The following is a 228,099-nucleotide window of genomic DNA, read 5'->3' as shown; positions in this document are numbered from 1 at the left end:
CAACCGGCTCTTGGCCGCGTGCAGCCGCTTGACCGGCATGATCGCCGTCCAGTCCCCACCCATTCGGCCAAGTGTGCCAGCCGGCGGCGGTAAGGACCCCTACCTGGTACCGCAGGCTTCGAGCGGGCATGATTTCGTATTTGAGACGCGGCGGGGACACGCCGCACAGCAGGTAGGAGGGGCCGTGGCGCACCGCAGGCTCGGATTCTGGCGGCGGTTCGCGGCCGTGCTGGTGATTCCCGTGCTCAAGGTCTGGACCAAGCGGACCTGGCTCGACATGGAGAAGATCCCGAAGACGGGCGGCGTGATCCTCGTCCCCAACCACGTGTCGCACTTCGATCCGCTCGTGGTCGCGCACTACATCTACGGCGCCGGCCGGTGGCCGCAGTTCCTCGGCAAGGCCAGCCTGTGGCGGGTGCCGGTGATGGGCCCGTTCCTGCGCAAGGTCAAGCAGATCCCGGTCGAGCGCGGCAGCGTCGAGGCCGTGAAGTCGCTCGACGTGCTCATCGACGCCCTGAACCAGAACGGCGTCGTGGTCATCTACCCCGAGGGCACGACCACCCGCGACCCCGAGCTGTGGCCGATGCGCGGCAAGACCGGCGCCGCCCGGCTGGCCCTGGTCACCGGGGCCCAGGTGATCCCGATGGCCAACTGGGGCGCCCACGAGATCTTCGACCCGCGGACCGGCAAGCTCAGCCTGCGCCCGCGGCGCCGGGTGACCGTGACCGCCGGCGACCCGGTCGATCTGAGCCGCTGGGCCGGCGCGACGCCGTCGCGGCCGGTGCTCGAGGAGATGACCGAGCACATCATGCGCGACATCAGCGCGCTGCTGGGCACGCTGCGCCACGAGCAGCCGCCGGCGGCGCTGTACGAGCGCCCGAAGAAGAACGCCATCACGTCGGAGGAGAGCGCATGACCCGGGCCGCGGTCATCGGATCGGGCGCCTGGGGCACCGCCTTCGCCAAGGTGCTGGCCGAGGCGGGCGCCGAGGTGACGATGTGGGCCCGGCGCGACGCGGTCGCCACCTCGATCCGGGACAGTCACGTCAACGAGGGCGCGCTGCCCGGCATCAAGCTGCCCGAGCGCATCTCCGCGACCACTGAGCTGGCCGAGGCGGTGGCCGGGGCCGAACTGGTGGCCATCGCGGTGCCGTCGCAGACGCTGCGCGGCAACCTGGCCGAGTGGGCCGGCGCCTTCGAGCCCGGCTCGACCATCGTGTCGCTGATGAAGGGCATCGAGCTCGGCACGACCAAGCGGATGAGCCAGGTCATCGTCGAGACCGCCCACGTCGAGCAGGACCGGGTGGTGGTGGTCTCCGGTCCCAACCTGGCGCCCGAGATCGCCGCCGAGCAGCCGGCCGCCACCGTGGTCGCCGGCACCGACGCCGAACGCTGCCGGGCCGTGCAGCACGCGATGGCCCTGCCGTACCTGCGCCCGTACACGAGCGAGGACCTGATCGGCTGCGAGCTGGGCGGCGCCGTCAAGAACGTGATCGCGCTGGCCTACGGGATGGCGGCCGCCATGGGCCTGGGCGACAACACCCGGGCGTCGCTGATCACCCGGGGGCTGGCCGAGACGGCCCGGCTGGGCGCGGCGCTGGGCGCCGACCCGCTGACCTTCGCCGGCCTCGCCGGTCTGGGTGACCTGGTCGCGACCTGCTCGTCCCCGCTGTCGCGCAACCGTACGTTCGGTGAGCAGCTCGGTCTCGGCAAGACGCTGGAGCAGGCCCAGGCGGCCGCCCGGCAGACCGCCGAGGGCGTGAAGAGCTGTCTGGCGATCCGCGACCTGGCGCGGGCGCACGGCGTGGAGATGCCGATCACCGAGCAGGTCGAGAAGGTCTGCCACGAAGGGGCCGACCCGCGGGTCGCCGTGAAACTGCTGATGGGCCGGGAGATGAAGCCGGAATGAGCGAGCGCAGCGAGCGAATCAGCCAGCTCAGTGCTGTTGTGCCTCATGCCGATTCGGAGCGAGGCGGAGAATTGGTATGAGCTATTCAGATGGGACACGCGCTGTGCACGCTGGGCTTCCCGAGCCCGCTGTCGGTGAGCCCTTTCTGCCCGGGCCGGTGTTCGCCGCGCCCTACCACCTCGACCCGGAGACCGGGCCGGGCCAGAACGACTACGCCCGCACCCAGCACCCGACCCGGCGCAACCTCGAGTCGGCCATCGGCGAGCTCGAGGGTGGCCGGACGCTGGTCTTCTCCAGCGGCCAGGCCGCCATCACGGCGCTGATGCTGTCGGTGCTGCGCACCGGCGACACCGTGGCCCTGCCGTCGGACGGCTACTTCACCGTCCGGGCGTTCGCCGAGGGCACGCTGCGCGACCTCGGCGTGAAGACGGTGCTCGTGCCGACCGCTGGGCCCTACCCGAGCTTCGAGGGCGTCCGGCTGGTCCTGCTGGAAACCCCGGCCAACCCCGGCCTCGACGTCTGCGACATCGAAGCCCTGTCGCGGGCCGCGCACGAGGCGGGCGCGCTGGTCGCGGTGGACAACACGACGGCCACGCCGCTCGGGCAGACGCCGCTGGCGCTCGGGGCCGACCTCGTCGTCGCCTCCGGTACCAAGGCGCTGACCGGCCACTCCGATGTCCTGCTGGGCTACGTGTCGACGAACGACGACGCGCTGCACGACAAGGTGGAGACCTGGCGCAAGCAAACCGGCGCCGTGCCGGGCGCGTTCGACGCGTGGCTGGCCCACCGCTCGATCGCCACGCTCGACCTGCGGCTGGCCCGGCAGACCCAGAACGCGGCCGCGGTGGCCGCGTTCCTGGCCTCGCGCGACGACGTGACCGGGGTGCGCTGGCCCGGCCTGGAGGGCGACCCGTCGTACCCGGTGGCCCGGCGGCAGATGCGCCGGATCCCCGGCGTGGTCTCGTTCGACCTCGGCGACGAGGCCCGGGTGGCCCGGTTCCTGGCCGCCTCTGGGCTGGTCTTCGCGGCCACCTCGTTCGGCGGCGTGCACAGCACGGCCGACCGGCGCGCCCAGTGGGGCGACGACACGTCGCCGGGCTTCGTGCGGTTCTCCTGCGGGATCGAGGACACCGCCGACCTGCTGGCCGATCTGACGGCGGCGCTGGACGAGGCGTGAGCGTGACCTGGAGCGGCTTCTCCGGTGACCAGGTCGCGTCGCTGACCCAGGGGGCGAGCTTCTTCGCGGAGCCGGGCGAGCGGGACTGCCCGGCCTGCGGGGAGCGCCGCCTGCGGGCGTACTTCACCGCGCCCGCCGGCGCCCGCCGCCCGACCCTGGTCAGCTACGTGTGGTGCTCGGGCTGCCGGAAGTTCGTCGGTACCCGGGCCAAGCACCCGGAGGGCCTGGTCCTCAGCGACCCGCTGGCCGTGCTGCCGGAGGCCGAGCGCCGCGACCTGGAGCGCAGCCTGACCGGCTTTTTGGCCCACCTGGACCGCCTCTGGGACTCCGGCGTGCTGCCGCAGACCTTCGCGGCCTAGGTCGAGAAATCTATTGAAGACCTTTGCTCCGTACGTCTATGGTTCGTTACATGAGTAATGAACCACTGAAGTAGGGAGGCTCGGCGCGTGTTCCACGACCGCAGCCCGATCTACCTCCAGATCGCCGAGGGCATCAAGAACGACATCCTCAGCGGCAGCCTCGAGGAGGAGCAGCAGGTGATGTCGACCAACCAGTACGCGGCGTTCTACCGGATCAACCCCGCCACCGCGGCGAAGGGCTTCGCCCAGCTCGTCGACGAGGGCGTGCTCTACAAACGGCGCGGGATCGGCATGTTCGTCAGTCCCGACGCCCGGGCCCGGCTCCGCGCCGAGCGGCGCGAGCGGTTCTTCGCCGAGGTGGTCGCCCCGATGCTCGACGAGGCGAAACGGATCGGCATCAGCGTCGACGAGATCGTCAAGCACCTGGGGGAGAAGTGAGCATCGAGATACGCGACCTCACCGTCCGGTACGGCGGGACCGTGGCCGTCGACAGCGTCGACCTCGACCTGGACGGCGGCAAGATCTACGGCCTGCTCGGCCGCAACGGCTCCGGCAAGACGAGCCTGCTGAGCGCGATCGCCTCGTACCGCAAGCCGTCCTCCGGTTTCGTCCGGATCGACGGCGAGGAGGCCTTCGAGAACCCGCGCGTGGCCCGCCGCACCTGCTTCGTCCGCGACACGCTCGACCTGAGCGACTCCGACCGCCTCCAGGCGGCGCTCGATCTGGCCGGCCGCCTGCGGCCCACGTGGGACGCCTCGTACGCCGCGCACCTGATCGAGGTCTTCGATCTGAAGCCCCGCAAGCGGGTCTCGGCGCTCTCCCGCGGCCAGCGCTCCGCCTTCGGCGTGGTGCTCGGGCTGGCCGCGCGCACCCCGCTGACCATCCTGGACGAGTCCTACCTCGGCATGGACGCGGTGGCGCGCACCCTGTTCTACCGCGAACTGCTGGACGACTACCTCCGGCACCCGCGCACTATCATCCTCTCCACCCACCTCATCGAGGAGGTCGCCGACCTGTTCGAGCGGGTGGTCATCATGGACCGCGGCCGGGTCATCGTGCACGACGAGACCGACGCCCTGCGCGGCCGCGGCGTCACCGTGACCGGCCCGGCCGAGGCCGTCACCGCCTTCACCGCCGGGCACACCGTCCTCGGCGAGCAGAACCTCGGCGGCGTGCGCGCCGTCACCCTCGACGGCCGCTTCGGGGCCGACGACATCGAGCGCGGCGAGGCGGCCGGGCTCAGCTTCGGCCCGATCGGCATCCAGGACCTGTTCGTCCACCTCACCTCGCAGCCGCTGGAGGCGTCGCGATGACCGTGTTCGGCACGCTGTTCCGGCTCTACCGGCCGATCCTGCTCATCTTCTGGGGCATCATGCTGGCCGTCGAGGTGATCGGACTGGTCGTCATCGACCAGGCGGTCGGCCCGAACAGGTTCAGCTTCTGGATCGTCATGGCCGGCGCCGCCATCAAGTACTGGCCGCTGGTCGCCGGCATCCTCGTGATCAGCCTGCATCTGAAGCTGTTCGTGGCCAACGGCATCACCCGCGGCGAGTTCCTGGGCGGCCTGGCGATGTTCGCGGTCGCGCTGACCGCGCTCTTCGCGGCCCTGGTCACCGTGGGGCACGCCATCGAGAGCACGCTGCTGGGCGCGCTCGACCTGCGCGGAGCCACCTATCCGGTCTTCACCCTCGACGGCGCTCTCGCGGAGTTCGGCCATCTCCTGCCGGGCTCGATGGCGTACATGGTGACCGGCATGCTCGTCACGGCCGGCTTCTACCGGTGGAACCCGTGGATCGGTGTGCCCCTGATCATCCCCGGCGCGATCCCCCTCGCCGTCGCCGACAACCTGGTCCGCTTCGACCAGTTCGGCGAGACCCCGCACCGGCTTCCGTACGGGCCGGCGCTGGTCATCACGCTCACCGTGCTCGTGGCCGGATTCCTCGTGGTGTACGGCGTCATGCGGGACACCCCGATCCGGCGGACCTCCGGCTGACTACGCGCCGTAAAGGCCTGATGAACTGCGAGTTCGCGCCGTACCGGCGGATCCCGGCGGTGGCTCACGCAGAGTAGGGTCACCCCCGGCAAGCCCGCTAGCGAGAGGCCCGAAGAGAAGTGACGACCCCTCGGAAGACCCGAGTCGCGATCGTGTTCGGCGGTCGCAGCACCGAGCACGCGATCTCCTGCGTGAGCGCCGGAGCGATTCTGGGCGCGCTGGATGCGGATCAGTACGAGGTGGTCCCGGTCGGCATCACCCGCTCGGGCCAGTGGGTGCTGGCCGGCGACGATCCCGCCACACTGGCGATCACCGACCGCAAGCTCCCGGAGATCACCGCGGCCAGCGGCGCTTCCGTGGTCCTGGCCGAGTCCGAGCTGATCGTCCGCGACGCGGCCGACGGCGTCTCCTCGCTGGCCGGGGTCGACGTCGTCTTCCCGGTGCTGCACGGGGCCTACGGCGAGGACGGCACCATCCAGGGCCTGCTCGAGATGGCCGGCCTGCCGTACGTGGGCGCCAACGTCTTCGCCTCGGCCGCGGCCATGGACAAAGAGTTCACCAAGAAGCTGGCGGCCGTCGAGGGCATCCCCGTCGGGCCGTACGCGGTGCTGCGCGCGGGCGTCTCGTTGTCGGAGGCCGACAAGGAGCGCCTGGGCCTGCCCGTCTTCGTGAAGCCGTCCCGGGCCGGCTCGTCGCACGGCATCACCAAGGTCAGCGACTGGGCCGACCTGGACGACGCCGTCGCCACGGCCCGGCGGATCGACCCCAAGGTGCTCGTCGAGGCCGCGATCGTCGGCCGCGAGATCGAGTGCGGGGTGCTCGAGAGCGAGGCCGGCGGCGCGCCGGACGCCTCGCTGCTGGCCGAGATCCACGTCGGCGACAACGACTGGTACGACTTCGAGACGAAATACATCACCGGCGGCGGCTACGACCTGCCGGCCACCCTGCCGGACGAGGTCACCCGCCAGGTCCAGGACTACGCGCGGCGCACCTTCACCGCGCTCGACTGCGCCGGCCTGGCCCGCGTCGACTTCTTCGTCACCGCCGACCACCAGATCTACCTGAACGAGATCAACACGATGCCGGGCATGACGCCGACCTCGATGTTCCCGCTCATGTGGGCGGCCACCGGGCTCGAGTACCCCAAGGTGGTCGACCGCCTGGTCCGCACCGCGCTACGCCGCGGCACCGGCCTTCACTGATTGCAGCCCGTGGGGACGCCGGCGGTCTTCGACTTCACCGTCTGGACCACGGCGTCCGAGAACTCGTTGGCCCACTGCCCGGTCTGCTCGTAGCTGCCGGGCACCTGGACCCGCACCGGAACCTCACGGTCCATCGTGGTGAAGACGTCGGTCGCCGGCAGGTCCTGCGCGTACCAGCAGACGCCGTTCATCTTCAGCATGGTGGCGTCCAGCGGCACGCAGCCCGGGTGGCCGCCGTCGACCCGCTCGCACATGGTCGGCTGGGGCAGGCCACACGCGACGGTGATGGCCGGTTCCCCGTACGCCGCGTTCTGCTCCGGGCCGGCGCTCACCTTGCGCTGGGGCAGGCCGCGGACGTCGGCGGGCAGCTGCGAGGTCACCGCCAGGCAGACCTGGGCCGTACGGGCGTCCAGCTTCGGCGCGTCCATCCGCACCGGAGTCGACGGCACCGCGACCGGGGTGGACGCGCTGGCGGCCGGCTCGGCGGCCTTCGGGTCACCGTCCGGCGCGATCTTCCAGAAGACCAGGAGACCCACGATCAGAGCCACGGGTACGGCGATGAGCGTGGCCCACAGTGCCGCGCCCCGGGCCGCCGGATCCGGCTTCTTGACCGGGGGGTTCTCCACGTCAACCATGTCAGAGGTTTACCACGGAGCAGGTCAGCGTCCGCATGATGCCCGGAACGTACTGGACTTTGCTCACAATGAGGCTGCCGAGGTCGTCGACCGTGTGCGCCTCGGCCAGCACGACCACGTCGTACGGCCCGGTGACCGCGTCGACTCGGACCACGCCGGGTATTTTGCCGATCGCGGCGGCCACGTCATGGGCCTTACCGACCTCGGTTTGGATCAGGATGTATGCCTGGACCACGCTCTGACTCCATTCCCCACCGCCGTAACCCGAACGTGAAACTACCGTAGTGACCCAGCAACGAAAGGCCGTACACGTGAGCATTGCCGAGGCCGGCGAGTTCGGGCTCATCGCCCGAGTGGTCGCGCGGCTCGAGACCGGCCCGACGACGCTGCTCGGTCCGGGCGACGACAGCGCGATCGTGGCCGCTCCCGACGGTCGGATAGTGGCATCCACCGATGTCCTTGTCGAGGGCCGGCACTTCCGGCGGGACTGGTCGAGCGCCACCGACGTCGGCCACCGGGCCGCCGCGGCCAACCTGGCCGACATCGCCGCGATGGGCGCGACACCGACCGCGCTGCTGGTCGCACTCTGCGCTACGCCCGATATGGACATCGCCTGGGCCGAAGACCTGGCCACCGGCCTGTCGGCCGAAGCCTCCCTGGTCGGGGCCGGTGTCGTCGGCGGTGACATGTCGTCCAGCCCGACCCTGACCATCGCCGTCACGGCCCTGGGCAACCTGGCCGGCCAGGCGCCCGTGGTCAGAAGCGGCGCCCAGCCGGGTGACGTCATCGCGCTGGCCGGCCGGGTGGGCCACGCGGCGGCCGGCTACACGGTGCTCTCCCGCGGATTCCGTACGCCGAAGGCCCTGGTCGAGGCCTACCGCCGCCCCGCGGTGCCGTACGCGGCCGGCCCCGCGGCCGCCCGCGCCGGCGCCACCTCGATGATCGACATCTCGGACGGCCTCCTCCAGGACATCGGCCACATCGCCCAGGCCAGCATCGTCGGCCTGGACATCCACACCAGCGCCTTCGAGGTTCCCGACCAGATGCGCGACGCGGCACAGGCCCTGGGCGTCGACCCCATGCAGTGGCTGCTGGCCGGTGGCGACGATCACGCCCTGGCGGCGACCTTCCCGGCCGAGGTGCCGCTGCCGGACGGCTGGCGCCCGATCGGACGGGTCCACGAGGGCACCGGCGTCACGGTCGACCAGAAGCCGTGGACCGGTCCGCTCGGCTGGGACCACTTCCGCTGACGGTGGCCCACGACACGCTGGCGGCCACCATCGGGCGTCCCTGATTAGTGTTGTCGTCGTGCCAGAGATCAAGATCAGGCGGGCCGAGCTCGCCGAGCCCGTGGTCCGCCTGCTGCTCGTCGACGTGATGCGAGAGCTGGCGGACCGCTACGGCGGCAGCGGCGACGACACCCCCGTCGACGCGGCCGAGTTCCTCCCGCCGAACGGCGACTTCTTCGTGGCCGACGACGGCGAGAAGCTGGTGGGGTGCGCCGGCTGGCGCCGCCACGGCGAGGACGCCGAGCTCAAACGCATGTTCACGGCGAAGGCGGCCCGAGGCCGGGGCCTGGGCCGCCGCCTGCTGGCCAAGGTCGAGGAGTCGGCCCGCGAGGCCGGCTGCCCCCGCGTCATCCTGGAGACAGGCGACAAACAGCCCGAGGCGATCGGCCTGTACGAGTCGGCCGGTTACACCCGCATCGAAGACTTCGGCTACTACGCCGGCGAGGAGGGCGTCCTGTCCTTCGCGAAGCCTCTCTGAGCTCCACCCGCCCGGCGCCCCGGCGCCGGGCGGCCTTCCCGACCCTTCCGCACCGCCGCATCTTTACGCCGAGCCGCCGCCCGTCCGCGCTACGCCTCGCCACACCGCGCCGCCCGTCCACGCCACGCCGCCCGTCCGCGCAGCCACGCCCTTCCGCGCGACGGTCCGGGCAAAGATAACCAGCCCTCCGGCCGGTTGGCCGAAGGGCTGGTGGACGAACTCAGGTCAGGCGCGAGTGACCTTGCCGGCCTTGATGCACGACGTGCAGGCCTTGACCTTGCGGGTCGTGCCACCACCGGCGGGGGTGCGCACAGACTGGATGTTCGGGTTCCAGCGGCGGTTGGTCCGCCGGTGCGAGTGGGACACGTTGTGGCCGAAGCCCGGTCCCTTGCCACAGACGTCGCACACGCTAGCCACGGGTAACTCCTGGGTCGAAACGAAAACTGAAGGCGCCCAGCGAGCATGGCCGCAGGCAACCCGGCAAGGTTACATGATGCCCGGGCGAGTCGGCGAATCGGTCCTGGCCACTCGCGGCGACCCGGCAATTGTCAGAGGTGGTTAGTACGATTTTCGCGTGCTCGAGACCCTGGACGCCGCCGCCGTTCGCCGCTGGTGCGGCGTCGGCCTCCGAGCGCTGAGAGCACACCAGCGCGAGATAGACGAGCTGAACGTCTACCCGGTGCCCGACGGCGACACCGGCACCAACCTGGTGCTCACCCTCACCTCGGCCCACGAGGCCCTGGAGGCGAGCGAGGTCCCCGAGGCCACTGAGACGGCGAGGTCCGCGGCCACCCCGAGCGGCGCACCGGCTCCCCGGACGGAGACGCCTCCCGGCCTGACTGAGACGCCTCCCGGCCTGACTGAGACGGCTCCCACCCTGACCGAGTCGCCTCCCGCCCTGACCGAGTCGCCTTCAGGCCTGGCCGAGACGCCTACCGGCCTGGCCGAGACGCCTACCGGCCTGGCCGAGACGCCTACCGGCCTGGCCGGGGCGATGGGGGGCACGCCGGCTGCCTTGACCGGGGTGGTGGAGGGCACGCCGGCCGGCTTGGGCGGGACGGCGGACAGCACGCCGCTGGCGCGGGCCATGCGGCTGATGGCCAGGGGTGCGCTGCTGGGGGCGCGGGGCAACTCCGGGGTGATCGTCTCGCAGATCCTGCGGGGCATGGCCGACAGCCTCGCCGCGTCGGCCGCCGTGCGTGGCGCCGAGCTGGCGCGGGCTCTGCGGTCCGCTTCCGAGGCGGCCTACGCGGCCGTGGCCCGTCCGGTCGAGGGCACCGTCCTCTCCGTGGTGGCCGCCGCGGCCGAGGCCGCCGCCCGGATCAAGTCCGACGACCTGCTGGCGGTGGCCCGGGCCGCCGCCCGCGCCGCCTCCGAGGCCCTGGCCCGTACTCCACAGCAGCTCCCCGCCCTGGCCCGGGCCGGCGTCGTCGACGCCGGCGGCCGCGGCCTCTGCCTCTTGCTCGACGCCCTGGTCGAGGTTCTGACCCCAGCCACGGCCCCACACGACGACGAACTCGCCGAACCGAACACCAAGCCCGCCCTCACCGACAGCCCGTCCCCAAGCACCGGCCCTTCCTCCAGCGGCGCCCCTTCGCCCGGCGGCGGCCCCTCCGTCGGCGGTGGCTCTTCGCCCGGCGGCGGCCCTTCCTCCAGCGGCGCCCCTTCGCCCGGCGGCGGTCCCTCCGTCGGCGGTGGCTCTGCGCCCGGCGGCGGCCCTTCCTCCAGCGGTGGCTCTTTGCCTGGTCCCCGGTCAGTGGGCACGCCGGGAGCCGGGCCGGGCGGGTCGGCGTTCGAGTCCGATGGCGCCCTCGCATCCGACCTGACGCGGCAGACGGGGCGGGCGTTCTCGGCGAGCAGCGCCGACTCCGGCCGCGGGGCTGGAGCGGAGGGCGGCTTCGGGTTCGAGGTGCAATATCTGCTCGAGGCCGAACCGGTGGCGGTCGACCGGCTGCGGCGGGTGCTGGACGCCCTCGGTGACTCGCTTGTCGTCGTCGGCAGTGGCGGCGATGGTTCGCAGACCTGGAACGTGCACGTCCATGTCGGCGCGGCCGGGATCGGGCCCGCTGTCGAAGCCGGTGTCGAGGCCGGGCGGCCACATCGGATCAGTGTCACGCCGCTGGACGACAGTGGGCACGGGCCCGGTGAGGCCGAGCGGCCCGCCAGCGGGCGCGGGGCCGTCGTCGTCGCCGCCGGGGACGGGCTCACCTCGCTCTTCGAGGCCGAAGGGGCCACCGTCGTCGGGCGTAATCCGTCGACCCGGGAGATGCTCGAGGCCATCGCCGCCTCCGGGGCCCGGTGTGTCGTTCTGCTGCCCAACGACGCCAACACCCACGCTGTCGCCGTCTCCGCCGCCCGGGAGGCCGAGAGCAACGGATTCCGGGTCAGTGTCGTGCCCACCCGGTCGCCGGTGCAGGCGCTGGCCGCTCTCGCCGTACGGGATCCGGGCCGGTCCTTCGCCGACGATGTCATCGCCATGGCCGAGGCGGCCGGCGCCTGCCGGTACGGCGAGGTCTGCACCGCCCAGCGTGACTCGCTCACCGTGGCCGGGCCGTGCCGGGCCGGTGACCTGCTGGGGCTGGTCGACGGGGAGGTGCACGTGATCGGTGACGATGTCGCCGCCGTCGGTCTTCAGCTGCTCGACCGCATGCTCGGCGGTGGCGGCGAGATGGCCACCCTCGTGCTCGGCGCGGACGCCCCGGACGGCCTCGAGGGCAAGCTACGGGCGTACGTCACCCGGGCCTGGCCTTTTGTCGAGGTGCAGAGCTACGCCGGCGGGCAACCCCGCTATCACCTGCTGGTTGGAGTGGAATGACCACCATCGACACCCCGCTGGAGAAGGTCCTCGGCGCCAAGACGGCCAAGGCCCTCGCCGACCACCTCGAGTTGCACACCGCCGGGGATCTCGTCTACCACTTCCCGCGCCGCTACGACGAGCGCGGCGAGCACACCGACATGCGCGGCCTGCAGATCGGGGAGCAGGTCACCCTGCTGGCCCAGGTGCAGGGCATCGCCGTCAAGCCGATGCGGCAGCGCCGCGGCAACATGCTCGAGGTCACCATCGGCGACGGCTCCGGCGCCACCCTGACCTGCACCTTCTTCAACCAGGCGTGGCGCGAGCGGGAGCTGCGCAAGGGGCGCTGGGGACTGTTCGCGGGCAAGGTGACCGACTTCCGGGGCAAGCGGCAGCTCAACGGCCCGGCGTACCAGCTGCTCAGCGCCGACGCCACGCAGGACGAGGCGGCCGAGGAGATCGAGGAGTTCGCGGGGGCGCTGATCCCGGTCTATCCGGCCGCGCAGGCCGTGCCGACCTGGGTGATCGCCAAGTGTGTGCGGACGTTGCTGGACACGTTCGAGGCGCCGCCCGATCCGCTGCCGGCTCCGGTGCGGGCCAACCGCAACCTGATCGGCATCGGCAAGGCGCTGCACGAGATCCACCGCCCCACGTCGCAGGAGGCGCTGCAGGTCGCGAAGTACCGCCTCAAGTGGGACGAGGCCTTCGCCGTTCAGGTGACCCTGGCGCAGCGCCGGAAGAAGGCCGCGGAGTCGCCGGGACGGGCCCGGCCCCGCAAGGACGGCGGCATTCTGGCCAAGTTCGACGCCGGCCTGCCGTACGAGCTGACCGACGGCCAGCGCAGCGTCGGCGAGGAGATCGCCGCCGACCTGGGCCAGGCGCACCCGATGCACCGGCTCCTGCAGGGCGAGGTCGGTTCGGGCAAGACCCTCGTCTCCGTACGGGCGATGCTCCAGGTCGTCGACGCCGGCGGCCAGGCCGCCCTGCTGGCGCCGACCGAGGTCCTGGCCACCCAGCATTTCCGCGGGATCAGCGCGCAGCTGGGCGCGCTCGGCCGGGCCGGTGAGATCGACGGCGATCCGGCCGGCACCCAGCTCACCCTGGTCACCGGCTCGCTCGGCGCCGTCGCCAAGAGGAACGCGCTGGCCAAGGTGGCCGACGGCACGGCCGGCATCGTCGTGGGCACACACGCTTTGCTGTACGAGGGTGTCGAGTTCCGCGATCTCGGACTGGTGGTCGTCGACGAGCAGCACCGGTTCGGGGTCGAGCAGCGTGACGCGCTGCGGGCCAAGGCCGCCACCCCGCCGCACGTGCTGGTGATGACCGCGACGCCGATCCCGCGCACGGTCGCCATGACCGTCTACGGCGATCTCGAGACGTCGGTGTTGTCGCAGTTGCCGCGGGGCCGTTCGCCGATCGCCTCGCATGTGGTGCCGCCCGAGAAGCCGGCCTTCCTCGACCGGGCCTGGCGCCGGCTGCGCGAGGAGGTCCAGGCCGGACACCAGGCGTACGTGGTATGCCCGCGCATCGGCACCGACGGCACCGAGGAGGAGGAGCCGCCGGGCGACAACGAGCCGGCGCGCCGCCCGCCCCTGGCCGTGATGGAGGTGGCGCCGATCCTCGAGGAGGGCCCGCTGCGCGGCCTGCGGATCGGGGTGCTGCACGGCAAGCTGCCGGCCGACGAGAAGGACGCGGTGATGCGCCGTTTCGCCGCCGGTGACCTGGACGTGCTGGTGGCGACCACGGTGATCGAGGTCGGCGTGGACGTGCCGAACGCGACAGTCATGGTGATCATGGACGCCGACCGGTTCGGCGTCTCCCAGCTCCACCAGCTGCGCGGGCGGGTCGGCCGGGGTTCCGCCGCCGGCATCTGCCTGCTGGTCACCGAGTCGGTGGAGGGCACGGCGGCCCGCGAGCGGCTGGACGCGGTGGCGTCCACCACTGACGGCTTCAAGCTTTCCGAGATCGACCTGGAGCAGCGCCGCGAGGGCGACGTGCTGGGCGCCTCGCAGTCCGGCAAGCATTCGCATCTGCGGCTGCTGTCGCTGCTGCGCGACACCAAGCTGATCACCGACGCCCGGGCCGAGGCGGCCGAGCTGGTCGGCGACGATCCCAGCCTGTCCAAATACCCTGCTCTGGCCGCCTCGGTGGCCGCGTTCGTCGACGAGGAGCGGGCCGAGTACCTGGAGAAGGGATGATTCTGCACATCTGCTCCCGCGCCGCCTGGGACGAGGCGGTCCGGGCGGGGACGTACGAGGGTGACACGCTGGCCCGGCAGGGCTACATCCACTGCTCGACGGCCGCGCAGGTCAGCGGCCCGGCCAACTTCCTGTTCCACGGCCGGCGCGACCTCGTCCTGCTGGAGATCGACGAGGACCGGCTGCCCGTGCCGGTGACCTGGGAACAGGGTGATCCGCCCAAGCCGGACGGAGAGCTCTTCCCCCATCTGTACGCGGCGTTGCCGGTCGCCGCCGTGGTGGCCGTCCACCCGTACCTCCCGGAACCGGACGGGTCGTTCCTGCCGCCCCGGATATGACAAAAGCGCCCCGGCCGAAGCCGGGGCGCTTTTTCGTCAAGCTGCTATCAGGCGGTGAACTTCACCTTGCGACGACGCGCCAGGATGAAGAGCACGGCGCCCGCGGCGAGCAGAGCAGCCGCACCGGCCGCGATGCCACCGGCGGCGGCACCGGTCAGCGGCAGGGTCTCCTCGTCATCGCCGCCACCCTGGCCGGGGGCCGGGGCGGGGGAGGTGGTGGCGCTGGCGGACGGGCTCGGCGAGGCGCTGTTGCACTCGGCCGGCTTCTCCTCGGAGTCCCACTTGATCGCCTCGAACTCCTCACCCTTGAACTTCGGGGTGACCTCGAGACCCTTCTCGCCCTTGAAGGTGACCTTCTTGGTCTCGCCCGGCTTGGCGGTGATGGTCTGAGCCGCGCCCTTGTTCGGGGTGAAGGTGACCTCGATGGTGGTCTTACCCTTCGAGTTGTCGACCTGGAAGATCAGCGAGTCACAGGTGACCTGGTAGGCGCCCTCGAAGTCGTCCTCGGGCTGCTGGCAGTCCTTGGGCTGCTCCCACTTGCCGACGAGAACCGGCTTGTCGCTGCTCTTCTCGGTGACGACGACCTTGCCGGCGTTCTTGGCCGGGATCGAAACGGTGACCGGCTCCTCGCCGGCCTTGACCGTGACGTCCTTCTTGAAGTCGGTGCCGACGACGGTGAACTCGGCGTCCTTCTTGGCGTCCTTGCCGTTGGACAGCGTCACGGTCACGCCGTCACAGCTGGAGGCGAGCTGCGCGTCCGGCTTCGGGGCGTCCTTGGTGCAGGTGTCGTCGAAGGTCACGGTGCCGGTGGACGGCGTCTGCTCGGCCCACCACTCGCCGTTCTTCTCTTTCCACATGGCCTTGACGGCCAGGGTGACGGACTTGGTGCCGGCGGCGACCTTCTGCGTACCCAGGATCGGCTCGCCGCTCTTGAACGGGAAGTCGAGGCCCCCGGTCTCCTTGATGCCGTCGATGGTGCCTTCCGGCGTCACCTTGACCTCAGCCAGCTTGAACGGCTGCTCCTTGTAGACGCCGACGGCGTCGACGGACCAGTTGACGGTCCAGTCGCCGGTGGCGGTGTCACACGTGGGGGTGCCCTTGACCACGCTGTGGTGCGCGCTGGCGGGCGAGGCGAAGAACGCGACACCGGCGAGGCCGATGAGCGTTCCAGCGACCACGGCGGTGGAACGCCGCAGCTTGGACTTCAGCAGGTTCACGCCTACTCCTGTAACTGGGGAAAAACGTTCAGGGGTGTGCGCAAGGAAGCGGCGAGCCGTCACCGAGATGGAGAATGGGCGATGGCCTGCGACAACGCCTCCCCACGTCGTCGGCCGGCGTCCGGTGGAGGACGCCTGCAACAGCGCCTGACCATAGTCACTAATGCCTATCTAGGAAATCCCTCAGAGGATCCTAAGGGTGTTGTTGCAGATTCGTGATCTTCCCTTAACTGAGGGAATTTGCCTCGGCGCTGAGCGTGGTGATGCTCTGCGCATTTGTTCACTCGCAGGACACAATGAGTAAGTAGTCAAGTAGTTTCCGATGCGTGTTCATCGCAGAATCGCGTGAGGCGTCATGACCCGGATCATCGCCGGCGCGCACGGCGGCCGGCGTCTGTCCGCGCCCGCCGGCGCGGGAACCCGGCCCACATCGGACCGTGTGCGCGAGGCGTATTTCAGCGCGCTCGATTCGATGATCGATCTTTCCGGCGTTCGATTTCTTGATCTATATGCCGGCTCGGGCGCGGTCGGCCTGGAGGCGATCTCGCGCGGCGCCGCGCACGCGCTTCTGGTCGAGGCGGACGGCCGCGCGGCCCGGACGATCCGGGACAACATCGTCGCGCTGCGCCTGGGTGGCGCCGCCCGGCTCGTCACCGGCAAGGTCGCGCAGGTCCTGGGTTCGCCGCCGGACGGAGGACCGTACGACGTGGTCTTCGCCGACCCGCCCTACGCGGTGACCGACAAGGAGGTGACCGAGGTGCAGACGGCACTGGCCGAGCTGGGCTGGCTGGCCCCGGACGCGGTGGTGACCATCGAGCGTTCCACCCGGGGCGCGTCGATGAGCTGGGTCGACGGCATCACCGCCGATCGCAGCAGGCGTTACGGGGAGACCACTCTTTGGTACGGTCGCCGATCATGAGACGAGCGGTGTGTCCCGGCTCCTTCGATCCGGTCACCAACGGCCACCTCGACATCGTCGGGCGGGCCAGCCGGCTGTTCGATGAAGTGATCATCGGCGTGTTGATCAATCAGTCGAAAACCGGCCTGTTCACCATCGAAGAGCGCATCGAGATGTTGCGCGAGGCGACGTCTTCGTACGCCAACGTCCGGGTGGCCTCGTTTCACGGGCTTCTCGTCGATTTCTGCCGTGCCCAGGGCGCGGCGGTGGTTGTCAAGGGTCTGCGCGCGGTCAGCGATTTCGATTACGAGTTGCAGATGGCGCAGATGAACATCGGGCTCTCCGGCGTCGAGACACTGTTCATGCCGACGAACCCGCTGTACTCATTCCTGTCGTCGAGTCTCGTCAAGGACGTCGTGAAGTGGGGTGGCGACGCCTCGGCGTACGTACCGGACTTCGTCGGCGAGCGTCTGGTGACGCGCCTCAAGCAGAACTAAGGGACGCATCGGCGCGCCGGTGCGTCCCTCCGCGGTGACCCACGCAGTACCGTGAGCGAACCACGTGGAAAGGCAGGAACCGGTGGATCCGCTCGACCGTATCGACGAGATCATCGAGCTCGTACAGGAATCACGCTCCGTGCCCATGTCGCGGACGAATTTCATGTTCGACCGCAACGAGATGGTCGAGCGTCTCGACGAGCTGCGCTCCGAGCTGCCCAGCGAGCTGCGCAAGGCGGCCGCCGTGCTGGAGGAGCGGGACCGGATCATCGAGGCCGGCCGGCGCGAGGCCGACCGGATCATCAGCGAGGGTGAGACGGAACACGCCCGCCTCGTCTCGGTGAACGAGATCACGGTGTCGGCCGAGCACGAGGGCGCCCGGATCATCGCCGAGGCCCGTACGGAGGCCCAGCGCCTGCGTGAGGAGGTCGACGACTACGTCGACACCGCCCTGGCCAACTTCGAGCAGTTCCTGACCCGGGCGCTGGCCTCGATCGAGCGCGGACGTGACAAAATGCACGCCCTCCGCGAGATCGGCAACTTCCAGGGGGAAGATAGTGAACGGCCGCTGCCGTTCTAACTCCTGCGCGGGGGTAACCCCGGATTCGACGGTACGGCGGCAGCTCAGGTAACCTTTTCTGTCGGCCTACCCAGGCTGAGGAACAACGATGCCCAAGTCACCACAGAGTCACCTCGATCCCAGGCAGCCGCTCGTCGCTGACACGACGAAACTTCCGCGCCAGCCTGGTGCGACGCGTGCCCTCAAGCGGGTGATCCCGGCCCCGGCGGACCTCGGACTGGAGTTGCTCTCGGTTCCCGAGGGGTCGGACGTCGAGCTCGATCTCGTGCTCACGTCGGTCTCCGAGGGGGTGTACGTCAGCGGCAACGCCCGCGGCTCGCTGGTCGGCGAGTGCGGTCGGTGCCTCAACGAGATCAGCGAGTCCTTCGATGTCAAGATCGCGGAGCTGTTCGCCTACGAGGACAGCACCACGGAGGAGACGACCGACGAGGACGAGGTGGGCCGGATGCAGGGCGACCTGATCGACCTGGAGCCGGCTCTGCGGGACGCGGTGGTGCTGACCCTGCCGACAAACCCGCTCTGCCGACAGGACTGCCCAGGCCTGTGCCCCGACTGCGGGGTGCACTTCGACGACCTTCCGGCTGGTCACAGCCACGAGGAAGTCGATCCCCGCTGGGCCGCTTTGCGTAACCTATCGAATACCGAGGAGTAAGCCGTGGCCGTCCCCAAGCGCAAGATGTCGCGCAGCAACACCCGGTCCCGCCGGGCGAACTGGAAGGCGACCGCGGTGCAGACCGTGGCCTGCCCCCAGTGCAAGTCGCCGCACCTGCCGCACACCGCGTGCGGGGTCTGCGGCACGTACAACGGTCGTCAGGTCCTCGAGGTCTGAGACAGCGCTAGGTGACGCGCCCGATCATCGGGCGGATCGCACCTGCGCAACGGCGTCCCGGTGTTTCGGTCTCCCCGCAGCTAGCTGCCGGGGAGCCGGGCACCGCGCGGATCGCCGTCGACCTCCTCGGCGGGGACAGTGCTCCCGCCGTCGTGGTTGACGGCGCTCTGCGTGCCTGCCAGGCCGATCCCGCCCTTCACCTGTTGCTCGTCGGACCGGCCGAGGCCGCCGACGAGTTTCTTGACGCCCTCGACCCGGCCGAGCACGGCCGGGTCACTCGCATGCCCATAGCTCCCGGCGAGCGCGTGGAGAGCTGGGTCGAGTCGGGTGTCCGCTCCGCCGTGCTGGCCGTCGCCCAGGGCGAGGCCGACGCGGTGGTGTCCGCCGGCAACACCGGCGCCACCGTGACCTCGGCCGCGCTCGGTCTGGGACGATGGCCCGGCGTACGGCGCCCGCCGCTCGCCGCCGTGCTCCCCACCCGCGCCGGTCGTCTCGTCCTGCTCGACGTGGGTTCGTCCGTCGACCCGGACGAGGAGACCATGGCCACGCACGCCCGGCTCGGCGCCGCCTACGCCTACGTCGTGCACGACGTCGCCGCACCCGCCGTGTGCCTGCTGACCATCGGCACCGAACGGGGCAAGGGCGACCGGTTGCGCCGTGCCCTGCCGCCCGCGCTGGCCGCCCTCGCCCTGCCGGGCGGCGCCCGGTACGCCGGGCTGGTCGAGGGCAACGACGTCGTCACCGGCACCGTCGCCGACGTCGTCGTGACCGACGGGTTCACCGGGAACATCCTGCTCAAGGGGCTCGAGGCGGCGTACGCCGAACTCGGCCCACCGTCCACCGCCACCGGCGCACCGCCCCCGCGCGCCGCCCTCCTGCTCGGCGTCGCCGGCACCGTGGTGGTCTGCCACGGCGCCGCGTCCGGGCCGGACGTCGCCGCGGGCATCGCGTTCGCCGCCGACCTGCACCGCCGGGCCGCCGTCGCGGCCATGGCCGACATGATCGACGCACAACGAGGTGTCTGAAGATGAGTGATAAGCGCCGCCGGCCACCGACCCTGCCTCTGGAGGAGGCATTCGGCGTCCCGATCGAGCCCGCCCTGCTCGAACGCGCGCTCACCCACCGTTCCTACGCTTACGAGAACGGTGGCCTGCCGACGAACGAGCGCCTGGAGTTCCTCGGCGACTCGGTGCTCGGCGTCGTGATCACCTCGGCGCTGTTCCACAACCACCCCGACCTGCCCGAGGGGCAGCTGGCCAAGCTGCGGGCGAGCGTGGTCAACATGCACGCGCTGGCCGACGTGGCCCGCGGCCTCGGCCCCGAGGGGCTCGGCAAGCACCTGCTGCTGGGCAAGGGCGAGGAGACGACCGGCGGCCGGGACAAGGCGAGCATCCTGGCCGACACGCTCGAGGCGCTTCTCGGCGCGATCTACCTCGACCACGGCTTGGACGTCGCGGGCGAGGTGATCCACCGGCTCTTCGACCCGCTGATGGTCGAGTCGGCCAGCCGCGGCGCCGCCCTCGACTGGAAGACGAGCCTGCAGGAGCTGACCGCCGCGCTCGGTCTGGGCGTGCCCGACTATCTGATCGAGGACTCCGGTCCCGACCATGCCAAGACCTTCACGGCCTGGGTCGTGGTGGCCGGCGAGCGGTACGGCGGTTCCGAGGGCCGCAGCAAGAAGCAGGCCGAGCAGCGGGCCGCCGCGGCCGCCTGGCGCATCCTCACCGAGCGCACCGCCGAGCCGGACGGCGCCCTCCTCGACAAAGCGGACGAAAAAGACACGGAGTGAGCGTCGCGGTCGAACAGCGCCCGCGGCTCTGGGATGCCGCGGGCGCGTGGCGGGGCGTCGGGACCGCGATCGGCGTCTTCGCCCTGACGCGGGTCGCTCAGCTGCTCGTCCTGGGCTGGCTCGACGCCGCGTCGGACGACCCCGTCGGCGTACGGAATCGCCTGCTCGTCTGGGACGCCGGCTGGTTCCTGAAGGTGGCCGTCAACGGCTACCCGCACGGCTACACGTACGACGCGGCCGGCCACCTGCAGGGCAACGAGCTGGCCTTCTTCCCGGTCTACCCGCTGTTGATCAGGGCCGTCGCCGCGGTCGGCATCCCGGCCTCGACCGCCGCCCTGATCGTCACCTGGGTGGCCTCGGTCGGCATGGCGGTCGCGCTGCACCTGCTCGGCACGTCGCTCTACGACAAGCGGGCCGGCTGGGCCCTGGTCGCGATCTGCTGCACGGCCCCCGTGTCGATCGTCTTCTCCATGGCGTACTCCGAAGCGGTCTTCTTGGCCCTGGTCGCCGGCATGCTGGTCGCCGCTCATCGCCGGGTGTGGTGGGCGGCCGGGCTGTTGGGAGTGTTGACGGCGTTGAGCCGGCCGACCGGCGCGGCGGCCGCCGTCGCCCTCGCGGTCGCTGCCCTCCTCGCCGTACGGGAAGATCGCAAGCAGGCTTGGAAGCCCCTGCTGGCAGCCGCGCTCGCGCTGGCCGGGGTGCCGCTCTTCCTGGCCTGGGTCGGCTGGCGCGTCGGCGATCCGGCGGCCTGGTTCCGGATCCAGGCGGCCGGGTGGGGCACGGCGTTCGACTACGGCGCCAGCACGGTCAGATTCCTGGCCACGACCTTGAGTACGGGCGACGGCTGGGTCCCGGTCAGCGTGGCCTTCATCCTGCTGGCCGCGGTCGCCGCGGCCTGGGTCGCGCTGGCCGGGAAGCCCTGGCCGCCGCTGGCCGTTTACGGATTGATCGCCATGGTGCTCGTCTACGGGCAGGCCGGCTTCTACCACTCGAAGCCGCGGCTGCTCGTCCCCGTACTGTTGACGCTGCTTCCCGCGGCGATCGCCGCCTCCCGGGCCCGCCCTCGGGTGGCGATCCTGTCGATCACGGCGTGGGCGGCGTTCGGCCTCTGGTACGGCGCCTACCTGGTCGCCGTGTGGCCGTACACGTTGTAAGGAGACGTCGAGTGCCTGAGCTGCCCGAGGTCGAGACCGTCCGGCAAGGCCTGGCCAAATGGGTGACCGGCCGGACGATCAGAACCGTCGAGGTGCACCACCCGCGTGCGATCCGCCGGCACCTGCCCGGCGACGCGCACTTCATCGCGCTGCTGACCGGCCGGACCATCGTGGACGTCTCCCGGCGCGGCAAGTACCTGTGGTTCCCGCTCGACTCCGGTGACGCGCTGATCGGCCACCTCGGCATGAGCGGCCAGCTGCTGATGCAGCCGGCCGACGCCGAGGACGAGAAACACCTGCGCATCCGGTTCACCTTCACCGACGACGGCCCCGAGCTGCGCTTCGTCGACCAGCGGACCTTCGGCGGGCTGTCGCTGTCCGAGGGCGGCGCCGAACTGCCCGACGAGATCGCGCACATCGCCCGCGACCCGATGGACCCGCTCTTCGACGACGAGGCGTTCGTCGCCCGCCTGCGCGGCAAGCACACCGAGATCAAGCGGGCGCTGCTCGACCAGACCCTGATCTCCGGCGTGGGCAACATCTACGCCGACGAGGCGCTGTGGCGGGCCCAGCTGCACGGCGCACGGCCGACAGATCAACTGACCAGGCCGGCCGTACGCCGTCTGCTCGCGCACGTCAGAGATGTCCTCGGCGAGGCGATCGTGGCCGGCGGGACCAGCTTCGACGAGCTCTACGTCAACGTGAACGGGGAGAGCGGCTACTTCGACCGGGCGCTCAACGCGTACGGCCGGGAGGGCGAACCGTGTCACCGCTGCGGCACCCCGATCCGCCGCGAGCAGTTCATGAACCGCTCGTCGTTCAGCTGCCCCCGCTGCCAGCCCCGCCCGCGAACGATCCGGCACTGATGTACGGGCTGGCGTCGGTGGCCAGCCCGAACCCGGCACCCCGGCGCCCCATCAGGCGCCGGGCGGCGGTGAGCAGCGCGGTCGGCACGCCGTGCACGATGTGCCCGTCGCCCGGCCGGACGCCGTCGCCGTCCCAGCTCTGATAGGCCTCCCAGGGGCCCTCGAAGGTGCAGATCCGCACGCCGAGATCCCGGTAGAGCGGGTGCGTGGGCACACCCGGGTTGAGTACGACGCGGTGCAGCCCGCGGCGGGCGGCCAGCCGGATGGTCAGGGCGACCGGGCCCACCCCGCCGGAACCGGCCGGGGCCCGGTCGAGGAAAAGGCCCTCGGCGCCGTCCGCACGCCAGGCGTCCACGTCGGCCAGCACATCGGCGAGCGAGCGGCTGCCCCAGTCGAGGTCGATCCGGCCCAGCGACTGGTGCAGGGTGCGGCGCTCACCCGGCAGATCCCGGACGATCCAGGTGTCACCGTCCAGCGGCAGCTCGGGCGACGGGTGCGCGTACGGGGGGAACAGGGTCTTCACAGCGTTCTCCGTTCGTGGGGCACGGCTTGGTGCGCGGTGTTCGTGCGCGACGGTCACAGCGCTTGTTGTTCGCGGGCGGTCGCGGCGTCCTTGGCGCGGACGGCGTTACTGCGTTCGCCGATCGTCGGCGGCGGTCATGGCGACCACGAGCAGGCCGGCCAGGTGGGTTGCGGCGAGCACGGCGACGGCGTCGGGCAGGGCGCCGGCCGCGGGCAGCGGAAGGATCGGAAGGGCGGCGAGGACCACCGGGGGCGCTGCGGCCAGGGTGGTGGCGAGACCGGTACGGCCGCGCGCGGCCAGCAGGAACGTGACGGCGAAGACGCCGCCGAGCAGGGTGCCCCCGGCCAGGCCGAGCACCTCCTCCCCGGACTCGGCGGGAAGCTGGTAGGCCCCGACGGCCAGGGCCACCCCCACGGCCAGCGGCGGCAGCAGCCCGGCCAGCGTGATCAGGGTGACGCCGCGGACATGCTTGCGGTACGCGGCCTGGTCGGGCGCGGTGTCCAGACCGGCGTCCACCTGGTCGGTGTGCCAGCCGATCAGGGCCTCGAGGATGGGCACGGCGAGCAGCAGCGGCAGCCAGAACGGCACTGTCGAGCTGGGCGCGGCCTGCCAGAGCAAACCTACGCAAATCGCCTGAGACCCGCCGATCGCCCCGAACATGCCGCCCCGCCGCAGCTCGGTCGGGGTAGGCCGGGGCATCCGGCCCCGCAGCCCGGGAATGACGACCGGGCGGAACGCGCGCACGGTGGCCACCACGATCGCGGCCGGCAGCAGCGTACCGATCGGCAGCTCGCCCGCGACCGGGGCGCCGGCCAGCCCGGCCAGGGTCGCCCCGGCCAGCAGCCAACAGGGCAGGCTCCACCCGACGAGCGCGGCCTCCGACCGGGTGACCAGGGCGGCGGTCACCGTGGCCAGGCTGGCCAGACCGCCGAGGCCGATCACCAGGGCCAGGCCGCGTTCCGGTCCGACCAGAACGTCGGGGGCGACCCAGACCAGCGCGCACCACAGACCGGCGACCGCGGCGAAGCCATAGCCCACCTGCCGAGCCGCCGCCGACGGCCCGGCATGCCGGGCGACCGCGGCACCGGTGCTGGTCAGCGCCTGCGCGGCCGCCCAGCCGAGCAGCAGCACGGCAACCGGCACCGGCCAGGCGACCCGTCCGAGCGGTTCGGCCGCGGCCACCGCGACACTGAGCGGCCCCAGATAGAGAGCACAACGCAGCAGAGCCGACCGCAGATAGGTACGCCGCCCCGGCGCCCGCCGCGCCCCTGGCTCAGCCGCCCCCACGCTCCGCGATCTCGGCTCAGCCGCCGCCGCACGCCGCGACCTCGGCTCGGCCACCGCCGCACGCCGCGACCTCCGCTCAGCCGTCGCCGCCGCGCGCCGCGACCTCGGTTCGGCCGTCGCCGTGCGCCATGAACGCGGCTCGGCTGCCGCCGGACGCCGCGATCCGGGCTCGCCGGCTGCGGCGCGCCGCAATTTGAGCTGGGCGGCGGTCGAATCGTGCCCCGGTCTCGGCTCGGCGGCCGGCTCGCGGTGCGGTGCGGGCACGGTGCCCAGCTCGCGGTGCGATGGCGGCTCGGCTGTTCGGTCGCGGTGCGACAGCGGGTCGGCTGTTCGGTCGCGGTGCGACAGCGGGTCGGCTGCTCGGTCGTGGTGCGACAGCGGGTCGGCTGTTTGCTCGCGGTGGGATGGCGGCTCGGCTGCTTGCTCGCGGTGTGATCGGGGAGCGGTGGTCGGCTCGGGACCTGGGCGCGGGTCGGTGGTGGGTGTGGGCTCGGCCGCGTCGGGCAGCAGGCTGATCGCGTGGCGTGGGGGTGCGGGGACGCGGTGCCGCTTCTTGCGGGGGGTCTGGAGGCGGGAGCGCGCGGGGGTGACGTCCTCCCGGACGCGCGGGGTGGTAGTCATCTGTCCTCCCGGACTAGCCAGCGGAGTGTGACCGGCGGTTCCGACCGGGGGGCCGGGACGGCCAGCGCCAGTTCGAAGGCGGCGGCCGGTGGGGGCGCCGCCAGGTCGGTGTAGAGGGCGCCGTACACCCGGACCACCCGGTCGTTGGTGAAGTGGGTGAGGGCGCGCCGGCGGGCCGCGTCGCCGAGCTGGCGGCGGCGCGACGGTGACCGGAGCAGGTCGGTGACGGCGATCGCCAGTTCGGCCGGGTCGTCCGGCTGGACCAGCACGCCCGCGTCGCCCAGCGTCTCGGCGGCCGGGCCCACGTCGACGCCGACCACGGCGCGGCCCGACATCATCGCCTCGATCAGGCGGTACGGCGGGTCGGCGGGGCCGGGTACGTGGGCCACCACGTGCCCGGCGGTGTAACGATCACGCGGGTCGGCGGGGAGCGGGTGCAGCCGTACGGACCGGCCCAGCCGCATCCGTTCGATCTGCTCGGCGCAGTGGTCCTCGTGGGCGGCGGTCACGCCGACCAGGTGCAGAACGGTGCCCGGGACCGCCGCCACGACCTGCTCGAACGCGGCCAGCAGCGGGGACAGCCCGCTGTCCGGGCCGCCGCTGCCGGCCCACACCACGGCGGGCTCGGTGTCGAGTTCGGCCGCGCCCGGATATTCGGACGGGTCGACCCCGGCCGGGACCTGGACGAGTTTGGCCGCCTCGGCGCCGTGCCGCAGCGCCCAGCCGTGGTGGTAGGCGCTGAGCGGGGCGATCAGCCCGGCCTCGGCGTATCCGGTCCGGGCCACGGCGCTGCGGAAGCGCCGGAGCACCGTGCGGACGGGCAGGGAGAGTCGTTCCTCGTGCGGTTTGTGCCGGGCGACCGGCGTGCGGGCCTCGGTGAGCAGCAGCGGCGTGCCGGTGCGCCAGCGCCCGGCGAGCGCGGTGAGCAGCGGTGTCGTGCCGCCCACGCAGTGCACCAGGTCGGCTTCGGGCATTCCCACGGTGAGCGCGCCGAGCGCGTGCCGCAGCAGCGTGGCCGCCGTGCGGGCGTCGCGCATGCTCAGCCGTCCCTCGGACCGCCACGCCTCGGCCAGCGCGTCGGCCAGTGGGAGCGCGCCCAGGATGGCCGGCCGCTCCGCCGCCAGCTCGGCGATCTGCCGAAGCCCTTCGGAGAAGACGAGGTCAGCGGGCACCCCCTCGCGCTCCCGATCATCCCGGCGGTCCCCGGCCTGGCGAGCGGAGAAGCCCGCGTCACGAGGGGAGAAGCCGGCGTCATGGGCGGAGAAGCCGATCTCGCGGGCACCGGAACCGATCTCGCGGGCACCGGAACCGATCTCGCGGGCACCGGAACCGGCCTCGCGGGCACCGGAACCGGCCTCGCGGGGAGATGAGCCGGCGTCGAGGGGAGATATGCCGGCGCCGAGCAGGCCCCGGCTGAGCAGGGACGCGGCGGCGCGGACGCGGTCGTCGGAGTCGCCTCGGCGGCGTTCCGGGCGGGCCGAGTCGCGGCCGACGGCGACGGCGCGGGCCGAGCGGACGTTGAAGGGCAGCGGGTACGCGGGTGCGGACGGCGGCTCGCGGTCCGTGACGGTGAGCAGTTCGAAGCGGAACCGGCGCAGCCCCTCGACGAGGGTGCGGCACCAACCGCTGAGCGCGTCCCGCCGGTACGGGTACCCGCCGCCGGTGAGCAGGCAGACTCGCTCTCGCGACGGGGTCGGATTCACGATGGGGGCAACGACGGACCGCCGCCGGGCGCGGGAGCGTGTCGGGTAGGCGACACAATTGGACGGTTTTCATCCGATTTGCCTACCATTATGACAGCTATTGTCCGGATTCGCGTTTGCCGGACCGTTTTGGATCTTTGCGAGCGTCCACATAACAGTCGTGGGGCGGCATAAGCCCAGGTGAAGCCGTCAAGGTGGCATGATTCACTCTCGCTCGGCGCTAGTGGCAGGTCGCTCGGCTTGACGGAAGTTGGGTATCGGCGGACTATGGAGAAGTCGCCAGTCGCGCCCACTCATGCCCGGTTCCAGCTTGGTATGAGAGATCTGCACCTTAAGAACCACATCTGACGGTGCATAGCTCTGTGCTCATGCGTGCCCTTGAGCATAGATGCGCGGTGCACTGGGCGCGCGTAGCGCCGGCCTCTCCGGCAACGCTTTCCACAAGAAGAAGCAGAGCTTCTCAAGGAGTCACCATGGCGAAGGCCCTCTTCGGCCACGTAGGTGCGGCGCCCGATCGGCGCCTGCTCGACGAGGTCACCCGACTGCGTTCCCGGGTTCAGTCCCTGGAGTTCGAGGTCACCCGCCTGCGGGCGGAAAATGATCGTCTCGCGGCGGCAGCCGCGGAGGCAGACGATTTCGCACGGCTGACCGAGCCCGCGCTGACCTGAGCCCCACCGGCCGTCGTGACCCGGCGGCCGCCGCTGTCCCCCTCGACGCACCCCCTCACAAACGGCGCGCCTCCACTATGTGGCGGCGCGCATCTTTTTGCCCGATTTCCGCGGCGCGGGGTGTTGCGGGTACGGCCACCGGCGCACGCTGCGGGTAGCCTGCACCAAACGTAAGTACCGCTGACCCCCGGGAAATCCGTGCACCTCAAGAGCCTCACGGTCAAGGGCTTCAAGTCCTTCGCCTCCGCTACGACGCTGCGGCTGGAGCCGGGCATCACCTGTGTGGTGGGCCCCAACGGCTCCGGCAAGTCGAACGTCGTCGACGCCATCGCCTGGGTGCTCGGCGAGCAGGGCGCCAAGGCGCTGCGCGGCGGCAAGATGGAGGACGTCATCTTCGCCGGCACCTCCGGCCGGGCGCCGCTGGGCCGGGCCGAGGTGACGCTGACGATCGACAACAACGACGGCGCGCTGCCGATCGAGTACACCGAGGTCTCGATCACCCGCCGGATGTTTCGGGACGGCGCCAGCGAGTACGAGATCAACGGCAACGCCTGCCGGCTGCTCGACATCCAGGAGCTGCTCAGCGACTCCGGTATCGGCCGTGAGATGCACATCATCGTCGGCCAGGGCCGGCTCGACGCGATGCTGCACGCCAAGCCCGAGGACCGCCGCTCCTTCATCGAGGAGGCGGCGGGTGTCCTCAAGCACCGCAAGCGCAAAGAGAAGGCGATCCGCAAGCTCGACGCGATGCAGGTCAACCTCAACCGGCTGACCGACCTCACGGCCGAGCTGCGCCGCCAGCTCAAGCCGCTGGGCAAGCAGGCCGAGGTGGCCCGGCGGGCCGCCGGCATCCAGGCCGACCTGCGCGACGCCCGGCTCCGGCTGCTCGCCGACGACCTGCACACCCTGCGGACCACCCTCGACAAGGAGATCGCCGACGAGTCGGCCATGCGCGACCGCCGCCAGCAGGTCGAGGCCGAGAACCGCGAGATCCAGCGCCTGCTGGCCGACCTCGAGCTGGCGCACGCCGAGGACGCGCCGCTGCTGCAGGCCGCCCAGGACACCTGGTACAAGCTGTCCGCCCTCCAGGAGCGTTTCCGCTCGACCGAGCAGCTGGCCACCGAGCGGCTGCGTCACCTCGCCGCCACGCCCGACGAGGAGCGGCCCGGCCGCGACCCCGACCAGCTCGTCGCCGAGTCGGAGCGGGTGCGCGAGCAGGAGGAGGAGCTGCGCGAGGCGCTCACCGACGACCAGATGCGCCTGGCCGAGGCGATCGAGCAGCGGCAGGATCTCGAACGCCAGCTGGCCGCGGCCGAGGGCGCCCTGCGCTCCGCGGCCAAGGCGATCGCCGACCGCCGCGAGGGCCTGGCCAAGCTGGTCGGCAACGTGAACGCGGCCCGTGCCCGCACCGAGGGCGCGAGCGACGAGATCGAGCGGCTCGCGGCGGCGCACACCGACGCCATGATGCGGGCCGAGGCCGCCCAGGCCGAGGTCGACCTGGTCGCCGCCGAGTCGTCCGAGGCCGACCGTGACAACGTGGAGCTGGACGCGCGGCACGCCGAGGCGGTGGCCGAGCAGGACCGCGCGGCCGCGGTGGTCAGGGAGCTGTCCGACGCCGAGCGGGCCGCCGAGAAGGACGCCGCCAGCTGGAAGGCCCGCGAGGAAGCGCTCGCCCTCGGCCTGCAGCGCAAGGACGGGGCCGGCGCGCTGCTGGCCAAGGGGACCGAGGTGCCGGGCCTGCTCGGCAGCCTGGCCTCGATGCTCACGGTCCGGCCCGGACACGAGGCGGCGCTCGCCGCCGCGCTGGGCTCGCTCGCCGACTCGGTGGCGCTCTCCGGAGTGGACGAGGCCGTCGAGGCGATGCGTACCCTCAAGATCGCCGACGCCGGGCGGGCCGCCCTCGTGGTCGCCTCGCCGGCCGGTCCGGGCATGCGGGGGACGCTGGACGCGCTGCGGCCGGCGCTGCCGGACGGCGCGATCTGGGCGCCCGACGTCGTCGACTGCCCCGAGACGGTGCGCCCGGCGCTGAATCGGGCGCTGCGTGACGTCGTACTCGTCAATGATCTTCCGGCCGCGGCCGCGCTGATCGCCGGGAACGCGGAGCTGCGGGCGGTCACGCCGGACGGGGACGTGCTCGGCGCGTACGCCGCCGCCGGAGGCTCCGGTAAAGCCTCCAGTTACATCGAGGTCCAGGCCGCCGTCGACGAGGCGAAGGCCCGCCGGGCCGAGGCCGAGGCGTCGATCGGCGCCCTCAAGTCGCAGCTCGCCGAGGCCCGGGCCGAGGTGGCCCGGCACAAGGAAGCGGTGAACGTCGCCGCGCAGGCCAAGCGCGCGGCCGAGGGTGAGCGCAACGCGGCCGCCCGCCGGCTGGCCGAGCTCGGCGCCGCCGCCCGGTCGGCCAAGGCCGAGTCGGAGCGCCTCGGCGCCTCCCGGCAGAAAGCCGAGTCGGCCCGCGAGGCCGACCTGATCCGGGTCGCCGAGCTCGAGGAGCGCCTGCGGCTGGCCGAGGCCACCCCGATCGACGAGGAACCCTCCACCGACGAGCGGGACCGGCTGGCCGCGCTGGTGCCGCAGTCACGGCAGAACGAGATGGAGGTACGCCTGGCCGTCCGCACCGCCGAGGAGCGGGTCGCCTCCATCGCCGGCCGGGCCGACTCCCTGCTGCGCCAGGCCAACGCGGAACGGCAGGCCCGCGAGCGAGCGGCCGCCCGCCGCGCGGCCCGGGCCCGGGGTGCGGAGATCGCCCGGGCGGTCGCCCTGGGCGCGGCGGCCGCGCTGGCCCGCGTCTCGGTCTCGCTGGCGGCGGCGATCGAGGTGCGCGACGAGCTGGCCCAGGCCCGCACGGCCCGGGAGGCCGAGCTTCAGGAGGTACGGGCGAGCGCCAAGCGCCTGGTGGCCGAGCTGGAGCGGCTGACCAACGAGGTCCACCGCGACGAGGTGGCCCGGGCCGAGCAGCGCATGCGCATCGAGCAGCTCGAGGCCAAGGCGGCCGAGGACTTCTCGCTCGACGTCGACACGCTGATCACCGAGTACGGCCCGGAGCAGCTGGTGCCGCCCACCCAGGCCGAGGTGGCCCAGGCCGAGAAGGACGGCAAACCCGTACCGGAACCCGTGCCTTTCCACCGGCCGACCCAGGAGAAGAGGTCGAACAAGGCCGAGCGTGACCTGGCCCTTCTCGGCAAGGTCAACCCGCTCGCGCTGGAGGAGTTCGCGGCGCTCGAGGAGCGTTTCAAGTTCCTCTCCGACCAGCTCGAAGACCTCAAGGCCACCCGCAAGGACCTGCTCACCGTGGTCAAGGACGTCGACGACCGGATCCTCGAGGTCTTCACGTCGGCCTTCGAGGACACGGCCCGCGAGTTCCAGACCGTGTTCCAGGTTCTCTTCCCCGGTGGTGAGGGCCGGCTGGTCCTCACCGACCCGGAGGACATGCTGACCACCGGCGTCGAGGTCGAGGCCCGCCCGCCCGGCAAGAAGATCAAGCGGTTGTCCCTGCTCTCCGGTGGTGAGCGCTCGCTCACCGCGGTGGCCATGCTCTGCGCGATCTTCCGGGCCCGCCCCTCGCCCTTCTACATCATGGACGAGGTCGAGGCGGCCCTGGACGACGTCAACCTGGGCCGGTTGATTACCCTCTTCCAACAGTTGCGGGAGAAGAGCCAGCTGCTCATCATCACGCACCAGAAACGCACGATGGAGGTCGCGGACGCCCTCTACGGCGTCACGATGCGCTCCGGCGTCACCCAGGTGATCAGCCAGCGCCTCAACCGCGAACCGGAGGACTGACCATGGCGCGCGACCACGCACGGGCACTGCTGATCGACTTCGACGGCGTGCTGCGCCGCTGGGACCCGGCCCCGATGATCGCGGTCGAGGTCAAGTACGGCCTCAAACCGGCCGCCCTGCTCGAGACCTCGATGGCGTGGGACATCTACCGCCCGGCGATGGCCGGTGAGATCACCGACGCCGAGTGGATGAAGCTGGTCGCCGAGCGCCTGCCCATCGACAACGCGGCCGAGGCGGTCGCCGAGTGGCAGACGTACCGGGGCGAGCCCGACCCCGACGCCCTGGCCTTCATCCGGTCGGTCCGCGCCGCCGGCCGCAAGGTCGGCCTGGCCACCAACGCCACCGACCGCCTGCGGGCCGACCTGGAGGCGCTGGCCCTGGCCGACGAGGTCGACGTGGTCGTCAGTTCCTGGGAGCTCAAGGTCCACAAGCCGGCCCCCGAGTACTTCGAGCGCGCCTGCCAGCTGATCGGCGAACAGCCCAAACACGTCCTGTTCGTCGACGACGACGACCGCGTGGTCCGGGGCGCCCGGGCGGCCGGCCTCTCCGCCTACCGCTGGACCGGCCCCCAGCACGTCGACTACCTGCGCAAGGCCCTCGACCTCTGACCGGTCACCCGGTGGCGCCGTCGATGCGCTCGCGGATCAGGTCGGCGTGGCCGTTGTGGCGGGCGTACTCCTCGATCATGTGGAGGTAGACCCAGCGCAGGGAGCGGCGGCCCTTGGCCATCGGGAACTCCTGGTCGAGGTCGAAGGCGGCCACCGCCCGGTCGGCGGCGGCGCACTCCTCGGCGAAGATCGCGAAGGCCTGCTCGGCGTCGGCGGTGGCGATGTCCTCGAAATCGGCGTCGGGGTGGGCGTCGGAGACGTACAGCGGAACTGCTGTCGGGTCCTTGGCCACGCGGTCGCGGAACCAGACGCGTTCGACGTAGCTCATATGACGGACCAGGCCCAGCAGGGTCAGGTTGGAGGGGGCGGCCGACGCCAGCCGGAGCTGGTCGGCGGTCAAGCCTGAGCACTTGGCGAGCAGGGTGCCTCGGTGCCAGTCGAGCCAGCCCTGGAGCATGGCGCGTTCGGGGCCGGTATGCGGCTCGCCGGTGCGGTCGACGGATGGGGCGGTCCAGGTCATTTCGGGTACGTCACCTCAGCTACCTCGAACAGAGTGCCGTCTTTTTCGGTGCCCTCGACGCGCACGGTCGCTTTCGGGCCGTCCAGGCGCAGGGTGCTGATGGCGTTGCCGAAGTAGGGGCCGGCGAGCCGCTTCCAGCGCCAGGCCGGCTTGTCGACGCCGGCCGAGCGGGCCAGGCCGCGGACGCCCTTGGCGGCGGCCCGGGACCAGGCGAAGCGCATCAGCGGGCGCATCACGGCCGGCACCTGGTTGTGCACCGGCGAGCAGGTCAACTGCATGACCGGAGTGGTCGTGGCGGAGCCGAAGTCGGCCTCGGCCACGTACGAGTGGTGTACGTCGCCGGACAGGACGCTGATCGAGGCGGGAGCCGCGTACGCGCCGCCGGCCCCCACCCGGTGACCGGGCGCGCCGGTGCCGCCCTCGCCGAGGCGGCGGAACAGCTCGCCCAGCGCGGTGAAGGAGCGGCTGAAGGCGGCCCAGTGCTCCAGGTCGACGGCGCGGCGCAGCTTCTCGGCGGCGGCGCTCACCCGGGGCGAGGACGAGTCGGCCGTACGCTCGTTCCACGCCTCCAGATGGTGGATCGCCGGTGGCATCAGCCAGGGCAGGGACGAGCCGACGACCAGGTGGTCGTACGAGCCGTGGGCCTGGTCGATGAACCAGTTCCACTCCCGGGGCGGCAGCATCTCGCGGCGGCCGGGGGTGAGCACGCGGCTGCAGCGGTTGTCGAGCATGACCAGGCGGGTGCGGCCGATGTCGAGGGCGTAGCTCCACTGGTACGGCTGCTCGCCCGTGTCGAGGGAGCGGCCGAACTCGTGCAGCAGGTCGGTGGCGTCGTCGACCGTGGTGATCTTCTGGAAGAGCTGGTCGGCGGCGAGCTCGTCGGGGCTCATGTTGCCCAGGTGCTGATAGACCCAGTACGAGGCCAGGCCGCCGGTGATGCGCTCGGTCCACCACGACTGTTCGGCCATGTCGGCGCGCCACGAGGCCGAGGTGTTCCAGTCGTCGATCAGCTCGTGGTCGTCGAAGATCATGACGGTCGGCACGGTGGCCAGCAGCCAGCGGATCTCGGGGTCGCGCCACGACTCCAGGTAGAGCTTCGTGTACTCGTCGAAGGTGACGACCTGGTCGGACGGGCCGTCGTGACCGGCCGCGCGGCGGCGCCGGAGGAAGCGCTTGACCTTGGCCGACGTCTTGTCGGCGTACACCTGGTCGCCGAGCAGGACGACCAGGTCGGGCCGGAGTTCCGGGTTCTGCGGGTCTTTCATGAGCCGCCGGGCGTACGCGTCCAGGGCGTCCGGCGGCAGACGGCGGCCGGTCGCGTGCGGGGTGGCCTCGCGGCAGGATCCGAAGATCATCCGGACCGGCGCGGCGCCGTCGTCCTCGGGGCGGGTCCGGATGACCGGCGGCGGATAGGTCGACTCGGCCGAGGGCCAGACCACACGATCGTCCAGGAGCACGGTGTACGCGCTGGCGGCACCCCGCCGCAGGCCCTCGACGACCACGAGCGCGTAGTGATGCCCGTACGCCGTGAAGGTCGGCGCCGAGCCGGCGCCGCCGCCGTCGGCCTCGACGCGCACGTAGGCCGGTTCGGTCGTCTCGACCCAGACGGTGGCGCGGTCTCCGACGACCCGGCGCAGCAGCGGGCCGATGAGCAGGTGAGCAGTCACCGGGTGGGGGTCCTTTAGCGGTCAGGGGTGGGGGCGTCCCATCTTCCTGCACGAGGGCCACGGGCCGCCACTGCCCGGGCGACGCCACGGACGGACGGCGCATCTGTCAGGATTTCCGCATGGAATACGTGGTCGCCGCAGTAATCCTGCTCGTCGTCCTGATCGCCGGAGCGGTCGGCCTGGTGGTGCCGCGCATGCGCCGCCGGGAGCTGCCCCCGCAGGGCGGGACCACGACGCTGGAGAAGCCCACCGTCGACGAGCAGGCGCCGCCGGTGGTGGTGCCCCCGGTCCGCGACGAGGAGCTGCCTCCGCTGATCGTGGCGGAGCCGCCGGTCGCCGAGGAGCCGGTCGAGGTCACGCCGGAGATCGAGAAGCCGGAGCCGACGGCCGGCCGCCTGGTGCGGCTGCGGGCCCGCCTCTCCCGCTCGCAGAACATGTTCGGCCGGGGCCTGCTCAGCGTGCTCTCCCGCGATCACCTCGACGAGGACGCCTGGGAGGAGATCGAGGACACCCTGATCACCGCCGACGTCGGCGTCGAGGCCACCCAGGTCATCGTCGAGCGGCTGCGCGAGCGGGTCCGGGTGCTCGGCACCCGCACGGCGGCCGAGGTGCGCCAGCAGCTGGCCGAGGAGCTGACCGCCGCGCTCGAGCCCGACATGGACCGCACCCTCAAGACGGCGCCGCACGACGGCCGTCCCGGCATCATGATGGTGGTCGGCGTGAACGGCGCCGGCAAGACCACCACCTGCGGAAAGATCGGCCGGGTGCTGATCGCGGACGGGCGCAGCGTGCTGTTCGGCGCGGCCGACACCTTCCGCGCGGCCGCCGCCGAGCAGCTGTCCACCTGGGGCGAGCGGGTGGGCGCCGAGACCGTGCGCGGGCCCGAGGGCGCCGACCCGGCGAGCGTGGCGTTCGACGCGGTCAAGCGGGGCATCGAGGTCGGCGTCGACACCGTGGTGATCGACACCGCCGGCCGCCTGCAGAACAAGGTCGGCCTCATGGACGAGCTGGGCAAGGTCAAGCGGGTCGTCGAGAAGCACGGCGCGGTCGACGAGACGCTGCTGATCCTGGACGCGACAACCGGACAGAACGGACTCGAGCAGGCGCGGGTCTTCACTGAAGTGGTGGACGTTACCGGTGTGGTGTTGACCAAGCTGGACGGCACCGCGAAGGGCGGAATCGTCATCGCCGTGCAGCGCAAGCTGGGCATTCCGGTCAAGTTGGTGGGTCTGGGCGAGGGTCCGGACGACCTGGCGCCCTTCGAGCCGGCCGCTTTCGTCGAAGCGCTGCTTGGTGGCGCCGCGTAGTCTCAGGGGAGATGTACGCGGGGCGGGGAGGGTGTTGGTGACGCAGGAGCCGGTGCGGGAGATTCCGCTCCACGGCGGCAACGTCAGCACGGTCTCGCGCGTCGGCGACACCGTGCGGCGCAACGCCGGCCCGTGGACCCCGGCCGTGCACGGGCTCCTCAACCACCTCGAGCGAGTCGGCTTCACCGGCTCGCCGCAGGCCCTGGGCATGGACGAGAAGGGCCGCGAGGTCCTGGAATACCTCGACGGCGAGTGCGGCGAGTACCCGCTGGCGCCGCACTGGGTGACCGAGGAGGCCCTGGTCACCGTCGCGACCATGCTGCGCATGTTCCACGACGCGCAGTACGGCTTCGTGCCGCCGCCCAACGCGGTCTGGCGCTCGTTCGGTCCGCCGCCGCCGGACACCGAGGTGATCTGCCACCACGACGCCGCGCCGCACAACGTGGTCTGGCGGCCCGACGGCACCCTCGCCCTGATCGACTTCGACCTGGCCTCGCCGGGCGCGCGCATCTACGACGTGGCCTACGCGGCCTGGACCTGGGTGCCCCTGTTCAGCGACCGGGACTCGTACACCCTGGGCTGGAAGAGGCCGAACCGGCCGCGCCGCCTGCGCCTGTTCGCCGACGCCTACGGCCTCATCCCGCGCGACCGGCACCGGCTCGTCCGTACGATCCGCAAGAGGATCGTCGACCATGTCGAGGGCATCCGGCGGATGGCGGCCGCCGGTGATCCGGCCTTCGTCCGCATCGTGCACAAGGGCCACCTGCGGCGACCCATGCGTGATCTTCGATTGCTCGACTACGAGCGCCACACGCTCGAATACGCTCTTCGCTGATTCGGGCAATCCTCCCTTACGGGCTGTGAGAGTTTCTTCACACGTACGAAACAACCCGTGACGCGCCGGAAATCGCGTGTAGACCGTGCGTGAAACAGCGGAACGGAAGGCTCCCGTCATCAACCGGCCGATGGGCGACGCTGCTCTGAGGGTCGTGTACGAGGACACCTTCATTCCGAGAGGAGGCAGCGTGGAGATCGATACCGGCAACACCGCCTGGTTGCTCCTGTCGTCTGCGCTCGTTTTGCTCATGACCCCCGGCCTGGCGCTGTTCTACGGTGGCCTCAACCGGTCCAAGGGCGCCCTGAACATGATGATGATGAGCTTCTCGAGCATCGGGATCGTCTCCGTGCTCTGGGTGCTCTACGGCTTCACCCTCGCGTTCGGCGCCAACGACGGTGAGGGCCTGAACAAGTTCATCGGCAGCTTCACCCAGTACTTCGGCACCGGCACCAGCTGGGCCGGCGACATCTGGCTGGAGACCGGCATCCCGGTCTACGTCTTCATGGCGTTCCAGATGATGTTCGCCATCATCACCGTCGCCCTGATCAGCGGCGCGCTCTCCGACCGCTTCAAGTTCGGCGGCTGGGTCCTGTTCGCCATCGGCTGGTTCACCATCGTCTACGTCCCGGTCGCCCACTGGGTGTGGGGCGGCGGCTGGATCGGTGCCAACCTCAAGGCGCTCGACTTCGCCGGTGGTACGGCGGTGCACATCAACGCCGGTGCGGCGGCCCTGGCGGTCGCGATCGTGCTCGGCAAGCGCATCGGCTGGCCCCGCGAGAACATGCGCCCGCACAACGTCCCGTTCGTCGCCCTCGGCGCCGGCCTGCTGTGGTTCGGCTGGTTCGGCTTCAACGCCGGCTCCGAGCTGACCGTCGACAGCACCACCGGTGTCGCCTTCGTCAACACGCAGGTCGCCACGGCCGCCGCGCTGCTCGGCTGGATCATCGTGGAGTGGCTGCGCGACGGTAAGCCGACGCTGGTCGGCGCCTCGTCCGGCGCGGTCGCCGGTCTGGTCGCCATCACCCCGGCCTGTGGTTTCGTGGCCCCGCTGCCGGCCGCCCTGATCGGCATCATCGCCGGTGCGGTCTGCGCCCTGGCCGTCGGCCTGAAGTACAAGCTGGGCTACGACGACTCGCTCGACGTGGTCGGCGTCCACTTCGTCGGCGGCTGGATCGGCTCGCTGGCCATCGGTTTCTTCGCCACCACCCAGGTCAACGGCGCCATCACCGAGGGTCTCGGCGCCAGCGAGGGCCTGTTCTACGGCGGCGGCTTCACCCAGCTCGGCCGGCAGTTCGTCGGTAGCGCGGCCGTCACGGTCTACTCGTTCGTGATCGCCCTGGTGCTCGCGCTGATCCTCAAGGCCGTCAAGCTCGGCCGGGTCAGCGAGGAGGCCGAGGTCGGCGGCATCGACATCGCGGACCACGGCGAGACCGGGTACGACCTCACGCCCGCCGCGGGCTCCGGCGGTGGCGGCGCGTTCGCCATGGCCGGCCTCAAGCCGGGTTCGGGTGTCGACGCTGACGGCAAGGCCGACGTCAGCCAGAAGGTCGCCGGTTAGATAAGACCATGACTGCTCCGAGAGAGGGACTGAGCATGAAGCTGGTGACCGCGGTCATCAAGCCGTACCAGCTCGACGCGGTGAAGGAGGCCCTGCACGCTCTGGGGGTGACCGGCCTGACCGTGAGCGAGGTACAGGGCTACGGACGGCAGAAGGGCCACACCGAGGTGTACCGGGGCGCCGAGTACACGGTGGAGTTCCTGCCGAAGATCAAGGTCGAGGTGGTGACCGACGAGATCGACGTGGACAAGATCGTCGACGCCATCGTGACCGCCGCCAAGACCGGCAAGATCGGTGACGGGAAGGTCTGGGTGACCTCGGTCGACGAGGTGATCCGGGTCCGCACCGGCGAGCGCGGCCTCGACGCGCTCTGAGAATCACGAATCAGATGACACGCATGACCAGCGAGCCGCCGGCGCCACCCTCGGTGCCCGCCGGCGGCTCGCAGGCCAAGCTGCGCGAGCACATCGGCGCCGCCGCCCGTGACGAACGGGCCGCGGCGCTCGGCGCTTGGCTGACCGGCATGTTCCCCGCCCACCTGCCCGGCGTGAGCCTCGTCGCCGTGGGCGGGCTGGGCCGGCGCGACTGCGCGCCCTACAGCGACCTCGACCTCGTGCTGCTGCACAACGGCGCGGCCGGCATCGACCGGATCGCCGCCTCCCTCTGGTACCCGATCTGGGACGCCCGGCTCGGCCTCGACCACTCCGTGCGCACGCTGCCGGAGGCGCTGTCGGTCGCGCACGACGACGTCAAGGTCTCCCTCGGCCTGCTCGACGCCCGGCACATCGCCGGCGACGCGGCCCTGAGCGCCGAGCTGGTCGCGGCCGCCTCGGACCAGTGGCGGCGCACCGCGGTGCGGCTGCTGCCCCAGCTCAAGGAGCTGACCACCGCCCGCTGGGCGAGCCACGGCGAGCTCGCCTTCCTGCTCGAGGGCGACCTCAAGGAGGCAGCCGGCGGGCTGCGCGACGTGACCATCCTGCGCGCCATCGGCCGGGCCGGCGTGGCCGACACCATGCGCCCGGCCGTGCGCGCGGCCAACCTGCGGGTGCTGGACACCCGCGACGCCCTGCACCTGGCCGTGGGCCGCCGGGTCGACCGGCTGGTCGCCCAGGAGCGGGCCGCCGTGGCCGAACTGCTCGACCTCGACGACGGCGACGCGCTGCTGCGCCGGGTCGCGGGCGACGCCCGTACCATCGCGCACGCCCTCGACGACGCCTGGCGCGCGGCCGACCGGATGCGCGGCCGCCGGCGGGGCCTGCCCGGCGGGGTGCCGGCCCGCCGCCCGGTCGCCCGCGACGTCGTCGAGCAGGACGGCGAACTGGTGCTCGCCCGCACCGCCATCGGGCCGGTGCCCGACCCCAGCCTCTCCCTGCGGGTGGCCGCCGCGGCCGCCACCGTGGGGCTGCCGATCGCCCGCGCCACCAGCGAATGGCTGGCCGCGTTCTGCCCGCCGCTGCCGAACCCGTGGCCGCCGCAGGCCCGGGCCGCCCTGGTCTCGCTGCTCGGCTCCGGGCCCGGCCTGCTGCCCACCTGGGAGACCTGCGACCGGTACGGGCTGACGGACGCCTGGCTGCCCGAGTGGGCTCGCCTGCGCAGCCTGCCCCAGCACCACCCGATCCACCGGTACACGCTCGACCGGCACCTGGTGCAGGCGGCGTACGAGGCGACCGCCTACGCCCGCGAGGTCGAGCGGCCCGACCTGCTGCTGATCGGCGCCTTCCTGCACGACGTGGGCAAGGGCCTGCCCGGCGACCACAGCGTCGTCGGCGCGCCGATCGCGGCCGAGATCGCGGCCCGGATCGGCCTGCCCCCGGCCGACGTGGCCACCATCTCCAAGCTGGTCCGGCTGCACCTGCTGCTGCCCGACGTGGCCACCCGGCGCGACCTGAGCGACCCCAAGACCATCTCGTCGGTGGCCGAGACGGTCGGCGACGCGGGCACCCTGGACCTGCTGCACGCGCTGGCCCGGGCCGACTCGCGGGCCACCGGCCCGGCCGCCTGGTCGGACTGGAAGGGCCGGCTGATGGCCGAGCTGGTGAGCCGGGTGCGTACCCGGCTCGACACCGGCGAGCTGCCCGAGCCGCCGGCGCCCGACCCCGAGCTGCTGGAGGGCGCCCTGCCGGCGGTGCACCTGGACGGCGACCGGGTGGCGGTGGCCGCGGCCGACCGCCGGGGCCTGCTCGGCCAGGTGGCGGCGTGCCTGGCCATGCACCGGCTGGACGTGGTGGGCGCGAACAGTGTGACAGTGGACCACCGGGCGATCGTGGAGTTCTTCACCCAGCCGCGCTACGGCAGCCCGTACGATCCGGTGGCGCTCGCGGCCGACCTGCGCCGGGTGGCGGCCGGGGACGTCTCGGTGACCCAGCGGGTGCGGGCCCGGGCGATGAGCGCGCGCGGCGGCACGGCCTCACCGCGGGTGGTGTGGCAGCGCGGCGCGGCCACCGACGCGGCGATCCTCGAGCTGCGGGCGGCCGACTCGGCCGGCCTGCTCTTCCGGGTGGCGACCGCGCTCGACGAGGCGGGCGCGGACGTACGCGCGGCCCGCATCTCCACCCTGGGCGGCGATGTGGTGGACGCGTTCTACCTGGTCGGGTCGTGGGCCGACGAGGCCGAGCGGGAGCGGGTCGGCGCGGCGGTGCTCGCGGCCGTCTGAGGGGCCGTCACCGGCGTCGGCCCGAGGCCGTTGGTCCCCGCATGCAGCACCACCCATCAGACCTGCTCGATGATCATGTGCGGGCGATCGGTCCCCGACTGCGCCTGGCGCTGACCGCCACGGCCGTCCGCAACCGTTCCCTGGACGCGCGGGTGCTGCTCACCCGGGCCGCGCTCGGCCCGCACGGCACCCTGGACGAGCTCGTCGAGGCCGCGCGGCGGGGCGACCGGCGCTGGCTGCGCCGGCGGCGCCGCAAAATCGATTCCCCGCTGGTCTCCGCGATCGCGCAGAGCCTGGTCCTCGACTCCGGGGCGGAGGACGCCCTGGCCGTCTTCGAGCTGGCCCGGCGGGCGCTCGGGGCGCGGGCGCTGTCACCGGCCCACCAGCTGCTGCACGTTCAGCTCGCGCTCGCCCACGAGGGGCCGGAGCGGGCGCGGAAGCTGCTGCGGCGCTACCGGAAGATCGGCGAGCCGGCCCGTAAGAGCCTGGTGGCCGATTTGCTCAACCCGTTCGTGGCCGACCGGGCGGCCGAGCCGTGGCACACCGCGTTCGGTTCGCTGCTGCCCCTGCCGGCGTTCACCCTCGGGGACGGGACCACGCCGTTCGACAGGCTCGTCCCGGCCGACGCCGGCAAGGTCGAGGGGCCCCATCGGATCTCGGTGGTGGTCACCGCGTACCGCCCGGACCAGGGCCTGATCACCGCGGTCCGCTCGATCCTGGCCCAGAGCTGGGCCAACACCGAGGTGATCCTGGTCGACGACGCGTCGCCGCCGGAGTTCGACGCCGTGCTGGCCGAGGCGGTGGCGCTCGGCGACCGGGTGCGGCTGCTCAAGATGCCGGTCAACGCCGGCACGTACGCGGCGCGCAACGCCGGGCTGGACGCCGCCGGCGGCGAGTTCGCCACCTTCCAGGACTCCGACGACTGGTCACACCCGCGCCGCCTCGAACTCCAGGCGCGGCCGCTGATCGACGACCGGCGGCTGGTCGCCACCACCTCGGACGGGCTGTCGGTCACCGACCAGCTGCTGTGCACCCGGCCCGGCGTGCGCAGCGGCCGGTTCAACCCCTCCTCGCTGCTCATCCGGCGCGGCACTGTGCTGCGGACGGTCGGCTACTTCGACCGCCTCCGCAAGGCGGCCGACTCCGAGTACATCGGCCGCATCCGGGCCGCGTTCGGGGCCGGGCGGGTCCGGCACGTCGACGCCAAGCCGCTGGCCCTGATCCGGTTGTCGGCCGGCTCGCTGTCGCGCTCCGAGATCCGTGCACAGTGGATGCACCCGGCCCGGACCGCCTACATGTCCGCCTATCAGCGCCACCACCAGCTCATCGCGACCCGCCGGGCCAGCGCCTTCCGCCCGGCCGACGGCGCCGACCGCCCGTTCCCGGCGCCGGACCACCTTGTCGGCACGGTCCGCGACCGCCGCTACGACGTGGTGATGATGGCCGACTGGCGTTTCCTGGAGAGCACGCAGCGCACCGCCCTGGACGAGATCCGGGCCCTCACCGCCGCCGGGGTGCGGGTCGGCCTCCTCCAGTTCGACTCGATGCGCGCGGTCTACCAGCGCCGGATGCCGGCCTGCGCCGGAGTCCAGGACCTGGTCAACGACGGCGTGGTCGACTGGCTGGCGTGGGAGGAGAGCGCCGAGACGGCCCTGGTGATCGTGCGGCAGGCCGCCGTCCTCCAATTCACCGGCGGGCTCTCCAGCGGGATCAGCGCCGCGCGGGCGGTGGTGGTGGCCGATCGGGCACCGGCTCGATCCGACGGGACGGATCGGCGGTACGACCCGGCGATGTGCACGGCCGCGGTCCGGCGCCTGTTCGGGCCGGATCCGGTCTGGGTTCCGCAGGACGACGGGGTGCGGGCCTTACTGCGTACGGAAACCGCGCCGGTGAATCTGCCTGTCGCTCTCGCCGCGGCGGGCTGGGTGGCCGACCGGACCACGGCCGCGCCCGGACCGGCGATCGTGGGCACCGACCTGTGCGACGCCGCCTGCCGGCCCGAGGCCGCCGCCGAGAGCCTGGCCGTCTTCGCCCAGCTGTCCACCGCCGACGTGCGGGTCCGGCTGCCCGACCGGCCCGCGGGGGAGTCCGCGGTCGAACTCGCGCCGACCTGGCTCGGTTACCAACCGGCCGATCTGGGACCGCGCCCGTTCCTGCATCAGCTCGACTTCTACCTGCATTTCCCGCCCCGGGAGGCGGCCGAGTGGTACTCGCGGCCCGCGCTCGAGGCGGCGCAGACCGGCTGCGTCGTGGTCATGCCCGAGCGCTACGCGCCGCTCTACGGCGACGCGGCCGTGTACTGCGCCCGGTCCGAGGCCGAGCCGCTGATCGCGCGCTACCGGGCCGATCCGGCCCTGTTCGCCGAGCAGAGCCGGCGGGCCCGCGCGGCCGCCGCCCGGATCGGCGATCCGGTGGCGTTCGTCGACTGGGTCCGGCAGTCGCTGCCCCTGCCGGTCGCGTAACGGCGCGGCCGATGCCCGCGTTAGCCCGGTGTGTGGGCGACTAAGGAGATCATCAGGCGCCGGCTCCGGCGCCGGGCCCGGCGGTACGCGAACCGGCTGACCAGCCTTTCCCGGCGTCAGTGGGCCGGCCTCGCCGTCGTGCTGGCCGGTTCGGCCGGTGTGGCGGTGGCCGCGGTGATCGGCCAGGCCGCCGTGGCGACGGGCCTGCTGGCGCTGCTCCTGGCGGCCGTGCTGACCGGCGTCATCCACCTGTCCCGGCGGATCGGCCGGGTCAACCGGTCGACCCAGGCCGCCGTACGGGACCTCCGCACCGTCGTCGACCAGTTGCAGCGCCGGGTGATCGCCGCGGTCGAGAAGGAACGGCTGGCCGCCGGCGACCGGCACCAGGAGCTCACCGAGTCGCTGGCCCGGGCCGAACGCCTGACCGGCCGCGGGGCCGAGCTGCTGCTGCGCGAGCAGAGCCGGGAGATCGAGGCGCTGGTCCAGCTCTTCCAATGGATCACCCCGCGCGCGCCCATGCCGGCCGGCGTGACCCTCAACCCGTCCGACCTGCTGGGCCTGGTGCACATCGCCCGGGACCGGGCGCCGGCCACGACGGTGGCGCTGGGCAGCGGGCCCTCGACCATCTGGCTCGGCTACACGGTCGAGGCCCGCGGCGGCCGCCTGATCGTCGTCGACCACGAGAGGGGCCGGGCCGACCGTACCCGGGCACTGCTGGCCGAGCACGCGCTGACCTCGGTCGAGGTGCGGCACGCGGCGGTGGCCGAGCTGTCGGTCGACACGCAGGTGGTCGACTGGTACGACGTCGACGCGCTCGACGGTCTGCACGACATCGACCTGCTGGTGGTGGACGGCTCGATCGCGCCCGCCCCTTCGCAGGCGCTGACCCCGGCCCTGCACGTGCTGGGCCGCCGGCTCGCGGCCGGCGCCGCGGTCGTGGTGGACGAGTCGCCGGTGCCGCGCCAGGGCGGGTTCGGCCTGACCGCCCAGCGCCCGCTGCCGGGCCGCTGGGTGGCCCTGGCCGATCCACAGTCGACGGTCAGAGCCGGGTAAGGGCAGACAGCGCGACCCCCGCCGCGGGGGACGGCGGGGGTCGCGGTCGCGGTTGACGTCGGGGGAACGCCGCCGCGCGGTGCGGCGGGGGCCGCGCCGAGCTCATGCTCTCGTGCCCCTATGAATCGGCGGCGGGAGCGGCGGCTTGACGGTTCGGCGGGTGCCAAACCGTCACGGCTGCGTTGCCAGCACGGCGACCCGGTCGGCGTAGAGCTCGTGGGCGTGGTGGCGGCGGACGAACGCCGTGCCCCGCTCGGCCTGCTCGCGCAGGGCGCGGCGGTTGCCGTGCAGCATGCGCACGGTGTCGAGCAGTTCGGCGGGCGCGCAGTAGACGGCGGCCTCGCCGAAGGCCTCGGCGTACCGGTGGGGCAGGACGGCGACGCAGCCGGCGGCCAGCGCGGCCAGCACGTCCGGGTCCGGGTCGGCCGGCTCGTCGTCCGCCGGCAGGTGCAGGTAGAAGTCGATCTGGTAGAGGAACGAGCGCGGGCTGACGTCGGCCGGGGAATAGACGAGCCAGCTCCGCGGCGTTCCGAACCGGCCGAACGAGCGCCCGGCGGTGCCGGCCGAGTCGAGCAGCCGCACGTCCATCCGGCCGCTGTCCGGCAGCTCCTCGCGCAGGCGGCGCCACTCGGCCCGGCCGCCCCGGCAGCAGCGGCCGACCACCGGGCGGTCGGCCCGCGGGCCCCGGCGGTCCAGGCGCCACTGACGCGCGTCCAGGGTGCCGGGCAGGTCGAGGGAGGCCGCCTCGGCGGCCAGCCGCCGCCGCCCGTCCGGCCCGGCCGGTGCCCACAGCGGCCGCCGCCCGAACAGGCGCAGGGCCGCCGCCGCGGCCGGTTCGACGACCTCGGCGTCCTCGATCACCACCCGCTGGGCCCGGACGCCGCTGGGCAGGTCGGGCGCGTGTTCCAGCACCCGGGCCGTGCGGGCGACCACCAGCCGCGCCCGGACGTCGTCGGTGAGCTCGACCTGGGTCAGCTCCCGGGCGTTGATCAGGCGTTGCACCGCCGGGTCGAGGTTGCGCGGCCCCTCGCGCAGGTGGGCCAGCACGTCGAGCTGGAGCAGGGCGGCCCGCAGGCCCCGGGCCGCGAGCGCCCGCAGTTGCCCGATCCCGGCCACGCCGGCGCCGCCGGCGGTCGTCCAGTCGCCGGCCAGCACCACGTCGTACGCCTGGGCCCCGCTCTCGCCGCGCAGCCGGCGCGGCGCCACCCAGCCGGTGGTTCGCTCGGCGTGCGCCGTCTCGTAGGCGGACCGGTACGACCGGCGGGCCGGGTCGACGAAACCCACTGGGTCGTCGTCGCCGGAGCGGCGGATCAGGGTCAGCGCCTCGTCGAGGTGACGGACCGGCCGGTGCCGCGCGAGGTACTCCTCGTCGGCGCCGATCCGGATCGGGTCGAAGTAGCCGGCGCCGCGGCGGACCATCGGCGACGACAGGTCGGGCGACCGGAAGCCGGTCACGCCGGGCCGGGTGAGGACCAGCTCCGGCGTCACCCGGACGCCGGACGGGACGACCGAGGTGACCGCCTCGTCGGCGAGCAGCGGCGCGACCTGCTTCTCCAGCCGCAGCGGGTGCGACCAGCCGGCCTCGTCGTGGAATGTCACGAAGTCGCCGGTGGCGGCGTCCAGGCCGGCGTTGCGGGCCGTGTAGGCGCCGCCGGTGGCCACCATCCGGATCACCCGGACCCGCGGGTCGAGGGCGGCCACCCGGCGCAGGACCGCGTCGTACGAGGCCGGCGAGCCGTCGTCGACCACCAGGATCTCGTGGTTGGTCCAGGTCTGGGCGGCCAGCGAGCGGACGGCCGTGAGCAGCCGCTGGTCGGGCCGGTGGGTGGTGACAACGGAGGTGATCCGTCGGGGGTGCCCGGTGCGCTGGGCCGGTCGGGCGGCGAGCCGGTCGAACGGCGAGCCGGCGCCGTCGGCCACCGACACCGTGGGAACGACCTGCCCGAAATCCCAGGGGCCGTTGCCGCCGGCGTACGGATTGTTCAGATCGAGGCTCAGGCTCAGCCGGATCTGCGGATCGATGTCCGAATAGGACGCCAGCAGGGCGGCGGCCGAGGCGTGCGCGCCGGTGGCGTACGCGACCTGGCAGTGCAGTCCGTGGAACTCCGGGTCGTTCAGCCCTTCGAGCAGGGTCAGCGCGGTGGCGAGGTCGTCCGGCCGCAGGTTCTGCAACGCGATCACCCGGGCCAGCTCCCCGGTGAGGCCGGCCCGGGCGAGCGGTTCCCGGGCGGCGACGGAACGGGCCTGAAGGGCGGCGACGGCGAGGGGGTGCATGGCGGGCGTCCTCCTCAGGGGGCGAATTGTCCGTATCGCACCTTAGTCGCTTCTCGTTGACCCAACCGTGTACGACGTCGCCATCCTGTCCGACCTGCGGTGTCCGGGCGGCAACTCGGCGAGCATCGTGGCCGAGGTGCGGGCCCAGGCCGCGGCCGGCCTGCGGACCGTCCTGATCCACGTGCCGTCACCGGATCTGCGGCACGGCCGGCCGTTCCAGTCGCGGATCGTCGCCTGCCTGCGCGACGGCCTGGCCGACCTGGCCCACGACGACGGCACCGAGATCGAGGCCAGGGTGTTGCTGATCCGGCAGCCCGGGATCTTCACGCGGGACCTGGCGGCGCCGCCGCGGATCCGGGCCGGGCACACGATCGTCGTCCTCGACCGGGCGCCGGAGGACGAGGCCGGTGAACGGGTCGAGCGCTACTTCGGCAAGGACGTGGTGTGGGCGCCGATCAGCGCCCGGGTCCGCGACAGCGTGGGACCGCGGACCGCGCTGACCGGCACCGACTGGCACGAGATCATCGACGTCGCCGACTGGCAGGCCGAGCGCCGCCGGAACGCCGTGCCGGTGATCGGGCGGCCCGGCCCTGAGTGGCCGCACGACCCGGAAGAGTTGCTGCGGGCCTACCCGGACACGCCGGACGTGCGGGTGCGCTTCCTCGGTGGCGGCGAGATCGCCGTGGGCCGGCTCGGCCGCCGCCCGGACAACTGGGAGCTGCTGGAGGTCGGCGCCGAGTCCCCGCGCGACTTCCTGGCCACCCTCGACTTCTTCGTCTACTTCCACGATCCGTCTCTGGTCGAGACGTTCGACCGCACCATCCTCGAGGCCATGGCCAGTGGCGTCCCGGTCATCGTGGGGCCGCGTTCGCGGGCCGTGTTCGGTGAGGCGGCGCTGTACACCGACCCGTCCGGCGTACGGGATCTGGTCCGCCGCCTGCACGCCGACCGCCCCGCCTACGACGCCGTGGTCCGGCGGGCGCGCGCCTTCGTCACCGAGCAGTTCGGCCGCGCGTCGCACCTGGCCCGGCTCGCCTCCCTCGGAGTGATGCCCCGCCCGCGCCCGGCCGGCCCGCCTCCGGTGAGCCCGGCCCGGCCGGCCCGGCGGGTGCTGTTCGTGGCCGACGACATCGCGAAGGTCCGGGCCATCGCCCGCCGCCTGCCCTCGGGCCTGGAGGCCGTCGTGGTGGCCGGCTCGGCCGGCCTGCCCGAGGCGCACGCGGCCGGGCTGCTCACCGAATACCTGCCCGCAGCGGCCGAGCTCGGCGTCTGCGAGCAGCGCTGGACCGGCTTCGTGCGGGACCGCCTGCGGCACCTGATCGAGCTGTACGGCCCGCGGGCCGTCCTCGTCGGCGGGGTGCCGCACGACGGCATCGCCGCCGCCGTGGCCGAGAACACCGGTCCACGCTGGCTGTGGCTGCGCCCGGCCATGTGGAAGCGCGGCACCGGCGGCGAATGGGCCGCCCGCGGCGCCCTGTTCGCCGGCATCCTCGAGCCGGGGGAGTTCGCCGCCGCCGGTGACGAGGGCTGGACCACCACGGCCCGGTCCGGAGTGAGCACAGTGGACCCGATCACCGACCTGCCGCCGCGCCCACGGCGCCGCCCCCGCGACCGGACGCTGCTCTGCCGCGGCGTCGAGGCCAGCCTGCCCGGGTTCCGGGTGGTCACCGCCGGCCCGGCCGAACTCGGCGAGGTGGCGCTGGCCGTCTCCCGCGCCGACTACACGAACTTTCACGAGCTGCTCGGCGCGGCGGTGCCCACGGTCTTCGTCCCCGACCCCCAGGCCGGCGACGACCAGCTGGCGCGGGCCCGCTTCGCCGCCGCGGCCGGCGTGGCGGTCTGCGCGACCACCGACGACGAGGCGGCCGAGGCGCTGGAACGGCTGGCCGGCCGCGACGCGCGCGAGGCGCTGAGCCGGCGCTGTGCCGAGATCTCCCTCGGCCACGGCGCGGCCGACGCGGCCGCCTGGGTGGCCCGGCACACGGCGGTGGGGGCCCAGGTTGGATGAGCTCCTGGCCCGTTGGGAGGTGGCCACGCTGACCGGGCGGCTGCGCTGGGTCGAGGACGAGCGCGACGCCGCCCTGCGCGAGCGTGACCGCCACCGCGACCTCGTCCTCGCCCTGCGCCGCAGCCGCTCCTACCGGCTCGGCCGCACCCTGGTCGACCTGGCCCGCGACCCGGTGCGCTTCGGGCCGGTGATCGCCCGCCGGGCCGCCCGGCGGCTGCGGCACGGACCGGCGCCGCGGCCGGTGCCCCCGAAACCGGTGGCGCCGCCCGTGCCGGCCCGGGTCTACGTCGCGATCGGGCTGTCCCGGGCCGACTCGCAGGCGCTGGTCCGGGCCCTGCGGCAGCGGATCCTGGTCGACGCCGACCACCTGCCGGTGGTGGTGACCGACCAGCCGGCGCTGAACGGTCTGCGGGTGCCGGGCGTGGTGCTGGAATATCTGCCCGATCCGCGAACCTGGTCGCGGCACGACACCGGCGAGGGCTGGGAGGCGCTGCTGGCGGGCCGGATCGCGCAGCTGTGCCGCGATCACCGGGCGGCCGGTGCGGTGGTGATCGATCCCCGGGATCCACCGACGTTGGCGCGCCTGCTGGCGGCGGCCGCGTAATCTCCGGCGCGGCCGCTCGTTGGCGATGGCATGAGCGCCCCCACGGTCGATGCCCCGCCCGCCCCTCGCGTCGCCATGCGCTTCGTGGTCGAGGGGCCACCGGTCGGCGCGCTCTGGCGGCGGGCCCTGCTGCGGGCGGTGCTGGTGCCGTTGCCGGTGCTGGCTCCGCTGACGGCGCTGGCGCCGAGCCGCGACCACCGGTTCAACATCTACTGGCACGGCGGGTTGTTCCGCGAGAACCCGCTGCGCATCGTGCCGCACACCGTCGACTCGCTGCCCGGCTATCTGCGGCTGGGCAACTTCCGGCTCTTCGGCCGCATGCTGGAGAAGGCGCTCGACCTGGCCGCGTACACCCTCGGCGACGTGGCCGGCCTGCCGGCGAATGTGGCCTTCCGTCTCGTCTCCTTCCTGTCGGCGCTGCTGTTGTGCGTGGTGGCGCTGATGCTGGTGGAGAGCGTCGTGGCGCGGGGCCGGTTGTTCGGGCAGCCGCCGTCGGTGGCCGCGCCGGTGGTGCCGTTCGCCGTGGCCGCGGGTTTCGTGGCGGCCGGCGGATCGAGTCCGATCGTGCTCTTCGGCGGCCTCTACCTGGCCTCGGCGGCGCTGATGCTCGGCGTGGCGGCGGCGCTGTGCCGCCTGGTGACCTTCCGGCTCTGGTGGGCCCCGTTGCTCGTGCTCGGCGGGGCCGGGCTGGCCGCGTTCAACGAGATCGCCTACCTGGCGCCGCCGCTGGCCACCGTCGCCGTCCTCGCCCGCGGTCACCTGGTGCTGGGTCAGGGCCCGCGCCGGATGCTCACCTCGGCCCCGGCCAAGGCCACCGGCTTGCTCTGGGTGGGTTTCCTTCCGGTCTTCCTGGCGGTACGGGTCGTCATCCACCGGTACTGCGCCACCGGCCCCTGCTATCGCGGCTCCGACGTCCAGTTCGGCCCGGAGACCTTCGAAACCCTTCCGGTACGGGCGATCGCCTGGCTGCCGCCGCTGATGTGGCAGGCTGCCACACGCGGCCCGTGGCTGATCGGTCTCGTCCTGGTCGCCGCCGTCGTCGTGCTGATCCCGTTGGCCGGGCAGGCGATCCGCGACCTGCCACGCCTGTCCGCGGTGGACCGCCGGCCCGCGGCCGCGCTCGCGCTGGTCGCGGTCACCGCCGTGCTGCTCGCGGCCGGCATGGGTGCGCTCAACGCCGACGTGCAGAAGATGACCGTCTGGGGTCTCGGCTGGCGCGACTCGGCCGTCACCACCACGGGCGGCGGCCTGATCGTGGTGGCCGCGGTCCTGCTGGCGGCCCGGCGGCGGCGCTGGGTGCTGGTGGCGGCGGTCGTGCTGCTGGCGGGGGCCACGGCCGTGTCGGCGGCGGCCAACAAACGGCAGCGGGACACCTTCATGGCGAGCGTCCCGGCCCGGCTCTACAACCGGATCGCGGTCGAGATGGCCGACTTCGACCGCACGCCGGCCGGAGCCCAGCGGCGGTGCGCGCTGCGGCAGGAGTTCGCCGGCCTCTATCCCGAATCGTTGCGCCGGTTCGACGTGGCCCTGAACGTGGCCACCGAGCAGCGGGCCGGTGTGCCGTTCTGCGTAACCCGGTGAACGGGGGCCGCGTTGACGAAGGGACGGAGGGAGGCCGATGCGACGGCTGCGCAATCTGACACGGCGCCAGGCCGGGCTGCTGGCCGGGGCGGGCGTGCTCTGCGCCGCGGTCGGCGCGACCGCGCTGACCGGGTACGTCGGCGTCGCCCTCGCGGTCCTCGGCCTGTTCTTCGCCGTGCTGATCGGCGGCCTGCTGCTGCTCATCCGGCGCCTGGCCACGCTCCAGCGGGCCCAGCGCAAGGCACAGGCCGAGATGCGGGCCGTGCTCGACCAGACGCAGCGGCGGGTGCTGGGCGCGATCGAGGAGCTGCTGCTGCACTCGGGTGACCGGCACCGGGAGTTGTCCGACGCCCTGGCCGCCCAGCAGCGCCGGATCGAGGCGCTCACGCCGAAGGGCCCCACCGGTGACGGTGAGGCCCTTGAGGCGGTCGGTCAGTAACCGAAGTCCTGGGTGTAGTACGGGTTGCCGTTGGCGGCGTAGGCGGCGGCGACGCCGACCGTGGCGGCCTTGCAGTTGAGGATGTTGGCGCGGTGGGCCGGGCTGGCCATCCAGCCCTTCACGACGTCGGCGCCGGTGCGGTAGCCGTAGGCGATGTTCTCGCTCAGCGGGCGCGGGTAGGCGGCCGCCTTGACGCGGGTGACGAAGCTCGAGCGGCCGGCGCCGGTGTGGCTGAAGGCGCCGCCGCGGGCCATGTAGGCGCTGTGCCCGGCGGCCGCCTTGGTCAGGCGGGCGTCGACCGTGAGGGCCTTGCAGCCGTGCGCGGCGCGCTGCTGGTTGGTCAGCGTGACGATGTCGGCGGCCAGCTGGGTGGTGCTGGCGGCGGCGGCGTTGGCGGGCGACGCGAGCAGAACGATCGCAAACAGGGTGGCGGGGATCATGGCGATCAGGGCCAGACGCTTGGTGATCGAGGAGCGCATCGACTGCCTTTCGTGGGGTCCGCGCCGGCTTCTACCGCCGCGTTCACCGACCTAGTTCGGCCCGGATCCAGTGACGATTACCGTTGGCCGGGTGCGGTACCGGCGCTCTTCGGTTGCCGGACGGTTCGCCCCGCGTCACGGCCCGATTCCAAGATCGTTAGACAGCCCGTGACCGTGCACGACGTGGCCGTCCTGGCCGACTTCCGGCAACCCGGCGGTGCGTCGGCGGCCGTCGCGGCCGAGGTGCACGCCCAGGCCGAGGCGGGGCTGAGCACCGTGCTGATCCATGTGCCGGACGCCCGCGCCCACGACGGGTTCGGCTTCCGGCCCCGGATCAGTGACCTGATCCGCGACGGTGCGGCCACGCTGGCCCGCGACGACCGGCCGGTAGCGGCCCGGCTGCTGGTCGTCCGGCGCCCCTGGACCCGCCCGGCCGATCTGTCCGTCCGCGCCGAGCGGACGGTGCTCGTGGTCGGCCGTCCCCCGGTCGAACCCGCCGTCTACGAGCAGGCCCGCCGCTGGTTCGGGGCCGAGGCGGCCTGGGCGCCGACCAGCCCACAGGCGCGGGAGCAGCTGCTGCGGGTCGCGCCCGGGGTCCGGGTCACCACCACCGACTGGCACGAGATCATCGACGTGGCGCACTGGTGGCGCGACCGCGACGGCTTCGTGGCCGACGAGCCCGTGGTGGGCCTGCGCGGGCCGTTCCCGGTCGACCTGGGCGACCTGCGAGTGCGGTGGTTCGGCGACAGCTCGCCCTTTCCGCACTGGGAGATGGTCCCGTTCGGCGCCGAGCTGCCCGGCGAGTTCCTGCGCACCCTCGACTTCCTGGTCGACTTCCAGCAGACCTTCTCGCGCTCGGCCCTCGAGTCGATGGCGGCCGGCGTGCCGGTGATCGTGGGGGAGCACCTGCGCCCGTTTCTCGGCGGGGCCGCGCTCTACTCGTCGCCCGGCCGGGTGGCCGGCCTGGTCCGCGAGGTCTACGCCGATCCGGACCGCTACCGCGGCGTGGTCGGCCGGGCCCGCGAGTTCGCCGAGCGGCACCACGGCCACCGCTCCCACCTGGCGCGGCTCGCCCGCTACGGCATCCGGCCCCGGCTCAACCTGCCCGGCCCCCGGCGGTCGGCGCGCCCTCTCATCGCCCCGCCCCGGCGGCTGCTCATGGTCGGTGACGACGACGCGAAGGTGAGCACGGCGATCGCCCGGCGCCTGCCGAGCGACCTGGCCGCCGTCATCGCCGCCGGCGCGCCCGGGGCCGCGCTGGCCCACGCGGAGGGCTTCCTCACCGAGCGCCTGCCGTCCCGGGCGGCGCTGGGCGTCACCGAGGCACGCTGGAACCGGCTGGCGTACGACCGCCTCAACCACCTCGTCGAGGTGCACGCGCCGGAGGTCGTGGCGGTCGACGGCGTCCCGTTCGAAGGGCTCGCCCGGCTCGCCCGCGAGCGGGCCGACCTGGTCTGGGTGTGGGTACGCCGGGCCCTGCCGCCGCGCCACCCGGGCGCCGAGTGGGACGACGTCCACGTGCTGGAGCCGGGTGAGTTCGCCGCCCTCGCCGTGGCCGACGAGGCGCGCGCGCACCGGGTCGACCCGATCACCCTGTTCGACCCGGGTGAGCTGTCGGCGCCCGAGGCGGCCCGCGCGGAGCTCGGGCTCGGCGACGGGCCGCTGGCCCTGGTGTCACCCGGCGTCCCGCCGGGCATCGCCGAACGCCTGGAACGACACGGCTTCCGGGTGGTCCGCGACGAGCCGCCCAGCCGCTGCCTGCGGGCGTTCGACCTGACTGTGAGCGGGGCCGGTTACGACGCCTTCCACGAGCGGCTGGCCTACGGGATCCCCACGGTCTTCGTGCCCGGCCGGGACGGCCAGCAACGGGCCCGGTTCGCGGACGCGGCCGGGGTGGCCCTGACCGTCGAGGATCCGGAGCCGGACGAGCTCGAGGAGGTGCTGGAGGCCGCGGTCCGGCCGGAGGTGCGGGCCGCGCTGACCCGGCGCTGCGCCGAGCTGACCTTCGGCAACGGCGCGCTGGCCGCCGCCACCTGGCTGAGCGGGCTGCGCGCCCGCGTGAGGAGCTGAGCGTGACGCTCGACACGATGGACCGGGCGCGCTGGGAGCTGGCCGCGATGGCCGGGCGGCTGCGCTCGCTCGAGGCGCGGCTGGTCGAGGAGCGGCGGCTGGCCGAGGCGTACCGCAAGGAACGCGACCGCGAGCGCAAGCGGGCCGACCGGCTGGAGCTCGGTCCGCTGTCGTGGCGGGCGGCGCTGCGCTGGTGGCACGGGCGGAACCGGGCCGGCGCCCGGCCGCCGGCCGGCCCGGGCTACGCGCCCGTCGCCGCCGTGCGCCCGCCGGTCCACCTCTACGTGGTGCTCGGCCTGGACGCCGCCGGGGTGCACGACTTCGTGCTGACCCTGCGCCAGCGGTTGCTCGTCAGCCCGGACCACCGTCCGGTGGTGATGACCGACTGCGCGTCCTACCCGGCCGGCAACCACGGCGTGCTGCTCGAATACCTGCCGGACCGGGCGACCTGGGAGCGGCACCGGCCCGACCGATCGTGGGAGGACGTGCTCTCCGAGCGGCTGACCCGCCTCAGCCGCGACCACGACACCGTCCGTACCACGATCGTCGACCGCGCCCGGCCACCGACACTGGCCGAGCTTCTGCGGTAAATCGCAACCTTCTTCTCCGGCGCGTCGTTTGCCCGGTCATGAGCGCGCTCATCTCCGTGGTCGCGCCGGTCTACAACGAGGGGCCGGGCGTCGAACGATTCGTGCGCCGGCTCACCGAGGTACTCACCGGCGCCGGGCTGCGCTACGAACTCGTACTGGTCGACGACGGCTCCGGCGACGACTCCTGGGACCGGATCGTGCGGCAGTCGCTGCTCGACCGGCGGGTGCGCGGCGTCCAGCTCTCCCGCAACTTCGGCAAGGAGCCGGCCGTGCTGGCCGGGCTCGAACACGCGGCCGGCGACGCCGTGGTCGTCATCGACTCCGACCTGCAGCACCCGCCGTCGGCGATCCCGGCCATGGTGCGGCGCTGGCGCGAGGGCGCCCACGTCGTCGAGGCGGTCAAGCGCAACCGCACCGGGCAGGGCCTGATCGGGCGGGTCGGCGGCCGCCTGTTCAATCGGGCCTTCACCGGACTGACCAAAGTGGACCTGGTCGACGCCACCGACTTCCGGTTGCTCAGCCGGGCCGCCCTGGACGCGTTGCTGCGCCTGCCCGAGCACGCGTCGTTCTTCCGCGGCACCAGCAGCTGGATCGGTTTCCGGCGCAGCACCATCGAGGTCGACATCGACCACCGCGAGGGCGGCCGCTCCCGCTGGACGTTCCGGTCGCTGTTCCGCCTGGCCGTCAACGGGATCACCTCGTTCAGCTCGGCCCCGCTGCACCTGGTCACTCTGGTGGGCATGGCCTTCGCCGCGTTCGCGCTGCTGCTCGGCGCGCAGACGCTGATCCGCTGGATCGGCGGCGGCTCGGTCGAGGGCTTCCCCACGGTCATCCTACTGCTGCTGGTGATGGGGACCTTCGTGCTGCTCGGCCTCGGCGTGATCGGCGAATACCTGGCCCGCATCCACGAGGAGGTGCGCGGCCGGCCGCGCTATCTCGTTCAGGAGCGGGCGGACGGGCTCCTGGTTCCCGACGAGTGGACCAGGGCGAGCGCGGCCAGCGCCAGCCCGACCACCACGAACGGCCGGGCCCCGTAGAAGAACGCGAAGGCCCAGGGCAACGGGAACGGCCCGGTGCCCCGGACGGCGATCGCGTCCTCCAGCAGGCTCCCGGTGACGCTGAGGGTGTTCAGGGCGAGGACGACGAGCGCGACCAGGCCGAGCGGATTGTCGAAGCGCCCGGCTGCCCGCCATCCGGCCACCAGCCCGGCGATCCAGGCCAGGGCGGTCAGCGCCAGCGCGGCGACCGGCGCGGTCCGTTGCACCTTCAGCACGGCGTCCGAGCCCTCGCCGTCGGTCGGCTGGAAAGTCAGCCGCCAGTCGTCGTTGGCGGCGGTGAGCCCGTCGCCGTCGGTACCGGCGCGCCAGCCGTCGGCCGCCAGGCGCTGCCGGGCCTCCGCCAGGTCGGTCTTCGCGGCGCCGAAGGACGTCTCGGCGAAGCCCGGCCCGTACTCGTCCACGCCGAGCAGCCAGTTCGAGCCGTCCGCCACGTCATCGTCGTAGGCCGAGCCGGCGACGTGCTCGACCCGGCTGATGTCGGTGCCCTTCTCCGAGCCCTCCACGACCATCCCGGCCAGCGCGTGCATCCGTTCGTCGGTGGGCAGATCGCCGGCGAACACGTGCCAGGCGGGCCAGGCGGCGGCCGCGGCGAACAGGGCGGCGATCGTCAGGGCGACGGAGACACGCAGGGCGAGGCGGCGCATGGCGCGAATGATCCACCAACGGCGCCGAGCGCCGCCACCGGCGGTTCGGTCAGAGGCGGTGCGCCTGCCGGTCGGTGGTCACCCCACGGGTGTCGAAGAAGCGCTTCGCCAGACGGGCCAGGTGGTCGGCGTCGTACTCGCGGTGGTTCTGCACCAGGATCACCAGGTCGGCCGAGGCGCTGGCGCCCTCCAGGTCGTCGGTGCGGGAGACCTCCACGTCGCCGACCGTCCACTGCGGAACGTGCGGGTCGTGGTAGAGCACCGTCGCGCCGAGCGCGGCCAGCTGACGGGCCAGCGGGGTCGCCGGCGACTCGCGCTGGTCGGCGATGTTCGGCTTGTACGTGACCCCGAGCAGGAGCACGGTCGCGCCGTGCACGGCCTGGCCGTCCGCGTTCAGCAGGTTCTGGGCCCGCCGGGCCACGTAGTCCGGCATCGTCGCGTTGATCTCCTGGGCCAGCTCGACGAAGCGGAACGGATAGCCGAGCCGGCTGCGGACGTTGTGGCTCAGGTAGTTCGGGTCGATCGGGATGCAGTGCCCGCCCACGCCGGGGCCCGGATAGAACGCCTGGAAGCCGAACGGCTTGGTGGCGGCGGCCCGGATCACGTCCCACAGGTCGATCTCGAGCTCGTGGCAGAACCGGGCCATCTCGTTGACCAGCGCGATGTTCACGTGCCGGTACGTGTTCTCGAGAAGCTTCGCGGTCTCCGCCTCGCGGGTGCCCCGGGTCCGGACGACGGTGTCGACGAAGCGGCCGTAGAAGCCGGCCGCCCGCTCGGTGCAGGCGGGCGTGTAACCGCCGACCACCTTGGGAGTGTTGCGCGCGCCGAACCGCTCGTTGCCGGGATCGATCCGCTCGGGCGAGAACGCCAGATGGAAGTCGAGGCCCGCGGTCAGCCCGGAAAGCCGTTCCAGCCGGGGCCGGACGACCTCGTCGGTGGTGCCCGGATAGGTGGTCGACTCGAGCACGACCAGCATGCCGGGGCGCAGGTTGCGGCCGATCGCCTCGGTGGCGCCGACGACCGCGCGCAGATCCGGGCCGTCGCCCTCGGCCAGCGGAGTCGGTACGCAGATGACGGCCGTGTCCGCGGCGGCGATGGCCCGCTCGTCGGTGGTCGGGTGGAAGCCGGCGGCGAGCATCTCGGCGATGTCGGCGTCGCTGAGGTCGTCGACGTGCGAGCGGCCGGCCGCGAGCGACGCCACCACCGACGGCTGCACGTCGAAGCCGGTCACCCGCAGCCCGCGGCGGGCCGCCTGCTGCGCGAGGGGCAGCCCCACGTAGCCGAGGCCCAGGATGACGACGTTCATGCTCATGAGAGAGGCCTTTCGGCGAAACGGTGGCGGGTCGCCTGCCGTGCGATCACGGGCCGGCGGGTCGAGGACGGCGACATGGTGCCCGCGCGGGGCGTGTTGAGCTCCCAGCGCGACGGGAACGGCAGATAGGCCGGGAGGAACTCGGCCAGCAGGGCGGCCTGCTCGGGTACGAGCGCGGCCGGCGAGTCGGTGTCGTTGAGGCAGAACGCGTCGAGGTTGCGGTTGTGCAGCAGCCGGGCCAGCCGGAACGGAGTCGACGGGTCGGCCAGGTCGGTGTACATGTACTCGATCTCGCCGGGCGCGGCCCGCCCGGTCAGATAGGCGTAGTACTGCTGCAACGAGGAGAGCAGCGCGATGTCCTCGGGGTGCCGGAACTGATGCGCGGAGGTGGCCTCGACCTCCTCGGCGAAGCGCAGCTCGATCTCGGCCAGCACGCTGCGCCGCGACGGGTGCGGCGTGTGCTTCATCTTGCGGGTCAGCACCCGGCCGAACGTGTCCCGGATCAGATCCCGGTTGTTCTTGCCGGCCGAGTTGGCCGGGGTGTCACCGGGCCGCCGCGGCGCCGCGTCGACCCGGGCCCCGGACGGGAAGAACCGGGTCAGCCCGCCCGGCGTGAAGAACATCTCGGGCGGCACCGGGCGGCCCAGGAAGACGTCGTCGTTCAGATAGAGGAAATGCTCGGCCAGGCCGGGCACGCGGTGCAGCCGCGACTCGATCGCCTGCGAGTTGAAGGTGGGCAGCCGCCCGGTGCCGCCGAAGATCTCCCGGTGGCTGACCACCGTCAGGTCGGCCCGGTCCAGATCGAGCCAGGCCGGCACCTGGTCGTCGGTGACCAGGAAGACGTGCCGGATCCAGGGCGCGAACGCGTGCAGCGAGCGCAGCGAGTAGCGCAACTCGTCGCGCGAGACGAACCGTGACGGGTTCGCCGTCTGCTCGTTCGCGCCGGTCACCCAGCCGTTGTCGCGCAGGGCCCGGGTCTTGCGCGCGAGCCAGGCCGGATCCTCGCCGTCGACCCAGGTGTAGACGGCGTCGATCGGGAAGGCCACCCGGTCCGGGTCGGCCATGGTGAAGACCTCCCGGGTCCGGTACCGCGGCAGCGGGCCGGGCACGCCGAACGGGCCGAAGACCGGCTCGGGCGCGACGGTGACCGGCTCGCCGGCCGCGATCGAGTCGGCCACCGGGTTGGGGCGGGGCCCGGCCAGGCGGCCGTCGGCGGCCCGCCACAGCTCGACCTCGCACGCGTACTCGGTGCCGTAGACGATGTGGCCGCCGGGATCGGTGACCGGCCAGCTGACCCGCAGCAGCCGGGTGGTGGCGCGCCGGCCCACGACCTCCAGGCGGCCCACCTCGGCCCAGGTGAGCGCGTCGAGCGCGGCCAGCACCCGGTCGCGCTCGGCCTCGGGGACCGCCACGGCCGTACGGGTCAGGGAGTCGGTGGGGACGCGGAACCAGTCGATGCCCGCGGTGGACAGCGACGCGACGACGCGGTCGAGATTTTCACGCCGTACGGAGGCCGGGTCCGACCAGGAGGAACGACGGGCCACAAGGCGCGCCGCGGCCGTGCGGACCCGCAGCGCCGGCGCCTCCGCGGGCGAGGGCAGGAGCTTGCGCCGGGGTCCCAGCGGAACCACCCGCCGCGCCGCCCGGAGCCGGCGTTCGGCCGGAACGCGGGGCAGCAGCCGGAGCTCCACCTGGCGCAGCACGCGCCGCCGGACAGGCCAGGGCGCCAGCCCGAGGATCCGCCGCAAGGGCACGCCGTCGTCCTTCCGCCGGGGTCAGTCGCTCGTGACCCTCAACTGGCGCCCGCGCCGTAAGTGACGCCCTATATCACCGGTATACGCGATTTGCCGGTGTGACGTGGCCGATCTTCCGGGGCCGACCCCTAGGGGATACGGCTGATGCGGCGGGTTGCCTCGCTGAGTCATGGTGGATTCACAACCTGGGGAGGTCGAGATGGGCAAGGCCATCGCATTTCTCGTGGCACTGATCGCCGGCGTGGTCGTGGTCGGCTGGGTCGCCGCCAACCTGATCGGGCCGGTGCTGTTCTACCTGATCGTGGGCGCTCTGGTGATCGGCGGCGGCGCGCTTCTCTACGCCAAGGCCAAGAAGTCGATCTCGCAGGACGGCCGTACCCAGCGGCGGATCGAGGCCGCCGCGAAGACGTACCGCATGCGCAACAAGTGAGCTCGCGCGCGGGCGGCTAGGCTTGCGGTCGGCACACCCTCCTCTGACCTACGGGAAGCTGAACCGTGTTTGACACTTTGAGTGACCGCCTTTCCGGGATCTTCACCAAGCTCCGTGGCAAGGGCAAGCTCACCGATGCCGACATCGACGCCACCGCGCGCGAGATCCGTCTCGCCCTGCTGGAGGCCGATGTCGCGCTGCCCGTGGTCAAGGCCTTCATCTTCAACGTGAAGGAGCGCGCTCGCGGGGCCGAGGTCTCGCAGGCGCTCAACCCGGCCCAGCAGATCATCAAGATCGTCCACGAGGAGCTCATCAACATCCTCGGCGGCGAGGGGCGGCGGCTCCAGTTCGCCAAGCAGCCGCCCACGGTGATCATGCTGGCCGGTCTGCAGGGTTCCGGTAAGACGACGCTGGCCGGCAAGCTCTCCCGCTGGCTGAAGAACCAGGGCCATCAGCCGCTGCTGGTCGCGGCCGACCTCCAGCGCCCCAACGCGGTCAACCAGCTCCAGGTGCTCGGCGGCCGGGCCGGCGTCGAGGTGTACGCCCCGCAGCCCGGCAACGGCGTCGGCGACCCGGTCCAGGTCGCGAAGGACTCCATCGAGCACGCCAAGCGCTCGGCCAAGGACATCGTCATCGTCGACACCGCCGGCCGCCTCGGCATCGACGCCGAGATGATGCGGCAGGCGGCCGACATCCGGGCCGCGGTCGACCCCGACGAGGTCATCTTCGTCATCGACGCCATGGTCGGCCAGGACGCGGTGCAGACCGCCGAGGCGTTCCGCGACGGCGTCGGCATCACCGGCGTGGTCCTCTCCAAGCTCGACGGCGACGCCCGCGGTGGCGCGGCCCTCTCCGTCCGGCACGTCACGGGCGAGCCCATCCTGTTCGCGTCGACCGGTGAGAAGCTCGAGGACTTCGACCTCTTCCACCCCGACCGGATGGCCAGCCGCATCCTCGGCATGGGCGACGTGCTGACCCTCATCGAGCAGGCCGAGCAGGCCTTCGACGAGGACCAGAAGGAGAAGATGACCGGCAAGCTGCTTGCCGGCGAGACCTTCACCCTCGAGGACTTCCTCGACCAGCTCATCGCGGTGCGCCGGATGGGCCCGATCGCCAACATCCTGGGCATGATGCCCGGCATGGGCCAGATGAAGGCCCAGCTCGACGAGCTCGACGACAGCCACTTCGACAAGGTCACGGCGATCATCCGCTCGATGACCCCCGGCGAGCGCCAGAACCCCAAGATCCTGAACGGCTCCCGCCGCGCCCGCATCGCGAACGGCTCGGGCGTCACGGTGATGGACGTCAACCAGCTGCTCAACCGCTTCACCGACGCCCAGAAGATGATGAAGCAGATGAGCGGCATGATGGGCCTGCCCGGCGGCCGCCGCAAGGCCACGAAGAGCCCCAAGAACAAGCGCAAGGGCACCAAGGGCGGCAACCGCCCCCGCACCGGCGCCGGCGCGGCCGGCGGCCTCCCGGCGGGCTTCCCGGGCGGCATGCCCCAGCTCCCGCCGGGCCTCGACCCGAACGCCCTGGGCGGCGGCGGAGCGGGCGGCTTCAAGCTCCCCAACCTCGACTTCAACAAGCTGATGAAGCAGCAGCGGGACGACGACAAGAACTAACTGGTGATCTAGACATGGGTACAGTAGTCTCGTGACACCCCCTGAGGAGGTCCCGATGACTGCGGCCCTTCATGTGCCGAGCCTGCTGGATGAGAAGCAGGACTGGACCGTCGACGACCTGGCGAGCCTTCCACAGGATCTTCGCTATGAGTTGATCGACGGAAGGTTGATCTTGCCGTCACCCACCGGCTTTCACCAGGACGTGTGCTGGGAGCTGAACAGCATGCTCCGGCCCCACTGCCCGCCCGACTACAAGCCGATCATCGACCTGTCGCTCGAGGTCGATCGGCGGAACGAGCCGCGGCCCGATGTCGTCGTGGCGCGTAAGGCTTACGGCTTCCGCACGCCCGTCCCGGTGGACGGGGCGCTGCTGGTGGCCGAGGTCATCTCCCCGACATCCCATTTCCGCGACATGCAGGCCAAGTGGAAGTTGTACGCCGCCTACGGCGTCGGCACCTACCTGGTCGTCGATCCGACCTTCAAGGGCGGTGTCGTGCTGACCGAGTACCGTCTCGGCGGCAATGGCCAGTACGACACCGTCACCAGCACCAACAGGGTCTTCACGACCGACGTGCCCTATCCGGTCACCATCGACGTTCCGGCCCTGACCGCCCTGCGCGAGGACTACCGCAGGGCCCAGGACGAAGCGTGACCATCTGGTCGCGGTCGAGGGTCACGTCCGTCCGATCCGATGTGCTCGACCGGGGTCGAAGAAGTGGCCCCGCGCCGGCATTCCGTCCTACTGGGCCGAACGGGGTCACCATCACGCAGTTCGTGCTCGGGTGCGGTGGGCGATACCGCCGGCGTCTCCACTCGGCCGAGCGCGTGACGATCGAGCATCCGTGGCGGACGGGCATCGACCGTCCGGCGATGACCCGCGAGCGCGAACTGCTACGAGCGAGGTGCGTTGCCGCGGCGTCACACACACCGTCGCCCGCAGGTCCACCGGGCAGGCTTCAGCCGGTTGAAACAGTGGCGGCGCCGGCACCCGCCACGCCGAACGCGCAGCCCTCGGCCGCGGCCTAGTCGTGCGCCAATGGCGATGACGGATCGTCGATCGGGTCAGGAGCCACAACCGTCCCCGCGGATGAACGCTCGATCGGGTAGGACTGTCGTATGGCTTTTCATGTACGTGGGGCCGTCCTGCCCGAGGGGGACGTGAAAGATCTCTGGCTGGTGGGGGATCGGGTCACGTTCGAGCCGGTCAAGGGCGCGGAGACGGTCAGCGACGGTGGGTTCGTGATGCCGGGGCTGGTCGATGCGCACTGCCATCTGGGGATCGCTCTGGGTGCCAAGCCGATCGAGAGCCTTGATCAGGCCCGGGAGCTGGCGGTGCGGGACCGGGACGCGGGAGTGCTCGCGCTGCGGGACGCCGGGTCGCCCTTTCCGTATCCGGAGCTGGATGACGAGGCGGGGATTCCGCGGCTGGCCCGGGCCGGGCGGCATGTGGCGCCGCCGAAACGCTATCTGCGCGGGGTGGGGATCGAGGTCGAGGCGCCCGGTGTCGCCGAGGCGGTGACGGAGCAGGCCAAGGCCGGGAACGGCTGGGTCAAGATCGTCGGGGACTGGATCGACCGGGGGGCCGGCGACCTGGCGCCGTCGTGGGACGAGGCGACCATGACCGCGGCCGTCGAGGCGGCGCACGCCGCCGGCGTGCGGGCCGCTGTGCACACCTTCTCCGAAGAGGGGGTGGCCATGATGGTGCGGGCGGGGGTCGACTCCGTCGAGCACGGGACGGGGCTGTCGCTCGACCTCATCGACGAGATGGCCCGGCGGGGGACCGCGCTCGTGCCCACGATGATCAACATCAGGACGTTCGGGAAGATCGCCGAGCAGGCCCGGGGGAAGTTCGACGGGTACGCCGATCACATGATCGAGCTGCGCGACCGGTTTCCGTCGGTGGTGCGGGCGGCGTACGAGGCGGGCGTTCCGATCTATGTCGGCACCGACGCCGGTGGCGGCATCCGGCACGGGCTGGTCGCCGAGGAGATGCTGATCCTCGAGGAGGCCGGCCTGCCCGCCGAGGAGATCCTGGCCAGTGCCTCGTGGCGGGCCCGGGAATGGCTCGGCTTTCCGGGGCTGGTCGAGGGTGGCCTCGCCGACCTGGTGGTCTACGAGGCCGACCCCCGGCGCGATCTGCGGGTCGTGCGCGCGCCCAGCCGCATCGTGCTGCGCGGTCAGGTCATCCGGTAAGGCTCCACAGGCGCAGGCTGTCGTCGGTCGGGCAGGCCAGCCGGTCGGCGGTGTTCACGCACGGGCCGATCCGCCGCGGGATGTCGCCGAGCCGGGTCAGCTGCCGGTCGGGGATGCGGAACGTCATCACCGAGCCGGCCGCCGTGGCCGGCATCATCAGGAGGGCATCCGTGCCCAGCCAGCCCACACTGGTGTCGGGCGTGCGGAACGCCGACGATCCGTCCGCGGCCAGCAGCAGCACCGTCTCCGCGCCCGGGCCTCCGACGAGCACGTTCTCGCCGCTGGCCGAGATCGCCGACGCGTTGTCCGGTGCCGCCTTCCGCCAGAGCTGCCTATGGCTCACGACGTCGACCGCGGTCACCCGCCCGGCGCCGGCCGGCCCGGCGTCCAGGACGCAGATCCGATTCGTCCCGCAGGCGTCCATGCCGGCGAACTTCGCCGGCCCGCCGCTCAGGATCACCTCCGACTTCCCGGTGGTCAGGTCGGACGAGACGACCCGGTAGGCCGCGGTGTCGCAACACGGGATCGTCTCGGTGAACAGGCGGCCGCCGGCGACCACGTACTGGGTGCCCGGTGGCCCGGCCGGCGTGATCGTCCGCAGCAGCGTGCCCTTGGCCGCGTCGCGAACCAGGATCTTGCCGGCCTCCGTCACCTGGATCAGCCGGTCACCGTCCGCCAGGAGCCGGGCCGCCGGGTTCGCGGTGTCCGACCAGACCGGTTGCCCCGTCCGGACGTCACTCGCCACGACCTCGCCGTTCGAGGCCCAACGGCGGACCATGACCTTCCCGTACGAGATGAGCTCGTCGGCGTCGCCGACCCGGAACCGGCGGATCGGGCTGCCGGTCGCCGGATCGTAGAAGGCGACCGACCTCTCCACCCGGACCATCACCGCGTCCGGCAGGGCGCGGACGTCGGTCACGGCGCCGGCGGCCTGTTCGGTGAACGTCCAGAGCACCGCCCCCGTGTGCAGGTCGGCCGCGTTCAGGCGCATCTCGCCGCCCGGCGTCGTCCAGGCCGAGAACAGCTTCCCGTCCCCGACCGCCTGGCCGACCGACGAGGCGGGGCCGCCGGTGTCGACCGGGGAGCCGACCTCGGTCAGGACCCGGCTCGACGGGGTCGGCGAGATCGTCCGGTCGGCGTCGTGCCGGGGGCGGGAGACGACCGCGCCCACGCCGACCGCGACCAGGCAGACCGCGAGGGCCGCCGAGAAGGCCGCCTGCCGGTGGGTGCGCTGCCGGCCGCGCCGGCGGGCCTGTTCGGCGCCGGCCAGCGGGATGGTGTCGGCCGCCCGGCCGAGACCGGTGAGCAGCTCGTCGAGGTCAGCGGGCATCGTGGCTCTCCTCCTTCGCCGGGACGGGGCCCAGGGCGGCGGCCAGGCCGGCCCGGCCGCGGGACAGCCAGGACTTGACGGTGCCGGTCGAGGTGCCGGTCTCGGCGGCGATCTCGGACACCGAACGGTCGAGCAGATAGTGCAGGGCGAGCGCCCGGCGGTGGATGGCGGGCAGGGTCTGCATGGCCTTCACCAGCAGCACGGTGTTCTCGGAGGGCGGCGGCGCGGGTGGTGGCGCCGGTGCGTTTCGGAGCCGGCTCCGGCGTACCCCCAATTGTCTCCACCGATCCGTGGCCAGACGGCTGACCACCAGGCGTAACCAGGCCTCAGGGTTCTCGTAGCCGGCTAACCGTCGCCAGCGTTGCCAGGCGCGGGCATAGGCCTCCTGCACAAGGTCCTGAGCCTCCGTGGCGTCGCCGGTGAGGCCGTACGCGTACCGGGCCAGCCGTCGCGAGGTGTCCCGGTAGAAGTCGTCGAAATCGTCTGTGGCCGTCATCCGCACCGCCCTTCCACCTAGGACACGGGATGCCTGTCGGAGTGGTTGCGCGACCCCTGACTAGAATGTCGCCTCGTGGCTCGAGTGCTCACTCCGCGTGCGGAGGACTTTCCTCGCTGGTACCAGGACCTGATCGCCAAGGCGAAACTGGCGGACAACGGCCCGGTGCGCGGCACCATGGTCATCCGACCGGTCGGTTACGCGATCTGGGAGCGGATGCAGGCGGACATGGACGCCCGCATCAAGCAGGCCGGCGTCCAGAACGCGTACTTCCCGCTCTTCATCCCGGAGAGCTACCTGCGCCGCGAGGCCGACCACGTCGAGGGCTTCTCGCCGGAGCTCGCCGTGGTCACCCACGCGGGTGGCAAGGAGCTGGCCGAGCCGCTGGTGGTCCGCCCGACCAGCGAGACCGTGATCGGCGAGTTCATGGCCAAGTGGGTCGACTCGTACCGTGACCTGCCCCTGCTGCTCAACCAGTGGGCCAACGTGGTCCGCTGGGAACTGCGCCCGCGGACCTTCCTGCGGACGACCGAGTTCCTCTGGCAGGAGGGCCACACCGCCCACGCCAGCGAGGCCGACGCCCGCGAACACGCCCGTGACGTGCACCGCAACGTCTACGAGGCGTTCATGACGGACTTTTTGGCCATCCCGGTCGTGCCGGGCCGCAAGACCCGCAAGGAGCGCTTCGCCGGCGCCACCAACACCATGACCGTCGAGGCCATGATGGGTGACACCAAGGCGCTGCAGATGGGCACGTCGCACGAGCTCGGGCAGAACTTCGCCAAGGCGTTCGACATCTCCTACTCGTCGGCCGCCGGCGGCGTCGAGCACGCGTGGACGACCTCGTGGGGCACGTCCACCCGCATGCTCGGTGGCCTGATCATGGTGCACGGCGACGACAACGGCCTGCGGCTTCCGCCGGTCATGGCGCCGGTCCAGGTCCAGGTCATGGTGGTCAAGGCCGGGGAGGGCGTGGCCGAGGCCGCGACTCAGCTGGTCAAGGACCTCAAGACGGCTGGTGTACGGGTGAAGCTCGACGACCGCTCCGACGTGCCGTTCGGCCGCCGCGCGGTGGACGCCGAGCTGCAGGGCATCCCGATCCGTATCGAGGTCGGCCCGCGCGACCTGGCCACCGGGAACGTCACGATCGCCCGGCGCGTCGACGGCTCGAAGACGCCGACCGCGATCGGCGACGTGGTGGGCGCGGTCACCAGCGCGCTCAAGGCCGACCAGCAGCGGCTCTACGACGAGGCGCTGGCCTTCCGCGCGGCCAACACGGTCGAGGTCAAGACGCTCGGCGACGCCATCGAGGCGGCGCAGACCGGCTGGGCCCGGGTGCCGTGGTCGGCGGTCGGCGAGGACGGCGAGGCCGAGGCCAACGGCAAGGCCGTGACCGTGCGCTGCCTGGTCCGCGAGGACGGCTCGATGCCGGACTCGGGCGACGAGGACGGCCTGGTCGCGATCCTGGCCCGCTCCTACTGATGGCGTTCGCTCCGGGCCGTCTGGTCCTGCACCGTGACACGCACCGCGGCCGGCTGGGTTTCGTGCACCCCGGCCGCGTCGTGTCGGACGACGACCGCGGGTTGCTCCTGTGGGTGGCCGAGTCGTCCGTGATCGCCGTGGAGACGGCTCTTGACGGGCGGGGCCCGCGGGATTTCCCCTCGTTCGCCGACTGGATCGCGGCGCCGCGTTCTCTTCAGCTCGCCGAGTGGCGTGGGCCGGGAGTGCTGCGGTTCTTTCCGCGCGACGCTTCACACTCTGTCTGGTTTTTCCGGGACGAACTGGACAATTTTGCGGCTTACTACGTGAACCTGGAAGAGGGCGCCGTCCGCTGGGACGACGGTGACGTGGCCGGCATCGACGTGATCGACCAGGACCTCGACATCGTTGTCTCCTCCGACCTCGAGTGGGAGTGGAAGGACGAGGACGAGTTCACCGAACGCCTGGAGAGCCCCGAGCTCTACTGGGTGCCCGACCCGGGCGCCGTCTGGGCCGAGGGCCACCGCGTGATCAAGCAGATCGAGGCGGCCGAGTTCCCCTTCGACGGCACGTGGACCGAGTTCCAGCCCGATCCGTCCTGGGAGACCCCCGTCGCGCTGCCTGAGGGCTGGGATCGGCCGGTCGTCGCGCGCGTTTGACGCCCGGTTTCCCGTCACCGCCGGTCATCTGGCAGAATGGTTCCTTGGTCGGTACACCGGAGCGCCCTCTAACCCTCCGGTGCAGCCAGTCCAGCGAGACATCGGTCCCCGCAACCCCACGTGGGTGGCCGTCGGCTCAAAAACTCACGCATTCAGGAGCGAAGACAACCGTGGCCGTAAAGATCCGGCTTCTGCGGATGGGCAAGATCCGCAACCCGCAGTACCGCATCGTCGTTGCCGACTCGCGCACCAAGCGCGACGGCCGTGCCATCGAGTACGTGGGCATCTACCAGCCGAAGGAACACCCCTCGGTGATCCAGGTCAAGTCCGAGCGGGTGCAGTACTGGCTCTCGGTCGGCGCGCAGCCGAGCGAGGCCGTGCAGCGCATCCTGGAGAAGACCGGCGACTGGCAGCAGTTCAAGGGCCTGCCGGCTCCGCCGCCGCTGCTGGTGGCCGAGCCGAAGCAGAGCCGCGCCGAGGTGTACGAGGCTGAGGCCAAGGCCGCCGCCGGTGTCGCCGAGACGCCCGCCAAGACCCCCAAGAAGGCTGACAAGGTCGCCGCCGCTCCGGAGGCCGCCGAGGCCAAGCCGGCGCAGACCAAGGCCGCCAAGCCCGACGAGCCCAACCGTGAGGCCGTCGCCGAGACCGCAGAGGACCCGGCCGGTGCCGGCGCCGACGCGAGCTGACGGGGCGCTCCGGCCGGCGCTGGAGCACCTCGTCAAGGGCATCGTCGACAACCCGGACGACGTCCGGGTCCGACTGGTCGACTCGCGCCGCGGCAAGCGGCTCGAGGTCCGCGTGCACCCCGAGGACCTGGGTACGGTCATCGGGCGCGGCGGGCGTACGGCCAAGGCCCTGAGGCAGGTCATCGGGTCGATCGGTGGGCGCGGCATCCGCGTGGACATCGTCGACGCGTACTGATCGATGCTTCTAGTAGTCGGCCAGATCGGTAAGCCGCACGGGATCCGGGGCGAGGTCTCGGTGGTCGTGCGTACCGATGAACCGGAAGAACGTTTCGTCCCCGGGTCGGTGTTCGTCACGGAGGTCCCCAAGGACCGCCGTGTCAGCACCGGCCCGGCGGCCGTTCCCGCCGGTGCCAAATATGAAGTGCCCAAGCAACTCGTGCTGGAGCAGATCCGCTGGCATCAAGGCCGCGGTATCGCCCAGTTCGAGAACGTCTACGACCGCAACGTCGCCGAGGCGCTGCGCGGGGTGTGGCTCCAGGTCGACAGCTCCGCCATCGCGGCGCCGGACGACCCGGACGAGTTCCACGACCACCAGCTGGTCGGCCTGCGGGTCGAGTCCGCTTCCGGTTTCGTCTACGGCGACGTGGCTCGCATCGATCATGCGCCGGCCTCGGATCTGATCGTTCTGAAGAAGACCGACGGCGGTACGGCGCTGATCCCGTTCGTGAGCGCGATCGTGCCCACGGTCGACCTCGCCGGCGGGCGCATCGTCGTCGATCTGCCCGAGGGCCTGCTGGACCTCTGATGCGCGTCGACATCATCTCGATCTTCCCGGAGTACTTCGCGCCGCTCGAGCTGTCGCTGATCGGCAAGGCGCGATCGACCGGGCTGCTCTCCGTGGACGTGCACGATCTGCGGAAATGGACCAGCGACGTTCATCGGACGGTGGACGACACGCCGTACGGCGGTGGGCCCGGCATGGTCATGCGGCCCGAGCCGTGGGGGCAGGCCCTCGACGCGGTCGGGCCGGGCACGCTCGTGATTCCGTCGCCGGTCGGCAAGCCGTTCACCCAGGCCGACGCGTACTCCCTGGCTTCTCTCGATCATTTGATCTTCGCCTGCGGGCGGTACGAGGGCATCGATCAGCGGGTGATCGACGACGCCGCCGCGCGGATGCCGGTGCTCGAGGTCTCACTCGGTGACTACGTGCTCTTCGGTGGCGAGGTCGCGGTCATCGTGATCATGGAGGCCATCACCCGGCTGCTGCCCGGGGTGCTGGGGAACGCCTCGTCGCTGGATGAGGAGTCGCACTCGGCCGGTTTGCTCGAAGCGCCCGTTTACACGAAACCTGCTTCGTGGCGCGATCGGGAAGTTCCGGAAATTTTGCGATCGGGAGACCATGGGCGAATTGCCCGGTGGCGCCGGTCGCAGAGCCTTCTGCGGACTGCCTCCCGCCGGCCGGACATGATGGCGGCGTACCCTTCGGAACTTTTGGACAAAAAAGACAGGGCGGCTCTGGACGAGGGCGGATTTCAGATCACGCCTCCCTCTGTGGCAAAGTAGGGAGGTTGCCGATTTCGCCCCGCGCCGTGGGGTGGGATCGAGGGCTCCTTGAAGTGGTGAGGGGCCAGGATCACCCGCCGCGCACCGAACTCCCGGTGCGCCTTTGAGTACGAGGATGCAGCGATGAACACGCTGGACGCTCTCGACGCCCAGTCGCAGCGCACCGACATTCCCGCTTTCCGGGCCGGCGACACCCTCAAGGTGTACGCGCGAGTCGTCGAAGGTAACCGTTCCCGCGTCCAGATCTTCCAGGGCGTCGTGATCGCCCGGCAGGGCGCCGGCCTCCGGGAGACCTTCAAGGTCCGGAAGATCAGCTTCGGCGTCGGTGTCGAGCGGACCTACCCGATCAACAGCCCGGCCATCGACCGCATCGAGGTCGTGAGCCGCGGTGACGTCCGCCGCGCCAAGCTCTACTACCTGCGTGAGCTCCGCGGCAAGAAGGCCAAGATCAAGGAGCTTCGCGAGAAGCAGACCGTCTGATCTTGATCGATCCTGTGCTACCGCCCGTAAGTTTCCCTAGGGAGATACTCGGGCGGTAGTGCTGTATCCGGGGCGGTTTCGGTCGGCGGCGGGAGATGCGAAGCGTGGAACCGATGGAGGGCTACCGGCCGTCCGAGCGACGGCGGCGGTCCATGATCCGGCGCAAGGAGATGCCGCTCTGGCAGGAGCTGCCGCTCCTGCTGATCGTGGCCTTCTGTCTCGCCGTGCTGATCCGCACCTTCCTGGTGCAGGCCTTCTACATCCCCAGTGGGTCGATGCAGAGCACCCTGGAGATCAAGGACCGGGTCCTGGTCAACAAGGTCGTGTACGACATGCGCGACCCGGTCCGCGGCGAGATCGTGGTCTTCCGCGGCACCGACAACTGGGCCCCCGAGGTGACCGAAGAGGTCAGCAACTCGTTCGTGGCCAAGCTCGGCCGCACCGTCGGCGACCTCGTCGGGGTGAGCCGGCCGGGTGAGCGCGACTTCATCAAACGGGTGATCGGGCTGCCCGGCGACAAGGTGGCCTGTTGCGACGCCAAGGGCCGGATCACCGTCAACGGCGTGGGGATCGACGAGTCGTACATCGCCGACGGCTTCAACTCCGACCTCAACCAGCCGCCCAACCCGAACCAGTGCACCAGCCGGCGCTTCACCGAGGTCACCGTCCCACCGGGTGAGATGTTCGTCATGGGCGACCACCGCGAGGTCTCGCAGGACGCCCGATGCCAGGGGCCGGTGCCGATCGACAACGTGATCGGCCGGGCCTTCGTGATCGTCTGGCCCAGCAGCCGGTTCACCAGCCTCTCGGTGCCCGACGTGTGGAAGACGTACGCCGAGAACCACCCCACCGCGGCCGGCCTCCCGGAGCGCCGGAACAGTCCTTCGACGGAACTTTTCGCACTTCCTTTTCTCTTAAGTGGGGCGTTATCCGCGCGTTCCGGACTGCCGTTCTCGATTCGGCGTCGTAGGCTCCCATCGTGATTGACGAGCAGACGGAGCCGAAGCGCAAAAGTTCCTTTTGGCGCGAACTTCCGATCCTCCTGGGTGTGGCGATCCTCGTCGCCGTACTGGTCCGCGCCTTCGTGCTGCAGACGTTCTACATTCCGTCCCCCTCGATGGAGCACACGCTCAACGTGCTCGACCGGGTGCTCGTCAACAAGCTCGTCTACGACTTCCGGGAACCGAAGCGTGGCGAGATCATCGTGTTCGAGGCGCCCAAGGAGTGGCAGTCCGGCGCCGAGGGCGAGGACTTCATCAAGCGCATCATCGGCACCCCCGGCGACCACGTGCAGTACACGGGCACCGGCAAGCTGATCGTCAACGGCGTGCCGCTCGACGAGCCGTACATCTACAAGGACTCCGACGGCACCCAGGACCCGCCGGCGAGCACCAACTTCGACGTCGTCGTGCCCGAGGGCCGGCTGTGGGTGATGGGCGACCACCGGGCCGCGTCCGGTGACTCCCTGGAGCACTACCAGGACAGCGACCACGACATCACCCAGGCCACGATCACCGAGGACTCGGTCGTCGGCCGCGCCTTCACGGTCTTCTGGCCGGTCAGCCGCGCGACCTGGCTCTCGGTGCCGGACGGCTTCGACGCCATCCCCGATGCGAAGTAACACCCGGTCGTAAGATCCACGCCGGGCGCAATAGGCTTGTTCGCGTGACCGTCATCAACCGACGCGCCGGTCGGGTGCTCCTCGTCGATCAGGCCGGGCGCACCCTGCTGCTGCACGGCGGTGACCCGGCCCGTCCGGGCCATCGCTGGTGGTTCACCCCCGGCGGGGGTCTTCTTGACGGCGAATCGCCGGCCGAGGGTGCTGCGCGCGAGTTGTTCGAGGAGACCGGTCTGCGCGTGTCCCCCGCCGATCTTGGGTCTTCGTACTGGCGCGAGGTCAGCGAGTTCAGCTACAGCGGCCGCGACTATCGGCAGGATCAAGACTTCTTCCTGCTGCGGGTCACCGAGATCCAGATCGACATGGCCGGCATGGACGACGACGAGCAGGAGACCATCACCGAGCACCGGTGGTGGTCGGCCGAGGAGATCGAGGCCAGCTCGGAGCTGATCTACCCGGTCGAGCTGCCCAAGTTGCTGCGGGGCCTGTGATGCTGTCTCCTCCCCGCACGGTGGTCCGCCGCGAGGGCGGTCTGTACGCGCTGGAGCGCGCGCTCCAGCGCCGGGGTTTCCGCCACGTGGCCGGGGCCGACGAGGCCGGCCGGGGCGCCTGCGCGGGCCCGCTGGTGGCCGCCGCCGCGATCTTGCCCGAGGGCAAGCGCGGCGAGATCGACGAGCTGGCCGACTCCAAACTGCTGACCGCGGCCGCCCGCGAGCGCGTCTACGACCAGGTCGTGGCCCGGGCCCTGGCCTGGTCGGTGGTGATCATCCCGCCCACTGAGGTCGACGCCCGCGGCCTGCACGTGTGCAACCTCGCGGCGATGCGCCGCGCCCTGGCCTCGCTGGCCACCCCGCCGGAGTACGTGCTGACCGACGGGTTCCCGGTCGACGGCCTGGGCGCGCCCGGCCTGGCGGTGTGGAAAGGCGACCGGGTGGCGGCGTGCGTGGCGGCGGCCAGCGTGCTGGCCAAGGTCACCCGGGACCGGCTGATGGTCGAACTGCACGACCAGTTCCCGGCGTACGGGTTCGCCGTGCACAAGGGCTACATCACCGACGAGCACACGGCCGCCCTGCGCGAGCACGGGCCGTGCGCCGAGCACCGGTTCTCGTACGTGAACGTGGCCGCGGCCTCCGGGCGCGGCAACCGGCCGCCCCGGGCCCGCCGCCCCGTTCCGGCCGAGGCCCCGCCGGTACTGTTTGCGCCATCCGGCGTCGTTGGGGGTACCGTCGGCGTGGCGTCGGGCGACCAGCCTCAGCCGTCGCCGTGTGTGGGGGAAGATGAGGCCATGGAGGGCGAAAAGCGATGAGCGCAGAGGATCTCGAGAAGTACGAGACCGAGATGGAGCTGCAGCTCTACCGGGAGTACCGCGATATCGTCCGCCAGTTCTCCTACGTGGTGGAGACCGAGCGCCGTTTCTACCTGGCCAACCAGGTCGATCTGCACGTGCGTAACTCGGACGGCGAGGTCTATTTCGAGGTCGAGATGCACGACGCCTGGGTCTGGGACATGTACCGGCCGGCCCGGTTCGTCAAGAACGTCCGCGTGATGACCTTCAAGGACGTCAACGTGGAAGAGCTGGAGAAGCCGGACATCTCGCTGCCGGACGACGCGGGCTTCGGCAACTAGCGGGTTATCCACAGCCCCTTTTTTCGACCTTGGGGAGGCGGCAGGGTTTCGGCCATGCCTTTCCTCGGTCTCCTGCTCGCCGTCCTGTCCTTCGGCTGGCCCCTGGCGGCGCCCACGGTGGTGCGCCGGTTCGACCCGCCCGCGCAACCGTGGCTGGCCGGTCACCGCGGGGTCGATCTCTCCGGCTCGCCGGGCGCGCCCGTTCTGTCGGCCGGCCCCGGGACGGTGGTGTTCGCCGGTGAGCTGGCCGGGCGCGGCGTCGTGAGCATCGCCCACGCCGGTGGCCTGCGGACCACGTACGAGCCGGTGACCGCCTCGGTGGCCCAGGGCGACGTGGTGGCGGGCGGCGCGGTGATCGGCGCCCTGGAGGCCGGTCACCCGGGCCTGCACTGGGGTCTCCGGCGCGGTGAGCTCTACCTCGACCCGTTGGCGCTGCTCGGCCTGGGCCGGGTGCGGTTACTGCCGCTTTAAGCCATGCAACAGCTGTGGCAGCCGCTCGGCCAGCCGGTCGTACTCCTCGGCCCGGTTGTAGACCTGCGCGCTCAGCCGGAGCAGGCCGCGCCCGCCCCAGGCGTTCACAGCGGTCTCGGTGGCCAGCTTCTCGCTGATCAGGGTCCGCAGCGCGAACGCCTCGGGCGCGGTCGTGGCCAGACCCGACGGCAGCGGCACGATCCGCATGGCGACCTCCGGGTGGCCCGGGTGGGGAAGATCGGTCACGCCCAGAGCCTCACCCAGGACCCTTTGGCCGTACGCGGCCAGGGCCGCGTTGTGGCGGCGTACGGCCTCCCAGCCGAGCGTGCGGAGCGTGAAAAGCCCGGCCGGGGCGGCCAGCCAGGGCGTGTAGTCGATGGTGCCCTGATATTCGACGGCGGCCGGATAGCCCTGATCCTGCTCCCACGAGACGACCAGCGGCTCCATCCGCCGCCGCCACGGCGGGGTGACGGAGAGCAGGGCCGTGCCGCGCGGGGCGAAAGCCCACTTGTGCAGGTTGCCGACCCAGAAATCGGCGCCGATCGCGGCCACCTCGACCGGCAGCTGCCCCGGCACGTGCGCGCCGTCGACGAGCACCGGGATGTCGTGCTCGTGGGCGGCGGCGACGATCTCCCGCACCGGGAGGCAGGCGGCGGTGGCCGAGGCGATCTGGTCGACGACGAGCAGCTTGGTCTTGCCCGGCCGCAGCGCGGCTCGGATCCGCGAGACGACCTCGGCGCTGCTCGCCCCGAGCGGCAGGGCGACGGTCCGGGCGGTCGCGCCGGCCCGGCGGCACTGCCGGCGGGCGGCGAAGGCGACGGCGCCGTAACCGTGATCGGTGAGCAGCACCTCGTCGGCCGACTCGAGCCGCACGGACTGCAGGACGAGGGAGACGCCGGTGGTGGTGTTGGCGACCAGGGCGCTGCCGTCCGGGTCGGCGCCGAGGAAGGAGGCGAGGTGCCGTCGGGTATGGACGACCCGGTCCATCAGCCCCGCACCGGCGTAGAAGGCCATCGGGTTGGCGTCGACCTCGTCGCGGAGGCGCTGCTGGGCGCGCTGCACGCCGATCGGGACGGCGCCGAAGGAGCCGTGGTTGAGATAGGACACGCCCGGGTCGAGCGAGAAGAGAAGACGGGCGCCGGGAAGGGCTGCGGGCGGTTCTCCGGCGCTCACCCCCTGATCGTACGGGGTCACGCCCGGGGGTGCGCCTGTTTGAAGGCGGCCCGGAGCCGCTCGGTGGACACGTGCGTGTAGATCTGCGTGCTCGACAGCGAGGAATGCCCGAGCAGTTCCTGTACGGCCCGCAGATCCGCCCCACCGTCGAGCAGGTGCGTGGCGGCCGAGTGCCGCAGATCGTGCGGCCTGGTGTGCGGCAGCCCCGCCTCCCGAGCCGCCGCGTCGACGATCCGCCGGACGACGGTCGGCTGCAGCCGCCCACCCTTGACCCCCAGAAACAGAGCGTCCCCACCGCTCTCCGCTCCGGGTGCCCTCAGGCGGCCCTCCCTCGCCCCTCCCGCCTTGGTGCCGTCCCCCTTCGCGCCGTCCCCCTTCGCGGCGGCCAGCAGGGGGCGGCCACGCTTGAGGTAGTCGTCGAGCGCTTTCTGGGCCGGGAGGCCATAGGGGACGGCGCGTTCCTTGGCGCCCTTGCCGAAGACCCGCACGAGCCGCCGCGACTCGTCGAGATCGGCGCGGTCGAGGCCGCAGAGCTCGCTGACCCGTACACCGGTCGCATAAAGCAGTTCCAGAACCGCCCGGTTCCGCAGCCCCTCCGCCGCCTCCGGTCCGTTCGTCTCCATCAGGGCGGTGGCCTGGTCGGCTCGAAGAACTGTGGGAAGAGTGCGGTGGGCCCGCGGACTGGACAGATGAGCGCCCGGGTCGGCGCCGATCCGCCCGCTGCGGGACGCCCACGCGGTGAACGTACGCGCCGCGGTCGCCCGCCTGGCCTGGGAGGTCCGGGCCGCGCCGTCTCGCATCCGGGACGCGAGCCACCCCCGCAGCACACCCAGGTCGAGGTCGCCGACCGAGAGCACGTCCTGACGGACGGCGTAGTCGAGCAGCGAGACGACGTCACCCAGATAGGCCCGTACGGTGTGGACCGACCGGTTGTCGACCTGCGCCAGATGGCGCCCGAAGTCGTCGACGGCCTGCCGCATCGCCTCCGGCAGCCGCTCGTGCATCTCCCGCGTATCCATCGCGTCGACCGTCATCGCTCCACCCGGCTCTCGTCAAGCTCCCACGCTGGCCGATCGGCACTACACTGCCGAACACCATGGCACGCTTCCGTCGCTTCCTGGCCCTGGCCCTGCTGGCCGCACTCTCCGGTTGTTCCCTCTTCGAGGGTTCCGGCACCCCCTCACCCACGGATTCCTCCCCGGCGCCACTGCCGTCGGCGGTCGCCGGCCTGGGCAGCCCCGTGAAGGAGGTGTCCGACGCGACGTTCCAGTCGCCGTCGAAGAACATCGTCTGCGCCTTGACCACCGTCACGGTCCGCTGCGACATCCTCGACAAAAGCTGGTCCCCGCCACCGCAGCCCGAGGACTGCCAGCAGGCGTGGGGCAACGGCATGTTCCTGGAGTCCGGAAAGGCCGGCTTCACCTGCGCCGGCGACTCGTTGGCGGGCTCCGCCACCCAGACTTTGGAGTACGGCCAGGCCCTGCGCGCCGGCTCGATCCGCTGCGACAGCACAGCCAGATCCCTGACCTGCGAGGACAGCAAGTCGGGCCACGGTTTCGCCCTGGCCCGAGCCAACTACGACCTGTTCTGACGCGCTTTCCCACCCGCGTCCACCCGCGGCCCGGTGGCGGTCAGGGCCGGGTGAGCTGGACGCGGTCGGCGGGGTGAACGGTTTCGGTGCCGTCGGTGGCGGTGATCACGAGAACCGGCACGCCCTCGCCCAGCCGATACTTGCGGCGCTCGGCGTCGGTGGGCATGCGCGCCCCGGCCCGCTCACCGCGGCCCAGGGCGATCAGTTCGGTCGGTTCCGGCACCCGGACGAACGTGCCGCGCGGCCGATCGACGGTGACTAGCCCTTCCGTCCGCAGCTGGCCGATGGCTTGGCGAACAGTGGTGCGGCTGATCCCATACTCCTGCGCCAGGCGCAGCTCACTGGGCAGCGGTTCACCGGGCCCCAGCTCCCCAGACTCGATCTGATTGCGGAGCAGGTCAGCCAATTGGCGAAACACCGCGCGGTCCGCTGAAGGATCGATCATGTTCACAGTTTACGTGATCACATCGTTCCGTCATATTGTACGTACGAATGATCGTTAGTACGATGAACATGCCGCGCTTGAGAAGGCCGAGCTTGATCGCGCAGCAGGGCGGGCGACAGTCCACCGAGCGCACCAGCGCCGTCGGCCCCGGCCGTCGCCCGTTCAATCACACCCCGACCCGCGCCGCCCCAGACCGTTCAGTGCCGGCGTTGCCCCGCGCTGCGCTACCGCGCCCCGCGCCACCCTCTCGCGCTCCCGACCGTCCCGCGCCGCGCCCCAGGTTCCCGGCCGTCCCGCGCCCCGCGCCACCCTCTCGCGCTCCCGGCCGTCCCGCGCCGCGTCCCGGGTTCCCGGCCGTCCCGCGCCCCGCGCTCCCGCCGGGCTCCGCGTTCCCCCGCCGCACCCCGCGCTCCCGGCCGTCCCGCGCCGCGTCCCGGGTTCCCGGCCGTCCCGCGCCCCGCGCTCCCGCCGGGCTCCGCGTTCCCGCGCCGCACCCCGCGCTCCCGGCCGTCCCGCGCCCCGCTGGGGAAGTTAGGGCAGGTCGAACCCCGCTGGATCGGACTGGGCAGGACTTACCCAAGGCCGCGTGGGTGTGGATCGGCTTGGGCTGGATCGGTTTGGGCTGGATCGGCTTGGGCTGGATCGCCTTGGGCTGGATCGGCTTGGGCTGGATCGGCTTGGGCTGGATCGGCTTGGGCTGGATCGGCTTGGGCTGGATCGGCTTGGGCTGAAATGGTCTGGGCTGGATCGGTCTGGGCTGGATATGCCATGGGCTGAATCGGTCCGGGTTGGAATGGTCTGGGCTGGATGGGGCCTGGTCGGCCTAGCCGGAATGGGCTGGGCGGATGAGGGCGGATCGGCTTGGGGCGGACCGGCCTGGGCTGGATGGGGACTGATCGGCCTGCGCTGGACCGGCCTGGGCCCGGACGGACCTGATCGCCCTGGGTGGGGCCGAAAGTGCTCGGCCGGACGGCGCTGTGTCCGATGGTGACGGGAAGGGCTCGCGGTCTGGGCAGCAGCAGTCGGGGTGTGCTGCGCGGGTCGGCGTTCGCGTGGGTTGTGGTGCGCATGTTGGCGGCCTTGCTGTGGTCGCTGTTGGCGGCTGGTGCTGGACTGGCTCGGACCACCGGTGCAGGGCGGTGGTCCGAGCTGTGGCGGTGAGTGGGTCGCCTGCCATCCACCGCCGTTCCTCGGCGGGCGCCGACGGGGATCAGCGCCGGCGCCCGCCGAGGAGGTCGGCCTCCCGGGCGCCGCCAGACGTCGGGAAGCGGGGGTGGCCACTCGCGTGCGCCGCGGCCATTTATCTGGCGTCGCGCCGCTCGTCGGGTGGTTGTGATTCCGCTGTCGACGGGGCGGGGCGGCGCTCGGGTGGTGGGTCAGGGGGATCGGCCGCCGTCAGGCCGGCTGGAGTGACGGCGGCCGCCCCCGTTCGGTGTGGTCCAGGGGAACGGTGGGTCTGAGCGGTTGTGCATGAGGGGGTTGCCGCCCGGCGGGTTGGGGGCCTCCGGAGTGGAGGGCTGTGCCCGCCGGGCGGCATATGTGGCAGGGATACCGGGGATCGGCCTGATGACCTCCTCTGCTGTGTTGGAGCGTGATCGGGTGGGGATGGTTGGGGTTCTGCGGGTGGACGGGGCTGCGATAAGGCGGTGGCGCGAAGGCTTGTGGGGCTAAGGCGGGTGCGGGGAAGAGCTTGGGGTGGGGCGCCGTGGCAGCGGCCCGTGGGTGGAAAGGACTGCGGTAGGGGAGAGCGGGGGACGGTCGCGGGTGGAGGGGATCGCGGTCGGGAGGATCGGGGAGAGTTTGCAGGTGGGACGGGGTACGGACAGGGAAGGGCAGTGGTGGCGCGGGGACCAGGCGGTCGACGCAGGGTGCGGGCAGGCCGCAGGTGCATCGGCGCCAGAAAGTGCGCCACGTGCGTCGATGTGTGGGTGACACGGGCACCGGCGGGTGGCTCTGGCGTCGCCTAGTCATGATGACAGCATAGATGACTCATGACTAGGTGTCTCCTATCAACTTTATGACTGACTAATAGTCTCGCGCCTACGGTCGATCATGTGGCAGCGAAACCGATCCGGCTCATGGGGGCGCACGAGATCCGCATCCGACTGGGTGGGGTCAGCCGGCAGCGTGCGTACCAGATCACCAGCCGCGCCGACTTTCCCAAGCCGGTCGCCGACCTTGCTCAGGGCAAGGTGTGGATGACCGACGACGTCGAGGCGTGGATGAAGGTGCACCGCCGGGACCTGGACGACTCCGAAGACTGATCCGCCGGCGTGGACGTCGAGCCGCGCCGGAGGGAAATTCCGGGCGACCGGGCCGAAAGGCGCGGCGCCTCTCAGCCGTGCCGGTCGGGCGGCGAAGGATCTGGTCCGGGCGGCGTGGGTGACGCGCGGGAACGGACCAGCGCCACGCCCGCGGCCCCATGGCGTACGACCATGCCGGCCACCTCCAGAAGGGACAGTCGGCGCAGTACGGTCCGCAAGTCCAGGCCGGCTTTCGCCGCCAGTTCCTCCGGTGAGGCTGTGCCACGCCTCGGCACCGCCTCCAGCACCAGCGCCGATTCCTCGTCCAGCGAGTCCCGCGCGTGCGCGGGGCCGCGGGGCGGGTCGGCCAGATATTCGCCGACCCGGCCGACCGCCTCCAGCACCTGGCCGGCCCCGGTCACCAGGATCGCCTCCGGCCGCTCGCGCAGCAGCTCGTGGCAGCCCACCGACACCGCCGAGGTCACCGGGCCCGGCACCACCATCGCCGTCCGGTTCAGCGCCAGCACCCGGCTCATCGTCTGTGCCGCACCGCTGCGGGCCGCCGCCTCCACCATCACCGCGCCGACCGTCGCGGCCGCTATCACCCGGTTGCGGATCAGGAAGCGGTGCCGCAGCGGTTCCGCGCCGGGTGGCCACTCGCTGATCAGCAGGCCGGTTTCCGCGATGTGCTCGAACATCGCCGAATTACCCACCGGGTACGGCCGGTCGACCCCGCACGCCAGCACCGCGACCGTCCGCCCGCCCGCGGCCATCGCCGCCCGGTGCGCCGCCGCGTCGATGCCGAACGCCCCGCCCGAGACCACCGACCAGCCCTTTTCGGCCAGGCCGTAGGCGATCTCGCCGGTGACATGGGTGCCGTACGGCGTCGCCGCCCGCGCGCCGACCACCGCGACCGACCTTTCCAGCGTCTCGCCCAGCGGCCACGCCCCGCGCACCCAGAAACACAACGGCGGCCGTACGTCCTCGACGATCCGCCCGCGACCCTCCAGCGACAGCATGGCCAGCGACTCGACCCGGCGCGGCCACTCCTCGTCGGACGGCACCACGATCCGCGCCCCGAGCCGGCGGGCCCGCTCGACGGTCAGTTCCCGGAGGCGATCAGGACGGAGGTCGGCTTCTTTCACCCGTACGGCCGCTTGAATCGCCTTGCTCTCCACCTCGCCCCGCACCAGCCGGTCGAGGGCCTCGGGCGCCCCGACCGCCTCCACAAGCGACCACACCGTCCGGTTGCCCGGCTCGGCCAGCCAGGTCAGGGCGACGCGGGCGGCCCGCTCGATGTCGTCAGCCACGGCCTTCGCCCATCCGCAGCTGGATCGCCTCGATGACCTCGTCGCGGGCCGGCCGGTCCCGCCCGTCCAGGTCGGCGATCGTCCAGGCCAGCCTCAGCACCCGGTCGAAGCCGCGCGCCGACAACATCCCCCGGTCGAGGGCCTTCTGGAGCTCCGCGGTGTCCGAGGCCGGCAACTTCCACGGCGGCCGGCGCAGTTGTGGCCCCGGCACCTCGCCGTTGACTCGTTCCCAGCGCGCGGTCGAGGCCGCGCGAGCCTTCGCCACCCTCTCCGCGACCTCGGCCGAGGACGCCACGGGCTTGTTCGCCGTCAGCAGTTGAGCGGCCGTCAACGGCTGAAGGGTCAGCCGGATGTCGATGCGGTCGAGCAGCGGACCGGAGAGCCGGGCCAAGTAGCGCCGGCGCACCAGAGGCGTGCAGGTGCAGTGCTGGTCGCCGGCGGGATTCGCGCAGGGGCACGGGTTGGCCGCCGTCACCAATTGCACCCGGGCGGGATATTCGATCGTTCCCTGGGCTCGGGCCAGCACCACCCGTCCCGTCTCCAGAGGCTGGCGCAGAGCCTGAAGGGCCGCGCTGCGTACCTCCGCTGCCTCGTCGAGGAAGAGCACACCGCGGTGGGCGAGCGACAGCGCGCCCGGCCTGGCGAGCCCGACTCCACCTCCGACCAAAGCTGCTGTGGACGCCGTGTGGTGGGGCGCCTGAAATGGCGGCCGCCGGATGAGGCCGCCGCTCGGCGGCAGTATCCCGGCTATCGACTGCAGGGCCGTCACCTCGAGCGACGCCGAGTCGTCCAGCTCGGGCAGGATCGACGGCAGCCGTTCGGCCAGCATCGTCTTCCCGGCGCCGGGCGGTCCGAACAAAGACAGATGGTGACCGCCGGCCGCCGCGACCTCGAGGCCGTAGCGAGCCATCTCCTGGCCCGCCATGTCGGCCAGATCGGGGCCCGAAGAAGGGGGCGACGGGGCGACGGGTGGTGGTTCCAGGAGGTCGGCGCCCTCGCTGAGGAATCCGACGAGCCGATGCAGGCTGTCGACGGCCCGTACGGTCATGCCGGGCACCACGGTGGCCTCGCGGGCGTTGCCCAGCGGCACGATGACCCGGTGGATCCCGGCGCCGGCGGCCGCGGCGACCATCGGCAGTACCCCGCGCACCGGGCGCACGGCGCCGTCCAGGCCCAGTTCTCCGAGGACCACGACGCCGTCCATCGGGGCCAGCGGCAGCTCACCCGCACTGGCCAGGACGGCGGCGGCGATGGCCAGGTCGAAGGCGCTGCCATGTTTCGGCACGGCGGCCGGGAGCAGGTTGACCGTGATCCGGCGATTCGGCCACTGGCGACCCGAGTTGACCACGGCCGCCCGAACCCGATCGCGTGCCTCGTGCAGCGCCGTGTCCGGCAATCCGGTCAGCACCACCGCCGGGAGTCCGGGGGAGAGATCGGCCTCGACCTCGACGAGATGGCCCGTCATGCCGACCAGGCCGACGCAGAGCACGCGGGCGTAGCTCATCAGAACGCCCCTCGGGTGTGGTTGATCTGGGTGGCGCCCTTCTTCTGGGGCAGCACCTCGACGACGTCGAAGCGCACCTCGCGCGGATGCACCCCGCTCTCGTCGAGCCACTTGCGGGCGAGCTGCCTCAGCTTGCGGACCTTGCGCGGCGTGATGGCCTCGGCGGGCCGGCCGAAGGTGCCGCCGAGGCGGGTCTTGACCTCGCAGATGACGAGGTCGTCGCCGTCGCGCAGCACGATGTCGAGCTCGCCCTCGGGGCAGCGCCAGTTCTGGTCGAGGATCACGAGTCCCCGATCGCGGAGATGCTGGGCGGCGACCCGTTCGCCGTACGCGCCAACCGCCCGTCTTTGCGTCGTCATGGCGGACACCGTGCCGCGAACCGCGGCCTCGTGCGCCGGGCCCTGTGGACGCAGCGCGATTGTGGAAAACCGCAGAGTCACCGGATCGGTGTGTTATGGACCCACGTGTGGCATCGGCGACCGTGGTCACCTACGGTGCGACATCGTGGAAGGACACCGCTACGCCGACGATTCCGAGCCGAGCTGGTACTCGGGCGGTCAGTACTCCCGGAGCACCAGCCCCGAGGCCTCCGGGTCCCATCAGATCGGGAACCCGTACGACTCGGGCATTCATGAACGGCCGAGCGGCGCTTTCCGCCTGCCCGAACAGCGGCCGGAGACGACCGGTAGTCATGCCCGGCCGGCCGAGACGGATGTGCGGGTCCCGGTCCGCGGGCCGGAATATCCGACGATCAAGCCGTCCGCCGGCGTGGAGGAGAAGGTGGCCGAGCCCACCACCCTGGTGCCTCCGGTCACGCCGCGCGCTCCCGTCTATCAGAGCAAGCGGTCCACGACGTCCTTCCTCGTCGCGATCGTCATGATCGTCCTGTTGATCCCGGTCGTCCGTCTTCTCTTCGGTGCGACGTTCACCGGCACCCCGTCGTCCGGCGCGATCGTTCCCGCCGTACTGCTGACGCTGGGCTTCACGCTGACCGGTATCGGACTGTTCGCGGTGGCCAAGGGCGGTTCGATCACCCGTGAGGCCTGGGTGCGGCCCCCGGTGGCGTACCTCCCGGTGGGTTTGATCTTGCTGGTCGCGGCCGGGCTGGCGACGGGATAAGAGGCCGCTCGAAGCTTGGCGTATGCTGGTTGCCGGCGACCGCCTAGCGCGGCCGACCTCGCGTGCCCTCTGCCGGGTCGATCAACAACTCGGCGGCGACGGCCCTCCCTGGTCTCGATCATCTCGGGTCCGACTGTGGCCGGCGACCGGGCACCAGGGCGTTCACCGCCGGTGAGCGCGCCAACCAGGGACGACAGGGAGCAACCCACCATGGCCGTCGTGACCATGCGCCAGCTGCTGGAAAGCGGTGTCCACTTCGGGCACCAGACCCGCCGCTGGAACCCGAAGATGAAGCGCTTCATCTTCACCGAGCGCAACGGTATCTACATCATCGACCTGCGCCAGACCCTCGACTACATCGAGAAGGCCTACGCGTACGTGCGTGACACCGTCGCCGAGGGTGGCCACATCCTCTTCGTCGGCACCAAGAAGCAGGCGCAGGAGGCCATCGCCGAGCAGGCGACCCGCGTCGGCCAGCCGTACGTGAACCACCGCTGGCTGGGCGGCATGCTCACCAACTTCCAGACGGTGTACAAGCGCCTGCAGCGCATGAAGGAGCTCGAGGCCCTGGGTGACCTGAGCGGCACCGCCGCCGGGTACACCAAGAAGGAGACCCTGCAGCTCTTCCGCGAGAAGACCAAGCTCACCAAGACCCTCGGCGGTCTGCGTGACATGACCAAGACGCCGTCGGCGATCTGGGTCGTGGACACCAAGAAGGAGCACATCGCCGTCGACGAGGCCCGCAAGCTGGGCATCCCGGTCATCGCGGTGCTCGACACCAACTGTGACCCGGACGAGGTCGACTTCCCGATCCCGGGCAACGACGACGCGATCCGCTCGGCCGAACTGCTGACCAAGGTCATCGCCGCCGCCGTGGCCGACGGTCTGATCGCCCGCTCCGGCCGTGGCCGTGGTGGCGCCGACGAGAAGCCCGAGCCGGGCACCGTCGCCGCCGGCGAGCCGCTGCCCGAGTGGGAGCGCGACCTGTACGAGGGCGCCGAGAAGAAGGCCGCCGACGCTCCCGCCGCGGAGGCCCCGGCTGCGGACGCCCCCGCTGCGGAGGCCCCGGCTGCGGACGCCCCGGCTGCGGAGACCCCGGCTGCCGAGCCCGTGCCGGCCGCCGCCACCCCCGCCGAATAAGTCAGCCAAACCCGAACTGACATCGAGAGAGAGTCATGGCTAACTACAGCGCCGCGGACGTGAAGAAGCTCCGCGATCTGACCGCTGCCGGCATGATGGACTGCAAGAAGGCCCTCGACGAGGCGGACGGCGACTTCGACAAGGCTGTCGAGTTCCTGCGCATCAAGGGTGCCAAGGACGTCGGCAAGCGTGCCGGCCGCACCGCGGCCAACGGCATCGTGTCGCACTTCGAGAACGCGCTTCTCGAGCTCAACTGCGAGACCGACTTCGTCGCCAAGACCCCCGACTTCGTCGCGCTGGGTCAGCGTCTGGTCGAGTTCGGCGCGAAGAACAAGCTCGCCGACGCCGCCGCCCTCTCGGCCGCCGTGCTCGAGGACGGCAAGTCGGTCGCCGACACGATCCAGGACTACGCCGCCAAGATCGGCGAGAAGATCGTCCTGAACCGCTTCGTGATCGTCGACGGCACCGTCGCGGTCTACCTGCACCGCAAGGCGCAGGACCTCCCGCCGCAGGTCGGCGTCCTGGTCGCGTACTCGGGCAAGAACGACGAGGCGGCCGACGCGGACGCCCGTGGCATCGGCATGCAGATCGCCGCCATGCGGCCGCGCTTCCTCACCCGTGAGGACGTGCCGGCCGAGGTCGTCGAGTCCGAGCGCCGCATCGCCGAGGAGACTGCCAAGGAGGAGGGCAAGCCCGAGAAGGCTCTGCCCAAGATCGTCGAGGGCCGGGTGAACTCCTTCTTCAAGGACTTCGTCCTGCTCGAGCAGTCGTCGGTCGTCGACAACAAGAAGACGGTCAAGCAGATCGCGGACGAGGCCGGGCTGAACATCACCCAGTTCGTCCGGTTCGAGGTCGGCCAGGAGTAATCCGGCCACCGAGCTAGAGGCTAGGGAGGCCGGGAACGCGGTACCGCGTCCGGCCTCCTCCTCACATAAGGTCTCAGCTGAGTACTAACGGAAGGCGGGTCTCGATGGTGACCGACAAGCCCAAGCGCGTCGTGCTGAAGCTCTCCGGCGAGGTGTTCGGCGGTGGCGCGGTCGGCGTCGACCCCGACGTCGTGCAGGGCATCGCCGGCCAGATCGCCACCGTCATCCGCCGGGGCATTCAGGTCGCCGTCGTGGTCGGCGGCGGCAACTTCTTCCGCGGCGCCGAGCTGCAGAAGCGCGGCATGGACCGCAACCGGGCCGACTACATGGGCATGCTCGGCACCGTGATGAACGCGCTCGCCCTCCAGGACTTCCTGGAGAAGGAGGGCATCGAGACGCGGGTCCAGACCGCGATCACGATGGCCCAGGTCGCCGAGCCGTACATCCCGCTGCGCGCCATCCGCCACCTCGAGAAGGGCCGCGCGGTCATCTTCGGCGCCGGCGCCGGCATGCCGTACTTCTCGACCGACACCGTCACCGCCCAGCGCGCCCTCGAGATCCACGCGGACATCGTGCTGATGAGCAAGAACGGTGTCGACGGCGTCTACACGGCCGATCCGCGCATCGACCCCACCGCGCAGAAGCTCGACAGTGCCACGTACCAGGAGATTCTTCAGCGCGGGCTGCGCGTCGCCGACCAGGCCGCCTTCAGCCTCTGCGAGGAGAACAAGCTGCCGATGCTCGTCTTCGGCGCCGAGGGTGAGGACACCATCGTGCGCGCCGTCAGCGGCGACAAGATCGGCACCCTGATCACCGCCTAGAGCCCCCGGATATCCCCGCACCACCGAGACAAGCTAGGAGGCGAGAAGAGCCGGTGATCGACGAGACCCTCTTCGAGGCCGAGGAAAAGATGGAGAGCGCGGTCGAGCACGCCAAGGAGGAGTTCGCCGCCATTCGTACGGGGCGGGCCACTCCGGCCATGTTCTCCAAGATCCTGGTGGACTACTACGGCGCGCCCACGCCGGTGACGCAGATGGCCTCGGTCGGCGTCCCCGAGCCGCGCATGGTGATCGTGAAGCCCTACGACAACTCACAGCTGGGGCCGATCGAGCGGGCGATCCGTGACTCGGACCTCGGTGTCAACCCCAACAACGAGGGCACCCAGCTGCGCATTCACCTGCCGCAGATGACCGAGGAGCGCCGCCGCGAGATGATCAAGGTCGCGCGGACCAAGGCGGAGGAAGGCCGGGTGGCCATCCGTAACGTCCGCCGCAAGGCCAAGGAGCAGATCGACCGCCTGGTCAAGGACGGCGAGACCGGTGAGGACGACGGCCGCCGCGCCGAGAAGGAGCTCGATGACGTGACCCACCGTTACGTCGCCGTCGTGGACGAGCTCGTCAAGCACAAGGAAGCCGAGTTGCTCGAGGTCTGATGTCTTACCTCGATCCGCGTGCCGGGCGCACTTCCGGCGACGAAACGGCCTGGCACGCGGCCGAGGATGTGCCCACGGGCCACCTGCCAGTGGTCGAGCCCGCCAAGAAGGGCCCCGGCAAGCGCCGCGCCAAGGGAGGCGAGCCCACGACCAGCCGTGCGGGGCGCAATCTGCCGGCGGCCATCGGGGTCGGCGTCGGCCTCGTCGTTGTGGTTCTCGTCTCCCTGCTGTTCTGGGAGCCGGCCTTCTTCGCCGTGATCGCTGTCGCGTCCGGCGTCGGCGTCTGGGAGATGACCCGGGCCCTGCGCTCGGCCGGCGCCAACGCGCCGGTCGTCCCGCTGATCGGCGGCTCGGTCCTGATGAGCGGCCTGGCCTGGTACAGCGGCACCGACGCCCTGCTGGTCGGCCTGGTGGTCACCGTGTTGGCCGCGATCGTCTGGCGGCTCGCCGACGGCGCCGAGGCCTTCCGGCGTGACCTGACGGCGAGCGTGCTGGTCGCCGTCTACGTGCCGTTCCTGCTCAGCTTCGGCATCCTGCTCTTCCTCCCGGACCACGACAAGGGCCAGTGGCGGGTGCTCTGCACGCTGCTGGCGGTTGTGCTCTCCGACACCGGCGGATACGCGACCGGGGTGTTCTTCGGCAAGCACAAGATGGCCCCGTCGATCAGCCCCGGCAAGACCTGGGAGGGCTTCGCCGGTTCGGTCTGCGCCTCGGCGATCGGCAGCGCGCTGCTGCTCTACTTCCTGCTCGACATCCAGGTGTACTGGGGCCTGCTCTTCGGCGCCGTGCTCTCGGTCGTCGCGGTCGTCGGCGACCTCGCCGAGTCGATGCTCAAGCGCGACCTCGGCGTCAAGGACATGAGCAACCTGCTGCCCGGCCACGGCGGCCTGATGGACCGGCTCGACTCGATCCTGTTCGCCGTGCCCACCGCGTACCTCCTCTTCGCCCTGATCGCGTGGGCCCAGTGAACTTCCCCGAGCGTGCGAGACTTGTTCTGCCATGACGATTCTTCCGGTCATCCCGACCAGCCCCGACAAGCCCGATGCGGTAGCCACCCGTCGCCGCCCCGCCATGCCCCCGCGCCACCTGGCCGACATGGATCTCGCCGCCCGCCAGGCCGCGGTGACCGCGCTCGGCGAGCCCGCGTTCCGCGCGAAGCAGCTCTCCACCCACTACTTCGGCCGGCTCGTGCGCGACATCGACGAGATGACCGACCTGCCGGCCAAGACGCGGGCCCGGCTCACCGGTGACCTGCTGCCCACGCTGCTGACCCCGGTCCGCGAGCTGGCCTGTGACGAGGGCGCCACCCGCAAGGCGCTGTGGCGGCTGCACGACGGCGCGCTGGTCGAGAGCGTCCTCATGGGCTATCCCGACCGGGTGACCGCCTGCGTCTCCAGCCAGGCCGGCTGCGGCATGGCCTGCCCGTTCTGCGCGACCGGCCAGCAGGGCCTGACCCGCAACCTGTCGGTGGCCGAGATCGTCGACCAGGTCGTCTACCTGGCCGGTGTCGCCGCCTCGGGCGCGGTCACCGGGTCACCGCCGCGGCTGTCGCGCGTCGTCTTCATGGGCATGGGCGAGCCGCTCGCCAACTACCCTCGCGTGATCGAGGCGGTCCGCCGGCTGACCACCCCGGCGCCGGAGGGCCTCGGACTTTCGCAACGGCACATAACCGTCTCCACCGTGGGACTAGTGCCCGCTATGCGCCGGCTGACGGCCGAAGACCTGAACGTGACCCTTGCGCTGTCCCTGCACGCCCCCGATGATGATCTGCGCGATGAGCTAGTGCCCGTCAACCAGCGTTGGAAGGTGGCCGAGGTGCTCGATGCCGCGTTCGACTACGCGGCGCAGACGGGACGCCGGATCTCGATCGAGTACGCCCTGATCAGGGACGTCAACGATCAGCCCTGGCGTGCCGACCTGCTCGGCAAGCTCTTGCACGGCAAGCTGGCGCATGTGAATCTCATCCCGCTCAACCCGACCCCGGGCAGCAAGTGGGACGCAAGCCCGAAACCGGTCGAGCGCGAGTTCGTCCGCCGCCTCCGTGAGGCCGGAGTGTCGACGACGGTTCGCGACACCCGGGGCCGGGAGATCGACGGCGCGTGCGGCCAACTGGCCGCGGGCGAGCTTACGGAGGCGAGCGCTGGGGGCGCCGCCGACGCGGAGGTGGCACAGTGACTGGGCTCAGGTCCCAGCGAGCGGAGTGGGAGACGTTGTGACGAGTCAGGGGCAGCGTTTCCGGCGGCGTGCGCTGCGCCGCGGCTACAAGGTCGATGAGGTCGACGCCTTCCTGGACCGGGTCGAGGCCACCCTGGCCGGCGAGCAGTCCGGCCCGCCCGTGGGCGCGCAGGAAGTGCACGACGTGGTCTTCCGGGTGCGCTTCGGCGGCTACGACGAGTGGCAGGTAGACCTCCACCTGGACCGCGTCGAGCGCCAGCTGGCCGAGCTCGAGGACCGCGGCGGCCGTGGCGCCCCCGCGGCCGACCCGATGCGCGACTCGCTCCGCGGCGGCCTCACTACGGGCAGCTTCGCGCGCCCGCCGGCCGGCGCCAACACCGGCAGCGTCAACGCCGCCGCCGCGGGCCGGATGGCCCCGCCCACCGAGCGCCTGCCCGCCCCGCCGATCCGGGACGACCGCATGCCCGACCGCATGCCGCCGCCGGACCGGATGGCCCCGCCCGACCGGATGAGCCCGCCCGACCGGATGGGCCAGCCCGACCGGATGGGCCCGCCGGACCGGATGGGCCCGCCCGACCGCATGCAGCAGCAGCGCCCGCAGATGCCGGCGACCGACCCGTACGGTGGCCGCTTCGACGAGCCGACCGGTTACGGCCAGCCGCCGCAGCCCCAGCTGCCGCAGCGCCCGGCCCCGCAGCCGCCCGCGCCCGCGTACGACCCGCGCGACCCCCGTGGCTACGACCAGGGCGGTTACGACCAGGGCTTCGACAACACCGGTGGCTTCGACAACACCGGCGGGTTCGACAACACGGGTGGCTTCGACGGCTTCGAGGCCGGCCGGCACGGCAAGACCGACATGACCGCGGAGATCCGCATGCCGCGCGAGCAGGACCCGCGCGGCTACGGCGCCCCGCCGCCGATGGGCGGGCCGCCGCCCATGGGCAACGCCCCGATGAGCGGCGCGCCGCAGGGCGGGTACGGCGGACCGCCGCAGCCGCAGCTCCCGCCGCCGATGGGCGAGCCGGGTGGCGAGCTGTACCGCGTCGACCAGCTGCGCCGCACGTTCCAGCCGCGGCGCTTCGGCAGCGGTTACGACCCGATGCAGGTCGACCGGCTGTTCGAGGGGATCCTGCAGGCGATGACCGGGCGGGGCCCGATGCCCGTACCGGAAAATGACCTGGACATGTTGCAGTTCGGCCTGGTGCCGGGTGGCTACTTCGAGGCTGAGGTGGACGCCGCGCTCCGTGAGGTCAAGGACATCCTCACCAGACGGCGGTAAACGGAAAAGGGGCCCTCACGGGCCCCTTTTTTCGTAGTCCGAAGACTACTGCTCGCTCGGGCGCAGACCCCGGCGGCGGAGCACGGCGTCGGCGATCACCGTGACGACCAGGCCGACCGCGAAGACGACGAGCCAGATGTTCTCGGTGTTGCCCTCGTGGTTGCCCCAGAAGAACATCAGGATGACGATCGCCGAGATGATCGCGCCCTTCTGTCCCCGCCTCCGGTTGCCCGGCTTGAGCTGATCGGGCGCGTAGACCTCTTCATGTTCTTCCGCAGACACGCCGCAATCCTCCCTCGAAGGCGTCTTTACTCCTGATCAGTCTCGCACGGCGGCTCCGCGCGCGGCCCACCAACCCGGACCCGGTACCTTCGATGCGGTCGGGTTCTTGGATCGAGGGAGTAATACGGTGCGGATCACGGGCACTGGACACGCGAGCATGCGGATCGACACCGCCGCCGGCAGTATTCTGTGCGATCCGTGGGTTAATCCCGCATTTTTCGCATCATGGTTCCCATTCCCGGACAATTCTCAGCTCGACTGGGAGACCCTGGGTGACGTCGACTACCTGTACGTGTCGCACCTGCACCGCGACCACTTCGACGCCAAGCACCTCAAGCGCTACATCAACAAGAAGGCCACCGTCCTGCTGCCGGAGTACCCGACCAGCCAGCTCGAGGACGAGCTCCGCGAGCTGGGCTTCACCAGCTTCCTGCGGACGAAGTCGGACGAGGTGCACGAGCTCGACGGCGGCCTGAAGATCATGATCCAGGCGCTGATCAGCCCGACCGACGGCCCGATCGGCGACTCCTCGCTGTGGGTGGAGCACGACGGCATCCGGGTGCTCAACCAGAACGACGCGCGCCCGTCCGACCTGAGCCGCTTCGCCGAGCTCGGCCACGTGCACGCGCACATGCTGCAGTTCTCCGGCGCGATCTGGTACCCGATGGTCTACGAGCTGCCCGACGCCGCCAAGACCGCGTTCGGCAAGCAGAAGCGCGACCGCCAGTTCGACCGCACCTGGCGCTACATCGACGACCTGAAGGCCGACCACGTCTTCCCGATCGCCGGCCCGCCCTGCTTCCTCGACGACGAGCTCTACCAGTTCAACGACATCTTCGGTGACGAGGGCAACATCTTCCCCGACCAGTCGGTCTTCCTGGAGGAGTACGCCAAGGTCGGCGGCACCAACGGCATCGTCCTGCTCCCCGGCTCAGTGACCTCCCTCGACACCGCGGGCCGAGCAGAGACCACGCACCCGACTCCGGTCGACGAGTTCTTCGCGAACAAGAAGGCGCACCTCGAGGAGATGCGCGAGCGCAAGGCCCCGATCATCGCGGCCGAGAAGGCGAGCTGGAAACACCCCGAGATCGACGTGCTGGGCGAGCTCAAGAAGCGCATCGAGCCCCTGCTCGAAGAGTCGATCTACATGGCCCAGGGCGTCGGCGGCCCGGTCCGCTTCGACTTCACCGACTCGTTCGGCCCGACCGGCGAGATCCTCGAGTCGATCGTGGTCGACTTCCCCGGCAAGCAGGTCCGCCCCTACGCCGGCGAGAAGGTGCGCTACCGCTTCAAGACCGGCCGCGCCCTGGTCGAGCACCTGATCCACATCGACGAGGGCGACTGGGTCAACAGCCTGTTCCTGAGCTGCCGCTTCTCCGCCGCCCGCATCGGCCAGTACAACGAGTTCGTCTACGCCTTCTTCAAGTGCCTCTCCGAGGAGCGCCTGCAGTACGCCGAGGGCTGGTACGACGAGCACGAGAAGGCCGTCGAGGCCGAGGACACCCAGTTCGGCGACTGGACCGTCCAGCGCCGCTGCCCCCACCTCAAGGCCGACCTCAGCCGCTTCGGCATGGTCGACGGCAACGTCCTGACCTGCCAACTCCACGGCTGGAAGTTCGACCTCCCCAGCGGCCGGTGTCTGACGAGTGTCGGCCACAAGATCCGGGCGACGAAAAATCCCGAACAAGAGCAGATGTCGTAGGCGGGTGGGGCGTACAGACCGTCGCTCCCGCCGAGGGCTCGGCCGGGGTGAGCAGGGCGCTGCGCGCCCAGAACGCTCACCCCGCCCGAGCGACGTGCGTAAGTGGTTACGCTCGGAAAACCCCGAGGTCCTTCAGGATGCGCCGGGCCACGTTGTGGCCGGCGGCGCCGATGACGCTGCCGGCCGGGTGGGTGCCGGCTGAGCCCGCGTAGAGGCCGTCCAGGCCGGTGAAGTAGGGCATGCGCTCGTTGAAGGCGACCGTGTTGTCGACGTGGTGGATGTGGCCGCCGGTGATGCCGAAGTGCTTCTCGATGCCGGGTGGGGTGAGGGGCATCGTGTCGACGACCAGGTCGCGGGTGCCGGGGGCGTAGCGCTCGGCGATGTCCAGCATCTTGTCGACGTAAGCCGGCAGCTCGGCCTCCCACGACGAGCCGGCCGGCTGGTAGGGCACCGACTGCACGAACAGCGCCGACGAGTGGTGGCCCTCGGCGTCGCGCAGCGACGGGTCGACTGTCGTGTGCAGGTACCACTCGATCGTCGGCTCGTCGGGCAGCCGCCCGGCCTGCACGTCGGCCCACATGGCGCGCAGCGCGGCCATCGGCGAGTCGGTGCCGGGCACGCCGGCCAGGCCGGCCGAACCGGGCAGCAGGTGGATGGTCGAGCCGAACGGCGACGGGCTGCCGGCCGGCAGGCACGAGAACTGCGGCAGGCCCCGGAGCGCCAGGTTGATCTTCAGGGTGGTGCCCGTCCTGCGTACCGACGCCATGTGGCCGGTCAGCGACGAGGGCAGCGCGCCTGAGGGCACCAGGTCGATCAGGCGGTACGGGTCGCAGCTGCCGAGCACGACCCGGGCCGCGATCGAACGCCCATCGGCCAGCACGACGCCGCTCGCGGCCCCGCCGTCGACGGTCACCGAGGCCACCGGCGCGTTCGTGAGGATCTGTGCCCCGGCGGACCGCGCGGCGTCGGCGAAGACGCGGGACACCGTGCCCATGCCGCCCTCGGCGATCATCCAGGTGCCGTCCGAGCCGGGCAGGCGGCACATGTTGTGGACCAGGAAGTTGTGACCGGTGCCGGGGTCGTCCGGTCCCGCGTTCAGGCCGGAGAGCCCGTCGGTCACCGCGTACATGCTCATCAGCAGTTCGCTCTTGAAGCCGAACCGGGCCAGATAGTCGGCGACCGAACCGCGTACGAGATCGACGAACGTGCTCTGCAGCTGGGGCCGGATGTGCCGGTCGGCGATCTCCTCGACCGTGCCCGGCTCCTCGAGCCAGGCCGGGGCCAGGTCGGCCCGCAGCGCGGCGATCTCACAGGCCAGCTGCTCGTCGGCCGCCACGTCGCGGCGCGAGAAGAAGCGCTCGAGCTGGGCCCGGGTGGCCGCCTGGTCGCGGCCGAACAGCAGGTGAGGAGAGCCGGCCGGCCCGGGCGTGGGCAGGAAGTAGTGCGGGTCCCGGCGCAGCATGGGGATGTCGACGTCGAGGGTGCGCAGCAGCTCGGGCGGCATCAGCCCGAGCAGGTAGGAACCGGTGGACTGACCCAGTCCGGGCGCGGCGGGGAAGGGCCGCTCGGTGCGCGCGGCGCCGCCGATCACATCTGCCGCCTCGAGCACGGTGACGCTCAGGCCGGCGCGCGCCAGCAGGATCGCGGAGACGAGGCCGTTGTGGCCCGCTCCGATGATCACCACGTCGGAGCGCTGGGGGAGAGTGGTCATGGCTTGGGAGCGTAGCGCGCTGTTATATGAAGATCACTCCGTCAATCGGCGCGAAATCTCCTCGTCTGATACGCGCTGGCACTCCGTGTGGCCGCATATCCGGCGAGCACGATCACATGGAACAGGTAGAGCCAGAGCCCGACGGCGATCGTTCCGCCGATCGCGTCGAAGCCGCCGAAGGGTGCCCCCAGATCCAGTGGCAGGGAGCAGAACAGCACGAAGCCGTGCAGAAAGCCGGAGAGGTTGGCCGCGGTGAAGGACCCGATGACGATGGTCGACAGCCACCGGGGGCGGCCCGGGGCCACGTACCGGTAGACCCAGATCACGACCGGCGTGAGCAGCAGCCAGCAGGCCAGGAAGGACAGGACCACGCCGAGCACCGAGTACCAGCCGCCGCGTACCCAGAGGCCGCTGGTCGACGGCAGCGCCAGGAACATCGCCAGCAGCAGGGCCGGGGCGGCGGCCAGGATCGGCAGCCAGAGCAGGCGCCCCCGCCAGCCGACCAGCGGCTCGCTGCCGGGCGCGCGCAGGGAGACGAAGGCCCGGCGCAGCCCCTCGCCGTAGAAGGTGGCCGGGAGCAGGCTGGCCAGCGCCAGCAACGGCGTCAGGTGCAGCCCGGCGTCGATCAGGGCGGACAGGGCCCGCGGCGCGCCGATCTCGTCCGGCAGCGCGTCGATGGTGTGGCCGGTGAGACGGCGTACCCGGTCGGCTCCGGCGATCCACCCGGTCACCCAGATCGCCAGCAAAGCGATCGGCACCACCGCGATTCCGGCGTAGAAAGTGACAGCGGCGGCGTGCAACGCCAGGTCACGCCCCTTTAAAGGCCGAAAGAGGGAGATCAACCAGCGGGGCATGCCGATGGCATACCCAGTTATCCACAGGCCGACGCGAGCGATCCCGGGCGATCCGGGAAGATGGGCGCATGCGCGACCTCGTCCTGCTCGGTTCGACCGGATCCATCGGCACTCAGGCCATCGACATCGTGCGCCGTAACCCCGACCGGTTCCGCGTGGTCGCCCTCGGCGCCGGCGGCGGCAACGTCGCGCTGCTCGCCGCCCAGGCTCTCGAGCTGGGCGTCGACGTGGTCGGCGTGGCCCGCTCCTCGGTGGTGCAGGACCTGCAGCTCGCCTTCTACGCCGAGGCGCAGCGGCGCGGCTGGGCCACCGGCGACTTCAAGCTGCCCAAGATCGTGGCCGGTCCCGACGCGATGACCGAGCTCGCCCGTTGGCCGTGCGACGTCGTGCTCAACGGTGTGGTCGGCAGCCTGGGCCTGGCGCCGACGCTGGCCGCCCTCGAGTCCGGGCGTGTGCTCGCCCTGGCCAACAAGGAGTCCCTGGTGGCCGGTGGCCCGCTGGTCCGCCGGGTGGCCAAGCCGGGCCAGATCGTCCCGGTCGACTCCGAGCACTCGGCGCTCGCGCAGTGCCTGCGCGGCGGCGCCCGCGACGAGGTGCGCCGGCTCATCCTGACCGCCAGCGGGGGCGCGTTCCGCGACCGCCGGCGCGAGGAGCTGACGAATGTCACACCGGACGAGGCGCTGAAGCATCCGACGTGGGACATGGGCCCGGTCGTGACGATCAACTCGGCCACGATGGTCAACAAGGCGCTCGAGGTGATCGAGGCGCACGAGCTGTTCGGCGTGGCCTACGACGACATCGAGGTCATGGTCCACCCGCAGTCGGTGATCCACTCGATGGTCGAGTTCACCGACGGCTCGACGCTGGCCCAGGCCAGCCCGCCCGACATGCGGCTGCCCATCGCGCTGGCCCTGGCCTGGCCCGAGCGGGTGCCCGGCGCGGCCGCCGGCGTCGACTGGAGCCTGGCCCACAACTGGGAGCTGCGCCCGCTCGACGAGGAGGCGTTCCCGGCCGTCCGGCTGGCCAAGCAGGCCGGCCGCGAGGGGCGCTGCCGCCCGGCCATCTACAACGCGGCCAACGAGGAGTGTGTGGCCGCTTTCGCCGCCGGTCGGCTACCTTTTCTGGGCATCGTCGACACGCTCGCGGAGGTGCTCGCGGCGGCCCCGGATTTTGCCGAGCCGGGTACCGTCGAGGAAGTGCTCGCCGCCGAGAATTGGGCGCGCGCCCAGGCGCATGACGTGATCGCCAGGCATGATACTGCGGCAAAAGGAGCTTGATGCTGTACTGGCTGGGTGTCGCCGCGTTCGCGCTGGCCATCCTGATCTCGGTGAGCCTCCACGAGGCCGGTCACATGATCACTGCCAAGCGTTTCGGCATGAAGGTGACCCGGTACTTCGTGGGCTTCGGCCCCACGGTCTTCTCGTTCCGGCGCGGTGAGACGGAGTACGGGCTCAAGGCGATCCCGCTCGGCGGTTTCTGCAAGATCGTCGGGATGACCCCGCAGGACGACGACGTCGCCCCCGAGGACCAGCCGCGGGCCATGTGGCGGTTCCCGGTCTGGAAACGGACCATCGTCATGTCGGCGGGCTCGATCACCCACTTCCTGCTGGCCCTGGTGGCCACCTGGATCGCCGCCTTCACCTTCGGCCTGCAGAACACGTCGTACCCGGTGACCACCGCCGACCAGCTCAAGGAGCGGCCGGTCATCGACGCCCCGGCCTGCGTCTGGGCGGGCACGGCCCCGGCCGGCGCCACGGCCGACAACTGCAAGCCCGGGGTGAACGGCGCTATCGCCGGCCCCGCCTACGCGGCCGGCATCCGCGACGGTGACCTGATCACCAACGTCGGCGGCACGACGATCACCACGTACGGCGACCTGGTCAACAAGATCCGTTCGTTGCCGGCGGGCAAGGTCGCCTTCGAGTACACCCGTGACGGCGTCCCCGGCAAGGCCGAGGTGAACCTGGTCAGCGCCGAGCGGGCCGCGATCACCGACGAGAGCGACGACGCCAAGACCACCACCGTGTCGATCGCCGCCATCGGCTGGGACGACCCGGCCGTGCCCGGCATCATCAAGTACAACGCGGCCTCGGCCGTGCCGGCGACCTTCAACTACGGCTGGTACCTGGTCGAGAACACGTTCGAGGCGTTGAAGCGGATCCCCGACAAGATCCCCGCCCTGTGGCACTCGATCACCGGCGACGAGCGCGACCCGAACACCCCGATCAGCGTCGTCGGCGCGAGCCGGCTCGGCGGTGAGGCGCTGGCCAACGGCGTACCCCAGCTGTTCCTGACGATCTTCATCTCGCTCAACGTGTTCATCGGCATCTTCAACCTGCTGCCGCTGCTTCCGCTCGACGGCGGGCACATCGCCATCGCCTGGTACGAGCGGGCGCGGTCGTGGCTCTACGCGCGGCTCAAGAAGCCCGACCCGGGCCGCGTCGACTACTACAAACTGATGCCTGTCACCTATGCAGTCATCTTGATCGGTGGCGCGTTCACTCTGCTGACCGTCACCGCCGACATCGTCAACCCGATCACGATCTTCAACAGGTGATGTGAAAGTGACCGCCATCAGTCTCGGTATGCCGGCCGTGCCCCCGCCGCCGCTGGCCCCCCGCCGCAAGAGCCGCCAGATCATGGTGGGCAACGTGCCGGTGGGCGGAGGCGCGCCGGTGAGCGTGCAGTCGATGACCACCACGCTCACGGCCGACGTCAACAAGACCCTCCAGCAGATCGCGGAGCTGACCGCCTCGGGCTGTCAGATCGTCCGCGTCGCCGTGCCGTCGCAGGACGACGTGGAGGCGCTGCCCGCGATCGCCAAGAAGTCCGGCATCCCGGTGATCGCCGACATCCACTTCCAGCCGAAATACGTCTTCGCGGCGATCGACGCCGGCTGCGCGGCGGTCCGGGTCAACCCGGGCAACATCCGCCAGTTCGACGACAAGGTGAAGGAGATCGCCAAGGCGGCCTCCGACGCCGGCATCCCGATCCGGATCGGCGTGAACGCCGGCTCGCTCGACAAGCGCCTGCTGGAGAAATACGGCAAGGCCACGGCCGAGGCGCTGGTCGAGTCGGCGCTGTGGGAGTGCTCGCTGTTCGAGGAGCACGGCTTCCGCGACATCAAGATCTCGGTCAAGCACAACGACCCGCTGGTCATGATCCGCGCCTACCGGCAGCTCGCCGAGCAGTGCGACTACCCGCTGCACCTGGGCGTCACCGAGGCCGGGCCGGCCTTCCAGGGCACGATCAAGAGCGCTGTCGCCTTCGGCGCGCTGCTGGCCGAGGGCATCGGCGACACCATCCGGGTGTCGCTGTCGGCCCCGCCGGTCGAGGAGATCAAGGTCGGTAACGCGATCCTCGAGTCGCTGGGCCTGCGCGAGCGCGGCCTCGAGATCGTCTCCTGCCCGAGCTGCGGCCGGGCCCAGGTCGACGTCTACACCCTGGCCGAGCAGGTCACGGCGGCCCTCGACGGCTTCCCGGTCCCGCTGCGGGTGGCCGTCATGGGCTGCGTCGTCAACGGCCCCGGCGAGGCCCGCGAGGCCGACCTGGGTGTGGCCTCCGGCAACGGCAAGGGCCAGATCTTCGTCAAGGGCCAGGTCATCAAGACAGTGCCCGAGGCGATCATCGTCGAGACCCTGGTCGAGGAGGCCCTGCGCCTGGCCGACGAGATGGGCGCCGACCTGCCCGAGGAGCTGCGCGACCTGGTCCCCGGCCCCCGCGTGACCGTGCACTGACCCCCTCGAGAGACGAAAGGCCCCGCCGATTTCGGCGGGGCCTTTCTCGTGTCCGAAGACCGTCTGCGAAGACCGTCGGTGAGGGCGGGCCTTCTCACTCGCTGTCGGCGAGGATGGCGTACAGCTTGCGCTTCGTCTCGTTCAGGACCTCGAGGGCCTTCTGGCGCTGCTCGTCGGTGCCCGAGAAGCCGACCTGCTTCAGGGCGCCCAGGATGCCGGCCGCGGCGTCGCGGAAGTCCTGCACCTGAGACATGGTGTCGTCGCCGATGCGGGCCCACGGCGGGTTCTCCGCGGCCGCCTCGGCCTCGGGGCGGCCGTCGGCGGTCAGGTGGTAGCTCTTGCGGCCACCGTTCGCCTCCGCCTCGATCAGGCCCTCGTCCTCCAGCAACTGCAGCGTCGGGTAGACCGAGCCGGGGCTCGGGCGCCAGATGCCGTTCGTCCGGGAGTCGAGCTCCTGAATCATCTCGTAGCCGTGCATCGGGCGCTCCAGGAGCAGCGCGAGCAGGGCCGGGCGGACGTTGAGCCGCTGACCGCGACCGCCGCGGCGCTGACCGCGACCACCGGGGCCGCCGAACGGGCCGCCGGGACCGAAGCCGCCGAAGTCGGAACCGCCGCCGCCGAACGGGAAGCCGCCCGGGAAACCGAAGCCGCCGCGGTGGCGACGTCCCTGATGAGCCTCGTGGGGGTACCTCATGACTATCTCCAATCTGTTGTCGATAGGTAGACGATATATCGGCAACGCATCGGCGACAAGGGTTTCTTCAACGGAGGGGGTTGCCACGGGTGTGGGCCGGGGTGGATCTGGCAATGTGATACCTGTGCTGACGGTGCCGATTCGCCAGCTCGGTGAGTCCGAGCGCGCGGCGGTCGAGAAGATCCTCGACCGCGACCCCTACGCCGGCGCCCAGATCGCCGAGCGGGTGGCGGCGCACGGCCTGAACTGGTGGCGCTCCGACGGGCGGATCTTCGGGTATGGTCCCGGCCGCCGCGTCGAGTCCATCATCTGGTCGGGCGCCCACCTGGTGCCGCTCTGCGCCACCCCGCCGGCGACCGCCGCGTTCGCCGACATGCTGGGGGCCGAGCCGCGCATCTGTTCGTCCATCATCGGCCGGTCCGAGCAGGTCCTCGATCTGTGGGACCGGATCGGCGGCCACTGGGGCAAGGCGCGCGAGGTGCGCCCCAACCAGCCGCTGCTGGTGGCCGACCGTGATCCGGTCGTGCCGCCCGACCCCGAGGTGCGCCTGGTCCGGCCGGGCGAGGTGGATCAGCTCTTCCCGGCCGCCGTCTCCATGTACACCGAGGAGGTCGGCGTCTCGCCGCTGCTCGACGACGGCGGCCGCGGCTACCGGCGGCGGATCGCCGAGCTGGTCAAGGGCAAGCGGGCGTACGCGCGTTTCGTCGGCGACCGGGTCATCTTCAAGGCCGAGCTGGCGATCGTCACCCGGCGCACCACCCAGGTCCAGGGCGTGTGGGTCGACCCCGAGTACCGGGGCCGCGGCCTGGCCGCGCCGGCCATGGCGGCCGTCGTCCGCGACGCGCTGCGGCGGGTGGCCCCCACGGTCAGCCTTTACGTGAACGACTACAACGCGCCGGCCCGCCGGGTCTACGAGCGGTGCGGTTTCGTCTCGGCCGGCAGTTTCGCCACGGTCCTTTTCTGAAACGGGGTCGTGCGATCATCCATATCGCTTCCCGTTCGGATTAAGGGCGCCGAAAGAACAGGGAGTCCGCTCGTATAGTCATCCCATTCTCAATGGGGAGGACGCCTTGTTCAATTCTCGTCGATTGCTGGTGGTCGCGCTGTCCGCGACCCTGGTGATATCAGTAGCCTCGCCCGCGTCGGCCGCCGGCACGCAATCCATGGTCGGCTCGCAGTACGCCGCGGGCTACCGGAACGGCTGGTACCAGAGCCGGTACGCCACCGAGGTGGCGCTCGACCTGCTCGTGAAGCACAGTGGAACGATCCTGCGCTGTGCCCCGTCGGCCTTCACCTGGGTGCTGCCCGGCATCGGGCCGCTCAAGACCCTCTCCTACGTCGCCACCGGGCGCGTCAAAGCCCTCGGGCGGGTGTTGCAACAGCAGACTTTGACCCAGCGGGTCGGAACAATGGCGCAGCACATTCCGGTCCGGGGAGGTGGATGCGCCGCCGCCCGCCAGGTCGTGAAATCGGCATTCCTGATTTTCGCGGTCGGGCAGCGGGCGAGTCACGTGTATTACGCCGATTACAGCACCTATCGCGGCGCGGGAATCGTCAGCGGCGTCTGCGTGATCGATGTCCGGGTGTCGCAGCAGGGTTATCTGCCGGCCCGGCATTACGCCCAGTACCGGGTCTGCGGCCCGACCTGGTGACCGGTCAGCGGCCCAGGCTGGTCAGCACCCCGCGGATGGTCGCGAAGTCGCCGGAGTTCAGGGCCGGGGTGGGCAGCAGGGCCATCACGGGGACGGTGACGCCGGCCGCGGCGTAGGCCTCGACTCGTGCACGGCACTGCTCCGGGGTGCCGTGCACGATCAGGTCGTCGACCACCTCGTCCGGGATGGCGGCCAGGGCGCCCTTGCGGTCGCCGGCCGACCAGGCGTCCCACATCGGCTTCAGGATCTCGTCACGGCCGAGCCAGCGGTGGAAGGCCGCGTACGCGGGCACCGTCAGATAGGACGTGATCATGCGCCGGGCGACCGTGCGCGCGTAGGCGGCGTCGTCGGTCGGGCAGACGAAGATGCGGGCGGCGACCTCGAAGTCCGGGCCGGCGCCCTTGACCTCGGCCAGAGTGGTCGGCACGTCACCCGGCGAGAGCCAGTTCAGGATGACGCCGTCGGCCTCGGCGGCGGCCAGGCGCAGCATCTGGGGACGCAGTGCGGCCAGCAGGATCTCCGGCGGTGTCGCGGGCGGGCGCTCCAGGCGGAAGCGGCGCACCGTGAAGGTGTCGAACTCGCCGTCGATTACCTCGCCGGCCAGGGCGGCGCGCAGGAAACGGAGCATGTCGCGGCTGCGGGCGTACGGCTCGGTGAAGTCGGCCGCGTTCCAGTCACCCACCACCACCGGCGACGACGCGCCGATGCCCAGCTGGAAGCGGCCGGGCGCGGTCTCGGCGAGGGCGGCCGCGGTCATCGCGAGCAGGCCGGGCCCGCGGGTGAAGACCGGCGCGATGGCCGTGCCCAGCCCGAACGAGGGCGCCCAGGCGGCGGCCAGGGTCAGCGGGGTGAAGGCGTCGGAGCCGTTCACCTCGGAGCTCCACACGTCGGTGAAGCCGGCCTCCTCGAGGGCCGCGTAGACGGCGGCGTGATCGGCGAGCGGAACTCCGGCCAGCGGAACGGTCATGCCCCATCGCGTCGACATGACCACGATCCTGCCGTGGGGCCACCCGTGAGGTCCATCACTTGTGACGGATCCCGGCAAACACGCGGGTATGTTTTTGAACTGACCAGTCAGTTTAAATGGAGGCCGGACATGTCGGTTGTCACCGCGCGCGGGGCGGGCGTGCGCCACCGGCGCCGCTGGCTCTTCCAGGACCTCGACGTCAGCGTCGAGCCTGGTGAGCTGGTCGCCGTGGTCGGGCCTCCGGGCAGCGGGCGCACCACCGCGCTGCTCGCGCTGGCCGGACGGTTCCGGCTCAGCGCCGGGTCGGTCCAGGTCACGGGCACCGCCTCGCTCGGCTACGTGCCCGACGTCGAGGGACCCGAACCTGTCTTCACCGTCACTGAGCACGTGCGGGAAAGGCTCGCGCTGCTCGGGCGGTCGCGCTCCGGGGCGGCCGGCATCCCCCTGCTCGGGCTGGAGGCCGACCGGCAGGGACGGGACCTTTCCCCGTACGGGAAACAGATCCTGGGTCTGATCCTGGCCCGTCTCGAGGACCCCGCGGTGATCGCGCTGGACGGGGTGGACGACGGCCTCGACCGCCGGGAGCGCGAGGAGCTTTGGCAGCTGATCGACGAGATCACCGCGAGCGGTACGGCCGTGCTGGTCACCGCCCGCGAGATCGATCCGGAGCGGGGCGCGACAGTGATCCGGCTCCGCGAGGAGGAGCGATGAGGGGTCTGTCCACACTGTCCCTGGCCGGCCTGGAGATCCGCCGCTTCCTGCGCGGCCGTCTCACCACCGCCGCCCTGGTCGTGATCGCGGTCATCCCGCTGCTCTACGGCGCGCTCTACCTGTACGCGTTCTGGGATCCGTACGGGCGTCTCAGCCACATCCCGGCCGCCCTCGTCGTCGAGGACCGCGCCGCCACCGCCCAGGACGGCACCAAGCTGCACGCCGGTCAGGACCTCGCCCGGAAGCTCGAGGACCGGCAGGTCTTCGACTGGCACGTGACCGACGAGGCGGGCGCCGAGCAGGGCCTGGCCGACGGGAAGTACCAGCTGCTGCTGCGCATCCCGGCCGACTTCTCGGCCGACCTGGCCACCCCGCCCAACGCCGGCGTCGCGCCCAAGGCGGCCCAGCTCGTCGCGGTCAGCGACGACGCCAACAACTACCTGTCCGGCGTCTTCGCCCGCTCGGCCTTCCAGGAGGTGCAGGCGGCCGCGTCGGCCAGCGCCTCGGCCGGCTACTACGACAAGATGCTGATCGGCTTCACCGACCTCAAGACGCAGACGCAGAAGGCGGCCGACGGCGCGCACAAGGTCGACGACGGCGCGAAGTCGGCCCGCTCGGGCGCGAACCAGCTGTCCGGCGGCATCGACGACGCCGAGGGCGGCGCCCGGACGCTGAGCAACGGCCTGACCAAGGCCGGCGGCGGCGCCGACGACCTGGCCGACGGGCTGGCCCAGCTCAGCGCGGCCGCCGACCAGATCGCGACCGGCACCGCCCAGGCCGCGAGCGGCGGCCGTCAGCTCGCCTCCGCCGTGGACGCCGCCGCCGACAAGGCCGAGCCGCTGCTGCGCGAGAACGCCGAGCGCCTCCAGACCGCGGCCACCCTCGTGGCCCGCGGCGCCGACGCCCTCGCCGCCAACATCAAGACCATCGACACCGCCGCCGGCCAGGCGGTCGACAACGCCAAGCAGCTTCAGCGCTATCTGAACACCCTGCCCGCCGGAACCGAGGGACTGTCCGAGGCCAAAGCCCTGGCCGCGCGGCTGGTCACGGCGGCGGAGAAGGTAGAGAGCACGGTCGCCGGCACCGACCTGGACGCCCTCCGGGCCGACCTGAAAGAGACGGCCGCGACCGCCCGGCAGATCGCCGCCGCCGCGCCCCACCTGGCCGACGACGTGGCGACCGCGCGGTCCAAGGTCGACCAGCTCGCCGCCGGGCTGGACCGCCTCGCCACCGGCACCAGGAAGCTGAGCACCGGCACCGACCAGGCCGAACAGGGCGCTATCGACCTCAAGAACGGCATCTACCGGCTGTCCGACGGCGCCCGGCAACTCAGCGGCGGGCTCGCCACCCTCTCCTCGGGCGGCCACAAGCTCGCCGACGGCCTCGGCGACCTGCAAGCCGGCGCCGGGCAACTCGCGGCCGGTCTGACCGACGGGGCCAAGCAGATCCCGGGGTACGGCGACGACACCAGCGACCGCGCCGGCGTGCTCGCCGACCCGGTCTCGCTCGACCGCAGCGTCCGCAACCCGGCCGCCACGTACGGGGTCGGCTTCGCACCGTACTTCCTGGCCCTGGCCCTCTGGGTCGGCGCGATGATCACCTTCTTCGTCCTGAAGCCGCTGAACCGGCGCTACCTGATGTCGAAGGCGCCGACCCTGCGTGTGGTCTTCGCCGGGCTGCTCCCGGCGGTGGCGATCGGACTGATCCAGGCGACGATCCTGTTCGCCGTGGTGCACTTCGGGCTCGGCCTCGACCCGGTCCACCCGATGGTCACCTGGGGACTTCTCCTGCTGACCGGCGCCGTCTTCGCGGCGATCATCCAGATGCTGGGCGCGGTCTTCGGCGCGCCCGGGCGCATCCTGGCCCTCGCGCTGCTCATGCTGCAGCTCACCTCGTCCGGCGGTACCTACCCCGTACAGACCTCGCCCGGCTTCTTCCAGGCCGTTCATCCCCTGCTGCCGATGACGTACGTGGTGGGGGCCGCGCGCCACGCGATCGACGGCGGCCCGTGGGGCACCGTCGTGCAGGGGGTTCTGCTGCTTCTGGCGTACGGAATCGGCGCCGTCACCCTGACCTGGCTGGCCGCCCGGCGCGGCCGGCGGATGACCGCCTCGGACCTCCATCCGGAGCTCGTGCTGTGATGGACCCGCACAATGCGGGCGGACGAAGGTGGCTCAGATGGCGGACGGGCGCACGCGGCGCCGGGAGGACACCCGGCAACGCCTCTTCGAGGCGGCCGTCGAGCTCATCGCCGAGCAGGGCTTCTCGGCCACGACGGTCGACGACATCGCGCTGCGGGCCGGGGTCGCCAAGGGCACGGTCTACTACAACTTCAAATCCAAGACCGATCTCTTCGAGGAGCTTCTGCGGTACGGGGTGGGACTGCTCACCGCGGAGTTCCGGGCGGCCGTCGAGGGTCTGCCGCCGCGCGAGGCGGTGGCCGCCCTGGTCCGCAGCCAGCTGGAGTACATCCGGCGCTACCGCGCCTTCGCCCAGCTGCTGCTCTCCGAGATGTGGCGCACCAACCGCGAGTGGCAACAGACCCTGATCCTGCTGCGCGAGCAGGCGATCGGGGTGATCGCCGAAACCCTGCGGGACGGGGTCGACTCCGGCGACCTCCCGGCCGACCTCGACGTCCGGGTCGCGTCCTCGGCCCTGTTCGGTGTCGGCCTGGTGGTCGCCGTGGACTGGCTGGTCTTCATGCCGGAGCGCCCGATCGAGGACGTACAGGAATCGCTCCTGGCCATCGTTCGCCGCTTCTAGACCGACTTCCACGCCGTGGCCAGCGACGTGCGGCCGTTGGTGCGCAGCAGCGAGCCCTCGTAGATGCGGGCGCCGACCGCCAGCAGAGCCACCGCGGTCGCCGCCAGGATCAGCAGCGAGACCACCGGTTCCCAGGCGGCCACGTCCGAGATGAAGAGCCGGACCGGCATCGCCACCGGCGCCGAGAACGGGATGTACGACAGGACGCGCATCGCCGCGTCGTTGTCGATCAGGATGATGGTGGCCAGGAACGGGAGCATCACCAGCATCTGCACCGGGGCCGAGGCGCCGCTGATGTCCTCCTGCCGGGCCGACAACGCCCCCACGCCGGCCCAGAGCGTGGCCAGCATGACGAAGCCGAACACGAAGAACACCAGGAACCAGCCGATGGTCGGCTCGAGCAGCGACAGCACGCCGGCGTCGACGTCGGCGAACCGCGCCCCGAGCACGGACACGATCGCGATCAGCGCCACCTGGCCGAACGCGAGCAGGGTGAGCGCCGCGACCTTGCCGGCGAGCAGCGCCCGCGTGGGCACGCTGGCGACCAGGATCTCCACGATCCGGGTCTGTTTCTCCTCGGTGACGCTCTGCGCGATCTGCACACCGAACAGGAACGACGTGAAGAAAAAGACGAAGGCGATCGCGAACGGCACGGCGAACTGGAGGAACGGGTCGACATCGCTCGGATCGAGCAGCTGGACCGGCGGCTCGGTGCTCAGCGCCCGCACCACCTCGCCCGGACTGTCGTCCAAGGCCAGCACGGTCGGGCCGGCGACGACGGCCGCGTCCACGTCCCCGTCACGTACCAGCTGTTCGGCCGCCGCGTCGTCGGCCACCGGCCGCACGTCGAGGCCGGCCTGCCGCAGGACGACAGCGGTCGCCTGGTCGGCCACCGCCACCGACGACGGCCCACCGGCGAACAGGGCCGGCAGTACCGTCGAGGCGACCGCCGTGAGCAGGAAGAAGACGGTGCTGAACAGGAACGTACGGTCGCGCAGCTTGACCCGGATCTCCCGGGCCGCGACGACACGCGCGGCAGACAACGTGCTCATCAGCGGATCACCTCTCGGAAGATCTCGGCCAGCGACGGGGTGACCGGCCCGAACGAGCGCACCGGCCCGCGGTCGAGCGCCGCCCGCAGCAGCTCCTGGTCGTCGGCGCCGTCGGCCAGGTCGATGACGGCGCGGTTGCCGGCGAGCTCGACCACGGTGACGCCGGCCCGCTCGCGCACCCACTCCACGGTGGCGTCGGTGTGCAGCTCGAAGCGCGGCTGGGCGTACGCCCGGCGCAGTTGGGAACGGTCGCCGGCGGCCCGGATCGTGCCGCCCGCGATGATCACGAGGTCGTCGCAGAGCCGCTCGACCAGCTCGAGCTGGTGACTGGAGAACAGCACCGGCACGCCGCTGGTGGCCCGCTCCCGCAGCACGTCGACGACGACGTCGACGGCCAGCGGGTCGAGACCGGAGAACGGCTCGTCGAGCACGAGCATCTCGGGGTCATGCACCAGGGCGGCCGCCACCTGCGCTCGCTGCTGGTTGCCGAGCGACAGCTTCTCCAGTTTCTCACCGGCCCGCTCACCCAGGCCGAGCCGGTCGAGCAGCTTCCGTGTCCGCTCGACGGCCGCGGGCCGGGTCAGCCCGTGCAACTGTCCGAGATAGACGATTTGTTCGGTCACGGTCATCTTCGGGTAGAGGCCCCGCTCCTCGGGCATGTAGCCGAATCGCTGCCGGACCTCCCGGCTGAGCCGTTCACCCTGCCATCGCACCTCCCCGCTGTCCGCGGCGAGCACGCCGAGAATGATCCGCATGGTGGTCGTCTTGCCGGCGCCGTTGGCACCGACGAAGCCCGTCATCCGACCGCCCGCCACCTGGAACGAAACGTCCGAGAGAACTGGCCGGCCGTCGAACGCGCGGCTGACGCCATCGACGTTGAGCACGCTGGTCATGTCACACAGCCTAGGTGGATCAAGCTAAGGTCGCCGGTTATGAAGATCCGGTACGACCGCGACTTCGTGAAGTACTGGCTCGCGAGCATCATCTCGAGCGCCGGGTCGCGGCTCACCTACGTCGCCATGCCGGTCCTGGTCTTCGACCTCACCGGCTCGCCGTTCCTCACCGGCCTGGTGGTCGCCTTCGAGGCCATGGCGTACGTCCTGGTGGGGCTCCTCGCGGGAACGGTGGCGGACCGGGTCGACCGCAAGCGGCTGCTGGTCGGCGGCGACCTGGTGAACGCGGTGGCGCTGGGGTCGGTACCGGTCGCGGCGGCCCTGGACGCGCTCACCGTCGGGCACGTCTTCGTGGTCGTGGCGGTCAGCGGGGTGGCCACGGTCTTCTTCGACGCCGCGAACTTCGCCTCGCTGCCCATGCTGGTCGGCCGGGAGCGGATGGCCGCGGCGTACAGCGTCCTCTACGGCCCGCTGACGGTGGTCGGCATCGTGGCCCCCGGTCTGGCCGGCCTGCTGCTGGCCACGATGACACCGGCCGGCGTGCTCGCGGTCGACGCGGTCAGCTTCCTGGCCTCGGCCGTACTGCTGAGGGCGATCGGCCGGGCGATGTCGCGGGAGCGGGACGCGACCACCCGCCGGTCGCTGTTCGCCGAGGCCCGCGAGGGCCTGGTCTTCCTCTGGAACCACCCGACCATCCGCCCGATGACCATCATGAGCTTCGCCCAGAGCGCGAGCGGCGGCGCCGCCCTGGGCCAGTTCGTCCCGGTGGCCCACAACCTGTTCGGCCCGGCCCGGGCCGCGTGGTCGGCGTCGGTGATGTTCCTGGCCTTCAGCGTGGGCGGCCTGATCTCCACGGTGGTCTACCCCCGCCTGCGCAAAAGGGTCGCGGCCGGCCGGGTCGCCCTGGCCAGCACCCCGATCGCGGCGATCCTGGCCCTGCTCTGCGGCCTGCCGTCGAGCTTGGTCCCGCTGGCGGTGCTGATCGCCGCCTGGGCCACGATCTACACCACGAACGCGAGCAACAGCATCGTCTTCCGCCAGTCCGAAACCCCGGAGCCCTTGCTGAGCCGCGTGAACGCCGCCGGCCGCATGCTGGCCTGGGGCGTGGGCACCCCGGCGGGCGCCTTCGTCAGCGGCCTGGTGGCATCGGCCTGGGGCCCTCGCTGGGCTTTCGCCGTAGCCGCGTCCTTCGGCGTGCTCGCGACGGCCCTGGCTTGGCTCTCACCCCTGCGATCCCAGCCCCAACCGGCCCACTGACACCGCCGCCCGGCTGCCCCTCCGCTGGGCCTTGCGCCCACCTGCCCGGCTGCCCCTCTTGTTCTTGGGCCAGCGGTGGCGGGATGCGCGCCGCTTTCCCCTTTCCGCCTTGGTCCGGCGGTGTGTGGATACGGGTCGCCTTCCGTTTTCTGCTCCGGGCCGGCGGGGTCCGGCCGCGCCCCGCCTTCCGCCCGTCCGCTTTGCGCCTCGTGTCGCTGGCCGGCTGCCGTTCTCCGTCTTCGGGCGATGACCCTCGTGGAGGGATCCGGGCCGAACCCGAGGATCCGGGCGGAACCCGAGGGTCCGGGCGGAACCCGAGGGTCAGGGCCGGGAACAGCGGTCAAAGGGCGCGGCGAAGGTAACGGGCGGCTGACAGTCGCGGTTGAAGGGCGGATGAGCGTCAGGGGGCTCGGTAGTACTGGGTCTTGGCGATGTCGGGGTGGGTCTGGGTGGGGATGTCGGCGTTGTCGTCGGGGGTCAGGGTTCCGCCCAGGTCGAGGATGCGGCGGTGGGCGGCGGCCAGGCGGTCTTCCAGCTTGACGATGCGGCAGGCGGCGGTGAGAGGCATGCCCTCGTCGAGGAGCTGGCGTACGCGGGTGGCCAGCTGGAGTTGGTGGCGGGAGTAGCGGCGGTGGCCGCCCAGGGAGCGTTCGGGCTCGATCAGGCCCGCGGCGCCGAGGCTGCGGAGGAAGGCCGGCGTCACGCCGATCATGTCGGCGGCGCGGCCCATCGTGTACGCCGGGAAGTCGGCGTCGTCGAAGGACGTGTTGTTCATCGTGCCTTCCGTGGCGAGGGGAAGCGCCCTTGTGGGGCGAAGGGGGGTGCGGGGGACACACAGTCCAAGGCCCCGGCGGGTAACCGGGGCCCTGGATTTTCAATTCTGGTGCCGACCGTCGTCGGCGAATGCGGTCGTCCGCTTGCGTGCCGCTAGCGGGCCACCTGAGTGATGGGCATCGGCTGCGATCACCTCTTGTCGGGTCGGGGACGTTGTGATGACGCGTTGCTGCGGTATCTCGTCCTCCTTCTCCAACTGAGCCCGTCGAGCTAGGCCCGAAGGGGCGTCGGTTGCCAGTTGCGTGTCGGCTGTGCGTGGCCGACACCACAGAGACTATGCCCATCACCAGCGAATTTCTAGTACCGGCGCTACAGATTTTTTGGACAAATCGTCAGACAGTAGGCAGCGGAGGGTAGCGCACGGAGTACTACGCGTAAGGGTGCGGCGGTGCGGGACGGGCGCCGGGCACGGCGATGCCGTGTGAGAGAGAGGTGACCGCGCCCCGCACCGCCGCGGGAGGGGGGCGCCGCAATGCGCCCCATGGTTCGCGACGTCTGCCGAGGACTCGCGAATGCCTGAACTGTCCTGAGTGTGCGGGAGTGCCGCGGCCGGGAGCAACGCAATTAACGTTGATCATTGACGCGCGTAACAGTCCGGCGAGATCATCACGGCACGCCGTGGCCCAGGTCACAGCAACCCCTCGGTAAGGGAGCCGCACATGAGCGTCAACCCCGCACCCAGCACCGACGAAGAACGCCTCGCCCAACTCGGCTACCAGCAGGAGCTGCACCGCCGACTGTCCGGCTTCTCGAACTTCGCGGTCTCTTTCTCGATCATCTCCATTCTGGCCGGTGCCATCACGTCGTACGGCATCGCCATGGCCGCCGGCGGCCCCGTCGCCATCACCCTGGGCTGGCTCTTCGTCGGCATCATGGTGACCTTCGTGGCCCTGGCCATGGCCGAGGTCTGCTCGGCCTATCCGACCGCCGGCGCCCTGTACTGGTGGGCGGCCGCGCTGGCCAAGCGCAACAAGGCCGCGTGGGCCTGGTTCGTCGGCTGGTTCAACTTCCTCGGCGAGGTCGCCGTGACCGCCGCCATCGACTTCGGCGCGGCCATCACCACCTCGGCCTTCCTCAGCCTGACCTTCGACTGGGAGGTCACCACCGGGCGGACCTTCCTGGTCTTCCTCGTGATCATCATCGTGCACGGCCTGCTGAACACGTTCGGCGTGAACCTCGTCCGGGTCCTCTCCGACGTCAGCGCCTGGTGGCACCTGGTCGGCGTCGCGGTCATCGTGGGCGTGCTGGCCATCGTGCCGGACAGCCACAAGCCGATCTCCGAGGTCTTCACCGAGGTGCACAACTCCACCGGCTTCACCTTCGCCGGGGCCGGGGTGTACGCGGTGCTGCTCGGCCTGCTGATGGCCCAGTACACGTACACCGGATACGACGCCTCGGCCCACGTGGCCGAGGAGACGCACGACGCCGCCCGGGCCGCCCCGCGCGGCATCGTGATGTCAGTGGTGGTCTCGGTGATCGCCGGTTTCGTGCTGCTGTTCGCGATCACCTGGTCGATCCAGGACTACGAGGGCGCCCTCGGCACCGACCTCGGCCTGCCACCGGCGCAGATCTTCATCGACGCCGCCGGCCACGACCTGGGAACGTTCCTGCTGTTCATCTGCGTGGTGGCGCAGTGGTTCTGCGGCATGGCCTCGGTCACCGCCAATTCCCGGATGTCGTACGCCTTCGCGCGGGACGGCGCGCTGCCGGGCTCGCGGCTGTGGAAGAAGGTCAACCCCCGTACCGGCACGCCGACCAACTCGATCTGGCTCTGCGTCACCTGCTCCACGCTGCTGGTCCTGCCGTCGTTGTGGAACACCACCGCCTATCTGGCGGCCACCTCGATCGCCGTCATCGGCCTCTACATCGCGTACGTCGTGCCGGTCTTCCTGCGCCGGGTCAACCCCGACTTCGAGCGGGGGCCGTGGCACCTGGGCAAGTGGAGCCCGCTCGTCGGCTGGCTGGCCATCATCTGGGTCGTGATCATCTGCGTCCTGTTCGTGCTGCCGACGTCCAGCCCGATCAAGGCGTCCACCTTCAACTACACGATCGTCGCGGTGATCGTCGTGCTCGGCCTGGCCACGATCTGGTGGTTCGCGAGCGCCCGCAAGTGGTTCACCGGCCCGAAGCAGAACCTGATCGACAAAGCCGCACACGGCGAACAGACCATGCCCACGGAATGATCTGAGAAGCCGGGCCTTTCGAAGGCCCGGCTTCTTCGGCGAGAAGGAGAACCGCATGGATCTCGAGGAACTGGACGTCTCGGTCGACAACGGCAGCATCGACACCGTGCTGCTGGCCCTCACCGACATGCAGGGGCGGCTGCAGGGCAAGCGCCTGCACGGCCGCTACTTCATGGACGAGGTCGCCACCGGCGGCAGCGAGGGCTGCAACTACCTGCTCGCGGTGGACGTCGACATGAACACCGTGGACGGGTACGAGATGTCGTCCTGGTCCAGCGGCTACGGCGACTTCGTGATGAGACCCGACTTCACCACCCTGCGGCGCGTGCCCTGGCAGCCGGGTACCGCGCTGGTCCTGGCCGACCTCGAGACGACCGGTGGCGAACCCGTCTACGCGTCGCCCCGGCAGATCCTCAAGCGGCAACTGGATCGGCTCGCCGGGCACGGCCTGACCGCGTACGCGGGAACCGAATTGGAATTCGTCCTTTACCGCGACAGCTATGAGCAGGCCTTCGACAAGGGCTACCGCGACCTGGTCCCGGCCAACCAGTACAACGTGGACTACTCACTGCTGGGGACGGCCCGGGTGGAGCCGCTGCTGCGGCGGATCCGCAACGACATGTACGGGGCGGGACTGCTGCCGGAAAGCGCCAAGGGCGAATGCAACTTCGGCCAGCACGAGATCGCGTTCCGCTACGCCGACGCGCTCACCGCCGCCGACAATCACGTGATCTACAAGAACGGCGCCAAGGAGATCGCCGCCCAGGAGGGCATGTCGCTGAGCTTCATGGCCAAGCCGAACGCCCGCGAGGGCAACTCCTGCCACATCCACTTCTCGCTGCGCGGTTCCGACGGCAAGTCGGCCATGCTCGGCGACGGACCGGCGCACCTCAGCGCGACCGGGCAGCGGGTGCTGGCCGGGCTGCTGGCCACGATGCGCGAGTTCAGCCTGCTGTTCGCGCCGAATATCAACTCGTACAAGCGGTACCAGCCCGGCTCGTTCGCGCCGACCGCGCTGCGCTGGGGCGTCGACAACCGCACGTGCGCGCTGCGGATCGCCGGTCACGGCCAGGGGATGCGGGTGGAGAACCGGGTGCCGGGCGGGGACGTCAATCCCTACCTGGCGGTGGCGGCGCTGGTCGCGGGCGCGCTGCACGGCATCGAGAACGAGCTCGAGCTGGAGCCGGAGACGCCGGGGAACGCGTACGAGGACGCGAGCGCGGAGCGGGTGCCGACGACGCTGCGCGAGGCCCAGCAGTTGTGGCTGGGCAGCGAGGTGGCGCGGGAGGCGTTCGGCGCCGATGTGGTCGGCCACTACGCGAACATGGCGCAGGTCGAGTTGGCCGCCTTCGACGCCGCCGTCACCGACTGGGAGCTGCGGCGCGGCTTCGAGCGGATGTGACGCCCCACCCCACCAGGGGGCGGGCCCATTCTTATCCCGCGCAGGGCGCCACCGCCGCGTTTTCCACAGCGGCGGGGTTATCCACAGGGTCGCGCCCACCTCACTCTGACCTGTGTAAGCCCGTCCAACCACCCCGCCGCCGCCCTTGACAGGACTGAAGGCCTACTTTGGCAACTGTGACGACAACTGACGTGATCAATCCTTCGACCGGCGCGGTGTTCACGACCGTACCGTCGCTGGATCTGGCCGCCACCGACGCGGCGATCGATCGCGCGCACAAGGCCTTCCCGGCCTGGCGGGCGATCGCGCCCGGCGACCGGGCCCGGCTGCTGCGCCGCTTCGCCGCGGTGGTCGACCAGCACCTCGACGAGCTGGCCGAGCTCGAGGTGCGCAACGCCGGCCACACCATCGGCAACGCCCGCTGGGAGGCGGGCAACGTGCGCGACGTCCTCGACTACTACGCCGGCGCGCCGGAGCGGCTCAGCGGCCGCCAGATCCCGGTGCCGGGCGGGCTCGACGTGACGTTCCACGAGCCGCTCGGCGTCGTCGGGATCATCGTGCCGTGGAACTTCCCGATGCCGATCGCCGGCTGGGGTTTCGCCCCGGCCCTGGCGGCCGGCAACACGGTCGTGCTCAAGCCGGCCGAGCTCACCCCGCTGACCGCGATCCGGCTCGGCGAGCTGGCCCTCGAGGCCGGCCTGCCCGAGGACGTGTTCCAGATCGTGCCGGGCAAGGGCTCGGTGGTCGGGCAACGGTTCGTCACCCATCCGGCCGTACGCAAGATCTGCTTCACCGGCTCGACCGAGGTCGGCAAGTCGATCATGGCGGGTGCGGCCGACCAGGTGAAGCGGGTGACCCTGGAACTGGGCGGCAAGAGCGCCAACATCGTCTTCGCCGACGCCGACCTGGAAAAGGCGGCCGCGTCGGCTCCGTCGTCGGTCTTCGACAACGCGGGACAGGACTGCTGCGCCCGGTCGCGCCTGCTCGTGCAGGAGTCGGTCTACGACAAATTCCTGTCGCTGCTGGAGCCGGCCGTCAAGGCGTTCCGGGTCGAGGAGCCGTCGAACGCGACCGCCGAGATGGGACCGCTGATCTCCGCCGGTCATCGGGAGGCCGTCACCGCGTACGTCGAAGGGTCCGACGTCGCCTTCGCCGGGCAGGCGCCGAGCGGGGACGGGTGGTGGTTCCCGCCGACCGTGCTGCTGGCCCATTCGGCCGAGGACCGGCACTGGCGCGAGGAGGTCTTCGGGCCGGTGCTGTCGGTGCTGCCGTTCAAGGACGAGGCCGACGCCGTCCGGCTGGCCAACGACACCGAGTACGGGCTGTCCGGCTCACTCTGGACCCGTGACCTGGGCCGGGCGCTGCGGGTCTCGCGGGCCGTGGAGACCGGCGCGCTGAGCGTCAACAGTCACTCGTCGGTGCGCTACTGGACGCCGTTCGGCGGGATGAAGCAGTCCGGGCTGGGGCGCGAGCTCGGGCCGGACGCGCTGCTCAGCTTCACCGATGTGAAGAACGTGTTCCTTGCGATGGGAGAGTAAGTGGAGCGTTTGCGGGACCGGGTCGCCGTGATCACCGGCGCCGGCAGTGGGATCGGGCTGGCCACCGCGCGGCGCTTCGCCGCGGAGGGTGCCAAGGTCATCGCCGTGGACATCTCGGAGGACGCCGGCAAGGCGGTCGCCGAGGAGGTCGGCGGCGAGTTCGTGGCCTGCGATGTCAGCGACGAGGAACAGGTCAAGGCGCTTTTCGACGGCGTGGTGGCGCGTCATCACCGGGTCGACATCGCCTTCAACAACGCCGGCATCTCGCCGCCGGACGACGACTCGATCCTGGTCACCGGGCTGGACGCGTGGGAGCGCGTACTCAAGGTCAACACCACGTCGGTCTTCTTCTGCTGCAAGTACGCGATCCCGCACATGCAGCGGCAGGGCAAGGGATCGATCATCAACACGGCCTCGTTCGTGGCGCTGCTCGGGGCGGCGACCTCGCAGATCGCGTACACCGCGAGCAAGGGCGGCGTGCTGGCGATGACCCGCGAGCTGGGCGTGCAGTTCGCCCGCGAGGGCATCCGGATCAACGCGCTCTGCCCGGGGCCGGTGGCTACGCCGCTGCTGATGGAGCTGTTCGCCAAGGATCCGGAGCGGGCCGCCCGGCGGCTCGTGCACGTGCCGATGGGGCGGTTCGCCGAGCCCGACGAGATCGCGGCGGCGGTCGCGTTCCTGGCCAGCGACGACGCCTCGTTCATGACCGCCGCGCAGTTCGTGGTGGACGGCGGAATCACGGGAGCCTATGTAACTCCGCTGTGAACGTTTGAAGGATCGTTTCCACGGGCACGTCCCTTTTACGCCCGAGAGGGGTGAAGGGGTCGAATCCCCGCCCGCACGGGTCGATCCCCGCGTGGGTGGGACAGAAGGGCCCGTGGCGCGGCGTCATCTCCCCGTGAGGTGGCGTCGCGCCCCTCTAAATTCCGCCAAATTGGCGATGGAACAGAAACATGATCTGGTTACGGTGGTGCGATGCGCCCGATCATCGGCATCACGACCTATGTGGATAACGCCACGTGGGGCGTCTGGCAGGACCTGCCGACCGCGTTCGTGCCCGAGGACTACGTCGCCGCCGTGTCCCTGGCCGGTGGACGGCCCGTGCTGATCCCCCCCGAGGATGACACGGACGTGTTGCGGGCGCTGGACGGCCTGGTGCTCTCCGGCGGACCCGATCTGGGACCGGAGATGTACGGGCAGGAGCCCGGCCCGCACACGGTCGTACGCCCCGCGAGGGACAAGGCGGAATTGCGGCTCGTCCGCGAGGCGTTGGAAAGAGACGTGCCGGTGCTCGGCATCTGCCGCGGCATGCAACTGCTGACCGTCGCCGCCGGTGGGTCCCTGCACCAGCACCTGCCCGACGTGCTCGGGCACGAGAAGCACCGCCCGGCGCCGGCCGTCTACGGCGAACACGACGCGACGTTCGAGCCGGGCAGCCGCGTCGCCACCCTGATGGGTGACGACCTGGCCATCCGGTGCTTCCACCACCAGGGGGTCGCCGACCCCGGCACGCTCACCGTCACCGGGCGGGCCGAGGACGGGCTCCCCGAAGCCGTGGAGGATCCGGGCCGCCGGTTCGTCCTCGGCGTCCAGTGGCACCCCGAAGTGGTACGTGACCGGCGCCTGTTCGGGGCGCTGGTCACAGCGGCACAGAACTGAGACACAGGAGGAAATCACCGCATGCGCAGGCCTCTGATCGGCATGACCGCGTACTCCCGGCAAGTGCAGTACGACGGCAACGACCTCATGGCGGGCATGCTCCCCATGACGTACGTGCGAGCTGTGCACGCCGTCGGCGGACGGGCCGTGCTGATCACCCCGGACGAGCCCGGAACCGACGTCGTGGAGTCGCTGGACGGCATCGTCTTCAGCGGCGGCAACGACATCGATCCGGCCTACTGGGGCGCCGAGCGGCATCCGGAGACCGAGGTCGACAAGGAACGCGACACCGCCGAGCTGATGCTCATGAAGGCCGCGCTCGACGCCGACCTGCCGGTGCTCGGCGTGTGCCGGGGCATGCAGGTGATGGCCGTGGCCGGCGGCGGCACCCTGCACCAGCACCTGCCCGACCTGCTCGGCAGCGACCACCACCGCGGCGCGCCCGGCACCGACCCGCTGGCCGCGGGCTCGGCCGCGTACGGGCGGCACGACGTGACCGTCCGGCCCGGCTCGCGGGCGCACGAACTGCTCGGCGAGACGCTGACCGTGAACTCGTTCCACCACCAGGCGGTCGACGACCCGGGATCGTTCACGGCCACCGGCTGGTGCCCCGACGACCAGGTCATCGAGATCATCGAGGACCCGGCCCTGACGTACGCCATCGGCGTGCAGTGGCACCCGGAGCGCACCAACGACCTCCGCGTCTTCTCGCGCCTGGTCGAGGCGGCGGCCCGGCGCTCCGGCCTCCGCGCGGAGGCACTCGCCGTGTGACACCGATGGCCCGGTGTTACGGTGCCTAACCGTACGGAAACGGGTCGCTGAAACGCGGGAGGTCCCCTTGGCCGACGGTCGGGACGACGTCCTTCCGGGTCAGTTGCGTACGGCGTTCGAGCGCGGCGGCGAGATGGGCCGCCGCCTGCTCGAGTTCGACTGGTCCTCCAGCCCGCTCGGTCATCCCTCCGGCTGGCCGTCCGAGCTGCGGACGGTCGTGGCCACGATGCTCGCCTCGCGGGCGCAGATCGCCCTCCTCTGGGGCCCGGAGTACTGCGTGCTCTACAACGACGCGTACATCTCGGTCCTGGGTGGCAAACATCCCGGCTATCTCGGCCGGCCGTGCCGCGAGATGTGGTCCGAGACCTGGTCCGTGCTCGAGAAGCTCTTCGCCGGTGTCGTCGAGAAGGACGAGGCGTTCTGGGGGGCCGACTTCGCCTTCCTGCTGGAACGGCACGGCTTCCTCGAGGAGGCCTACTTCGATCTCTCGTACGATCCGATCCGCACCGGGCCGGGCGAGATCGGCGGCATCCTCTGCATCGTCAGCGACACCACCGGCCGGGTGCTCAGCACGCGCCGGGTGCGCACGCTGAGCGCGCTGGGCTCCCGGCTCGCCGACTCACCCGACCAGGCGGCGCTGGCCGCCGAGGCCGTCGCGGTGCTGGCCGAGAACGCGGCCGACGTGCCGTTCGCCCGGCTCGTCCTCGACGAGGACGAGGGTGCCTTCCCGGTCGCGCGGCAGGTGATCGAGAGCGGGAAGCCGGCCCGGGTGCCGCTGGCCGAGATCGCCCGGCCGCCGGAGAGCGCGGCCGCCGAGGCGCTGGTGCTGCCGATCACGGTCGGCACCACCACGGTCGGCGCGCTGGTGGTCGGGGTCAGCCGGTACCTCTCGCTGAGCGGCACCTACCGCGACTTCCTCGAGCTGGCGGCGGCGCAGATCTCCCGGGCCGTGGGCAACCTGCGGGCGTACGAGCAGGAACGCTCCCGCGCCGCCGAGCTGGCCATCCTCGACCAAGCCAAGACCAACTTCTTCTCGAACGTCAGCCACGAGTTCCGTACGCCGCTGACGCTCATCCTCGGCCCGCTCGAGGATCTGCTCGACGACCCGGCGCTGCCCGCGGCCCAGCGCGAGCGGCTGCTGCCGATGCGGCGCAACGGCCTGCGGCTGCTCAAGCTGGTCAACACCGTGCTCGACTTCTCGCGGCTCGAATCCGGCCGGGTGCAGGCGGCCTACCGGCCCACCGATCTCGCCGACTACACGTACCGGCTGGCCAGCACCTTCCGGGCCGCGGCCGAGCGGGCCGGCCTGGAACTGGTGGTGGAGACGCCGCCGCTGTCCGCGCCGGTCTACGTCGACCGCGAGATGTGGGAGAAGATCGTTCTCAATCTGCTCTCGAACGCGGTCAAGTTCACCCCGGCCGGGCGCGTCGAGGTACGGGTCGGATCGGACGCCGGCTACGCGGTGCTGTCCGTCAAGGACACCGGCGTCGGCATCCCGGCCGACCAGCAACCACTGCTGTTCGACCGCTTCCACCGGGTCACCGGCGCCTGGTCACGCAGCCACGAGGGCACCGGCATCGGCCTGGCGCTCGTCCGCGAGCTCGCCGAGATGCACGGCGGCTCGGCCGCCGCCACCAGTGAGCCGGGGATGGGCAGCGTCTTCACGGTCCGGATTCCCTTCGGTACGGCGCATCTCCCGGCCGACCGCGTCATCCAGCGCGGAGAGCCGATCATGCCCGAGCTCGGTTCCCGGCCGTACGCCGAGGAGGCCGAGCACTGGTGGACCGGCGACGAACCGGTCACCCTGCCGCCGGCGCCCGCGGGCAACCGCCGGGCCGGCCGGATCCTGCTCGTCGACGACAACGCCGACCTGCGCGACCACGTGGCCCGGCTGCTGCGCCCGCATTGGGACGTGACCACCGCCGTCGACGGCCGGGCCGCCCTCGAGCTGGTCCGGCGCAGCCGCTTCGACCTGGTGCTGACCGACGTGATGATGCCCCGGCTGGACGGCTTCGGGCTGATCGCCGCGCTGCGGGACGACGAACGCACCCGTGACGTGCCGATCGTCGTGCTCTCGGCCCGGGCCGGGGAGGAGTCGTCGGTCGAGGGTCTCGCCGCCGGCGCCGACGACTACCTGGTCAAGCCGTTCTCGGCCCGTGACCTGGTGGCCCGGGTCCGGGCCAACCTCGACCTCGGGCAGGCCCGCCGCCAGATCATCAGCCGGCTCCGCGGACTGGTCGACGTGGCCGCCGCGGTCAACGCCGTGCGCACCACGGCCGAGGTGCTCGACGTCGCGGCCCGGCACGTGCGGGCGATGACCTCGGCCGGCCGGGTCGTCGTGTCGGTGCCCGGCGCACGGTCCGAGGCGGACGGTGGCGCCGATCCCGCGGTCGACGCCGACGCCGTCCTGCCGTTGCCCGACACCTCCGGCGCGACAGTGGGTGAGCTGCGGGTCTGGTCGGCGCCGGGCGCCGCGCTCGAGCCGGCCGTGCTGGCCCAGCTGGCCCGGCTGATCGGGTTGCGGCTGGAGAACGCGCGGCTCTACGAGGCCGAACACCGGATCGCCAGCACGCTCCAGCACAGCCTGCTGCCGCAGTCCCTGCCGCGGATGCCGGGGGCCATCGTGGCCAGCCGCTACCTGCCCGGCAGCCGCGAGGCCGAGGTCGGCGGCGACTGGTACGACGTCATCGCCGCCCCCGGCGACCAGCTCTTCCTGGTGATCGGCGACGTGGTCGGCAAGGGCGTGCAGGCGGCCGCGGTGATGGGCCAACTGCGGAACGCCCTCCGCGCGTACATCCTGGAGGGTTTCGACTGTGGCGACGCCCTGACCAGGCTGAACCGTCTCGTGGACAACCTGGGCCGCCGTCAGTTCGCCACCGTCGTCTGTGTCCGGTACGACGTCGCGGCCCGCCGCCTGCACTACTCGTCGGCCGGGCATCCGTCGCCGGTGGTCGTCCGCCCGGGGCAGCTCGGCACGTTCCTGTACGCCACGGCGCTCGGCCCGCCGATCGGCGCCATGACCGAGGTCACCTATCCGACGCTGGAGACCGAGGTGGCGCCCGGCAGCCGGCTGCTGCTCTACACCGACGGGCTGGTCGAGGACCGGCGGCTCGGCATCGACAGCGGCCTGGCCGAGCTGACCGCCGACGCCGCCAAACCGGCCGAGCACGTCGAGGACCTGCTCGACGAGCTGCTGGCCAAGGCCGCCCGCCGGGACCGGCGCGACGACATCGCGCTGCTCGCCCTGCAGGTGACCGAGCCGAGCGAGTTCGTGCTGCGCCTGCCGGCCGACCCGGGCCGGCTCAGCGTGCTCCGCCGGCGGCTGGAGGACTTCCTGACCGGCAACAACGTGCCCGAGGACGACATCTTCGACCTGACCGTGGCGGTCTCCGAGGCGGCGGCCAACGCGATCGAGCACCCGGTCGAGCCGGCCGAGCCGGTGATCACAGTGGAGGCGGCGCTGGTGGACGACGCGGTCGTCATCACCGTGCGGGACACGGGAACCTGGCGTGACACCAGTTCGGCGGGTTTCCGCGGCCGGGGCCTGGCGCTGATCGGCGCGCTCTCCGAGCTGTCGGTGAGCCGGTCCGCGCACGGCACGTCGGTGACCCTGCGGCGGCCGCTGTCCAAAGCGGGCTGAGTCCTCGAGCGAGCCGGGCCTCAAGCGGGCTGGGCCTCGAGCGGGCTGGGTCTAAAGCGGGCTGAGCCAGGGCTGGGTCGACAGGCCCGAGATCTCCAGCACCCGGCGGACCTGGGCCGAGGGGTGCACCAGCAGCCCGGCGCCGAAACGGTCGGCCAACCGCAGCAGGGCGTGGATGGCGGCGGAGTCGAAGAACGTGACCTCGCGCAGGTCGAGCGTCGCCGCGCCGGCGCCGTCCACAGTCGCGGCGCGGAACATGGCGTCGGCGGTGGACATGTCCACCTCGCCGGTCACAGTCACGACCACCCGGTCCTCGGTCACCACGCCGGTCGCGGTGAAGTTCGGGTCGGCCCCCTCTTGATCCACGAACACACGATTACACAGCGCCGGAAACGCGGCAAGAACCGGTTGATAGAGGTCAACAGACCTGTTACCGGGCCGTGCCCGTGCCCGGCCGGTCCGCGCATCGCGGCGATAGGCTGGGGCTATGACCGTTCGTGCCCCATTGATGCCGGGAAAACAGTCGCCCTGGCGGGCGGTCCCGGCACAGATCGTCCGCCCGGAGTACGTGGGTAAGAAGCGCCCGAAAGAGTGGCGTGGATCCCACGTACAGACCGCCGAGACCATCGAGAAGATGCGGATCGCCGGGCGCCTGGCGGCGCGGGCCACCCAACTCGCCGGCGAGCACTGCAAGCCCGGGGTGAGCACCGACGAGATCGACCGGGTGGTGCACGAGTTCCTGTGCGACCACGGCGCGTACCCGTCCACGCTGGGCTACAAGGGCTTCCCCAAGTCCTGCTGCACCTCGCTCAACGAGGTGATCTGCCACGGCATCCCCGACTCGACGGTGATCGAGGACGGCGACATCATCAACGTCGACGTGACGGCGTACGTCGACGGGGTGCACGGCGACACCGACGCGACGTTCTGCGTGGGCGAGGTCGGCGAACAGGCCCGCCTGCTGGTCGAGCGCACCCACGAGGCGATGATGCGCGGCATCCGGGCGGTCGCGCCGGGCCGGCCGATCAACGCGATCGGGCGGGTCATCGAGGCGTACGCCCGCCGGTTCGGTTACGGGGTCGTGCGCGACTTCACCGGTCACGGCATCGGCGAGACGTTTCATTCCGGGCTCTACATCCCGCATTACGACAATCCGCGCCTGGACACCGTGATGGAGGTCGGGATGACCTTCACCATCGAGCCGATGATCACGCTCGGCACCCACGAGTACGAGATCTGGAAGGACGGCTGGACGGTCGTCACCAAGGACCGCAAGTGGACCGCCCAGTTCGAGCACACGCTCGTGGTCACCGAGGACGGCTCGGAAATCCTCACCCTGCCCTAAGACAAGAGCTCCCGGAGGCTGCCGTCGACCGGGCAGCCGCGCGCGGTCAGGTCCTCGGCCTGCGCCTTGAGCACCGAGGACAGTTCCTGCACGTCGGCGCCGGCCAGGCCGGTGCGCTTGACCGCGTCGGCCGTGTTGCGGAAATAGGTGCGGCTGAGCAGGCCGGCGACCAGCGCCGCGTGCAACCGGGCCTCGGCGATCATCACCAGGGCGGCGTCGGTCTCGTACCACTCGGCCAGCCGCACGGCACGCTCGTGCGCGGCCGCCGCCACCTCCCAGTCGTGCCGGGCCGCGCCGGTGAACTCCGGCGGCCGGGCCTCGGCCAGCCGGGCCAGGTGGGCGTCGCGCTGGGCGCCGAACCAGCCGCGCGGGTCGAGCAGCGGCCGGGTGCTCACCAGCCGGTCGGCCACCAGCGGCCAGCGCGGCGTCACCTCGCGTGCCCGGCGCATGCCCTCCTCACCGGTGATCACCCGCAGGTCGACCAGGATGCCGTCGACACGGCGCAGGACCGGTTTCGGGCCGGCGCCCGGGCGATAGGTGACCACCTGCACGTTGACGTCGCTGCCGTCGCGGTCGTCGCCGTGCGCGAGTGATCCGTACACGCCGATGGCCTGAACCTCGGCCGGCCACCGCCGTTCGATGACGTCGTGCAACCGCTCGGCCAGCCGCCCGCGCGGCGACGTGAGATCGATCTCGTCCAGCACCCCGTCATTCTGTGGGATGAATGTGTACGCGAAAGGTCTACGCCGCGTAGCGGTTAAACGGACTAATCGGGGCGTCCCGGCCAGGGCATCGTGGCCGGCGCCACCTCGGCCAGCCGGCGCCAGCGGGTGGCCCGTACCGCGGCCTCGGTCATCGCGGCCAGGGCGGTGGCCCGCTCGGCGCCCTCGGTCACCGGCAGCACCGGGCGCCAGCCCTGGGCCACACCGTCCTCGACCTGGATGGCGAGCTTCAGAGCGGTCGCCCGGTCGGTCACCTCGTACGGCAGTTCGTAGCCGGCCGGCGAGGGCGCCGCGCTCGCCTTGAGCTGCGACAACCGGCCGACCAGGTAGTCGCGTTTCTGCCGGTGGGCCTGTTCGGCGGCCCGGGCCTCGGCCACGTCGCCGTCGCTGTCGAGATGGACGCCGATGACCCCGTACGCGTAAATCGCCGCTTCCTCGCCCGCGAGGGCGGCGCCCAGCTGCTCGTTCATCGCAGGGCCTCGGCGTGCGTGGCGCGGCTGGCGGCGATGGAGCCGACCAGGCCGGCCCGGTCGGGCGCGGCCACCTTGCACGCCGCCACCGCCGTCTTCTGGGCGGCCTGCTCGGCCTGGCGCAGGGCGGCCACGGTGGTCGCCGGCCCGGCACTCGCGCTCGCCACGGGCGCGGAGGCCAGGGGCCGGCCGATCAGGCGGGACATCTCGGCCGCGTGCGTCCGGTGATCCTCGGCCAGCGGGGCCAGGCGGGTGCGCAGCCCGGGCTGGCTGACGACCGCTTGGTCGTACGCCGTGGCCAGCGCGAGGGCTTCGGCGAGCAGCGGTTCGAGCGGATCGGGGGCCTTCGGCGGCTCCGGCTCGTCGTCGTCGAGAAGCCCGCACCCGGTGAGGGCGGCCGCGCCCACCGCCGACGCCGTGCCCAGCACCCACCGGCGGCTGTGTCCGATCTCCCATTTCTCCCGCACGGCGCCAGTCAACACCATGCGGTACAGCCGGTGACCTGCGGATGGCGCGGAATCGGAGCGGCGCCGAACCGTCGACGCGACCGGCGCGTTACGCTCTGCGTCAGCCGCGGGGCTCATCGCCCGGCGGCATACAGTCGTTTCTTGGTTGTTCAACGAAAGGTCGAGGCCCGATGACGCAGCGTGGTCGCGCCGGTGCCCGGCCTGGTGGCCGTAAGAGGCAGCAGGCGGAGGAGCGGGTTCCCGCTCCGGCCCGTGTCGACCTCGTGGCGGCCAAGGCGCGGGTCCGCGCCGTGATCGAGCCGGTGGTCGCCGAGGCCGGGTACGACCTGGAGGACGTCAGCGTCGCCCGTGCCGGTCGCCGGCACGTGGTCCGCGTCCTGGTCGACACCGACTCCGGCATCAGCCTGGATGACGTGGCCGTCGTCTCCCGTGCCATCTCGGAGGCGCTCGACGCCGCCGAGGAGCGCGGTGACGAGGTCCTCGCGGGGGAGTACCAACTGGAGGTCGGCTCGCCGGGCGTGGACCGGCCGCTGACCGCGCCGCGCCACTGGCGGCGCAACCGGGGCCGGCTGGTCGCCGTGAACGGCATGACCGGCCGCGTGATCGACGCCGGCGACGAGGGCATCGTGCTCGACGTCGACGGCACACCGCACGAGCTGAAGTACCCGGAACTCGGCGCCGGCAAGGTGCAGATCGAGTTCAAACGGCTCGACGAGGCCGACTTCGGCGACGAGGACGACGACGACATCGACACCGATGATAGGGAGGGCGAGGAGTGAACATCGACCTCGCGGCGCTGCGCGCCCTGGAGCGCGAGCGGGAGATCCCGTTCGAGACGATTCTGGCGGCCATCGAGACCGCCCTGCTCACCGCGTACCGGCACACGGAGGGCGCGCAGAGCCACGCCCGCGTGGAGATCGACCGCAAGTCCGGCGTCGCCTCGGTGCTGGCGCAGGAGCTGGACGCCGACGGCACCGTGGTGCGCGAGTGGGACGACACTCCGCACGACTTCGGCCGCATCGCGGCGATGACCGCCAAGCAGGTCATCCTGCAGCGGCTGCGCGAGGCCACCGACGAGCAGCACTTCGGTGAGTACGCGGGGCGCGACGGCGACCTGGTCACCGGCATCGTGCAGGCGGACGCCGCGCGGGCCGAGAAGGGCATCGTCATCGTCGACCTCGGCAAGATCGAGGCGGTGCTGCCGCAGTCCGAGCAGGTGCCCGGCGAGCCCTACGACCACGGCTCGCGCATCCGCGCGATCGTGGTGCACGTGGCCAAGGGCTTCCGCGGTCCGCAGGTGACGCTCTCCCGGTCGCACCCGGCGCTGGTCAAGAAGCTGTTCGCGCTCGAGGTGCCGGAGATCGCCGACGGCACCGTCGAGATCGCCGCGATCGCGCGTGAGGCAGGTCACCGTACGAAGATCGCGGTGCATTCGACGGTGCCGGGCGTGAACGCCAAGGGCGCCTGTATCGGCCCGATGGGCCAGCGGGTCCGGGCCGTGATGAGCGAGTTGCACGGCGAGAAGATCGACATCATCGACTTCTCGGAGGACCCGGCCCAGTTCGTCGGGAATGCGCTCTCACCGGCCAAGGCGCTGCGGGTCGAGGTGGTCGACGCGGCCAGCCGGACGGCCCGGGTCACCGTGCCCGATTTCCAGCTCTCGCTGGCGATCGGCCGGGAGGGACAGAACGCGCGGCTCGCGGCCCGGCTCACCGGGTGGCGCATCGACATCCGGCCGGACAACGAGCCGGCTTCCGCCCCCGACCGCGATGCGGCCGAGGCGGGAAGCTGACCGGATACGCGTTCCGGACGTCTGAGGAGTAGACTTTCACGTGGCCGGTCCGACACGAACCTGTGTTGGCTGTCGCAAGCGTGCGCCGGCCTCCGATTTGATTCGGTTCGTCGCGGCCGGTTCCGGGGAAGATCTCCGGCTCCAGCCCGATCCGGACCGCCGACTGCCGGGCCGGGGAGCACATTTGCATCCCGATCCGGCTTGCTTCGCGCTGGCGGAGCGGCGTCGCGCTTTTGGGCGCGCGCTGCGTCTCACCGGTGTTGCTGACTCCGGATTGCTAGCCGAGCACATCCGTACGGCCTTGCCGTGCGGAACGACAGATGGCACGGCCGCTGTGGCCGCGTCATGACCCAGCAAGGTAGGACGACCCAGATGAGCACACGATGAAGTCCCTGAAATGAACAGGCTTCTAGTGCACGAGTGAGGTCGTTGCGGGTGCGCTCGCACGACCTCGAAGTGAGGAGTGCAGTGCCAGGAAAGGCCCGCGTACACGAGCTCGCCAAAGAGCTCGGGGTCGACAGCAAGACCGTTCTCGCCAAGCTCAAGGAGATGGGCGAGTTCGTCAAATCCGCATCCAGCACCGTCGAGGCCCCGGTGGCCCGACGGCTGCGTGGTGCCCTCGAGGCAGGTTCCGCTCCGGCGGCCCCGGCCCCGTCCGCACCCGCCGCCAGCAGTGCTGCGCCCAGCGCGCCGTCCGCGGCTCGCCCGGCTCCGCCCGCCGCGCGTCCCCAGCCGCCGCGCCGGCCCGGCCCGACTACCGGTGGCGCTCCCAGCGCCCCGACGTCGCCGGCCCCGTCGCCCGGCTCCTTCGCGCGTCCCAAGCCGCCGGTTCCCGGCCGTCCGGGCCCCACGCCCGGCCCGGTCACCAAGCCGGCCAGCGCCCACGACATCGAGGTCGCGGCGGCCGAGGCCCGTGCCTCGGCCCTCAAGGCCGAGCAGGAGGCCGCGGTCAAGGCCGCTCAGGCCGCCCGCACCCGTGACGCCGAGCGCCGGGCGCAGCAGCCCCCGGCCGACAGCGGCGCGCCTCGTGGTTCCGGCCCGCGTCCCGGCCCCGGCTCGGTTCCGCCGCGCCCGGGTTCGCCCGCGGCCCGCCCCGCCCCGCAGGGTGGCGGCGGCGCTCCGGCCGGCCCGCGTCCCGGCCCCGCCGGTGGCAACACCCCGCGTCCGCCGTCGCGCGGCCCGGGCAACAACCCGTTCGGCGTCTCGGGTGGCAACGCCGCCCGTCCCTCGCCGGCCTCCATGCCCCGGCCCAACCAGCCGGGCATGCCCCCGCGGCCCAGTCCCGCGTCGATGCCCCCGCGGCCCAGCCCCGCGTCCATGCCCGCGCAGCGTCCGGCCGGCCCCGGCCGTCCGGGTGGCGGCGCCGGTGGCCGTGGCGGTCCCGGTGGTGGCGGCGGCGGTCGTGGCGGCGCCGGTGGCGGCTTCCGTCCCGGTGGTGGCGGCGGCGCCGGTGGCGGCTTCCGTCCCGGTGGCGGTGGTGGCGCCGGTGGTGGCGGCTACCGCGGTGGCCCCGGTGGTGGCGGCGGTGGCGGTGGCTACCGCGGCGGCCCCGGTGGTGGCGGCGGTGCTCCGGCCGGTGCCGGTGCTCCGGGTCGTCCCGGTGGTGGCGGTCGCGGTCGTGGCGGCGGTGCCGCGGGTGCCTTCGGGCGTCCGGGTGGCCGGCCGACCCGCGGTCGCAAGTCGAAGAAGCAGCGGCGTCAAGAGTTCGACAACCTGTCCGCCCCGCAGATGAGCTCCGGCGCTCCGCGGGGTCAGGGTCAGGAGATCCGGCTCTCCCGCGGCGCGTCGCTCTCCGACTTCGCCGACAAGATCAACGCGAACCCCGGCTCGCTGGTCCAGGAGATGTTCAACCTGGGCGAGATGGTGACGGCGACGCAGTCGTGCTCCGACGACACGTTGCTGCTGCTCGGTGAGCACCTGGGCTTCAACGTGCAGATCGTCAGCCCCGAGGACGAGGACCGTGAGCTGCTCGCGCAGTTCAACATCGACCTCGACGCCGAGGTGGCGGAGGACCGTCTGGTCACCCGTCCGCCGGTCGTGACCGTCATGGGTCACGTCGACCACGGTAAGACGAAGCTGCTCGACGCGATCCGCAAGACCAACGTGGTCGCCGGCGAGGCGGGTGGCATCACCCAGCACATCGGCGCCTACCAGGTGTCGTACGAGCACAACGGCGAGGACCGGGCGATCACGTTCCTGGACACCCCGGGTCACGAGGCGTTCACCGCCATGCGTGCCCGCGGCGCCCAGGTCACCGACATCGTCATCCTGGTCGTGGCGGCCGACGACGGCGTCATGCCGCAGACGGTCGAGGCGCTCAACCACGCCAAGGCGGCCGAGGTGCCGATCGTGGTCGCGGTGAACAAGGTCGACAAGCCCGACGCCAACCCCGAGAAGGTGCGTCAGCAGCTGGCCGACTACGGCCTGCTGGCCGAGGAGTACGGCGGCGACACGATGTTCGTCAACGTCGCGGCCAAGCCCGGCATCGGCATCGACGACCTGCTCGAGGCCGTCCTGCTGACCGCCGACGCGTCGCTGGAGCTGACCGCTCCGGTCGACGGTTCGGCGCAGGGCGCGATCGTGGAGTCGCACCTCGACAAGGGCCGCGGCGCCGTCGCGACCGTCCTGGTGCAGAAGGGCACCCTGCGTGCCGGCGACTCGATCGTGGCGGGCGGCGCGCACGGCCGCGTCCGCGCCATGCTCGACGAGAACGGCAACGTGGTCGCCGAGGCTCTGCCGGCCCGTCCGGTCCTGGTCCTCGGTCTCACCTCGGTGCCCGGCGCGGGCGACACGTTCCTCGCCGGCGAGGACGACCGCACCGTTCGGCAGATCGCCGAGCAGCGGCAGGCCCGCCGCCGTGCGGCGAGCTTCGCCAACTCGCGCACCAAGGCGACTCTCGAGACGCTCATGGAGCAGCTCAAGGAGGGCGAGAAGACCTCGCTCACCCTGGTCATCAAGGGCGACTCGTCCGGTTCGGTCGAGGCCCTCGAGGACGCGCTGTTCAAGATCGAGATTCCGGACGAGATCCAGCTCAAGGTCATCCACCGCGGCGTCGGTGCGATCACCGAGAGCGACGTGAACCTGGCGAGCGCCTCCTCGGAAGCGACCGCCACGATCATCGGCTTCAACGTCCGGGCCTCGAACAAGGTCAAGGAGATGGCCGACCGGGCGAACGTGGAGATCCGCTACTACAGCGTGATCTACCAGGCCATCGAGGAGATCGAGGCCGCGCTCAAGGGTCTGCTCAAGCCGGAGTACGAAGAGGTCGAGCAGGGCACGGCGGAGATCCGCGAGGTCTTCCGCTCGTCCAAGATCGGACTCATCGCCGGCTGTCTGGTCCGCAGCGGTCTCATCCGCCGCAACGCCAAGGCCCGCATCCTGCGGGACGGCGTCGTGGTGGCCGAGAACGTCACGGTCAGCTCGCTGCGCCGCTTCAAGGACGACGCCACCGAGGTCCGCGAGGGCTTCGAGTGTGGTCTGACCCTGAGTGGCTTCGGCTCCCCGCAGGTCGGCGACGTGATCGAGACCTTCGAGATGCGCGAGAAGCCCCGCGCCTGAGTCGCTGGGAGCCCCCTGTCCGCGGAAAGCGCGGACCGGGGGCTCCTTTGCGTCATGCCTGCTATGGGGGCCGAGCCCCCAAACCCCCACGGTGCGGTGGTTGCGCCTGCTGCGCCTGTCACGCCGCCTGCCAAGATGTAGCGCATGTCCCGGTACGCCCTGCTCCTCGCTCCGTCCGCCAATCGTGTCTACGCCGATCAGGCCTCTCGTCTCGCGCTGGCCGAGGTGGCCGCCTTTGGAAAGGTGCTGTCGTCCGATATTTCGGACATCGACGTGGCGACGCTCGGTGGTGTGGAGTATTTGACCTTCACCGGCGCTCTCTCCGAGCGGGACATTTCGTACTTGTCGAATCTGTCGTCGGCGTATGCGCTGTTCGAGCGGGTGGACGAGCTGCTGCGGCCGATCATGATGACGCCGCTGGCGACGTATGACAGCGACCTGATCACGATTCCGAAGTACGCGGGCAAGACCAACGAGCAGTTCACCAAGCTGGTGCTCAACCTGACCCTGCTCGCTTCGGCCTCGGCCGGGCGGATGCTCGACGGGCACCTGACCGTGCTAGACCCGCTCTGCGGCCGGGGGACGACCCTCAACCAGGCCCTCATGTACGGCTACGACGGGGTCGGCGTGGAGATCGACGGCAGGGACGTCGAGGCGTACAAACTCTTCCTCCAGACCTGGCTCAAGCGCAAGCGCCTCAAGCACACCGCCGAGCTCGTCCCCGTACGGCGCCAGGGCAAGCGCGCCGCGCGCCGGCTCGAGGTCACCATGGCCGCCAGCAAGGAGGACCACAAGGCCGGCGCGGTGCAGAAGGTCACCGTCCTGCAGGCCGACACCACCCAGCTCGAGGGCCTGATCCGAGCCGGCGTGGCCGACGTCCTGGTGGCCGACCTGCCGTACGGCGTGGCCCACGGCAGCTACGACGACGAGGGCGGCATCTCCCGGCGCCCGCTCGACCTGCTGGAGCGCGCGGTGCCGCAGTGGCTGCCCCTGCTGCGCCCGGGCGGCGCCCTCGGCCTGTCCTGGAACACCAAGGTCGCCCGGCGTGAGCTGGCCGAGGACATCCTGCTGGCACACAACCTGGAACTCGTCGACCAGCTGCCCCTGGACCACCGCGTCGACCAGGGCATCGAGCGCGACGTCCTGGTCGCCCGGAAAACCAACTGAGAACTGTCATACCCCGGCGGTAGTCTCACCGCTGATGTATACGGAAACCGCAGTGTTCGACCTGCTCCTGCCCGGCGACTCCCAGTCGCTCAAGCAGAAGCGCTCCTACGTCCGCCCGATCCTCGCGATGCTGAAGAAATACGAGGTCAGCGCCGCCGAGGTCGGCTTCCACGACCTGCACGGCCGGGCCCTGCTCGGGGTGGCGGTGGTTGCCGCCGAGCCGGCTCAGGCCCGCGCGGTCATCGACACCTGTGAGAACCAGGTGGCCGGTCGCCCCGAGATCGAGTTGCTCTCGGTCAAGCGCCGCCTCTACGGGGAGGACGACTAGTTCGGCCCATAGGCGGGCTGGGTACGCTTCAGCAGTTGGGCGGGGGTAGTGAGACCCGCGGGATCACAGTCGGAGGTGGGCGATATGTCGGACCCGGCCAAGACGCGCCGTCATGCGGAGCGCGTACGGGAGCTGGTGGCATCGCTGGTACGTGAGATCAAGGATCCCCGGCTCGGCATGGTGACCATCACGGACGCGCGGATCACCGGTGATCTGCGCGAGGCGACCGTCTACTACACGGTGCTCGGCGACCCGACCGAGCAGGCGGCCACCAAGGCCGCGCTGGAGAGCGCCAAGGGCATGTTGCGCAGCCGCGTCGGTCACGCCCTGGGCCTGCGGCACTCGCCGAGCCTGGCGTTCGTGCTCGACAACGTGCAGGACCAGGCCAAGGAGATCGACCACCTGCTGGCCGAGGCGCGCCTGCGCGACCAGGAAGTGCAGCGGCTCGCCGCCGGCAAGCAGTACGCGGGCGACCCCGACCCGTACAAGGCCGACGAGGACGACGAGGACGAGGACGAGCGGGTCGGAGCTCGCGAGGACCAGGGGTGAGAACGGTCTCCAGCATCCCCGGGGGCGTGGCCCCCGGGGGCGTGCCCCGGCCGGCCGGGGCCGGCGCCCCCCGCCCCGCCTGGGCCCTCGGCGGTGCGTCCGCCACGGTCTCCGGTGACGGGGCGAGTGGCCCGGCCGTGATCGGGGGAGTGGCCGACCTCGAGTGGGTGGCCGCTGTGGACGCGATCCGTGCGCTCGGTCCCGACGACGAGGTCCAGCTCATCTGCCACGTGAACCCGGACGGGGACGCGCTCGGCAGCATGCTCGGCTTCGGGCTGGGGCTGCGCCGGCTCGGTGTCACCCGGCTGCGGGCCACGTTCCCGGGCCGCTTCGAGGTGCCGGTGCCCTACCGTGAGCTGCCCGGCAGCGAGCTTCTGGTGGCCGACGAGGACGCGTACCGGAACCCGGCTTTGATCATGATTTTCGACGTGGCGGCGGAGTCGCGCCTCGGTGATCTGGTGAGTCTGCTGCCCAGCGCGCCGGCCGTGATCGTCCTGGACCACCACGCCTCGAACACGGGCTTCGGTGGCATCAATCTCGTGGCTCCGCGGGCCGCCGCGACCTCGGTCGTGGCCGAGGCGCTGCTGAGCCGGCTCGGGGTGCCGCTCGACGCCGAGATCGCCGAGTGCCTCTACGTGGCGCTGTCGACCGACACCGGCTCGTTCAAGTTCGACCTGACCACCCCCGAGGTGCATCAGCTCGCGGCCCGGCTGATCGCGACGGGCATCAGCCCGGCCGAGATCTCGCGGCGGATCTTCGACACCCGCCCCTTCGGGGCGATGAAACTCTCCGGCGAGGTGCTGGGCCGGGCCCGTCTCGACGTCACGGCGGCGGGTGGGCGCGGTGTGGTCTGGACGTACGCGACCACGGCCGACCTGGAGAAATACGACCAGAAGCCGTACGTGCTGGAATCGCTCATCGACCCGGTCCGCAGTGTCGCCGAGGCGGACGTGGCGGTGCTCGTGAAAGAGATGACGGCCGGGGAGTGGGCGGTGTCGCTGCGCTCCAAGGGCGCGGTCGACGTCAGCGCCGTGGCGGTGGCGCTCGGCGGCGGCGGTCATCGTCTGGCGGCCGGTTTCACCGGCCGGGGCACGCCCGAGGAGATCGTCCAGCAGGTCAAGGATCTCCTGGACGTCAATCTCACGAAGTAGTAAGGATCGGCTTCCGGCCGGTGTCGCTTCGGCGACACCGGCTTTTTTCGTGTCCCGCTTCGTGGGAAGCACCCGTACCGCGGCCGACTGAACGATAGTTTGGGTCCTGAACGGTGATTAGGTTTTGCGCGGTCGTGACCACTGCCCGCCGCGAGACCTCGAGCCACCCGGGCCCACCCGCCCGGGCAGCGTCGCCCTCGCCAGACGTCCGGCGATCCCGGACCGGCCCCGCGGCGCTCCGCTCGACCAAACCTCAGGCGCGTCGCGCCTTCACCCACCGTGGAAGGACCACGATCATGGCCACCAAGCCGAAGCCCCCCACCACCGACGAAGCCCGCGAGGCCGCGCGCCGCGCCCTGCAGACGTCGATGGACACCCGCCAGTAAGCACTCGTAGCGTTTGCACTCCTTACGGCCGGGCGGGCATCATGACAACCCATGAGCCCGTTCGACCGGCCGAACCCACCCGCGCCCAACGACGGCCCCGCTGACGCCCCCGGCCCCGCCGACTCCTTCGGTCCCGCCTTTTCCTCCGGCCCGGCCGACTCCTCCGGCGTCTATCCACCCCCTGGCCGACTCGGCCCGGACGCGGGAAGCGACCGCGCCGGCGCTGATCGGGCGGACGGTCTCGCGGGCGTTGATGCGGCGGGTGATCTCCCGCGTGTAGACCCGACGGGTAATTCCGCCGGCGTCGACCCGGCTCGCCCCAGCGCTGGTTCCGACTCGGCGCTCGCCTGGGCTGGTTCTGGCCCGGAGCTCGGCGGTGCCGGTTCTGGTGCGGCGCTTGGCGGTGCTGGTTCGGGCGCGGCCCGTGGCGGCGTCGGTTCTGACCCGGCGCCTGGTGGTGCTGGGTCTGGCGCGGCGCCTGGTGGTGCTGGGTCTGGCGCGGCGCCTGGTGGTGCTGGGTCTGGCGCGGTGTCCAGTGGGTCGCCGGCTTCGGCGCGGCGGATTGCGGCGCTCGCCTTGCCGGCGCTTGTGGTGCTGGCGGCGGAGCCGCTCTACGTGCTCGTCGACACGGCCGTCGTGGGACATCTCGGTGCCGTGCCGCTCGCCGCCGTGGCGGTCAGCGGAACTGTCATGTCGGTGGCCGCCTGGTTCGGCGCGCTCATGGCGTACGGGACCACCGGGCGGGCCGCCCGCCGCTTCGGCGCCGGTGACCGGGCCGCGGCTGTCGCCGAGGGCGTACAGGCGTCCTGGCTCGCCCTGGCCCTGAGCCTGCTCCTGGTGCTGCTGGCCCAGATCGGCGCCGACCCGCTGGCCCACGCGCTGGCCGGCAACGCCGAGACGGCCGGCGCGGCCGCCCAGTGGCTGCGCATCGCTTCCTTCGGCATTCCCGGCCTGCTGCTCGCCGCCGCCGGCAACGGCTGGATGCGTGGCGTCCAGGACACCCGCCGGCCGCTCTTCTTCGTGCTCGGCGCGAACGTCCTCTCGGCGATCCTCTGCCCGCTGCTCGTCTACCCGGTCGGCTGGGGCCTGAACGGCTCCGCCGTCGCCAACGTGGCCGCGCAGACCGTTTCCGGCGGCCTGTTCCTGGCCGCCCTAGTCCGCGAGACCCGAGCGCTGCGGCCGGTACCGGCGGTCATCGTGCAGCAGATCGTCCTCGGCCGTGACCTACTGATCCGCGGCGCCTCGTTCCAGGCCTGCTTCCTGTCCGCCACCGCCGTCGCCAGCCGCTTCGGGGTGGCCGCGGTCGGCGCCCACCAGATCGCCCTCCAGCTCTGGTTCTTCAGCGCGCTCGCCCTCGACGCGGTCGCCATCGCCGCCCAGTCCCTGGTCGGCGCGACCCTGGGCGCCGGCGACGCCCAGGCGGCCCAGGACGTCGCCAAACGGGTGACCGTCGCCGGCGGCCTGGCCGGGATCGCCTTCGCCGCGCTGGCCGCGGCCGGCGCCGGCGTCATCCCCGGCTGGTTCACCCCCGACCCGGCGGTGCACGACCAGGCGGCCGTCGTCTGGCCGTGGTTCATCGCGCTGATGCCGTTCGCCGGCATCGTCTACGCCCTCGACGGCGTACTGATCGGCGCCGGCGACGTCCGCTTCCTGCGCGACATCACACTGGCCGCGACCTTGCTCGGCTTCCTGCCCGCCATCTGGATCGCCTACTGGCTGAACCTCGGCCTGGGCGGCGTCTGGGCCGGCCTGGCCCTGCTCATCGCGATCCGCTTCGCCGGCACGGTCTGGCGCTGGCGTTCGTCCCGCTGGGCGGTCGTGGGAGCCGAACTGAAAGCGCCGAACCCCAAGACCGCCTGACCCACAGCCGCGCCCGCCCTCCCAGGGGGACCCCCGCCTCTGGGCTCATTCTCACCACGAACGCCACGATCGCGCTCGACCGCTGTGGACAACTCCGATCCTGTGGACAACGGCCCACCCGCATTGAGAACTGGCAGGGTTAGGACCTGCACAGTTTGCGGGCGGAAGGCTGGGCCAGGCTGAGGGCCGGGTTGAGGGCTGGGCGGGCTGAGGGCCGGGCGGGCGGGCGGCCGGGCGGGCTGAGGGCCGGGCAGGCGGAAGGCTGGGCTGAGGGCTGGGCGGCCTGAGGGCTGGGCTGAGGGCGGGCGGCAGGCTGGGCGGGCTGAGGGCCGGGCAGGCGGAAGGCTGGGCGGCCTGAGGGCTGGGCTGAGGGCGGGCGGGCGGCAGGCTGGGCGGGCTGGGGGCGGGCGGGCGGACGGCCGGGCGGACCGAGGGCTGGGCGGGCGGAAGGCCGGGCGAGCGGAAGGCTGGGCGGGCTGAGGGCTGGGCGGGCTGAGGGCTGGGCGGCGGAAGGCGGACCCTAAGGTGGGCGGGTGAGTGCGGACGGACTGATCGTGGTGGACAAGCCGGCGGGGATGACCTCGCACGATGTTGTGAGCCGGATTCGGCGGCTGGCCAAGACCCGGCGGGTCGGGCATGGCGGCACGCTTGATCCGATGGCTACCGGGGTGCTCATCATCGGTGTGAACAGGGCGACACGCCTGCTGACGTACGTCATCGGGTCGGAGAAGAGCTACTCGGCGACCATCCGCCTCGGGCAGTCGACGATCACCGATGACGCCGAGGGGGAGGTCACCGCCACCACGCCGGCCGGTCATGTCGCCGACGAGGCGATTCGTGGGGGACTGGCGGAGCAGCGGGGCGAGATCGATCAGGTGCCCAGTGCTGTGAGCGCCATCAAAATCAACGGGCAGCGGGCTTACAAGCGGGTTCGCGACGGCGAGGACGTCGAGATTCCGGCGCGGCGGGTCACGATTTCGAAGCTGGATGTTCTCGACATCCGGCGGGTGGGTGACTTCGTCGATGTGGATGTCGATGTGACCTGTTCTTCCGGCACCTACATCCGGTCGATCGCCCGCGATCTCGGTGCGGGGCTCGGCGTCGGCGGTCATCTCACGGCCCTTCGCCGTACGGCGGTGGGTGGCTTGACGCTCGGCGAGGCGCTCACCCTCGACCAGCTGGCCGAGCGGGAGCCCGATGTCGTGACGCTGCCGATGTCCGAGGCCGCGCGGCAGGCGTTCCCGCAGCGGGAGGCGACCGCGGAGGAGGCGCGTGTGCTCAGCCATGGTGGCCCGCTGGACCCGGTCGGCATTTCGGGGCCGTACGCCGTCTTCTCCCCGGAGGGTGACGTGCTGGCCATCGTCTCCGAGCGTGCGGGCCGGGCCCGGGCCGAGATCGTCCTGGCCCCGGCGTGACCTACGCCGCCCGATACGCTGAGAACCGCTAACTGGCGAACACCGAAGGGGTACGCGGACATGCAGCGGTGGCGGGGCTTCGAATCGGTGCCGGGGGGCTGGGGCCGGTCGGTCGTCACGATCGGCGTCTTCGACGGTGTGCACCGGGGCCACCAGGCGATCATCGGGCATGCCGTGCAGCGCGCCCATGAGCTGGGGCTGCGGTCGGTTGTGGTGACCTTCGACCCGCATCCGGCCGAGGTGGTGCGGCCCGGTTCCCACCCGGCCGTGCTGACCGAGCCGGTGCGCAAGGCCGAGCTGATCGAGCAGCTGGGCGCCGACGCCCTGTGCGTGGTGCCCTTCACCAGGGAGTTCTCGCAGCTCTCGCCCGAGGCTTTCGTGCACGACGTGCTGGTCGAGTCGTTGCACGCGGCGGCCGTGGTGGTGGGCGACAACTTCCGGTTCGGGCACAAGGCGGCCGGTGACGCGGCCCTGCTGGAGCGGCTGGGCACCTCGTTCGGGTTCACCGTCGAGGACGCCCCGCTGGTCTCCGAGGACGGGCTGGTCTTCTCGTCGACGTACATCCGCAGTTGTGTCGACGCCGGCGACGTGCGGGCCGCGTCGGACGCGCTCGGCCGGCCCCACCAGGTGAGTGGGGTCGTGGTCCGCGGTGATCAGCGCGGGCGTGAGCTGGGTTTCCCGACCGCCAACCTGATGACGCATCGGTACGCGGCCATTCCGGCCGACGGCGTGTACGCCGGCTACTTCCTGCGCGCGGACGGCAAACCGCTGCCCACCAGCATCTCGGTCGGCACCAACCCGACTTTCGAGGGCCGCGAGCGCCGGGTCGAGGCGTACGTGCTGGACTTCGACGGTGATCTCTACGGCGAGCGGGTCAGCCTCGACTTCGTCGCCCATCTGCGCGGACAGGTGACCTACACGACCGTCGAGGCGTTGATCGACCAGATCCGGGCCGACGTGGAACAGACCCGAGTGTTGCTTCGGTGACTGCCTGGTAGGGTTGAGGCGCGGCTGGCTTATCCAGCCAACGGCTCCGCGTGCCTGCCCGACGCCGCGGGTGCGGATCCCGAGATCACCGGCAACACAGAAGTTCGGAGAACATGGCGCTCGATCAAGAGACCAAGCACAAGATCATCGACGAGTACAAGTCGAAGGACAGCGACACCGGATCCCCCGAGGTCCAGGTTGCGATGCTGACCAAGCGGATCGCCGACCTGACCGAGCACCTGAAGGTGCACAAGCACGACCACCACAGCCGTCGTGGTCTGCTGCTGCTGGTCGGCCGTCGCCGCCGTCTGCTCAACTACGTTCAGAAGAAGGACATCGCGCGCTACCGGACGCTCATCGAGCGCCTCGGCCTGCGCCGATAGCTTGACCTCCGGGGGAGTGGCCACAGGGCCGCTCCCCCGAGCAATACCCACGGACCCGCGCGGTACGCAGGCAAAGCCACCGGTCCTCGGTAGTGGTTCCCAGGCCTTGATTCCTGGGCACTTCGATCGAAGACCGGCAGCCTGAAGTCAACCGCGCTGTGTAGACCGCCGGGTCCTCGACGAAGGAGTACCGCACCACATGACAGAGCAGAACGCTCTCGGCACCGAATCTCGCACCGCCGTCATCGACAACGGGTCGTTCGGCACCCGCGAGGTGACTTTCTCCACCGGCCGGCTGGCCAAGCAGGCCGCCGGCTCGGTCATCGTCCAGCTGGGCGACACCACCGTCCTGTCCGCGACCACGGCCAGCAAGCAGCCGAAGGAGCACTTCGACTTCTTCCCGCTGACCGTCGACGTCGAGGAGCGGATGTACGCCGCGGGCCGTATCCCCGGCTCGTTCTTCCGCCGTGAGGGCCGCCCGAGCGAGGACGCGATCCTCACCTGCCGCCTGATCGACCGTCCGCTGCGCCCCTCGTTCACCAAGGGCCTGCGCAACGAGGTCCAGGTCGTCGAGACCGTGCTGGCCCTCGACCCGGCCCACCCGTACGACGTGGTCGCCATGAACGGCGCCTCGCTGTCGACCAAGCTGTCCGGCCTGCCCTTCAGCGGCCCGATCGGCTCGACCCGGGTCGCGCACATCGACGGCCAGTGGGTCGCCTTCCCGACCATCGAGGAGCTCGAGCGGGCCACCTTCGACATGGTGGTCGCCGGTCGCGTCCTGGCCGACGGTGACGTCGCCATCATGATGGTCGAGGCCGAGGCCACGCCGAACGCGGTCAAGCTGATCGCCGGTGGCGCCACCGCCCCGACCGAGGAGGTCGTGGCGAGCGGTCTCGAGGCCGCCAAGCCGGCCATCCGCGAGCTGTGCCGCGCGCAGAGCGAGCTGGCCGAGATCGCCTCGAAGCCGGCCGTCGAGTTCCCGGTGTTCCTGGACTACCAGGACGACGTCTACACCGCTGTGGTCGAGGCCGTCCGCGCCGAGACCGCCGAGGCGCTCAAGATCGCCGCCAAGCAGGAGCGCGAGGAGGCTCTCGACCTGGTCAAGGCCAAGGCGCACGAGCTTCTCGACGAGCGCTTCGAGGGCCGCGAGAAGGAGATCAGCGCGGCCTTCCGCTCGGTCACCAAGTCCGAGGTGCGCCAGCGCGTGCTGCGCGACCAGGTCCGCATCGACGGCCGTGGCCCGCGCGACATCCGTCCGCTGTCGGCCCAGATCGGTGTGCTGCCCCGCGTGCACGGCTCGGCCCTGTTCGAGCGCGGCGAGACCCAGATCCTGGGCGTGACCACGCTGAACATGCTCCGCATGGAGCAGGCGCTGGACACCCTGGCGCCGGAGAAGTCCAAGCGCTACATGCACAACTACAACTTCCCGCCCTACTCGACCGGTGAGACCGGCCGGGTGGGTTCGCCGAAGCGCCGCGAGATCGGCCACGGCGCGCTGGCCGAGCGGGCCCTGGTGCCCGTGCTGCCGACGCGTGAGGAGTTCCCGTACGCGATCCGGCAGGTCTCCGAGGCTCTGGGCTCGAACGGCTCGACCTCGATGGGCTCGGTCTGCGCCTCGACGCTGTCGCTGCTCAGCGCCGGTGTGCCGCTGAAGGCGCCGGTCGCCGGCATCGCGATGGGCCTGATCTCGGACGAGGTCGACGGCAAGACGCAGTACGTCGCGCTGACCGACATCCTGGGCGCCGAGGACGCGTTCGGCGACATGGACTTCAAGGTCGCCGGTACGAGCGAGTTCGTCACCGCCCTGCAGCTGGACACCAAGCTCGACGGCATCCCGTCGGACGTGCTGGCCGGCGCTCTGCAGCAGGCCCACGAGGCTCGCGCCACGATCCTCGGGGTCATGGAGCAGGCGATCAACGCTCCGGCCGAGATGTCGGAGTACGCGCCGCGGGTCACCTCGGTGAAGATCCCGGTCGACAAGATCGGCATGGTCATCGGCCCCAAGGGCCAGACGATCAACGCGATCCAGGACGAGACCGGCGCCGACATCTCGATCGAGGACGACGGCACGATCTACGTGGGCGCCACCAACGGCCCGTCGGCCGACGCCGCGGTCGAGCGGATCAACGCGATCGCCAACCCGACGCTGCCGAAGGTCGGCGACAAGTTCCTCGGCACCGTGGTGAAGACGGCCGCGTTCGGCGCGTTCATCTCGCTGCTGCCGGGCCGCGACGGCCTGCTGCACATCTCCAAGGTGGGCGACGGCAAGCGGGTCGAGAAGGTCGAGGACTTCCTCAACGTCGGCGACAAGGTCGAGGTGTCCATCGCGGACATCGACGCCCGCGGCAAGATCTACCTGGACAAGGTCCGCCCCGAGGGCGAGGAGGCCCCCGCGGCCGCTCCCGCCGCGTCGGGTTCGGGCGAGCGCGAGAGCCGTCCGCCGCGTGAGCCGCGCGGTGACCGTGGTGGCGAGGGTGGTGGCGAGCCCCGCCGTCGCCGTCAGCGCTCCGGTGGCGACCGCGGCGAGCGCCGCGAGTAATCACCAGTGACAACGAGCAACAACCGCGGGCCGGCCGGAAGGCCGGCCCGCGTTACTACCAAGACCCTGCAGGACGGCGTCAAGAGGACCGTCCTGCCCAGTGGTCTGCGCATCGTCACCGAAGCGATTCCCACGACCCGGAGCGCCTCGCTCGGCGTCTGGGTGGGCATCGGCTCGCGTGACGAGACGCCGGGCATGTCCGGCGCCTCCCACTTCCTCGAGCACCTGCTCTTCAAGGGCACCCACAAGCGCACGGCGCTGCAGATCTCGGCCGAGATCGAGGCCGTCGGCGGCGAGACCAACGCCTTCACCACGAAGGAGTACACGTGCTACTACGCACGGGTGCTCGACGCCGATCTGGCGCTCGCGGTGGACGTGATGTGCGACGCCGTGGCCGACTCGATCATCGACCCGGCCGACGTGGAGACCGAGCGCGGCGTGATCCTCGAAGAGATCGCCATGCATGAGGACGAGCCCGGCGACGAGGTGCACGACGTCTTCACCGAGGCGATCTTCGGCGACCACCCGCTGGGCCGGCTGATCTCGGGGACCGAGGAATCGATCACCCCGATGACCCGCAACCAGATCAACAGCTTCTACAAGCGCCGCTACACGCCGCCGAACATCGTGATCGCGGCGGCCGGCAACCTCGACCACGCCACCGTCGTCCGGCTCGTGCGCAAGGCCCTGGCCGGCACGGCGCTGGACACCGGAACGGCCGATCCGGCCGGACCGCGTACGGGGTCGAAGCGCGTGCCCACCCAGCGCCCGCACACGGTCGTCCGCAACCGGGACACCGAGCAGGCGCACGTGGTCCTCGGCGGCGTCGGCATCGGCCGCCGCGACGAGCGCCGCTTCGCCCTGGGCGTGCTCAACAACGTCCTCGGCGGCGGCATGTCCAGCCGCCTCTTCCAGGAGATCCGCGAGAAACGGGGCCTGGCCTACTCGGTCTACTCGTACGCCAGCCAGTACGCCGACGCCGGCCTGTTCGGCGTCTACGCCGGCTGCGCGCCCGGCAAGGTCGAGGAGGTTCTCGACCTGACCCGGGCCGAGCTGGAGCGGGTGTCGGCCAAGGGGGTCGACGCCGAGGAGATCGCCCGCGGCAAGGGCATGGTCAAGGGCGCCTTCGTGCTGGGCCTGGAGGACACCGGCTCGCGGATGAGCCGGCTGGCCAAGTCGGAGCTGCTGTACGGCGATCTGATGTCGGTCGACGAGCTGCTCGGCCGGGTCGACGCGGTCACCGCCGACGAGGTCAACGCGATCGCGGCCGGCCTGCTGGCCCAGCCGATGTCGCTGGCCGTGGTGGGGCCGTTCGACGAGGCCGACTTCTCCGGTCGCTAACCTTGGGCCCCGTGACAACGCTGGAGAAGCCGCCGCCCTCGCCCGAGATCACCCCGGAGCAGCGCCGCCGCCGGGTCATCGGCATGTTGATCTGGGCGGCGGCCTTCGCCGTCTTCGTGACCCTGGTGGGCGTGCCCACCAGCGACGTGCTCCTCGCGTTCGGCTGGCTCTGGCTGGCCACCATCGCCTGGCGCAACTACCTGCCGTGGCGTGAGCACCTGCTGTTCCTGCGCGACTGGCTGCCGGTCGTGTTGCTGCTGGTCTTCTACAACGTGTCGCGCGGCTCGGCCGACAAGCTCTTCGATCCGCACGTCTACCCCATGATCGACGCGGACAAGGCGCTGTTCGGCGGCCACATCCCCACCGTCTGGCTCCAGGAACACCTCTACACGAAGGACCACGTGCCGTGGTGGGAGGTGGTGACCAGCCTGGTCTACATCTCGCACTTCCTGGCCGTGCCCACGGTCGCGGTCATTCTGTGGGTACGCAGCCGCAAACTCTCGTACCGGTTCATGCGCCGGTGGATCTTCCTCAGCATGGCCGGCCTGATCACGTACTTCCTCTATCCGGCGGCGCCGCCCTGGTGGGCCTCTCAGTACCACTACATCCCCGAGCACGTCGTGCGCTTCTCGCTCCGCGGCCTGGAGGTGCTGGGCCTGCACGGCGCCGGCAACACTCTCAACGCGCTGCAGGTCGAGCAGTCCAACCCGGTCGCGGCGATGCCTTCCCTGCACACCGCGTACGCGATGATGGCGGTCGCCTTCTTCCTGCCGATGGTCCGCAAGCGCTGGTGGCCGCTGCTGTTCGCCTACCCGCTGGCGATGACCTTCACGCTGGTCTACACCGGCGAGCACTACGTGATCGACGTGCTGGTCGGCTGGATCTACGTCGCGCTGACGTTCCTGGTCGTGGGACTGCTGGAACGCTGGTGGCGCAACCGGGCTAAATTGACGCCGTGACTGAACCGATCCGTGTGGGCGTCCTCGGCGCCAAGGGCCGCATGGGCTCCGAGGCCGTCAAGGCCGTCGAGGCGGCGGCCGACCTCGAGCTGGTGGCGGCGCTCGGCCGCGGCGACGACCTCGAGGCCGCCGCGAACGCCCAGGTGCTCGTCGACCTGACCAATCCCGGCGCGGTGATGGACAACCTGCGCTGGGGCCTCGAGCGGGGCAAGAGCTTCGTGGTCGGCACCAGCGGCTTCACCGACCAGCGGCACGAGCAGATCCGCTCCTGGCTGGCCGGCCGGCCGTCGGCCGGTGTGCTGATCGCCCCGAACTTCGGCATCGGCGCGGTCCTGATGATGCAGTTCGCGGCCAAGGCGGCCCGCTACTTCGACTCGGCCGAGATCATCGAGCAGCACCACCCGCGCAAGCTGGACGCGCCGAGCGGCACGGCCACGCACACGGCCAAGCTGATCGCCTCCGCGCGCGCCGAGGCCGGTCGGGGCCCGATGCCGGACGCGACCAAGGAGGAGGTGCCGGGCGCCCGCGGGGCCGACCTCGACGGGGTACGGGTCCACGCGATCCGCGCGGCCGGGCTCGTGGCCCACCAGGAGGTCCTGTTCGGCAGCCTGGGCGAGACCCTGACCATCCGGCACGACTCGCTCGACCGGGTCTCGTTCATGCCCGGCGTCCTGCTCGGCGTACGGAAAATCCTGTCTCGTCCCGGCCTGACAGTGGGTCTCGACAGCTTTCTGGACTGAGCCGATGGCTGCGAATGAGCTGACCGTGCGGGGCCGTCGTGTGCGGGTCGTCGCCACCCTGGTCGCCGGGGCGCTGCTGCTCGCCGGCACGTTCTGGGGCGTCGACGACGACTTTCCGTTCGGCCCGTTCCGGATGTACTCCACGGCGCCCGATCCCAACGGGGACGCCAAGGACACCCGGGTCGAGGGCGTCGACACGGCCGGGCGGACGGTTGCGATCACCGAGGGCAACAGCGGCATCCGGCGGGCCGAGATCGAGGGGCAGCAGTCCGCATACGAGTCGGATCCGGCCCGCCTCAGCCAGATCGCCGACGCCTACGCGTCGCACTCGCCGGGCGCCGCGCCGCTGCGTACCGTCAAGATCGTGATCCGCTGGCACGGCATCGAGCACGCCCGGCCCACCGGCGACTACCGCGACGAGGTCGTCGCCGAATGGACGCGCCCATGAGGTGGCTCTTCGCTCCCGTGCCGCTCGGCCGGGTCGCCGCCTTCCGCACGCTGGTCTACGCCTTCGTGGCCCTGGACCTGACCGTCTTCACGCCGTGGGTGCGCTCGCACGCCAACACTCCCGGCGACCTCTACCAGCCGCTGCTGGTCGGCCGGATCCTGCACCTGCCGACGCCGACGCCGCTGCTCGTCTGGACGGTGTTCTGGGCCCTGCTCGTGCTGGCCGTGGCCGCCGCCACCGGCCGCGCTCCGCGCGCGCTCGGCTGGGCGGTCTTCGCCCTGTACTTCGAGTGGATGATCATCGCGATGAGCTACGGCAAGGTCGACCACGACCGCGTCGGCCTGCTCGTCGCCCTGGCCGTCCTGCCCACGGTCGGCCGCGCCCGCCACGGCGACCTCTCGCTGTCGGAGAGGGCCGGCTGGGCGCTGCGGGTCACCCAGATCGCGGTGATCTGCACGTACTTCCTGGCCGCCCTGGCGAAGCTCCGCTTCGGCGGCATCGACTGGCTGACCAGCGCCGTGCTGGCCCAGGCCATCATCCGCCGCGGCACCTGGCTGGCCGACCACATCGCGGTGGTGCCCGGCCTGCTGATCGCCGCCCAGTTCGGGATCATCCTGTTCGAGCTGCTCAGCCCGCTGATCTGGGTGATACCGCAGAAGTGGCGGAACTGGGGCGTCGCCTTCTTCTACTCGTTCCACGTGATGACGTTCTCGATGATCACCATCTCGTTCGCGCCGCACCTGGCCGCGATGGCGAGCTTCCTGCCGCTGGAGAAGGTCCGCCCGATCGAGTGGGTACGCCGCCGCTCTCCGCGCCCGGCCCGGCTCTCACCGAGCCGGGCGCGACGGGCCGGTTAGGCCACGAAGCGGGAACGGCGCCGGCGGCCGATGACGTAGCCGGCCGCGCCGAGCAGCAGGAGCACGCCCCCGACGGCGGCCACGAGGCCGGTGGCGGAGCCGGTCACGGGCAGGCCGCCACCCGCACCGCCGGTGTCGCCCGAGCCGGCGGCCGGAGTGGTGCCGGGGGCGCTGCTCGAACTGGTGGAGGACGTGGGAACCGGCGAGGCGGTCGTCGTGGCGCTGGGGGTGACGGTCGGCGTCACGGTCGGCGTGGGTGTGGGTTTGGACGCGCAGTCGAGCGCCCGTGCGGCGTACACGCCCTCGTTCAGGTAAGTCAGGTAGTCGTCGTACGACTCGCCGTCGAGCACCTTGTTCGCGGCTTGTCGCACGTTGGGACCCGCGTCCGTCATGGTCCGGCCGATCGAGATCCGCAGATCCGCCGTCCAGGCCGCCTGCCAGCCCTTCTTGAGGAAGGCCCGCAGGTCCTCCGAGGTGCCCTTCAGCCTCTCCTCCAGCGCGGGAGGCAGAACCGGCAGCGACTGGCCCTCGGTCGCGGCCAGGATCTGATAGGCCAGCCGCCGGACCTCAGCCTCGTTGGCGGTGTCCACATCGATGGTCAGGAGCGGGCGGATGTCCTTGAACACCTTGGGCTCGACCGTCTGGCAATCCGCGCCGAGCACGGGCGTCGCGGCCTGAGCCATCGCCGGAGCCGCCGGGATCAGCAGGGCCAGCGCCACGAGAACGCCGGCTGCCATCTTCCCTCGCATGCGTTACTTCCTCCCCGTTACGTATCGAAGCAAGGGGATGTTACAGAAGCTTTCGTGGCAGGACAGCCCGGCACCGGCGGCAGAGGGGGTGACCACCGGATCAGCGCGGCTGTGGAAGCGGCGCCTTTCGCTAATCCCGTACCTCTGCGGTCTTGCCGTAAAGAAGATCGCGCTGGGCCTGCGGGAGGGAGCAGGCCGCCGTCCCGCCGGGCAGAAGGTGGCGATGCTCGGCGACCCAGCGGTAGGCCGGCCAGGCGGCCAGGCGGACCGGGCCGATCTGCAGAGCGCCGCCGGCGACCTGCCAGAGGCGGCCGGCGTCGCGCAGCATCAGGGCGATCGCGTCCGGGCCCGAGGCGCGCTCGCCGTCCGGGCCGACCCACTGGACCGCTTCCTCGCACTCCTCGGTGGTGAGCCCGAGCTGGTCGAGGTCGGCGAACTGCCAGGGGATCACCCGGGCGTGGGTGGGGATGCGGCGCTCGATGAACTCGGCGCACGTCGTGCAGAAGGAGCAGTCGCCGTCGTAGACGAAGGTCGCGGTCACCCTTCTATTCTTCCGCGACCGCGACGTGCAGCCGCACCTGGGGGACGAGCATGTCGTCCACGTCGAGGGCCCGGCCGGCGCCGTCGGGCTCCCAGCCGGCCGAGGCCAGGAACTTCCGCATGGCCTCGTCCTGCTCATAGGCCCAGGCCACCGCGCGCTCGAAGCCGTCGTCGCGCCAGTGGGTGACAGCGGCGCTGAGCAGGCGGCTGCCGTGGCCCCGGCGGCCCCAGCGCGGCTCGACCAGCAGGTCGGTGACGGCGGCCGTCGTCTCACCCAGCGGCGGCTCCTCCGGGGCGAGGGCCTGCTCGTCGGCCGGACCGGCGGCGGCGAAGCCGACCACCTGGGTCGCGGTGTCGCTCTGCTCGACCGCGATGAGCACCCGGTGTCTCGCCGAGGGCGGCTCCTCGATCGCGGCCTGCCAGCCGCGGGTCAGATAGTCGAGGTCCAGGTTGGCCAGTACGTGTGCCGGGAACATCCGCCGGTACGCGGTGCGCCACGTGGTGAGCTGGACCCGGGCGATCTCGGGGGCGTCGCCGGGGCGCGCGGGACGGACGAAGCCGATTGCCATGCCGGGCAGCCTACCGAGGCGGATTTTTGTCACACCCCTCGTCTACCGTTCGCGTCGTGGCACTTCCCGAGACTCTCTCCGTGGCGCAGGCCCGGCGCATCGCGCTGGCGGCCCAAGGCTTCACCGACGCCAGGCCCGGCGGCGCCACCGACATGCGCCACCTGCGGCGGGTGCTGCGCCGGGTCCACCTCATCCAGATGGACTCGGTGAACGTTCTTCAGCGGGCGCATTTCATGCCGCTGTACAGCCGCCTGGGCCCCTATCCGGTCGAACTGCTCGAGCGGGCGGCCTACCGCAAGCCGCGCGAGCTGTTCGAGTACTGGGGTCATGAGGCGTCGCTGGTCACGACCGATCTCCAGCCGCTGTTCCGGTGGCGGATGGAGGGCGCCGTCGACTACGCGTGGGGTGGCATGGTCCGCATGGCCCGCGAGCGACCCGAGCTGATCGAGCGGGTGCTGGGCGTCGTCCGCGACCGCGGCCCGATCACCGCGGCGGAGATCGAGCACGATGAGCCGCGGCGGACCGACCACTGGGGATGGAACTGGTCGTCGGTCAAGCAAGCGCTGGAGTGGTTGTTCTACACCGGCCAGGTGACCGCGGCCGAGCGCACCACCTCGTTCGCCCGGCGCTACGACCTGCCCGAGCGCGTGCTGCCGTACGCGGTGCTCAACGCGCCCACGCCCCATCCGCAGGACGCCTTCCGGGCCCTGGTCGAGCTGTCCGCGCGGTCGGTGGGAGTGGGGGCGGAGGCCGAGCTGCGCGACTACTTCCGGCTTCCGGTCGCCGGCTTCAAGCAGGCCGTGGCCGAGCTCATCGAGGACCGGGTGCTGCTGCCGGTCCAGGTCAAGGGCTGGAAGGGCCCGGTCTATCTGCATCACGAGGCCAAGCTGCCGCGGCGGGTCACGGCCGCGACGCTGATCAGCCCGTTCGATCCGCTGGTGTGGGAGCGCAACCGCACCGAGCGGCTGTTCGGCATGAACTACCGGATCGAGATCTACGTGCCGGCCGCGCAGCGGCTCTACGGCTACTACGTGCTGCCTTTCCTGCTCGGCGACGAACTGGTGGCCCGGGTCGACCTCAAAGCCGACCGCAAGGCGGGGGAGCTGCTGGTCCCGGCGGCCTGGCTCGAGCCCGGCGCCGACCAGGAGGAGACCGCGGCCGCTCTCGCCGCCGAGCTGCACCGGCTGGCCGGCTGGCTGGGCCTCGAGCGCGTCGCGGCACCCGAGCGGGGCGACTTCGCGGGCCCGCTGGCCGCGGCGCTCAAAGGTGTACCGTGACGGCCATGAGCGCGCTGGACCAACAGCCGGTGCAGGGTCCCCCGGTGCCGCCCGAGTGGCTCGACTACTACGCCCAGCCGCGGCCGGACCGGGTCACCCGCTTCGTGCAGCGGGTCTGGACGAGGTCACCCGTCTGGGCCGCGCCGTTCGCCCTTCTGGCCTGCATGGGCGGTGCGGTCGGCTACACCTTGGCCACCCATCCCGCCGAGGCCGCCGCCGGTGAGCCGCCGACCTGCCTGCTCAAATACACGACCGGGTTCGTCTGCCCGGGCTGCGGCGGCACCCGCGCCGCGTGGTACCTGCTTCACGGAGATCTTCCGGCCGCGGCCCGGCACCACGCGATCTTCACCTTCGCCGTGCCCTTCCTGCTGTACATGTATGTGGCCTGGGCCGGGAAAAGGCTGTTCAACTGGAAGCTTCCGCAGCTCACCCCGAGCCCGGCGGTCCTGATCACTTTTGTCGCGGTGTGGGCCGTCTGGAGCGTGCTGCGCAACCTGCCCTGGGCCCCGTTCACCGCGCTCTACGTCTGAGCGGGGAGTCCGATAGGTTGGTGGGTATGACGCACGACCCGCGACCCTTCGGACGGCTCCTGACCGCCATGGTCACCCCGTTCGCCCCGGACGGCTCCCTCGACGTCGAGGGCGCGGCGAAACTGGCCACCTACCTCGTCGACGAGCAGCGCAACGACGCGCTCGTCGTCAGCGGCACCACGGGCGAGTCCCCGACGACGACCGACACCGAGAAGGAGACTCTTCTCCGCGCCGTCGTCGACGCGGTCGGTGACCGGGCCCGGATCGTCGCCGGAGTGGGCACCAACAACACGGCCCACACGATCGAGTTGGCGCACGCGGCGGAGAAGGCCGGCGCCCACGGCCTGCTGGTCGTGACGCCGTACTACAACAAGCCGCCGCAGGCCGGCGTCGCTCAGCACTTCCTGACCGTGGCCGACGCGGTCGGCCTGCCGATCATGGTCTACGACATCCCGCACCGGGCCGGCACGGCGATCGCCACCGAGACGATGTGCCGCGTCGCCGAGCACGAGCGGATCGTGGCGGTCAAGGACGCCAAGGGCGATCTGACCGCTTCCTCCTGGGTGCTCAGCCGCACCGACCTGGCCTACTACTCGGGTGACGACGCCGCCACCCTGCCGCTGCTGTCGATCGGCGGGGTCGGCCTGGTCGGCACGTCGACCCACTTCACCGGCGTTCTCGCCAAGGACATGATCGAGGCGTTCGAGCGCGGCGACAACGCCGCCGCCCTCGCCCTGCACCGCCGGGCGATGCCGCTGTTCACCGGCATCTTCCGGGCGCCGGGGACCATGCTGGTCAAGGCGGGCCTCAACGCGTCGGGCCGCCCGGCCGGCCCGGTCCGCTCGCCGCTGGTCGAGGCGACCGCCGAGGAGTTGGCCCAGCTGCGTACGGATGCCGCCGCGGCCGGCATCGGCCTGTAGAAGAGCCCGTAGAAGAGAGATAGAAACAAGCGAATGAGTCAAGCGCACGAGGAGCTGGACACGCCACCGCCGCTGCCGGAGGGCGCCCTGCGCGTCATCCCGCTCGGCGGGCTCGGCGCGATCGGCCGCAACATGACGGTCCTGGAGTTCGACGGCAAGCTGCTGGTCATCGACTGCGGTGTGCTCTTCCCCGACGTGGAGCAACCGGGCGTCGATCTGATCCTGCCCGACTTCACGCCGATCCTGGACCGGCTCGACGACATTCAGGCCATCGTGCTCACCCACGGCCACGAGGACCACATCGGGGCCGTGCCCTACCTGCTCGCCCACAAGGCGGACATCCCGCTGGTCGGCTCGGAGTTCACGCTCGCGCTGGTCGAGGCCAAGCTGGCCGAGCGGCGCCTGGACCCGTACACGCTGACCGTGCGCGAGGGCCAGACCGAGCGGCTGGGGCCGTTCGACTGCGAGTTCTTCGCGGTCAACCACTCCATTCCGGACGCGCTGGCGGTGGCCGTGCGCACGCCGGCCGGCCTGATCCTGCACACCGGCGACTTCAAGATGGACCAGGTGCCGCTCGACGGCCGCATCACCGACCTGGCCGGCTTCGCCCGCCTCGGCGCCGAGGGCGTCGACCTGCTGCTCTCCGACTCGACGAACGCCGAGGTGCCCGGCTTCGTGGCCCCCGAGCGCGACATCGGCCCGGTGCTCAGCGCCATCTTCGGCAAGGCCAAGGGCCGCATCATCGTGGCCAGCTTCGCCTCCCACGTGCACCGCGTCCAGCAGGTCATGGACGCCGCCTGGGAGTACGACCGCAAGGTCGCGCTGATCGGCCGCTCGATGGTGCGCAACATGGGCATCGCCCGCGACCTGGGCCTGCTCAACATCCCGGACGGCCTGCTGGTCAGCCTGGACGAGGCGACCCACCTGCCCGGCGACGAGATCGTCTTCATGTCGACCGGCTCGCAGGGCGAGCCGATGAGCGCGCTCGGCCGCATGTCGACCGGCGACCACCGGCACATCACGATCGCCCCCGGCGACACCGTGGTGCTGGCCAGCTCACTGGTGCCGGGCAACGAGACCTCGGTCTACCGGGTGATCAACCAGCTGTCCCGGGCCGGCGCCACGGTCGTGCACAAAGAGACGGCCAAGGTGCACGTCTCCGGCCACGCCCCGGCCGGTGAGCTGCGCTACCTGCTGAACGTGGTACGCCCCAGCAACCTGATGCCGGTGCACGGCGAGTGGCGTCACCTGCGCGCCCACGCCCAGCTCGGCATCGAGACCGGGGTGGCCCCCGACCGGGTGGTGCTCTGCGAGGACGGCGACGTGGTCGACCTCGTCGAGGGCCACGCCCGTCACGTGGGCCGGGTCAAGAACAGGTACGTGTACGTGGACGGCCTGGCGGTCGGCGACGTCAGCGAGTCGCTGCTCACCGAGCGGCGGATCCTCGGCGACGGCGGCTTCATCTCGGCCACCGTGGTGATCGACTCGGTGACCGGCAAGGTCGTCGGCGAACCCAACATCTCGGCCAAGGGCTTCTCCGAGGACCCGGACGCCTTCAACCCGGTCATCCCGCTGCTGACCGCGGCCCTGCACCGCTCGGCCGAGGACGGCATCACCGACACCCACCAGCTGCAGCAGGTCGTGCGGCGCACGGTCGGCCGATGGGTGAACGACGCGTACCGTCGCCGGCCGATGATCGTGCCAACGGTCGTGGAAGTCTGAGGCGTTTTTCAACCTTTCGCTGCGCTCGTCCGTACCTCAAGTCACCGGTGCCGCCCCCACGGCACCGCTGGCGAGGGGAGTTCCTCAAGATGCAGCGCAGACGGATCGCCGTGGCGGCGGCGGTCGTGGTGGCAGCCGGGGCAGCGGTGGCCTTCACCCTGCCCTCCATGGCCGGCACCACGCCGTCCGGCGACAAACCCGCGGCCAAGAGCGGCGGCACGGCCCGGATCCTCGAGGCCATGCGGCGCGACCTCGGCCTGAGCGGTGACCAGGCGACGGCTCGCCTGCAGCGGTCGAACTGGGCGAGCAAGGTCTCGGCGCGGCTGGCCGCCCAGACCGGCTCCGACTTCGGCGGCGCCTGGCTCGCGACCGACGGCACCACCCTCAAGGTGGCGGTGACCGACAAGGCGGCCGAGGCCGCGGTCCGCAAGGCCGGGGCCGAGCCGGTGCTGGTCGAGCGGAGCGAACAGGCCCTGGTCACGGCCAAGGAGAAGCTGGACAACGCCGACGCCAGTGCGAACGGCCTGACCGGCTGGTACGTGGACGTCGCCACGAACAAGCTGGTCGTGGTGGCCCAGCCCGGCGCCCAGGCGGCCGCGAAGAAGCTGGCCCGGGCGGCCGGCGTCGGGTCCGGCACCTACCGGGTGATCACCAGCACGGCCAAGCCGAAACCCCTCTTCGACGTACGCGGCGCCGACCCGTACTTCATCGCCGTCGACGGCGGCACGGCCCGCTGCTCGATCGGCTTCTCGGTCGAGGGCGGCTTCGTGACGGCCGGGCACTGCGGCGCGGTCGGCGACACCACGACCGGCTTCAACCAGCAGGCGCAGGGCACGGTACGGGCCTCCACCTTCCCCGGCGACGCCGACATGGGCTTCGTCGAGGTGAACGGCAACTGGACGCCGCGCGCGGTGGTGAACGACTTCGAGGGCAACGAGCTCCCGGTGGCCGGCAACGCCGAGGCCCCGGTCGGGGCGGCGGTCTGCCGCTCGGGCTCGACCACGGGCACCCGCTGCGGCACGATCCTGGCCAAGAACCAGACGGTGGTCTACCCGGAGGGCGCGGTCACCGGCCTGACCCGCACCGACGTCTGCGCCGAGGGCGGCGACTCCGGCGGCCCGTGGCTCTCCGGCGACCAGGCCCAGGGCCTCACCTCGGGCGGCTCCGGCGACTGCACGGTCGGCGGCGAGACGTTCTTCCAGCCGGTGAACGAGATCCTGGCGGCGGAGAACCTGACCCTGGTCACGAGCGGCGGCGGCGCCGAGGCCCCGGAGGCTCCGCCGGCCGAGGCGGCGGGCGCGTGTGCGGACCAGGCGGTCCAGCGCAGCGGCACGCTCCGGGAGCGCACGGCACAGGCCCAGCCCAACGGCGGGGCGTTCCGAGCGAACGCGGGCCGGCAGACGGCGTGCCTGAGCGCGGCCGACGGCACCGACTTCGACCTGGTGCTCCAGCGGCTGACCAACCGGGGCTTCCGCACGGTCGCCACGGCCACCGGCGACGAGGTGAAGTCGCTGACCTTCAACGGGCGTTCCGGCACCTACCGGTACGTCGTCGCGGCCTCCGCGGGCGCCGGCGACTACACGCTCGGGTTCAGCACCCCGTAAGCGCGCGCCGCCACCCACCCTGCCGGGTTCGGCGGATCGCACCGATGCCGGAGGAGCCGTTCGGCTCCTCCGGCTCTTTTTTGTGTCTCAGTCGCTGGTTTCGCGGAGGGCGCCGACGGCGTCGGCCAGCTGGCAGCCCGTGGCGATGCCGCAGATCACGACCTGGTCGAGCTGTTCGGGGGTCACCCCGCGCTCCCAGTCGGCGATGACCTCGCCGACCACGTTCACGGTGCCGTCGTCCGAGATGTGCACGTACGCCTTCGGCCAGAGCTGGTCGTGGTTCCAGGCGTTGCAGAACTCGTAGAGGCGTACCACGTCCTCCATGCCGAAGACGTGCCGCACCATGGCCCTGATCTGGATCATCTCCTGCTGCTCGCCGATGCGGAAGAAGTAGATCAGGTTGCCCTGGAAGTTACCGCCGATGTCGCCGTCGGCGTCGGTGAAGTAGGTGAAGCCGCGCTCGTCGAGGGCGGCGGTGATCATTTCTTGGGTGAGCGGCTGCACTTGTCGATCTTAGTTCGTCCCGGTGCGCCTCCGGGATTCATGAGCGTCGCGGCGTTACGGTGTGACCATGGCGGGCCGCTCCTCTCCGGCGAGCCGGGGTCGCGCCGCGTCCACGTCGCGCGGCGCCGCGACCAGCCGTGCCCGGCAACCGGCGGCGCGGCAGCCGGCCAAGCAGCCCGCCCGCCAACCGGCCCGCAAGTCGACCCGCCCCGCCGCCGCGCGGGCCCGGACGGCGGCCCGCGCCCGTCCCACGCTGGGCGCGGCCATCGCCACCGGCCTCGGCCGGGGTCTGGGCGCGCTCTGGATGGGCGCCGCGCACGGTGTCGGCTGGGCCGCCCGCGGTGTCGGCCGGCAGGCCGCCACCGCCAAGGACATCGACCCGGAGCATCGCCGCGACGGCGCCGGCCTGCTCATGCTGGGCCTGGCGATCCTGATCAGCGTCGCGGTCTGGGCCAACGGCGCCGGCCCGGTCGGCCGCTGGCTGGCCGACTCGGTGCACCTGTTCTTCGGCGGACTCGCCGTGCTGCTGCCGTTGCTGCTGCTCTACGGCGCTGTCCGGCTGATGCGCCAGCCGGCCGACCCCGAGCACCGGGGCCGTTCGCTGGTCGGCTGGAGCGCGATCATCATCGCGACCGCCGCCCTGCTGCACATCTCCGAGCATCCGAGCGACGACGTCACGATCTCCCGCGCGGGTGGCCTGCTCGGCTTCGCGTTCGGCGCCCTGCTCGAGCGGGCGGTGACCGCCTGGGTCGCCGTACCGCTGCTGGTCCTGCTCTTCGTCTTCGGTCTTCTGGTGATCACGGCGACGCCGATCAACAAGATCCCGGAGCGGATGATGCTGCTGGTCGACATCCTGACCGGCCGTTCGACCGCGCGCGACCCGCTGCCCACGCCCGACCTGCCCGAGCTCGACGACGACGAGGAGCCGGCCGAGGAGGCGCCGAAGAAGCGCCGCCCCTCCCGCCGCCGGCAGGGCTCGCTGGCCGACATCGGCCTGGCCGACCCGGCCGACGAGCCGGAGGTGCAGGAGGACGACTTCCTGCTGCACGACACGATCGTGGTGCCCAAGGTGCCGGCCAGCCGCAAGAAGCCGGAGCCGCCGGAGCACACCCCCGACCCGCCGACCCGGGCCGAGCAGCTCGAGATCACCTCGGTCGAGGGCGACTACCGCCTGCCGCCGCCGTCGCTGCTGGGCAAGGGCGCGCCGGCCAAGTCACGCAGCCGGGCCAACGACGAGATCATGGCCGCGCTTACCGGGGTCTTCGAGCAGTTCAACGTCGACGCCGTGGTCACCGGCTTCACCCGCGGCCCGACGGTCACGCGGTACGAGGTCGAGGTCGGCCCGGGCGTCAAGGTCGAGCGGATCACGCAGCTGTCGCGCAACATCGCGTACGCGGTCAAGTCGCCCGATGTGCGCATCCTGAGCCCGATCCCCGGCAAGAGCGCGGTCGGTGTCGAGATCCCGAACACCGACCCCGAGAACGTGTCGCTGGGCGACGTGCTGCGCTCGCGGGCCGCCACCGCCGACCATCACCCGATGCTGGTCGCCCTGGGCAAGGACATCGAGGGCGGCTTCGTGGTGGCCAACCTGGCCAAGATGCCGCACATCCTGATCGCCGGCGCCACCGGTGCGGGCAAGAGCTCGTGCCTCAACTCGCTGCTGGTGTCGCTGCTGACCCGGTCGACGCCGGACGAGGTACGGCTTCTGCTGGTCGACCCCAAGCGGGTGGAGATGACCGCGTACGAGGGAATCCCGCACCTCGTCACGCCGATCATCACGAACCCGAAGAAGGCGGCCGACGCCCTCGAGTGGGTCGTGCGCGAGATGGACATGCGCTACGACGACCTCGCGGCGAACGGCGTGCGCCACATCGACGACTTCAACCGCAAGGTGCGCAGCGGCGAGATCACGGCACCGCCGGGCAGCGAGCGCGTGATGAAGCCGTACCCCTATCTCCTGGTGATCATCGACGAGCTGGCCGACCTGATGATGGTCGCCCCGCGCGACGTCGAGGACTCGGTCGTCCGCATCACCCAGCTCGCCCGGGCCGCCGGCATCCACCTGGTGCTGGCCACCCAGCGGCCCTCGGTCGACGTGGTCACCGGCCTGATCAAGGCGAACGTGCCGTCCCGGCTCGCCTTCGCCACGTCGTCGCTGGCCGACAGCCGGGTCATCCTCGACCAGCCGGGCGCGGAGAAACTGCTCGGCCGCGGTGACGGTCTCTTCCTGCCGATGGGCGCGTCGAAGCCGGTCCGCATCCAGGGCGCGTGGGTCGACGAGAAAGAGATCCACGACGTCGTCAAGTTCTGCAAGGACCAGCGCGAGCCGGAGTTCCGCGAGGACGTCACCGAGGCCCCGGTCAGCAAGAAGAAGCAGATCGACGAGGAGATCGGCGACGACCTGGAGCTGCTGATCCAGGCCATCGAGCTGGTCGTGACCTCGCAGTTCGGGTCGACCTCGATGCTTCAGCGCAAGCTGCGGGTCGGTTTCGCCAAGGCCGGCCGCCTCATGGACCTCATGGAGACCCGCGGGATCGTGGGCCCGTCCGAGGGCAGCAAGGCCCGCGACGTCCTGATCAAGCCGGACGAGCTCGAGGAAGCTCTGGCCTCCCTGCGCCTGGACTGAGCTGGCCGGCCTCGCTCCGCTCGGCGGGAATTTCGCCCTAAGAGGCCGATGATTTGGACACCGAAAATGGCCTCGCTTCGCTGACCATTTTCGGCGCCCGAGTCATCGGCGGGCGAAATTCGACGTGCGTTGCGGTCAGTTCAAAATTCTCTACTTCTTCTTCTCGTACGAAGGCCTCGCTGAGCAGGCGGTAGCCGACGATGATCAGGGCGGCCAGCATCAGGGCGGCCGGGATCACGTCGGGGAGCATCAGCGGGTTGCGGCCGAACAGATAGGGCTCGTACGACAACAGGGAGCTCGCCTGCACCAGCAGGGGCACGTACCAGAGGCGCGGGCGGTAGACGGCCAGCACCAGCGTCATCACGTCGGCCAGGTAGAAGTAGCGCTCGTGCATGCCCGGCAGCGCGAACGGAACCAGGATCGAGAACAGCGCCGCCGCCGTCACCACCCGCTCCGGTGTCATCGCGGCGGCCTTGGCGACCAGGACGTAGACGACTCCCACGACCAGGGCCGCACAGAACAGATACCCCAGCATCCGTACGGTGTCCTCGCGCGTCGTGGCCGGAATGAACGCGAAGACGTTGGGGGCCCGCAGGCTCAGCGCGGGTACGTTGCGCGCCTGCCGGCCCATGTCGTAGATCGTGAGCAGCTCGATCGGGTTGCGGCCGAACGCGATCGCCGGGAGATCGAGGACCAGGAAGGCGGCGGGTGCGGCCAGGAGCGTACGCCAGGGAATGCGCCCGGACATCACCAGCAGCAGGACCAGAGGCAGGATGAAGACGCCCTGCGGCTTGATCGCGACCGCCACCCCGCAGAGGGCGACACCCCACCAGGGTTTGCCGCGCAGCAGGAAGTAGACGCCGCCCAGGGCGGCGCCGGCCCACGCGGCGTCCATCTGCCCGTAGAAGGACGCGTTGATGGCCACGGTGGGCAGCAGCACCATCACCAGCGCCGCCGCGACGGCCCGGCGGCTGCCCGGCCAGCGCAGGGCGACCGTCTTGTAGGTGAAGAAGGCCAGGATGACGTCGAAGACGATCCACAGGGCCTTGACCTTGAAGATGAGCGGCCCCGGCAGGTAGTACGCGATCGCCAGGAGGTAGATGAACGGCGCGTTGTAGTTGCCGATCTCGGTGCCGATGCCACGCCAGCCGCCGGCCCGGCCGAGCTGGTTGTGCCACTGGCGGAAGATGTTCATGTCGTTCGTCATCTCGGGCAGCGACACCCAGCGGATGACGACGGCGAGCACGACGAGGGCCGCGAGGAGCAGTGCTTCGGCCTGTGGCGTGGGCTTTTGGGCTTTAGGCATGGTGCTGGGGGGTACGGTCGCCGGGTGAACGCAGGGTTAACGCCAGGTGAACGAAAGTGGGGCCGACCGGAGCGCCCGGGCGCCCGGTAACCTTGTCGGGTGTCGGTAACTCCTTCCCCCTCCCGCCGTGTCGCCCTGCTCACCCTCGGATGTGCCCGTAACGAGGTCGACTCGGAAGAGCTGGCCGCGCGCCTCGATGCCGGCGGCTGGGAGATCAGCACGGACGCCGACGGCGCCGACGTGGTGCTCGTCAACACGTGCGGCTTCGTCGAGAAAGCCAAGCAGGACTCCATCGAGACGCTGCTCGCCGCGGCGGACACCGGGGCCAAGGTGGTGGCCGCCGGCTGCATGGCCGAGCGGTACGGGCGCGAGCTGGCTGAAAGCCTGCCCGAGGCCCAGGCCGTGCTCGGCTTCGACGACTACACCGACATCGCGGCCCGCCTCGACGGCGTGCTCGCCGGTGAGCGCTTCGACGCGCACACCCCGCGCGACCGCCGCGAGCTGCTGCCGATCACGCCGGTGCAGCGCCAGTCGGCCAAGGTGGTCGTCCCCGGTCACGCCACCGTCGACGAGCACACCCCGGCTCACCTGCGCAAGGTGCTGCGCCGCCGGCTCGACAGCGGCCCGGTGGCCAGTCTCAAGCTGGCCAGCGGCTGCGACCGCCGGTGCTCGTTCTGCGCCATCCCGGCTTTCCGCGGCGCCTTCGTCTCCCGTGACCCGCAGGAGCTGCTGGCCGAGGCGGAGTGGCTGGCCAAGTCCGGCGTGCGCGAGCTGGTGCTGGTGAGTGAGAACAGCACGTCGTACGGGAAAGACCTGGGCGACCCCCGCGCCCTCGAGAAGCTTCTGCCGCAGCTGGCCGCGGTCGACGGCATCGTCCGGGTCCGCGCGAGCTACCTCCAGCCCGCCGAGACCCGCCCCGGCCTGGTCGAGGTGATCGCCACGACGCCGGGCGTCGCGCCCTACTACGACCTCTCGTTCCAGCACTCGAGCGAGCCGGTGCTGCGCCGCATGCGCCGTTTCGGCTCCACCGAGAAATTCCTCGACCTGCTGGCCGCGGCCCGCAAGCTCGCGCCCGAGGCCGGCGCCCGCAGCAACTTCATCGTCGGTTTCCCCGGCGAGACCAAGAAAGACGTCGACGAGCTGGTTCGCTTCCTCACCGAGGCCCGGCTCGACGCGATCGGCGTCTTCGACTACAGCGACGAGGACGGCACCGAGGCGGCCGCCTTCGACGACAAGATCAAGGTCAAGGAAGACACCATCAAGCGGCGGTACGACCGGCTGCTCACCCTGGCCGACGAGCTGTGCAACCAGCGAGCCGAGGAACGCCTGGGCTCGACCGTCGAGGTGCTGGTCGACGCGATCGTGGACGGCGAGGTCGAGGGCCGCGCCGAGCACCAGGCGCCTGAGGTCGACGGCTCCACCACCCTGGTCGCCGGCGACGAGGGGGTCGACCTGGCCGCGCTCAAGCCCGGCGACTTCGTGCGTGCCCGGGTGACCGGCACCGAGGGCGTCGACCTCGTGGCCGTGCCGGTCGAGATGATCTCCGCGGCGCCGGTGTCACAGCGGTGACCGACGAGCCGGTTCCGGCGGCCGCGCCGCGGGTGGTGTCGCTCTACAACCCGGCGAACATCCTGACGGTCGTCCGGATCGTGCTCGTACCGGTCTTCGTGGCCATCGTCGTCGCCTCCGACCTGACCGGCACCGGTCAGCGGATCGCCGCCTGCCTGGTCTTCTGCGTGGCCTCGGCGACCGACTTCGTGGACGGGTGGATCGCCCGGCGCTGGTCGCTGGTCACCTCGTTCGGCAAGATCGCCGATCCGATCGCCGACAAGGCCCTGACCGGTACGGCGCTGGTCCTGCTCTCCGTCTACGACCGGCTCCCGTGGTGGGTCACGCTGCTCATCCTCATCCGCGAGTGGGGCATCACGGCGCTGCGGTTCTGGGTGATCCGGTACGGCATCATCCCGGCCAGCCGGGGCGGCAAGCTCAAGACGGCCCTGCAGATCGCCGCCATCGCCTGGTACCTGTGGCCGGTGCCCGAGCCGTTCGACATCGTCGGCGTCTGGCTGATGGGCGCGGCGCTCATCGTGACGGTCGTGACCGGTGGGGACTACGTGCTGGCCGCTCTGCGCCTGCGCCGGGAGGCCCGATCATAGAATCCATTTGTGGACACTCCTGACGTAGCGGCCGCGGCGGCCGTGCACCGGCTGGTCGACCGGCGCGAGACCCTGGCCACCGCCGAATCGCTGACCGGCGGCCTGGTCGCCTCGACCGTCGTGGAGATTCCCGGCGTGAGCTCGGTCTACCGGGGCGGCCTGGTGGTCTACGCCACCGACCTCAAGCACGCGCTGGCCGGCGTCGCCCAGGACCTGCTCGACGAGCGCGGCCCGGTCGACCCCGACGTGGCCGCCGGACTGGCCCGCGGCGCCCGCGAGCGCTGCTCGGCCGACTGGGGCCTGGCCACCACCGGCGTGGCCGGTCCCGAGCCGCAGGACGGCAAACCGGTCGGGCTGGTCTACGTCGCCTGCGCCGGCCCGTGGGGCGAGACGGTCCGCGAGCTGAAACTCGACGGAAACCGGGCCGCCATCCGGACCGAAAGTGTGACGAGCGCACTACTGCTGCTCGCAGACTGTCTGAGGGAGGCCCCGGCGCGGTCCTGAGCTGGGGAATGTTTCATCGATCTCGAAAGTTGCACGAGTGTCCCGCTGCGGGGCTGTCCCGGAATTCGGCGGGGCGGTATGTCGGCCTGGCCGGCAGCGGGTACGGTTGCGGGAAGCCTCCGGCGTGTGCCGGCGGCCCCGCCGCAGGAGGAGGTGCCATGGTCCTGCTACGCCGGGTTATCGGCGACGCACTGAGGGCGCGCCGGCAGGGGCAGCACCGCACGCTGCGCGAGGTGTCCACCGCCGCGAACGTCAGTCTCGGCTACTTGTCCGAGATCGAGCGCGGTCAGAAGGAAGCCTCCAGCGAGCTGCTCGCCGCCATCTGTGACGCGCTGGGCGCGCGTCTCTCCGAGCTCCTGAGCGAGGTCAGCGGCACGCTGTCGCTCGCCGAGGGCATGGAGGGTGTGCTCGTGCCGGTCGACGAAGAGAAGCAGAAGGCGCTGTCCGTGTCGGTTCGCCACGAGACGCCGCTCAAAGCGACTCTGCGGACGACCAGAAAACCCAAGCGCGACGTCGTGTACGCCGCCTGATCAACTCACAAATAAAACCGGGCCGGACTACCCACGCGGGTGGTCCGGCTCTTCCTGTTCCAGGGTCCCCCTCCGGGATCGACCCCGACCCGCGGGTGCGCGTAGCCTCGAACCGTGGGGGAGACCCTGAGATCCCCCCGAGGTCACGTGACGCCGGTGGCGTCGAGCTGTCACGATGGCATTCAACGCCATCGCGACAGCTCCTCGATCTGCGTCGGTGGCGGACCCGACTGAGCGACATTGAGGGGATACCGCGAGATGGCGAATCCGTTCGTCAAGGGCTGGCGTTACATGATGGCGCTCTTCGGCGCGAAAATCGACGAATATGCCGACCCGAAGGTCCAGATCCAGCAGGCCATCGAGGACGCGCAACGGCAACACCAGGCCCTTGTGCAGCAGGCCGCGGCGGTGATCGGCAACCAGCGCCAGCTGGAGATGAAGCTGTCGCGCCAGATGGGTGAGGTCGAGAAGCTGCAGGGCATGGCGCGTCAGGCGCTGGTCCTGGCCGACCGCGCCCGGGCCGGCGGCGACGAGGCCGAGGCCCAGAAATACGAGTCCACGGCGCAGACGCTGGCCACCCAGCTGGTCTCCGGCGAGCAGTCGATGGAGGACCTGAAGACCCTGCACGACCAGGCGCTCTCCGCGGCCGGCCAGGCGCGCAAGGCGGTCGAGAACAACGCGATGGTGCTCCAGCAGCGCATCGCCGAGCGCTCGCGCCTGCTCAGCCAGCTCGAGCAGGCCAAGATGCAGGAGACCGTGGCCAAGTCGCTCGAGTCGATGTCGTCGCTGGCCGCGCCCGGCAACACGCCGTCGCTCGACGAGGTCCGCGACAAGATCGAGCGCCGGTACGCGGACGCCATGGGCCGGGCCGAGCTCGCGTCCAACTCGGTCGAGGGCCGCATGCTCGAGGTGCAGAAGAGCAGCCTCGACATGGCCGGCTCGTCGCGGCTCGAGCAGATCCGGGCCAGCATGGCGGGCGAGAAGCTCGCCGGCGCGGGCTCGCAGCCGGCGGTCGAGCAGGCGGCCGCGCAGCCGGCGGCCGACCCGGCCAGCGTCGCCCGCCTCGACGAGATCCGGGCCAGCATGAACCAGAAGCGCGGAGACACGACCGCCGCCGGATAGCAGCACCAGGGGAGGACGACGGTGGACGAGCGGAGCAAGTACTTCCGCCGGCTCAAGCGACTTCGTAACTCGGCACGCCGCTGGAGCGTGCTCGGTGGCGGCCTCGCCGCGGCCACCGCCGTCCTCACCCCGTATTCCGGCATCGGTGTCGTCGACGCCGTCTGGGCCGGCGCCGCCGGCGGCTCGGTCGCCCTGGCCTGGTGGCGGTGGAGTGACCACCGCGCGCTGGCCGCGACCCCGGCGCCTCCGGCGCCCGACCCGGCCCTGCCCGGTCAGCGGCTCACGGCCGCGATCGAGCGCTTCCCGGCCGGCCGCACGGTCCTGCACGAGGTCCGGCGGCAGAAGAACCGGTACGCGCTGCGCGGCTCGGCCATCACCCAGGCCTGGGACCGGCTCGACCGGGCATCGTCCACTCTCGCCGGGCTCTCCGGCCGGCTCACCGGGCCCGGTGAGGGCGCTGTGCTCGAGGCCGCGGTCTCCGAGCAGTGGCTGCGCGACCTCGGCCAGCGGGTGGCGAGCGTGGAGCGGGCGCTTCCGCTGACCCCGCCCGGCCAGCGGGCCGGCCTCGAGGAGTCCCACGCCTCGCTGGCCCGGCAGTTCACCGAGGGCGTCGACGCGTACGAGCGGATGGTCGCGGCCGCCGCGGCCTACGTGGCCGAGGACGGCCACCCGGTCACCGAGGGCTCACACCCGGCGTTCACGTCGCTGATCGACGCCACCGACCGGCTCCGCGGCCTGGCCGAGGGCCTGTCCGAGCTCAAGCGCCCGACTTCTTTTGGCAGCGCGGGCACCAGTACGTGATCCGCTCGCCCTTCTCGTCCTTCTGAATGGCGGCGCCACACCGGCGGCACGGCTGCGCGCGGCGTCCGTACACAAAGCTGGTCTCGCCGCGCCGCAGCGAACCGGTAGTGGTCTGCGTCCAGCGCCCCCGGTTCGAGGCGACCAGCTTCTGGGCCAGCGCGACCGTCCCGTCCAGGTCCTTCACCTCGGCGACCGGCGTCCACGGCCACAGTCCACGCAGGAACAGCGTCTCGGCCTTGTAGAGGTTGCCGACACCGGCCAGGTTCCGCTGGTCGAGCAGCGCCTCGGCGATGGTCCGCTCCGGCTGGGCGGCGATACGGCGTACCGCCTCGGCCTCGTCCCAGTCGGTCCCCAGCAGGTCGGGCCCGAGATGCCCGAGCTGCCGCTCCTCTTCAGCGGTCGGCCACAACGCGACCTCGTGCAAGTGATAGCCGACGGCGACCGCCCGCCCGGTCTTCAGAACCACGCGGATCAGGTGCGCTGGGCGGCCGGTCCAGCGTTCCCCCGGTTTGTACGCCCGCCACGCCCCCTCCATGCGCAGGTGCGAGTGCAGGGTGAGCGGCTTCTCCCCGTCCCGGGTCAGCCGCAGCAGCAGATGTTTGCCGCGACTGGCCGACTCGGCGACCGTCCAGCCGCTCAGATCGGTGGTGGCCAGCTGCGGCACCCGAAAGTCCGACCCGGTCAGCACCTCCCCGCCGATCGCACGCTCGACCACCCGCGCGGTGTTCCAGACGGTGTCGCCTTCAGGCATGCCTCAATCCTGCCCCGCCACCGCCCGTTCATGCCGGACCCGCATCAACTCGATCATCCCGCTCTCGTCCAGCGGCTGCCGGCGTACTTACGCCAAGGAGCGGCGATATCGTCCGTCAGGCCTGACGCGCGGCCACCCGGACGATGTCGCCGGGCTGGACCGAGAGCACGACCACGGCCCGCCCGTTGTTCACGGCGATGGCCACGCGCCCGGCCGAGTCCTCGAAGACCAGCAGGTCGCCCTGGCCGACGTCGGCGAAGGTGGCGCCCCGGCGGGCGTTCACCGTGCCGTTGACGACCAGGTCGCCGCTGAGGCCGCGCAGCGCGTCGCCCTCGGCCGCGAGCTGCACGTTGCCGAAGCGGTCGACGGTCATCACCTCGGCCTCGAGCCAGCCGTCGCCGACCGAGACGACCGGGGCGGGGAGCCGGATGAGCGTGTCCGGGTCGACGGCCGCGCCGGCGTCGGCCAGCGGGGCGCCGGCGGCGATCCGGGCGGCGGCCGGGGAGAACAGGTCACGGCCGTGGAAGGTGCGGGAGACGTCGCCGAGGAACCAGTCCTTGTTGGTCAGCTCGTACGCCGACTCGACGCCCCCGAGCGCCTCGGCCGCCCAGATCAGCAGGCCGTTGTCGGGGCCGACGAGGGCGCCGTTGGGGGTGCCGAGGGCGACGCCGCGCCGGGCCGTGCCGACGCCGGGGTCGACCACCGCGAGGTGCACGCTGGGCGGCAGGTGCGGCGCGGTCTGCGCGAGCACCGCGGCGCCGCGGGCCACATCGGCCGGCGGCACGTGGTGTGTCACGTCGATGACGCGCACGTCAGGGGCGATGCGCGCGATCGATCCGTGGCACGCCGCGACGAAGCCGTCGAACGTCCCGTAGTCGGTGGTGAAGCTGATCCATCCATACCCGGCCATGGTGGGAAACGTTACTGCCCCGGCCCGGATCGTTGGTGGATCTGGCAGGGTTGGATTCATGCGTCTCGTGATCTTCACCGAGCCCCAGCAGGGGGCAAGCTACGACGATCTCCGGAAGGTCGCGCAAACCGCCGAGGCGAGCGGCTTCGACGGTTTCTTCCGCTCCGATCACTTCCTCACCATGGGCGGCGACGGCCGGCCCGGCCCGACCGACGCCTGGCTGACGCTGGCCGCGCTGGCGGTGCAGACCTCCACCATCCGGCTGGGCACGCTGGTCACGTCGGCGACGTTCCGGCTGCCCGGCCCGCTGGCCATCGCGGTGGCCCAGGCCGACGCGATGAGCGGCGGCCGCATCGAGTTCGGTCTCGGCGGCGGCTGGTTCGAGGCCGAGCACAAGGCGTACGGGATTCCGTTCCCGCCCGTGGGCGAGCGTTTCGACCGGCTCGAGGAGCAGCTCGAGATCATCACCGGCCTGTGGGGGACCCCCGAGGGCCAGACGTTCGACTTCGACGGCAAGCACTACCAGGTCTCCGGCTCGCCCGGCCTGCCCAAGCCGGTGCAGTCGCCGCGCCCGCCGGTCATCATCGGCGGCCACGGCAAGAAGCGCACGCCGGCGCTGGCGGCCCGCTTCGCCGACGAGTTCAACGTCCCGTTCTCCAAGATCTCCGATGTGGCGCCGGTCTTCGACCGCGTCCGTGCCGCCTGTGAGTCGATCGGCCGGACGTCGCTTCCGGCCTTCTCGGCGGCGGCCGTGCTGTGCGTGGGCCGCGACGACGCCGAGGTGAAGCGCCGGGCCGCGGCCATCGGCCGTGAGGTGGGCGAGATGCGCGAGAACGGCGGCATCGTCGGCACGCCGGACGAGGCCGTCGAGACCATCAAGCGGTACGAGGCGGCGGGCGCTTCCCGCCTGTTCCTCCAGGCGCTCGACCTCAGCGACCTCGACCACGTCGAGCTGGTCGCCTCGGCGGTGGCCCCGCAGCTCTGAGTCGCCGGCCTCTCACCCGGCGATGGACGGCCGGCGGCGGCCGGCGCGCAGGAAGGCCACGCCGAGGGCGATCAGCAGGCCGCCCGCGAGAGCGGTCCCGGCGGCGGGGGCCCCGGTGATCGGGAGTCCACCGCCCTCCCCGCCGCCGGTGCCGCCCGTGCCGGCTCCGGGCTCGTGGTAGCCCCCGCCGCCGGTCGCGGCCGGCTTGGCCTTCACCGTCGCCGGCGGCGTCGCGAAGTAGGCCTTGGCCTCCTGATCGGCGGTGCGGGCGACCGGGGGAGCGACCACCCGGTAGTCGCGAGTGCCAGGGGAGTTCACGTCGAAGCTGAACGTGCCGTCGGCGCCGGCCCGGGTGGTGGCCACCGTCCGCCAGGCCGCCCTGGCGTTCGCGCGCGCCTGGAGGCGGAGCAGCCGCCCGGCGCCGTCGCTCTCCTCGCCCCAGCAGACTCCCGGGTCGCATTGCCGGGTCAGGTGAACGGCCTTACCGGTCACCGTCAGCTTCCCGCCGGCGGTGACCTTCTTCGGGATCGTGGCGGTGACGCGGGTGCCGTCCACGGGCGCCGATTCGCCGTTGAACGCCCACTCGTTCGGCGTGGTGCGCACGCCCACGCGGCTCGGCTTCGCCCGGTCGGGCACCACGAACGACGTCGCGGCGACCGGCGCCGAGGTCAGCGCCTCGAAGTCGTTGAGGCTGGAGTAGGCGACGAACGGCGTGAACCGCACCGGGGTACCGGCCGGCACGTCGAGCGGATCGCCGGGCGTCGTGTCCGTCTCGGTGCCCGGCCGCCAGCTGAACGCGACCGTGCCGTCCTCGCGCGGCGTGACCTTCTCGATGATCGGCTGCGCCGGCGCGTTGGTGTCGAAGACCGGTGACAGCCCTTTCTCGCTGACGACCTGGCCGTCCTCGTCGACCACCGACACCGCGACCCGCAGATCGAAGTTGTGGATCGTGCCGAAGCCCGGCAACGGGCTCCGATTCGGCTGGTCCGCCTCCACGGTCAGTCCGGCCACCCCGGAGGGTGACCCGTCCGCGTTCACGAGCTCGACCCGGTTCCGTACGTCTCCCGTCTCGTCCCAGGTGACCACCACGGCGTCATGGGCGTCCGACGTCCACGCCACTGTCACGTTCGCCGGAGCCGGTTGCGTCGCTACGCTGACCGGCACTGCCAGCGCGAGCGCGGCGACAAGGTTCCCCATCATGGCCGCACCTTAGTGCTCAAACCGGGCGTTTCCGCGCATTTCGATCGCTCGCCGGCGAGCGCTGCGACGGCGGCCCGTCAGGAGGAGAGCCGCGCCGAAGGCGACGAGCAGGCTGCCTCCCAGAGTGGTCCCGGCGACCGACGACCCGGTGATCGGCAGGCCCCCGCCGCCGCCGGTGCCGCCCGTGTCGCCGCCGGCGGTGGGCGGGGTCTCCTTCGTTCTGGTCACGGGCGTCGCGAAGTAGGCCTTGGCGTCCCGGTTCGCCGCGCGCGCGACCGGGGGAGCGACCACCCGGTAGTCGCGGGAGCCCGGCGATTTCACGCTGAGTGTGAACTTGCCGTCGGCACGGGCCCGCGCCGTGGCCACGTTCTGCCAGGCCGCGCCCTCGCCCGTGCGCGCCTGAAGCCGGAGCAGCCGGCCGGCGTCGTCGTTCTCGATCGACCAGCACGGGCCGGGATCGCAGGCCCGGGTCAGGTAGAGCGCCCGGCCGGTGACGGTCAGCCGGCCGCCGGGCGCGACCTTCTTCGGGATCGTCGCGGTGACCCGCGTGCCGTCCACGGGCGCCGAGACACCGTTGAAGGTCCATTCGTTCGGTGCGGTGCGCACCCCCACGTTGTACGGCGTGTCCCGGGCCGGCACCACGAACGACGTCGCGGTGATCGGCTCAGCGGCCAGCACCTCGTAGTCGTTGAAATTGGAGTACGACGCGACGGGCACGAATCGCGCCGGAACCGGGGCGGGCAGGTCGAGCGGATCGTTCGGGGTGGTGTCCACCTCGACCCCGGACCGCCAGGTGAAGGCGACGGTGCCGTCCTCGCGGGGCACGACCGTCTCGATCACCGGCTGCGGTGGCCCGTTGGTGTCGAACACCGGCGACAGCCCCGGCTCGCTGATCACCTGGTCGTTCTCGTCGACCACGGTCACGGCGACCCGCAGGTCGTGGTAGTGGGAGCCGCCGTAGTCGGGCAGCGGCAGCCGGTTGGGCTGCCCGGCCTCGACGAGCCGCCAGGCCACTCCCGAGGGGGAGCCGTCCGGATTGACGACTTCTACGCCGTTCCGGACGTCTCCCGTCTCATCCCAGGTGACCACGACCTCCGAATGATCCGGAGCCCAGGCCACCGTCACGTTCGTGGGCGCGGGCTCCGCCGGCGCGAGCGGCACCGACGGCACGCCGGCGACCGGCCCGGCCAGCGCCAGCGCGGCAACCAAGTTCCCCACCATGGGCGCCAACCCTAGTGGCCCAGGTCACATCGGGTTGCCCGGTTCCGCAGAAAGCACAAACACCCGTCTCTTACTCGGCCGTGAAGGTCGTGTGACGGCGGCGCAGGCGCCCGGTGAGGAAGAACGCCGCACCGAGGACGAGGAGCAGGCCGCCGGCCACGGAGATCCAGACGATCGGGGTGCCGGTGACCGGAAGTCCGCCGCCCTCGCCGCCGGTGCCGGGCTCCGAACCCCCGCCCGGCTGCTCGCCCTGGCCCGGCTGTTCTCCCTGGCCCGGCTGTTCTCCCTGGCCCGGCTGTTCGCCCTGGCCCGGCTGCGCGCCGCCGCCGGTGGCCGCGCCGGCCTTCGTCGTGGTGGCGGCGGTGGCGAAGGGGGCCTTGGCCAGCTTCTCGCTGTCGCCGACGACCACCGGGGCCACCACGCGGTAGTCACGGGTCCCGGGGAAGGTGACGCTGACCTTGAACTTGCCGGCCGCGTCGGTGGTGGCGGTGCCCACGGTCTGCCAGGCCGCGTTCGCGCCGGTGCGCGCCTCGAGACGGAGCACCCGGCCGGCGTCCTCGAACTCGTCGATCCAGCAGCGTCCGCCCCTGTCGCAGATCTTGCGCGGCGAGGTCGCCGTGCCCGTCACGGTGAGCTTCCCGCCGGTCGTGGCGGTCTTGGGGATCGTCGCCACGACGCGGGAGCCCGACACGTCGCCGAAGGCCATGCTCGTAGCGAATCCGAAGACGTCGAAGATCGACCAGCCGTTCGCGGTGTGCGCGCCGACGGAGGCGTATGCCGTGGGCGGCCCGTCGAAAACGTAGGACGTGGCCGTGCTCGCCGGAGCCATGGACTGCGGGTCGCCGCCGTAGATCGCGGTGGGGGTGAACACCGCCGCGTCGCCGGTGGTGTCGAGCGGATCGCCCGGCGTGGTGTCCGCCTTGGCCTTGCCGGCGGCCCAGGACGCCTTGGTCCGGCCGTCCGGCAGCGGCTCCACGCTCGTGATCACCGGGGCCGGTGGCGTGTTCGTGTCGAACGCCGGCGAGCGCCCGAGCTCACTCGCCGCGGCGCCGGAGGCGTCGACGGCGGCCACGCTGAACTGGTAGTCCTGATTGATCTCGAATCTGACCTGGCCCTCGTCGGGGAACCAGCCGACCGGGATCACGAGCCGGTTGGGCTGGCCGGCCTCGACCACCTTTCCGACGGGCTTGCCGGCTGCCCCGGGCGTTCCCAGGTAGACCTGGTTGCGAGTGTCACCCGTCTCGTCCCAGGTGATGACGATGGACTTCTGGGCGTCGGACGCCCAGGCCATGGTCACGTTGGTCGGAGCGGGTTCGGCGGGCGCCTTGAGCGCCACCGGCGCGCCGACGACTGGCGTGGCCAGCGCGACTGCCGCGAGTAGGTTTCCCAGCACGGCCGCAGACGATAGCCACCGAAGGTGAACGATGCTGCCCCACCGCGCAAATCGCCCGAAGTGGGCGGCCCCGCACGACGTGCGGGGCCGCGATGGAGGGCTTACGAGCTGGGCCGGACCCGGCCGGCAGCCGTCGTGAAGGGCGCTTGAGCGAGCTTGTCGCCGTTGCCGACGACCACCGGCGCGACCACGCGATACTCCCCGATGCCGGGGAAGGTCGCGCCGAGCGAGTACTTGCCGTCCGCGCCGGCCTTGGTGGTTGCCACGGTCCGCCACGCCGCCCCCGCGCCGGTGCGGTACTCGAGACGAAGCAACCGCCCCGCGTCGTCGTACTCATAGGTGTCGCATCGCAGGCCGCTGTCGCAGAAGGAGCGGATCATGATCGCCTTGCCGGTGACGGTCAGCTTCCTTCCCACGGGCGCGGTCCTCGGAACGGTGGCGGTGACGCGGGTGCCGGCCACCTGGCCGTAGCTCGCGCTCGCCCGCCAGCCGAGGTAGCCGTTGACGGTCCACTCGTTCACGGTGTGCACGCCGACCGCGGTGATCGCGGCGGCCGGTCCCGGGAACACGAAGGACGTCGCCGGTGACGGCGCGGAAAGCTCCCTCGGGTCGGTGATGAGCTCGACCGGCACGAACAGCGGCGGGTCCACGGCGGGCACGTCGAGCGGGTCGCCCGGGGTGACGTCCGCCCGGGGCCGGACGGGCGTCCAGTTCACCGTGATCGTGCCGTCGGCGTGCGGCTCCACGCTGGTGAGCACCGGGGCCGGCGGCATGTCGGTGTCGAAGATCGGCGACAGTCCCGGATCGCTGGCCGGCTCGCTGGCCGGGCCGGCCACCGTGACGGCGATCCGCACATCGCCGCCCTCGCCGGCGGCCACCGAGAACTTGTCCACCTCGATCCGGTTGGGCCGACCGGCCTCCGCCCACAGCGGATAGTTCGCCGGGGACCCGTCGGCGTACACCGACTGGATCCGGTTCCGGACGTCACCGGTCTCGTCCCAGGTGATGACCACGTTGCGGTGGTCGGGTGAAGCCCACGCGACCGTCACGTTCGCCGGAGCGGGTTCGGTGGGCTCTTCGCGTGTCACTGGCGTGCCAGTGACCGGCGCGGCCAAGGCCAGCGCCGTCATCAGGTGTCCTAACATGCCCATCGACGCTAACCGGCGGCGTCCCGTGCCGTTGTCCCACCTCGTATAGCGCGCATATCAAACTATCCGCGCAAACGCAACCCTCGAGGCGTGGCGCGGAAGCCGGCGGCGGTCAGCGCGTCCCGCAACGGGGACGCGTGGACCGACTCGCCGTCGGCGCGCTCGACCGACATCACGCCCAGCGCGCCCGAGCGCACCGACGCGGCCAGGGCCTGACCGGCGGCGATGAGCTGCTCCGGGTCGTCCAGGAAGGACAGCAGGGTGCGGCCGCCCCGCTCGACGTACAGGACCAGCTCGCCGCCGACCAGCACGACCAGCGCCCCCGCCTTGCGGCCGGGCCGGTGGCCGGCTTTCGCGCCCGGCTCGCCGTCACCACTGTCGACGACCCGTTCCGGCCAGGGCAGGGCGGCGCCGTACGGGTTGGCCGGATCGGTCGCGGCCAGCACCAGCGCCGCCGGGCCGGTCCGTTTGGCCAGCTCGGCCGGCTCGGCCAGGGCACGCAGCCGGTCGACCGCGCCCGGCACGGCGAACTGGGCCGCGCCCAGCCCCTCGACGAAGTACCCGCGCCGGGCGGCGCCTCGCTCCTCGAGGGCGCCCAGCACCGGATAGACCGCGGCGAAACCACCGGTCACGCCCTCGCCCATGACCGCGCCCCGGGTGACCACGCCGTGCCGCTCGAGCAGCAGGTCGGCCAGGGCGGCCGCGCGCCGGGTCGGATCGAGGTCACGCTCGGGCAGGCGGGACCAGCGGCCGGCCATGTTCGGCGGCCCGCCCCGGGCCGGCATCGACGGGCGGCCCGGACGCCGGTAGCGGGTACGGGCCGGGGCCGCCTTGGCCTTGTGGGCGCCGCTGCCGCCGAGCAGCGCCCGCAGCGGGGCGAGCGTGTCGTTGGTGAGCTGCCCGGCCCACACAAGATCCCAGACGGCCGAGGCCAGCGCCTGGTCGTCGGTGGACCGTACGCGGTCGGAAAGAGACCGGAAGAACAACGCCTGGCCGTCACCCAGCGCCTCCAGCACCTCCTGGTGCAGCGGCGTCAGCGCGAGCTCCTCGTCGGCCGGTGGCAGCAGGAGCGGAGCGCTGTCGGCGTAGACCAGCGAGACCCAGCCGTCGTGGCCGCCGATCGAGCCGGACCCGGCCCACAGCACCTCGCCGCTGGCGCACAGCTCGTCGAGCTGCGGCGAGGCGTAGTCGGCGACCCGGGCCGGCAGCACCAGCCGTTCCCAGGCCGAGGCCGGCACCGCGACGCCCTGCAACTGCTCGATCGACGCGGCCAGCGCGTCGATGCCCCGGGCGTTGCCGCCGATCTGATGCCAGCGCGGCAGGAACGCGGCCAGCACTCGCGGCGGCACCGGCTCGATCTCGCGGCGCAGCGCGGCCAGCGACCGCCGGCGCAGCATGCGCAGCACCTCGGCGTCGCACCACTCGGTGCCGGCGCCGCCGGGGGAGAACTCGCCCGAGGACACCCGGCCGGTGGCGCTCAGCCGTTTCAGCGCCTGCTCGACCACGAACACGCCCAGCCCGAACCGGGCCGCGCAGGTGGCGGCGGCGAACGGCCCGTGGGTACGCGCGTAGCGGGCGACCAGATCGCCGAGCGGGTCGGCCACCGACGCCAGATACGCCTCGGGCAGGCCGACCGGCAGCGCCACACCGAGCGCGTCGCGGTAGCGGCCGGCGTCGTCGATGCCGATCCAGCGCTCCTCGCCCGCGATCCGGACGCGGATCGCCCGGCGAGCCGTCTCCAGTGTGGACAGCCACGACTCCTCGACGCCGCGTACGGCCAGCTCGGCCGGCGCCAGGTCGCCGAGCAGCCGAAGCAGCTCGGCCGCGTCCTCGGCGTCGCGCGGCTGCCGCTGGCTGGTCAGCCACTGCAGCTGCGCCTCGGTCTCGCCGACCACCTCGGGGTCGAGCAGTTCCCGCAGGTCGACTCGGCCCAGCAGCTCGCCGAGCAGAGTGGAGTCGAGCGCCAGGGCGGCGGCCCGCCGCTCGGCCAGGGGCGCGTCACCCTCGTACAGGAAAGCGCCCACATATCCGAAGAGCAGCGACCGCGCGAACGGTGACGGGCGCGGGGTCTCGACCTCGACGAGCCGGACCTTGCGGCCGGCCACCTCGCGCATCAGCCCGACCAGGCCGGGCACGTCGAAGACGTCCTGAAGGCATTCGCGCGCGGCCTCGAGCGTCACCGGGAAGTCGGCGAACTCGCGGGCCACGTCGAGCAGCTGGGCCGAACGCTGCCGCTGCTGCCAGAGCGGCTGCCGCCGCCGCGGGTCACGCCGGGGCAGCAGCAGCGACCGGGCCGCGCACTCGCGGAACCGGGACGCGAACAGCGCCGACGTGCCGACCGACTCCTCGACCAGCTGGGCGATCTCCTCGGGGTCGAACGCCACCAGGTCGGCCCCGGGCGGCTCCTCGGCGGTGTCGGGCAGCCGCACCACGATGCCGTCGTCGGACGGCATGACGGCGCCGTCCACCCCGTACCTCTCGGAAAGCCGCCGCCCGATCGCCAGCGCCCAGGGCGCGTTGACCTTGGCACCGAGCACACAGTGGACCGTCATCCGCCAGTCGCCGAGTTCGTCGCGGAAGCGCTCGACCACGATGGTGCGGTCGTCGGGCAGGTTGCGGGTGGCCTCGCGCTGCTCGCGCAGGTAGGCCAGCAGATTGTCGGCGGCCCACTCGTCGAGACCGGTCTCCCGCAGGGTGGCGGTGGCCTTGTCGTCGTCGGCCCGGGTCAGCGTGCGCAGCTGCGCCCCGATGGCCCGGCCCAGCTCGATCGGGCGGCCCGGCGAGTCGCCCTTCCAGAACGGCATCCGGGCCGGCGCCCCGGGCGCGGGGGAGACCAGCACCCGGTCGGGGGTGATGTCCTCGATCCGCCAGGAGGTGGAGCCGAGCAGGAACACGTCGCCGACCCGCGACTCGTACACCATCTCCTCGTCGAGCTCGCCGACCCGCGACGCCCGCTCCGAGCCGGCCAGGAAGACGCCGAACATGCCCCGGTCGGGAATGGTGCCGCCGCTGGTGACGGCGAGGCGCTGGGCGCCGGGCCGGCCGGTCAGCTCGTCGGTGCCCCGGTCCCAGACCAGGCGCGGGCGCAGCTCGGCGAACGCGGTCGACGGGTACCGCCCGGAAAGCATGTCGAGCACCGCGTGCAGGGCCGAGTCGGGCAGCTCGGCGAAAGGCGCGGCCCGCCGGATCAGAGCCGCGAGCTCGTCGACCTGCCACGCGTCGAGCGCGACCATGGCCACGATCTGCTGGGCCAGCACGTCGAGCGGGTTACGCGGGTAGCGCAGCTCCTCGATCGCGCCGGCGCTCATCCGGTCGGCCACCACCGCGCACGACACCAGATCGCCGCGGTGTTTCGGGAAGACGACGCCGCGCGAGACGGCGCCCACCTGGTGGCCGGCCCGGCCGATGCGCTGCAGACCGGCCGCGACCGACGGTGGCGCCTCGATCTGCACCACCAGGTCGACCGCGCCCATGTCGATGCCGAGCTCGAGGCTGGACGTGGCGACCACGGCGGGCAGCACGCCCGATTTCAGCGCCTCCTCGATCTGTTTGCGCTCCTCGCGCGAGACGCTGCCGTGGTGAGCCCGGGCCACGACCGGCGGGGCGCCGCCGGCCTGTCCCGATTGGGCCATCACTTCCGCCGGCGGCTTGGCCGGCGCCGGCACAGGTTCGCCCGCCCGCTCGGCGGCCAGCTCGTTGATCCGGGCGCAGAGCCGCTCGGCGCCGCGCCGCGAGTTGGTGAAGACGATCGTCGAGCGGTGGGCCTCGATGAGGTCGAGCACCCGCTCCTCGACGGCGGGCCAGATGGACGGCGTGTGGCGCCCGGCACCCGGATCGTCGAGATCGGTGTCGGGCACCTCGTCGAGCCGCGTCATGTCCTCGACCGGCACCTCGACCGCGACCTCGATGGTCTTGGCGGCCGGCGGCTGGACGATCTCGACATCCTGCGCGCCGCCGAGGAAGCGCGCGGTCTCGTCGATCGGCCGGACCGTGGCCGACAGCCCGATCCGCTGCGCCGGGCGCTCGAGCAGCCCGTCGAGCCGCTCGAGCGAGAGCGCCAGATGGGCCCCCCGCTTGGTGGCGGCGACCGCGTGCACCTCATCGATGATCACCGTCTCGACACCGCGCAGCGAATCCCGCGCGGCCGAAGTGAGCAGCAGGAACAGTGACTCCGGGGTGGTGATCAGGATGTCGGGCGGGGTCCGCTGGAAGAGCCGCCGCTCGTCGGCCGGGGTGTCGCCCGTGCGCATGCCGACGGTGATGTCGGGCGGCGGAACCCCGAGCCGGCCGGCGGCCTGCCGGATGCCGGTCAGGGGCGCGCGGAGGTTGCGCTCGACGTCCACCGCGAGCGCCTTGAGCGGGCTCACGTAAAGGACCCGGCAGCGCCGCCGCGGATCGTCCGGGACCGCCTCGTGGGCCAGCCGGTCGAGCGACCAGAGGAAGGCGGCCAGCGTCTTGCCGGAACCGGTCGGCGCGACCACGAGGGCGTTGCGGCCGGCACCGACCGCCCGCCACGCGCCGGCCTGGGCGGAGGTGGGCGCGGCGAAGGCCGCCGTGAACCACTCACGCGTGGCCGGCCCGAACTGCTCCAGGACTTCTTTCACAGCACCCATGCTGCCTCGGGGGTACGACAAAAACGCGCCGGACGATGGCGTAGGTCACCAACCGAGGGATATATATGGACGCCAGTCGAAGAGGAGGCCCCGTGTCCCGACTCGCGCGCCTCGCCGCGGCAGCGGCCGTGCTGGCCACGACCATGCTCGGCGCGACCCCCGCGACAGCCGCTCCCACCAGCGGTTATGTCCGCCTGGCCCACCTCTCGCCGGACACGCCGGCGGTCGATGTCTACCTCAAATCGGACTCGGGGGCGGTCGCCCCGCAGACATTCCGCGCGGTGGCGTACGGCGACATGTCGCAATATCTCCGTCTGCCGACCGGGACCTACCAGGTGGCGATGCGCAAAGCCGGCGCGCCGGCGACGGAAAACCCGGTGATCACGACCGAGGTCGGCGTCGAAAATGGTGGTGCCTACACGGTCGCCGGCGTGGGCCGCTTCGCCGACCTGGGCCTGCGCATCATCGAAGACGACCTCCAACTCCCCGACGCCGGCAAGTCCAAGGTCCGCGTCATCCAGGCCTCGGTGAAGGCCCCCGTCCTCGACGTGGCGGGCCGGAACGGCGCCACAATCGCCGACGGCGTCGAGTTCGCCACCACCACGGCCTACAAAGAGGTGAACCCCGGCAGCTGGAGCGTCCGGGTGGTCCCGACCGGCGGCGGCCGCACCAGCGAGCTACCGTGCACGCTGGGCGCCGGCAGCGTCTACTCCCTGATCGTCCTGGACGACCAGAACGGCGGCCTGAAACCCCAGCTCCACGTCGACGCCGAGCGCCAGGGCACGGTCCCCTTGGGCGGCGTCGCCACCGGCGCGGGCGGCACGGCCCCACGATCCCCACTGCCGGGCGCGCTGCTGGCCGCCGGCTTCGCCGCCTTGGCCATCGGCACACTGACGGCCGCCCTCCGCCGCCGGCCCCATTAGGCGTACGAGGTGACCCCCACCGACCCACCAACCCCCGACCCGAACGCCGCCCCCACCGACCTCGGTGCCGCTACGCCGGGCGCCACCGGCCCGGACCTCGGCCGGCCTGACGCTTCCACGCCCGGCGCTGCAGGGCTCGACCTCGCCCGGCCCGACTCCGCTGCGTCCAGCGTCACCAGGCCCGACTCCGCCCGGCCCGACTCCGCCCGGCCCGACTCCGCCCGGCCCGACTCCGCCCGGCCCGACTCCGCCCGGCCCGACTCCGCCCCGCCCGACTCCGCCCGGCCCGACTCCGCCCGGCCCGGTGCCTGTGCCGGTGCGTCTGGCGGCGTCAAGCCTCATCCCGCCGGGCTTGGCGCCTCTGCGCCCGAGCCCACCCAACCTGGGGCGGTTCGGCCTGGCGTCGTCGAGCTCGCCGCGACCAAGCCCGGGGGCGCCTTTCGAGGTGCGGCGGCGGTCGCTAAGCCGGACGTTGCCAGGGGCTTTGCCACGGTGCCGGGAGCGCTCTCCGTCCCTCGCCCTCGGTCGAGCCCTTCCAAGGCGGCCACGCCCTTTTCCCGCCGGGTCCTTCCGAAAGGTGCGGCGGCCGAGGTGCCGGGTTCGCCCGCTTCGGGGGCGCTTGTCGTTTCTCCGCCTTTGCGGGCGGCGACTCCCGCGTCAGCGATGCCGGCCGGGAGCGACGTCGTCGGGCCTGTCACCGGCCCGGCCGGCCCGGGCGAACGTGGGAACACGCCGGAGGGCCCTGGTGGAGGCGGCAACGGCCCCGGTGAGGCGAGTGGATCGGTGCCCGCGTCTGCGGTTGGGGGTCTTGCTCGTCGCGTACCAGATAGGAAAGCGCGACTCGCCCTGCCCGCGCTGGCCGCGACGGTGGCCGCGCTTCTGGCCGGCGGCGGATATCTCGCCGTGAGTGACCGGGCGCCGAAGGCGGATGACGGTCGATCCGTGCTCGCTGACGCGCCCGGCTCCGCCGGATTGGCAGATCCCGCGAATTCCGGCGACCGCCGAGCCGACGGCACGGCCGGGCCCGCCGAGGCCGCCGAGCCCGGTGCCGCTGAGCCTGACGCCGGGCCTGATGCTGGGTCTGCGGGTGCCGGTTCCGTGGGCGCCGGTTCTGTGGGGGCCGGTTCTGTGGGGGCCGGTTCCGTGGGGGCCGGGTCTGGTGACGGTCGCCCACCCGGTGATCCGTTTGGGGCGGTGGCTGGGCTGGCGAGCGGGCAACCCACCCGGCTGCGGGTTGCGGCGATCGGGGTCGACACGCCGCTCGAGACGCTCGGGCTGGGTGCCGATGGCGCTCTGCGACCGCCGGAGAGCTTTGGCCAGGCCGGGTGGTACGCGGAGGGGACGGCGCCCGGAGACACCGGCCCCGCGGTGATCGCCGGGCATGTCGACTCGAAGGCCGGGCCGGCTGTCTTCTACCGGCTGCGTGAGGTGAAGGCCGGCGACCGGATCGATGTCGTACGCGGCGGCCGGGTTGTGCGGTTCACTGTCACGTCGTCACGGTGGTACCCGAAATCTGATTTTCCGACCCGTGAAGTCTATGGACCGACACCGGATCGGCAGCTGAGGCTGATCACGTGTGGCGGGGTCTTCGATCGGTCGCTGCGGTCCTACCGGGACAACCTGGTGGTCTACGCGGTGGCCGGGTGATCGTCATTCCGCCGGTGGCTGGTGGCTGTCTATGGTGGAGATCGGTCGACGGCAGGGGGCGGGATGGCGGTCGAACGCATGCTCGTCGCCGGTCGGTATCGCCTGGGCGAGCCGGTCGGCGCCGGTGGCATGGGCCGCGTCTGGCGGGCCCGCGACGAGATGCTGGACCGGGATGTCGCCGTCAAGGAATTCGTGCCGCCCGAGTGGATGAGCGACGAGGAACGGGTCCGGCTCCGCGACCGTACGCTGCGTGAGGCGCGCAGCGCCGGACGGCTCAACCACCCGCATGTCGTGCGGATCTACGACGTGGTGCACGCCGACGGCCTGCCCTGGATCGTCATGGAGTACGTGCCTTCGCGCTCGCTCTACCAGGTCATCCAGGACGACGGTCCGTATTCGCCGGCGACCGCGGCGCGTATCGGCCTGGCCGTGCTCGACGCGCTCACCGCCGCGCACCGGGCCGGGGTGCTGCACCGCGATGTGAAGCCCCACAACGTGCTCATCGGCCACGACGGTCGCATCGTGTTGACCGATTTCGGTCTGGCCACGTTCATGGACGACGGGTCGGTGACCGGGCCCGGCCTGATAGTCGGCTCGCCGCAGTACGTGTCGCCCGAGCGGGCCCGCGACGGCACGTCCACGCCGCAGTCGGATCTGTGGTCGCTCGGGGCGACGCTGTACGCCGCGGTCGAGGGCCGTTCGCCCTACCAGCGCGAGAACGCCATGGCCACCCTGATGGCCCTGGCCACGGAGGAGCCGGATCCGCCGGTACGGGCCGGAATGCTGGGCCCGGTGCTGACCGGGCTCCTGCGGCACGAGCCCGAGGCCCGGCTGAGCGCGCCCGAGGTGGAGCGCCGGCTCCGGATGATCATCTCGTCGGCGCCCAGCCCGGGTCAGGTGGGCGTGCCGGCGCCGCGCCGGGCCAGAGCCGTCGTCGGGTCCGATATCGATCAGATCAGGGCGCCGGCTCGGGCGGCCGTGGCCGCGCTTCCGCCGCCGGATCCGCCGGACCCGCCGGCCAGCCCTTCGACCGCGCCGCGGAAACCGTTGATGGCCGCCGGGCTCGCATTGGTCACGGTGCTCGGTGTCGGCGGCATCCTGGCCGGTTATCTGGTGCAGCGCGACGAGGACACGGCGGCGCCCGCGCCCGTCTCGGCGCCGACGATCTCGCCTTCGCCCCTGCGGACGGTGACGGCCGGCTTCTCCCCGGCGACCTGCGACGTCGTCGCTCCGGAGAACCTTCCGGTCACCCCGCAGCGGTCCGCCGCCCGAGGGGTCAAGGGCTGGTCGCTGCTGGGCGGGTGGTCCTATTTCACGGACGGTTCCGGCTTTCACATGCCGGTTCCGGACGGCTGGACCTACCAGCGGATCGGTACGACGTTCTGCTTCCGCGACCCGGTCGGCACCCGCGTGATGACCCTGTCCCTCAACCGCGATCCGGCCGGCGATCCGGTCAAGGCCTGTCGCGCCGAGGCCCAGCGTCTGGTCCGCTCCGGCGCGCTGCCCGGATATCAGCAGATCGCCCTGGAGAAGAAGGAGCTGCTGAACAAGGCGGCCGACTGGGAGTACACGTACGTCACCGACGGCGCCCAGCGGCATGTGCGTACCCGCTGGCTGGCCACCGACAGCAAGGCGTACGCCATCAGCTGGGCCACCCGCGAGTTCGACTGGACCGCCGATCTGCCCAAGGTCAACATGGTGCTGAGCACGTTCTACGCCGATCGACCGGCCGGGTCGTAGCTCACAGCGATCACACAGCGGGACTTGCTACCGTCTCTCTTCATGATCGGCAGTAGTCAGCCGGGCTCGGCCCGGCTCCCCGTCGACCGTCCGCTCGCGTACGGACCTCCTCGGCCGTGTTAATCCTTACCGGCCTTCTCCTGGTAATCGTGGTGACCGCCGTCACCGGCTATTTCGTCGCGCAGGAATTCGGTTATGTCGCCGCCGACCGCGGACGACTTCGCCACGACGCCGCCCAGGGTGATGAGGCCGCCGCCCGCGCACTCAAAGTCACCGAACGCCTCTCCTTCGTGCTGTCCGGCGCCCAGCTCGGCATCACCGTCACCGCACTGCTCGTCGGCTACGTCGCCGAGCCGTACCTCGGTGAGGGTCTGGCCGACCTGCTCGGCGTGGCCGGCGTGCCGGCCGCCGTGAGCGTGCCCCTGTCGGTGGCGTTCGCCCTGCTCATCGCGACCGTCGTGCAGATGGTGCTCGGCGAGCTCGCGCCCAAGAACCTCGCCATCGCCCGCGCCGAGGCGCTGGCGAAGGCGCTCAGCCGCTCGACGCTGATCTACCTGACCGTCTTCGGCCCGGTGATCAAGCTGTTCGACAAGACCGCCGGCCGTCTGCTGCGCCGCATCGGCATCGAGCCGATCGAGGAGCTGCCCGAGGGTGCCACCTCCGAGGACCTCGAGCAGATCATCGCCGAGTCGCGGGCCAACGGTGGTCTCGACGCCGAGATGTCCACGCTGCTCGACCGCGGTCTCGACTTCCGCGGCCGGACGGCGGCCGAGGCCATGGTGCCCCGCGTCGACGTGCACACCGTGTCCCAGTCGGCGACCGCGGCCGACGTGGTGGCGCTGCTCGACACCCACCGCTCGCGGTTCCCGGTGCGCGGCGCCGTCCTCGACGAGATCGTCGGTGTGGTCGGCATCGCCGACATCCTGGCCATTGCGCCCGCCGACCGCGACAAGGTCGCCGTCTCCGAGGTGATGTCGGCCCCGATCCTGGTGCCGTCGTCGCTGCGGCTGCCGGCCGTGCTGGAGCGGTTGCGGTCCGCGCACCGCCAGCTCGCCTGCGTCGTGGACGAGTTCGGCGGCTTCGCCGGCATCATCACGCTCGAGGACATCGCCGAGGAGCTGGTCGGCCAGATCCGCGACGAGGACGACGAGGCCGAGCCCGAGCCGGTACGCCAGGACGACGGCTCGTGGCTGGTGCCCGCCCGCTGGCGGATCGACGAGATCACCGACGCGACCGGCGTCGACCTGCCCGTCGGCGACGACTACGAGACCGTGTCGGGCCTGGTCATGGCCCGGCTCGGGCGGGTGGTCCAGGCCGGCGATTCGGTCACCCTCGACGACGGTTCCCTGTCGGTACGCGTCGTGAGCGTCGACCGCCACGTCCCGCAGACCGTACGGATCAGCCGATGAACGTGCTCTGGATCGTCCTGTTGCTGGCCGGCAACGCCTTCTTCGTCGCGGCCGAGTTCGCGCTGGTGGCCAGCAAGCGTCACCGCCTCGAGCAGGCGGCCGCCGCCGGCAGCCGGGCCGCGCGCTCGGCGCTGGACGGCACCCGCGAGCTGTCGATGATGCTGGCCGGCGCCCAGCTCGGCATCACCCTGTGCTCGCTGGGCCTGGGCGCGCTGGCCGAGCCGTCGATCGAGCACCTGCTCGGCCCGGCCCTGCACGCCGTGGGCCTGCCCGAGATGGCCAGCCACGTGATCGCGTTCCTGATCGCGCTGATCGTGGTGACCTTCCTCCACCTGGTCATCGGCGAGATGATGCCGAAATCGTGGGCGATCACCGACCCGGAGCGGTCGGCCACCCTGCTGGCGCTGCCGTTCCGCGGCTTCGTCACGCTGGTGCGCCCGGCCCTGCGGGTGCTGAACGCGCTGGCCAACGCGGCGCTGAAACCGTTCGGCGTGCACGCACAGGATCAGCTGGCGCAGGCGCACGGCCCGGCCGAGATGCGTATCCTGCTCGACCGTTCCCGCGCCGAGGGCCTGATCGAGGAGGAGCAGAGCGAGCTGCTGACCAGCGTGCTCGGCCTCGGTTCGCTCAAGGTGCGTGAGGTCCTGCTGCCGACGTCGCAGCTGGTCACGATCCCGGCCACGGCCGGCGCGGCCGAGATCGAGCTGGCCTCGCTGACCAGCGGCCGCTCGAGGATCGCGGTGACCGGCGCCGACGGCGACGTGATCGGCGTGGTCCACGTCCGCGAGGCCGTCCGGGCGACGGCCGCGGGCCGCGACGCCGAAGCCCGCGACCTGATGGAGCCGGCCTTCACGGTCGGCGCCGAGGTGAGCGTGGTGGAGGCGGTGGCGGCGCTGCGAGCGGGCCGCGCCCAGCTGGCGATCGTCTGCTCGGGCCCGGACCAGGTCGGCTTCGTGGCCCTGGAGGACCTGCTGGAGCAGGTGATCGGCCGTTTCGACGACGAGACGGACACCCCGGTGGCCGTCCCGTCGGCCAACTAGACCCGCCACCCCTGTCTGTTGAGTTGACGCACCGCCTTGTTCGAGGAGGAATGATCCGGTGGTTTTCAAGAAGATGATGCGCGCCTTCGGCGTCGGCGGCCCGTCCGTCGACACGGTGCTGGCGAACCCGAACACCCGTCCCGGGCTCGCCCTGGACGGTCAGGTGAACATCACCGGGGGCGACCACGACGTGCTGATCGACGGCGTCGTGCTGGGCCTGGTCACCCGGGTGGAGTCGGAGCACGGTGACGGTTTCGTCGAGTTCCACCGGCTGCCGGTGGCGGGGGCGTTCCAGCTGCGCAAGGGCGAGAACCGGTCGCTGCCGTTCTCGTTCCCGATGCCGTGGGAGACGCCGATCACCGACGTCTACGGCCAGCGCCTGCACGGCATGACGATGGGCCTGCGCACCGAGCTCGCGGTGGCTAAGGCGGTCGACAAGGGCGACCTGGACCAGGTGGCGGTGCACCCGCTGCCGGCGCAGGAGCGGATCCTGGACGCGTTCGCCCGGCTCGGTTTCCGCTTCAAGAGCGCGGACCTGGAGCACGGCGGCATCTACGGCGTACGCCAGACCCTGCCGTTCTATCAGGAGATCGAGTTCTACCCGCCGCCGCAGTACGCCGGCGGCATCAACGAGGTCGAGGTGACTTTCATCGCCGACCCGCAGGGTGTCGAGGTCGTCCTGGAGTTCGACAAGCGCGGCGGCTTCCTCCAGCCGGGCCACGACGCGTACGGCCGTTTCCGCGTCTCGCACGCCGAGGCCGACACGACCGACTGGAACTCCGTGGTCGAGGGCTGGGTGAGCCAGGCCGCGGGCCGCTACCAGGGCCTGCGCAGCGCCGGCGGCTTCGGCGCCCCCGGCTTCGGCGGTCACGGAGGTGGCCACGGCGGGGGTTACGGCGCCCCGGGCGGCTTCGGCGGCCATGGCGGCTACCCGGCTCACGGCGGCGGTCACGGCTACCACGGCCACACCCGCCACCGCGGCGGCATCGGCATGGGCGGCGTAGCAGCCGGCGTGGCCGGCGGCGTCATCGGCGGCATGATCCTCGGCGAGGCCATGGACGACGCCTTCGGCGGCGACGACGAGGGCGACTTCGGCGACGAGTGACCCGAGCACCGGCGCCCCGCCCAGGCGGGGCGCTGTTGCCCGCGGGGCGCTGTTGCCCGCAGAGCGCTGTTGCCGGCCGGGTCAGCCGACGCTGGCTGTGGCCAGCTTGATGCCGAAGCCGACGAACAGGGCGCCCACCCCGGCCGCGGCGCCGGCGGCCAGGCGGCGCCGGCGCTGGAACTGGCCGGCCAGGAACTTGCCGCCGAAGATCAGCGCCGTCAGGTAGAGCCCGCTGCACAACTGCACCACAGCGCCCAGCACCAGGAACGGCAGCACCGGATGCGCGTACCCGGGCTCCACGAACTGGATGAAGAACGACACGAAGAACAGGATCGCCTTCGGGTTGAGCAGGCTGATCACGGCCGCCTGCCGGAACGGGTGGCGAACCTCCTCGACCACCTCCGGCTCAGCGGACGAGGCCTTCCCCCGCCACCGCCGAATGCCGCCGCGGACGATGCCGAGCCCCACCCAGAACAGATAGGCCGCACCCGCGTACTTGATGACGGTGAACACCGGCGGATAGGCCCGCAGCAGCGAGGCCGCCCCGGCCGCGGACAGCGTCATCAGGATCGCGTCGCCCAGGAACACCCCGGCCGCCGCCTGGTAGCCGGCTCGCACTCCGCGCCGGGCCGCCGTCGACAGCACGAAGATCGAGTTCGGCCCGGGCAGCAGGATGATCGCGATGGTGCCCACCACGTACGTCCAGAAGTCGGTGACGCCGAGCATGTCAGGCCGCCGCCAGCCGCGCCCGGAGCCGCTCCGCCGCGGCCGGCCACTCGTCGACGGTCATGCCGAACACCACGGTGTCGCGCCACGACCCGTCCGGCCGCTGACGATGGCGCCGCAGCACACCCTCGTGGACCGCGCCGAGCCGCGCGATCGCCTTCTGTGACCGTTCATTGCGGTTGTCGGTGTACCAGAACACGCGCTCGGCCGCCAGCTTGTCGAAGGCGTGCTCGAGCAGCAGCAGCTTGGCCTCGGTGTTGACGCCCGTGCGCCACCACGGCTTGCCGATCATCGTGTGCCCGATCGCGAGCGACCGCCGCGCCGGATCGATGTCGTGGTAGCTGGTCATGCCGATCACCCGGCCGGTCGCCGGCTCGACCTGGGCCCAGCACACCTGGGAGCCGCTCCACCGATGGCGCTGAAGAGTGGCCAGGTAGTCGGTCATCGCCTCGACCGTCCGCGGCCGCGGCACCAGGAAGTGTTGCCAGAGCTCGTCGTCGCCGAGCGCCTCGGTCAGGCCCTCCGCGTGGCCGGGCGTGAGGGGTTCGAGCCGCACGTGCCGGCCCTCGAGCGGAACGGCGGAGGCCCAGGGCAACTCGGAGCCGGGCAGGTAGCCGGGGAGATCGGCGATCACCCCGGCGCCGGTCTCGGGCGGCCCGAACTCGCGCCGGACGGGCAGCACGCCGGCCCAGTGGGGCAGTGGCAGGTCTTCCTCGGCCTCGTTCACCCCGCCGCCGCGGGCGCGGGCCGACACTTCCTCCAGCTTCAGCGCCAGTACGCCGGTCTGCGCCAGTTCCTGTCGGGTCGGCGGCCGGCTGTCGGCCGCGCGGCCCGCCCCGACCTTGTCGACCAGCGCGGTCATCGCGGCCAGTTTCTCGGCCGGGTCGGTGACCAGCCGGGCCGCGCCCATGGCAACCACGGAGCGGTAGTTGGCGCTGTGGTGGAACTGCGAACGCGCGTACACCAAGCCGTCGAGAAGCGTGACGCTCACGCAGACCTCGACATCGGAGCCCCGGGCCGACAGGCCGAATCGCCCTCCCGAGGAGCCGTGCAGATAGAGGGTCTCGCCGACGCGGACGTGCAGGGTGGGTAGCACCCGCGGTGAGCCGTCGACCACGAACGCGACGGAACAGTCGTACGCCTCGTCCAGAATGGCGTGGACCAGGGCGCGGTCGTAGTGGGTGCGATCGCGGTAGCGGGTGGCCGTCGTGCGGGCCGTTTGAGGATAGAGGTCGGACATCGAGGCCTCCTCGCTTGCGGAATCTTCTGTGCTAGTACAAAATCTCTCGTGTGGCAGCACAATATCAGGTGACCGGCGACAGCGCCTCCACGATTTCCGCGAGCATCGAGTCGGGAGTTCTGCGAGGCGACTGGGTCTGGGGCGCCGCCCTCCCGCCCATCCGCGTCCTGGCCGACTCTCTGCATGTCAGCCCGGCCACGGTGGCCAAGGCCTATCAAGACCTGCGCCAGCGCGGCGTCGTCGAGGCCGACGGCCGGCGCGGGACCCGGGTGCGCTCCCGACCCGCCGTGGCCGGCCCGCGCTCTGACCTGCGCCTTCCCGTTCCCGAGGGGGTCCGCGACCTGTCGGCCGGCGAGCCCGACCTCCGGCTGCTGCCCCCGCTCGGCCCGGTGCTCCACGAGGTCGCCGACGACAATTCCCCACCACAGGGATATGCGGCGGCGGCCGCCATGCCGGAGCTGATCGAGGCCGCCCGTCCGCGTCTGCTGGCCGACGGCCTCCCGGTCGCCGACGCGCTCATCACCGTCACCTCGGGCACTCTCGACGCGATCGAGCGCCTGCTCACGGCCCATCTGCGCCCGGGTGACGCGGTGGGCGTCGAGGATCCCGGCTGGTCCAACCTGCTCGACCTGCTGGCCGCCATGGGCCTGCGCCCGGTGCCGATCACCCTCGACCGCGAGGGTCCCGCGGTGGCCTCGGTCGACGCGGCCCTGCGCGCGGGTATCCGGGCCGCCGTCATCACGGTGCGCGCGCAGAACCCCACCGGCGTCGCCGTCACCGCCTTGCGGGCCGAGGAACTGCGGATCCTGTTCGCCGCGCGCCCCGGGCTCCTGCTCATCGAGGACGACCACGCCGCCGAGCTGGCCGAGGCCCCGCCCCACTGCGTGGGTCCGGTCACCGGCGCCTGGGCCGTCACCCGCTCGGCGTCCAAGCCGTTCGGCCCCGACCTGCGGGTCAGCGTGCTGGCCGGCGACGAGACGACCATCTCGCGGGTGGTCGGCCGGATGCGCGTCGGCTCCGGTTGGGTGTCGACCATCCTTCAGCGGGCGCTCCTGCGCCTCTGGCGCGATCCCCAGGTCACCGAGCTGGTGGCGCACGCCGCCGGCGCGTACGGCCGGCGGCGGCGCCTCCTGCGGGACGAGCTCCGGGCCCGCGGTCTCGCGGCCGAGGGCGAGACCGGCATCAACGTCTGGGTGACCGTGCCCGACGAGACCCGCGCGGTCGGTCTGCTCCGGGACGCCGGATGGGCGGTGGCGCCCGGCTCCCTGTTCCGCACCTCCACCCCGTACGGCATCCGTATCTCGATCGGCCCCCTCGATGAGGAGGAGATCCCCACGGTGGCCGACGCGGTGGCCGCGGCCGTCCACCCCTCCGGCCTCACCGCCCCGGCGCGATGATCAGGCGCGCAGGCGGCGGTAAGCCCGGGCCGACAGCGGAAGGAAGACCGCCGTGATCACCAGCGGCCAGGCCAGGGCGAGCCAGACCGCCCCGTCCGCCAGGGGACCCGACGTGATCCCGGTCGGGTTGCCGAACAGCTCGCGGGCCGCCGAGGCGGTCGCCGACAGCGGGTTCCACGCGGCGATCGTGCCCAGCCAGCCCGGCATCGTCTCGGCCGAGACGATCGCCGTCGACAGAAAACCGATGGGCCAGACCAGCACCTGTACGGCCATGGTGGCCCCCTCGCCGCGGAAGGAGAGCCCGACGAAGATCCCGATCCAGAGCATCGCGAAGCGCAACCAGAGCAGGAGCACGACGGCCAGCGCCACCGGCGCCGGATCCGAGGTGATCCGCCAGCCGATCAGCAACCCGCCCACGATCAGCGCGAACAGCTCGACCGCCGAGTTGGCCATGTCGGCCCCGACCCGGCCCAGGGCCACCGAGGAACTGCCGATCGGCATCGAGCGGAACCGGTCGGTGATGCCCTTGCGGGCGTCGTTGGCCATCGTCGTGGCCGTGGACTCGACGCCGAACATCATGCTCAGCGCCAGCATGCCGGGCAGCAGGAAGTTGATGTAATCGCCGCCGCCGGGCACGGTGATCGCCCCGCCGAACAGGAAGCCGAAGACGAGCAGCAACATGATCGAGAAGAGGAGGCCGAAGAGCGGCGTCCAGGGCTGCCGCGCCCAGTGCGCCAGCTCCCGCTGCGTCATGATCCATCCAGCGCGCAGGGTCGTCATCGCGCGGCCTCCTCGGTCAGGGTCAGGAACGCCTCGTCCAGGGTCGGCCGCCGCAGCATCAGGTCCTCGGGATCGATCCGCAGCTCGTCCAGGCCGCGGACGATGTCGGCGAGCGCGCCGAGACCGACCTCGAAGGTGAGGCTGTGCGCCTCGGCGTCGGTCACCGCGGGAGCGCCCACCGCTCGGGAGAGCCGCTCGGCGACGTCGTCCAGGGATGTCCGCAGGGGCAGGGTGACGGTGACCCGGTCGCCGCCGACCCGGCGTTTCAGCTCGTCCGGGGTGCCCTCCGCGATCACCCGCCCGTGGTTCATCACGGAGATCCGCGCGGCGAGCTGATCGGCTTCGTCCAGGTACTGCGTGGTCAGCAGCACGGTGGTGCCGCGGGCGGCGATCTCCCGCACGCTCTCCCACACCTCGTTGCGGGCGCGGGGGTCCAGGCCGGTGGTCGGCTCGTCGAGGAAGAGCACCGCCGGCGTCATGATCAGCCCGGCCGCGATGTCGAGCCGCCGGCGCATGCCCCCGCTGTAGGTCGAGACCGCCCGCTCGGCCGCCCCGATCAGCCCGAAGACGTCCAGCAGCTCCTCGGCCCGCCGCCGCGCGTCGCTTTTGGACAGGCCGAAGAGCCGTCCGAACATCACCAGGTTCTGCCGGCCGCCGAGGATCTCGTCGACCGCCGCGTGTTGCCCGATGAGGCCGATCCTGCGCCTGACCTGCGGCGCCTGCCTGCGTACGTCAAATCCGGCGACCGTCGCCGCACCCCCGTCGACATCGATCAAAGTGGCCAGCGCCTTCACCGCCGTGGTTTTGCCCGCGCCGTTCGGCCCGAGCAGGCCGTGGATCACGCCCGAGGGCACAGCCAGGTCGAAACCATCCAGGGCGGGGGTCTTCCCGTACGTCTTCTGTAGTCCGTCAGCCGTCAGTGAGTTCACGTCGCTCCTAACTCCGTATGCCTTACGGAAATTGGTGCGCGGTACACCGTACACCCCACGGGGTAATCTCCGCACATGGAAAGTCAGAACGTCGACCGCACGCTGAGCCTGCTCTGGCGGCGCACTCTCGGCACGCCGCAGGGCTCACGCGGTCCCAAGCAGCGCTTCAGCGTCGATGAGGTGGTGCACGCGGCGATCGCCGTGGCCGACGAGGAGGGCCTGCCCGCGTTCTCGATGCGCAAGGTCGCCGACCGGCTCGGGCTCAAACTGATGTCGATCTACACGTACGTTCCGGGTCGCTCCGAACTGATCGGCCTCATGGTCGACGAGGTGATGGGGGAGCGGGAACTGCCGCCGCACCAGGGCGACCTCCGGGAACGGCTCACCGGGGTCGCCCGGCAGATGTGGGACGAGTTCCACCGGCATCCGTGGCTGCTCCAGGTGGAGGAGAGCCGGCCGTGGATCGGCCCCAACGGTTCCGATCGCTGGGAGTGGCAGCTGGCCGCGATCGAGGGCGCCGGCTTCACCGATCTCGAGATGGACCAGGTCATCACGTTGGTCGGCGGCTTCACGGCCGCCGCCGCGCGAGCCTCCATCGCGGCCAGCCGGACCGCCGAGCAGTCCGGCATGTCGGACCTCGAGTGGTGGGAGATCAACGCGCCGATCCTCGAGCGCGTCATGCCGCCGGGCGCCTACCCGCTCTCCGGCCGCGTCGGCACGGCCGCCGGCCAGGAGTACAACGCGGTCGGCGACCCTTCGCGATCCTTCTCTTTCGGGCTCGATCGCATCCTCGACGGCATCGAGGCCCTGCTCGACCGCTAGCTGCTCAGGGCGCCGGCCGCGATCTTCAGATCTTCGACCAGGGTGCGGTACGCCGTCTCGCGATCATCCGCGCGCAGGACGGCCGACGGGTGGAACGTGGCCAGGGCCTGGATCTCGGCCACCGGGAAGTCGCCGGGATGCTGGGCCGAGGCCGGCCACGGCATCAGCTTGCCGCGCTGCTGGGTGACCCGGAACGACGGGCCCAGCAGCGCCTTGCCCGCGGTGGCGCCGAGGATCACCACGAGCTCCGGCTCGAGCAGCGAGAACTCGGCGACCAGCCACGGCCGGCAGGCGGTGATGTGGGCCGGGCCCGGATTCTGGTGGATGCGCCGCTTGCCGCGCGTCTCGAAGCGGAAGTGCTTCACGGCATTGGTGATGTAGACGTCACTCGCGTCGAGGCCGGAGTCGTCGACCGCCTCGCGCAGCAGCCGCCCGGCCGGCCCCACGAAAGGCAGGCCCTTCTGATCCTCGACGTCGCCCGGCTGCTCGCCGACCAGCACCACCCGGGCGTTCGGCGCGCCCCGCCCGAAGACGGTCTGAGTGGCGTCCGCGTGCAGCTCACAGCCCTGACAGTCGGCTGCGGCGGACTTGAGCTTGTCGATGCTCCATGGCTGGGGCGGCACCCACTCCTGCGCGCCGACCGGAGCTTCGGTCCTAGGCATGGAGACGTTTTTACCCCCATCCGGTCTGAGTACCCTCGTGGGGTGCGGTTGACGGATTTCTGGGAGCGACTCAACGAGTCGTTCGGTGGCGCCTATGCGCGGAGCATTGCGGCAGATCACTCTTTTGCGGCACTGGGCGACCGAACCATCGATCGGGCGATAGCTGACGGTGTCGATACGGCTACTATCTGGCGAGCAGTGGTGGCCGCGTACCCCGATCGGGTGCCCTCTCGCCTGCGATAACGCTGCTTTCGTACACCCGTTCTGGCGTGTCACTCGATAGTCGTACACGTGTTCGGCTATTGTCCACAACGGCTTGGTTATCCACAGCCGGAGGCAGGGCAGCGGATTTTTGTCATACCCACCCCCTACCTTGGTGCGCGTGGTGAACAGAAGCTCATCGGCGAAGACGCCTGCGAAATCGAGTACAGGGGTGGCGGACATGGGGAACGGACCTGACCGGGACAAAGCGCTCGATCTGGCATTGGCACAGATTGACAAGCAGTTCGGCAAGGGCTCGGTGATGCGGCTCGGGGAGCGGCCGGTCGTGGAGACCGCCATCATCCCCACCGGGTCCATCGCCCTCGACGTGGCGCTCGGCGTCGGCGGCCTGCCGCGCGGCCGCGTCATCGAGGTGTACGGGCCGGAGTCCTCCGGTAAGACGACGGTCGCCCTGCACGCGGTGGCCAACGCGCAGCGCAACGGCGGTATCGCGGCGTTCATCGACGCCGAGCACGCCCTCGACCCGGAGTACGCGAAGGCGCTCGGTGTCGACACCGACGCCCTGCTCGTCTCCCAGCCCGACACGGGTGAGCAGGCGCTCGAGATCGCCGACATGCTGATCCGCTCCGGCGCGCTCGACATCATCGTCATCGACTCGGTGGCCGCCCTCGTGCCGCGCGCCGAGATCGAGGGCGAGATGGGCGACAGCCACGTCGGCCTCCAGGCCCGGCTGATGAGCCAGGCCCTCCGCAAGATCACCGGTATCCTCAACAACTCCGGCACGACCGCGATCTTCATCAACCAGCTCCGCGAGAAGATCGGCGTCATGTTCGGCTCGCCCGAGACGACGACCGGTGGCCGCGCGCTGAAGTTCTACGCCTCGGTCCGGCTCGACGTGCGCCGCATCGAGAGCCTGAAGGACGGCACCGACGTCGTGGGTAACCGCACCCGCGTCAAGGTCGTGAAGAACAAGGTGGCCGCGCCGTTCAAGCAGGCCGAGTTCGACATCATGTACGGCAAGGGCATCTCGCGCGAGGGCTCGCTGATCGACGTCGGCGTCGAGCAGAGCATCATCCGCAAGTCCGGCGCCTGGTACACGTACGACGGCGACCAGCTCGGCCAGGGCAAGGAGAAGGCGCGGGAGTTCCTCAAGGAGAACCCCGACGTCGCCGCCGAGATCGAGAAGAAGATCCTGGAGAAGCTCGGCGTGGGCCAGACCACCGGCGACGCCGCCGGCGGCCCGGAGCTGCCGCCGGTCGACTTCTGATCCCGGCCGGGCTCACCACATGACCGGACGACGCGGCGCGCGAGCCGGGCGCGGATGGGATGCCATCCCGCCCCGGCCGCCCCGCCCTTCCGATGAGCATCCGCCCGGCGAGTCCCCCGGCGGCGAGACGGAACGCGGCAACGTTCCGCCACGTCGCGGCGGCGACTCGCCGGGCGGAACCTCCCGCCCCGCCCGCCAGGGCCTCCCGTGGTCCCGCGCCGACCCGTTCGGCCTCGGCGTGGGCTCCACCGGCCGAGACGAGTCCATTCCGGACGGCTCGGAGCAGGGCCAGCCCGATGAGGCCCGTCCTCCTTCGGCTCGCTCCGGCTCTCGCCGCGCTCGCACCGGACGTGACAGCTCCGGAGAGGCTGGCTCAGGACGGCCGGCTCAGCCCGCGCAGAGCGAAGGGGAGCGCGCCCGGGAGATCTGCCTGCGTCAGCTGGCGGTGCGACCCCGTACCCGGGCCGAGCTCGCGAAGGTCCTGGCCCGCAAGGAGATCTCCGACGAGGTGATCGCCGAGGTGCTCGACCGGTACGACGAGGTCGGCATCATCGACGACGCCGCCTTCGCCCGCGCCTGGGTGTCGAGCCGCCACCACGGCCGCGGCCTGGCCCGGCGTGCGCTGGCCAACGAGCTTCGCCAGCGCGGGGTCGACGCCGAGACCGCCAGCCAGGCCCTGGAGTCCGTCGACGAACAGGACGAGGCCGCCGCCGCCCGCGCCCTGGTCGACCGCAAGCTGCGCACGGCCACCGGTCCTCCCGACGCCGTCTTCCGCCGCTTGGTGGCCATGCTGGCCCGCAAGGGCTACCCGGCGGGCACGGCCTTCCGCGCCGTCAAGGAGGCTCTGGCCGCCCGCGACGCCGAGGCGGCCGAGTTCGCCGACGCCGTTGACGCCGACGCCCTGGCCGACGAAAGCACCGACCTCTCCTGACCCCGGGCTTCCCTCTACGATGCGGCGCATGGCGTTGATTCATCGTGCTCAGATTCGCCCCACCAAGCTCGAGCTGTTGGCGAAGTGGCTTCCCGCGCAGGACTGGGCCGGCGGGGCCGGGGGCTCGGAGCTCGAGCGGGTGGCGGCCTATCGGTTCGACGACCCGGCCGGCGAGGTCGGGATCGAGACCTTGCTGGTACGGGCGGGGGACGGCCCGGTTCTCCAGGTGCCGCTCACCTACCGCGGGTCGCCTGTGGACGACGGCGACTCCCTGCTGGTGGGCACGTGTGAGCATTCGGTGCTCGGGCCGCGCTGGGTGTACGACGCGACCGGCGACCCGGTCTACGCGGCGGCACTGACCAAGGCGATCATCAACGGCGAGGGCCAGGCACAGGAGTTCATCGAAACCGACGGCCGGCTCGAACCGCGTCCCCTCAGCATGACGATCGTCGTCGCCGAAGCCGCGGCCGACCCGGGCGACCCGGCGCTCATCGGGCCCGGAGATCCGGCGCTGGTGGCGACGGAGGCGGCCGAGTTCGCTGTGGTTCGGCGGATCGGCGCCGGGGGAGTGCCGGACGGTCTGCGGTTGAGCGGTTCGTGGAGCGGGCAGCCCGCGCTGGTTCCTCTGGTCTTCGTGTGGAACAGGTAACAATCAGTATTTTTATCCCTCTATATTGTCGTACGTGGATGGCGCAGCCGGCTTGACCTCGGTTAGTTGCTTCCTCGCATCGCGGGGGGATCGCTGACATGTGTGCTCTCTTCGCGTGCGACAACGGGGAGGGACATGCGGATCAATCAGCTTGCGCGGCATCGCGGCTTGCGCGCGGCCGCGCGGCTCGGCGTGCTGGCCGGCGCGGTCGGCGTGGCAGCGCTGACCGGCACCCACGCGGCCGGCGCCGCGACCACGAACGCCGCCACCCGCGGCATCGTGATCGTCGCCGAGAAGCAGGCGGGCGCCACCGATGAGAAGACCGCCGAGGCGCCCCCCACGAACGAGGCCGACCCGGCCCCAGCCGCAAACGATGAGGACCCGCCCGGCGACGACAACCCCGGCACCCCCGGCGACGGCACTCCGCCCGGCGACGGCAACGGCACTCAGCCGGCATGGCCGGAACCGGCGCAGCCGTCCTGGTCGGCGGCGTGGTCCTGCTGCTGGTAACCCGCCGACGCCGGTCCGAGCCGCAGGCCTGACAACGCCGGCTCGGGTCCCGGCCTGACAACGCCGGGTCCGAGCCGCAGGCCTGACAACGCTGGCCACGGGTTCCGGCCTGACAACGCCGGTCCTTTCGTTGGTCTGGCGGCGCGGGTCCTGGTTCCCGAGGGCTGGCGGAGCCGGTCGGTTTGCAGCTGGACGGCGGCATCCGGCCGTGGCCCCTCGGGGTTGCGGCCGGATAGTTCGGCGCTGGTGATCGGATCTTGACGGACATCGGCGTTGGCCACTGCCTGGTAATCTGCAACGTTGTGACCGATCAGAGCCGTATGCCGGGCTACGGTCCCTTCCAGGAAGGCGCCGACCCGACAGCGCCGATTTTCCCACCGGCCTCGGCCTCAGCGCCGCCGCCGTCACCCTCGAGCGACCAGCCAGCCGTAATGCCCGGCCAGCCCGGCATTTCCGGCCAGCCCGGCATTTCCGGCCAGCCCGGCGTTCCCGGCCAGCCCGGCGTTCCCGGCCAGCCCGGCACTCCGGGCCAGCCGGGGGACAGTCTCGGTCAACCCGGGGACGGCCTCGATCGGCCCTACCCGGCCAGTGCCGCCGATGGCACCCCGCCCTCCAATGGCATCCCGGCTGATGGCGGTGCCTCCTGGCCCACGAGCGGGTCGCCCTCCCCAACCAGTGGCATCCCCGGCCCGGCGAGCGGCACCCCGTACCCGGCTGCCCCCGCCAGCCCGGCCGGTGGCCGCGCCTCGTACGGCCCTTTCCACGGCGACCCCTATCCGGCCCCGGCTGAAAGCAACCCCTACGGCTTCTCCTCCCCGCCCGGTCGCCGCATCGAGCCCACCCCGCCCCCGAACCGGGGCCGCTTCGTCGCCGGGCTCCTGGCCGGCCTCGTCGCCGGCCTGCTGCTCTTCGGCGCCGGGGGCTTCTTCGCCGGCCGTGCCTCCGCCCCCGAGCGGGGGCCGGCCGCCAAGGCCCCGGCCGCGACACCGTCGCTGGGGGTCTTCGAGCAGAGCCAGGCCACCCTCAACGCCCCCGACTTCGACGGCACCGCCCTGGTCACCCTCGCCGAGGGCTGGCTACCGTTCCTCTCCACCTGCGGCCGCAGCGGCACCCCCGGCGGCCCTCGTCTGAGCCCGGGTGAGAAGGTTCGCGTCCGCTGCACCCTCGACGGCATGAGCGCGATCTTCGTCGAGTACGAGAACGTCGCCGAACGGGACAAGGCCCGCGTCAAGGCCATGGGTCAGGCCGTCGACGCGCGCACCCTCACCCCGGGGGTGGGGCCGGCCACCGAAGGGCCTACTCCGAGCGGGCGAACCACCGGTAACTACGTGGAATACGCGTATCGTCTCACCGAGGGCGGAACCACCCGAACCGTGAGCGGTGTCTGGTGGGATGACGCTCAGACGCCCGTGGCGGGTTTCCTGCTCGCCTACTGGAAGGAGGGCGTCGGTGAGAAGTGGGAGCCGATGCGCGATCTCTGGTCCAGGTACGCCTGAATTGCGGTGACCTGGGGGTAAGCGGTACCGAATCATGGATCCTTGACCGAAGTGGCACTCGCGACCTAGCCTCGCGTTACACAAGGTTTGTTCGACCATCGCATGCAACACGCACAACATAGATCGCATTACATTACGGCATCACTTATCCAGTAAGATGCCGCCCGGAGCGCCGAACCGCGGAACGAGAGGCGCTCAGGGCTTGACATACAGCGGTCGGCCCCGGCGTACCCACGCCAGCGGAGGGGCCTGATTTCTCCTGCGCATCCGCGGCCTTGGTCGGGCATCCCACAGATGGCCCGCGCGCGTGTTCGTGCCGGGCGGCGAAGGGAGACGCGGCGTGCTGACCGCCCTGGACTGGGTGCTGGTGGTGGCGATCGTCGTCCTCGCCGCCTTCGTGGTCGCCGGCATGCTGCTCGGCGCCCGGGCGCTGCGTCACCTCAAGAAGACCGACGCCCAGGGTTCGGGTCAGGCGGTCGACGACGCGCTGGCCAAGGTCGACGACGCCAATGCCAAGGCCGCTTCGGTACGGGCGGAGGCCGCCGCCGCCAAGGCCGAGGCCAACGCCGCCCGGGCCGAGGCCCGCCGCGTCCTGGAGGACGCGCACAGCGAGGCCGACACGATCCTCGAGCGGGCCCACCGCCAGGCCGAGGCCGACGCCGAGCAGGTCCGGTCGGCCGCCCGCCGCTCCGGCGAGCGCGAGGTGGCGCTGCTCAACGCCACCGCCAAGGAGCAGGCGGCCGAGGTCGAGCGCCGCGCCGCCCGCATCGACGAGCGGGAGCGGCTGCACGCCGACGAGGTCGAGCGCCTGGTCGAGCGGGAGCGCCGCCTCGCCGGCATGGACACCGACCTTTCCGCCCGCGAGGCCGCCCTCTCCGCCAAGGAGACCGAGCTGGCCGGCGCCGAGGACGAGAAGCGCCGCGAGCTGGAGCGCATCGCCGGCCTGACCGCCGAGGCGGCCCGGGCCGAGTTGGTCGAGAGCATCGAGGCGCAGGCCAAGCGCGAGGCCGCGATCATCGTCCGGGATGTCGAGGCGGAGGCCAAGAGCACCGCCGACACCCGGGCCCGGCACATCGTGGTCGACGCCATCCAGCGGATCGCCAGCGAGCAGACCGCGGAGAGCGTGGTCAGCGTCCTGCATCTGCCCAGCGACGAGATGAAGGGCCGGATCATCGGCCGTGAGGGCCGCAACATCCGGGCCTTCGAGTCGGTCACCGGGGTGAACCTGATCATCGATGACACCCCCGAGGCGGTGCTGCTCTCCTGCTTCGACCCGGTGCGCCGCGAGGTGGGCCGCCTCACCCTCGAGAAGCTGGTGCTGGACGGGCGGATCCACCCGCACCGCATCGAGGAGGTCTTCGAGAGCGCCAAGAACGAGGTCGACGTGCTCTGCGACCGGGCCGCCGAGGACGCTCTGGTCGATGTCGGCATCACCGACCTGCACCCCGAGCTCAAGAAGCTGCTGGGCCGGCTGCGTTACCGCACCAGCTACGGCCAGAACGTGCTCAAGCACCTGGTCGAGACCGCGCACATCGCCGGGATCATGGCGGCCGAGCTGGGCCTGGACGTGCCGTCGATGAAGCGGGCCGCCTTCCTGCACGACATCGGCAAGGCGCTCACCCACGAGGTCGAGGGCAGCCACGCGCTGATCGGGGCCGACCTGGCCCGTAAGTACGGCGAGTCGGAGGACGTGGTGCACGCGATCGAGGCGCACCACAACGAGGTTCAGCCGCAGACGATCGAGGCCGTGCTGACGCAGGCGGCCGACGCCTGTTCGGGCGGGCGCCCGGGCGCTCGGCGGGAGAGCCTCGAGGCGTACGTCAAGCGTCTGGAAAGGATCGAGGAGATCGCGGCCGGCAAGGTCGGCGTGGAGAAGGTCTTCGCCATGCAGGCCGGCCGGGAGATCCGCGTGATGGTGCGGCCGGACGACGTCGACGACATCGGCGCCGCCGTCCTGGCCAGGGATGTTGCCAAGCAGATCGAGGAGGAGCTGACCTATCCGGGTCAGATCCGGGTCACCGTGGTGCGCGAGTCACGCGTCACCGAGCTCGCTCGTTAGGCCGAGCTGCTCGCGGAGGATGTCCGCGTGCCCGCAGTGCTGGGCCAGCTCGCGCAGCAGGTGCATGTAGGCCCAGCGCAGCGGGAGCGGCCCGCGCCGGTTGCCCGGCAGCAGGTCGTCCAGCGCGATCGAGGCCGCCGCCCGCCGCGAGTTCTCGATCGTCTCGCGGTACGCGTCCTGGATGCTCTCGATGGTGTCGTCGTCGTCGAGCAGGAACGACTCGTCGGCGGTGAGCGGGATGCCGAGCTCGGCCCGCGACTTGCCGGTCACCGCCTCGCCGAACCAGACGTTCTCCACCATCGTCACGTGCTTGACCAGGCCGAGCAGCGTGGTGCGCGACGGCACCAGGGAGGCGCGGGCCTGCTCCTCGGTGACGCCGTCGAGGCTGTCGAGGAGCGCCTTGCGGTGCTCGTCGAGAAAGGCCTCGAACTGGACCTTGGCGGGCTCGTGAATGGCGTCGTCGGCGGAAATCATGCGCTCAGCATCTCAGACGACACCGCCGCCACCACCCATGCCCGGATCGGTTGCTCCCATCACCACGCTGCGCCCCGTGACGCGGGGCGCCTTGCCGCTGCGCCGGGTGCGGCGGCTGAGCCAGCCGGCGAACGCGGTGAGCATCGAGTTGACGATGATGTAGATGATCGCGGCCACGATAGCGGCCTGGACGAGGTTGCCGAAGTTGGCCGCGACGTTGTTGACGCCGAGCTGGAGCAGTTCGTTGTACGAGATGATGTAGCCCAGCGCGGTGTCCTTGACCAGCACGACGAGCTGGCTCACGATCACCGGCAGCATGGCCCGGGCCGCCTGGGGGATGAGGATGTGGCCCATCACCTGGCCCTTGCGCATGCCGATCGCGTACGCCGCCTCGCTCTGCCCGGCCGGCACCGACCGCACGCCGGCCCGGAACGCCTCGGCCAGCACCGACCCGTTGTAGAGGGTCAGGCCGATCACCACGGCCCAGAAGATCGACATGGGCTGCTGGGTCAGGAAGGGGATGCCGAAGAAGATGAAGAACATCATCAGCAGCAGGGGCACGGCCCGGAAGAACTCGACGACCGCCCCGGCCGGTACCCGCACCCACCAGTGGTCGGAGAGCCGGCCGACCGCGAAAATCACGCCGAAGACCAGCGAGAGAACCGCCGCGACGACGGCCGCCTCGAGCGTGTGCAGCAGGCCGGGCAGGATGTAGTCGGTCCACGTGCTCGACTGGGTGAAGGGCTTCCACAGGGCGGCCGCCCACTGGCCCTTCTCGTCGAACTTCCGGTAGATCCAGTAGAGCAGCGCCAGCAGCAGGACGCTGAAGACGACCGTGAGGATCCGGTTGCGTGCCTTGGCGCGAGGCCCCGGGTGGTCGTAGAGAACCGCATCGGTAGTCATCGCTTCACCGCCAGGCGGTTGGCCAGCCAGCCGAAGGCGTAGCCGGTGGGGATCAGGACGATCGCGAACGTGCCGGCGAAGACCAGGAAGATCGGGATGACCGCGTCACCGTTCTCGTTGATCAGTTGCTTCATCGCGCTCGACGACTCCACGAGGCCGATCGTGCCGACGATGGTGGAGTTCTTGCAGAGCGCGATGATGATGCTGCCCAACGGCGCGATCACGGCCCGGCCGGCCTGCGGCAGGATGATGATGGTCAGCGTCTGCCAGAACGTCATGCCGATCGCCCGGGCCGCCTCGGCCTGGCCCGCGGGCACCGTGTTGATGCCGGAGCGGATCGCCTCGCAGACGAACGCCGCTGTGTAAACCGACAGGCCGGTGACGCCGAGCCAGAAGACGTTCAGATCGAGGTCGTCGGAGAACGCGACGCCGAGCGCCGAGTAGAGGCCGAAGTAACAGAACAGGATGATCAAGGTGAGTGGCGTGTTGCGGAAGATGTTCACCCAGGCCGTACCGAATGCGCGCAGCACCGGGATGGGGGAGACCCGCATCGCGGCGATGAGGACGCCGAGCACCAGGGCGCCGACACCGCCGGCGAGGGTGAGCTTCAGGATCCAGAGGAACCCGGTGAGGTAGACCTCACGGTTGAGGGGATCGGAGAAGACGTCCATCGGCACCTTCGAGCGAAGAAAACCGCGAGGGCCGGATCACCGGCCCCCGCGGCACTGAAGAGGGATCAGGAGCAGTTCGTCAGCTTGGAGGCGTCGAGCTCGGGCGCGGCCTTGCCGCTCTTGCCGAGGGTGTCGTCCCAGGCCTTCTTGTACGACCCGTCGGCGGCGGCCGCCTTCAGGATGTCGTTGATCTTGTTGCAGCCGGCGGTGTCGTCCTTCTTGAGGCCGATGCCGTACGGCTCCTCGCTGAACGGCTTGCCGACCACCTTGAACTTGCCCGCGTACTGCTCCTGGGCGGCGTAGCCGGCCAGGATGATGTCGTCGGTGGTGACCGCGTCGACCTGACCGCCGGCCAGTGCCGTCACGCACTTGGAGTACGAGTCGAACTGCTGGAGCTTGGCGTCCTTGTAGTCGCTCTGGATCCGCTTGGCCGGGGTCGAGCCGCTCACCGAGCAGACCTTCTTGCCGGCCAGCGACTCCGGCCCGGTGATCGTCGAGTTGGTCGGCACGAGCAGGTCCTGACCGGCGACGAAGTACGGGCCGGCGAAGTTGACGACCTTCTTGCGCTCGTCGTTGATCGTGTAGGTCGCCACGACCAGGTCGACCTGACCCTGCTGGATGTAGGGCTCGCGGTTGGCGGAGACCGTGGTCTTCCACTCGATGCCGCTGTCGGCCAGGCCCAGGCCCTTCGCGATGATCTTGCCGATCTCGACGTCGAAGCCGGAGTACGTGCTACCGGTCTGCAGGCCGAGGCCGGGCTGGTCGGCCTTCACGCCGATGACCAGCTTGCCGCTCTCGGCCTTGCCGACGATGCCTTTGGCGCTGCTGCTGCCGCTGCCCGCGTCGTCGTCCCCGCCGCACGCGGCCACGGTCAGCGCCATGGCGACCGCGCCGAGCGCGGCTGCCAAACGGGTGATGCGCATCATTGGGCTCCTCGAATATTCCTAGATGGACAACGGATCAGTGCGTGAGGATTTTGGAAAGGAAGTCCTTGGCGCGATCGCTTTTCGGATTGGCGAAGAACTCCGCCGGCGGCGCTGATTCGACCAGTTGGCCGTCGGCCATGAAAACGACGCGGTTGGCCGCGTGCCGCGCGAATCCCATCTCGTGCGTCACGACCACCATCGTCATTCCCTCGCGGGCCAGCGACGTCATCACGTCGAGCACCTCACCGACCATCTCGGGGTCGAGCGCGCTGGTCGGCTCGTCGAACAGCATCGCCTTGGGCTGCATGGCGAGGGCCCGCGCGATCGCCACGCGCTGTTGCTGGCCGCCGGAGAGCTGGGCCGGATATTTCTCGGCCTGGTTGCCGATGCCGACCCGGTCGAGCAGCGACATGGCCCGTTCGCGGACCTCGGCCGGCTTCTCCTTGCGCACCTTGACCGGCCCGAGCATGACGTTCTGCAGGATCGTCTTGTGCGCGAACAGGTTGAAGGACTGGAAGACCATTCCGACCTCGCTGCGCAGCCGGGCCAGGGAGCGGCCCTCGGCGGGCAGGGGGCGGCCGTCGAAGGTGATGGTGCCGGAGTTGATCGGCTCGAGCCGGTTGATCGCGCGGCAGAGCGTGGACTTCCCGGAGCCCGACGGTCCGATAACGACGACGACCTCGCCTCGGGCCACCGAGAGATCCACGTCCTGGAGCACGTGAAGCGGCCCGAAGTACTTGTTCACCTTGTCGAGGACGATGAGAGCCTCGTCGGACACTGCTGGACCACCGTCCCGTCATTGGGGTTCACCCGGATGGGCACACTCTATGTGGGTGCTTGTATCGGTTCACGCCGAGAATGGTCACGGACTGGTAACTCAGCACTCGCAATAGGCCATCATTGTCCACCATGTTCGGTATGGCTGACACCGATCCGACAGGTGGCCTCTGGAACTGGGCGGTCGCCTGCCCCCTCGACCCGGATCGTGTGCGCGGTGCGTTGGCCGGCACGCTGGAGCGCTCGGTAGTCCCGTTGGAAGCCGAGGGTGACATTCTCTGCGACGTCTACGAGGTCGGCGGTGACTTCCCGACACTGGTCGACGTCTATCTGGCGCCCTCGCGTGTCGACGAGGCCACGGCCGCCAGCGCCGTCTCGGTCCGGCTGGGTGCCGCGGTCCTTCTCCCCGACGACTCCCTGGACCCTTCGCGGTACGTCCTGGCGACGCCGGACGGAAGCCTGGTCGCGGTCCAGGTCGACGAGGTCGAGACCGACGACGGGCCGGAACGCCGCAACGTGCGCCCCGCCACCACGGGGAGGTAGGCAGTACCCTGGTCAATTGCCATGACTACCGAAATTCAGGGCGCCGCGCGTACGTACGACGTACGCACCTATGGCTGCCAGATGAACGTGCACGACAGCGAGCGCATCTCCGGGCTGATGGAGGACGCCGGCTACGTGCGCGCGGCCGATCCCGAGTCGGCCGACGTGGTGGTCTTCAACACCTGCGCCGTACGGGAGAACGCCGACAACCGCCTCTACGGCAACCTCGGCCATCTGCGCCCCACCAAGGTCAAGAACCCCGACATGCAGATCGCCGTCGGCGGCTGCCTGGCGCAGAAGGACCGCGGCGACATCGTCAAGAAGGCGCCCTGGGTCGACGTCGTCTTCGGCACCCACAACATCGGCTCGCTGCCGGCGCTGCTCGAGCGCGCCCGGCACAACTCCGAGGCCGAGGTCGAGATCCTCGAGTCGCTCGAGGTCTTCCCGTCGACCCTGCCGACCAAGCGCGAGTCGACCTACGCCGGCTGGGTGTCGATCTCGGTGGGCTGCAACAACACCTGCACCTTCTGCATCGTGCCGTCGCTGCGCGGCAAGGAGAAGGACCGCCGCCCGGGCGAGATCCTGGCCGAGGTCGAGGCGCTGGTCGCCGAGGGCGTCCTCGAGGTCACGCTGCTGGGGCAGAACGTCAACTCGTACGGCGTGGAGTTCGGCGACCGGCTCGCCTTCGGCAAGCTGCTGCGCTCGACCGGCGCCATCGAGGGCCTGGAGCGCGTGCGGTTCACCAGCCCGCACCCCAAGGACTTCACCGACGACGTGATCGCCGCGATGGCCGAGACGCCGAACGTCTGCCACTCGCTGCACATGCCGTTGCAGTCCGGATCCGACCGGGTGCTCAAGGCCATGCGGCGCAGTTACCGCCAGGAGAAATACCTGGGCATCATCGACAAGGTCCGGGCCGCCATGCCGGACGCCGCGATCACCACCGACATCATCGTCGGTTTCCCGGGCGAGACCGAGGAGGACTTCGAGCAGACCCTCGAGGTCGTACGCCGTGCGCGGTTCTCGAGCGCCTTCACGTTCCAGTACTCCAAGCGGCCCGGCACCCCCGCCGCCGTGATGGCGGAGCAGCTGCCCAAGGCCGTGGTGCAGGAGCGCTACGAGCGTCTGGTCGCGCTCCTCGAGGAGATCACCTGGGCCGAGAACAAAAAGCTGATCGGCGAGAAGGTCGAGGTCCTGGTCGCGGTCGGCGAGGGCCGTAAGGACGAGCGTACGGGCCGTCTCAGCGGCCGCGCCCGCGACGGCCGCCTGGTCCACTTCGCCACCGGCGACCTCACCCCGCGCCCCGGCGACATCGTCGAGACCGTGGTGACGTACGCGGCCCCCCACCACCTGAACGCCGACGGCGCCCCGCTGAGCTACCGTCGCACCCGCGCCGGCGACGCCTTCGAGGCCGGCCGCACCCCCAAGCTCAAGGGCGTCTCCCTGGGCCTGCCCACGATCGGCGTCCCGGCTCCCCTGCCGGCGTCGACCGGCGGCTGCGCCGTCTGATCCTCAGACCGCACCGGGGACGGCCGATGAGCTGTTCATGGTGCTGCGGTGGTACGTAGCCTTCGCCGGGGCGATGGTGGCCGGCTACCTGCTGTGGCCCTACGAGCTGCGGCAATGGCCGTTTCTGCTGGTGACGCTGGCGACCCTGCCGGCCGTCGGCGCCGCACTGCGCCGGGCGCCCCGCGGTGAACGGTCGCCGTGGTGGCTGCAACTGGCGGCGCTCGCGCTCTTCAACGTCGGCAACCTCTGGTGGATCTGGCTGGTCATCGTGCGGGGCCGGGAGACCGGCGACGGCAGCGCGGCCGGCCTCCTGTTCAGCGTGGCCAACGTCGTGGTTCTGGCCGGGGCCCTCGTGGTGGTGGTCAAGCGCGGCCGGGGCGACGCCGGCGGAGTGATCGACTCGGTGATCACGGCGGTCGCGCTGAGCGGCGTGCTGTGGGACGTCGTCCTCCTCCCGGCGCTCACCGTCGACGGCGTCTCCACGAGCGGGAAGATCAGCGCGTTCGTCAACCTCATCGTGCTGACCGGCGCGCTGGGGGCGCTGATCCGGCTCTCGTCGGTCGGGGCCGGGCAGATCACCGCCGTCCGTCTGCTCACCGCGGGGATCGGGCTCACCCTGATCGGCAACGTGGCCGGGACGCTCGCCGTCGACGCGTCCGGCCTGCGCGCGGACTGGACGAACATGGTCTTCCTGGCCGCCTACATGGCGCTCGGCTGCGCCGCGCTGCATCCGTCGGCGGCGGTCGTCACCGCGGCCGGCCCGGCGCCGGACGACCACCTGAGCGTGGCCCGGCTGACCTTCCTGGGTGTCATGCTCGCGATCGGTCCCGTGATCGGCGGCGGCCGGGTGCTGCTGAGCCAGCCCGCCGACGGCGTGTTGCTGGCGGTCTCCTCGGCGGCCCTGATCCCACTGGTCATGGTGCGCGTCGGCCGGTTGTCGGAGGCGCGGCGCTCGGCCGAGCGGGCGTTGCGCCGGCTCGCCACCTCGGACGCGCTGACCGGCCTGCCCAACCGCGCGGCCTGGATCGAGCACGTGACAGCGGAACTGGCCGACCGCCCGGCCGAACTCACCGTGCTCTTCTGCGACCTGGACGGCTTCAAGGCGGTGAACGACCGGCTCGGCCACGCCGCGGGCGACGAGCTGCTCGTCGGTGTGGCGAACCGGCTGCGAGGCTGTGTCCGCGAGGACGACCTGATCGGCCGGTTCGGCGGCGACGAGTTCGTCATCGTCTGCCGGGGCGCCGGCGCGGTCGATGTGATCAGCGACCGGATCCGCGCGATGGTGGCCGAGCCGTTCCCGGCCGGCGCCGAACCGGCGTGGATCGGGGTCAGCATGGGCGTCGCCCAGGCCCGCGCCGGCGACTCCACCGACGACGTCGTCGCCCGCGCCGACCTCGCGATGTACGAGGCCAAGCGGGCCAAGACGATCGGCGCCCTCAGCCTCGCGGTCGCCTGAGAAACGCGACGGCCCGGTTCCCGCGGGAACCGGGCCGCTCGACGTCGATCAGTTCGCCTGCTCGGCCAGAGCGAGGAACTGCTTCTTCGAGTTCAGCGCCTGCTCGGCTTCCTTGATCCGGCGGGCGTCGCCGGCGGCCTGGGCCCGGGCCAGCTTGTCCTCGGCCTCGGCGACCTGCTCGCGCATCTGCTTCAGCAGCGGGTTGTCCTGCGGCGAGGTCTTGCGCCAGGCCGAGTCCATCGCCACGCGGATGCGCTCCTCGGCGGCCCGCCAGCGACGGTCGAGCGAGGCCGCGGACTCGCGGGGGACGCGACCGGCGTCGTGCCACGCGGCCTGGGCGTCACGCAGCTTGTTCTGCGCGCCGCGCGGGTCGGCGTCGACGTCGAGCGCCTCCACCTCGGCCAGGATGGCCTGCTTGCGGTCGAGGTTGCCCTTGTACTCGGCGTCGCGGGCGGAGAAGACCTCGGAGCGGCGGGTGAAGAACGCGTCCTGCGCGGCCCGGAACCGCTCCCAGAGACGCTGCTCGGCCTCCTTGGCGGCGCGCGGCGCGGCCTTCCACTCGGCCATCAGGTCCTTGAGCCGGTTGGCCGTGGCCGACCACTCGGTCGACTCGGAGAGGGTTTCGGCCTCCTTGACCAGTTCTTCCTTGGCGGTCTGGGCCTGCTTGCGCTGACCGTCGAGGGTGGCGAAGTGGGCGCCGCGGCGGCGGGTGAAGCCGTCCCGCGCGGTCGCGAAACGCTTCCACAACTCGCCGTCGGTCTTCTTGTCGACGCCGCGGATCGTCTTCCACTCGTCGAGGATCTCCTTGAGGCGGTCGCCGGCGGTCTTCCAGCCGGTGGCCTCGTTGGCGATCTTCTCGGCTTCCTCGACGAGGGCCGTCTTGCGGGCCAGGGCCTCGCCCCGGGCCACCTCGCGGGCCGCGCGGGCCTCGCCCGCCTTCTCCTCGGCGAGCGTGGCGAGCTTGTCGAGGCGGGCGTTGAGCCCGTCGATGTCACCGACCACGTGCGCCTCGGCGAGCTCCGTGCGCAGGCGCTTGACGCTGCTCAGCGAGTGTGCCGCGTCGGCCGCTCCCGACTTCAGCCGCGCCTCGACGAGGTCGACCTCGGTCACCAGGTCGGCGAAGCGCCGGGCGAAGTGGGCCAGTCCCTCCTCCGGGGTGCCCGCCTGCCAGGAGCCGACCACGCGGTCGCCCTCAGCGGTCTTCACGTACACGGTGCCGTCGGCATCCACGCGCCCGAAGGCCGTCCAGTCGTTCATGACCCATCCTCGTCTTCCCGGCGTCGCCGGCCAGCAGAGCCGGTGACCACCGCCACAGCACAGTCGAACGCCAAGCTTCTCCATGGCATTCTTTCTCGCGCATTGTCACAGGTCCAACCGGGTTACGGGGAAGCGCCCGAGGATGACCGTGGCCAAACAGTGTCCTACCGTGGCTTCGTGCCGTCGCCAGCCCCTTCACGCGTGATAACCGTCGTCGGGCCTACCGCGGCGGGCAAATCCGCCCTGAGTATCGCGCTAGCCCACGAACTGGGCGGCGAGGTCGTCAACGCCGACTCGATGCAGCTCTATCGCGGCATGGACATCGGCACGGCCAAACTGACCCCGGCCGAGCGCGACGGCGTGCCCCACCACCTGCTGGACATCTGGGACGTGATCGAGCCGGCGGCGGTCGCCGAATACCAGGGGCTGGCCCGGGCCGCGATCGACGACATCGTGGCCCGCGGACGGGTTCCGATCCTGGTCGGCGGCTCGGGGCTGTACGTGCGGGCGGTGCTGGAGGAGTTCTCGTTCCCGGGCACCGACCCGGCGGTGCGCGCGCGTCTCGAGGAGGAACTGGCCGCCGGGGGCCCGGCGCCGCTGCACGAGCGGCTGCGCACGCTCGATCCGCCGGCCGCCGAGAAGATCCTGCCGTCGAACGGGCGGCGGATCGTGCGGGCGCTGGAGGTCATCGAGCTGACCGGGCAGCCGTTCACGGCGTCCCTGCCCGACCCGGCGCCGTACTACCCGTCGGTGCAGATCGGGGTGGACCGCGCCACCGAGGATCTGGACGAGCGGATCGCGCTCCGGGTCGATCTGATGTGGGAGGCGGGACTTCTGGACGAGGTCCGGCGGCTGCTTCCGCTCGGCTTGCGAGAGGGCCGTACGGCGGGACGCGCGCTCGGCTACCAGCAGGCGATCGCCGAGCTCGACGGCCTGATGTCCTCCCCGGAAGCGAGAGAGGACACCGTACGGGGGACCCGGCGGTTCGTACGCCGGCAACGCTCCTGGTTCCGACGTGACCCGGCGATCCACTGGCTGGACGGGGCGTCGGGCACGCTCGTGGCGGACGCGCTGGCACTTACGGGATGATGGACGGCGTGTTGTTCACCAAGGGCCACGGCGCCGGCAACGACTTCGTCATCGTCCCCGACCCCGACGGCGCGCTCGACCTGACGCCGTCGCAGGTCGCCGCCCTCTGCGACCGCCGCTTCGGCATCGGCGCCGACGGCGTCCTGCGCGTCGTGCGCACCGCCAAGGACTCCGACGGCGAGGCCTGGGCGGCCGAGGCCGAGTGGTTCATGGACTACCGCAACGCCGACGGCTCGATCGCCGAGATGTGCGGCAACGGCACCCGCGTCTTCGCCCGCTACCTGGTCACCCACGGGCTGGCCACGCCCGGTGCGGAGGGCCTTCCGATCGCGACGCGGGCCGGGGTGGTGGTCGCGGTCTTCGCCGGCGACGAGGTCCGGGTGCGGATGGCAAGCCCTCGGGTGTACGCGGCCGGCACCGCGACCACCGGGCCGCTGACCTTCCCGGGCGTGGCCGTCGACTGCGGCAACCCCCACCTGGTCTGCGCCCTGCACGACGGCCTGCGCCTGGAGTCGCTCGACCTGACCGTCTCGCCCGGCTTCGACCCCGCCCTGTTCCCGGCCGGGGTGAATGTCGAGTTCGTGACACCGGCGTCCCCGATCGAGGACGCCGACCTCCACGTGGACATGCGTGTCTACGAGCGCGGCTCCGGCGAGACCATGGCGTGCGGCTCCGGCGCCTTGGCCGTGGGCGCGGTGGCGCTGCGCGACGCCGGCCTGGCCCACGGCGTCGTGGCGGTCGACCTCCCAGGCGGCCGTCTGACCGTCACCCACGACGAGAACGACGCCTGGTGGCTGGCCGGCCCGGCCGTCCTGGTCGCCACCGGCGAAGCCGACCTGGACGCCCTCACCCGATGACGCCACCCGGCGGCATCCCCGCCGGCTCCGGCACGGCCGAACGCGGCGCGGCCGAGCGCGGCGCCGAGTTCGGTCTGCACCGGGTCGCGCATCGGGGCTATTCGGCGGTCGCGCCGGAGAACACGCTGCCCGCCTTCGCGGCGGCCGTGCGGGGCGGCGCGACCTTCGTCGAGTTCGACGTGCGCACCACCGCTGACGACGTCCCGGTGGTCATCCACGATCGGACGGTCGACCGCACCACGACCGGGGCCGGCCACGTCGGGGACCTGACCCTGGCCGACCTGGCCACCCTCGACGCCGGCGCGTGGTTCTCGCCCGCCTGTTCGGGCGTGCGCGTCCCCACCCTGACCGAGACGCTCTCGCTGCTGGCGCCGCCCGGTCCGCAGCTCCTTCTGGAGATCAAACCCCCGGCCACCCTGCCCGAGATCAAGACGATCATGGAGATGGTGACCGCCGCGGGCCTGCATGACCGCACCGTCGTGCAGAGCTTCGACCCCGAGGTGCTCCGCCTCGTGCGCGAGGCCGCTCCCGCGGTCCGCCGGGGCCTGCTCCGCCTGCGCTTCGAGGCCGACACCCTCGCGCTCGCCGAGGACCTCGGCGTCGTCTGCTGCAATCCGTCGACCGCGGACGTCCTCGGCGACCCGGACACGGTCGCCGAACTGACCGCGCGTGGCGTCGACGTCATGCCGTGGACGGCCAACGACCGTGCCGGGTGGCCGGCGCTGGCCGCCGCCGGAGTCGCCGGTTTGATCACCGATCACGTGGCGGAGCTGACCGGCTGGTCCTCAGCTTTCGTTGCCGGACAACCCGGAAGCCCGTAACGGCCCGCACCACCCACCCAGCCGTTCGCTGGAATGGGTGGTGTCGGACGACCCGTACTTAAAAGGTCTCTTCTGGCGCTGTTTCCAGCTCGACCTCGGGGAGCGCGGCCGCGTTGTGCTGCGCCGGGCCCCGCACCGCCGCGCGGATGGCGGCCGCGACCGCCGGAGTCACCCGCGGGTCGAAGACGCTGGGGATGATCACCGTCGGGTTCAGCTTGTCCTCGCCGACGACGTCCGCGATGGCGCGGGCCGCGGCCAGGGCCATCTCCTCGGTGAACTCCTCGGCGCTGACGTCGAGCATGCCCCGGAAGACGCCGGGGAAGGCCAGCACGTTGTTGATCTGATTGGGCTGATCCGAGCGGCCCGTCGCGACGACGGCCGCGTGCCGGCGGGCCTCACGCGGGTCGACCTCGGGGTCGGGGTTGGCCAGCGCGAAGACGATCGACTTCTCGGCCATCTTGGCGATGTCGTCACCGGTCAGCAAGTTGGGCGCGCTCACGCCGATGAAGACGTCGGCGCCCACGATCGCGCCGGCCAGGTCACCTTCGTAGTTGCTCTTGTTGGTGTGGTCGGCCAGCCATTGCCAGGTCTCCGACATGTCGGCCATACCGCGATGAAGAGCGCCTTTCCGGTCGTACGCGATGATGTCGCCCACGCCCTGGCGAAGCAGCAGCTTCATGATCGCGGTGCCGGCCGCGCCGGCGCCCGAGACGACCACGCGGACGTCCTCGAGGCGCTTGCCGACGACGCGCAGCGCGTTCGTCAGCGCGGCCAGCACGCAGATCGCCGTGCCGTGCTGATCGTCGTGGAAGACCGGGATGTCGAGCTGTTCGCGCAGGCGGGCCTCGATCTCGAAGCAGCGCGGCGCGGCGATGTCCTCGAGGTTGATGCCGCCGTAGGCCGGCGCGATGGCCTTGACGATCTTCACGATCTCGTCGGTGTCCTGCGTGTCGAGGACCACCGGCCACGCGTCCACGCCGCCGAAGCGCTTGAACAGGGCGGCCTTGCCCTCCATGACCGGCATGGCCGCGGCCGGGCCGATGTTGCCCAGGCCCAGCACGGCCGAGCCGTCGCTGACCACGGCGACCGTGTTGCGCTTGATCGTGAGGCGGCGCGCGTCGGCCGGGTTCTCCGCGATGGCCATGCAGACCCGGGCCACACCGGGTGTGTACGCCCGGGACAGCTCATCGCGGTTGCGGAGCGCGACCTTGGAGCTCACCTCGATCTTGCCGCCGAGGTGCAGCAGGAAGGTGCGGTCGGACACTTTGCGGACGTCGACGCCGTCCTGCTCCTCGAGCTGCTTGACGACCTGGTCGGCGTGGCTCGAGTCGGCGGTGTCACAGGTGAGGTCGACCAGGACACGGCTGGGGTCGGAGTCGACCACGTCGAGAGCGGTCACGATCGCGCCGGCCTCGCCGACGCAGGTGGTGAGCCGGCCGATGGACGAGGCGTCCGCGGTCACGGCTATCCGGATCGTGATCGAGAATCCTGCGCTGGGCAGGCGGGTGGTCACCACGGTGTTCCCTCCGACGTTGGCGGGTGCTTCACCGTAATCTTGCTCCTGTGGAATACCGGATTCCATGCGGGGCGTTATGCCTGGTTCCAACACCCGTCCAACCGCCCCGCCCGCCACCCTGAACCAGCCTGAAGACCCATCCCATCGATAACGCCCGGCCACGTTATGTGGATGCGCTCGGTAGGCCGAACGTGCCACGATCGGGGCCGAGGAGGTCACACTTTTGCGAAACTCTTACCAGGCACCCGTACTCGAACTGGACGAGCCGGATCCCACGACCGGCGAGCTCGAGCTCGAGGAGCGGCATTCGCTGAGGCGGGTCGCCGGTCTCTCCACCGAGCTCACCGACATCACCGAGGTCGAGTACCGTCAGCTGCGGCTCGAGCGGGTCGTCCTGGTCGGCGTCTGGACCGAGGGCTCCGTCGAGGACGCGGAGAACTCGCTCACCGAGCTGGCCGCGCTCGCCGAGACCGCCGGCTCCCAGGTGCTCGAGGGTCTGATCCAGCGACGTTCCCGCCCCGACACGGCCACGTTCATCGGCCGCGGCAAGGTGCAGGAACTGCGGGACGCGGTCGTCGCCACCGGCGCCGACACCGTCATCTGCGACGGCGAGCTGTCCCCGTCGCAGCTTCGTAACCTCGAGCAGCAGACCAAAGTCAAGGTGGTCGACCGCACCGCGCTGATCCTCGACATCTTCGCCCAGCACGCGAAGAGCAAAGAGGGCAAGGCGCAGGTCGAGCTGGCCCAGCTTCAATACTTCCTGCCGCGTCTGCGCGGTTGGGGTGAGTCGCTGTCCCGGCAGGGCGGTGGCGCCGGTGGCGGTTCCGGTGGTGGCGGCGTCGGCACCCGTGGTCCGGGTGAGACCAAGCTCGAGACCGACCGTCGCCGCATCAACCAGCGCATCGCCAAGCTGCGCCGGGAGATCAAGGCCATGCGGACCGTACGGCAGACCAAGCGCTCCCGCCGCCAGAGCAGCGGCGTGCCGTCGGTGGCGATCGCCGGCTACACCAACGCGGGCAAGTCCAGCATCCTCAACCGGCTGACCCAGGCCGGCGTGCTGGTCGAGAACGCGTTGTTCGCCACACTCGACCCGACCACCCGGCGCACGGCGGCCGAGGACGGCCGTGTCTACACACTGTCCGACACCGTCGGCTTCGTCCGGCACCTGCCGCACCAGATCGTGGAGGCGTTCCGCTCCACGCTCGAGGAGGTGTCGTACTCCGACCTGGTCGTGCACGTCGTCGACGGCTCCCACCCCGACCCCGAGGGTCAGGTGAGCGCGGTCCGCGAGGTGCTGGCCGAGGTCAGCGCCGACACGCTGCCCGAGCTGCTGGTCATCAACAAGATGGACGCCGCCGACGAGGAGACGATTCTGCGGCTGAAGCGGACCTGGCCCGACGCGGTCTTCGTGTCGGCCCGCTCCGGGCAGGGCATCGCCGAGCTGCACACGGCCATCGCGGAGCGGCTGCCGAAACCGGCGGTCGAGTTGCGCGTTCTGCTGCCCTATGACCGAGGTGATCTGGTCGCCCGGATTCATCGATCCGGTCAGGTCTTGCAAACCCGCCATTTGGACGAGGGAACGGAGCTCCGGATCCGCGTCGACGAGCGGCTTGCTGGCGAACTGGAGTCGTTCCGACACTGAGCGTGCGGCGTCACCGGCGAGGTGATCCACGCGTAACACCGGCACGGGACGCCGCATGCGACACTGATCGGATGCGGCGTCTCGTCTTTCCGGTCATCGTGGCCTCCGGGCTCGTGATGGCCGGTCCGTCCAGTGCGTTTGCCGACGATCCGGCACCAGTTGTCAGCGCGCCCTCGGTCGCCGGCAAGAAGATGTGCAAGATCGCCGACAAGCGGCTCGACGAGGTCTCCGGGCTCGTCGCCACCAAGACCGGCTACATCGTCGTCAACGACGGCACGCTCGACGACACGAAGAAGAAGATCTTCTTCCTCAACGCCAAGTGCGCGGTCGTCAAAGAGGTCTCCTACAGCGGCAAGGGCCCGTTCGACACCGAGGACATGGTTCTCTCGGCCGACGGTTCGACCCTGTGGATCGCCGACATCGGCGACAACAACTTCGACAACGACAAGACCCGCGAGTCCATCGCCCTGTGGAAGATGCCGGTCTCGGGCGCGTCGGAGCCGGTGCTCTACCGGCTCACCTACCCCGACGCCCACCACGACGCCGAGGCGTTGCTGCTGAACGGCAACGGCGTCCCGCTGATCGTCACCAAAGAGATCCAGAAGCAGGACGCGTCGGCCTACATCTACCAGCCGACGGCCGCGCTGAAGACCGGCAAGACCGGCGTGCCGATGAAACTCGCCGCCAAGCTCACGGTCTCGGGCACCCAGACGGCCGGCAACCCGTACGCCCGGATCGGCAACAAGACCATCTCCGGCGCCGCGATCGCCCCCGGCGGCGGCAAGGTCGTCCTGCGCACGTACACCGACGCGCTCGAGTGGGACGTGACGAACGGCGACGTGCTCGGCGCGATCAAGAACAAGCCCCGCACGACCGGCCTGCCGAACGAGACGCTCGGCGAGGCGATCACCTACAGCCCCGACGGCAAGTTCTTCTACACCACGTCGGACATGAGCGGTGACAAAGAGGCGGCCAACTACATCCTGCGCTACGCCCCGGCCACGACGGTGGCCAAGGCGGCCGCCAGCGGCGGCGAGGGCGAGGAGAAGAAGTGGTACGCCGACCTCGAGCTGAGCGACATCACGTACGCGGTGGCCGGCGTCGGCGTGCTGGGCCTGATCCTGGTCGGCGTCGGCGTGCTCGGCATCGTCCGCTTCCGTAAGCGGGCGGCCGAGGAGCCCGACGAGCCGGTCGACGGCTTCGACAACCCGCTGGACGGCGAGCCGGAAACCGAGCTGATCGGCGTGGGCGGCACCCCACAGCGGGCCGGCGTCTACGGCGGCAAGGGCGGCCCCACACGCCCCTCGACGGACGGCGCGAATTCCGGCGCGGTCTACGGCGGAGCCAAGCCACCGTCCGGCGCGGTGCCGGCCGCCGCGGGTTCGGGCCCCGGGGTCTACGGCGGCGCCAAGCCCGCCCGCGGCCCGCAGGGCCAGCCCGCCCGCGGCCCGCAGGGCCAGCCGGCTCGCGGCCCGCAGGGCCAGCCGGTGGGTGGCGCCAAGGGCCAGCCCGGTCGCACTCCGCAGGGTCAGCCCGCTGGTGGTCCGGCTCGCGGTCCTCAGCGCCAGCCGGCGAGTGGTGCGCAGGGCCAGCCCGGGCGTGCCCCGCAGGGCCAGCCGGCTCGGGGCATACAGGGTCAGCCCGCGGGTGGTGCGCAGGGCCAGCCGGCTCGTGGTCCGCAGGGTCAACCGGCGCGTGGTCCCCAGGGCCAGCCCGCGCGGGGCCCGCAGGGTCAGCCCGGTCGCGCCCCCCAGGGTCAGCCGGCTCGCGGTCCTCAGGGGCAGCCCGCGCGTGGTCCGCAGGGTCAGCCCGCGCGGGGTCCGGAGGGTCAGCCCGCTCGTGGTCCGCAGGGCCAGCCGGCGCGCGGTCCGCAAGGTCAGCCGGTTCGCGGCGGGCAGCAGCCGCCGGGGCGGGGTCCCCAGGGTCAGCCCGCGCGCGGTCCGCAGGGCCAGCCGCCGCGAGGCCCGCAGGGCCAGCCCGCGCGGGGCCCACAGGGTCAGCCCGGTCGCGGTCCCCAGGGCCAGCCGCCTCGTGACGGTCAGCCGCCCTCCCGCAACCCGCAGGGCCAGCCCTCACGCGGCGGCCAGCAGCCTCCGCGCGGCCCCCAGCCGCCGCGCGGCGCGCAGGGCGGCGGCGTCTACGGCGCCGGCCCACAGCAGGGCCGCCCCGAGCCGGGACGGCAGCGCAACGACTACGCCCGCCACCCCGAAGGCCGCTTCGACAACCCGCAGCACGGCTACGGCCCGGGTTACGGCCCTCGCTAGCCACCCCGTCCCAGCTCTCTGTACGCGCCCGGCGGACCTGTTCCTCCGGGCGCGTCCCGTTCCCGGCCAACCGGGATGTTCCTACCGGCCCGTCCGTCCGCTCGCCGACCGCGGTCCCGCTGGCCGGCTTGTTCTGCTAGCGGCCCCGGTCTTGGCCGACTTGTTCTGCTGGCCGTCCCGGTCCCGCTGGCCGGCTTTTGCCGCTGGCCGTCCCGGTCCCGCTGGTCGACTTGTGCCGCTGCCTGTCCCGGTATCGCTGGCCGCCCGGGTCTCGCTGGCCGCCCAAGTTTCCCGGTCCGCCCCGGTCCGCTGGCCGGCTTGTTCTGTTGGCGCGCGCCGGTCGCGGGAACCGGCTAGACCCGGCGGAGGACGGCCACGACGCGGCCCATGATGGTGGCGTCGTCGCCGGGGATCGGGTCGAAGGCCGGGTTGGCCGGCATCAGCCAGACGTGGCCGTCGCGCTGGCGGTAGCTCTTCACCGTCGCCTCGCCGTCGATCATGGCGGCCACGATGTCGCCCGCGTCGGCGGTGGGCTGCTGGCGGACGACCACCCAGTCGCCGTTGCAGATCGCGGCGTCGATCATCGAGTCGCCCTTGACCTCGAGCATGAAGACGTCGCCCTCGCCGACCAGCTCGCGCGGCAGCGGGAAGAACTCCTCCACCGCCTGCTCGGCCAGGATCGGCCCGCCGGCCGCGATCCGGCCCACCAGCGGCACGTACGCCGGCTGGGGGCGCGCCGACCGCAGCGCCTCGTCGTCGACCAGCTCGTTGGGTGAGCGCACGTCGACCGCGCGCGGCCGGTTCGGGTCGCGGCGCAGGAAGCCCTTGGTCTCGAGCGCCTTGAGCTGGTAGGCGACGCTGGACGGCGACACCAGGCCGACCGCCTCGCCGATCTCACGGACGCTGGGCGGGTAGCCGTAGCGCTCGACCCAGCCCCGGATGAACTCGAGGATCTTGCGCTGGCGCGCGGTCAGCTCGGCGGTGACCGGGTCGGGGAACTGGCTGACCACCGGGGTGACGGAGCGCAGTTGCGGTGCGTCGGCGGCGCGTCCGCGGCTCGGCGAGCGACGTCGCAGGGCGGCCGTGCTGGTCGCTCCGTTGTCTGGCTTGCTCTCGTGTTGCCGGCTCGTCCGGTCGTCGGTCGACACGTCCGCCCTCCCTGTCGGCCAGTGCCTCACGGCACGTGGTGCTCTCGCGGAGCCGGTGCGGAACGCCGTGGGGATGGCGCCTGCCCGGCTGACCCCTCTTGAGGGAGAACCGTAATGGCGCGGTACGACATATTCAAACATCTGTACGACATTCTTCCGGCGTGTCGCCCGGAAGTGCTCGACTTCCGTACGCCTGTTCTGATAGACCGTCGTACGGGCGTTCGATCGAACGCCCGTACGATGATCACATTTCCCGTGATCATTTTCCGAGGTCGAGCGGGGTGGCGAGACTGATGGTGACCAACGGCGTACGGCACGCGGAACCGCCCCTGCGGCTCACCCGGCGCGGACGGGCCGTGGTCCTTGGTCTTCTCGTTGTCCTGGCTTCGCTGGCCAGTGCCGTGTTGTTCACCACGGCGTCGCGGGCTGACGAGCCGCCCGCCGGCCCGCCGCCTACGATCGTCGTCCGGCCGGGTGACACGCTCTGGGATCTCGCGGCGCGCGAGTTGCCTGGCCGTCATGGTCAGGCGGGCGTCGACGAGTTGCGCCGGCTCAATGGATTGAGCGGGTACGGCGTACACCCGGGCGATGTTTTGATCTTGCCCTACGGCTCTTGATCGACTCGAACCGTAACGAAAGATCAACCGCTCGTGTTGAGTCGGAAAATACGGCGCGTCGGCACGCCACTGAACTTGCGTCCGCGTCCGCCGGGGCATAGCGTCTACCCCAACATCTAGTAGTTACAAGGGTGTAAGTCATCCACAGGTTGGGGTTACCTCCCACCGGTTATCCACAGGCCGTCCACAGCGGCGAGCTGGTGTCCACCAGCGCGACGCTGCGTTTTGCCATGTCCGGATTCCGTGTCGGAGGTTGCTGAAGGGGGTTCACGGTGCGCTGCCCGTACTGTCGTCACGCCGACTCGCGCGTCGTCGACTCACGTGAGGCCGACGACGGTCAGCTGATCCGTCGCCGCCGCTCGTGCCCCGAGTGCGGCAAGCGGTTCACCACGGTCGAGGAAGCGGTTCTCGCCGTCGTGAAGCGCAGCGGAGTCACCGAGCCCTTCAGCCGTACGAAGATCATGAGTGGGGTCCGCAAGGCCTGTCAGGGCCGGCCCGTCGACGAGGACTCGATCGCGCTGCTCGCGCAGAAGGTCGAGGAGACCGTCCGGGCCAAGGGCGCGGCCGAGATTCCCAGCCACGAGGTGGGCCTGGCGATCCTCGTCCCGTTGCGTGATCTCGACCAGGTGGCTTACCTGCGCTTCGCCAGTGTGTACAAGTCCTTCGACTCGCTCGACGAGTTCGAGAAGGAGATCACCGCGCTCCGTGAGGCGGCGACCGCCCGGGAGGCCGCGGTGCGACACGCCGTGGCGCCGCGATCCGGCGGTCGCGCACCCAAGATCAACAGCTAGAGCAAGCTTCAGCGGCACACGTAGTAGTGGCAGACGTAGTAGTTACGAGGGGGAGCAGTATGGCCGGGGACGGCGTAACAGCAGGCAGGCAGCGCAGCCGGGCGAACGGCAACGGCGCGCCGGCCGGCAGCGGGGGGCTGCGGGTCGAGCGGGTCTGGACGACCGAGGGCGTCCACCCGTACGACGAGGTCGAGTGGGAGCGCCGCGACGTCGTCATGACGAACTGGCGGGACGGCTCGATCAACTTCGAGCAGCGCGGTGTCGAGTTCCCGAAGGACTGGAGCGTCAACGCGGCCAACATCGTCACCACCAAGTACTTCCGGGGCGCGGTCGGCACCCCGCAGCGTGAGCAGTCGCTCCGCCAGCTCATCGACCGGGTCGTGCAGACGTACCGCAAGGCCGGCGAGGACTTCGGCTACTTCGCCACCAAGACCGACGCGGAGGTCTTCGACCACGAGCTGACCTGGATGCTGCTGCACCAGGTGTTCAGCTTCAACTCGCCGGTCTGGTTCAACGTCGGCACGTCGTCGCCGCAGCAGGTCAGCGCCTGCTTCATCCTCTCGGTCGACGACTCGATGGACTCCATCCTCGACTGGTACAAGGAGGAGGGGCTGATCTTCAAGGGCGGCTCCGGCTCCGGCGTCAACCTCTCCCGCATCCGTTCCTCCAAGGAACTCCTCTCCTCCGGCGGCACGGCCAGCGGCCCGGTCAGCTTCATGCGCGGCGCCGACGCCAGCGCCGGAACCATCAAGTCCGGTGGCGCCACCCGCCGCGCGGCCAAGATGGTCATCCTCGACGTCGACCACCCCGACATCGAGGAGTTCGTGCAGACCAAGGCGCGCGAGGAAGACAAGATCCGCGCCCTGCGCGACGCCGGCTTCGACATGGACCTGGGCGGCTCCGACATCGTCTCGGTGCAGTACCAGAACGCCAACAACTCGGTCCGCGTCTCCGACGAGTTCATGCGGGCGTACGAGGAGGGTGGCGACTTCGCCCTCCGCGGCCGTCTGCACGGCGAGGAGATCGAGCGGGTCGACGCCAAGAAGCTGTTCCGCGACATCGCGAAGGCCGCGTGGGAGTGCGCCGACCCCGGTCTGCAGTACGACGACACGATCAACGACTGGCACACCAACCCCGAGACCGGCCGCATCACCGCGTCCAACCCCTGCTCGGAGTACATGTCGCTGGACGACTCGTCCTGCAACCTGGCCTCGCTCAACCTGATGAAGTTCCTGACCCCCGAGGGCGGCTTCGAGGTCGAGAAGTTCGTCAAGAGCGTCGAGTTCATCATCACCGCGATGGACATCTCGATCTGCTTCGCCGACTTCCCGACCGAGCGGATCGGCGTCACCACCCGCGCCTACCGCCAGCTCGGCATCGGCTACGCGAACATCGGCGCTCTGCTGATGGCGTCCGGTCTTCCGTACGACTCGGAGGCGGGCCGCAGCGTCGCCGGCGCGATCACCTCGCTCATGACCGGTACGGCCTACCGCCGCTCGGCCGAGCTGGCCGGCGTCGTCGGCGCGTACGACGGTTACGCCCGCAACGCCGAGGCCCACAAGCGGGTCATGCGCAAGCACGCCGCCGCCAACGACGCGATCCGCCCGGCCAACGCCGTCGCGACCGCGATCGTCAAGGAGGCCACCAAGCAGTGGCAGGCCGGCAACAAGATCGGTGAGAAGAACGGCTGGCGCAACGCCCAGGCCTCCGTGCTCGCCCCCACCGGCACCATCGGCCTGATGATGGACTGCGACACCACCGGCATCGAGCCCGACCTGGCCCTGGTCAAGTTCAAGAAGCTCGTCGGCGGCGGCTCGATGCAGATCGTCAACCAGACGGTTCCGCGCGCGCTGCGCAGCCTCGGCTACCCCGAGGAGCAGGTCGAGGCGATCGTCGAGCACATCTCCGACCACGGCAACGTCGTCGACGCCCCCGGCCTCAAGCCGGAGCACTACGCGGTCTTCGACTGCGCCATGGGCGAGCGCGCGATCGCCCCGATGGGCCACGTGCGCATGATGGCCGCGGTGCAGCCGTTCATCTCGGGCGCCATCTCCAAGACGGTGAACATGCCGGAGACGGCGACCGTCGAGGAGATCGAGAACATCCACTACCAGGGCTGGAAGCTCGGCCTGAAGGCGCTCGCGATCTACCGCGACAACTGCAAGGTCGGCCAGCCGCTCTCCGCCGCCGGCAAGAAGAAGGACGCCGCGCCGACCGAGCCCGCCGCCACCTCGACCGAGGTCGAGAAGGTCGTGGAGAAGGTCGTCGAGTACCGCCCGGTCCGCAAGCGCCTCCCGAAGAAGCGCCCGTCGGAGACGGTGTCGTTCTCGGTCGGCGGCGCCGAGGGTTACCTCACCGCGTCGTCCTACCCGGACGACGGCCTCGGCGAGGTCTTCCTCAAGATGTCGAAGCAGGGTTCCACCCTGGCCGGCGTCATGGACGCCTTCTCGGTGGCGATCTCGATAGGGCTCCAGTACGGCGTTCCGCTCGAGACGTACGTCAGCAAGTTCACCAACATGCGGTTCGAGCCCGCCGGCATGACCGACGACCCGGACGTCCGCATGGCCAGCTCGGTGATGGACTACATCTTCCGTCGCCTGGCCCTCGACTTCCTGCCGTACGACACCCGCGCCGACCTCGGCATCTTCACGGCCAAGGAGCGCGCCGCCCAGGTGCAGGCCGAGGCCGCCGCCGAAGCCGCCGCCGCCCCGGTCGACCTGGCCGGCATGGCCGCCTCGGCCCCGGTGACCCCGGCCGCCGAGGTCACGTCTGCCGAGATTCCGGCCGAGCCCAAGCTCGTCGTGACCGAGCCCACGACCGACCCCGAAAAGGCCGCCCCGGCCTCGGTCGGCTCCTCCACCGAGCTGCTCGAGATCGTCATGGGCCAGTCCGCCGACGCCCCGCTCTGCTTCACCTGCGGCACCAAGATGCGCCGCGCCGGCAGCTGCTACGTCTGCGAGGGCTGCGGCTCCACCTCCGGCTGCAGCTGACCTTCAGCCCTGGCCGAATCCGACAGCCTCCTCGCCCACACCGGGCGGGGAGGCTGTCGCCTTACCCCCGCCGGGCCGGATGCGCATGGCGGGCTCAGACGTGGGCGCGATGGTTGGGCCGGAGGGGCATCTCGCCCGGGTCGTCGCCGGCCTCGATACGACGGTTTTCGCCCTCAGGTAGACCGTCGCAACCAGGATCAGGAGCGCGCCGAAGCCGATCAGGGCCGGACCTTTAACGTGTAAGTTCGGGGCGTGACCGCTATCGACCTCGAACGCCGGCGCCTCGACCGAGCGAAGTTCGCGGTCGGCTTCACCTTCGCCACCAACGGCCTCGCGTACGCCGGGTGGCTCGCCCGGGCGCCTGCCGTGCGCGACGGCCTGGACCTTTCACCGGCCGGGTTCGGGCTGCTCCTGCTCTGTCTCTCGGCGGCCGCGATCTCGGCCATTCCGCTGGCCGGCCCGCTCGTGCAACGGGTCGGCCCGGCCCGGGCCATCCTCATCGGCAGCACGTCGATGGTCCTCGGCCTGACCGGGCTCGCCACCGGCACGCTGCTCGGCTCGGTGCCGCTGGCCGGCTTCGGGCTGGTGCTGGCCGGCCTGGGCAACAGCACGTGGGACGTTGCCATGAACGTCGAGGCGGCCGACGTCGAGCGGCGGATCGGTCGCACCCTCATGCCGCGCTTCCACGCCGGTTTCAGCCTCGGCACGGTGCTCGGCGCCGGCGTCAGCGCCCTCGCGGCGGCCTCCGGCCTGCCGATCTGGGCGCAGCTCTATCTCACCGCGGCGCTTGCGGCTTGCGTGACGACCCCGACGGTACGCCGTTTCCTGCCCCACCAGCCGCTGCCCGCGGGCCAGAAGCCCGCGATGAGCGTGCGGCAGGCCTGGCGCGAACCCCGTACCGTGCTGATCGGCCTCATCATGCTCGGCTTCGGCTTCACCGAGGGCACCGCGAACGACTGGCTGGCGATCGGCCTGGTCGACGGCTATCACGCCAGCGAAACCGTCGGCGCCATCGCGTTCGGCGGCTTCGTCACGGCGATGACCCTCGGCCGCCTCTTCGGCGGCTACGCGATAGAGCGCTGGGGCCGCGTCGTCACCCTGCGGGCGACCGCCGCCTCGGCCGCGCTGGGCCTGCTCCTGGTCGTCACCCAGATCTCGGTGCCGGTAGCCATCGCCGGCGCCCTGCTCTGGGGCGCCGGCGCCTCCCTCGGCTTCCCGATCGGCATGAGCTCGGCCGCCGACGACCCCACCCGAGCCGCCATCCGCGTCTCGGTGGCCGGCTCCATCGGGTACGGCGCTTTCCTGGCCGGCCCACCCCTCATCGGCCTCCTGGCCGACCACATCGGCGTACTTCGGGCCATCCTCTGCGTCTTCGCCGCCCTGGCCGTCGGCCTGTTCGCCTCATCCGCCGCCCGCCCCCTGCGCCCCGCAGAGTAACCAAGACGAGAAGCGCCGCGCCCTCTGCGGAGTAACCAAGACGAGAAGCGCCGCGCCCTCCCTGCCCCGCGGAGTAACCAAGACGAGAAGCGCCGCGCCCTCTGCGGAGTAACCAAGACGAGAAGCGCCGCGTCCTCTCCGCCCTGCGGAGTAATCGAGACGAGTAGCGCCGCGCCCCCTGCGGAGTAACCAAGGCGAGAAGCGCCGCGTGCTCCCTGCCCCGCGGAGTAACCGAGACGAGAAGCGCCGCGCCCCCTGCGGAGTAACCAAGGCGAGAAGCGCCGCGCCCCTCCGCCCGGCCGGGTTGGCCCGGGCTCGAAGCGCTGGCGCCACTTCGAGCCGGGGAGCGGCCCGAGGCGAGGAGCGCCGCCTGCCCGCACAGCCAAGCCGGGTGGCGCAAGGCGGGAGGTAACGCGCTGCCCGCCCGCACAGCCGCGTCGAGTGGGGCAAGGCGGGAGTGCCGCGCTGGCCGCCCACCTCCTGCCGGGGAGCGGCCCGAGCTGGGAGGTGCCGTACCTTTCGTCCGCCTTGTGCCGGGCGCTGGTCTGAGCTGGAAGGTTCCATGCGATCCGCCCGCTTTGTGTCGGGCAGTGGTACAGCTGGAACGTTCCAGTGGCATCCTGGCGGCTCGCGCGAGATGGGTCAGGGGAACGGGTGAGGCATGCTGCTCGGCTCAGGGGGCGGCGGCGCGTAGCCACAAGTCGCGGTTGCCGGCTATGAGGACGCGGCCGTCGCGCAATGTGGTTACCGCCTGGGGTGGGGCGTCGCCGCAACCCAGTTCGCCGCGCTGCCATCTGGTGCCGTCGCCCAGCCAGACGACGCCGCAGTAGTCGCCGGGAGTCGGGCGGGAGTCGTCGATCACGCCGGTCGCCACCATCGTGCCCGATCTGTCCACCGTGACGTCCGTGAGCCGTCCCACGCCCAGGCCCGCCGTCGGGCCCGGCTTCCAGTGCAGCCCGTCGGTGCTGGTCAGCACGTACGTCGTGTCCTGCTCACCCTTTTCCGTCCGGTCCACGCCGCCGAACGCCGTCCACCGGCCTCCGCTGTGGACGATGCGGGTCAGGATCAGCTGTTCCGGCAGACCGTCGACCGTTGCCACCCGCCAGGTGCGGCCGCCGTCCGTGGAGCGCCAGGCGCCGGGCCTCTCCCAGCCGTACCCGATCGCCACGACCGTGTCGCCGTCGGCGGCCAGGACCGCCAGGAGCTGGCGTACCGCCCGGGGCGGGCCACCCGGCGCCGGCAGGTTCACGCGGCGCAGCGACCGGCCGTTGTCGTTCGAGATCAGCACCGCCGGTGGCGGCCCGGCCGCGTCGATCAGGTCGGCGTTGATGATGATCCGACCGCTGCTCGTACGCACCATGCCGCCGACCCGGCTGCGTGACCCCTGCCCCTCGAAGCCGGGCTTGGACAGGTCGGCCCGGGCCAGCTCTTCCCGCTCGCCGTTGCGGTAGCGGGCCAGGCCGCTGCTGGAAGCGGCCAGAATCGTGCCGCCCGGTTCGGCGACTGCCGCGTCCGCGCTCACCCCGCCGCCCGGCCAGCCGTCGGGCAGTTCGCCGCTGCCTCGTGCGGCGGAGGGCGCCGGATCCAGGCGCAGCCGGTCGCATGCCGGCGTGCCCGTCCAGTTCGCGTTCACCGCGCGGTAGCCGTTCTGGTAGTCGCCGAGGGCCAGCACGCACGACTTCAACGGCATCAGCGCGCGCACTCCGCTGCCCGGCGGCACCCAGTCCGAGCTGGCCGGCCACTCCACCGCGCCCGCGTGACGCTCGAAGCCCAGGTCGGCGGCGGCCACGGTGCCCAGACCCGTACGGTCCGCGTCTTTGCCCACCGCCGGCCGCGACCGGGCACATGAGACCGTCGTCAGCAGAAGGCCGAGGGCGACCAGAGCGCGCACAGTACGAGTCATGCCCACGATCATGCCCGAGGCCCTAGGGTCGGGTGATGAGCCATGACAAGCAGGCTGTCGTCACGTCTCATGTGGACGCGCCGCCCGAGCGGGTGTGGACCGCGCTGACCGACGCCGCCGAGCTCGCCGCCTGGTACTGGCCGGCCCGGCTGCGCCCGCGGGCCGTCTCCGATCCTGTGGTGGGCGGCGGATTCGGCATCGACGCCGACGGCATGGGCTTCGCCGGGCGTTACCTCGAGCTCGACCCGCCCCGGCGCCTCGTGCAGTCGTGGCGCTGGTCCGGCGACGACCGCGACAGCCGGGTCACCATCGAGCTGACCCCGGCCGGCGCGGGCACCGACGTGCGTGTCGTTCACTCCGAGATCGACGAGGAGACCGCCCGGATGTACGAGGCGGGGTGGTCCAGCTGTCTGGCCCGCCTCACGCCGTACGCAGGAAATCGGTGATCAGCCCGGCCAGCACGGCCGGCTGCTCGATCACCATCGCGTGCGAGGTGTCCTCGAGCGAGATGTAGCGGGGGTGCCGGGCCGCCTGGGCCTGCTCCACCACGAACCGCCGGTGGGCCGCGTAAAGCTCGGCGAACGGCTCCTGCTCGGGCAGGTCGCGCGTCGGCAGCACGAGCAGTTCGGGGCAGGTCGTACCCGCGTACACCGGACCCAGATCCAATTCGTTCATCAGCTCGCGCAGCTGCGAGGTGGCCGCGGCGGACGGGCGCGTCGAGGTCTCGCCGTTCTCGTGGACCAGGTTGCGGCGGAAGCCCTCGATCCACACCTTCTCGTTCGCGCCCATGTCGCGGGCGGCCATGCGCTGCGACTCGACGATGTCGGGCAGCTGGTCGGCCTCGATCACCTGACCGGCCCGGGCCTCGAGCTGGTCGAAGATGGCGTGCAGCCGCTTCAACTCGGCCGCGGCTTTCCGCGGTTCCATTCCGGGCAGGTGCTCGGTACGGGTGGGTGGCGGATTGCCGTCGAGGCTGACCACACCCGGCGTCTCGGGGTGCCGCTGGCCCCACATCGCGGCCAGCATGCCGCCGAGCGAGTGGCCGACGACGGCCGGCCGGTCGAGTTCCATCTGGACGCAGACCGCGGCCAGGTCGCCCAGCGCCGCGTCCCAGGTCCAGGTGCCCTCGCCGGAGCGGCCGTGCCCGCGCAGGTCGACGCTGATCACCCGGTGGTTCGGGCGCAGCGCGCGAGCCAGGGTGGTCATCTGGGCCAGGTTGCCGCCGGCGCCGTGCAGCAACAGCAGCGGCGGCTGGTCGCCACCGAAGTCGCGGACCGCGAGTGGCAGGTCGCCGGCGTCGATCAGGCGGTCGTTAATCATGGTGTCCTCCTCGCGGCTCGGTGCCGCGTAGCCGGTCTCGGATGGCCGCCGACGGCACGCCGCCGTTCGGATGGCGGGGAAGGCGTCCCCGTTTGACCAGGTCGTGCACCCCTTGCCGGGTGATGCCGAGCATGGCGCCGGCCGTGGCGTACGACACCGCCTCGGCGCCCGGGTGTCCGGCCCGCCGGGCCACGGCCCGCCCCAGCGGGGTGCCCCACCACTCGGCCGGCGGGTCGAACGGCGTGTCGGCCGGGTGGAGCGTGGCGATCAGGCGGGCCGCCATCATCAGAGCCGCCGTCTCGTCGTCGCCGTCGAGCGTGGCGGCCCATCGGCGCGCCCGGGCCCGGACGAGCGACCGCAGCGCCTCGACCGCGTCGTCGCCCTCGAGCAGCACCTCGAGCGGGTCGAGCAGGCGGACGCCGAGCAGCCGCACGATCTGCTCGACCAGCTGGTTCTCGCCCACCGCGCCATCCTCCCGGCGCTTGACGACGGGTGTCAAGTTACCCTGCGTACATTAAGGGTGTCTTTGGTGGCCTTTCGCTGCGCGGGGCGGGCCAGTACCGTGTGCCCGGATCTCACCGGAAGGATCGCCCGTGCGCTCGCGTCCCGTCGTGTTCGGCGCTGTCACGTTGCTCGCGCTCGCGGCCTGCGACGACAAGCCCGTCGCGGAGCAGCCCGCGGCGCCGCCCCCGGTGGAGAAGGCCGAGCAGCTGCCCGCGGCCTCGGCCGGCGGAGCCTGCGCCCTCTGGGATTACGCGTCCATCAAGAAGGCGATCGGCGTCCAGTTCACTGTGGCCGCCGCCAACCAGGTCGATTCCACGTCGACGTGCGTGGTGCAGACCGTCGGCGCCGCGTACCCGGACCTGACCCTGTCCGTCGTCAAGAGCACCACGGCCACCGCCGACCAGTTCCTCGACGACCTCATGCCGGCCAAGGGCACCCGGCTCAAAGGGCTGGGCCAGGCCGCCTATCTGCTCAAGACGCCGGCGGGCGGCGGGCACGGGCCGGCCACCGAGATCGGCTGGCTCAGCGCGGCGAAGCAGATGCGGACGCTCCGCTTCACCTTCGCCGCAAACGCGAAGCCCACCGCCGTGACGGCGATGAACAAGAATCTGTTCAGCTACGCCAAGGCGATGGACACGACGAGCGGGTAGTTCAGTGCGCCGCCACGAACACGCGTGACGCCACCTCGCGAGGCAGCCGGATCTTGTCGCCGGAGCGATCGATGGTCACGCCGTCGCGCTCCTGGGCCACCGTCACCGTCGTACCGGGGTCGATGCCGGCCGCGTGCAGCTGGCGCAGCACGTCGGAGTTGGTCTGCACGCTCTCGCAGATGCGCTGCACCACGACGCTGCCGGTCAGGCCCGGGAACGCCAGGTTGCGCTCGCCCGCGCTGACCTGGGCCGCGCTGTCCAGCAGGTCCTCGTCCTCCTCGTCGGGGACGCCGAGCGCCTCCAGGCCGGGGATCGGATTGCCGTACGGCGAGCGGGTCGGCTTGTTGAGCAGCTCGTAGACCTTCTTCTCCACCGAGTCGCTCATCACGTGCTCCCAGCGGCAGGCCTCCTCGTGGGCCTCCTCGTAGGGCATGCCGATGACGTTGACCAGCAGAAGCTCGGCCAGCCGGTGCTTGCGCATGACCGAGACGGCGGTGGTCCGGCCCTCGTCGGTCAGCACGAGGTGACGGTCGTTCTCGACGGTCAGCAGACCGTCGCGCTCCATCCGGGCGACCGTCTGGCTCACCGTGGGGCCGCTCTGGTGCAGCCGCTCGGCGATCCGCGCGCGCAGCGGCGGCACACCCTCCTCCTCGAGCTCGAGGATGGTGCGCAAATACATCTCGGTTGTGTCGACGAGGTCGTGTTTGTGTAGTGACGTCTTCATGCTTCGACCCCCCAGTGCTCACGGCCAACAGCCGGCCTGCCCCGGGTGTCGACGAGATAATTCACGGTGTGGCCCTCCAGCAGCGATATTACCTCGTTACATGGGGTTGACAGCGGCCCCGAGCTGGTGGGCATAGACCCTACCCGACCGGGACAGTTCACCGCGGGACGCCGCCGCGAGCCGAAAGTTGTCGGTGGTGCGTGGCAGCATGACGGGCATGGTGGACCGGACGACCGCGGTGGTGTGGGACCGAGCGCTCCTCGACTACGACATGGGTGATCACCCGCTCAATCCCGTGCGCGTCGAGCTGACCATGGCGCTCGCCCGCGAGCTGGGCGTCCTCGACCGTCCCGGGGTGCGGATGATCACACCGGTCCCGGCCACCGAGGCCGAGCTCACCCGGATTCACCGGGCCGACTACCTCGACGCGGTCCGCGCCGCCCCGTTCGACCCGTTCTTCTCCGGCTGGGGGCTCAACACCCCCGACAACCCGGTCTTCGACGGCATGCACGAGGCCTCCGCCCGCATCTGCGGCGCCAGCATCGCGGCGGCCGAGGCCGTCTGGCACGGCGAGGCGACCCGGGCGGTGAACGTCTCCGGTGGCCTTCATCACGCGCTGGCCGCCCGGGCGTCCGGCTTCTGCGTCTACAACGATCCGGCCGTCGCCATCGCCAAACTCCTCGACCAGGGCGCCCAGCGAGTGGCCTACGTGGACGTCGACGTCCATCACGGCGACGGCGTCCAGGCCGCGTTCTACAACGACCCGCGGGTCCTGACCATCAGCCTGCACGAGACCCCGCTGACCCTCTTCCCCGGCACGGGCTTCGCCGACGAGACGGGCGGCCCCGGCGCCGAGGGCACCGCGGTCAACATCCCGCTGCCGCCGGGTACCGGCGACGGCGGCTGGCTGAAAGCCTTCCACGCGATCGTCCCGTCGATCCTGCGCGCGTGGGCCCCCGAGATCATCTTCAGTCAGTGCGGCGCCGACGCCCACCGGCTCGACCCGCTGGCCGACCTGCGGCTCTCGGTCGACGGCCAGCGCGCGGCGTACGTGGCGATGCGCGACCTGGCCGACGAGCTGTGCGACGGCCGGTGGGTGGCGATGGGCGGCGGGGGATACGCGCTGGTCGAGGTCGTGCCCCGGGCCTGGTCCCATCTGCTGGCCGTCGCGACCGGTGAGCCCCTCGACCCGTACACCAGAACTCCCGCCCCCTGGCGCAAGCTGGCCGCCGAGCGTTGCCCCCGGTCCGAGGTCCCCGAGTCGATGACCGACGGCACCGAGCCCCCGGTCGAGCGCTGGCAGCCGGGCACCACGCCCGACGCCGTCGACCGGGCCGTCCTGGCCAGCCGCACCGAGGTGTTCCCGCTGCACGGCCTCGACCCGCACGACCCCCGGGACTGAGGGGGCGGCGTGGACAAGAGCGCTGACGTCCTGCTCTCCGACGGCACGGCCGTCCACCTGCGACAGATCCGGCCCGACGACGCCCCGGCCATCGTGGAGTTCCACTCCCGGATGAGCGACCGCACCCGTTACCTGCGCTACTTCTCGCCCTACCCACGCATCCCCGAGCGCGACCTCGAGCGCTTCGTGAACGTCGACCATCGCGACCGCGAGGCGTTCGTCATCGTCACCGGCCCGCGGATCATGGCGGTCGGCCGCTACGAGCGCCTCGGGCCCGGCGCACCCGACGCCGAGGTCGCGTTCGTCGTCGAGGACGCCCATCAGGGCCGCGGCATCGGATCCGTCCTGCTGGAATACCTGGCCGAGGCCGCGCGGGCCAACGGCATCACCCGGTTCGTGGCCGAGGTTCTGCCGGAGAACTCCGGCATGCTGCGGGTGTTCGGCGACTTCGGCTATCAGGTCCAGCGTAAGTACGCGGACGGCGTGGTCCACCTGAGCTTCCCGATCGCGCCGACCGAGAAATCGCGTGAGGTGCAGGAGTCCCGCGAACAGCTCACCGAGGCCCGCTCGATCGCCCGGCTGCTGGCCCCGCGCGCGGTGGCCGTCTACGGCGCCAGCGCGAGCGGCCAGGGCATCGGCGCCGCGATGCTCGGTCATCTGCGCGACGGCGGCTACACCGGCACGATCGTCCCGGTGCACCGCAGCGCCGAGCGGGTGGCCGGCCTCCGGGCGTACCGGTCCGCGGCCGACGCCGGCGCCACGGTCGACCTGGCGCTCATCGCCGTGCCACCCGAGGGAGTCGCCGATGCCATGGCCGACGCCGCCGCCAGCGGTGCGGGCGGCCTGGTGGTGGTCTCGGCCGGCTTCGCCGAGACCGGCGCCGAGGGCGCGGCCGCCCAGCGCGAGCTGATCCAGCGCGCGCACGACGCCGGCCTGCGCGTCGTCGGCCCCAACAGCATGGGCGTGGCGAACACCGATTTCCAGGTACGCCTGAACGCCACCCTCGCGCCGCGGCTCCCGGCCGCCGGCCGGGTCGGCTTCTTCAGCCAGAGTGGAGCGCTCGGCGTCGCCTTGCTGGCCGAGGCCGACCGCCGCGGCCTGGGCCTGTCCAGCTTCGTCTCGGCCGGCAACCGGGCCGACGTCTCCGGCAACGACCTGCTCCAGTACTGGCAGGACGACCCCGGCACCGACGTCGTCCTGCTCTACCTCGAGACGTTCGGCAACCCGCGCAAGTTCGCCCGCCTGGCCCGCCGGATGAGCCGCGTCAAACCGGTGGTGGCGGTCGCCTCGGCCACCCGCCCGGCCGGACTCGCCGGCGACGGCCCCGGCCCCGACCCGTACGCGGTGACCGCCCTTTTCGCCCGCTCCGGGGTCATCCGCGTCGACACCGTGCGCGAACTCTTCGACGTCGGCCTGCTCCTGGCCCACCAGCCCCTGCCCGGTGGCCGCCGGGTGGCCGTGGTCGGCAACTCCTCGGCCCTCTCCGAGCTGGCCGTGTCCGCCTGCCGCGCCGACGGCCTCACCGTGGCCGAGGGCTACCCGGTGAACATCAGCCCGATGGCCAGCGCCCACGACTTCGCCGACGCCCTGGCCGACGCGGCCGTCGACGACCGCGCCGACGCCCTGGTCGTGGTCTTCGCCCCGCCACTGCCCGGCCAGCTGGCCGACGAGGACGCCGACTTCGCCGCGGCCCTGGCCAGCGTCGCCCTGGCCGGCGAGAAACCCACTGTCGCGACGTTCCTGCTCGAGGACCTGTCGACGAGGGTGCCGTCCTACCCGTCGGTCGAGGAGGCGGTGCGGGCCCTGGCCCGGGTCGCCTACTACGCCGACTGGCTCCGCCGCCCACCCGGCGTGCTGCCGGCGCTGCCCGACATCGCCCCCGAGGCAGCCGAGCTCGAAGGACCCCCTTCAGACCTGCTTGCGGCGTACGGGATAAAGGTCGTCCCCTCCACCCTGGCGTCCACGGCCGACGAGGCGGTCGCCGCGGCCGCCGCTCTCGGCTACCCGATCGCCCTGAAAGCGGCCGGCGGCGCCCTGCGCCACCGCATCGACCTGGGCGCGGTCCGCCTGGCCCTGGCCGACGAGGAGGACGTCCGCGCCGCCTGGGCCGAGCTGGCCGCGGCCTTCGGCCCCGACGTGCTCGTCCAGACGATGGTCGCCCCCGGCGTGGCATGCCGCATCGAGGTGATGGAGGACCCGGCCTTCGGCCCCGTGGTCGGCTTCGGCCTGGGCGGCGTGGCCAGCGAACTCCTGGGCGACCTGGCCTGGCGCGCGGCCCCCCTGACCGACCGCGCGGCCGAGGCCCTGGTGGACGAGCCCCGAGCCGCCCCCCTGCTGCACGGCTACCGGGGCTCGGCGCCGGTCGACCGGGCCGCCCTGATCGACCTCCTGCTCCGCGTGGGCCGCCTGGCCGACGACCACCCCCGCCTGCGAAGCCTCTCCCTGAACCCGGTCCTGGCCCGCCCCGACGGCTTCTCGGTGCTGCACGCCGCCACTGAAATAGGAGACCCGGCCCGCCGCCCCGACACCGGCCCCCGCCGCCTACGCACCCCGTGACGCCCACGCGACCTCCCCGCCCGCATCGTCCAACGGCCGCCTTCCCCAGCGCACTGCCCTCCCGCGCGCCCTTCAGAGAGCGCCGCCGGTGAGCCGACATCCCGTGCGTCGCCCTGGGAACGGCGCCACCGCCCGCCGCCTCTGCCGCCTGCTGCGGCTACCGCTGCCGCCGCCCGCCACCTCCGCCCCTGCTCCCTGCCGGCCGCCCGCTGCCGCCTTCATCGATGCCGGCGGCGCGACGGATCCTTGAGTGCGTCAAGCGACCGACCGGGCGGGCGGGCGAGCGACCGACCGGGCGGGTGGGCGGCCGACCGGGCGACCGGGTGGGCGGGCGAGCGGGCGGGCCAGCGACCGAGCGCGTGGGCGGGTGAATGAGCGGGCGGGCGGGTGTCAGCAGTCATCCGGCTCATGCGGGGGACGGGTGGGTCGGCGCATGATGGCGGCCACAGCGAGGGTTTACGTCTCGGCTGCTCGGGCACGATGCAGCGGCCGGACCCTGAAGAAGGAAGAACGAGATGAGCGACTCGCAGGAGAGCATCGAGCGGGAGATCGCCGGGGGCGACTACGGCCCCGGAATCTTCGACGAGCCCAGCACGTATCGTCCCGAGAAGGGTGACGACGACGCCGGTCTGTCCAGCACGTTGGCGGCCGGTACCGACACCGACCAGCTCCAGGACGGCGGGCCGCACCCCGAGCACGGTGTCATGACCACCACCGGCGGGACCGCGGGGCCGAACAGCTTCCGCACCCGTCCGCGTTCGGGGCCGGGCGTGGCCAACACGACGACCGGCGACGCCACCACGGGCGCCATGGAGACCCCGGTCGACGGCTACACGAGCGACGCCAGCAGCAACGCCGTCGACTGACGGCCCGCCGGCCCCGCCGGTTCCGCTACGGTCACACGCGTGACGGGACGGGACATGGCGGGGCCGGATGCTGTCGGGCTGCCGTTCGCCTTCGGGCGTGAGGCGGACGTGTACGCGCTCGGCGACGGCCGGGTCCTCCGGCGTTACCGGAACGGGGCCGATGCCGAGCCGGAGGCGGCCGTCATGGCGTACGCCGGGAACCAAGGTTTTCCCGTTCCCCGGGTTTTCGCCGCCCGCGGCACCGACCTGGTCATGGAGCGGCTTGACGGGCCCACCCTCGCCCAGGCTTT

At 71.4% G+C, this 228,099-nt stretch carries 213 protein-coding genes (2 of these 213 cut by a window edge); 149 read left to right on the top strand and 64 right to left on the bottom strand.

Annotated features, from left to right (window positions below):
- A protein-coding gene (gene cofC, locus AB0C26_RS05990) for a 2-phospho-L-lactate guanylyltransferase (RefSeq protein ID WP_360242171.1) crosses the window boundary here: on the bottom strand, positions 1-63 show its 5' end (the start). It extends 573 nt beyond the left edge of the window; the window shows 63 of its 636 coding nt (coding positions 1-63); its start codon is at positions 61-63; the stop codon falls past the left edge of the window.
- A gap of 121 nt (positions 64-184) precedes the next feature.
- Here cofC and AB0C26_RS05985 point away from each other — a divergent pair, with 121 nt between their 5' ends.
- The 8 genes from AB0C26_RS05985 (at position 185) to AB0C26_RS05950 (ending at position 6,639) form a co-directional block, all read left to right on the top strand.
- The gene (locus AB0C26_RS05985) at positions 185-916 is read left to right on the top strand and encodes a lysophospholipid acyltransferase family protein (protein ID WP_360242168.1); all 732 of its coding nucleotides are present in this window, start codon (positions 185-187) and stop codon (positions 914-916) included.
- Positions 913-1,908: an NAD(P)H-dependent glycerol-3-phosphate dehydrogenase gene (locus AB0C26_RS05980; RefSeq protein ID WP_360242165.1), complete on the top strand. Its 996-nt coding sequence runs from the start codon at positions 913-915 to the stop codon at positions 1,906-1,908. The genes AB0C26_RS05985 and AB0C26_RS05980 overlap by 4 nt, the downstream gene beginning before the upstream one ends.
- Positions 1,909-1,984: 76 nt before the next feature.
- The gene (locus tag AB0C26_RS05975) at positions 1,985-3,085 is read left to right on the top strand and encodes a cystathionine gamma-lyase (protein ID WP_360242162.1); all 1,101 of its coding nucleotides are present in this window, start codon (positions 1,985-1,987) and stop codon (positions 3,083-3,085) included.
- Complete coding sequence (locus AB0C26_RS05970; RefSeq protein ID WP_360242159.1) at positions 3,082-3,444, top strand: hypothetical protein; 363 nt, start codon at positions 3,082-3,084, stop codon at positions 3,442-3,444. Before AB0C26_RS05975 ends, AB0C26_RS05970 begins: the two co-directional genes overlap by 4 nt.
- A gap of 87 nt (positions 3,445-3,531) precedes the next feature.
- On the top strand, positions 3,532-3,882 hold the full coding sequence (locus tag AB0C26_RS05965) for a GntR family transcriptional regulator (RefSeq protein WP_360242156.1): 351 nt from the start codon (positions 3,532-3,534) through the stop codon (positions 3,880-3,882).
- A complete protein-coding gene (locus AB0C26_RS05960) occupies positions 3,879-4,757 on the top strand; it encodes an ABC transporter ATP-binding protein (RefSeq protein ID WP_360242153.1) in 879 nt (292 codons plus the stop codon). The genes AB0C26_RS05965 and AB0C26_RS05960 overlap by 4 nt, the downstream gene beginning before the upstream one ends.
- The gene (locus AB0C26_RS05955; RefSeq protein ID WP_360242150.1) at positions 4,754-5,437 is read left to right on the top strand and encodes a hypothetical protein; all 684 of its coding nucleotides are present in this window, start codon (positions 4,754-4,756) and stop codon (positions 5,435-5,437) included. The genes AB0C26_RS05960 and AB0C26_RS05955 overlap by 4 nt, the downstream gene beginning before the upstream one ends.
- Positions 5,438-5,556: 119 nt before the next feature.
- Positions 5,557-6,639, top strand: coding sequence for a D-alanine--D-alanine ligase family protein (locus AB0C26_RS05950; protein ID WP_360242147.1), 1,083 nt, complete (start codon positions 5,557-5,559; stop codon positions 6,637-6,639).
- On the opposite strand, the gene AB0C26_RS05945 is transcribed toward AB0C26_RS05950, so the two are convergent.
- Together AB0C26_RS05945 and AB0C26_RS05940 are read right to left on the bottom strand one after the other, a co-directional pair.
- Entirely contained in the window at positions 6,633-7,274 is a 642-nt protein-coding gene (locus AB0C26_RS05945) for a DUF3515 family protein (RefSeq protein WP_360242144.1), read from the bottom strand. The two genes, AB0C26_RS05950 and AB0C26_RS05945, sit on opposite strands and share 7 nt — an antisense overlap.
- Before the next feature lies 1 nt (position 7,275).
- On the bottom strand, positions 7,276-7,509 hold the full coding sequence (locus AB0C26_RS05940) for an Lrp/AsnC ligand binding domain-containing protein (protein WP_097318348.1): 234 nt from the start codon (positions 7,507-7,509) through the stop codon (positions 7,276-7,278).
- Positions 7,510-7,585: 76 nt separating this feature from the next.
- Between AB0C26_RS05940 and AB0C26_RS05935 the strand changes: the two genes are divergently transcribed.
- The gene (locus AB0C26_RS05935) at positions 7,586-8,524 is read left to right on the top strand and encodes a thiamine-phosphate kinase (protein ID WP_360243577.1); all 939 of its coding nucleotides are present in this window, start codon (positions 7,586-7,588) and stop codon (positions 8,522-8,524) included.
- A 67-nt stretch (positions 8,525-8,591) separates the two neighbouring features.
- The gene (locus tag AB0C26_RS05930) at positions 8,592-9,041 is read left to right on the top strand and encodes a GNAT family N-acetyltransferase (protein WP_360243575.1); all 450 of its coding nucleotides are present in this window, start codon (positions 8,592-8,594) and stop codon (positions 9,039-9,041) included.
- Positions 9,042-9,266: 225 nt separating this feature from the next.
- Here the strand turns inward: AB0C26_RS05930 and rpmB are convergent, their stop codons facing one another.
- Entirely contained in the window at positions 9,267-9,458 is a 192-nt protein-coding gene (gene rpmB / locus AB0C26_RS05925) for a 50S ribosomal protein L28 (RefSeq protein WP_097318353.1), read from the bottom strand.
- A gap of 157 nt (positions 9,459-9,615) precedes the next feature.
- Between rpmB and AB0C26_RS05920 the strand changes: the two genes are divergently transcribed.
- From AB0C26_RS05920 to AB0C26_RS05910, 3 genes are read left to right on the top strand one after another with little or no spacing between them, the layout of a single operon-like run.
- On the top strand, positions 9,616-11,856 hold the full coding sequence (locus AB0C26_RS05920) for a DAK2 domain-containing protein (protein ID WP_360242139.1): 2,241 nt from the start codon (positions 9,616-9,618) through the stop codon (positions 11,854-11,856).
- Positions 11,853-14,033, top strand: a complete 2,181-nt coding sequence (gene recG / locus AB0C26_RS05915; protein WP_360242136.1) for an ATP-dependent DNA helicase RecG — start codon at positions 11,853-11,855, stop codon at positions 14,031-14,033. The genes AB0C26_RS05920 and recG overlap by 4 nt, the downstream gene beginning before the upstream one ends.
- Positions 14,030-14,371, top strand: coding sequence for a DUF952 domain-containing protein (locus AB0C26_RS05910; RefSeq protein WP_360242133.1), 342 nt, complete (start codon positions 14,030-14,032; stop codon positions 14,369-14,371). Before recG ends, AB0C26_RS05910 begins: the two co-directional genes overlap by 4 nt.
- 47 nt (positions 14,372-14,418) lie before the next feature.
- Here AB0C26_RS05910 and AB0C26_RS05905 read toward each other — a convergent pair whose 3' ends face one another.
- Positions 14,419-15,588 (bottom strand): LPXTG cell wall anchor domain-containing protein, encoded by a 1,170-nt coding sequence (locus tag AB0C26_RS05905; RefSeq protein ID WP_360242130.1) that lies wholly within the window; start codon positions 15,586-15,588, stop codon positions 14,419-14,421.
- A gap of 355 nt (positions 15,589-15,943) precedes the next feature.
- Between AB0C26_RS05905 and rsmD the strand changes: the two genes are divergently transcribed.
- The 9 genes from rsmD to mutM all read left to right on the top strand — a co-directional run bounded on the left by rsmD (position 15,944) and on the right by mutM (position 22,201).
- Positions 15,944-16,507: a 16S rRNA (guanine(966)-N(2))-methyltransferase RsmD gene (gene rsmD / locus AB0C26_RS05900; protein WP_360242127.1), complete on the top strand. Its 564-nt coding sequence runs from the start codon at positions 15,944-15,946 to the stop codon at positions 16,505-16,507.
- Positions 16,504-16,983 (top strand): pantetheine-phosphate adenylyltransferase, encoded by a 480-nt coding sequence (gene coaD / locus AB0C26_RS05895; protein WP_097318367.1) that lies wholly within the window; start codon positions 16,504-16,506, stop codon positions 16,981-16,983. Before rsmD ends, coaD begins: the two co-directional genes overlap by 4 nt.
- 82 nt (positions 16,984-17,065) lie before the next feature.
- A complete protein-coding gene (locus tag AB0C26_RS05890) occupies positions 17,066-17,563 on the top strand; it encodes a hypothetical protein (protein ID WP_097318369.1) in 498 nt (165 codons plus the stop codon).
- An 88-nt stretch (positions 17,564-17,651) separates the two neighbouring features.
- Entirely contained in the window at positions 17,652-18,215 is a 564-nt protein-coding gene (locus AB0C26_RS05885) for a DUF177 domain-containing protein (RefSeq protein WP_360242123.1), read from the top strand.
- Positions 18,216-18,218: 3 nt separating this feature from the next.
- Positions 18,219-18,392 carry a 50S ribosomal protein L32 gene (rpmF, locus tag AB0C26_RS05880; protein ID WP_097318372.1) on the top strand — a complete coding sequence of 58 codons (174 nt, stop codon included), beginning with the start codon at positions 18,219-18,221 and terminating at the stop codon, positions 18,390-18,392.
- Between the two features lie 35 nt (positions 18,393-18,427).
- The gene (locus AB0C26_RS05875) at positions 18,428-19,417 is read left to right on the top strand and encodes a phosphate acyltransferase PlsX (protein WP_360243571.1); all 990 of its coding nucleotides are present in this window, start codon (positions 18,428-18,430) and stop codon (positions 19,415-19,417) included.
- A gap of 2 nt (positions 19,418-19,419) precedes the next feature.
- Positions 19,420-20,181, top strand: a complete 762-nt coding sequence (gene rnc / locus AB0C26_RS05870) for a ribonuclease III (RefSeq protein ID WP_360242119.1) — start codon at positions 19,420-19,422, stop codon at positions 20,179-20,181.
- The gene (locus AB0C26_RS05865) at positions 20,178-21,335 is read left to right on the top strand and encodes a hypothetical protein (protein ID WP_360242116.1); all 1,158 of its coding nucleotides are present in this window, start codon (positions 20,178-20,180) and stop codon (positions 21,333-21,335) included. The genes rnc and AB0C26_RS05865 overlap by 4 nt, the downstream gene beginning before the upstream one ends.
- An 11-nt stretch (positions 21,336-21,346) precedes the next feature.
- Positions 21,347-22,201 (top strand): bifunctional DNA-formamidopyrimidine glycosylase/DNA-(apurinic or apyrimidinic site) lyase, encoded by an 855-nt coding sequence (gene mutM, locus AB0C26_RS05860; protein WP_360242113.1) that lies wholly within the window; start codon positions 21,347-21,349, stop codon positions 22,199-22,201.
- Here mutM and AB0C26_RS05855 read toward each other — a convergent pair.
- The 3 genes from AB0C26_RS05855 to AB0C26_RS05845 form a co-directional block, all read right to left on the bottom strand.
- Positions 22,155-22,724, bottom strand: a complete 570-nt coding sequence (locus tag AB0C26_RS05855; protein WP_360242110.1) for a spherulation-specific family 4 protein — start codon at positions 22,722-22,724, stop codon at positions 22,155-22,157. The two genes, mutM and AB0C26_RS05855, sit on opposite strands and share 47 nt — an antisense overlap.
- Positions 22,725-22,829: 105 nt before the next feature.
- The gene (locus AB0C26_RS05850; protein WP_360242107.1) at positions 22,830-24,011 is read right to left on the bottom strand and encodes a hypothetical protein; all 1,182 of its coding nucleotides are present in this window, start codon (positions 24,009-24,011) and stop codon (positions 22,830-22,832) included.
- A 617-nt stretch (positions 24,012-24,628) separates the two neighbouring features.
- A complete protein-coding gene (locus tag AB0C26_RS05845) occupies positions 24,629-26,335 on the bottom strand; it encodes a DUF3492 domain-containing protein (RefSeq protein WP_360242104.1) in 1,707 nt (568 codons plus the stop codon).
- A gap of 473 nt (positions 26,336-26,808) precedes the next feature.
- Here AB0C26_RS05845 and AB0C26_RS05840 point away from each other — a divergent pair, with 473 nt between their 5' ends.
- The 3 genes from AB0C26_RS05840 (at position 26,809) to AB0C26_RS05830 (ending at position 31,391) form a co-directional block, all read left to right on the top strand.
- Positions 26,809-27,003, top strand: a complete 195-nt coding sequence (locus tag AB0C26_RS05840) for a hypothetical protein (RefSeq protein WP_097318386.1) — start codon at positions 26,809-26,811, stop codon at positions 27,001-27,003.
- Between the two features lie 198 nt (positions 27,004-27,201).
- A complete protein-coding gene (gene smc / locus AB0C26_RS05835; protein WP_360242101.1) occupies positions 27,202-30,783 on the top strand; it encodes a chromosome segregation protein SMC in 3,582 nt (1,193 codons plus the stop codon).
- 2 nt (positions 30,784-30,785) lie between these two features.
- The gene (locus AB0C26_RS05830; RefSeq protein WP_360242098.1) at positions 30,786-31,391 is read left to right on the top strand and encodes an HAD-IA family hydrolase; all 606 of its coding nucleotides are present in this window, start codon (positions 30,786-30,788) and stop codon (positions 31,389-31,391) included.
- A gap of 4 nt (positions 31,392-31,395) precedes the next feature.
- Here the strand turns inward: AB0C26_RS05830 and AB0C26_RS05825 are convergent, their stop codons facing one another.
- Both AB0C26_RS05825 and AB0C26_RS05820 read right to left on the bottom strand, forming a co-directional pair.
- Positions 31,396-31,911 carry a DinB family protein gene (locus AB0C26_RS05825; RefSeq protein ID WP_360242095.1) on the bottom strand — a complete coding sequence of 172 codons (516 nt, stop codon included), beginning with the start codon at positions 31,909-31,911 and terminating at the stop codon, positions 31,396-31,398.
- On the bottom strand, positions 31,908-33,578 hold the full coding sequence (locus AB0C26_RS05820) for an alkaline phosphatase D family protein (RefSeq protein ID WP_360242092.1): 1,671 nt from the start codon (positions 33,576-33,578) through the stop codon (positions 31,908-31,910). Before AB0C26_RS05820 ends, AB0C26_RS05825 begins: the two co-directional genes overlap by 4 nt.
- 119 nt (positions 33,579-33,697) lie before the next feature.
- Here AB0C26_RS05820 and ftsY point away from each other — a divergent pair, with 119 nt between their 5' ends.
- The 7 genes from ftsY (at position 33,698) to AB0C26_RS05785 (ending at position 43,449) form a co-directional block, all read left to right on the top strand.
- Complete coding sequence (gene ftsY / locus AB0C26_RS05815; protein WP_360242089.1) at positions 33,698-34,885, top strand: signal recognition particle-docking protein FtsY; 1,188 nt, start codon at positions 33,698-33,700, stop codon at positions 34,883-34,885.
- A gap of 37 nt (positions 34,886-34,922) precedes the next feature.
- A complete protein-coding gene (locus tag AB0C26_RS05810) occupies positions 34,923-35,720 on the top strand; it encodes an aminoglycoside phosphotransferase family protein (protein WP_360242086.1) in 798 nt (265 codons plus the stop codon).
- 190 nt (positions 35,721-35,910) lie between these two features.
- Entirely contained in the window at positions 35,911-37,281 is a 1,371-nt protein-coding gene (locus AB0C26_RS05805) for an ammonium transporter (RefSeq protein WP_360242083.1), read from the top strand.
- A 35-nt stretch (positions 37,282-37,316) separates the two neighbouring features.
- Entirely contained in the window at positions 37,317-37,655 is a 339-nt protein-coding gene (locus AB0C26_RS05800) for a P-II family nitrogen regulator (protein WP_097318397.1), read from the top strand.
- A gap of 14 nt (positions 37,656-37,669) precedes the next feature.
- Entirely contained in the window at positions 37,670-39,934 is a 2,265-nt protein-coding gene (locus AB0C26_RS05795) for a [protein-PII] uridylyltransferase (RefSeq protein ID WP_360242080.1), read from the top strand.
- Positions 39,935-39,975: 41 nt separating this feature from the next.
- Positions 39,976-42,396 carry a glycosyltransferase family A protein gene (locus tag AB0C26_RS05790; RefSeq protein WP_360242076.1) on the top strand — a complete coding sequence of 807 codons (2,421 nt, stop codon included), beginning with the start codon at positions 39,976-39,978 and terminating at the stop codon, positions 42,394-42,396.
- A 30-nt stretch (positions 42,397-42,426) separates the two neighbouring features.
- Positions 42,427-43,449, top strand: a complete 1,023-nt coding sequence (locus AB0C26_RS05785; protein ID WP_360242073.1) for a class I SAM-dependent methyltransferase — start codon at positions 42,427-42,429, stop codon at positions 43,447-43,449.
- 171 nt (positions 43,450-43,620) lie between these two features.
- Here AB0C26_RS05785 and AB0C26_RS05780 read toward each other — a convergent pair whose 3' ends face one another.
- Entirely contained in the window at positions 43,621-45,723 is a 2,103-nt protein-coding gene (locus tag AB0C26_RS05780; RefSeq protein ID WP_360242070.1) for a glycosyltransferase family 2 protein, read from the bottom strand.
- 67 nt (positions 45,724-45,790) lie between these two features.
- Between AB0C26_RS05780 and AB0C26_RS05775 the strand changes: the two genes are divergently transcribed.
- From AB0C26_RS05775 to AB0C26_RS05760, 4 genes are read left to right on the top strand one after another with little or no spacing between them, the layout of a single operon-like run.
- Positions 45,791-47,731, top strand: a complete 1,941-nt coding sequence (locus AB0C26_RS05775) for a glycosyltransferase (protein ID WP_360242067.1) — start codon at positions 45,791-45,793, stop codon at positions 47,729-47,731.
- Positions 47,724-48,335, top strand: coding sequence for a hypothetical protein (locus tag AB0C26_RS05770; RefSeq protein ID WP_360242064.1), 612 nt, complete (start codon positions 47,724-47,726; stop codon positions 48,333-48,335). Before AB0C26_RS05775 ends, AB0C26_RS05770 begins: the two co-directional genes overlap by 8 nt.
- Positions 48,336-48,365: 30 nt before the next feature.
- A complete protein-coding gene (locus tag AB0C26_RS05765; protein WP_360242061.1) occupies positions 48,366-49,916 on the top strand; it encodes a hypothetical protein in 1,551 nt (516 codons plus the stop codon).
- 37 nt (positions 49,917-49,953) lie between these two features.
- Positions 49,954-50,355 (top strand): hypothetical protein, encoded by a 402-nt coding sequence (locus tag AB0C26_RS05760; RefSeq protein ID WP_360242058.1) that lies wholly within the window; start codon positions 49,954-49,956, stop codon positions 50,353-50,355.
- Here AB0C26_RS05760 and AB0C26_RS05755 read toward each other — a convergent pair.
- Positions 50,349-50,834 (bottom strand): CAP domain-containing protein, encoded by a 486-nt coding sequence (locus tag AB0C26_RS05755; RefSeq protein ID WP_360242055.1) that lies wholly within the window; start codon positions 50,832-50,834, stop codon positions 50,349-50,351. The genes AB0C26_RS05760 and AB0C26_RS05755 overlap by 7 nt on opposite strands.
- Before the next feature lie 168 nt (positions 50,835-51,002).
- Here AB0C26_RS05755 and AB0C26_RS05750 point away from each other — a divergent pair, with 168 nt between their 5' ends.
- The 3 genes from AB0C26_RS05750 to AB0C26_RS05740 are packed head-to-tail and all read left to right on the top strand — an operon-like array spanning position 51,003 to position 54,531.
- The gene (locus AB0C26_RS05750) at positions 51,003-52,904 is read left to right on the top strand and encodes a glycosyl transferase (protein WP_360242052.1); all 1,902 of its coding nucleotides are present in this window, start codon (positions 51,003-51,005) and stop codon (positions 52,902-52,904) included.
- Between the two features lie 2 nt (positions 52,905-52,906).
- On the top strand, positions 52,907-53,494 hold the full coding sequence (locus AB0C26_RS05745) for a hypothetical protein (protein ID WP_360242049.1): 588 nt from the start codon (positions 52,907-52,909) through the stop codon (positions 53,492-53,494).
- Positions 53,495-53,532: 38 nt separating this feature from the next.
- Positions 53,533-54,531, top strand: coding sequence for a glycosyltransferase family 2 protein (locus tag AB0C26_RS05740; RefSeq protein WP_360242046.1), 999 nt, complete (start codon positions 53,533-53,535; stop codon positions 54,529-54,531).
- Here AB0C26_RS05740 and AB0C26_RS05735 read toward each other — a convergent pair.
- From AB0C26_RS05735 to AB0C26_RS05725, 3 genes are read right to left on the bottom strand one after another with little or no spacing between them, the layout of a single operon-like run.
- Complete coding sequence (locus tag AB0C26_RS05735) at positions 54,435-55,196, bottom strand: hypothetical protein (protein ID WP_360242043.1); 762 nt, start codon at positions 55,194-55,196, stop codon at positions 54,435-54,437. The two genes, AB0C26_RS05740 and AB0C26_RS05735, sit on opposite strands and share 97 nt — an antisense overlap.
- A 49-nt stretch (positions 55,197-55,245) precedes the next feature.
- On the bottom strand, positions 55,246-56,508 hold the full coding sequence (locus AB0C26_RS05730; RefSeq protein ID WP_360242040.1) for a nucleotide sugar dehydrogenase: 1,263 nt from the start codon (positions 56,506-56,508) through the stop codon (positions 55,246-55,248).
- Positions 56,505-58,262 carry a stealth family protein gene (locus AB0C26_RS05725; RefSeq protein WP_360242038.1) on the bottom strand — a complete coding sequence of 586 codons (1,758 nt, stop codon included), beginning with the start codon at positions 58,260-58,262 and terminating at the stop codon, positions 56,505-56,507. The genes AB0C26_RS05730 and AB0C26_RS05725 overlap by 4 nt, the downstream gene beginning before the upstream one ends.
- Before the next feature lie 199 nt (positions 58,263-58,461).
- Between AB0C26_RS05725 and AB0C26_RS05720 the strand changes: the two genes are divergently transcribed.
- From AB0C26_RS05720 to AB0C26_RS05705, 4 genes are all read left to right on the top strand, one after another.
- Positions 58,462-58,692: a hypothetical protein gene (locus AB0C26_RS05720; RefSeq protein WP_360242035.1), complete on the top strand. Its 231-nt coding sequence runs from the start codon at positions 58,462-58,464 to the stop codon at positions 58,690-58,692.
- Between the two features lie 65 nt (positions 58,693-58,757).
- Entirely contained in the window at positions 58,758-60,317 is a 1,560-nt protein-coding gene (ffh, locus tag AB0C26_RS05715; RefSeq protein ID WP_360242032.1) for a signal recognition particle protein, read from the top strand.
- Between the two features lie 55 nt (positions 60,318-60,372).
- Complete coding sequence (locus AB0C26_RS05710) at positions 60,373-60,969, top strand: Uma2 family endonuclease (RefSeq protein ID WP_360242029.1); 597 nt, start codon at positions 60,373-60,375, stop codon at positions 60,967-60,969.
- Positions 60,970-61,433: 464 nt separating this feature from the next.
- Entirely contained in the window at positions 61,434-62,510 is a 1,077-nt protein-coding gene (locus AB0C26_RS05705) for an amidohydrolase family protein (protein ID WP_360242026.1), read from the top strand.
- Here the strand turns inward: AB0C26_RS05705 and AB0C26_RS05700 are convergent.
- Entirely contained in the window at positions 62,500-63,840 is a 1,341-nt protein-coding gene (locus AB0C26_RS05700; RefSeq protein ID WP_360242023.1) for a PQQ-binding-like beta-propeller repeat protein, read from the bottom strand. The genes AB0C26_RS05705 and AB0C26_RS05700 overlap by 11 nt on opposite strands.
- Positions 63,830-64,336 carry a SigE family RNA polymerase sigma factor gene (locus AB0C26_RS05695; protein WP_360242020.1) on the bottom strand — a complete coding sequence of 169 codons (507 nt, stop codon included), beginning with the start codon at positions 64,334-64,336 and terminating at the stop codon, positions 63,830-63,832. Before AB0C26_RS05695 ends, AB0C26_RS05700 begins: the two co-directional genes overlap by 11 nt.
- Before the next feature lie 75 nt (positions 64,337-64,411).
- Between AB0C26_RS05695 and proS the strand changes: the two genes are divergently transcribed.
- The 13 genes from proS to AB0C26_RS05630 all read left to right on the top strand — a co-directional run bounded on the left by proS (position 64,412) and on the right by AB0C26_RS05630 (position 72,918).
- Positions 64,412-65,818: a proline--tRNA ligase gene (gene proS / locus AB0C26_RS05690; protein ID WP_360242017.1), complete on the top strand. Its 1,407-nt coding sequence runs from the start codon at positions 64,412-64,414 to the stop codon at positions 65,816-65,818.
- A complete protein-coding gene (locus AB0C26_RS05685) occupies positions 65,818-66,474 on the top strand; it encodes a DUF402 domain-containing protein (RefSeq protein WP_360242014.1) in 657 nt (218 codons plus the stop codon). The genes proS and AB0C26_RS05685 overlap by 1 nt, the downstream gene beginning before the upstream one ends.
- A gap of 170 nt (positions 66,475-66,644) precedes the next feature.
- Complete coding sequence (gene rpsP / locus AB0C26_RS05680; protein ID WP_360242011.1) at positions 66,645-67,160, top strand: 30S ribosomal protein S16; 516 nt, start codon at positions 66,645-66,647, stop codon at positions 67,158-67,160.
- Positions 67,138-67,395, top strand: coding sequence for an RNA-binding protein (locus AB0C26_RS05675; RefSeq protein WP_014447131.1), 258 nt, complete (start codon positions 67,138-67,140; stop codon positions 67,393-67,395). Before rpsP ends, AB0C26_RS05675 begins: the two co-directional genes overlap by 23 nt.
- A 3-nt stretch (positions 67,396-67,398) precedes the next feature.
- A complete protein-coding gene (rimM, locus tag AB0C26_RS05670; RefSeq protein WP_360242008.1) occupies positions 67,399-67,965 on the top strand; it encodes a ribosome maturation factor RimM in 567 nt (188 codons plus the stop codon).
- A complete protein-coding gene (gene trmD / locus AB0C26_RS05665) occupies positions 67,965-68,723 on the top strand; it encodes a tRNA (guanosine(37)-N1)-methyltransferase TrmD (protein WP_360242005.1) in 759 nt (252 codons plus the stop codon). The genes rimM and trmD overlap by 1 nt, the downstream gene beginning before the upstream one ends.
- A gap of 123 nt (positions 68,724-68,846) precedes the next feature.
- Positions 68,847-69,203: a 50S ribosomal protein L19 gene (rplS, locus tag AB0C26_RS05660; RefSeq protein WP_360242002.1), complete on the top strand. Its 357-nt coding sequence runs from the start codon at positions 68,847-68,849 to the stop codon at positions 69,201-69,203.
- 113 nt (positions 69,204-69,316) lie between these two features.
- A complete protein-coding gene (gene lepB / locus AB0C26_RS05655; RefSeq protein WP_360243568.1) occupies positions 69,317-70,186 on the top strand; it encodes a signal peptidase I in 870 nt (289 codons plus the stop codon).
- A complete protein-coding gene (gene lepB / locus AB0C26_RS05650) occupies positions 70,183-70,824 on the top strand; it encodes a signal peptidase I (RefSeq protein WP_360241999.1) in 642 nt (213 codons plus the stop codon). Before lepB (AB0C26_RS05655) ends, lepB (AB0C26_RS05650) begins: the two co-directional genes overlap by 4 nt.
- 44 nt (positions 70,825-70,868) lie before the next feature.
- Entirely contained in the window at positions 70,869-71,312 is a 444-nt protein-coding gene (locus AB0C26_RS05645; RefSeq protein ID WP_360241996.1) for an NUDIX domain-containing protein, read from the top strand.
- Positions 71,312-72,127, top strand: a complete 816-nt coding sequence (locus AB0C26_RS05640) for a ribonuclease HII (protein ID WP_360241993.1) — start codon at positions 71,312-71,314, stop codon at positions 72,125-72,127. The genes AB0C26_RS05645 and AB0C26_RS05640 overlap by 1 nt, the downstream gene beginning before the upstream one ends.
- Positions 72,124-72,447, top strand: a complete 324-nt coding sequence (locus AB0C26_RS05635) for a DUF2469 domain-containing protein (protein WP_097318465.1) — start codon at positions 72,124-72,126, stop codon at positions 72,445-72,447. The genes AB0C26_RS05640 and AB0C26_RS05635 overlap by 4 nt, the downstream gene beginning before the upstream one ends.
- 54 nt (positions 72,448-72,501) lie before the next feature.
- The gene (locus tag AB0C26_RS05630; RefSeq protein WP_360241990.1) at positions 72,502-72,918 is read left to right on the top strand and encodes a M23 family metallopeptidase; all 417 of its coding nucleotides are present in this window, start codon (positions 72,502-72,504) and stop codon (positions 72,916-72,918) included.
- Here the strand turns inward: AB0C26_RS05630 and AB0C26_RS05625 are convergent.
- Both AB0C26_RS05625 and AB0C26_RS05620 read right to left on the bottom strand, forming a co-directional pair.
- Positions 72,904-74,091, bottom strand: a complete 1,188-nt coding sequence (locus tag AB0C26_RS05625; protein WP_360241988.1) for an aminotransferase class V-fold PLP-dependent enzyme — start codon at positions 74,089-74,091, stop codon at positions 72,904-72,906. The genes AB0C26_RS05630 and AB0C26_RS05625 overlap by 15 nt on opposite strands.
- Positions 74,092-74,108: 17 nt before the next feature.
- The gene (locus tag AB0C26_RS05620) at positions 74,109-75,110 is read right to left on the bottom strand and encodes a tyrosine recombinase XerC (RefSeq protein WP_360241986.1); all 1,002 of its coding nucleotides are present in this window, start codon (positions 75,108-75,110) and stop codon (positions 74,109-74,111) included.
- Positions 75,111-75,187: 77 nt separating this feature from the next.
- Between AB0C26_RS05620 and AB0C26_RS05615 the strand changes: the two genes are divergently transcribed.
- Positions 75,188-75,682 carry a DUF6636 domain-containing protein gene (locus AB0C26_RS05615; protein ID WP_360241983.1) on the top strand — a complete coding sequence of 165 codons (495 nt, stop codon included), beginning with the start codon at positions 75,188-75,190 and terminating at the stop codon, positions 75,680-75,682.
- Positions 75,683-75,722: 40 nt separating this feature from the next.
- Here the strand turns inward: AB0C26_RS05615 and AB0C26_RS05610 are convergent, their stop codons facing one another.
- Positions 75,723-76,127, bottom strand: coding sequence for a winged helix-turn-helix domain-containing protein (locus AB0C26_RS05610; protein ID WP_360243565.1), 405 nt, complete (start codon positions 76,125-76,127; stop codon positions 75,723-75,725).
- Between the two features lie 590 nt (positions 76,128-76,717).
- Between AB0C26_RS05610 and AB0C26_RS05605 the strand changes: the two genes are divergently transcribed.
- Both AB0C26_RS05605 and AB0C26_RS05600 read left to right on the top strand, forming a co-directional pair.
- Complete coding sequence (locus tag AB0C26_RS05605; protein WP_360241980.1) at positions 76,718-76,858, top strand: hypothetical protein; 141 nt, start codon at positions 76,718-76,720, stop codon at positions 76,856-76,858.
- Between the two features lie 1,347 nt (positions 76,859-78,205).
- Positions 78,206-78,391, top strand: a complete 186-nt coding sequence (locus tag AB0C26_RS05600; RefSeq protein WP_097318473.1) for a DNA-binding protein — start codon at positions 78,206-78,208, stop codon at positions 78,389-78,391.
- Between the two features lie 71 nt (positions 78,392-78,462).
- On the opposite strand, the gene dprA is transcribed toward AB0C26_RS05600, so the two are convergent.
- The 3 genes from dprA to AB0C26_RS05585 are packed head-to-tail and all read right to left on the bottom strand — an operon-like array spanning position 78,463 to position 81,543.
- Positions 78,463-79,680, bottom strand: a complete 1,218-nt coding sequence (gene dprA / locus AB0C26_RS05595) for a DNA-processing protein DprA (protein ID WP_360241977.1) — start codon at positions 79,678-79,680, stop codon at positions 78,463-78,465.
- The gene (locus AB0C26_RS05590; RefSeq protein WP_360241974.1) at positions 79,673-81,184 is read right to left on the bottom strand and encodes a YifB family Mg chelatase-like AAA ATPase; all 1,512 of its coding nucleotides are present in this window, start codon (positions 81,182-81,184) and stop codon (positions 79,673-79,675) included. Before AB0C26_RS05590 ends, dprA begins: the two co-directional genes overlap by 8 nt.
- A complete protein-coding gene (locus AB0C26_RS05585; RefSeq protein WP_360241971.1) occupies positions 81,184-81,543 on the bottom strand; it encodes a YraN family protein in 360 nt (119 codons plus the stop codon). The genes AB0C26_RS05590 and AB0C26_RS05585 overlap by 1 nt, the downstream gene beginning before the upstream one ends.
- Before the next feature lie 145 nt (positions 81,544-81,688).
- Between AB0C26_RS05585 and AB0C26_RS05580 the strand changes: the two genes are divergently transcribed.
- The 8 genes from AB0C26_RS05580 (at position 81,689) to AB0C26_RS05545 (ending at position 89,195) form a co-directional block, all read left to right on the top strand.
- Positions 81,689-82,303: a hypothetical protein gene (locus AB0C26_RS05580; protein WP_360241968.1), complete on the top strand. Its 615-nt coding sequence runs from the start codon at positions 81,689-81,691 to the stop codon at positions 82,301-82,303.
- Positions 82,304-82,513: 210 nt separating this feature from the next.
- A complete protein-coding gene (rpsB, locus tag AB0C26_RS05575) occupies positions 82,514-83,443 on the top strand; it encodes a 30S ribosomal protein S2 (protein WP_360241965.1) in 930 nt (309 codons plus the stop codon).
- 35 nt (positions 83,444-83,478) lie between these two features.
- Positions 83,479-84,309 carry a translation elongation factor Ts gene (tsf, locus tag AB0C26_RS05570; protein ID WP_360241962.1) on the top strand — a complete coding sequence of 277 codons (831 nt, stop codon included), beginning with the start codon at positions 83,479-83,481 and terminating at the stop codon, positions 84,307-84,309.
- A 104-nt stretch (positions 84,310-84,413) separates the two neighbouring features.
- A complete protein-coding gene (gene pyrH, locus AB0C26_RS05565) occupies positions 84,414-85,130 on the top strand; it encodes a UMP kinase (protein ID WP_360241959.1) in 717 nt (238 codons plus the stop codon).
- Positions 85,131-85,183: 53 nt separating this feature from the next.
- Positions 85,184-85,741 carry a ribosome recycling factor gene (gene frr, locus AB0C26_RS05560; protein WP_360241956.1) on the top strand — a complete coding sequence of 186 codons (558 nt, stop codon included), beginning with the start codon at positions 85,184-85,186 and terminating at the stop codon, positions 85,739-85,741.
- The gene (locus AB0C26_RS05555) at positions 85,741-86,709 is read left to right on the top strand and encodes a phosphatidate cytidylyltransferase (protein ID WP_360241953.1); all 969 of its coding nucleotides are present in this window, start codon (positions 85,741-85,743) and stop codon (positions 86,707-86,709) included. Before frr ends, AB0C26_RS05555 begins: the two co-directional genes overlap by 1 nt.
- 31 nt (positions 86,710-86,740) lie before the next feature.
- On the top strand, positions 86,741-87,916 hold the full coding sequence (rlmN, locus tag AB0C26_RS05550; RefSeq protein WP_360241950.1) for a 23S rRNA (adenine(2503)-C(2))-methyltransferase RlmN: 1,176 nt from the start codon (positions 86,741-86,743) through the stop codon (positions 87,914-87,916).
- Positions 87,917-87,953: 37 nt separating this feature from the next.
- Complete coding sequence (locus AB0C26_RS05545; RefSeq protein WP_360241947.1) at positions 87,954-89,195, top strand: DivIVA domain-containing protein; 1,242 nt, start codon at positions 87,954-87,956, stop codon at positions 89,193-89,195.
- A gap of 45 nt (positions 89,196-89,240) precedes the next feature.
- On the opposite strand, the gene AB0C26_RS05540 is transcribed toward AB0C26_RS05545, so the two are convergent.
- On the bottom strand, positions 89,241-89,477 hold the full coding sequence (locus AB0C26_RS05540; RefSeq protein WP_360241944.1) for a DUF2631 domain-containing protein: 237 nt from the start codon (positions 89,475-89,477) through the stop codon (positions 89,241-89,243).
- A gap of 133 nt (positions 89,478-89,610) precedes the next feature.
- Between AB0C26_RS05540 and AB0C26_RS05535 the strand changes: the two genes are divergently transcribed.
- The gene (locus AB0C26_RS05535) at positions 89,611-91,179 is read left to right on the top strand and encodes a Rieske 2Fe-2S domain-containing protein (RefSeq protein WP_360243561.1); all 1,569 of its coding nucleotides are present in this window, start codon (positions 89,611-89,613) and stop codon (positions 91,177-91,179) included.
- A 106-nt stretch (positions 91,180-91,285) separates the two neighbouring features.
- Here the strand turns inward: AB0C26_RS05535 and AB0C26_RS05530 are convergent, their stop codons facing one another.
- Both AB0C26_RS05530 and AB0C26_RS05525 read right to left on the bottom strand, forming a co-directional pair.
- Positions 91,286-92,890, bottom strand: coding sequence for an NAD(P)/FAD-dependent oxidoreductase (locus AB0C26_RS05530; protein ID WP_360241941.1), 1,605 nt, complete (start codon positions 92,888-92,890; stop codon positions 91,286-91,288).
- 41 nt (positions 92,891-92,931) lie between these two features.
- Positions 92,932-93,744 (bottom strand): YhjD/YihY/BrkB family envelope integrity protein, encoded by an 813-nt coding sequence (locus AB0C26_RS05525; RefSeq protein WP_360241938.1) that lies wholly within the window; start codon positions 93,742-93,744, stop codon positions 92,932-92,934.
- Positions 93,745-93,812: 68 nt separating this feature from the next.
- Between AB0C26_RS05525 and dxr the strand changes: the two genes are divergently transcribed.
- The 3 genes from dxr to ispG are packed head-to-tail and all read left to right on the top strand — an operon-like array spanning position 93,813 to position 97,481.
- Complete coding sequence (gene dxr, locus AB0C26_RS05520; protein ID WP_360241935.1) at positions 93,813-95,021, top strand: 1-deoxy-D-xylulose-5-phosphate reductoisomerase; 1,209 nt, start codon at positions 93,813-93,815, stop codon at positions 95,019-95,021.
- Positions 95,021-96,301: a site-2 protease family protein gene (locus tag AB0C26_RS05515; RefSeq protein WP_360241932.1), complete on the top strand. Its 1,281-nt coding sequence runs from the start codon at positions 95,021-95,023 to the stop codon at positions 96,299-96,301. Before dxr ends, AB0C26_RS05515 begins: the two co-directional genes overlap by 1 nt.
- 7 nt (positions 96,302-96,308) lie before the next feature.
- Entirely contained in the window at positions 96,309-97,481 is a 1,173-nt protein-coding gene (gene ispG / locus AB0C26_RS05510; RefSeq protein WP_360241929.1) for a flavodoxin-dependent (E)-4-hydroxy-3-methylbut-2-enyl-diphosphate synthase, read from the top strand.
- Between the two features lie 94 nt (positions 97,482-97,575).
- Here the strand turns inward: ispG and AB0C26_RS05505 are convergent, their stop codons facing one another.
- A complete protein-coding gene (locus AB0C26_RS05505; protein ID WP_360241926.1) occupies positions 97,576-98,175 on the bottom strand; it encodes a PadR family transcriptional regulator in 600 nt (199 codons plus the stop codon).
- A gap of 124 nt (positions 98,176-98,299) precedes the next feature.
- On the opposite strand from AB0C26_RS05505, the gene AB0C26_RS05500 reads away from it, so the two are divergent.
- Both AB0C26_RS05500 and AB0C26_RS05495 read left to right on the top strand, forming a co-directional pair.
- Positions 98,300-99,139 (top strand): GNAT family N-acetyltransferase, encoded by an 840-nt coding sequence (locus tag AB0C26_RS05500; protein WP_360241923.1) that lies wholly within the window; start codon positions 98,300-98,302, stop codon positions 99,137-99,139.
- Between the two features lie 124 nt (positions 99,140-99,263).
- Positions 99,264-99,827 (top strand): hypothetical protein, encoded by a 564-nt coding sequence (locus AB0C26_RS05495; protein ID WP_360241920.1) that lies wholly within the window; start codon positions 99,264-99,266, stop codon positions 99,825-99,827.
- 4 nt (positions 99,828-99,831) lie between these two features.
- Here AB0C26_RS05495 and AB0C26_RS05490 read toward each other — a convergent pair whose 3' ends face one another.
- Positions 99,832-100,794 (bottom strand): LLM class F420-dependent oxidoreductase, encoded by a 963-nt coding sequence (locus AB0C26_RS05490; RefSeq protein ID WP_360243558.1) that lies wholly within the window; start codon positions 100,792-100,794, stop codon positions 99,832-99,834.
- A gap of 129 nt (positions 100,795-100,923) precedes the next feature.
- Between AB0C26_RS05490 and AB0C26_RS05485 the strand changes: the two genes are divergently transcribed.
- The 3 genes from AB0C26_RS05485 to AB0C26_RS05475 are packed head-to-tail and all read left to right on the top strand — an operon-like array spanning position 100,924 to position 104,268.
- A complete protein-coding gene (locus AB0C26_RS05485; protein WP_360241917.1) occupies positions 100,924-101,505 on the top strand; it encodes an ATP-binding cassette domain-containing protein in 582 nt (193 codons plus the stop codon).
- Entirely contained in the window at positions 101,502-103,646 is a 2,145-nt protein-coding gene (locus AB0C26_RS05480) for a YhgE/Pip domain-containing protein (protein ID WP_360241914.1), read from the top strand. Before AB0C26_RS05485 ends, AB0C26_RS05480 begins: the two co-directional genes overlap by 4 nt.
- Positions 103,647-103,683: 37 nt before the next feature.
- Positions 103,684-104,268 (top strand): TetR family transcriptional regulator, encoded by a 585-nt coding sequence (locus AB0C26_RS05475; RefSeq protein WP_360241911.1) that lies wholly within the window; start codon positions 103,684-103,686, stop codon positions 104,266-104,268.
- Here AB0C26_RS05475 and AB0C26_RS05470 read toward each other — a convergent pair.
- Both AB0C26_RS05470 and AB0C26_RS05465 read right to left on the bottom strand, forming a co-directional pair.
- Entirely contained in the window at positions 104,265-105,320 is a 1,056-nt protein-coding gene (locus AB0C26_RS05470) for an ABC transporter permease (protein WP_360241908.1), read from the bottom strand. The two genes, AB0C26_RS05475 and AB0C26_RS05470, sit on opposite strands and share 4 nt — an antisense overlap.
- A complete protein-coding gene (locus AB0C26_RS05465; protein WP_360241905.1) occupies positions 105,320-106,213 on the bottom strand; it encodes an ATP-binding cassette domain-containing protein in 894 nt (297 codons plus the stop codon). Before AB0C26_RS05465 ends, AB0C26_RS05470 begins: the two co-directional genes overlap by 1 nt.
- A 39-nt stretch (positions 106,214-106,252) precedes the next feature.
- Between AB0C26_RS05465 and AB0C26_RS05460 the strand changes: the two genes are divergently transcribed.
- Positions 106,253-107,470 (top strand): MFS transporter, encoded by a 1,218-nt coding sequence (locus AB0C26_RS05460; RefSeq protein WP_360241902.1) that lies wholly within the window; start codon positions 106,253-106,255, stop codon positions 107,468-107,470.
- A gap of 400 nt (positions 107,471-107,870) precedes the next feature.
- Here the strand turns inward: AB0C26_RS05460 and AB0C26_RS05455 are convergent, their stop codons facing one another.
- Positions 107,871-108,245: a MerR family transcriptional regulator gene (locus tag AB0C26_RS05455; RefSeq protein WP_360241899.1), complete on the bottom strand. Its 375-nt coding sequence runs from the start codon at positions 108,243-108,245 to the stop codon at positions 107,871-107,873.
- Positions 108,246-108,963: 718 nt separating this feature from the next.
- Here AB0C26_RS05455 and AB0C26_RS05450 point away from each other — a divergent pair.
- The 7 genes from AB0C26_RS05450 (at position 108,964) to AB0C26_RS05420 (ending at position 119,497) form a co-directional block, all read left to right on the top strand.
- Complete coding sequence (locus AB0C26_RS05450; protein ID WP_360241896.1) at positions 108,964-110,487, top strand: amino acid permease; 1,524 nt, start codon at positions 108,964-108,966, stop codon at positions 110,485-110,487.
- A gap of 55 nt (positions 110,488-110,542) precedes the next feature.
- Positions 110,543-111,889, top strand: coding sequence for a glutamine synthetase family protein (locus tag AB0C26_RS05445; protein ID WP_360241893.1), 1,347 nt, complete (start codon positions 110,543-110,545; stop codon positions 111,887-111,889).
- 176 nt (positions 111,890-112,065) lie between these two features.
- On the top strand, positions 112,066-113,427 hold the full coding sequence (locus AB0C26_RS05440; RefSeq protein ID WP_360241890.1) for an aldehyde dehydrogenase family protein: 1,362 nt from the start codon (positions 112,066-112,068) through the stop codon (positions 113,425-113,427).
- Positions 113,428-114,192 carry a 3-oxoacyl-ACP reductase gene (locus AB0C26_RS05435; protein ID WP_360241887.1) on the top strand — a complete coding sequence of 255 codons (765 nt, stop codon included), beginning with the start codon at positions 113,428-113,430 and terminating at the stop codon, positions 114,190-114,192.
- 210 nt (positions 114,193-114,402) lie between these two features.
- Complete coding sequence (locus AB0C26_RS05430) at positions 114,403-115,086, top strand: gamma-glutamyl-gamma-aminobutyrate hydrolase family protein (protein WP_360241884.1); 684 nt, start codon at positions 114,403-114,405, stop codon at positions 115,084-115,086.
- Between the two features lie 21 nt (positions 115,087-115,107).
- The gene (locus AB0C26_RS05425; protein WP_360241881.1) at positions 115,108-115,857 is read left to right on the top strand and encodes a gamma-glutamyl-gamma-aminobutyrate hydrolase family protein; all 750 of its coding nucleotides are present in this window, start codon (positions 115,108-115,110) and stop codon (positions 115,855-115,857) included.
- A gap of 133 nt (positions 115,858-115,990) precedes the next feature.
- Positions 115,991-119,497: a SpoIIE family protein phosphatase gene (locus AB0C26_RS05420; RefSeq protein WP_360243555.1), complete on the top strand. Its 3,507-nt coding sequence runs from the start codon at positions 115,991-115,993 to the stop codon at positions 119,495-119,497.
- Between the two features lie 51 nt (positions 119,498-119,548).
- Here the strand turns inward: AB0C26_RS05420 and AB0C26_RS05415 are convergent, their stop codons facing one another.
- Complete coding sequence (locus AB0C26_RS05415; protein ID WP_360241878.1) at positions 119,549-119,863, bottom strand: STAS domain-containing protein; 315 nt, start codon at positions 119,861-119,863, stop codon at positions 119,549-119,551.
- Positions 119,864-119,984: 121 nt separating this feature from the next.
- On the opposite strand from AB0C26_RS05415, the gene map reads away from it, so the two are divergent.
- The gene (map, locus tag AB0C26_RS05410) at positions 119,985-120,842 is read left to right on the top strand and encodes a type I methionyl aminopeptidase (RefSeq protein ID WP_360241875.1); all 858 of its coding nucleotides are present in this window, start codon (positions 119,985-119,987) and stop codon (positions 120,840-120,842) included.
- On the opposite strand, the gene AB0C26_RS05405 is transcribed toward map, so the two are convergent.
- From AB0C26_RS05405 to AB0C26_RS05395, 3 genes are all read right to left on the bottom strand, one after another.
- Positions 120,839-121,546 carry a nucleotidyltransferase domain-containing protein gene (locus AB0C26_RS05405; RefSeq protein WP_360241872.1) on the bottom strand — a complete coding sequence of 236 codons (708 nt, stop codon included), beginning with the start codon at positions 121,544-121,546 and terminating at the stop codon, positions 120,839-120,841. The genes map and AB0C26_RS05405 overlap by 4 nt on opposite strands.
- 62 nt (positions 121,547-121,608) lie before the next feature.
- A complete protein-coding gene (locus AB0C26_RS05400; RefSeq protein WP_360241869.1) occupies positions 121,609-122,034 on the bottom strand; it encodes a ferritin-like domain-containing protein in 426 nt (141 codons plus the stop codon).
- Positions 122,031-122,519: a hypothetical protein gene (locus AB0C26_RS05395; protein ID WP_360241866.1), complete on the bottom strand. Its 489-nt coding sequence runs from the start codon at positions 122,517-122,519 to the stop codon at positions 122,031-122,033. The genes AB0C26_RS05400 and AB0C26_RS05395 overlap by 4 nt, the downstream gene beginning before the upstream one ends.
- A 152-nt stretch (positions 122,520-122,671) precedes the next feature.
- On the opposite strand from AB0C26_RS05395, the gene rimP reads away from it, so the two are divergent.
- From rimP to AB0C26_RS05305, 18 genes are all read left to right on the top strand, one after another.
- The gene (gene rimP / locus AB0C26_RS05390; RefSeq protein ID WP_360241863.1) at positions 122,672-123,280 is read left to right on the top strand and encodes a ribosome maturation factor RimP; all 609 of its coding nucleotides are present in this window, start codon (positions 122,672-122,674) and stop codon (positions 123,278-123,280) included.
- Entirely contained in the window at positions 123,277-124,293 is a 1,017-nt protein-coding gene (gene nusA, locus AB0C26_RS05385; protein WP_360241860.1) for a transcription termination factor NusA, read from the top strand. The genes rimP and nusA overlap by 4 nt, the downstream gene beginning before the upstream one ends.
- Before the next feature lie 40 nt (positions 124,294-124,333).
- Entirely contained in the window at positions 124,334-124,642 is a 309-nt protein-coding gene (locus AB0C26_RS05380; RefSeq protein ID WP_360241857.1) for a YlxR family protein, read from the top strand.
- 119 nt (positions 124,643-124,761) lie between these two features.
- A complete protein-coding gene (infB, locus tag AB0C26_RS05375) occupies positions 124,762-127,851 on the top strand; it encodes a translation initiation factor IF-2 (protein ID WP_360241854.1) in 3,090 nt (1,029 codons plus the stop codon).
- Between the two features lie 144 nt (positions 127,852-127,995).
- Positions 127,996-129,018 carry an SAM-dependent methyltransferase gene (locus AB0C26_RS05370; RefSeq protein WP_360241851.1) on the top strand — a complete coding sequence of 341 codons (1,023 nt, stop codon included), beginning with the start codon at positions 127,996-127,998 and terminating at the stop codon, positions 129,016-129,018.
- Positions 129,019-129,052: 34 nt separating this feature from the next.
- The gene (locus tag AB0C26_RS05365) at positions 129,053-129,346 is read left to right on the top strand and encodes a DUF503 domain-containing protein (RefSeq protein WP_360241848.1); all 294 of its coding nucleotides are present in this window, start codon (positions 129,053-129,055) and stop codon (positions 129,344-129,346) included.
- Between the two features lie 84 nt (positions 129,347-129,430).
- Positions 129,431-129,895 carry a 30S ribosome-binding factor RbfA gene (gene rbfA / locus AB0C26_RS05360; protein ID WP_097318531.1) on the top strand — a complete coding sequence of 155 codons (465 nt, stop codon included), beginning with the start codon at positions 129,431-129,433 and terminating at the stop codon, positions 129,893-129,895.
- A 140-nt stretch (positions 129,896-130,035) separates the two neighbouring features.
- Positions 130,036-131,046, top strand: coding sequence for a bifunctional oligoribonuclease/PAP phosphatase NrnA (locus AB0C26_RS05355; protein ID WP_360243552.1), 1,011 nt, complete (start codon positions 130,036-130,038; stop codon positions 131,044-131,046).
- Between the two features lie 914 nt (positions 131,047-131,960).
- Positions 131,961-133,292: an MATE family efflux transporter gene (locus tag AB0C26_RS05350; RefSeq protein ID WP_360241844.1), complete on the top strand. Its 1,332-nt coding sequence runs from the start codon at positions 131,961-131,963 to the stop codon at positions 133,290-133,292.
- A gap of 533 nt (positions 133,293-133,825) precedes the next feature.
- Positions 133,826-134,707: a tRNA pseudouridine(55) synthase TruB gene (truB, locus tag AB0C26_RS05345; protein ID WP_360241841.1), complete on the top strand. Its 882-nt coding sequence runs from the start codon at positions 133,826-133,828 to the stop codon at positions 134,705-134,707.
- Between the two features lie 60 nt (positions 134,708-134,767).
- Positions 134,768-135,694 (top strand): bifunctional riboflavin kinase/FAD synthetase, encoded by a 927-nt coding sequence (locus AB0C26_RS05340; protein ID WP_360241837.1) that lies wholly within the window; start codon positions 134,768-134,770, stop codon positions 135,692-135,694.
- Between the two features lie 113 nt (positions 135,695-135,807).
- A complete protein-coding gene (gene rpsO / locus AB0C26_RS05335; RefSeq protein ID WP_360241834.1) occupies positions 135,808-136,077 on the top strand; it encodes a 30S ribosomal protein S15 in 270 nt (89 codons plus the stop codon).
- A gap of 199 nt (positions 136,078-136,276) precedes the next feature.
- A complete protein-coding gene (locus AB0C26_RS05330; protein ID WP_360241831.1) occupies positions 136,277-138,616 on the top strand; it encodes a polyribonucleotide nucleotidyltransferase in 2,340 nt (779 codons plus the stop codon).
- 66 nt (positions 138,617-138,682) lie between these two features.
- On the top strand, positions 138,683-139,957 hold the full coding sequence (locus AB0C26_RS05325; RefSeq protein WP_360243549.1) for a pitrilysin family protein: 1,275 nt from the start codon (positions 138,683-138,685) through the stop codon (positions 139,955-139,957).
- A gap of 83 nt (positions 139,958-140,040) precedes the next feature.
- Entirely contained in the window at positions 140,041-140,916 is an 876-nt protein-coding gene (locus AB0C26_RS05320; RefSeq protein ID WP_360243546.1) for a phosphatase PAP2 family protein, read from the top strand.
- Between the two features lie 41 nt (positions 140,917-140,957).
- Positions 140,958-141,656 (top strand): 4-hydroxy-tetrahydrodipicolinate reductase, encoded by a 699-nt coding sequence (dapB, locus tag AB0C26_RS05315; protein WP_360243543.1) that lies wholly within the window; start codon positions 140,958-140,960, stop codon positions 141,654-141,656.
- A 4-nt stretch (positions 141,657-141,660) separates the two neighbouring features.
- Positions 141,661-142,104 (top strand): hypothetical protein, encoded by a 444-nt coding sequence (locus AB0C26_RS05310; protein WP_360241829.1) that lies wholly within the window; start codon positions 141,661-141,663, stop codon positions 142,102-142,104.
- Complete coding sequence (locus tag AB0C26_RS05305; RefSeq protein ID WP_360241826.1) at positions 142,101-142,961, top strand: MFS transporter permease; 861 nt, start codon at positions 142,101-142,103, stop codon at positions 142,959-142,961. Before AB0C26_RS05310 ends, AB0C26_RS05305 begins: the two co-directional genes overlap by 4 nt.
- Here AB0C26_RS05305 and AB0C26_RS05300 read toward each other — a convergent pair.
- From AB0C26_RS05300 to AB0C26_RS05290, 3 genes are all read right to left on the bottom strand, one after another.
- Complete coding sequence (locus tag AB0C26_RS05300) at positions 142,958-143,710, bottom strand: LPXTG cell wall anchor domain-containing protein (protein WP_360241823.1); 753 nt, start codon at positions 143,708-143,710, stop codon at positions 142,958-142,960. The genes AB0C26_RS05305 and AB0C26_RS05300 overlap by 4 nt on opposite strands.
- Positions 143,711-143,840: 130 nt before the next feature.
- Positions 143,841-144,251, bottom strand: a complete 411-nt coding sequence (locus AB0C26_RS05295) for a DUF393 domain-containing protein (protein WP_360241820.1) — start codon at positions 144,249-144,251, stop codon at positions 143,841-143,843.
- 4 nt (positions 144,252-144,255) lie between these two features.
- Positions 144,256-144,819 carry a GNAT family N-acetyltransferase gene (locus AB0C26_RS05290; protein ID WP_360241818.1) on the bottom strand — a complete coding sequence of 188 codons (564 nt, stop codon included), beginning with the start codon at positions 144,817-144,819 and terminating at the stop codon, positions 144,256-144,258.
- 56 nt (positions 144,820-144,875) lie between these two features.
- On the opposite strand from AB0C26_RS05290, the gene AB0C26_RS05285 reads away from it, so the two are divergent.
- The 5 genes from AB0C26_RS05285 to AB0C26_RS05265 all read left to right on the top strand — a co-directional run bounded on the left by AB0C26_RS05285 (position 144,876) and on the right by AB0C26_RS05265 (position 150,872).
- The gene (locus AB0C26_RS05285) at positions 144,876-146,096 is read left to right on the top strand and encodes a DNA glycosylase AlkZ-like family protein (protein WP_360241815.1); all 1,221 of its coding nucleotides are present in this window, start codon (positions 144,876-144,878) and stop codon (positions 146,094-146,096) included.
- A gap of 5 nt (positions 146,097-146,101) precedes the next feature.
- A complete protein-coding gene (locus AB0C26_RS05280; protein WP_360241812.1) occupies positions 146,102-146,626 on the top strand; it encodes a DUF2752 domain-containing protein in 525 nt (174 codons plus the stop codon).
- Positions 146,627-146,652: 26 nt separating this feature from the next.
- On the top strand, positions 146,653-147,546 hold the full coding sequence (gene dapA / locus AB0C26_RS05275; RefSeq protein ID WP_360241809.1) for a 4-hydroxy-tetrahydrodipicolinate synthase: 894 nt from the start codon (positions 146,653-146,655) through the stop codon (positions 147,544-147,546).
- A 33-nt stretch (positions 147,547-147,579) separates the two neighbouring features.
- A complete protein-coding gene (locus AB0C26_RS05270) occupies positions 147,580-149,268 on the top strand; it encodes a ribonuclease J (protein ID WP_360241806.1) in 1,689 nt (562 codons plus the stop codon).
- Positions 149,269-149,357: 89 nt separating this feature from the next.
- The gene (locus tag AB0C26_RS05265; RefSeq protein WP_360241803.1) at positions 149,358-150,872 is read left to right on the top strand and encodes a S1 family peptidase; all 1,515 of its coding nucleotides are present in this window, start codon (positions 149,358-149,360) and stop codon (positions 150,870-150,872) included.
- Positions 150,873-150,959: 87 nt separating this feature from the next.
- On the opposite strand, the gene AB0C26_RS05260 is transcribed toward AB0C26_RS05265, so the two are convergent.
- Positions 150,960-151,355 (bottom strand): YbjN domain-containing protein, encoded by a 396-nt coding sequence (locus AB0C26_RS05260; protein ID WP_360243540.1) that lies wholly within the window; start codon positions 151,353-151,355, stop codon positions 150,960-150,962.
- 88 nt (positions 151,356-151,443) lie between these two features.
- Here AB0C26_RS05260 and AB0C26_RS05255 point away from each other — a divergent pair, with 88 nt between their 5' ends.
- Positions 151,444-154,002 carry a DNA translocase FtsK 4TM domain-containing protein gene (locus AB0C26_RS05255; protein WP_360241800.1) on the top strand — a complete coding sequence of 853 codons (2,559 nt, stop codon included), beginning with the start codon at positions 151,444-151,446 and terminating at the stop codon, positions 154,000-154,002.
- A gap of 37 nt (positions 154,003-154,039) precedes the next feature.
- Here the strand turns inward: AB0C26_RS05255 and AB0C26_RS05250 are convergent, their stop codons facing one another.
- Complete coding sequence (locus AB0C26_RS05250) at positions 154,040-155,308, bottom strand: glycosyltransferase 87 family protein (RefSeq protein ID WP_360241797.1); 1,269 nt, start codon at positions 155,306-155,308, stop codon at positions 154,040-154,042.
- 99 nt (positions 155,309-155,407) lie between these two features.
- Here AB0C26_RS05250 and rimO point away from each other — a divergent pair, with 99 nt between their 5' ends.
- The 6 genes from rimO to AB0C26_RS05220 all read left to right on the top strand — a co-directional run bounded on the left by rimO (position 155,408) and on the right by AB0C26_RS05220 (position 160,421).
- The gene (gene rimO, locus AB0C26_RS05245) at positions 155,408-156,877 is read left to right on the top strand and encodes a 30S ribosomal protein S12 methylthiotransferase RimO (protein WP_360241794.1); all 1,470 of its coding nucleotides are present in this window, start codon (positions 155,408-155,410) and stop codon (positions 156,875-156,877) included.
- The gene (gene pgsA / locus AB0C26_RS05240; protein WP_360241791.1) at positions 156,874-157,464 is read left to right on the top strand and encodes a CDP-diacylglycerol--glycerol-3-phosphate 3-phosphatidyltransferase; all 591 of its coding nucleotides are present in this window, start codon (positions 156,874-156,876) and stop codon (positions 157,462-157,464) included. Before rimO ends, pgsA begins: the two co-directional genes overlap by 4 nt.
- Positions 157,465-157,473: 9 nt before the next feature.
- A complete protein-coding gene (locus AB0C26_RS05235; RefSeq protein WP_360241788.1) occupies positions 157,474-157,968 on the top strand; it encodes a CinA family protein in 495 nt (164 codons plus the stop codon).
- A 158-nt stretch (positions 157,969-158,126) separates the two neighbouring features.
- Positions 158,127-158,498, top strand: a complete 372-nt coding sequence (locus AB0C26_RS05230) for a helix-turn-helix domain-containing protein (protein WP_097318554.1) — start codon at positions 158,127-158,129, stop codon at positions 158,496-158,498.
- Between the two features lie 258 nt (positions 158,499-158,756).
- Positions 158,757-159,620 (top strand): PspA/IM30 family protein, encoded by an 864-nt coding sequence (locus AB0C26_RS05225; protein ID WP_360241783.1) that lies wholly within the window; start codon positions 158,757-158,759, stop codon positions 159,618-159,620.
- 21 nt (positions 159,621-159,641) lie between these two features.
- A complete protein-coding gene (locus tag AB0C26_RS05220) occupies positions 159,642-160,421 on the top strand; it encodes a hypothetical protein (RefSeq protein WP_360241780.1) in 780 nt (259 codons plus the stop codon).
- Here AB0C26_RS05220 and AB0C26_RS05215 read toward each other — a convergent pair.
- Both AB0C26_RS05215 and AB0C26_RS05210 read right to left on the bottom strand, forming a co-directional pair.
- Complete coding sequence (locus AB0C26_RS05215) at positions 160,378-161,172, bottom strand: DNA-formamidopyrimidine glycosylase family protein (RefSeq protein WP_360241777.1); 795 nt, start codon at positions 161,170-161,172, stop codon at positions 160,378-160,380. The genes AB0C26_RS05220 and AB0C26_RS05215 overlap by 44 nt on opposite strands.
- A gap of 115 nt (positions 161,173-161,287) precedes the next feature.
- On the bottom strand, positions 161,288-162,082 hold the full coding sequence (locus AB0C26_RS05210; protein WP_360241774.1) for an SAM-dependent chlorinase/fluorinase: 795 nt from the start codon (positions 162,080-162,082) through the stop codon (positions 161,288-161,290).
- 58 nt (positions 162,083-162,140) lie between these two features.
- On the opposite strand from AB0C26_RS05210, the gene AB0C26_RS05205 reads away from it, so the two are divergent.
- Positions 162,141-163,067 (top strand): TIGR03560 family F420-dependent LLM class oxidoreductase, encoded by a 927-nt coding sequence (locus AB0C26_RS05205; RefSeq protein WP_360241771.1) that lies wholly within the window; start codon positions 162,141-162,143, stop codon positions 163,065-163,067.
- Between the two features lie 12 nt (positions 163,068-163,079).
- Here the strand turns inward: AB0C26_RS05205 and AB0C26_RS05200 are convergent, their stop codons facing one another.
- The 5 genes from AB0C26_RS05200 to AB0C26_RS05180 all read right to left on the bottom strand — a co-directional run bounded on the left by AB0C26_RS05200 (position 163,080) and on the right by AB0C26_RS05180 (position 172,642).
- On the bottom strand, positions 163,080-164,267 hold the full coding sequence (locus tag AB0C26_RS05200; protein ID WP_360241768.1) for a hypothetical protein: 1,188 nt from the start codon (positions 164,265-164,267) through the stop codon (positions 163,080-163,082).
- 9 nt (positions 164,268-164,276) lie between these two features.
- On the bottom strand, positions 164,277-165,488 hold the full coding sequence (locus tag AB0C26_RS05195; RefSeq protein ID WP_360241765.1) for a hypothetical protein: 1,212 nt from the start codon (positions 165,486-165,488) through the stop codon (positions 164,277-164,279).
- A 70-nt stretch (positions 165,489-165,558) separates the two neighbouring features.
- On the bottom strand, positions 165,559-166,881 hold the full coding sequence (locus AB0C26_RS05190; protein WP_360241762.1) for a hypothetical protein: 1,323 nt from the start codon (positions 166,879-166,881) through the stop codon (positions 165,559-165,561).
- A gap of 101 nt (positions 166,882-166,982) precedes the next feature.
- Positions 166,983-168,026 (bottom strand): hypothetical protein, encoded by a 1,044-nt coding sequence (locus AB0C26_RS05185; RefSeq protein WP_360241759.1) that lies wholly within the window; start codon positions 168,024-168,026, stop codon positions 166,983-166,985.
- Positions 168,027-168,091: 65 nt separating this feature from the next.
- A complete protein-coding gene (locus AB0C26_RS05180; RefSeq protein ID WP_360241756.1) occupies positions 168,092-172,642 on the bottom strand; it encodes an ATP-dependent helicase in 4,551 nt (1,516 codons plus the stop codon).
- A 92-nt stretch (positions 172,643-172,734) separates the two neighbouring features.
- On the opposite strand from AB0C26_RS05180, the gene AB0C26_RS05175 reads away from it, so the two are divergent.
- The 6 genes from AB0C26_RS05175 to AB0C26_RS05150 all read left to right on the top strand — a co-directional run bounded on the left by AB0C26_RS05175 (position 172,735) and on the right by AB0C26_RS05150 (position 180,506).
- Positions 172,735-173,565: a DUF4397 domain-containing protein gene (locus AB0C26_RS05175; protein WP_360241753.1), complete on the top strand. Its 831-nt coding sequence runs from the start codon at positions 172,735-172,737 to the stop codon at positions 173,563-173,565.
- A 1,194-nt stretch (positions 173,566-174,759) separates the two neighbouring features.
- Entirely contained in the window at positions 174,760-175,212 is a 453-nt protein-coding gene (locus AB0C26_RS05170) for a class F sortase (RefSeq protein ID WP_360241750.1), read from the top strand.
- A gap of 63 nt (positions 175,213-175,275) precedes the next feature.
- The gene (locus AB0C26_RS05165) at positions 175,276-176,952 is read left to right on the top strand and encodes a serine/threonine-protein kinase (RefSeq protein WP_360241747.1); all 1,677 of its coding nucleotides are present in this window, start codon (positions 175,276-175,278) and stop codon (positions 176,950-176,952) included.
- Positions 176,953-177,068: 116 nt separating this feature from the next.
- A complete protein-coding gene (locus AB0C26_RS05160) occupies positions 177,069-178,361 on the top strand; it encodes a hemolysin family protein (RefSeq protein ID WP_360241744.1) in 1,293 nt (430 codons plus the stop codon).
- Positions 178,358-179,401 (top strand): hemolysin family protein, encoded by a 1,044-nt coding sequence (locus AB0C26_RS05155; protein WP_360241741.1) that lies wholly within the window; start codon positions 178,358-178,360, stop codon positions 179,399-179,401. Before AB0C26_RS05160 ends, AB0C26_RS05155 begins: the two co-directional genes overlap by 4 nt.
- A gap of 58 nt (positions 179,402-179,459) precedes the next feature.
- On the top strand, positions 179,460-180,506 hold the full coding sequence (locus AB0C26_RS05150) for a sporulation protein (RefSeq protein ID WP_360241738.1): 1,047 nt from the start codon (positions 179,460-179,462) through the stop codon (positions 180,504-180,506).
- Positions 180,507-180,587: 81 nt separating this feature from the next.
- Here AB0C26_RS05150 and leuE read toward each other — a convergent pair whose 3' ends face one another.
- Together leuE and AB0C26_RS05140 are read right to left on the bottom strand one after the other, a co-directional pair.
- Positions 180,588-181,232, bottom strand: a complete 645-nt coding sequence (leuE, locus tag AB0C26_RS05145) for a leucine efflux protein LeuE (RefSeq protein ID WP_360241736.1) — start codon at positions 181,230-181,232, stop codon at positions 180,588-180,590.
- Between the two features lies 1 nt (position 181,233).
- Positions 181,234-182,472, bottom strand: coding sequence for a bifunctional pyridoxamine 5'-phosphate oxidase family protein/GNAT family N-acetyltransferase (locus tag AB0C26_RS05140; RefSeq protein ID WP_360241733.1), 1,239 nt, complete (start codon positions 182,470-182,472; stop codon positions 181,234-181,236).
- A gap of 50 nt (positions 182,473-182,522) precedes the next feature.
- Here AB0C26_RS05140 and AB0C26_RS05135 point away from each other — a divergent pair, with 50 nt between their 5' ends.
- Positions 182,523-183,869 carry an aminotransferase class I/II-fold pyridoxal phosphate-dependent enzyme gene (locus tag AB0C26_RS05135; protein WP_360241730.1) on the top strand — a complete coding sequence of 449 codons (1,347 nt, stop codon included), beginning with the start codon at positions 182,523-182,525 and terminating at the stop codon, positions 183,867-183,869.
- On the opposite strand, the gene AB0C26_RS05130 is transcribed toward AB0C26_RS05135, so the two are convergent.
- Positions 183,870-184,649 (bottom strand): ABC transporter permease, encoded by a 780-nt coding sequence (locus tag AB0C26_RS05130; protein WP_360241727.1) that lies wholly within the window; start codon positions 184,647-184,649, stop codon positions 183,870-183,872. It abuts the gene before it with no gap.
- Entirely contained in the window at positions 184,646-185,578 is a 933-nt protein-coding gene (locus tag AB0C26_RS05125; RefSeq protein ID WP_360241724.1) for an ATP-binding cassette domain-containing protein, read from the bottom strand. The genes AB0C26_RS05130 and AB0C26_RS05125 overlap by 4 nt, the downstream gene beginning before the upstream one ends.
- 75 nt (positions 185,579-185,653) lie before the next feature.
- Between AB0C26_RS05125 and AB0C26_RS05120 the strand changes: the two genes are divergently transcribed.
- Positions 185,654-186,400, top strand: a complete 747-nt coding sequence (locus AB0C26_RS05120; RefSeq protein ID WP_360241721.1) for a TetR/AcrR family transcriptional regulator C-terminal domain-containing protein — start codon at positions 185,654-185,656, stop codon at positions 186,398-186,400.
- Here the strand turns inward: AB0C26_RS05120 and AB0C26_RS05115 are convergent.
- A complete protein-coding gene (locus AB0C26_RS05115) occupies positions 186,397-187,062 on the bottom strand; it encodes a UdgX family uracil-DNA binding protein (protein WP_360241718.1) in 666 nt (221 codons plus the stop codon). The two genes, AB0C26_RS05120 and AB0C26_RS05115, sit on opposite strands and share 4 nt — an antisense overlap.
- 42 nt (positions 187,063-187,104) lie before the next feature.
- Here AB0C26_RS05115 and AB0C26_RS05110 point away from each other — a divergent pair, with 42 nt between their 5' ends.
- The 7 genes from AB0C26_RS05110 (at position 187,105) to rny (ending at position 194,196) form a co-directional block, all read left to right on the top strand.
- Positions 187,105-187,305, top strand: a complete 201-nt coding sequence (locus AB0C26_RS05110) for a DUF3046 domain-containing protein (protein WP_360241715.1) — start codon at positions 187,105-187,107, stop codon at positions 187,303-187,305.
- Positions 187,306-187,504: 199 nt separating this feature from the next.
- On the top strand, positions 187,505-188,551 hold the full coding sequence (gene recA, locus AB0C26_RS05105; RefSeq protein ID WP_097318782.1) for a recombinase RecA: 1,047 nt from the start codon (positions 187,505-187,507) through the stop codon (positions 188,549-188,551).
- A gap of 265 nt (positions 188,552-188,816) precedes the next feature.
- Positions 188,817-189,482, top strand: coding sequence for a regulatory protein RecX (locus AB0C26_RS05100; RefSeq protein ID WP_360243537.1), 666 nt, complete (start codon positions 188,817-188,819; stop codon positions 189,480-189,482).
- A 28-nt stretch (positions 189,483-189,510) separates the two neighbouring features.
- Positions 189,511-190,131 (top strand): hypothetical protein, encoded by a 621-nt coding sequence (locus AB0C26_RS05095; protein ID WP_360241712.1) that lies wholly within the window; start codon positions 189,511-189,513, stop codon positions 190,129-190,131.
- A gap of 135 nt (positions 190,132-190,266) precedes the next feature.
- Positions 190,267-190,641: a hypothetical protein gene (locus AB0C26_RS05090; protein ID WP_360241709.1), complete on the top strand. Its 375-nt coding sequence runs from the start codon at positions 190,267-190,269 to the stop codon at positions 190,639-190,641.
- Between the two features lie 431 nt (positions 190,642-191,072).
- Complete coding sequence (locus AB0C26_RS05085) at positions 191,073-192,137, top strand: hypothetical protein (RefSeq protein WP_360241706.1); 1,065 nt, start codon at positions 191,073-191,075, stop codon at positions 192,135-192,137.
- Positions 192,138-192,480: 343 nt separating this feature from the next.
- Entirely contained in the window at positions 192,481-194,196 is a 1,716-nt protein-coding gene (gene rny, locus AB0C26_RS05080; protein WP_360243534.1) for a ribonuclease Y, read from the top strand.
- Here rny and AB0C26_RS05075 read toward each other — a convergent pair.
- The 5 genes from AB0C26_RS05075 to AB0C26_RS05055 form a co-directional block, all read right to left on the bottom strand.
- On the bottom strand, positions 194,170-194,670 hold the full coding sequence (locus AB0C26_RS05075; protein WP_360241704.1) for a DinB family protein: 501 nt from the start codon (positions 194,668-194,670) through the stop codon (positions 194,170-194,172). The genes rny and AB0C26_RS05075 overlap by 27 nt on opposite strands.
- Before the next feature lie 12 nt (positions 194,671-194,682).
- A complete protein-coding gene (locus AB0C26_RS05070; RefSeq protein WP_360241701.1) occupies positions 194,683-195,573 on the bottom strand; it encodes an amino acid ABC transporter permease in 891 nt (296 codons plus the stop codon).
- Positions 195,570-196,244, bottom strand: coding sequence for an amino acid ABC transporter permease (locus tag AB0C26_RS05065; RefSeq protein ID WP_360241698.1), 675 nt, complete (start codon positions 196,242-196,244; stop codon positions 195,570-195,572). The genes AB0C26_RS05070 and AB0C26_RS05065 overlap by 4 nt, the downstream gene beginning before the upstream one ends.
- A gap of 65 nt (positions 196,245-196,309) precedes the next feature.
- Positions 196,310-197,167 (bottom strand): glutamate ABC transporter substrate-binding protein, encoded by an 858-nt coding sequence (locus AB0C26_RS05060; RefSeq protein ID WP_360241695.1) that lies wholly within the window; start codon positions 197,165-197,167, stop codon positions 196,310-196,312.
- Between the two features lie 37 nt (positions 197,168-197,204).
- On the bottom strand, positions 197,205-197,948 hold the full coding sequence (locus tag AB0C26_RS05055) for an amino acid ABC transporter ATP-binding protein (RefSeq protein WP_360241692.1): 744 nt from the start codon (positions 197,946-197,948) through the stop codon (positions 197,205-197,207).
- A gap of 140 nt (positions 197,949-198,088) precedes the next feature.
- On the opposite strand from AB0C26_RS05055, the gene AB0C26_RS05050 reads away from it, so the two are divergent.
- Genes AB0C26_RS05050 through AB0C26_RS05040 form a run of 3 tightly spaced genes read left to right on the top strand, consistent with a single transcriptional unit; the run spans position 198,089 to position 201,455 of the window.
- Entirely contained in the window at positions 198,089-198,490 is a 402-nt protein-coding gene (locus AB0C26_RS05050) for a hypothetical protein (RefSeq protein WP_360241689.1), read from the top strand.
- 21 nt (positions 198,491-198,511) lie between these two features.
- The gene (miaB, locus tag AB0C26_RS05045) at positions 198,512-199,999 is read left to right on the top strand and encodes a tRNA (N6-isopentenyl adenosine(37)-C2)-methylthiotransferase MiaB (RefSeq protein ID WP_360241686.1); all 1,488 of its coding nucleotides are present in this window, start codon (positions 198,512-198,514) and stop codon (positions 199,997-199,999) included.
- A gap of 37 nt (positions 200,000-200,036) precedes the next feature.
- Positions 200,037-201,455, top strand: a complete 1,419-nt coding sequence (locus AB0C26_RS05040; RefSeq protein WP_360241683.1) for a GGDEF domain-containing protein — start codon at positions 200,037-200,039, stop codon at positions 201,453-201,455.
- A gap of 48 nt (positions 201,456-201,503) precedes the next feature.
- On the opposite strand, the gene AB0C26_RS05035 is transcribed toward AB0C26_RS05040, so the two are convergent.
- On the bottom strand, positions 201,504-202,712 hold the full coding sequence (locus AB0C26_RS05035; RefSeq protein ID WP_360241680.1) for a DUF349 domain-containing protein: 1,209 nt from the start codon (positions 202,710-202,712) through the stop codon (positions 201,504-201,506).
- Positions 202,713-202,913: 201 nt separating this feature from the next.
- Between AB0C26_RS05035 and miaA the strand changes: the two genes are divergently transcribed.
- The 3 genes from miaA to AB0C26_RS05020 are packed head-to-tail and all read left to right on the top strand — an operon-like array spanning position 202,914 to position 205,479.
- Positions 202,914-203,801, top strand: a complete 888-nt coding sequence (gene miaA, locus AB0C26_RS05030; RefSeq protein ID WP_360241677.1) for a tRNA (adenosine(37)-N6)-dimethylallyltransferase MiaA — start codon at positions 202,914-202,916, stop codon at positions 203,799-203,801.
- Positions 203,802-203,809: 8 nt separating this feature from the next.
- Positions 203,810-204,658: a diaminopimelate epimerase gene (gene dapF, locus AB0C26_RS05025; protein WP_360241674.1), complete on the top strand. Its 849-nt coding sequence runs from the start codon at positions 203,810-203,812 to the stop codon at positions 204,656-204,658.
- A complete protein-coding gene (locus AB0C26_RS05020; protein ID WP_360241671.1) occupies positions 204,655-205,479 on the top strand; it encodes a glycerophosphodiester phosphodiesterase family protein in 825 nt (274 codons plus the stop codon). The genes dapF and AB0C26_RS05020 overlap by 4 nt, the downstream gene beginning before the upstream one ends.
- Before the next feature lie 58 nt (positions 205,480-205,537).
- On the opposite strand, the gene AB0C26_RS05015 is transcribed toward AB0C26_RS05020, so the two are convergent.
- Entirely contained in the window at positions 205,538-206,995 is a 1,458-nt protein-coding gene (locus AB0C26_RS05015; RefSeq protein WP_360241668.1) for an NAD-dependent malic enzyme, read from the bottom strand.
- Between the two features lie 223 nt (positions 206,996-207,218).
- Between AB0C26_RS05015 and hflX the strand changes: the two genes are divergently transcribed.
- Together hflX and AB0C26_RS05005 are read left to right on the top strand one after the other, a co-directional pair.
- Complete coding sequence (gene hflX, locus AB0C26_RS05010; protein ID WP_360241665.1) at positions 207,219-208,637, top strand: GTPase HflX; 1,419 nt, start codon at positions 207,219-207,221, stop codon at positions 208,635-208,637.
- Positions 208,638-208,708: 71 nt separating this feature from the next.
- Positions 208,709-210,901, top strand: coding sequence for a hypothetical protein (locus AB0C26_RS05005; RefSeq protein WP_360241662.1), 2,193 nt, complete (start codon positions 208,709-208,711; stop codon positions 210,899-210,901).
- A 353-nt stretch (positions 210,902-211,254) separates the two neighbouring features.
- On the opposite strand, the gene lexA is transcribed toward AB0C26_RS05005, so the two are convergent.
- Positions 211,255-211,977, bottom strand: a complete 723-nt coding sequence (lexA, locus tag AB0C26_RS05000; protein ID WP_245922850.1) for a transcriptional repressor LexA — start codon at positions 211,975-211,977, stop codon at positions 211,255-211,257.
- 353 nt (positions 211,978-212,330) lie between these two features.
- On the opposite strand from lexA, the gene AB0C26_RS04995 reads away from it, so the two are divergent.
- The 4 genes from AB0C26_RS04995 to AB0C26_RS04980 all read left to right on the top strand — a co-directional run bounded on the left by AB0C26_RS04995 (position 212,331) and on the right by AB0C26_RS04980 (position 217,884).
- Complete coding sequence (locus tag AB0C26_RS04995; RefSeq protein WP_360241659.1) at positions 212,331-212,666, top strand: LysM peptidoglycan-binding domain-containing protein; 336 nt, start codon at positions 212,331-212,333, stop codon at positions 212,664-212,666.
- Between the two features lie 272 nt (positions 212,667-212,938).
- Positions 212,939-213,457: a transcriptional regulator NrdR gene (gene nrdR / locus AB0C26_RS04990; RefSeq protein ID WP_360241656.1), complete on the top strand. Its 519-nt coding sequence runs from the start codon at positions 212,939-212,941 to the stop codon at positions 213,455-213,457.
- 59 nt (positions 213,458-213,516) lie between these two features.
- Positions 213,517-216,447: a vitamin B12-dependent ribonucleotide reductase gene (locus AB0C26_RS04985; RefSeq protein WP_360241653.1), complete on the top strand. Its 2,931-nt coding sequence runs from the start codon at positions 213,517-213,519 to the stop codon at positions 216,445-216,447.
- Between the two features lie 252 nt (positions 216,448-216,699).
- The gene (locus AB0C26_RS04980; protein WP_360241650.1) at positions 216,700-217,884 is read left to right on the top strand and encodes an MFS transporter; all 1,185 of its coding nucleotides are present in this window, start codon (positions 216,700-216,702) and stop codon (positions 217,882-217,884) included.
- A 673-nt stretch (positions 217,885-218,557) separates the two neighbouring features.
- On the opposite strand, the gene AB0C26_RS04975 is transcribed toward AB0C26_RS04980, so the two are convergent.
- Complete coding sequence (locus AB0C26_RS04975) at positions 218,558-219,787, bottom strand: sialidase family protein (RefSeq protein ID WP_360241647.1); 1,230 nt, start codon at positions 219,785-219,787, stop codon at positions 218,558-218,560.
- A gap of 35 nt (positions 219,788-219,822) precedes the next feature.
- On the opposite strand from AB0C26_RS04975, the gene AB0C26_RS04970 reads away from it, so the two are divergent.
- Complete coding sequence (locus AB0C26_RS04970; protein WP_360241644.1) at positions 219,823-220,233, top strand: SRPBCC family protein; 411 nt, start codon at positions 219,823-219,825, stop codon at positions 220,231-220,233.
- On the opposite strand, the gene AB0C26_RS04965 is transcribed toward AB0C26_RS04970, so the two are convergent.
- Both AB0C26_RS04965 and AB0C26_RS04960 read right to left on the bottom strand, forming a co-directional pair.
- Positions 220,208-221,107 carry an alpha/beta hydrolase gene (locus tag AB0C26_RS04965; protein WP_360241641.1) on the bottom strand — a complete coding sequence of 300 codons (900 nt, stop codon included), beginning with the start codon at positions 221,105-221,107 and terminating at the stop codon, positions 220,208-220,210. The genes AB0C26_RS04970 and AB0C26_RS04965 overlap by 26 nt on opposite strands.
- Complete coding sequence (locus tag AB0C26_RS04960; protein WP_360241638.1) at positions 221,100-221,606, bottom strand: hypothetical protein; 507 nt, start codon at positions 221,604-221,606, stop codon at positions 221,100-221,102. The genes AB0C26_RS04965 and AB0C26_RS04960 overlap by 8 nt, the downstream gene beginning before the upstream one ends.
- Positions 221,607-221,700: 94 nt before the next feature.
- Between AB0C26_RS04960 and AB0C26_RS04955 the strand changes: the two genes are divergently transcribed.
- Complete coding sequence (locus tag AB0C26_RS04955) at positions 221,701-222,261, top strand: hypothetical protein (RefSeq protein WP_360241635.1); 561 nt, start codon at positions 221,701-221,703, stop codon at positions 222,259-222,261.
- A gap of 1 nt (position 222,262) precedes the next feature.
- On the opposite strand, the gene AB0C26_RS04950 is transcribed toward AB0C26_RS04955, so the two are convergent.
- On the bottom strand, positions 222,263-222,985 hold the full coding sequence (locus AB0C26_RS04950) for a metal-dependent transcriptional regulator (RefSeq protein WP_360241632.1): 723 nt from the start codon (positions 222,983-222,985) through the stop codon (positions 222,263-222,265).
- Between the two features lie 220 nt (positions 222,986-223,205).
- On the opposite strand from AB0C26_RS04950, the gene AB0C26_RS04945 reads away from it, so the two are divergent.
- From AB0C26_RS04945 to AB0C26_RS04930, 4 genes are all read left to right on the top strand, one after another.
- Positions 223,206-224,387 carry an acetoin utilization protein AcuC gene (locus AB0C26_RS04945; protein ID WP_360243530.1) on the top strand — a complete coding sequence of 394 codons (1,182 nt, stop codon included), beginning with the start codon at positions 223,206-223,208 and terminating at the stop codon, positions 224,385-224,387.
- A gap of 9 nt (positions 224,388-224,396) precedes the next feature.
- Positions 224,397-226,943, top strand: coding sequence for a GNAT family N-acetyltransferase (locus AB0C26_RS04940; RefSeq protein ID WP_360241629.1), 2,547 nt, complete (start codon positions 224,397-224,399; stop codon positions 226,941-226,943).
- 515 nt (positions 226,944-227,458) lie between these two features.
- Positions 227,459-227,809: a hypothetical protein gene (locus AB0C26_RS04935; protein ID WP_360241626.1), complete on the top strand. Its 351-nt coding sequence runs from the start codon at positions 227,459-227,461 to the stop codon at positions 227,807-227,809.
- Between the two features lie 39 nt (positions 227,810-227,848).
- Positions 227,849-228,099, top strand: partial view of a phosphotransferase gene (locus tag AB0C26_RS04930; protein ID WP_360241623.1) — the beginning only. Its footprint extends 427 nt past the window's final position; only the first 251 of its 678 coding nucleotides appear in the window; the start codon lies at positions 227,849-227,851; its stop codon lies beyond the right edge, outside the window.

The sequence above is a fragment of the Actinoplanes sp. NPDC048796 genome, from assembly GCF_040650035.1.
Taxonomy (GTDB): domain Bacteria; phylum Actinomycetota; class Actinomycetes; order Mycobacteriales; family Micromonosporaceae; genus Actinoplanes.
The sequence above is the reverse complement of the archived record's forward strand: the minus strand, read 5'-3'. Positions and strand labels throughout refer to the sequence as shown.

Coding starts and splice junctions, on each gene's coding strand:
- AB0C26_RS05980 (WP_360242165.1), top strand. CDS start 913: ATGACCCGGGCCGCGGTCATCGGATCGGGCGCCTGGGGCACCGCCTTC.
- AB0C26_RS05975 (WP_360242162.1), top strand. CDS start 1,985: ATGAGCTATTCAGATGGGACACGCGCTGTGCACGCTGGGCTTCCCGAG.
- AB0C26_RS05955 (WP_360242150.1), top strand. CDS start 4,754: ATGACCGTGTTCGGCACGCTGTTCCGGCTCTACCGGCCGATCCTGCTC.
- AB0C26_RS05945 (WP_360242144.1), bottom strand. CDS start 7,274: ATGGTTGACGTGGAGAACCCCCCGGTCAAGAAGCCGGATCCGGCGGCC.
- recG (WP_360242136.1), top strand. CDS start 11,853: ATGACCACCATCGACACCCCGCTGGAGAAGGTCCTCGGCGCCAAGACG.
- AB0C26_RS05910 (WP_360242133.1), top strand. CDS start 14,030: ATGATTCTGCACATCTGCTCCCGCGCCGCCTGGGACGAGGCGGTCCGG.
- rsmD (WP_360242127.1), top strand. CDS start 15,944: ATGACCCGGATCATCGCCGGCGCGCACGGCGGCCGGCGTCTGTCCGCG.
- coaD (WP_097318367.1), top strand. CDS start 16,504: ATGAGACGAGCGGTGTGTCCCGGCTCCTTCGATCCGGTCACCAACGGC.
- AB0C26_RS05885 (WP_360242123.1), top strand. CDS start 17,652: ATGCCCAAGTCACCACAGAGTCACCTCGATCCCAGGCAGCCGCTCGTC.
- rnc (WP_360242119.1), top strand. CDS start 19,420: ATGAGTGATAAGCGCCGCCGGCCACCGACCCTGCCTCTGGAGGAGGCA.
- AB0C26_RS05840 (WP_097318386.1), top strand. CDS start 26,809: ATGGCGAAGGCCCTCTTCGGCCACGTAGGTGCGGCGCCCGATCGGCGC.
- AB0C26_RS05830 (WP_360242098.1), top strand. CDS start 30,786: ATGGCGCGCGACCACGCACGGGCACTGCTGATCGACTTCGACGGCGTG.
- AB0C26_RS05825 (WP_360242095.1), bottom strand. CDS start 31,911: ATGACCTGGACCGCCCCATCCGTCGACCGCACCGGCGAGCCGCATACC.
- ftsY (WP_360242089.1), top strand. CDS start 33,698: ATGGAATACGTGGTCGCCGCAGTAATCCTGCTCGTCGTCCTGATCGCC.
- AB0C26_RS05800 (WP_097318397.1), top strand. CDS start 37,317: ATGAAGCTGGTGACCGCGGTCATCAAGCCGTACCAGCTCGACGCGGTG.
- AB0C26_RS05795 (WP_360242080.1), top strand. CDS start 37,670: ATGACACGCATGACCAGCGAGCCGCCGGCGCCACCCTCGGTGCCCGCC.
- AB0C26_RS05790 (WP_360242076.1), top strand. CDS start 39,976: ATGCAGCACCACCCATCAGACCTGCTCGATGATCATGTGCGGGCGATC.
- AB0C26_RS05780 (WP_360242070.1), bottom strand. CDS start 45,723: ATGCACCCCCTCGCCGTCGCCGCCCTTCAGGCCCGTTCCGTCGCCGCC.
- AB0C26_RS05765 (WP_360242061.1), top strand. CDS start 48,366: ATGAGCGCCCCCACGGTCGATGCCCCGCCCGCCCCTCGCGTCGCCATG.
- AB0C26_RS05760 (WP_360242058.1), top strand. CDS start 49,954: ATGCGACGGCTGCGCAATCTGACACGGCGCCAGGCCGGGCTGCTGGCC.
- AB0C26_RS05755 (WP_360242055.1), bottom strand. CDS start 50,834: ATGCGCTCCTCGATCACCAAGCGTCTGGCCCTGATCGCCATGATCCCC.
- AB0C26_RS05740 (WP_360242046.1), top strand. CDS start 53,533: ATGAGCGCGCTCATCTCCGTGGTCGCGCCGGTCTACAACGAGGGGCCG.
- AB0C26_RS05735 (WP_360242043.1), bottom strand. CDS start 55,196: ATGCGCCGCCTCGCCCTGCGTGTCTCCGTCGCCCTGACGATCGCCGCC.
- AB0C26_RS05730 (WP_360242040.1), bottom strand. CDS start 56,508: ATGAGCATGAACGTCGTCATCCTGGGCCTCGGCTACGTGGGGCTGCCC.
- AB0C26_RS05720 (WP_360242035.1), top strand. CDS start 58,462: ATGGGCAAGGCCATCGCATTTCTCGTGGCACTGATCGCCGGCGTGGTC.
- AB0C26_RS05710 (WP_360242029.1), top strand. CDS start 60,373: ATGACTGCGGCCCTTCATGTGCCGAGCCTGCTGGATGAGAAGCAGGAC.
- AB0C26_RS05705 (WP_360242026.1), top strand. CDS start 61,434: ATGGCTTTTCATGTACGTGGGGCCGTCCTGCCCGAGGGGGACGTGAAA.
- AB0C26_RS05700 (WP_360242023.1), bottom strand. CDS start 63,840: ATGCCCGCTGACCTCGACGAGCTGCTCACCGGTCTCGGCCGGGCGGCC.
- AB0C26_RS05695 (WP_360242020.1), bottom strand. CDS start 64,336: ATGACGGCCACAGACGATTTCGACGACTTCTACCGGGACACCTCGCGA.
- AB0C26_RS05685 (WP_360242014.1), top strand. CDS start 65,818: ATGGCGTTCGCTCCGGGCCGTCTGGTCCTGCACCGTGACACGCACCGC.
- rimM (WP_360242008.1), top strand. CDS start 67,399: ATGCTTCTAGTAGTCGGCCAGATCGGTAAGCCGCACGGGATCCGGGGC.
- trmD (WP_360242005.1), top strand. CDS start 67,965: ATGCGCGTCGACATCATCTCGATCTTCCCGGAGTACTTCGCGCCGCTC.
- rplS (WP_360242002.1), top strand. CDS start 68,847: ATGAACACGCTGGACGCTCTCGACGCCCAGTCGCAGCGCACCGACATT.
- lepB (WP_360243568.1), top strand. CDS start 69,317: ATGGAGGGCTACCGGCCGTCCGAGCGACGGCGGCGGTCCATGATCCGG.
- AB0C26_RS05640 (WP_360241993.1), top strand. CDS start 71,312: ATGCTGTCTCCTCCCCGCACGGTGGTCCGCCGCGAGGGCGGTCTGTAC.
- AB0C26_RS05635 (WP_097318465.1), top strand. CDS start 72,124: ATGAGCGCAGAGGATCTCGAGAAGTACGAGACCGAGATGGAGCTGCAG.
- AB0C26_RS05630 (WP_360241990.1), top strand. CDS start 72,502: ATGCCTTTCCTCGGTCTCCTGCTCGCCGTCCTGTCCTTCGGCTGGCCC.
- AB0C26_RS05620 (WP_360241986.1), bottom strand. CDS start 75,110: ATGGATACGCGGGAGATGCACGAGCGGCTGCCGGAGGCGATGCGGCAG.
- AB0C26_RS05615 (WP_360241983.1), top strand. CDS start 75,188: ATGGCACGCTTCCGTCGCTTCCTGGCCCTGGCCCTGCTGGCCGCACTC.
- AB0C26_RS05610 (WP_360243565.1), bottom strand. CDS start 76,127: ATGATCGATCCTTCAGCGGACCGCGCGGTGTTTCGCCAATTGGCTGAC.
- AB0C26_RS05600 (WP_097318473.1), top strand. CDS start 78,206: ATGGGGGCGCACGAGATCCGCATCCGACTGGGTGGGGTCAGCCGGCAG.
- AB0C26_RS05590 (WP_360241974.1), bottom strand. CDS start 81,184: ATGAGCTACGCCCGCGTGCTCTGCGTCGGCCTGGTCGGCATGACGGGC.
- AB0C26_RS05585 (WP_360241971.1), bottom strand. CDS start 81,543: ATGACGACGCAAAGACGGGCGGTTGGCGCGTACGGCGAACGGGTCGCC.
- rpsB (WP_360241965.1), top strand. CDS start 82,514: ATGGCCGTCGTGACCATGCGCCAGCTGCTGGAAAGCGGTGTCCACTTC.
- tsf (WP_360241962.1), top strand. CDS start 83,479: ATGGCTAACTACAGCGCCGCGGACGTGAAGAAGCTCCGCGATCTGACC.
- pyrH (WP_360241959.1), top strand. CDS start 84,414: ATGGTGACCGACAAGCCCAAGCGCGTCGTGCTGAAGCTCTCCGGCGAG.
- AB0C26_RS05555 (WP_360241953.1), top strand. CDS start 85,741: ATGTCTTACCTCGATCCGCGTGCCGGGCGCACTTCCGGCGACGAAACG.
- rlmN (WP_360241950.1), top strand. CDS start 86,741: ATGACGATTCTTCCGGTCATCCCGACCAGCCCCGACAAGCCCGATGCG.
- AB0C26_RS05530 (WP_360241941.1), bottom strand. CDS start 92,890: ATGACCACTCTCCCCCAGCGCTCCGACGTGGTGATCATCGGAGCGGGC.
- AB0C26_RS05525 (WP_360241938.1), bottom strand. CDS start 93,744: ATGCCCCGCTGGTTGATCTCCCTCTTTCGGCCTTTAAAGGGGCGTGAC.
- dxr (WP_360241935.1), top strand. CDS start 93,813: ATGCGCGACCTCGTCCTGCTCGGTTCGACCGGATCCATCGGCACTCAG.
- AB0C26_RS05515 (WP_360241932.1), top strand. CDS start 95,021: ATGCTGTACTGGCTGGGTGTCGCCGCGTTCGCGCTGGCCATCCTGATC.
- AB0C26_RS05505 (WP_360241926.1), bottom strand. CDS start 98,175: ATGAGGTACCCCCACGAGGCTCATCAGGGACGTCGCCACCGCGGCGGC.
- AB0C26_RS05490 (WP_360243558.1), bottom strand. CDS start 100,794: ATGACCGTTCCGCTGGCCGGAGTTCCGCTCGCCGATCACGCCGCCGTC.
- AB0C26_RS05485 (WP_360241917.1), top strand. CDS start 100,924: ATGTCGGTTGTCACCGCGCGCGGGGCGGGCGTGCGCCACCGGCGCCGC.
- AB0C26_RS05480 (WP_360241914.1), top strand. CDS start 101,502: ATGAGGGGTCTGTCCACACTGTCCCTGGCCGGCCTGGAGATCCGCCGC.
- AB0C26_RS05475 (WP_360241911.1), top strand. CDS start 103,684: ATGGCGGACGGGCGCACGCGGCGCCGGGAGGACACCCGGCAACGCCTC.
- AB0C26_RS05470 (WP_360241908.1), bottom strand. CDS start 105,320: ATGAGCACGTTGTCTGCCGCGCGTGTCGTCGCGGCCCGGGAGATCCGG.
- AB0C26_RS05465 (WP_360241905.1), bottom strand. CDS start 106,213: ATGACCAGCGTGCTCAACGTCGATGGCGTCAGCCGCGCGTTCGACGGC.
- AB0C26_RS05460 (WP_360241902.1), top strand. CDS start 106,253: ATGAAGATCCGGTACGACCGCGACTTCGTGAAGTACTGGCTCGCGAGC.
- AB0C26_RS05455 (WP_360241899.1), bottom strand. CDS start 108,245: ATGAACAACACGTCCTTCGACGACGCCGACTTCCCGGCGTACACGATG.
- AB0C26_RS05450 (WP_360241896.1), top strand. CDS start 108,964: ATGAGCGTCAACCCCGCACCCAGCACCGACGAAGAACGCCTCGCCCAA.
- AB0C26_RS05445 (WP_360241893.1), top strand. CDS start 110,543: ATGGATCTCGAGGAACTGGACGTCTCGGTCGACAACGGCAGCATCGAC.
- AB0C26_RS05430 (WP_360241884.1), top strand. CDS start 114,403: ATGCGCCCGATCATCGGCATCACGACCTATGTGGATAACGCCACGTGG.
- AB0C26_RS05425 (WP_360241881.1), top strand. CDS start 115,108: ATGCGCAGGCCTCTGATCGGCATGACCGCGTACTCCCGGCAAGTGCAG.
- AB0C26_RS05420 (WP_360243555.1), top strand. CDS start 115,991: ATGGGCCGCCGCCTGCTCGAGTTCGACTGGTCCTCCAGCCCGCTCGGT.
- map (WP_360241875.1), top strand. CDS start 119,985: ATGACCGTTCGTGCCCCATTGATGCCGGGAAAACAGTCGCCCTGGCGG.
- AB0C26_RS05400 (WP_360241869.1), bottom strand. CDS start 122,034: ATGAACGAGCAGCTGGGCGCCGCCCTCGCGGGCGAGGAAGCGGCGATT.
- AB0C26_RS05395 (WP_360241866.1), bottom strand. CDS start 122,519: ATGGTGTTGACTGGCGCCGTGCGGGAGAAATGGGAGATCGGACACAGC.
- rimP (WP_360241863.1), top strand. CDS start 122,672: ATGACGCAGCGTGGTCGCGCCGGTGCCCGGCCTGGTGGCCGTAAGAGG.
- AB0C26_RS05370 (WP_360241851.1), top strand. CDS start 127,996: ATGTCCCGGTACGCCCTGCTCCTCGCTCCGTCCGCCAATCGTGTCTAC.
- AB0C26_RS05365 (WP_360241848.1), top strand. CDS start 129,053: ATGTATACGGAAACCGCAGTGTTCGACCTGCTCCTGCCCGGCGACTCC.
- rbfA (WP_097318531.1), top strand. CDS start 129,431: ATGTCGGACCCGGCCAAGACGCGCCGTCATGCGGAGCGCGTACGGGAG.
- AB0C26_RS05340 (WP_360241837.1), top strand. CDS start 134,768: ATGCAGCGGTGGCGGGGCTTCGAATCGGTGCCGGGGGGCTGGGGCCGG.
- rpsO (WP_360241834.1), top strand. CDS start 135,808: ATGGCGCTCGATCAAGAGACCAAGCACAAGATCATCGACGAGTACAAG.
- AB0C26_RS05330 (WP_360241831.1), top strand. CDS start 136,277: ATGACAGAGCAGAACGCTCTCGGCACCGAATCTCGCACCGCCGTCATC.
- AB0C26_RS05320 (WP_360243546.1), top strand. CDS start 140,041: ATGTTGATCTGGGCGGCGGCCTTCGCCGTCTTCGTGACCCTGGTGGGC.
- dapB (WP_360243543.1), top strand. CDS start 140,958: ATGGGCTCCGAGGCCGTCAAGGCCGTCGAGGCGGCGGCCGACCTCGAG.
- AB0C26_RS05310 (WP_360241829.1), top strand. CDS start 141,661: ATGGCTGCGAATGAGCTGACCGTGCGGGGCCGTCGTGTGCGGGTCGTC.
- AB0C26_RS05305 (WP_360241826.1), top strand. CDS start 142,101: ATGAGGTGGCTCTTCGCTCCCGTGCCGCTCGGCCGGGTCGCCGCCTTC.
- AB0C26_RS05300 (WP_360241823.1), bottom strand. CDS start 143,710: ATGCGAGGGAAGATGGCAGCCGGCGTTCTCGTGGCGCTGGCCCTGCTG.
- AB0C26_RS05290 (WP_360241818.1), bottom strand. CDS start 144,819: ATGGCAATCGGCTTCGTCCGTCCCGCGCGCCCCGGCGACGCCCCCGAG.
- AB0C26_RS05280 (WP_360241812.1), top strand. CDS start 146,102: ATGAGCGCGCTGGACCAACAGCCGGTGCAGGGTCCCCCGGTGCCGCCC.
- dapA (WP_360241809.1), top strand. CDS start 146,653: ATGACGCACGACCCGCGACCCTTCGGACGGCTCCTGACCGCCATGGTC.
- AB0C26_RS05270 (WP_360241806.1), top strand. CDS start 147,580: ATGAGTCAAGCGCACGAGGAGCTGGACACGCCACCGCCGCTGCCGGAG.
- AB0C26_RS05265 (WP_360241803.1), top strand. CDS start 149,358: ATGCAGCGCAGACGGATCGCCGTGGCGGCGGCGGTCGTGGTGGCAGCC.
- AB0C26_RS05260 (WP_360243540.1), bottom strand. CDS start 151,355: ATGATCACCGCCGCCCTCGACGAGCGCGGCTTCACCTACTTCACCGAC.
- AB0C26_RS05255 (WP_360241800.1), top strand. CDS start 151,444: ATGGCGGGCCGCTCCTCTCCGGCGAGCCGGGGTCGCGCCGCGTCCACG.
- AB0C26_RS05250 (WP_360241797.1), bottom strand. CDS start 155,308: ATGCCTAAAGCCCAAAAGCCCACGCCACAGGCCGAAGCACTGCTCCTC.
- AB0C26_RS05230 (WP_097318554.1), top strand. CDS start 158,127: ATGGTCCTGCTACGCCGGGTTATCGGCGACGCACTGAGGGCGCGCCGG.
- AB0C26_RS05225 (WP_360241783.1), top strand. CDS start 158,757: ATGGCGAATCCGTTCGTCAAGGGCTGGCGTTACATGATGGCGCTCTTC.
- AB0C26_RS05215 (WP_360241777.1), bottom strand. CDS start 161,172: ATGCCTGAAGGCGACACCGTCTGGAACACCGCGCGGGTGGTCGAGCGT.
- AB0C26_RS05210 (WP_360241774.1), bottom strand. CDS start 162,082: ATGGCCGGGTATGGATGGATCAGCTTCACCACCGACTACGGGACGTTC.
- AB0C26_RS05205 (WP_360241771.1), top strand. CDS start 162,141: ATGCGTCTCGTGATCTTCACCGAGCCCCAGCAGGGGGCAAGCTACGAC.
- AB0C26_RS05200 (WP_360241768.1), bottom strand. CDS start 164,267: ATGATGGGGAACCTTGTCGCCGCGCTCGCGCTGGCAGTGCCGGTCAGC.
- AB0C26_RS05195 (WP_360241765.1), bottom strand. CDS start 165,488: ATGGTGGGGAACTTGGTTGCCGCGCTGGCGCTGGCCGGGCCGGTCGCC.
- AB0C26_RS05185 (WP_360241759.1), bottom strand. CDS start 168,026: ATGTTAGGACACCTGATGACGGCGCTGGCCTTGGCCGCGCCGGTCACT.
- AB0C26_RS05180 (WP_360241756.1), bottom strand. CDS start 172,642: ATGGGTGCTGTGAAAGAAGTCCTGGAGCAGTTCGGGCCGGCCACGCGT.
- AB0C26_RS05165 (WP_360241747.1), top strand. CDS start 175,276: ATGGCGGTCGAACGCATGCTCGTCGCCGGTCGGTATCGCCTGGGCGAG.
- AB0C26_RS05155 (WP_360241741.1), top strand. CDS start 178,358: ATGAACGTGCTCTGGATCGTCCTGTTGCTGGCCGGCAACGCCTTCTTC.
- leuE (WP_360241736.1), bottom strand. CDS start 181,232: ATGCTCGGCGTCACCGACTTCTGGACGTACGTGGTGGGCACCATCGCG.
- AB0C26_RS05140 (WP_360241733.1), bottom strand. CDS start 182,472: ATGTCCGACCTCTATCCTCAAACGGCCCGCACGACGGCCACCCGCTAC.
- AB0C26_RS05130 (WP_360241727.1), bottom strand. CDS start 184,649: ATGACGACCCTGCGCGCTGGATGGATCATGACGCAGCGGGAGCTGGCG.
- AB0C26_RS05120 (WP_360241721.1), top strand. CDS start 185,654: ATGGAAAGTCAGAACGTCGACCGCACGCTGAGCCTGCTCTGGCGGCGC.
- AB0C26_RS05115 (WP_360241718.1), bottom strand. CDS start 187,062: ATGCCTAGGACCGAAGCTCCGGTCGGCGCGCAGGAGTGGGTGCCGCCC.
- recA (WP_097318782.1), top strand. CDS start 187,505: ATGGGGAACGGACCTGACCGGGACAAAGCGCTCGATCTGGCATTGGCA.
- AB0C26_RS05095 (WP_360241712.1), top strand. CDS start 189,511: ATGGCGTTGATTCATCGTGCTCAGATTCGCCCCACCAAGCTCGAGCTG.
- AB0C26_RS05090 (WP_360241709.1), top strand. CDS start 190,267: ATGCGGATCAATCAGCTTGCGCGGCATCGCGGCTTGCGCGCGGCCGCG.
- AB0C26_RS05085 (WP_360241706.1), top strand. CDS start 191,073: ATGCCCGGCCAGCCCGGCATTTCCGGCCAGCCCGGCATTTCCGGCCAG.
- AB0C26_RS05075 (WP_360241704.1), bottom strand. CDS start 194,670: ATGATTTCCGCCGACGACGCCATTCACGAGCCCGCCAAGGTCCAGTTC.
- AB0C26_RS05070 (WP_360241701.1), bottom strand. CDS start 195,573: ATGACTACCGATGCGGTTCTCTACGACCACCCGGGGCCTCGCGCCAAG.
- AB0C26_RS05065 (WP_360241698.1), bottom strand. CDS start 196,244: ATGGACGTCTTCTCCGATCCCCTCAACCGTGAGGTCTACCTCACCGGG.
- AB0C26_RS05060 (WP_360241695.1), bottom strand. CDS start 197,167: ATGCGCATCACCCGTTTGGCAGCCGCGCTCGGCGCGGTCGCCATGGCG.
- AB0C26_RS05050 (WP_360241689.1), top strand. CDS start 198,089: ATGGCTGACACCGATCCGACAGGTGGCCTCTGGAACTGGGCGGTCGCC.
- miaB (WP_360241686.1), top strand. CDS start 198,512: ATGACTACCGAAATTCAGGGCGCCGCGCGTACGTACGACGTACGCACC.
- AB0C26_RS05040 (WP_360241683.1), top strand. CDS start 200,037: ATGGTGCTGCGGTGGTACGTAGCCTTCGCCGGGGCGATGGTGGCCGGC.
- AB0C26_RS05035 (WP_360241680.1), bottom strand. CDS start 202,712: ATGAACGACTGGACGGCCTTCGGGCGCGTGGATGCCGACGGCACCGTG.
- AB0C26_RS05020 (WP_360241671.1), top strand. CDS start 204,655: ATGACGCCACCCGGCGGCATCCCCGCCGGCTCCGGCACGGCCGAACGC.
- AB0C26_RS05005 (WP_360241662.1), top strand. CDS start 208,709: ATGCGGCGTCTCGTCTTTCCGGTCATCGTGGCCTCCGGGCTCGTGATG.
- AB0C26_RS04985 (WP_360241653.1), top strand. CDS start 213,517: ATGGCCGGGGACGGCGTAACAGCAGGCAGGCAGCGCAGCCGGGCGAAC.
- AB0C26_RS04975 (WP_360241647.1), bottom strand. CDS start 219,787: ATGACTCGTACTGTGCGCGCTCTGGTCGCCCTCGGCCTTCTGCTGACG.
- AB0C26_RS04970 (WP_360241644.1), top strand. CDS start 219,823: ATGAGCCATGACAAGCAGGCTGTCGTCACGTCTCATGTGGACGCGCCG.
- AB0C26_RS04965 (WP_360241641.1), bottom strand. CDS start 221,107: ATGATTAACGACCGCCTGATCGACGCCGGCGACCTGCCACTCGCGGTC.
- AB0C26_RS04950 (WP_360241632.1), bottom strand. CDS start 222,985: ATGAAGACGTCACTACACAAACACGACCTCGTCGACACAACCGAGATG.
- AB0C26_RS04935 (WP_360241626.1), top strand. CDS start 227,459: ATGAGCGACTCGCAGGAGAGCATCGAGCGGGAGATCGCCGGGGGCGAC.